This is a genomic window from Oceanidesulfovibrio marinus, from assembly GCF_013085545.1.
Taxonomy (GTDB): Bacteria; Desulfobacterota; Desulfovibrionia; order Desulfovibrionales; family Desulfovibrionaceae; genus Oceanidesulfovibrio; species Oceanidesulfovibrio marinus.
The window spans coordinates 3953770-4184455 of record NZ_CP039543.1 but is presented as its reverse complement, the minus strand read 5'-3'; the positions used below and the strand labels follow the sequence as shown (position 1 = coordinate 4184455).

The following is a 230686-nucleotide window of genomic DNA, read 5'->3' as shown; positions in this document are numbered from 1 at the left end:
GGTTCAGCAGTCCCACCGGCACTGTGAAGGAGAAGGTGGAGCCCTTGTCCACCTCGCTGGACACGGCGATGGTGCCGCCCATCACCTCCACCAGCTTGCGCGAGATGGCCAGCCCCAGACCTGTGCCGCCGTACTCCCTGGAGATGGAGGCGTCGGCCTGCTCGAAGTCCTTGAAGATGATGGACTGCTTGTCCTGGGGGATGCCGATGCCCGTGTCGCTGACAGAGACGAGGATGCGCTGGGAACCCTCGGCGCTGTTGTCGCCGGGCGCAGGGCCTGCCTTGATGAGCACGACGCCCCTGGGCGTGAACTTGATGGCGTTGCCCACCAGGTTGTCCAGTATCTGGCGCAGCCTGACCGGATCGCCCTTGACCCAGCTCGGCAGCTGGGGGTTGATATCCAGGGCCACCTCCAGGTCGCCATCCTCGGCGACCACGCCCATGGCATTGCGCACGCTGGCCAGCAGGGCGTGCAGATCAAAGGGCACGTGCTCCAGCCGGAGCCTGTGGGACTCCATCTTGGAGAAATCGAGAATATCGTTGACCAGGTTGGAGAGCGCCTTGCCGGAGAGGCGGATTATTTCGAGATAGCGCTGCGTCTCATCGGCGCTGTCCGCCAGTTTGGCCAGCTCGGCCGCGCCCAGTATGGCGTTCAGCGGTGTGCGTATCTCGTGGCTCACATTGGCCAGAAAGTTGGACTTGGCGCGGTTCAGGCTCTCGGTGCGCTTCTTGGCGCGCTGCAGCTTCTCCGCGGTCAGGCGGTGCTCCCGGCCTTCTTTGCGCAGGGCCTCGTTGGCCTCCTCCAGCTCCTGCGTGCGCGTGGCCACGCGGCGTTCCAGCTCGTCATGGGAGTACTGGAGCTTGTTCTGCGCCTCCTTGCGGTGGGTGACGTCGTAGGCGATGCCGGCCAGGCCGATGACATCGCCCTCCTCGCCGAACAGGGGCACACGGCTGGACTCCACCCAATGCTTCCGGCCCTCCGAGTCGGTGAACTCCACGTCAAAGACGCGCTTCTCTCCGGTCCGGATGGTGTCGAGGTCCTGTTGCAGGTAAAAGGCGCCCTGCTCCTCGCCCCATATCTCCACCTCGGTAAGGCCGGCCAGCTCCTGGGAGGAGCGCCCGCTTGCCGCCTCGAAGGCGCTGTTCGTCTGCCGGAACCTGGCGTCCTTGTCCTTGAGCCAAACAAGTGCGGGCACGTTGTCCAGGATGGCGCGCTGAAGCTCCTGGGCTTGGAGCAGCGCTCGCTCGGCCGTGCGGTGCTCCGTGATGTCGAACCCCAGGAGCATGGCCACCAGGCTGCCGTCCACATCAGTCATGGGGTGCGCCACCACCTGGTAGGTCCGCCCGTCCGGCATGGGCCATTCCCACTGTCCGGAGCGCTCGAAATCCAGAACCTCCGTCATCTGGCAGCGGTTGCCCCCATCCTCGCAGGCGGCTATGAGTCTGCGCAGGGCGCTTCTGCCCGGCCGGCCGAAGAGCTGCCGGAAGGCGCGGTTGGCGTAGCGGATGGCGTAGCCGCGGTCTACGATGGCCACGAACCCCGGCAGGGATTCCATGTAAAATATCTGGCGCTGCTGCTCCCGCCGCAGGCTTTCGTCCACCCGCCGGGCGTCCGTCACATCGCGCGAAAACACCAGCACGTGGCGCTCCGTCTCCCCGTCCACCAGCGCCATGGAGACACGCTGGGTCCGGCCCAGGATGTCGCCCTCGAAACGGACTTGCCCGCCATGGTCCAGGACCTTGCGCAGCGCACTGCCGTAGCTGGCGAGCATCTCGGACTCCAACAGGGAGAGCACCGGCCGCCCCACCAGGGAGCCCTTGTCGCCCAGGCCGAAGGTATTGGCGGCCACGTCGTTGGCTGCGAGCACCACGGCGTTCTCGTCCAGGACGAAGACGGCCTCCTCGGAGGTCTCGAACATGGCCTGGCAGAAAAGCTCCGTGCCAAAAGGATATTTGCTGGACGAATTCATTAGCAGTAACGCATATAGATGTATGCCGCTCCGAGGTTTTTCGTCCGCCCGCACAGCCGCAGACGGAATGCGCCGTTGCAGCATGCGCACGGACATCTTACTGTGTAGCAAAAGTCGGAGTAAAATCAATGCGGAATCGAACAAAGGTGTTGCATCAACCCGGCGCCGGCCCTTTCAATGACAGACGTTCTTTGATAGGAATCAACGCGTATTGCATGGGACACGCGTTACCCGGCGCGCCGTGCCGCCGGATGCGCCGCGACGTGATTTCGTTCCTTTCACCCATCGCGGCCCTGCGCCGCAAATGAGGCCGTCCTGACGATGCGCTCCATCCGTTTTCCGCTCACAGCCGTTCTGTTTTCCGTCTGCATTGCCGTGGTCATGATTTCTGCGTCCGCGGTCCGCGCAGACCAGGTCATGAACAACCTGGATTTCTCGCTGCACCAGCACCAGGGAGCCGAGGACGGCCCCACCCTGCTCGTGATCGGCGGCATCCAGGGCGACGAGCCAGGCGGCTTCAACGCCGCCTCCCTGCTCGTGACGCATTACACGATCCTGCGCGGCAACGTCTGGATCGTGCCCAACCTGAACTTCATCTCCATCATCCGCCGCAACCGCGGCGTGTACGGCGACCTGAACCGCAAGTTCGCCCTGCTGAGAAGCAGCGACCCCGAGTACTCCGTCATCAAGAAGATCAAGTCCATCATCGATACGGACTCCGTGAACCTGGTGCTCAACCTGCACGACGGCAGCGGTTTTTACCGGCCCGAGTACACCGACGCCATGCACTCCCCGCACCGCTGGGGCCAGAGCGTGATCATCGACCAGGAGAGCATCGACGCCCCCTACGGCCAGCTGATGGGCATGGCCAGCCAGGTTGTGGAACGCGTGAACAAGGCGCTGCGCGATCCGGAGCACGCCTATCATGTGAAGAACACCGAGACGCGCCTGGGCGACCACGAGATGGAGAAGACCCTGACCTACTTCGCCATCAACCAGGGCAAGGCGGCCTTTGGCATCGAGGCGTCCAAGGACTTCCCCACCAGCCTGCGCACCTACTACCATCTCCAAGCCCTTGAAGCGTTCATGGACCTCATGGGCATCGAGTACACGCGGGACTTCGAGCTCAACGTGGCCGATGTGCGCAAGACCATCGACACGGACGCGGCCGTGGCGCTCTATGACAACCGCATCTTCCTGGACCTGCGCGACGTGCGCAGCACCCTGCGCTACGTGCCGCTGAAGAAGAACGCCCAGCTCGCCTTCGCCTCCACCAACCCGCTGGTCACCGTGGTCGGGCAAGGCAGCAACTACGACGTCTACTACGGCAACCGGCTCATCACCAACATGCACCCGCAGTACTTCGACTACGAGACATCGCCCCAGGTGGTGACGCTGAACGTGGACGGCCGCTCCATGGACGTGCCCATGGGCAGACGGGTGCAGGTGGCCGACTCCTTCAGCGTGGCCCCCAGAAAGGGCTACCGCGTCAACGTCATCGGCTTCACCCAGGCCGGCGTGGACAACGAGTGCGGCATCCCCATCCGCCGCGCCGACATCATGGAGCACTACTCCGTGGATACCGACGGCTCGGTCTATCGCGTGGAGGTGTACCGCGAGGACAGCGACACCTTCTGCGGCATGGTGCTGGTGGACTTCGACACCAGCCGCCAGGGGCCGGCTCCGGACCAGCAGCCCCACACCATCTCGCCTGTCCGCGTGGTCACCAGGGACAAGGGTCCAGCGGCCGCAGCGCATGGGGACAGCGCAGCCTCACGCTGAGCCCGGCCGTGGCGTTTGCGGCATGACCGCCGAACAATCTTCGCCCTCCGAAGCGACCGGCAACCGGCTCAAAGACGGCATACCCCGGCCCGATTCTGCCGGGATTTGCCAAAAATCAACTCACAAGTACCCATAAATGTAACAAAAAGCAGCTTGACTGGACAAAAGTCGTCTCATCGAAGTATACACATCTCTTCTCGACCTCCAGACGATCTGAACTCCCAGACGATCTGACCACCGGCGCGCCGAATTCTCTACGGTTCGCCCACCATCTTCCCCGGCCAGGCGATCTTCGCCACTCGCGCCGAATACGAGACGGAGAGACGTAATGACCAAGACAATCGAACTGTCCATGGCCGAAAAACGGCCTGACACCACGCAGGAGACCGCGACGCTCTCGGTCCGCGGCAAGACCTACACCCTCCCCGTGCTGGAAAGCTCCGAAGGCGAGCTCGCCATCGACATCAAGAATCTGCGAAGCGAAACCGGCGTCATCACCTTCGACCCCGGGTACGCCAACACCGGATCGTGCAAAAGCAGCATTACTTATGTGGACGGCGAGAAGGGCATCCTCCGCCACCGCGGCTATCCCATCGAACAGCTCGCGGAAAAGAGCTCTTTTGTGGAACAGGCCATGCTGCTGATCTTCGGCGAGCTGCCTTCCATGGACGAGCTCGACAACTTCCGCGGCATGCTGCGCGAGCAGGAGCTGCTGCACGAGGACCTGCTGCACCACTTCGACGGCTTCCCGCCCAACGGCGAGCCCATGGCCATCCTTTCCGCGGTCATCAACTCCCTGGGCAGCTACCACCCGGATCTCTACGAGTTCAAGGACGAGTACCAGTTCCGCAGGGCCTGCGCCAAGATCATGAGCAAGGTGCGCACCATCGCGGCCTTTGCCTTCCGCAAGTCCATCGGCCGGCCCTTCATGTACCCCAACCCGAACAAGAGCTACTGCGCCAACTTCCTGCACATGATGTTCTCGGTGCCGTACAAGATCTACGAGCCGCCGCTGGGCGCGGTGCGCGCGCTGTCACTCTTCCTTATCGTGCACGCCGACCACGAGCAGAACTGCTCCACATCCACGGTGCGCATGGTGGGCTCCACCCAGGCCAACCTCTTCGCCTCGGTCTCGGCCGGCATCTGTGCCCTGTGGGGCAAGCTGCACGGCGGCGCCAACGCCGCGGTCATCCAGATGCTGCAGGATATCCACGACAACAACATCAAGGTGTCGGATTATCTGGAGAAGGTGAAGCGGAAGGAGTTCCGGCTCATGGGCTTCGGCCACCGCATCTACAAGAACTTCGATCCCCGCGCGCGCATCCTTAAAGGCGCGGCCCACGAGCTGTTGCTGAACATGGGTCAGACCGACGACGAGCTGCTGGCCATCGCCCAGGAGCTGGAGCAGGCCGCCCTGGAAGACGAGTTCTTCAAGGAACGCCAGCTCTATCCCAACGTGGACTTCTACTCCGGCATCATCCTGCGCGCCCTGGGCATTCCGGTGAACATGTTCCCGGTCATGTTCGCCATCGGCCGCATGCCCGGCTGGATCGCCCACTGGTACGAGGAGTACTGCCAGCCCATGCGCATCCACCGCCCGCGGCAGCTCTACATGGGCGAACGGCTGCGCGATTATCTGCCCCTGGACGATCGCTAGGGACAGCCTGATTTGTTGGATGGGCGGGGTATAGAGCTAACCTTGAAAAGGTGTTGATGCTCTTATGCATTTCTCTGAAACAAAAGCAGCATGTTTCAGATGAAAGTCTTGTTTCAAGACAAAAATACGCTACCCGCGGACCTTGCCCACATCCACATACCGCAGCGCATCGTGAACTTCGCGGGCGAGGCGCATGGACTCCTCGCTCGCGTAAAGCTCCACGGCCTGTGTGTACTCCGGGTGGGCCATCACGGCCTTGGTGAAAAAGAACGCCGCCTCGTTGGACTCGCCGCCCCGCTCCAGCACCTTGAGCGCCTCCATCTTGAAGCGTGAGAAGGCGATAAGCCGCTTGGAGTAGCCGGCGCTCTTGCGCCGCTCCAGAAACTCCTCCAGGAAGCCGGCGAGCCAGGTCAGGCTCTCCTTGCCTGCGCTCCGGCACATGGTCACGCGCGACTGCAGGAACTCGGCAATGGTCTTGTCGGCGAGTATGGCTTCGTTGTCGAAGAACTCCGGTATCTTGCGCGCCAGGTTATAGGCCAGGACCAGGGCGTCCTTGTTCTGCCCGGCCGCGATGTGCCGCTCCAGCCGCTCCTGGAAGTGGACCGTCCGCCTGGCCAGCTCCGGCACGGTGGTCCGTTTCTGCATGGCGGCCACGGTGTCGAAGATGTCCACCACTGTCTCCAGCACCTGGTAGAGCTGGTGGTTCTTGTAGAACATCTCGTTCTGCGCCAGGCTCGGCTCCAGCATCAGCCCGCGCACAATGGCGCCGGCGCTTTCCAGATCCTTGTGCTCCACGGCGTAGGCCACGGCCAGGTTGAAGTTCACCGCGGCCTTGTTGGGCGGGTCCAGTTCCAGCAGCCGGTTGTAGATGTCGATGGCTCTGAGCGGCCCCTCCAGCTTGCGCACCAGCGTGCCCATGTAGATGATCTCGTTGCACGCCTCGGCAAAGTGGCCCTCGTCCCGCGCGGCCTTGAACAGCAACCGCTCGGCCTCGGTGAAGTTGCGCTCGTCGATGGCCGCCAGCCCCAGGAAAATGAGCTGTCCGGCAGGCAGCTCGTCCATCTCCGTGTTGGCCACCCTGTTGAACGCCTCTCTGGCCATGGCGCCAAGCTGCTTTACCGTCGGATGGCCCTTGCCCAACGTGCTCTTGAGGTCGACCTTCATCAGCTCGCCGGCAATGCGCGTCACGGCCTCCACATCCCGCTGCCGGCTGTCCTCCTCGTCCAGGGGCTTGATGGCCGCCGCCTTGTCCAAAGCGCGCTGGAAGTTGGTCATGGCGTCGTTCAGAAGCTGCATCACCTCAGGCTCGTTGGGCGAATCCCCGGACCGCAGCCGCTCCTGGGCCTGCAGCACCCGGACCATGCCGATCTCCTTGTTCGGCTCCGGGCTACCCTCGGCCACCTCCTCTGCCTGGGCGAAACGCATCAGCGCCTTGGGGTAGCGCTTCAGCCGCACATACGTCCTGCCGCTCTCCATATACGCCGCCGGGTCCCTGGGGTAGATTTCGATGGCTTTGGAGAAGCACTGCACAGCGCGTTCCCAGTCGCCGCCGGCTCTGGCCTCGTGGCCGGCGCGCATCCACTTGTCGGCCTCGGCCTTGCGCTCGGAAAGCTCGCGCTCCTCCTGCCGCTCCTTGAGCTCCTCCAGCCGGCCCTCCTTGTGCGGCAGGTACTCCGCCAGGTAGTCGCGCACCTCGCGGTAGCGCTCCATGAGCTGCTCCTTGGCGCGGATCTCGCGCATCTTGGGCGCCAGGCCGGAGAGCGATTCGAGCTTCTGGAGGATGAACGCGCCGGACACGCCATACTGCGCCAGGGTGATAAGCGTGTTCTCGCGCTTCTGGGAGAAGTGGATGTCCGTGAACACGGGCACGCACTTGGCGAGGGTCTGCATCACGTCGCGGCGGGTGTTGCCCACCACGAGCTTCACGGTCTCGAAGTACTCCGGCAGCTCCTTGGGGATGCGCGTCTTGCTGCCGGGCGAGACGGCGTGGGAGGGCGGGTTGATCAGGAAGACGCCCTCCCGCGTGAGCAGAAGCTGGCCCAGGGCGCGGGCGTTTTCAAAGTAGGCGAGCGGCGTCTTGTGGACGGTGACGTTGGAGAACTTGAGCGCTTCCAGGATGACCTTGAGCTGGTCGCGCAGCACCCGGTCTATCACGTAGATGTGGAACGGCTTGTCGCGATACGACGCCAGGACGTCGGCGGTCGGCTCCGCGGCGTCCGCTTTGCCGGTGGTATGCTGCGTCGCTTCGCCCATCTGTGTTCCGCGAAAATACGCTGTCCCAAATCAGGAGAGCTTTTTCTCCTCGTCGGGATCCATGGAAAAAGAGTGCTCGGCGTCGGGAAAAACGCCCGACTCCACCTCGTTCTTGTACTGCGTGACAGCCTCGCGCACATCCGCAGCCATATTCGCGTACTTCTTGACGAACTTTGGCGTAAACCGCTCGAACAGGCCAAGCACGTCGTGGATCACCAGCACCTGGCCGTCGCAGTGTGCGCCGCCGCCGATGCCGATGGTGGGAATCTCCAGGGCCTCGGTGATGTAGCGGCCCATGGCCGCCGGCACGGCCTCCAGAATGATGGCGAAGCAGCCGGCCTCCTGCAGGGCCTTGGCGTCCTCCAATATGATCCGCGCGGCGTCGGCCGTCTTGCCCTGCACCTTGAACCCGCCGATGCCGGCCACGCGCTGCGGCGTGAGCCCCACGTGGCCCACCACCGGTATGCCGGCCTGGACCAGCGCCTTGGTCTGCGGCGCCACCTCGCGGCCGCCCTCCAGCTTCACGGCGCGCACGCCGCCTTCCTTGAAGAGCCTGCCCGCGCTGGCCAGTGCCTGCTCCGGCCCGGCCTCGTAGCTCAGAAACGGCATGTCGCCCACCACCAGGGCGTGCGACGCCCCGCGGGTGACGGCGCTGCAGTGGTGCACCATCTCGTCCATGGTGACGGGAATGGTGTCGTCGTAGCCCAGCACGGCCATACCCAGGGAATCGCCCACCAGGATCATGTCGATTCCCGCCTCGTCCACTATTTTCGCAAAAGGATAGTCATAGGCCGTCAGCATGGTGATCTTGCGCTGTCCCTTGCTCGCCCTGATATCCGGTGCAGTAATTCTCTTGGCCATTGTAGTCGCTTGTGCAGAAGATCTGCCTGTGTTTGCGCGTGGCGTCCGCCACGTGGGTTGGTTTCACGTTCCTTATTTAGTGTAATTCTTCGCAGTTGGGTAGCCCCTGGCTGCATATTGCACGCGGGAGGCGCATCCTGCGCGGATATGCGCCCGGCCGGAGCGTTCCTGATCCGACGGTCACCCTGTGCGACGGCTTTCAGAAACGAGAAAACGCGGCGGCCTGTTCCAGACCGCCGCGCCAGTAATCCATCTATCCTGGCGAACGCCGGCCGCGCCGCTGCATAGGGACATGTGCGCGGCTGCGTAGCGCCTAAGCTCGTGGATGCGCTCCGCCTAACGCAGACGGCGTTCCAGATCGACCTGTTCGCGTTCCTCGTCTTCCAGCTCCAGGTAGCGGCGCCTGTCCTCGCGCGTCTCCTTTTCCACGGCCTGGTAGAACTTCAGCACTTTGGAAAAGGCCATTTCCGCCTGGACAATGGATACGCCGCCAAGCGGACGCCACCCGTCCATGAGGTGCTTGCGCACTTCCTCTTCGAGCTCATGATCCGATGATGCTTTGATAATTTTGTATTTCAAGACGTTACCCTCCACGCCGAAGATGATCAGAGTTGCTTCGCCAAGTGAGCGGCTCCATAGAAATTGTTACGTAGCACAAAATGATATGGTTCAAAAAGAGGTGCGGAGCACGCCTTGCGCAACTTGATGCACCGACCGCTTTCCCGTATCCTGTTGTCGATTTTTTCGAGCCCTGCACCCGCCACCGCGAAACTCCGGAGATTCCGCCATGACGACGCGATCGGTTCCCCCCGTGCTGCGCCTAGCCTGCCTTGCTCTGCTCGCCCTTGTATGCGCGCCGCGACCCGCCGCGGCTCTCGACGCCCAGCAGCTTTTCAGGAACGCCAAGGACTCCATTGTGATGATCGTATCCGTGGACGCCTACAGCAGACCCATCTCTCAGGGCTCCGGCTTCTATATCAAGGACGGCCGCGAGATCGTTACCAATTACCACGTCATCAAGGGCTCGTCCGAGGTCCGCGTCAAGACGCCCGGGGGCGACCTGGTCTCGGCGCTACGGGTGAAGGCTGTGGACAAAAAGCACGATATCGCCATTCTGGAGATGCCGTCCGAAGGCAAGGGCCAGCCCCTGCCCCTGCACTCCGGCGACCCCGAGGTCGGTGAAGAGATCCTGGCCATCGGCAACCCCAAGGGGCTGGAGAAGACCCTCTCCACCGGCGTGATCAGCGGGCTGCGGCGCATGGACGGCAACTCCCTGGTCTACCAGATCACCGCGCCCATTTCCCCTGGCTCCAGCGGCGGCCCGGTGCTCAACACCGACGGCCAGGTCCTGGGCGTCACCAGCTTCCACGTCTTGCAGGGCCAGAACCTGAACTTTGCCCAGCCTGCGCTCTACATCCACAAGCTTCTGGGCAACCCCACGGGCGGCGACTCCTTCCAGTCCATGCCCAAGCGCTCCCTGCAGATGAAAAAGGATGACTCCGGCGTCATCACCATCTTTGAGAACTGAGAGCCGCTGACAAAACCGGTCATAGCGCCACGGCGGATTGGGGGCGTCCACGTTTTTCGCCCATGCGAGCCATGCCGGCAACTCCATTCCGTGCGCTGCATGATCGCAGAGCTCCCTCCTGAGAGCCCCCCTGAGTCCTGATAATCGGGATTCCGGACCCAGTGGTCCCCGACAGGGGCGGGGGGACAGAGTCCCTCCATGCAACCGGGTCTTAAATTTCGTTATGTCTGAATGGGCTCGGCCAGGCTGTCCGTCTTCGCGAACCGGGCCATGCGTTCGTACTGCGGGGGCTTGCGGCCGTCGAAAAAGCCGCAGGCGCGGTAATAGGCTGCGTCCACGGCCCAGACCTTGAACGCCTCGGTGTCGCGGCGGATGGAACGCGCCAGGGCCAGGGGATTGCGCAGCGCCTGCATCACCGGCCCCAGCATCTCGGAAGGATCGCGGAAGCACTCCCAGTCGCAACGCCGGCAGTCCGGCGCCGGCAGCGCGCCGAGGTCCAGATCCCAGAACTTGCCCAGGTTTTCGGAGCCGCGGTAGCCGCACGGGTAGGTATTCATGTCCTTGCAGTCCACAAAGAAGAAGTCCACGCCGCCGCGGCAGGGGTAGCCCTGAGGCTCTCCCGTTGCGTAGGAGCGCACCAGCGCGCGCAGGGAGCTGCGCGGGGAGAAGATGCGCAGCTCGCCCCGGAACTCCGGAATGGTCTCGTACAGCGCGCGGAAGAGCAGCGCCTTCTCGGCCGGCCGGAAAGAGATGAAGTCGTCCTCCGAGGTGGCGGCGTAGACCGCGTCGCCCTCGTCCTCGAAGCTCATGGGGTAGCAGGCGTTGGCCATGGTGAAGCCGAGGTCGTGCACCATGCGGTAGAAGCGGCGGAAGGCCGTGCGCGCTGCGGCGTAGAACGCCCAGGCAGCCGCGCTGGTGTTGGGATCGTCCGTGGCCGGGCCTGTGTAGCTCGGCAGGCGGTGCGGGCCGTCGCCGCCGGTGAGGCGGTTGATGCCCAGGTTGGCCGCCGGGTAGATGCCTGCCTCGTGGAAGATGGGCAGCGCCTTTTCCATGCCCGCCACGATGCCGGAGAAGCCGCGGTTTTTCTCGTGCACCTCGGCGTCGGCCGAGTCCACGCTGATCCAGAAGGTATTCAGCGGCGTGGCGGCGAAGCGCTCCGCCATGCGCTTGATCTTGTCCTCCCAGCCGGGTGATTCGTGGCCGCGGAAGATGAAGCCGTTGGTGCCGGTGCGGACAAAGGGAATGCCGGCGCGGCCGGCGTGCTCCATGAGCAGGGCAATCTCGTCGAGGTGGAGCAGGGGTTCGCCGCCGGTAAAGGAGATGGACTGCACGCCGCGCTCGGCCACGGCGTCTATGAGCATCCTGGCCTGCTGCATGTCCATGGAGCTGCGCTCGAAGGTGCTGGTGCGGCGCATGCCGCACTGGGCGCAGGCCGCGTTGCAGCGGTCCGTGTACTGGATGACCACCTGGCCGGGGATGCGGTTGGCCGCAAGGCGCTTCCAGGTGGCGAGCTGGAACAACGGGTGGCGAGGCTTCATGGCAGGGATCGGCTTCTTGTCAGGGGAGGACCCGGCGTCAGTTCCGGTTTCTGCGTCGTTTTCGACGTCCGCCAAGCCCTCCTCCATGTCTTTCATTCTCGTGTACAGTATCATAGATGCCGAGAGCTACCATCCTCGTGTGGCAAATACGTGTCGTCCTCCTACCCGTTGCGTAACGAGTCCATGAGCTCGGTGAGCTGCGCGGCCAGGGCCGTGAGCTTGCCGATGGCCTCCACGGCCTCGTCCATGTTCTGCGCCGTGGCGTCGGAGAGCTCGCTTACGGAGCCCATGGTCCGGCTGATGGTCTCGCTGGATGCGGACTGCTCTTCCGAGGCTGTGGCGATGGCCCGAACCTGGTCCGTGGCCTCGTCCACCATGCGCACGATATCCTCCAGGGCGGAGCCTGCCTGGCCGGCCAGGTCGCTGGATTGCCGCACGGCGTCGGCCGATTCATCCATGTGCCGGCCAGCCCCGGCCACGCCGGACTGGATGGAGCTCACGGCGCGGCCCACCTCGTCCGTGGCCTGCATGGTCTTCTCGGCCAGCTTGCGGACCTCGTCGGCCACCACGGCGAACCCCCGGCCGGCGTCGCCTGCGCGCGCCGCCTCGATGGCCGCGTTCAGGGCCAGCAGGTTGGTCTGGTCGGCAATGTCGTTGATCACCGTCATCACCCGGCCAATGGCCTCGGCCTGCTCGGCCAGATCCTTCAGGCTCGTCTGCATGGCCGTGGTGGTGTCGGCCACAGTGTGGATAGAGCCCACCACCTCGGTCACCACGGTCTTGCCCATGCCGGCTTTCTCTCGCGCAGCGTCCGCGCTTTTGGAGGCGCGGGATGCGTTCTCGGCCACGTCCATCACGGCGGTGTTCATCTCGCCCATGGACATGGCGGCCTCGCTCACCTGCTCCCGCTGATTCTCGGCAACGCTCGTGGCGTCTGCAACGCGGGAGGCCAGATCGTCTGCCGCGTTGCGCAGCGTGTCCACGAGATCTTCCAGCTTGCCGGCCGCCTCGCGCAGGCCATCCTTGCGCGCCTCCATGGCCCGCTCCCCGGCCTCCCTGGCTTCGTCCAGCGCCTGCCTGGTTCGTTCGGCCTCGGCCTCTGCCTCGCGGCCTTTGTCCTCGGCGTCCTGCACGGCCTGCTTCAGGGAGCCCACCATGATCTCCATGGAGTCTTTGAGATCCTTGGTCTCGCCCGGGAAATAGCCGCTGAGCTGCGCGTCGAGGTCGCCTCGGGTGATGTCCTCGGAAAACGCCGCAAGCTTGCCGATGGGGCGGGTGATGAGCCGGCGGAAGTACCACAGCAGCCCCACGACAACGAACAGCAGAAGCACCAGGCTGATGACCGCGATCTTGATCATCATGGCGCTGATATGCTGTTCGAATACCTGCTGGCGCTCGGACACGATGGCCTGGATATCGTCGATGTAGATACCGTTGCCGATAACCCAGCCCCACGGTTCATAGAGGATCACGTAGGAAAGCTTGGGATAGAGCTCCTTGGTAGCGCCGCCGTCCTCGGTGGGTTTGGTCCACTGGTACCAGACAAAACCTTCGCCGGCGTGCTTGACCACATCCACCATGGCGACGAAGAGGTTCTTGTTGTCCAGGGGAACGATCTCGCCGTCCTGGCCGGCCTGCATCTTCACGGCGCAGTCGAACTTCGGGTTAGCCAGGGCCTTCCCGTCCAGGGAGGGGCTGGTGGGATGCATGATCATGTGCGGCAGCGGCTCGCTGGTGTCGTTAACCCAGAAGTAGTTGCCGTCCTGCAGGCGCATGGCCTTGAGCTCGTCCAGGGCCTGCTGCTGGCGGATGCGGATCAGCGCATCGATGGGCGCTTCCGAGCCCACGAACCAGTCCGAGTCCGGGATGTGCACCACCACGCCGAGGGCGGAGCCGCCCTCCCCCTTCCGGGCGTACTCATACACGGCGGCGCCGTTCGCGGCGGTGCGGCTGCTTTCCATGGCCTGGACAAGGTAGAGCGCGCCTGTCGCATCGGCGAACAGGGAAGGATCGTCGATTGCGGCTCCCATAAGCCCCACGTCGGTGTTGAAGGCCATGCTCGTCCCGTCGCTGGCCCAGATGTCGTAGACGGCCGTATGGCCGGCGTCGGCCACGAGCTCCAGGATATGCTCCCGCAGCTCATCCGGAGGCAGGTTCTCCTGGAGGGCGGCCTGCACCTGCCCGGCCACCACGCGCAACGGAATCTCGATGGGCTCCGGATCGCGCACCATCTCCGCATGGCGGCGCACCACCTGGTACGGCAGATGGGTCTGGTTGCGGATGGCGTCCTTTGCCCGCGAAAGGACCAGGTCGTAGGTGTCCGCGACGTTGTGCTCCGAAAGCTCCAGGAGCCGCAGAACGCTCAGGCCGGTTCCCAGCCCCCCCATGACAAACAGAATGCAGATGACGACAAGGGTTGCACGATTGCCTATGGAGTGCAGGACTCCACGCCGCGTCCGATCCATACTAGCCTCCCCTCCATCAGATCTTCACCTCCACGGACTCCATGCCGGACCACGCCCCGCAATGGTAATTCCATTATAGACAATAAGTTGGAGACCGTCTTGAGGCAACAAAAAAAAACGGGGCCCGGATGGACCCCGTTGGAGAGGGTATGCGGTCGGGCCTCAGTTGCCGGCGTACATCGACCAGGTCTGGTCGAAGCAGCGAGAGAGGGAGCGGGTTTCCATGTACTCGCGGGCGCTCTTGCCCATGGCCTGCAGCCGGGGGCCGTCGCCGATGAGGGAGAGGATGGCGTCCTTGAGCGCGGCGGAGTTGCCGCCTTCCACCACGACGCCTGTCTGGCCGGGCAGGAGGTTCTCCTGCGGTCCGCCCTGGTTCGTGACCACCACCGGCAGACCCGAGGCCTGGGCCTCCAGCACCACGCGGCCAAAGGTGTCCGTGGTGGAGGGGAAGACGAAGAGGTCGCTGGAGGCATAGGCCGCGGCCAGGTCGTCTCCTTCCAGCTTGCCGGTGAACACGGCGCCCGTGCCGTCCAGGTTGGCTTCCATCTCCTGGCGGTAGGGGCCGTCGCCCACCACCACGAAGTCCAGCTTGCCCGCGTACTGGCTGCAGAGCTCCATGTAGGCCTGCTCCAGGATGTGCAGATTCTTCTCCCTGGAGATGCGGCCCACGTAGAGCAGCTTTCTGGAGCCGTTCAGGCTGAACTGCTTGAAGAAGCCGTTGCGCTTCTGCGGGGTGAAGCGGTCCACGTCCACGCCGCGGGGGTAGAGGCGGATCTTGTCAGGGTTCATGCCCTTGGAGCGCAGCTCCTGACCCACGGCGTCGGACGGCACGTACACGTAGTCCATCTGGTTGTAGTACCAGACCATGGCCTTCCACATGAACTCTTCCATGGCCTCGTCGCCCGTAAGGTGCAGGGCGTACTGTGGCAGAGCCGTGTGGTAGGTGCCGGAAATGGGCAGCTTGAGAGCGCGGGCGATGCCCAGCGCGGCCAGGCCGATGGGGCCGGGCGTGGCCGAGTGGATGTGCGTGAAGCCCTGGTCGTAGATGGCAGTGAGCATCTGCAGGAACGGCGGGTAGAAAAGCGAGAGCTCCGGGTACTCGGGCAGCTCGTAGCGGCCCACCGGCTTGAAGTTGAGCACGCCGGGCAGGTCGCGGCTGGAGCCGTCGTCGCAGGTGACGATGGCGTACTCCTTGTTGCTGGCGCGGGCCAGGTCCACATGCTCCTGCAGGGTCTTGGCCACGCCGTTGGTCTCGAAAAAGGTGTCGGTGAAGTGGGCGATCTTCACGCGCTTGCGCGGACGCTGCAGCCCGGGGTGGAAGTCCAGGAACCGGGAGAGGGCCTGCTTGCAGAAGGCGCGGTCCTTGGTGAACACGGAGAAGCCTACGAAGAACGGCGAGAGCAGCGTGTAGAGCACGCCTGCCGAGGCCAGCTCCTTATAGATGTTGAAGAAGTCCGCGTTGACCACCCGCTCCATGAGCCGGTCGCCGTAGTGGGCCAGCACACGGTTGGCCGTGGCGTTGGCAAAGTCGAACCACTCGCTCTCGTCCGCGGCCTTGCGCATGGAGTCCGGGTCGGCGCTGCGGCGCGATTCGAACTCCTGCTGGGCCATGGTTTTGAGGATGGAGCGCAGCTCTTCCGGCTCCTTGCGGGAGCGGAGGCAGCGCAGGACTCCGGTGTTGTGGATCGCGGCCTTGATCTTGTCCAGGCAGGTCGGCTTGGGCGAATCCGGAGAAAGGGAGCGATCGAGGAAGGTGCAGAAGCTGTCGGTGTTCACATAGCGGGACAGGCCGTAGCGCTCGCGGTAGAACTGGTAGGCGATGCCGTAGAGGATATGGCCGAAGGCCTTGGGCGAGGCGTGTCTGCCGCGGGGTTCGGAGTCGCCTCTGGCCACACCTTCCAGGAATGCGTTGAGGTTGCGCGCGCCGGTCACCTCGGTGTGCATGCGGGCGATGTGCAGGCCGCTGTGGTCGTCGGAGCCGCCGGTCATGGACTTGCGCCACGGCGTCTCGGACTTGGGCTCCATATCGTGCTTGTTGGCGAGGTCGTCTATCACGGCCTGGGTGAGCATGTTCAGGATGCGGCGCAGGGAGTTGTTCTGCACGCTGTCGCGCGTGCCGTTGGACTCGAAAACGTCAAAGAGCAGCAGCAGCTTCTCGAAGTGGTCCAGGGTGAGCTTATCGTTGACGGCGAACAGGGGATGGGCCAGGGCGTGGGCCACGTCCATCCGGCGCAGGTAGTCCGTGAGCTCGTAGATGTTCCGGCGCAGCGCCTGGATCTCGTCGTGTACCTGCTCGTCGATATTCCAGGCCAGGACGTGCACCTTGCAGCCATCCTCGGGAAAATGCGCGGTGATCTCCTCGCTGATGAACGTGTGCGGCAGGTGCGCGATGGAGAGCGAACCGTCGATGACGTTGTGGTCTGTGATAGTGACCATGTCCATGCCCTGGTCCCGGCAGGTGCGGTAAATTGTCGCCGGCTCCACAAAGCTCTCCGGGCAGTTCATCTTCCGCAAAATCCACTGGGAAGGCCTCGATGAAAACTTTGAATGCACATGCAGATCGATTTTCATGGCCTGACCTCGCTTTTCTCCAACCCCGTTTTGCTTACGCAGAAAAAAAGGGCTCCTGCGGAAGAAGCCCTTGAACGCAAACGGCGGCAGGCGCCGCCCCGGAGATGGCTGACGCGCCACCTCCCCGCGGATTCGGCCTCGGCCGATCCGATACTCACAGTCTGCGCTTTCGGGAAGCTCCCGATTGAATGTGTCTTTGAAACAATCATACATCATCCATGCGGTGAATGAACAGGAAGCCGGGACAGTCCCCGGCGTGCCGGGCAGTGTCTGTGCGCCGGCCGCGTCCTGTGTTTCAAGACGTCTACATCGCACTCGTGACGGAGTGATGACGTCCAGCGCCAATTTCTGTGACACGATACCCAAAGAAACCCCAGCGCGGGGAAAGGCAGCGAGTCGGGCAACCGGACACTCCGCATGGCAAAACATACAATTATACCAATTCCGGAATCACATGGCTACCCGCTAATTCACAATTTTCCCCTTTTCGAGTACCCGAAACCCAAATTCGTCCTTGCACTTCGCCTTAAAAGACAATAAATATGACGACATTATTGAGGCAAGAGACCCGGCAGTTGCGTCGGTTGCGTCTTGCTGCACGCAGCTTCGGCAAACAATTTGTCGGCACTTCCTTTGCATGATCCCAAGTCGCCGTGCGAACCCTAAACAACGAAGGGGTGTCGTATGCTGGACAAGTTCTACCGGATGGTGGGAATCGTTAGCCCCCGACGACAGCTTAACGAGCTGAAAGCATTTGTGGATCAGTACGTTGAAAGCGACACAGAAGATCTCGTCCCACTTGCCGCGAAGGTCGCCGGCTACCGGACCCTGTTTGAAAGCAAGAACATACGGGTTGGCGAACCTGTCGAGTATCTCACTGAAAAACCTGCCATTATGACGCGCATGGAAGACTTCGTGCGCGACATGAGCAAGACGGCCGACGAACTCGACATTGAAGCGGCGCATGTCTGGCTGTATACATTGCGTGCCGCCAACGCCATCGCCAAAAACAGCAAGGAAGCAGACGAGTTCAGGCAGCTCGCCACCGACATGTGGAAGCAGCTGAGGCTGGCTGCGCCCGATACGCCCGATCCTGCGTTCGAGCCCGACGTTTTTTCTTCGTGATGTCTTCACCGGTGATGGCCATCTTGCACCATGCAAACGCCCGTATCGAAAACGTGAAGGAGCACTCAGATGTTTAATCCCGACGACACAATGTTCGCCATCGTCGGCTCGATTATCCTCGGAGGAGCCGCCGGCTTTCTCGCCGTTCAGTTCTCCATCTTCGTCCTGAGCATCGCGGTGAGCGCCTACGGCCTCATCAAGGAACGTATCTGGAGCAAGCAGTACTTCGGGGTCTGGCTCAAGTCCGTGGTCGGCATCGCGGTCTGCGTCATCATCACGCTCCTCGGCGACTACATCTTCCGCCAGCGCCTGGGCTACAGCTACGCGCACCTTGACCACATGATCTTCTGGTCGATCTTCTCGCTTATCCTGCTCGCCTTCGTCTTCCACATCCTGCGCAAGCTCCGGAAGCTGCGCGACATAGTGGCCACGCCCGAGTTCGACGACATCCACATGTCACACGATTCCAATATCGACGACTATGTGCGCAAGAACATCGAGCTGCTCAAATCGCTGCAGGACGGCCTGAACGACTAGCCACTTCCTCGAGACCGTATTCTTTGCGGGAGTACCATGCAGAAGCGGAAGACACGCAAAAGACTCGGGGAGATGCTCGTCGAAGCTGAAGCCCTGACCGAGGAGCAGCTTCAGGACGCGCTGTCAAAGCACAAGCGCAAGGGCTTGCGGCTCGGCGAGTACCTTATCGAGACCGGCGTCCTCGATGAGGCGCGCATCATCGAGGTCCTCAGCAAGCAGCTCCAGATCAGGCGGCTCGACTACGACTCCTTCGTGCCCAACCCGGAGCTGGCCGAGATCGTTCCCTTTGAGATCGCGCAGCGCCACAAGGTCGTCCCCCTCTCCAGGCAGGGCTCTGTCCTCTGGGTCGCCGTGCAGGACCCCACCGACATCTCCGCCCTCGACGGCGTCATGCAGTTCACGCGTCTCGAAGTGGAAACCGTGATCTGCAACCGCGAAGAACTCAACGCCATCGGCCAGGCGATTTATGACGCCAAGCTGGACGTGGAGCAGTCCTTCGAGGAAATCGCCGATGACGTCTACGTGGACGAGGATGATGACGATGAAGGTGACCTCTCCATCGGCTCCTTGCAGTCGCAGGCCGAGGACGCGCCTGTCGTCAAAATCATCAACACCATCCTCATCCAGGCACTGCAGAAACGCGCGAGCGACATACATCTGAGCCAGGGACCGGACCGCGTCATCCTGCGCTACCGCGTGGACGGCGATCTGCACGACCAGCCTTCCCCGCCCAGAAAGCTGTTCACGGCCATGGTCTCGCGCATCAAGCTGCTCTCCAACCTCGACATCTCCGTCACGCGCATTCCCCAGGACGGCCGCTTCACCTACCGCGTCCAGGAGCGGGAAATCAGCGTGCGTACCTCCACCCTGCCCACCATCTACGGCGAAAAGGTGGTCATGCGTCTGCACGTGCAGTCCAAGCGCAACCTGGAGCTGCACGAACTGGGCATGAGCGATCGCGAGCGGCAGAAGATCGAGGCGGCCAGCCTCAAGCCCCACGGCATGATCCTGGCCACGGGCCCCACCGGCAGCGGTAAAACAACCCTGCTCTACTCGCTCCTGCACAAAATTTCCAAGCCGAACATCAACATAGTCACCCTCGAAGACCCGGTGGAAACGCGCCTGCCCGGCATCACGCAGGTGCAGCTCAACACCAAGGCGGGCATGACCTTTGCCTCGGGCCTGCGCTCCATCCTGCGCCAGGACCCGGACGTCATCATGGTCGGCGAGATTCGAGACCGCGAAACGGCGAACATCGGCATCGAATCCGCCATGACCGGCCACCAGGTTTTCTCCACCCTGCACACCAACGACGCGGCTGGCGCCGTCACCCGGTTCATCGAGATGGAGATCGAGCCCTTCCTCATCGCCTCCACCCTGCTCGTGGTGGTGGCTCAGCGGCTCGTGCGGCGCATCTGCCCGGACTGCATCGAACCCTACGAGGCCCCGCCCCAGGCCCTGCGCGCCATGGGCGTCTCGGCGCAACAGAAGATGCACTTCTTCCGCGGCAAGGGCTGCATCAAGTGCAGCAACACCGGCTACCGCGGCCGCCTGGGCGTGTACGAGGTCCTCGAAATCGACGACCAGGTCCAGGACCTCATCCTGCGCAAGGCATCGTCCGTGGAGATCAAACGCGCGGCCATCGCCTCCAAAAAGCTCAACACCCTGAAGATGGACGCGGCCTTCAAGGTCTTCCAGGGCCTCACCACCTTCGACGAGTTCACCACTGTGGCGTTCTGATCGCCTGCTGCTTCCATCTGCTGTTCACTGCCGCTCTGCGTCGCGACCATTGTACTAACCGCCGCCGATTTTCTGCCCCAAAATTTGATACGCAGGCGCTTTTTCAGCACTGAAAAAATTTTGGCCTTCACGACCCAAAATTGAGGTCGTGAAGGCCTTTTCGCGCATGGAGATTCAGGGCTTCTAAAATCTCTACGTGCTCTTTCAGGTCAGGCGACGTCATAAATTCTCACGTCCGGGGCACCGTCAAGATAGGGCTGAAGCTCGTTGACAACGTCCTGTGTAAAGAAATCACTCTCAAGGTAGGCGCTGGCATCAGCCACGCTGGCAAAGCCGTGCAAAACCTGCACGTCCTCGTCGCGAATGAGCAGTTCTTTGGACTTCGCACCCTTGATCTGCTTCAGGAAGGGGTCCTTGTACTTCTTGTACACTCCAGCAGCGGCAGCACGATTCGCGGCCGATACTTTCAGTGTAATTTCGAGGTAAGCCATAGCGCTCTCCTTTTTCGAGTCCTACATCATCTTTCAGCATGATCGCTGATAGAGAGACAACACTCTACCGATATTTCTGGAGAAATTTTCTTCTCGCATCTGACTTGTTTCCACTCTCCAGCGCAATTGGTTGGTGCGTACACTACCACGGCGCCGGGCTCCTGCAAACGCGCTGCATGATCCCGGATGGCTCGGAGCGCAACAACCGGACGCATCAAGGCTGCGGTTTCTCCCGCATATTGGCGTGGTTCTGTAAATGTGGAAGGTGTGGGCAATCACCGTGCGTGAGATTTCGGACCATAGTCGGGAGCGGTCATCAGGACACTTCGCCGTATCAGGAGACGCGGACGGGCGTTGCGATCTCCGCCGCCATCCCCCAAAAATAACGAAGCGCCGCCGGGATGTTCCCGACGGCGCTTTTGTTGTGGGCCTGTATAAAAAACTGCTGTCTCAAGAGGAGCGGCCACGCTCACTGTGTCATCAGTATTTTCCGGTTCCTGGTGTGTCGGAACTCCCTGCGTGGCCTTTTACTCGATGCACTCGGCATCGAGGTCCGGGCGCCTCGGCGCGCCGCTATGGATGAGCTGATTCATTATTCGATGTCACCCTCCGTCGCGGTTGAACATATTACCTCTTGCCTCACTCATACGATAAGACCGCTGCGCCGATTGTCCAGGACCAAATCGGCCGGGACATAAAAAAAACCGAAAAAAACTGCGCGCGGGACACCCTTTAAATAAGACGCGACAACTTTTCAGCTGGGATTTTATTGACATTCGCACATGTAAAAGCATCCTGAATTATTGCATAAAGACCAGCTAAAAGTCTTTGGCAAGGGGGCTGGGGCCAATGTTGAACATCCCTTTCAGAAAGGTTTGCCCCCGTTCAGAATCCTGCAAAAATACTAGTTATCGCCGTCAAGCAGATCGCCCAGGGTGCCCAGGATGGAGCCTTCGCCCTGGCGGCGGCCGCCGCCCTGGGGAGCTGCCTGCAGCATCCGGCCGGCCACGCGCGAGAACGGCAGGGATTGCAGCCAGATCTTGCCCGGTCCGCGCAGCTGGGCCAGGAACAGCCCTTCTCCGCCGAAAAGCGATGTCTTGATGCCGCCGACCTGGCGGATATCGAAGTCCACGCGCGACTCGAAGGCCACGACGCAGCCCGTGTCCACGTGCACCTCTTCGCCTGGTCCCAGGGTGCGCTCCATCACGGTGCCGCCGGCGTGCACGAACACGAGGCCGTCGCCTTCCAGCTTTTGCATGATGAATCCTTCGCCGCCGAACAGACCGGTGAGGATGCGCTTCTGGAACTCGATGCCCATGGACACGCCCTTGGCGGCGCAGAGGAAGCAGTCCTTCTGGCAGACCAGGTAGCCGTTGAGGTCCGTGAGCAGGACCGGAATGATGTTGCCGGGATACGGTGCGGCAAAGGCCACGTGGCCCTTGGCCCCGCCGGTCTGGGTGAACACGGTCATGAACAGGCTCTCGCCCGTAAGCATGCGTTTGCCGGCGCCCATGAGCTTGCCCATGAAGCCGCTGGAGGCGTGACGGGCCGAGCCGTCGCCGAAGATGGTCTCCATAGCCACCTCGGGGTCCTTGTACATCATGGCCCCGGCCTCGGCCACGGCGCTTTCGCCCGGGTCCAGCTCCACTTCCACAAACTGCATCTCCTGGCCCAGGATGCGGTAGTCGATGTCGTGCGCCTGCATGGCGGAAGGTGGTGGTGGCGTCGGTGCGGCGCCGGGTCCTGCCAGCCCGCTTTGCATCAGCTCCGGCACCTGGGCGATGGGGGTCCAGTTGAAAAAACCCTGCCGCCAGGCAAAGCCTTCGGGATTGGCCTGGGCCCGGGCGCGGGCCTCCATCTCGTCCATGGGGCCTTCCTGGCCGCCGTCGTAGCTCAGGTACCAGCCTGTCATCGGTCATCCTCCTGTGTGATGCGTGCGTGGCTTGGAATCGTCAGATCGGCTATTAACAGCCCACACAATTCCGGTCTACCAAACCACCGAACCACCAGACCACCGAACCACCAAACTGGGGGCCGCTTTCCTTCGCAACGCCGCTATGGTACCCGCAAGCGGTAGTCGTTACTGGAACACTCCTTCAGACGGAACAGAAACCGCATGCACGTGAAGAACTGCATCATAGGCGCCGGCCCCACCGGCCTGGGCGCCGCCCACCGCCTGGCCGAGCTGGGCGAGGACGACTTCGTCGTGCTGGAGCGCGACGGCCACGTGGGCGGGCTCTCGGCCAGCTTCCGGGACGATGCGGGCTTCACCTGGGACCTGGGCGGCCACGTGGTTTTTTCCCACTACGAGTACTTTGATGCGCTGCTCGACTCCCTGCTGGGCGAAGACGCCCTGCAACACCAGCGCATCGCCCGCGTGCGCATCGCCGGGTCGTGGGTGCCCTACCCCTTTCAGAACAACATCCGCCACCTGCCCAAAGAGCTGGTCTGGGAGTGTGTGGACGGCCTGGTGGAGGCGCACGACCGCGCGGCTCGGGAATCGGCTCCGGCAGCGGACTTTGCCGAGTGGATCGACCGCGTCTTCGGCGCGGGCATCGCCCGGCTGTTCATGCGGCCGTACAACTTCAAGGTCTGGGCCACACCGCCGGAGCGCATGCAGGCCGGCTGGATCGGCGAGCGCGTCTCCGTGGTGGACCTGCGCCGCGTGCTGGAGAACATCATCCTTGAGAAGGAGGACGTCTCCTGGGGCCCGAACAACACGTTCCGCTTTCCCCTGGAAGGCGGCACCGGCGCCATCTACACGCGGCTGGCCCAGCCCTACATGGACCGCATCCGCCTGGAAACGCCAGTGGCCGGCGTAGACGCCGAGTCCAGGACCATACGCACGGCAGATGGCCAGACCATCACCTACGAGAACCTGCTGAACACGTCGCCACTGGATCTCTTTGCCGGGAAGCTTGTAAGCGACGCGCCGGACAGCCTGCGCGAGGCGGCAACGCTGCTGGAGCACAACTCCGTGTTCGTAGCCGGGGTGGGCGTGGCCGGAACGCGCGACGACGACACGTGCTGGATGTACTTTCCCGAGGACAACAGCCCCTTCTACCGCACAACGAACTTCCACAACTACTCCCCGCGCAACGTGCCGGCCGGCGTGTCGGCCCGGGCGCTCATGGCCGAGACTTCCTTTTCCGCATACAAGAAGGAGGACACGGCCGCGCTCATGGACCGCACCGTGGACGGTCTGGTCGCTTCCGCACTGATGGAAAACGATGAGAAGCGTGCTATACTCACACGCTGGGAGACGGTTCTGCCATACGGCTACCCCGTTCCCACCCTGGACCGCGACCGCGCCCTGGCCGCCATCCAGCCATGGTTGGAAGAACGCGGCATCTGCTCCCGCGGCCGTTTCGGCGGCTGGCGGTACGAGGTCGCGAACATGGACCACTCCGTAATGCAGGGCAAGGAATGGGCCGACCGCGTGACCCGCGGCGACACCGAACAAACCTACACCACACCATCGAAATAATGATGCAAGCACGACTTCGCGCACGGCGCGCACGACTCAGGCAACGAATCTCCGAGGCCGGTCTGGCCGGTCTTCTCGTCAGCCACGCGGCAAATCGCTACTACCTCACCGGCTTCGAGCTGCACGACGCCCAGTGCAACGAGTCCTCCGGCCTGCTGCTCATCACGGCGGCCGGCGAGGACTACCTGCTCACCGACCCGCGCTACAAGGACGCGGCCCTGCGGCTCTGGCCCGAGGAGAACCTCTTCATCTACACCGGTGGCGCGCGCGAGGCCATCCGCGAGTTCCTGGAAAAGACCGTGGATACTTCCTCCGGCCCCCTGGGCTTCGAGTCCAAGGCCATGTGCATGGACGACTACGGCTTCTTCTCCGAGACCGTGAAGCTGCAGCCGGCCGACGGCCATGTGGAGGAGATGCGCCTGATCAAGGACCCGGTGGAGATCGAGGCCATGCGCCGCTCCTGCGGGCTGAACCACGCCGTGTTCTCCAAGGTTCCGGAGCTGTTGATTCCGGGCACGACCGAGGCCGAGCTGGCCTGGGAGCTGGAGAAGCTCTTCCGCGAGCACGGCGCCTCGGAGCTGTCTTTCAATACCATCGCGGCCGTGGGCCCCAACGCGGCCCTGCCCCACGCCGTGCCCGGCGAGGACCAGGTGCTGGACAACTGCCCGGTGCTGGTGGACATGGGCTGCCGGCTGGACAACTACTGCTCCGACCAGACCCGCACCTTCTGGGCCGGCGACAAGCCCACCGACGAGTTCAAGCGCACCCTGGAGCTGGTGCAGGAGGCCCAGGCGCTGGCCATCGAGATGATCAAGCCCGGCGTGCCCATGATCGATGCCTACAACACCGCCCGCGACTACTTTGAAAAGAACGGCGTGGCCGAGTACTTCACCCACGGTCTGGGCCACGGCGTTGGCCTGGAGACCCACGAGGCGCCCAGCATCTCCACCCGCTCCAAGGGCGAATTCAAGTCCGGCATGGTCGTCACGGTGGAGCCGGGCCTCTACTACCCGGAGTGGGGCGGCGTGCGCTGGGAGTACATGGTCCTGGTCACGGACAACGGTTGCGAGGTTCTGTGAGCACGGCGGACAATCACGAGATCGAGACAGGGGTTCCGGACAGCGGGGCCCCTGAGAAGAAATCTCCGCGCAAACGCCGGCCACGGCGCGAACCGCCCACATGGTCGGCGCGGCTCTACCTGCGCATCGCCCCGGCGAACATGGCCCTGGCGCGCTTCCTGCTGGAGGCCGACGACAACCTCGGCTACCTCAGCACCCTGGACCGCGCCACCGGGCTTCTGGTCTTCATCCACTCTCCGGACCAGAGCCGCGAGGCCCGCGCCTTTATCGAGGACGCGCGTACGCTCATGCCCATCGAGATCGTGGACACGGGATCGGCGCTGAATCAGTAAGACAGGAACGCCAGGAATCCGCAGCTACGGCAGCCACGCCGGCAGATCGCGCCAGCAGGCATCGATGTATCGGTCCTGCGACCGCGCCTCGGGCTCCCACTCCTGCAGGAGCGTCCAGAACCGCGGCGAGTGGTCCGGGTGCACCAGGTGGCACAGCTCGTGGAGCAGCACGTAGCGTGCCGCTGACCGGGGAATGAGCAGAAGCTTGGCGTTGAGGCTGAGCGTGCCGCGGCGGGAGCAGCTTCCCCAGCGGCTCTTCTGCAGGCGGATCTGGAAGGACTTTGGGTAGACGCCGAACTGAGCGGCCAGCTCCGTGCACCAGGGCGTGAGATGGCGCCTGCCGCGCGCCTTGAGCCAGTCCTCGATAAGCACCAGTCGGTCGTACACGCAGGAGTCGCACGTGGCGATGACTACGGAGTCGCCCTCCTCCCGCCAGCCGTGCTTTTCTGCGCCGGTCTCGTAGGCCACGCTCACGCGGCGCTCCACCGCGGCGAGATCCACCGCGTCGGGCAGAACCGGTGGCTGCGGCCCCTTGCCGCGCGCTTCCATGTCACGCAGGGCCGTGTCTATCCACTCCTTGCGAGAACGCAACAGACCAGGCAGACGGCTGTGGTCGAACCCCTTGGGCACGGTGACGGTCAACCCCACGCGGGGGATAACCTTGAGGATGACGCGGCGCGCTCTGGGGTTCTCGCGCACACGGTACGGCGGCAGCTCGGACACAAAGGGCTCCGGAGTGAAAAATTATTCGGGCACTAATCTGAACAGCTGTTCAGATTGAGATTGTTGTTACATTTTCTCTTGCAATTGGCAATACATGCATTGCGCCACATTGACCTTTCATCACGCCAGGATTAGTAGCTGTACTCTTTGAATCACTGTCTATTCCATTCAGGAGTTCTCATGCGACGCATCTGTATTTTTTGCGGCTCCAATCCCGGAAACGACCCTTCGTATACAACCATGGCCCAGGCCATGGGCAAGGCACTGGCCGATCGCGGCCTCGGCATGGTGTACGGCGGTGCGGCCGTGGGCCTGATGGGCCGGACCGCGGACGCCGCGCTGGCCGGCGGCGCCGAGGTCATCGGCGTTCTGCCGCGCGCCTTGTCCGAAAAGGAGCTCGCCCACCCCGGCCTGACCGAGCTGCACGTCGTGGAGTCCATGCACGAGCGCAAGGCCCTGATGGCCGAGCTTTCCGACGGCTTCATCGCCCTGCCCGGCGGCATCGGCACCTTCGAGGAGATCTGCGAGGTCTTCACCTGGTCGCAGCTCGGCTTCCACGACAAGCCCTGCGGCCTGCTCAACGTGGGCGGCTACTACGACTGCTTCCTGGACATGCTGGACAACGCCGTGGCCCAGGGATTCCTCAATCAGTCCCACCGCTCCATCCTCTACGCCTCCCAGAAGCCGGAGACCCTGCTTGAGGGCTTCGAGGGATACGTGCCCCCGCGCACCAACAAGTGGATCGAACGGGAGCAGCAGCTCTAGCCCGCTTCCGTACTGAACCCGTACCCTCCCGTAACGCCGCCGCTCTGCCGCCGTCACGCCTCTGAAACACAAAGGGCGTACCTCTGGCGGCTGGCCTCCCCAGGTGGCCGATATCATACTTGGAGGGTATGCTTGCCTTCGTTACTCGCTCTCGGGGGCGGTCATCCGTTCGGAGCGGAACCGCCCCATCTTCTTGCTTCAGCCGGCGGCAATATAAACGCATTGCTCGCCGTCATCGCCTGCGCCGCGGTTCTGGCCGGCGCGCTATTTCTGGTCTGGGCGTTGCGCCTGCGCCGCCGCATCCGCTGCACGGTGTGGGATCTGGAGCTCGCCAACCGCGACATGCGCGAGTCCGCGTCGCAGCTCCGCGCCGTGTTCACGTCCATGTCCAGCATGGTCGCCGAGGTCACGGACAACGGCTACGTCAAACGCATCCTGCCCACGCGCTTCGACCCGAAAGAATCGTATCCCGACGGCGTGGAGGGGCTGCACCTGGAGTCGGTCTACTCCCGCAGCATCGGGGCCATGCTCATGGAAGGAATCCGCGAGGTGCGAGCCGCGTCCAACCAGGACGAGATCATCTCGCGCGAGTTCGAGTTCAAGGTTCCGGGCAGCCCCACGTGGCTGCTCGTTACGTTTTCATCCCTCACCAGGCAATCCATGCTCATGGTGGCGCGCGAGATAACCAGCCTCAAAAGCGCGCAAAAAGAGGTCATGAGCAAGCAGCGGTTCTACACCGCGCTCATCCAGAACACCCGCGACGTCATCAGCGTGGTCCAGCCAGACGGCCGGGTCATCTTCGAGAGCCCCTCGGCCGCTGCTTTCTCCTGCGCCATCAACGACCGCTCCGGCTGCGAGGACTTCTTCAGCTCCATCCATCCCCAGGACGCCGTGATCATCAAGGAGCGGTTCTCCAGCATGGTGCGCAACGGCCTGGACAGCGCCTCCTTCGAGATGCGGCGCAAACGCGCCGACGGCTCCTGGGTGGTGCTGGATGCGCAGGCAGCCAATCTCATGAGCGACGAGGCCGTCAACGGCCTGGTCATCAACGCCCACGACGTTACCCAGCGCAAGGCCTTCGAGGAAGAGCTCCAGCGCCACGTTTTTCTCGATCCCCTGACCCGGCTGCCCAACCGCGCCCTGTTCATGGACCGGCTCCGCCACGCCATGGCCCGCGTGCTGCGGCACGAGACGTACCGCTTCGCCGTGCTCTTCGTGGACCTGGACCGCTTCAAGATCATCAACGAGAGCCTGGGCCACAGCGTGGGCGACAAGCTCCTGCAGTCCATCGCCCGGCGCGTCTCCTCCTGCCTGCGCAAGGTGGACACCATGGCCAGGCTCGGCGGCGACGACTTCATCGTGCTCCTGGACGACATGGAGGACGAGATGGAGGCCATCCGCGTGGCCGAACGCATCAAGGAGGCCCTCAGCGACGCGCACGTCATCGACTCCATGGAGGTCTTCACCTCCGCCTCCATCGGCATCGCCTACCATATGGACTGCTACACCGAGCCGGAGCAGATCATCCGCGACGCCGAAACCGCCATGCACCGCGCCAAGGGCACCACGGACGACGGCTACAAGGTTTTCCACCACCAGATGCACACCCAGGCCGTGCAGACCTTGAAGCTGGAAACCGACATGCGTCACGCCCTGGACCGCAACGAGTTCGAGCTGCACTTCCAGCCCATCGTGCACCTGCCCTCCATGCATATCTCCGGCTTCGAGGCGCTGCTGCGCTGGCAACATCCCAGGCGCGGCATGGTGCCGCCGCTGGAGTTCATCCCCGTGGCCGAGGAGACGGGCATCATCGTGCCCCTGGGCGAATGGGTGCTGCGCACGGCCTGCGAAACCCTGGCCCACCTCTCGGGCCTGCTCTCGCCCAAGGCCGGCCCCCTGACCATGAGCGTGAACCTCTCGGCCAGACAGTTCCGCAACAAGCGCCTGGCCGATACGGTGGAGTCCGCCCTCTCCATGGCGCGGGTTCCGGCCGGGTCGCTCTGCCTGGAGGTCACGGAAAGCCTGGTCATGGAAGACCCCGCCCGCACACGCGGCATTCTGCGGCAGATGAAGGAGATCGGCGCGTCCATAGCCATCGACGACTTCGGCACCGGCTACTCGTCACTGAGCTCGCTGCACAACTACCCTTTCGACACGCTCAAGATCGACCAGGCGTTCGTCCGCGCCATGCGCGAGGAGCACTTCACGGCGCGCAACGGCCGCAACTCCATCGTGCGCACCATCCTGGCCCTGGCCGAGTCCATGGGCATGGGCGTGGTGGCCGAGGGCATCGAAACCGCCTTCCAGAAGGAGGCGCTGCACGCCATGGGCTGCGCCCATGCCCAGGGCTACCTCTTTGCCAAACCCATGGCCTTCTCCTCCCTGGAGTCCTTCCTGCTCGATGCGGAGGACCTGGCCTTCGGCCCCTTCGGCAGCAACGGCGAGCAAAAACCCATGTCCGCGGCATGACGCAGGCCGGAACAGGAACGATGCACGCCCCCAGGCCCCACATCCCTTCCAGGCCCACGGACCGGCCGGCCTACGGCGCATCCGCGTCCCAGCCCGAGCACCCTGGCGTTTTTGCATCGCGCCTGAAGTTCGGCTATCCTGCGGCGCAGATCGTCCTTCCATCATCCGCGCCGTGCGCCTTGCCATGCAAGCGCCCGGCCTGCGAGGCCCTCATGGTTCCGTGTCAAGTTTGCGGCGAGAACGCCGCCTCTGGCTGGATATACGGCATTCCCCCGGCGCCGGACCGCCAAAAGCTGGGCCTGTGCCCCAAGCACGATACGCTGGAGAACCGCCGCATCGTCCGCCGGCAGTGGGTGCGTCTCATGGAGGAGGAAGCCCGGCGGGCCATGGTCCATACGCCGGAGCAGAACTCCGCGCCCGCCGGGTACGAGGTGGAGATTGACTTCCTGGACGGCGGCCGCCGCACCATCCAGTGCCTCAACTACGAGGTGATGGAAAAGACCGACCTTTTGGCCATCACCGTGACGGGCGAGGCCGTGTTCTATCCCCTGCTGCACATCCGCACCTTCCACGTCCGGCCGCTGTTCTCCCTGCCCGGCGGCGAGGACGTCGAAAACGGCGATGCCGACGCCGCGCCTCCGGGTGCGCGATCCAACGGCGCCTGACGCAACGAGGCCTGCCGTGCTGCCATTCATCCAGTCCGCCTACTTCCAGAACCTCCTGGACGGCTATCCGGAGAGCGTGGCCATCTTCAATACCGACGGCTACGCCTACGCCTGCAACCGCCACGCCCGCGAGATGCTCGGCATCATCGACGAGGAAGACTTCAAAGGCCTGCTCTGGGACGAGTTCCTGCCCGGCATCGAAGAGCCCGACACCTTCCGCCGGTACATGGCGGACGCGCGCAACCAGAAAGGCCGGCGGGAAGCGCTCGAAGCCGTCTACATCACCCTGGACGGCGACCGCCTGCGCCTCTCCCTCACCACCTCCCTGCTCGTGGAGTACGGCAAGATCTTCGGCATCCTGCTCTCCATGACCGACGTCACGCACATCTACGCCATGCACGCCAGGCAGCGGCGGTTCCTGGAGGAACGCCACGCCATGGAGCTGGCGCGCACCAGAAGTCTGCGCACCCTCTCCGACGCCGTGGCCCACCAGCTGCGCAACCCGGCCATGGCCATCGCCGGCTTTGCGCGCATCGCCCTGCGCAAGTCCGACCAGGCGCTGCACGAGTATCTCGAAGGCATCCTGGATGAGAGCGTCCGGCTGGAAGCCATTGTCCAGGCCGTGACATCCTACAACGCCATCCGCACTGCCGAGCCGCGGCACATCCTGCTGCCGGAAATTGCCGCGCGCGTGGCGGACGAGGCCTATGCCCGCGGGCCGGAGTCGTGGCGCGCCATCCCCCTGCTCCTGGATGTGGAGGAAACGGCCGTTACCGTGGACGCCGACCTGACCGTGGCGCTGCTGACCGAGCTGGTCTGCAACTCCCTGGAGGCCATCGCCTCCATGCCCCCCAGCGAGGACGCGCCGCCCGGTGAGGTGTACCTGGGCGCCGGCATGGAGGACGGCCTGCGCTACGAGGTGGCCGACACCGGCCCCGGCATTGCGGCGGATATCCTGCCCTTTGTCTTCGACCCCTTCTTCACCACCATGCCGGACAAGGTGGGCATGGGCCTGGCGCGGGTGCGGCGCATGGCCGCCGAGCTCGGCCTGGACATCACCGTGCACCGCCGCGAGCCAGGCAGCGTGCTCATAACCCTTGACGAAGACACGGAACTGCAGGACGACATCGCCTGATCCCATAACGAAATCAGGAGATGCCAATGGACGCCTCGCCCCCGGAACACACTGACACCCAGCCCACGCCCGAAGACCCGGCCGAACACGCGCGCGCCATGGCGCGCTCCAAGTTCCTCTGCGCGGAAAGCGTCTTTGCCTCCCTTGTACGCGCCAAAGGCTGGGACATCCCCCGGCCCACGTCCCTTGCCACCGGCCTGTGCAGCGGCGTCTCCCGTACATGCGGCCAGTGCGGCGCCCTGTCCGGTGCCATTCTCGCCCTGGGCTTCGGCCTGGGCCGGACCGCGCCCGAAGAATCGCTGGAACCTTGCTATAACGCAGTGGAAGAGCTCGTGGAGGAGTTCCGCACCGAGTTCGGCGGCCGCGACTGCATAGACGTCGCCGGCATCAACATCGCCGACCCCGAAGGCTTGGCCGAGTTCCGCCGCCAGAATCTCTGGACCACTCGCTGCGAGCACGTCATCGCCTTTGCCGTGACCAAGGCGCTGGAGCTGCTCGACGCCAGCGGCGCATAACGGACTCCCACGGTAGGAAGCGGGGGACGCTGTCCCCCACGCCCCTGCTCGGGGAACACTGATTCCCGGACCCCTTTTCTGGGTACAGGGAACTATGCTCCCTATGGAACATGATCTGAAAAATCATTCCGGGGCGCAGGGGCCGTGCTCCCTGCCGGGGGTGGTCCGGAGGGGGCGGCGCCCCATCCGGGCTATACGTTCCTGTTCCTACCCGGCTTCCTGGAGCCGCTGCGCCTTTTCGATGAGCTGCACCACGTACGGGTAGAGATTTTTCGCGATGAGGCGGGCGCCTTCGGCGTTGGGGTGAATGCCGTCGCCCTGGTTGAGGGCGGGGATGCCGCCCACGCCTTCGAGGAAGAATGGGTAGAAGAGGAGGTCGCGCTGCTCGGCGATCCGGGGGAACACGGCGGCGAACTCCTGGGCGTACGCCTCGCCGAGGTTGGGCATGGCCTGCATGCCGGTAAAGAGCACGGGGATGGAGTGCTGCTGAAAGAGGTCGAGCATGGCGTTGAGGTTGGCTTCCATCTGGGTCGGGTCCTGGCCCTGAAGGCCGTCGTTGGCGCCGAGCTCCAGGATGGCGGCGTCCGGCTGGCTCCGGTCCAGGGTCCAGGGCAGACGCGCCAGGCCGCCGGTAGTGGTGTCGCCGGAGTACCCGGCATTGACGATGGTCACGTTGTAGCCGTTGTCATGCAACATGGTCTGGAGGATATCGGGCACGGACTCGCCCGGGTTCAGCCCGTATCCGGCGGTCAGGCTGTCACCGAAGGCGAGTATGGTCACAGGGTCGCCCATGGCGCTGGTCTCGCTTTGTTGGTCGGTAGATAGAGTGGTTTGGGAAAACACGGACGGCGCGCAGCACAGAAACGCCGCTTGCACGAGGCAAAAAACAAGGTAAACTCGCCGCTGGACCGTACGACGCCACAGCGTCGAAGATTGTGATGCTGACGAGGAGATTCTGGTGATTCGCGACATGCAACGCTCCGCAGGGATGCCGGCCAAAGCCGGCCCCATGATATTAATGGACAATATACACCTGATGTTACAGGGGGGCAGCGGACCGGTCAACGTGCTGCGCGGCGTTTCCCTGAGCATCGGAGCCGGCGAAACGGTGAGCGTGGTGGGACCGTCCGGCTCCGGCAAGACGACCATGCTCATGGTCATGGCCGGGCTGGAGAAGCCCACGTCCGGCACGCTGCTGGTGGCCGGGGAGGATCTGACCAGGCTGGACGAGGATGGCCTGGCGCGGTTCCGGCGCGGCCGGGTGGGCATCGTGTTCCAGGGCTTCCACCTGGTGGGGACAATGACCGCCCTGGAGAATGCGGCGCTACCGCTGGAGCTGGCCGGGTATGACGACGCCTTTGAGCGCGCGAGAAAGGGGCTGGCCGACGTGGGGCTGGAGAAACGCGCGGGCCACTACCCTTCGCAGCTCTCGGGCGGCGAGCAGCAGCGCGTGGCCATTGCCCGGGCCTTTGCCGGGGAGCCGTCCATCCTGCTGGCGGACGAGCCCACCGGCAACCTGGACGCGGCCACTGGCGAACGCGTCATGGACCTTTTATTCACGCTGGCCGGGCGCGACGGCGCCACAGTGGTGCTCATCACCCACGACGCCGGCCTGGCGAATCAGGCCGACCGCACCCTGGAACTGCTCGACGGCCAGATCACGGATGGGCATCCCCAGCCGAGCACAGAAGGGACGCGATAGATGGCGTTCTTCTCCGAGCTGAAGCTGGCCTTGCGGTTTGCCCGGCGGGAGCTGCGCGGCGGCGTACGCGGCTTCGGCATCTTCCTGGCATGCCTGGCCCTGGGCGTGGGCGCAGTGGCGGCCGTGGGCACGGTCTCATCCTCGGTGGACACGGCCCTTTCCCGCGACGCCAAGGCGCTCATGGGCGGGGACATCCAGATCCGCCAGACCCACGTGCCGGCCTCGGACGAGGCGATAACGGCGATGGAGAGCATGGGCCGCGTGATGCGTATGGTCAGCATGCGCTCCATGGCCCGGCCGCCTGAAACGCAGGCACCGCAAGGGAACGCGACCAACGGCGTGGCAGAGAACGCCCCGGAGAAGCGGCGCTCCTCCCTGGTGGAGCTCAAGGCCGTGGGGCCCAACTACCCACTGTTCGGCGCGGTCACGCTGGAGCCAGCCCTGCCGCTGGCCGACGTCCTGGCCGAAAAGGACGGCGTGTACGGTGCGGCCGTGGAGAAGAGCCTGCTGATGCGGTTGGGCCTTGCCGTGGGCGACGACCTCCGCGTGGGGCAAAGCGTTCTGCGGATTCGCGCGGAGGTCGTGCGTGAACCGGACCGGCCCTCCAACTTCTTCGGGTTGGGCCCGCGGGTACTGCTCTCCCTGGACGCGATCAAGAGCACGGGCCTGCTCCGGCCCGGCAGCGTGGTCAGATACGTCTACGCCCTGGGGCTCGAACCCGGCGTCTCCATCGAGCAGGCCAAGGAGCGGCTGCAGGCCGTGCGCGAGCCAGGCTGGCAGGTACGCGACTACAAAAGCTCCAGCCCCGGACTGTCCAGATTTTTTGACAACCTTGCCGTGTACCTCACGCTGGTCGGTCTGGCGGCGCTGCTCGTGGGCGGCATCGGCGTGGCCAACGGCGTGCGCGCGTCCCTGGAGAAAAAGTACGAGGCCATCGCCTCGCTCAAATGTTTGGGCGCAACGCGGCGGCTCGTGGTCTGGACGTACCTGGCGCAGACCATGGCCCTGGCCCTGCTGGGCAGCGTTCTCGGCGTGGCCCTCGGCGTGGGCTCGGCCTTCTTGGCCGCGCCGCTGTTGGCCCAACTGCTCACCGTGCCCGTGGCCATCACCCCGGCTTTCAAGCCGCTGGCCCTGGCGCTGATGTATGGCTTGCTCACGGCCATGGCCTTTGCGCTGTGGCCGCTCTCGGCGGCCGGCACCATCTCTCCGGCGCGGCTCTTCCGCGGGTATGGGGAAGCCGGTCCGCGACGGCCGTCCTGGCAGGCAGCCATGGCCTCGGCTTGCTGCGGGGCCGGGCTCATCGTCCTCACCCTGCTTTACGCGCACAACGCCCGCCTTGCCCTGGGCTTTGCCGGCGGCGTCCTCGCGGCCATGGCCTTCTTCCGCATCGCCGCCGTGGTGGTCATGCGCGTGGCGGCGCGGCTGCCCAGGCCCCGAAAACCCCGGCTGCGCCACGCCATCGCCAACATCCACCGGCCGGGCGCGGCCACGCCGGCCGTGCTCTTCTCGCTGGGGCTTGGGCTGACCATCCTCGTCACCGTAAGCCAGGTGGACAGCACGCTGCAGCGGTCCATTTCGGAGCAGCTGCCCAAGGACGCGCCGTCGTACTTCTTCCTCGACATTCAGAACGCGCAGATCGACACCTTCCGCGACATCGTGGCCGTCACCAGGGGCATTACCCGGATGGAGGCGCAGCCTTCCATTCGCGGGCGGATCACGGCCATCAACGGCGTGCCTGTGGAGCAGGCCCAGGTGGCGGACGACGTGCGCTGGGCCTTGCGCGGGGATCGCGGCATGACGTACGCGGCCACGCCGCCCAAGGGAACGAAAATCGTCTCCGGCCAGTGGTGGCCGGCGGATTACCACGGCAAACCGCTCATCTGCCTGGACTCCGGCCTGGCAGAGGGCTTCGGCGTGGGGCCGGGCGACACCATCACCGTGTCCATCCTGGGGCAGGCGTTCACGCCGACCATTGCCTGCACGCGAGAGATCGAGTGGTCCACGCTGTCGCTCAACCACACGTTCGTGTTCTCGCCCGGCGTGCTGGACAACGCGCCGCACAGCTGGATCGCCACGGCGTATACAGACTCGAAGCAGGCCGATGACGCGCTTTTCGAGACAGTGACGACGCAGCTGCCCAGCGTGGTGGCTATCTATGTGCGCGACGTGCTGCAGGACGTGGACGCCATTGTCCGGAATATCGGGATGGCGATCCGGCTGACCGCGGCGGTAACGCTGCTGGCCGGGCTGCTGGTGCTGGCGCAGACCCTGGCCGCCAACCTGGAGCAGCGGTACTATGATGCGGTTGTGTTCAAGGTGCTGGGGGCCACGCGGCGGGATATCCTCGTCACACTGGCCCTGGAGTTCCTGCTGCTGGGCGCGGTGACCGCGGCCGTGGCCGCGCTGGCCGGCTGCGGCCTGGCCTGGGCGTTTGTGAACGCGTTCCTGATGACGCAGTATGCGCCGCTGATGGGGCCGCTGGCGCTCATCCTCTGCGGCGGCGTGCTGGCCACCCTCGCGCTGGGCCTGTTCGGCGTGCGGCACGCGCTGTCGAAACCGGCATGGCCTGTGTTGAGGAATGAGTGATTTGATCAACCAATAATGAACGGTGATCCAAACTGTATTTAGGCATCAGCGTTGCCGCCAATTTTAATTTTCCCTGCGTCAAACAATGATCGTTGACCGGGCATTTGCCACAGAGCGGACAAGTCGGAAGCATGGCGGCCCCCATTACTTCTTCAAGAACAACATCATTTCCTTCCAGCGTCTTCGACAAAACCTTGCCATAATACCCTAAATTTCCACCGACATTCTCATAAAAACTGTCTTTATCAAGAGCATCTAACATTATTAACAACTGAGCGTGGCAATCACTTGATTCAGTTTCATTTATTCTTATATGCGTCCTCTCTCTAGCTACACTAACATTACGAGCAAACACCCAACACAACAACTCGAGCATACCAACATACTTTACTGGGACATCAGGATCGCCTTTCATTTGCAATGAAAACAAATCGAATATTGTCATATCTACCGACATGGTTGCGAGATTGTTTGCAATCTCTGCATATTCTTCTTTATTCAACTCTTTCCGAGAGCAGCAAGCTTCAAGACAAAGGTCTATTGCCCTTAGTAGCTGGAAATCATAATTTTTTTTAGTAGCTCTCAAGCCAACACTAGACACCTGAGGGATATAAACATGGATCGATGGGAAACCCAAAAAAGATACATTTCGAACGAGAACAGTGTAACCCAACTCCATCAAGAATTGTATCCAATACTTCACTTCGGAGGCATAGGTAGTACTGGTAGCGAACACGGAATCCTTAAAAGAATATGTGGGGGCATGCCCAAACAGCTCCTTTGGGAATTTACCACAACCATTCACAGTATATTGACAAAAGACACTTTCTCTCTTTGCCCCTGAATGAACTCCCTCCTTCTCGAAATACCAAGGGTTTTCAGACGGCAAGCGCATCATTCGCAACCGCATTTCTCTGGGATTGGAAACACCCTGATACAGTTCCGTCAGGCACCTACTCAAAGCGACTTGAAATGAGGAGTCACACCCAACATTTAAAAAATATGTATTTTCTGACGGCTCAACGAGTAAAGCCCCTAGCGCAGGCAGCCCGATCCCACACGAAAAGTCTTTCATTACAACCTGAAAAGAATCAGACTCAAGCTGCTTAATAATGCCAAACTCCCTCGGAAATTGTTGTAAGTAGCTGGATGGTATATCTGGCGGAGTAAGCTGGTTATAAAAAATTAGTGATGCTGCAAGCCTTTCTATGACCTCGAATAACCCTTGACACAGTGCTTCTTCGAGAGTGTTGCCCGCAGCCATTCCGTTTGATCCTACTGACGACAGGAGAAGATTATAAGGTAGATATAAAACTTCTTGTGAGTTTACACAATAATAAGGGACGCAGACGCAGCCTTTACCTGTTCTTGATTTTGCAATGTTAACATATTCTTCAGCCTCTACCACATAGTCGCTTCTTCCGAACAGGTCCTGCAAAACATTTTCAGGCAGATTTAGAATATCTTCTAATCCCAACAGTTCTTCATCCGGATACGCATACACCCCAGATTTATTTTTTAAATCCATCAAGTTAATGTGCGATACATTCAAGACATGCATGTTATTTTGAATTCTTTCCATGAATTCACCATAGGCGCTCGCCAGACAATACTCTTGGCTTTGAGATTTCCCGTTCGTTCTAAATTGACCAAATTCATCACCAGATACTATTGATACGGAACATATGTTCTCATATGGATTCCCCCAATAGTCTTCTCGCGTAAACACACCATAGCTTGACAATAATCCTCTTATAAGATTGATTGTTTCTAATGGTCTTTTCTCTTTATACTTTCTTTTTATATTGAACATTAGCCACACCGTTCATCCTGACATAATATATCCTACCTGCCACCGCGTTTTCCCACAAATTATAGCAGCAGCAGGCAGGCAGTTTACAGCATGCGTCATAACACTGGGCGTGAAAAAGGCTCAAGCCCACCTTTTCGTTCCATGCCTTGCTGCCTAGGAACAGCCTTATCGACAAGATCAGCCTTCCTGGATTTATTATCGGCCTCCGTGTATCCAGGGATGATAATGCAGTTATCAGATAAGTGCCTAAAGAGATCATGTATGGTGAACAATCCATCAACTCCCTCTGCAAAATTTATCTCAACTAACTCTAGAACTTCGCCTTCATATCTGACTTTTGGTCCCACTGTTTTTACGGACTCTATCGCCTTTGTTGGGACATCAATGAATACGCGATGAAAGCAATTATACCCTTCCATCCATAAGAATAACCTTACTTTTCCCTCACTTTTCATTGCTTGCGACTGGTAAACTCCAAAGAGCTGTTGCTCACCACGATTTTGCCCCTCCAAAAATTCATTCAACTGCATGGTCCTATTCCCAGGCATGACATCCTCCTTTTGGTTTTATTTGCCTGTCAAACCAAACCGACACAGCCAACAAACCAAAGCCATACAATTAAATACTTCGCTCAACTTAAGACTAAGCCGCTACGCCACGGTTACGGCCTTATCCAGGTACACGTCCTGCACGGACTGGATGAGCTTGACGCCTTCGTCCATGGGACGCTGGAAGGCTTTGCGGCCCATGATCAGGCCCATGCCGCCGGCGCGTTTGTTGATGATGGCCGTGCGCACGGCGTCGGCGTGGTCGTTCTTGCCGGAGCCGCCGCCGGAGTTGATGAGCCCGATGCGCCCCATGTAGCAGTTGGCCACCTGGTAGCGCGTCAGGTCGATGGGGTTGTCGCTGGTCAGCTCGGTGTAGACCTTCTCGTCCGTCTTGGCGAAGCCCACGGCCTTGAAGCCGCCGTTGTTGGTGGCCTGCTTCTGCTTCACAATGTCGGCCTTGATGGTCACGGCCAGGTGGTTGGCCTGGCCGGTGAGGTCGGCCGCGGTGTGGTAGTCCACGCCGTCCTTCTTGAAGCCGTCGTTGCGGGTGTAGGCCCAGAGCACGGTGGCCATGCCCATGGCGTGGGCCGCCTCAAAGGCGCGGGAGACCTCGATGATCTGACGGTCGGAGGTCTCGTGGCCGAAGTAGATGGTGGCGCCCACAGCGACCGCGCCCATCTCGTAGGCCTGCTCCACGGTGGCGAACATGATCTGGTCGTACGTGTTGGGGTAGGTCATCAGCTCGTTGTGGTTGATCTTGAGCATGAACGGGATCTTGTGCGCGTACTTGCGCGCCACGGAGGCGAGCACGCCCAGGGTGGAGGCCACGGCGTTGCAGCCGGCCTCGATGGCGAGCTGCACGATGGACTCGGGGTCGAAGTAGATGGGATTGGGCGCGAAGGATGCGCCGGCCGTGTGCTCGATGCCCTGGTCCACCGGCAGGATGGAGAGAAAACCGGTGCCGCCCAGGCGTCCGTGGTCGAACATGGTCTGCAGGTTGCGGATGACCGGGATGGGCCGGTCGGTCTGCAGGAAGTTCTGGTCCACATAGTCCGGTCCGGGCAGGTGGAGCTTGGATTTGTCAATGGTTTTGCAGGAATGTCCCAACAGTTGCTGCGCGGTCTCTTCGCCGAGGAGCTTGGCGTAATCGGTCATGGTCGCCCTCCGAATGGGGGTTGGTGCGGAGAATTCGTAGAAAATGGAATACTGCCTTGCGTATAGCACAGGATATGAAGGAGTGTAAGCCCCTGCTCCATGAAATCCTGAAAATGCGCACGCAAACCGCGTCGGAGCGGCGCATCCTCCGCTTGCTGGCGGGCAATGTGGCATTCTTGCGACGGGGAACCGCGCGCTGTCCGGGGGTGCCGCCCCTGCTCTGGCAGAATGGTGCATTCAGGCGACCGGAGGATCAGTCGCCGAGATCAGTCACCGAGATCAATCCACCAAGGTCAGTCCAGGACCACAACGCTGCGGTCGCGTGCAAAGGGACTGGTGCGCAGGGCCAGGGAGAAGAGGTAGGGGTAGCTGGTCTTGAGGTGGAGCATGTAGTCGAGCCAGCGCGCCGCCAGCAGCGGGTAGACGCGGCGTACGTCGCCGGCCAGGTGGGCGCAGTCGGACTCCGGCAGGCAGGTGAAATCGCCGCGCAGGGTCAGCTCCTCGGCCAGGTGGAACACGGCGCGGAGCATCTCGGTAAAGGACTCGTGCTCCAGAAGGGTGGGGTTCTCCAGAAGCTGCAGCATGAAGTCGCGCTTGGCGGTGAGTAAATCGTTGAGCACGGCCAGATCGTCGCAGCTCGGCTTGAGGCCTCTGCCCAGCCCCTCCACCCTGCCTCTGGCCTTGCGGAAGTCGCGAACGCTCCAGCTTCCGTCCACGGCAATGTCCCGCTCCAGGCCCTCGCGGTCGGGGTCCATCGCCTCCAGCCGGGCCAGGAGCTCGCTGCCTATCTCGCTGAAGAACACGCCGATGACCATGTTCAGCTTGTCCATGCGGCTTTTGCGCTCGTGGCGGGTGAGGATCATCTCGGCGGCCGAGGCGCCCACGCCAATGAACGCGCCGCCGCCGGCCAGGATCATGACCACAGCGAGGAGTTTGCCTGCCTGAGAGATCGGGTGGATGTCGCCGTAGCCCACGGTGGACATGGTAACAATGGTGAAATAGAGCGCGTCCACCGCATTCAGGCCCTCCAAGAGCATGAAACCGATGCAGCCGGCCACCACCAGGACGAGCAGGACCGTGGCAAAGACGGCGAAGCGCAATCTGTCTGCGTGCATGGACATGGTCTTGGTCTTCGTCTGTTTCCGTGTCCAAGAAAAGGCCCGGCACCCACCTCGATACGGGGGCTGCCGGGCCTTGTTTTGCGTGAGTTCAGCTACGGTCTAGCGCACGTGGCACTCGCCGCAGGTGATGGGGCCTTTCTTCTCCTTGGTGTGACAGCGCTGGCACTGGATGTGGTAGGCCATCAGGAGAGAGGTGGAGCCGTCATCGGCGTCCACGGCGTGGCAGTCGGAACACGGAATGCCGATGGAATCCTCGTCCGGACTGGGGTTGGAACCGTCCATATGGTGACAGTACCAGCACTGGTCCTCGAGGGCGGCGTTGGCGTTGTGCTCGTCGTGGTGGAAGACTGCCGGCGGCCGCTGGGGATTCTCGAACGCCGGATCGGCCAGGAATTCGATATCTCCCTGAGAGTGGACCAGGCCGGGCGCGACCGCCACGAAAACGAGCGACACGGCCACCAGAGCGAGCCTCCTGTACATGCGGAGGCAATTCTTCATAGTTTGCATGGCTTTCCTCGTTATTCTCGGCGGTTAAATGGCGTCAGGCTTTTCCATGTGCTCGTAGATGATATCGCCCAGGAACTTGAGCTCCATCCCGAGATTGTACTTGTGGATGATGTCTTCCAGACCGCCGTGGCAGTTGTGGCACGGAGCCACCACGATGGAGGCGCCGGTGGCCTGCATCTGCTCGGCCTTGACCCGGTTGCCCACCACGCGGGTGTTCTTGTGCGGCGGACCGCAGTTAATCACACCACCGCCGGCGGAGCAGCAGTAGTTGTGCTCCTTGTTGGGGTACATCTCCACCACGTTGTCGCAGAAGGCGTGCACCACGGTGCGCAGCTTTTCCTGCAGGCCGCGTCCGCGGACGATGTTGCAGGGGTCGTGGATGGTGACCTTCTCGTGGATCTTGCTGGCGACCTTGATCTTGCCGAGCCGCAGAAGCTCCTCGAAGAAGTCCACGGAGTGCTGCACCTGGACCGGCAGGCCTTCCCAGCCGTCCCAGCGGTTGCCCGTGTCGTAGATGGAGCGGAAGGCGTGGCCGCACTCGCCCATGACGATGCGCTTGACCTTGAGGCGCATGGCGTCCTCGAAGTGCTTGCGCTTGAGCCGGCCCATCATCTCCGAGTCGCCGGAGTACATGCACATGTCGGAGTTGTCCCAACCGGCCAGGGAGGACATGGTCCAGTCCGCGCCGGCCTCGTGCATGATCGCCGCGGCCTGGTAGATGAGCTGCGTGCGGAACTTGGGCTCGGGCGCGATGACCGAGTAGTAGATGTCCGCGCCCTCTTTCTCCACGGGGATGCGCAGGGTCGGCAGCTCGTCGCGGGCCTCGTCCTCCTGCCAGAACAGGCTGTCCACCCACTCATCTTCCTTGACCCACATCTGGTTGTAGGTGGCGGAGTGGCTGTGCGCCGTATCCTGCAGATACTGGGGCGTGATGCCCAGCTTGTGGCAGATGCGCCGCGTCAGGGCAATGAGGTGCGCGGTGTCGATGCCGAAGGGGCAGTACTGGACGCAGCGGCGGCAGAGGTTGCACTCCGTATGCGCCACCTGCACGGCGCGCATGAGGAACTCCTTGGAAACCTTGCCCTTCTTGTCCAGCATCTCCCAGATGGTTTGTTTTACCTTGCCCACGGGCGAGTAGATGGGATCGCGGTCGTGGGACAGGAAGAAATGGCAGGCGTCGGAGCACAATCCGCAGTGCACACAGGTGTCCACGAGGATCTTGAGCCGGGCGCCGCCCTCCGCCTCGAGCGTTTCGTTGATCACGCGCTCGATGGTCGCCTCGTCCAGCTTTTCCAGGCCTTTCATAATGCCCGGATCGTCATAGACCGGCTTGAGGAGGTCCTTTTCCTTATCGTTCGTCGCTGTTGCGGTATCAGACATGTCTATCTCCTGAGACGTTACCAGTCCTTGGCGTGGCGTACGCCGCCGAACTCAGAGCCCAGGTAGGCGCGCACCATCGGGCCGAAGATCATGTGCGCGAACCTGCTGAAAGGCACGATGACCAGGGCGGCCTGACCGGCAAGTATGTGGAAGATTATCAAGAATTTGTAGTCAAATACCTGATAGTGGGCCAGAATGCCGGTGAGGAAAGGCAGCGCCACCACCACGAGCAGGGCGTAGTCCGTCCAGTCCGTGACGTAGTTGACTTCCTTCACCATCATCCGGCGCAGGGCGAAGAACACGCAACCAGCGAGCACGCCGATAGTCAGAAGGTCCGACACCCACTCCGGCAAGGTCCATATCGAGATTCCCAGGGCGCCCTCCTGCCAGAGCATCACGTGCGCGAGCAGGAAGATGGGCGTGAGGATGAGCCCGATGTGGAAGATGTACCCGAACACCGTGACCCACGGATGCAGGCGCATGCTGCGGGGCAGGAACGGGACGAGCCAGGCGCCCCACGAGCGCAGGGTCCACTTGGCCTTCAGGTAATGCATTACGTACGGGTCTTTCTTCCTCGCCAGCCGGGTCATGGCCACAAAGCGCCACACCAAGCCACCGATGAAGACAATCATGACGGCCCACATGAGGGGGCCTACCAGGAAAGCATAGATATCGTGCATGGCTCCCTCCACGGTTAGAAGTCAGAGATCGGGACCACAATCCGCTTGTACACGCCGCCATCCAGGCAGCGGATCATGACTTTTTGGGAATCGGGGCTGAACACCGGGCTCCAGACCTTGTCGAAGTCCTTGTGGTAGGCGTGGCCGTCCAGGATGATGGTCATCTGGCCGCCCTTGCGCTCCACGGCGTAGCCCACGTGCTTGGAGTCCGGGCTGAAGACAGCCGGATAGGCCATCTCGAACCAGCCGACCCAGCGCGTGTCGTCCACGATGATGCCCCACTGGTCGTCGGTCTTGCCGATGATCGCGGCGCGCTTGCCGTCCGGGCTCACCGACATGTCGCTGACGACCTGTTTGAACTTCTCGCCCCAGACATCTCCGTTCACAGCCGCAGTCCATCTGCCGAAATCGGGGCAGACAACGGCCCAGAGGTTGGCGCCGTCCGCGGAGAAGGCGGGCTTCCAGCACTGGAACATGGTGGGTTTCCAGATCCAGGCGTCGTCCTTGAGCATGCCCCACTTGCCGCCCTGGCGCGCGCCGGCGACCACGGAGCCGTCCTTGGGATTGAAGCGCGGCTCCCACATGCACTGATAGCGCGAGGACCAGGCCTTGCCGTCCACGGCGATGGTGTAGTCGTAGAGCGAGGTGCGCACGGTGACGGCCACGTGTTCGCCCGTAGCGTCGAACGCCGTGTCCCAGCAGTTCACGAAGGTCGTGTCCCAGGGCTGGCCGTTCACGGCCACGCTGAAGCACCCTTCCTTGAACGTGAAGATGTCCGCCTGCGGGATGTTGCGCGTCTGCACAACGGAAGCGACCTTGGTGCCGTCCGGGGAGAGCACCGGGTGGTTGGTGTTTTCGAAGAAGTCGCCCCAGGCTTCTCCGTTGATGGAGTAGCCGTACTCCATGTCCTGCTGAACGGATACCGAGATGGCGTCGCCGTCTGCGGCAAAGCGCGTATCCCAGATGAATCCGTATTTTTCTTCCCAGGGCTCGCCGTCCACGACCAGCGTCCACTCGGCCATCTCCGAACACAGCGCGGTCAGCCTGCCGTCAGGAGTGAATCGCGGATACCAGCACTTCTCAAAAGTAGATTCCCACAGCTCCCCATTAACGGCGAGGGTGAAAATAGCCTCTTCATCGTCGCGAACTTTCGCAACCCGGGCGACCTTCTCGCCATCAGGGCTTGCGATGGGCTCTTCGAGCCACTCGCAATCGCCCGAGCATGCATCGCACGCAACGATTTCCTTCTCTCCGGGGTTCCAGTCCCAGAGGGATGCGTCCTTCATGGTTTCCTCCTTGTCGAGGAGATCGTTGATAAGACGTTGAAAAACCCCCAGCCCAACACAGCCAAGCAATATACCTTTTTTTGTCAAACTACTCCTTACGTAAGGCGTAGTCATGAATCAAGCCAATTTTAATCCTACCTGCCACCTAGGGAATAATTACTACCACGCAAGGAGGTTTCTGCGTGCGGCAGGCATCTCTCAGACACTTCTTTACAGTGTCTCTCTTCTATTTCAAACCTTTTTCGTGGGAATTATACCTTCACCCAAACCACAACGCTTCATTCCCGGCAGGCGTACAACATATTTTGCATGGACGCCAACGAATTCAACATCAATTTTATCTAGACTGAAACGGTTCTCATACATGCGCATGTATGTCCGACCATCTATCATCGTAACAGACACTACCTACTGCAATACATTGTATTGTTCCGTTAGCATCCGGGCCAATATGCATGCGGCCTGAAGCCACGATGCCTGCTGCACCATTTTCTTTCCACCGAATACAAGCACTTTGGCGCATACAATAATCCATGGACACCCATCCCACAGCAATGCCCGGGACAATCCCCGGCCCATACGGCATACCCGCCCTCACAACCGCTCTATTGTGCCCCCTCGAATTTGCCCGTACTCCAGTTTTTCTGCGCCATCACAACCGCTGTTGCTCCAAACTCCTGCTCGCGCCCTGCCAGGTATATTTCTCCAGCACGCGCACTACTCTTCTCAGGGGTGCGCCCCCCCCTGACGAAAACCCGAACCTTCCCTGACGGGGCATCCCCGAAGCGGTGGAAAGCTGGCCCATGTGCTGCTATCATCAAGGCATGATTCCACAGCCCCTCCAGTATTATGGTTGTATGATGACCGCTTTATCCATTCCCTGGCGCATGTCTGCCCGCGTGGTGCTGCTCTGCGCATTGTTCCTGACAGTGGCCGCGCCGCCCCTGCTGGCCTCGCCGTACGAGGACGCCCGCGACGGCCTCGCCGCTGTCCGGGACGGCGATTACGAACGCGGCGTGGAGCTGCTCACCAGGGCCATCGAGTCCGGCGATCTGGAGGAGACGAACCTCACCATCGCCTACTACGACCGCGGCAACGCCTGGTTCTATCTGGAGGAGTACGACAAGGCCTTGGAGGATCTGACCACGGCCATCGAGCGCAACCCGCGGTTCCTCGAAGCATTCGTCAAGCGCGGCGCCGCGTACAAGGAGCTCGGCAAGTATGACCTGGCCATCGCCGACTACACCTCGGCCCTGGAGCTCAATCCCAACAACGGCCGGGCGCTTTTCATGCGCGGGCTGGCGTACTCTCTGGCCGGAGACGCCGAGTCGGCCATGGCCGACATCGCGGCGGCGCACCGCATCGACCAGCGTTACGTCATCACACCGCTGCTGCAGTCCATCCGCGCGGCCGGGCCGGAGTACGCCATCAAGTTCATGTCCCGCGCCATCGACTCCGGCGAGCTGGACCCCGAGAACCTTGCCTGGACATACTACTACCGGGGCCTTGCCTGGCGCGAAATCGGCGCCGACCAGAACGCGGCCGCGGACTTCTCCAAAGCCGTGGAGCTTTCCCCGGACATGGCCATGGCCTACACCCGGCGCGCCGACACCGCCATGGAACAGGGCGACGCCCGCGCCGCCGTGGCCGACTACACCAAGGCCCTGGCCATCAACGCCACCCTGGCCGAGGCGTACATGCGCCGCGGCTTTGCCTGGTCCAGGCTGGGCAACACGGCCCAGGCCGTGCGCGACTTCGCCGCGGCCAAGGAGCTGGACGAGTCACTGGAGATACCGGACATCGACGCCGTGGTGGGCGATGCCCCGGTTGGCGCTCCCGCCGACTCTTCCGCGGATGCTTCCGGAAATGTTTCCGCAAATGCTTCAGGGGGCAAGCCTGATTCCGAAACGTCGCCCGGGCAGAACGCCAGCCAGCCCTGAGCTGCAACCTCCCGGAAACCATGGTCAACGCTGCTTCCAGACAAACGACAGGGCCGCAGGCATTCCGCATCGGGCGTTCCTTTCCAGTGCCGTTCTCTGGCTGTCTGACGCTTTTCCATAGTCATTTCGAGGCCTCGGAGATTTGTTCGCCAATTGTTACAATCGCCCTTGCCATTCAAAACAGAGCCTTCTATTATTAGAGGCTTATCGTCGAACCATCGGCGTGCACCAGTCTCCCCCCCACGCATTGCCAAATTGCCTTGAGCGGACACATGCAGCAGGACACGCACACATACCACGACGTCTACCTGGCCAAGCAGCCTGTTTTTGATGACGCCGGCTCCCTGTGGGGTTTCGAGCTGCTCTACCGCGGCGACCTCAACGCCACCTCCGCCCAGTTCACCGACAGCGATCTGGCAAGTCTGGCAGTCACTGCCGCCGCCGGCCTGTGCACGGAAGCGGACCTGAAGGGCGGCTTGCACATCGCGCTCACGTTCTCCTCGAAGAGCATCATCTCCGGCGTGCCGGAAGCCCTGCCGCCGGAGAACCTCATCGTGGAGGTCCAGGAGGCGCAGGCCCTCGACCCGGAGCTGAAGCCCGCGCTGACCCGGCTGGCGGAAAAGGGCTACCGGATAGCCGTGGCCGACTACCAGGCGCGGACCGGTGCGGAGTGGCTCGTCTCCCTGTGCGACTTCCTGCTGATCGACGTCATCGGCTTCGAGCCGCGCGAGATCATCCACATCGTCACCACCGGCAAGTCCTTCGGCAAGACGCTCATGGCCAAGAAGGTGGAGGACGTGACCACGCAGCAGCTCGCCGCCTCCCTGGGCTGCACCCTGTTCCAGGGCTACTTTTTCAAGCACCCGGAGATCGTCGCCCACCGGACGCTGAGCTCCCACGAGGCCGGCCGCCTGCGCCTGCTCAAAATAATCCAGCGCGGCGATCTGGAGCTGGAGGAGCTGACAGAGGCCATCCGCTCCGACGTAGGCCTGAGCTACCGTCTCATCAACTACCTCAACTCCCCGTTCTTCGGCATACGCCACACCATCCGCTCGGTGGAGCAGGCCGTCACGCTGCTGGGCTGGCGGCAAATTGTGGACTGGCTGCGCGTCATCATCCTGGCCGACTTTGCCGTCGGCGATACCGGCCGCGAGCTCGCCTTTGCCTCGGTCCAGCGCGCCCGCTTCCTGGAGCTGGCGGCCCACTCCCTGGGCTCTGACGAGGAGGCGGCCAAGACGCGCTTCCTGCTCGGCCTCTTCTCCCTGCTCGACGTCATGCTCGCCACGCCCATGGACGAGCTGGTGGACCCGATGAACCTGGACACGGAGATAGCCGTGGCCCTGCTGGGACAGAACAACGAGTTTGCCCGCTGGCTCGGTCTGGCCATCTCCTTTGAAAAGGGCGATTGGAAAGGTCTGGACGCCGCGGTCAAGAGCATGGACCTCGACCCTGCCGTCATCGCGCGCAGCTATGCCGAGGCGCTGGATTGGACCTCCATGCTGATGATGGAGATGCCGTCCAACGACGGCCGATAGACAGGAACACATGGTCATGAAGGCACAGGATTCTTCGCCCCGGCTTGGCTGGTCCGGTGCTGTCGGACGTGGAGCCCCGACGTTGCTCGCCGCCGGTCCGCATGCAGTTGCGGCCATGGAGGCGAGGCGCGATTCGTACGACAACGTCATCTGTGTGGAAAACGGCCGCGAGGCCCTGCTTGCCGCGGCCCGGCACAAACCAGAGATCGCCGTGGTGGACGCCGGCCTGGAGCCTGACGGCGCCGTGCCGCTGGCGGCCTCGCTGCGCTCCATGACCCCTGCCCTCCCCGTCATCTATTTAATGGACCGCGAGGATTCCGGATTCCTGGAGGACGCCGCCGCCCTGGGACCGGCCATGTTTGTGCCTGGCGACTCCGCTCCCGAGGTGCTCGACAAGGCCCTCGAAGCCACCGCCCGGCAGGTCATGCGCCACCGTGAGCTTGCCGAGTACCGCCGGATCACGGAAACCATGCTCGACGGCATGCAGCAGCCAGCCCTGCTGGTGCACCCGGTCAGCCTGCTCATTCTGCAGGCCAACGACAGCGCCCAGCAGCTCGGCCTGCACGCCGGCGATACTTTCAGCGGACCGTTTTTCCGCGAAGATCTTTTCCCAAAAGCAGACTCCTTTGCGGCCCATGAGGATTTCGACGCCGCCCTGGCCCAGCTGAACGCTGTTCCCGCGGCAGAGGTCCGCGCCTACGACCGCTGCTGGGAGATCTCCATGAACCGCGTGGCCACCTGGGGCGTGCTGGTCACGGCCACAGACGTGACCCACCGGGCCATGGTCCGCGAGGAACTGGAAGGCCTGGTGGACGAGCGCACACGCGAGCTGATCCGCTCCCGCGAGCGCCTGGAGCTGCTGGTGGACAACCTGCCGCTCATGATCCGCGCCTTTGACGAAAACGGCGTGCACATTTTCTGGAACAAGGAGTGCGAGCGCGTGACCGGCTATTCCAGCCGCCGCATAGTGGGCAACCACGACGCCGCTTCGCTGCTCTACCCCTCGGCGGACACGGCCCCGCCGCCGGACCTGCCAGGCACCTACCGGGAGCGCGAGGTCGTCATCCGCTCGGCAGAGGGCTCTCCCCTGGTCACGGCATGGACCAACATCTCCAAAGAGTGCCCCATTCCAGGCTGGGCCAACTGGGAGACCGGGCGCAACGTGACTCTGGCCAGGGAGCTGGAAGGCCAGCTGCGCACCGCCCGCGAAGCGGCGGAAACAGCCAACGAGGCCAAGTCCTCCTTCCTCGCCAACATGAGCCACGAGATACGCACGCCCCTCAACTCCATCCTGGGCTTCACCTCCCTGACCCTCAACTCCGAGCTCAGCGACGAGCAGCGCGAGAGCCTGGGCTATATCCGCGCCTCGGCCCGGGAGCTCCTCGATATCATCAACGATATCCTCGACATCTCCAAGATCGAGGCCGGCCATGTGGACCTGATGCAGGAGGTCTTCTCCATCCGCGCGATCATCGACGAGACGGTCAACCTGTTCCAGCCGCAGCTTGCATCCAAAAAGCTGGCGCTGACGTTGCGCATCGATCGCGACACCCCGCAGTTTGTAATTGGCGACCAGACGCGACTCCGCCAGGTGCTCACCAATATCATCTCCAACGCCATCAAGTTCTCCAGGCAGGGGGAAATTCGCGCCCGGGTGGAACCCGCCGGCGCCGACGAAGACCAGGACGGCCCGCTCATTCACTTTGCCGTGCGCGACCAGGGCGTAGGGATTCCGCACGACAAGCTGTCTACAATTTTTGACACCTTCACACGACTGGAATCCACCGCGAAAAATGTCCAGGGAACTGGACTCGGGCTGGCCATCTGCAAGCGCCTTGTCTCGCTGCTGGGCGGCATGATCTGGGCTGAATCCGAGGTCGGCGAGGGCTCGGTCTTCCATTTCACCGCGCGTTTCGGTCTGCCCGGCGCGACCATGGATGCGCCATCCTACACCCGCGAGCAGAACATGGCGCCCACACGCCCGCTCTCCATCCTGGTGGTGGACGACGACCAGGGCAGCCGCCGCATGCTGGCGCGCACCCTTGTCTCCAAGGGGCACGAGGTGGTCACCGCCACCACGGGCAGCGAAACGCTGGAGCTGCTCTCCCACAACGGCTTCGACTGCGTGCTCATGGACATCCGCCTGCCCGGCATGGACGGCCTGGAGACCACCCGCCGCATCCGCAGCGGCTCCTTTGCCGGCGTCAGGACGGACATTCCGATAATCGCGGTGACGGCCTTTGCCATCAAGGGGGACAAAGAGCGCTTCCTGGCCGCCGGCATGGACGACTATGTGGCCAAGCCCGTGGACTTCGCCATCCTCGACAGGATTCTCGCCGGGGTCGTCTCCCGCGGCGCGTCGGGCGAGGAGACCCCGCTGCTCATCACCGGCAGACACAAAGGCCGGGGCTAGCCGCCGCAGCCTGGCATCTGACAGGCAACCTGCCTCTATCTCTGGATAAAAGGACCCTCACGCCAGCGCGGCTGGCGCAGGCAACGGGAAACAACAAAGGAGCTCCGCCCCGTCGTGCTGCCTAGCGGCGCAGTGTGCGCAGGCCCTCCGGACCGGCCACCCGCGCCTCCTGGGCCATGTTCAGAAACAGACCGTGCTCCATGATTCCGGCGCGCGACTCCAACGCCTGCGCCAAAGCGTGGGGGTCGTCCATGGGGTCGAAGCGGCAGTCCAGAATGAAGTGGCCGTGGTCCGTGGTAAACGGCTCGCCGGAGTCGTCCTGCCGCAGATCAGCAGACATTGCGCCGAGTGATTTGATGAATCGCTGCTGCGCCTGCCAGCCGTACTTGGCCACCTCCACCGGCAGCGCCCGCTTCTCGCCCAGCCGCGACACGAACTTGGTGTAGTCCACAATCAGGATGATCCGCCTGCTGTTCTGGTGGACGATCTTCTCGGAGAGCAGCGCCCCGCCGCCGCCCTTGACCGCGTCGCACGTCTCGGTCAGCTCATCGGCCCCGTCGATGGTAAGGTCCGCGCCCTCCACCTCGCCCAGGTTGACCACCCCCATGCCCTTTTTCCTGGCTTCCCTGGCCACATGCTCGGAGCACGGCAATCCTCGAATATCATGCAGTTCGCCGCTGTCCAGCAACCGGGCGATCTCGCGGATGGCGTGGATGGCCGTGCTGCCGTGGCCCAACCCCACCACCATACCTGGCCTGACCTCCGCCACGGCGGCGAGCGCCGCCTCCCGCTTATACTGATCCAGTGACTCGCTCATGAATGGCTCGCAATGTTTGAGGATACTTCCGGGCGGAACAATCCGGCGTGCAAAAAGGAAAATGCCATCGCGGGGCGATGATTCCGCAACAACATCTCCGATACCTACAAATGTTGAAGTTTTTCCTGCAACCTCCTGCATGGACTCATGGTTTCAGGAGATACCAAATCAGGCAGTCCTGCGGCCGGACCTCCGCGGCCGGCAGCATGGCAGCCTGGGGGTCGCCGCTTTCCATGGCTTCGAAAAGCTGCAGCTTGGAGCTCCCGGTCAGCATGAAGAGCACGCAGCGGGACTCGTTCAACGACCGCGGCGTCAGGGTGACGCGATCCACCCGCGGCGCCATTCCCTCCGACATCTCTGCGGCGGACACGGCGGCGACTCGGGCCGTGTTTTCCTGCCGCGCCGCGGCCTTGGGAAAAAGCGACGCCGTGTGGCCGTCCCCGCCCATGCCGAGCAGCACGAGATCCAGGCGGCCCGGACCTTCCGCGCAGCCGTCTCCGTCCAGAATTCTGGACAGCTCGGCATCGTACGCCGTCGCGGCTTCCGCCGTACTTTTGCCCACGGTTTCTATGGGATGCACCCGCGGCCGGGCATGGTCCAGAGCGCCGAGCAGGTGCTCCTGCGCCATGTGCAGATTGCTGTCCCCGGAGTCGGGCGGCACCATGCGCTCGTCGCCCAAGAACACATCGACCTGCTCCCAGGGCAGCCCCGGCAACGCAGCCAGTCGTTCGTACACGGGTTTGGGCGTGTTGCCGCCTGCCAGAGCCAGTGTTGCGCGGCCCCGCGCCTCCACGGCCTCGACAATCAAAGACGCGATCTCGCGCGCCGCCGCATCATTGAAGCTGTCGGCATCCTTGAAGTATCTGAGAAACTTTTCCACGGTATCTCCGGCCAGACTCAGCTGACCAAATCCAGCTTCTGCGCGCCGAGATAGCCAGCGCCCCACAGGCCGGATTTTTCGTTGCGGTTGAGCCACACTGGAATCTTTTCCAGCAGGTACCCATACGTCGGAGACAGGACGAACTCATTGCGGAAGGCGTCACAATCCACGAATGACGGGTTCTTTGCGGCCACGCCCCCAGCGATGTAGACCCCGCCCTGCGCCACCACGGCCAGTGCGTAATGGCGCGCGGCCCGGCCATAGAACCGGGAGAACCACTCCATCACGCGGGGCTCGGCACGCTCGGAAACCTCCTTGGGCTCCAGCCGTTCACCGGTCAGGAACTCGTGGATGTGGCTGAGCCCCGGCCCGGTAACAACAAGATCTCCGTATCCATATGGAATGCTGAGCTTCTTCCGTAAAAATGCATGGAACGCCTCTTCCTCCTCGCCGATGAACGAAAAGGCAATATGGCCCATTTCCGAGGCAACCGCCGTTATCCGGCCCGGCGCGCCCATGGTCACCGCGGCATGGCCAAGACCGGTGCCGGCCCCGACCACGGCTACCGTGGCATCCTCCACGGCCTGGCCCGTTTTTATCTTTTTGGCGTCGCGGATGGCCTCGGTGCGGGTGGCATAGGCCTGGGCTTTGAAATCATTGATAAGGGTCAGCTTCTCTTGATAAAATTTGTTGCTGCTCTTCTCCAGATCGATATTCCAGGTAACGTTGGGCATGGAGACGAACACGCCGCGGTTCACAGCCCCGGGCACGGCGAACACGGCCGTGTCCACGTTGTCGATGTCGATATCCAGCTCCGAAACGCGGGAGACCAGGTCGGAGAATGACTCGGCGTCGGCCGTCTCAAAGATATCGGTCCGCTCCAGGCTGAGCGTCCCGCCGCTCTCGATGGTGAACAGGCCGAACCGGCTGGATGTTCCGCCGATGTCGGCCGCTAGTATGGTAGCCATGTCCTCTCCTGGTGGCAGCGCGGCTTTCCCGGTTTTTCGCGGCGTTTCCGCCATGTTGCCTCCCACGGTATCACAGCTTGAGCGCCAGCGACAACCAAAGAGCGCGAAGCAGCGACATGGCGAGCATGCCATCGCCGGAAATGCAGAGCTACGCCGCATAGCCGTAAAAAAGCCATGCGGATCGCCTTCTCAGGGATGGAGAGACGCTACTCGTCGGACAGCGAGTCGAGATCGTGGGACTGTTGGGAGTCGTCGCCCTTGCCGTTCTTGTCCGGCTTTGGCGGCTTTGGCGGCTTGCTCAAGAGCTTGGCGCGGAGGTTGCGCGCGTCCTTGTGCTTGGCGGCGGAGGAGAGCAGGTCGTCCAGCGCGCGGATGGCGGACTTGTTGTCGCCCTTGAATGAGAGGAGCAGCGCATACGCCCAGAGCAGGTCCGCGTCCTTGGGAGCCAGCTTACGCCCCTGCTCCAGCAGGCGCAGCGCCTTGTCCAGCCGGCCGCGCTTCACCAGAGTCTGGGCCACGGCGCCGAAGGGGTGAACCGTGGTGATGCCGCGCCGCTTCATCTCCTCGTGCATGGCCAGTCCTTCCTCGAACCGGCCACACCAGATGAAGCTCTGGCAGGCGCGGCCCAGGAAGTAGCAGGAACGGTTCCAGTCCCCCTTGCCGCGGAAGGCGACGGCCAAGCCCTTGTACGCCTGGGGAGAACCGGGCTTGAGCTGCAGCACGGCCGTGAAGTTGCGGATCGCCTGGGTATAGTCCTTGGCCGCGAGCGCCTCCTTGCCCTTGGAGAAGTGGCGCCGAGCCGTGACAGCCGTGGACTCCTTGGCGGTCTCGGCGGCGTGGTCGCGCTGCTTTTTCGCGGAGCCGTTGCCCCCTGTCTGGCCGTCAGATGCATCCGGCGTATCCACTGCCGCATCGGAATGCGGCGTTTCGCCATACGCTGCCGAGGGTTCCTGCGCCTTTTCCACGGCAAAGGCGCTGTCGTTCTCGTTGAAGCTGACCCGGAAATGGATCGAGTCGCGCAGCCGTTGAGTGGAGCCCAGGAACTCCGGGTCGTCGAACCAGTTGACAACGGCGCGTTCCTCTTCGGAGAGGGACTCGTCTTCCCTGTTGTCCTCCTCGGGCCGGGTCTCTTCCAGCTCGAAAAGCGTATTGCCCAGTGCATCCAATGGCTTGGAGTCCGGGTTGGCGGCAACAGGACCGTCGCCGGCCTGGGTCGGGGGATTGTTCTGCGGCTGGGGAGCGGCGGGTTGGGCCGTGGGTACGCCGCCTCCGATGTCGAAGGGGTTGCTGGAGTCGTTGCCCATGCGCTCGCGATACTGCGCGGCCACGGGCTCCGGCAGGGATGCGATGACCTTGCCGATGACCTCTTCGAGCTTGTCTGTGGAGAAAGGCTGGCTCAGGCTGAAGAGGCTGCCGCGCTCCTTGAGCTGCAGCTTCAGCTGCTTTGCCGAGCCGTCCTTGTCCCGAAGCATGACAATGTAAGGGATGGGCGGGTCGGCCTTCTCCAGGGATTCGAGAAAGGCGAAGTTGCTCTTGGAGGCAATGGTCCAATGGGCTATGACAAAATCGAGGCAGCCTGGAATGGCGCCGGGCTTGCTTGTCCCGGACTCTCCAATATCTTCCGCCAAGTGGCCGGTGCAGGCCACCTGGTTCAGCACGATTTTTGCCATTACCGGGTCCGAATCCGCTATAACGACTCGGAACCCTGAGGAGTTACTCATACCGCAGCCGCCTCGATGCGACATGGGGGGTCCAATGTCACGACACAACGACACCACAGCAAGCGATAGAGACGGCGCCCCCTGCCCTCTCTGACACTCAAGCCTGGTGAGACTAAAACTTTAAATGATTGTATATGGCATTCCCTGAAAATAAACAAGAGGTTCTCGAAATCCTACCTGGTAGGTAGCGTACCTTGCCACTCCCATTCGGCCAAGCGCTTCAGGGACGGACCAGGGGCACATGGCGAGTTGCCGGCATGGTGCAACGCGTAATTTTCTCGTACAACGGCACCACCAAACCATGCACAGAATCTGTCACATCATAACCGGCCTCAACGTGGGCGGCGCGGAGCGGCATCTGGCCGCCCTGCTCTCCCGGCTGGAGGCCGGCCCGGATGATGCGGACGGCGGGGACCGGCAGAGTTCAGCAGCCGGCGGCTTCCACAACGAGGTCATCAGCCTGCTGGAGCCCGGCGCCATGGCCGCGGAGCTTGGGCGCATTCCGGTTTTCAGCCTGGGCATGGACCGCGGCCTTTCCGCGCCGCACAAATGGCCCGGGGCGATGCGCCGCCTGGCGCGCCTTCTGGAAAGCCGGCCGCCGGACCTGGTGCAGACGTGGATGTACCATGCCGACCTCGCCGGCGCGGCAGCCATACGCCTGGCCCATTGGCCGGGAAAGAAGCCACCGCTGGTGTGGGGTTTGCGCAACGCCTATGTTTCCAAGGGCGCCGTGCGGCTCTCCACGCGCGGCGTCATCACGATGCTGGCCCTGCTCTCCCGCCGGCGCAGCTCCGGACCCGCCGCGATTATCGCGCCGTCGCAAACGGCCGTGCGCATACACGCCAAGCTCGGCTATGCCGCAAATACGCTGGCCGTGATTCCAAGCGGCGTGGACACGGACCGCTTCCGGCCGGATGCCGGGGCGCGGGCCCGCCTTTTGGATGCTGCCGGCATTGCCGATCCGGACGTTCTGCTCGTGGGGTTCGTCTCCCGCTGGGACCCGGTGAAGGATGTGCCTGGGTTCCTGGCCGCTCTGGCCGCCCTGCCGGAAGACATGACCCCGCGCGTGCGGGCAGTGCTCATGGGAACCGGGCTGAACCGCGAGAACCGCGAGCTCGCAGCCATGGTGGATACTCATCCGCTCAAACAATCCATCCGCCTGCTGGGGGTGCGCGGTGATCTGCCGGCGCTGTTACCGGGATTGGATGTTGCGGTGAACAGCTCGCGCGGGGAGTCGCTGCCCATGGCCGTGCTGGAGGCCATGTCCTGCGGCGTGGCGTGCGTGGTGACGGATGTGGGCGACTCGGCCATCGCCGTGGGGAAGACGGGGTTCGTTGCGCCGCCTGGCGACGCCGGAGCGCTGGCCTCGGCCATGGCCGCCGTGTTGCGGCTTCCGGACGAAGAACGCCGCGGGCTGGGCTCTGCGGCCAGGGAGCGCGCGCTCTTGGAGTACGGCCTGGACCGGTCGGCCGCCCGCTACGCCGCTTTGTACCGTACGCTCATCGCCGGCCGCGGGTTGACAGAGTTCATCTGAATGCGTTTTGTAATGGATGCAGGCAACCGTCAACCCAGGAAATCCACCATGCGAACATGCTTTTTTCTGCTGTGCATCGCCCTGGCTCCGATGCTTTTTGGAGGCTGCGCGCCCAAGGACCCGGGCGGCATGCTCGCCGCACCGCTCGGCGGTCCGCCGCCGGATGCGGATCACGGGTACGCGCTGAGCTCGCTTCTTGGCGTGGACCCCGCCTATCTGCGCATCGACGGGAGCGCCAGCGGGGGCACCAGCGAGAATGCCGGCGCGGCAACCGACACGACAATCGACACAAGAGCCAAGGAGACGGCCCAATGACACATCTCTTCCGGAATATCGCACCGCTCCTCGCCGCCGTGGCCATCACCCTTTTCGCGGGCTATCCGGCCCATGCCGAGGAGGTCAACGAGTCGGGCTGGTTCGTGCCGGACGTGAAGGCGTACGGGTTGGAGCTGCCTGCATTCACCACGGAAAAGGATCTGGTCTCGCGCTGCCCCGGGCGGGAGCACGTCCAGACGCTTTGGATGGTCAACGGGTTCCGCTTTCCGGACGAGGCGCGCGCCAAGTACGGCATCAAATCCGGCGACGATCTCGTCCTCGTGGCCGTGAACACGCTTCAGGGCAAGGTCAGCTCGATGTTCATCGACACCGACCTGAAGTACCCGATGGAGATCACCCTGGTGGACCCCGAGGGCGACGGCGTGTTCAGCGACATGTACGGCCCCGACGAGAAGCACATCGACACGCCGGACTGGATTCTCAAGCTCTGCGGGAGCACACCCTAGTAAGGTTGTTGCAAAAGTCCTCCCACGGCGGGCTGTCCAGAGACCACGCTTGCAGAGTGCAAGAAAAGTTCGAGGCTGACGCGTTCACAAGGGACGCGCGGGTTTGAACTTGTTTTCAGCACACAGCCAGCGGGAGAGTTCCAACAGCCTGTCAGAGCTTGTCGAAGTAGATGAGCACGCCGATGATCACAAAGCCCACGGCCGCGACCTTCTTCACGACATCCGCGGGAATGTACTGACAGATAAACGAGGCAAAGGCCACGCCCAGTGCGCTGACCAGCACCAGGGCCAGGGAGGAGCCCAGGAGCACGGTCCACGGTTTTTCCGTCTTTGCGGTAAGCAGGATGCACGCCAGCTGCGTCTTGTCGCCGAGCTCGGCCACGAACAACGTGCCGAAGGTGGTTGCGAGCAACTTCCAATCCATAACGGGGTTCGTCCTTTCTTATGGTTCCAAGGGCTGGAGTGGCCGCCTGGGTCGTTTTTGTGCAGCGGATATCCTGACGGGCCATACCGCTGCCGGTTCTCCGAAGTACCGAAAGCGCATGTATCGGCTGTGACGACTCCTTGCGTCAAGCATCACCGCCACATACGTTCCGGGCCATCATGACATATTCTTTACAAATCGGGCCAAAACAACAACGACTTATTGCCAAGCCCGGCCATTTGCAGTAGGAGGCATTTCCGCAATGAGGTTGTCCGCCCGGCGGACCAGATTTTCCAAACCTTTGCCCCTTCCCTCTTCGGGTTTTTCTGACCGATGGTATTCAGCTCGCCACTTTTCCTGTTTCTCTACCTGCCCCTTGTGCTCGGCATATACCTGCTGGGCGGCAAGAAGCTGCGGAATTTCATCCTTTTTGCGGCGAGCATCTTCTTCTACGCCTGGGGAGAGCCGTTCCACGTCGGCCTGCTCCTCGCCTCCATCGGCCTCAACTTCATATTCGGCCTGCTCATCGACACGCCGGAGTCAGGCAAGTCCCGCCGCAAGCTGCTCCTCGGCGTCGGCGTGGCCATCAACCTGCTCCTGCTGCTGCACTTCAAGTACGCCAACTTCATCGTTGTAAACCTGAACCAGCTGGCGGCGGACCTGGGCACCGAGCCGTGGATCACGGAGTATCACAGGGTCCACCTGCCCATCGGCATCTCCTTCTTCACCTTCCAGGCCGTCTCTTATCTCATAGACGTATACCGCGGACTGTCCCAACCGCAGAAGAGCCCGCTCAAGCTCGGCCTGTACATCTCCATGTTCCCGCAGCTCATCGCCGGGCCCATCGTGCGCTACGAGCACGTGGCCGCGGAGATGGAGCACCGCGAGATGACGCTGCCCATGTGGTCCGTTGGCGTGCGCCGCTTCGTCATCGGCCTGGCCAAGAAGGTCTTCATCGCCAACACCATGGGCGCGCTGGCCGACCAGGTGATGACTCTGCCGCCCAACGAGATATCCACGTCCCTCGCCTGGCTCGGCGCCATCTGCTACACCATGCAGATCTTCTACGACTTCGCCGGGTACTCGGACATGGCCATCGGCCTGGGCCTCATCTTCGGCTTCCACTTCCCGGAGAACTTCAACTACCCGTACATCTCGCGCTCGCTCCAGGAGTTCTGGCGACGCTGGCACATCACCCTGTCCACGTGGTTCCGCGACTATCTGTATATTCCCTTGGGCGGCAGTCGCCGTGGTTCCGTGCGGACATACGTGAACATTGCCATCGTTTTCACCCTGACGGGCATATGGCACGGCGCGAGCTGGAACTTCCTGTTCTGGGGCGCGTTCCACGGCCTCTTCCTGATTTTCGAGCGGCTGGGCCTGAAAAAGGCGCTGGAGCGGCTGCCGGCCGTGGTCTCGCATGTGTACTGCATACTCGTCTTCGTCATCGGCTGGGTCTTCTTCCGCATCGATGACATCGGTGAAGCCTGGCGCTATGTGGGCGCAATGTTTGGCATGCACAGCGCCAAGCCGCTGTTCGACACCAGCATTTACGTCAACACGGAGCTCGTCATCACCCTTGCCCTCGCCTTCCTCTTCAGCATGCCGGTGGCCCCATGGCTGGAAAACAAGGCCGAAATGCTGCGCTCCGGTCCGGGTCGGACCGTCGTAGCCAGCGTCCAGGGCGCTTTCATGGTGCTGATGCTGATGATCGCCGTGTTCTACACCGCGAGCTCCACCTACAACCCGTTCATCTACTTCCGTTTCTAACGCCATGTCCGGAAAGCCCAAAGCATACGACGCGGCCCGCGCAGAGGCGAAACGCTATCCCGGCGAGAGGCTCGTCCTTATTCTCTTCTTCGTGTTCATGCTCGCCCCGCTGGCGGCCAACCTGTTGGGCCTCGAGTTCTTCACGGACAACTTCGAGAAGCGTACCAAAGCGACGTTCCCGCCCTTCAACCTGCAAGACAAGAACATCTACCGCTTTCCGACGCGGTTCAATGAATACTTCAACGACCACTTCGGCCTGCGCGACGTGATGATCCGCGGCTACGTGACGCTCAAGAAAGACGTGATGCACGCCACCCAGATCAACAAGGTCATTCTGGGCGAAGGTAAGTGGCTCTATTTCAAGTACGAGACTCCCGATGGAGATCCCATCGCCACATACATGGGCACCAATCTGATGACCGGCAGGGAGCTCAGGCTGTACACCAAGGTGCTCAACTCATGGAACGACTGGATGAAGGAAAAGGGCGTTCCGATGCTGCTGATGATCCCGCCGGACAAGGAATCCATCTATCCGGAGTACCTGCCGCCACAGGTGAAGAAGGTGCGGGACTACAACAGAACCGACCAGATACTCGATGCACTCAAAAAGGATACGACGTTCCCGGTGGTCAATCCGTGCCCTGCTCTGCTGGAGCACAAAAAAGAGCCGCTCTTCCTGCACACGGACACCCATTGGACATCACTCGGCGCGTTCTTCGGCTACCAGCAGTTCATGAAAACGGCCGCCACCATGCTGCCGCAGTGGAACCTCAGGATTCCAGAACGGGACGACTTCAAGTGGACGCTGGTTCCCTATCCCTCGGGCGACCTGGGCCGGATGCTCATGAACTTCGACCCGAAGCTCGACCGCAACCTGGCCTTCGAGCCCAAGCCCATCGCCAAGCGCGAGGGGCCGAAGCCCAAGCTGCTGTTCTTTGGCGACTCTTTCTCCTGGGGACTCATGCCTTATCTGAAGTTGCAGTTCGAGGTACATCGCATAGCGCTGGAAGACGCCGTTTACAAAACCACGTTCGAAGATGTCCTCCCCTCCTCGTTCCTGGAGAGTTTCAAACCCGACCTCTTCATGTTCGAGGTTGTGGAGCGCAACGCGCACATACTCAAGACGATCGGCGTTGAGCAATGATCCTTGGCGCCCCTTTGCCGTACGTGAATCACCCCGAGTAATCACCCGACAGGCGCCGGAATGCATCCCTGCGCCCGTTCCGACGACTGGGCACGCCCTCCGTGCATGGGGCCGTCCCGGATGATCATGGCCGCCCGTTTATGGGCATGATTGCACGACAGGCGGGCCTTTCGTCACATCGCGTTCTCTGTCTTGCATCCAGGGTTCGATTCCATATATGGTGATTGCTGGTTCACGCATTCACCTCTTTCCCCCACACGATACTCCATGCAACCTTCCCCCAAGCAGCAAGAACAGACAGAATCCGGCAAAGGGCCCCGCTTCATACCCTTTTCGCCCCTTTTCATCCTCCCCTCCACCCGCTCCGGCTTCACCGTTCTGCTCAACCAGAACGATCGCCTTGTGCTTTACGCCAAGGGCGGGGACATATTCACCGAGGCGCACCGCCAGCGCCTGCTGGAGATGGGCGTGGAGCGCGTCTACGTCCGCGCCGAGGAGAAGGGATTTTATGAAGAGTACATGCGCAGCCATCTGGGCGAGCTGCTGGACGACGAAACCATCCCGCCGGAGGACCGCGCCGCAGCCTGGTACCAGACCTCCATCGGGATCACGCGCGAGATATTCCAGAATCGACTTTCCACGCCGGCCACAGGCAAGCGTTTCGCCCAGATAGAGGGACTGGTCAAAGACACCTCCGCCTACCTGGCCGATCCCAAAGCTCTCAAAAAAATCGCGGCCTACATCCAGCGCGGCTTCCATCTCTACGACCACGCCCTCGGCGTCATGGTGCTCACGGTCTCGCTCCTGCGCACCTTTCCGCAAGCGGACGATGAGCTCCTCTTCCGCGTGGGCATGGGCGCCATACTCCACGACATCGGCAAGACCACCCTGCCCGAGTATCTGCTGCAGAAGCGCTCCGACCTCATGACACCGGAGGAGCGGCGCCTGTTCCGCACCCATCCGGCCGCCGGCATCGCCGTGCTCGCGGGCATGACCCTGGAGAGCGAAACCCTGCACTGCATCCTCTTCCACCACGAGCAGTCCGACGGCAAGGGCTACCCTGCAGGCGTGGCCAGCCAGGAGCTGCCGCTGCATGCCCGCGCCCTCATACTCTGCAATGCCTATGACAACCTGACCCGCGCCACCCCTGACGGCCCCGCCAAAAACCCCTTCGAGGCCCTCACCCAGATCAAAGCTGATAGGGAACGCTACGATATCGAGTGCATCAAGCGGTTGATTATGGTACTTTCCAATGCGGAAATCGCGTGACGCTATGCCGGAAAGCACAGATTCTCAAGAAAACTGGCTGCCTGAGCTGGGGAACCACCACCCAGGCGCCATGTTTATTCATAAGACCCGGTACCATATCCCAAAAAGGACAGTCATGAAGACATCTATTTTCATCGACGGTGGATTTCTGAAATCGAAGTATCGCCAGTACAACAATGCATTCCCCAACGCCGAGGAAGTCGCAGCCATCTGCAACGACAAGATCATGGGCTCGCCCCAGCTCAAGGACGACTTCCTCTTCCGCATCCACTACTACGACTGCCACCCCTACGCCGGCCACATCACCGACCCTGCCACCGGCGACACCGTAGACTACAGCCAGACCCCTTCGGCCAGGGCGCAGGACAACTTCCTGCTGCGGCTCTCCGAGCAGGAGAAGTTCTTCATGCAGGTGGGCGAGCTGGTCTTCAACGGCTGGCGGCTGCCCCCGGACAAGATAGAGGAAATCCTCTCTGCCGGCGCCAACCTGAGCTCCCAGGACCTCATCCCGGACTTCCGCCAGAAGCAGGTGGACATCAACATCGGCCTGGACATCGCTTGGCTGGCCACCACCCACATGGTGGACAAGCTCGTGCTCGTGGCCGGAGACTCCGACCTCACCCCGGCCATGGCCTTTGCCAGACGCCACGGCCTGCTGGTCTACCTGGCCACTCTCGGCCAGACCGTGAAGCAGGAGATGATCCGCAACTCCGACGGGCTCATCAACATTTTCATCTGATTCCGCTCTGACTTTTCCGCTGATCCTCGGGGCCATCGCGCCGGCTGGCGTGCGGTCCCGATTTTTTTGTCCTGTCTCTGGTTTGTCACAGCGTTGACAAACGCGCTTTGACGCGGGCATTGATTGAGTTTGTCCGGACGTCAAAACATCAGCGGATTATCACTCTTTCCAGGAGACTCGTCATGCAACGCACAATTCGTTTCGTCGCGCTCTTTTGTGCCCTCGCCGTATTCTGTTGCGCGGCCGCGGTGGCCAACGCCGCCGAGAAAAAGGACAAGGTAAAGGCTGCCTTCGCCCTGCTCGAAACCATCGACGACCAGGGCTGGACCACCGCCCATTACGACGGCATCCAGTACCTGCAGGAGAAGCTCGGCGACAAGGTCGAGGTCGGCTACACCGAGAACGTCATCAACCCGGCCGACGCCGAGCGCGTGCTCCGCGACTACGCCGAGCAGGGCTATGACGTCATCTTCGCCACCACCTTCGGCCACATGGACCCGGCCCTGCAGGTGGCCAAGGACTTCCCGGACACCACCTTCGAGCACTGCTCCGGCTACAAGACCGCGCCCAACATGGGCACCTACTTCGGCCGCATGTACCAGGCCGAGTACCTGGCCGGCTACATGGCCGGGCTCATGGGCTACAGCAACGTGGGCACCGTAGCCACCCAGCCCATTCCCGAGCCCATCCGCGGCATCAACGCCTTCACCCTGGGCTTGACCCGCGGCCTGGACGAGGCCGGCATCAAGTACGATCCCGAGAAGATCAACACCGTGACCTGGCTCAAGGCGTGGCGCGATCCCATCAACGAGACCACCCTGGCCGAAACCCTGGCCGCCCGCGGCCACGACCTCATCCGCCAGATGGCCGACACCCCGGATTCCGCCAAGGCCGCCTGCGCCGCCGGAACCCCGGCCATCGGTTACGGCGTGGACTCCGCCAAGTACGGCGCCGACTGCGCCCTGGTCTCCACCGAGTGGAACTGGGGCCCCATCTACGTGCAGCAGGTCCAGCAGGTTCTGGACGGCGACTGGAAGATGCAGGAGTACTGGGGCGGTTTCGAGGACAACGCCATCAAGATCTCCGAGTTCAACAAGGACGTGCCCCAGGACGTGCAGGACAAGGTCAACGCCGTGAAGAAAGAGTTCGAGGCCGGCAACGAGGCCATCTTCACCGGCCCCATCTACGCCCAGAACGGCACCCTGATGGTCAAGGAAGGCGAGCAGGCCTCCGACGGCGACCTGCTCACCATGCGCTGGCTGGTCAAGGGCGTCTCCGGCTCCATCCCCGAGTAACCGAACATCGAACCACAGCGGCCGCGGCGTTGCCAGTCGCGGCCGCTCCTTTCAGGAGCGCTCCATGGCGGATATCTTCACGAGCCGCGAGTCCGGCGACAAGCACCGACTTACTGTGCCCGGCCTCGCCTACGACATCGAGATACCCTACGTCCTGCTTCCGCGCGAGGATGGCGCACGCATCAAGATCGCCTCGCTCAACCTTGTGGGACAGACCCGGCTCAACCGCGATCTCGGCGGGCTTCTTGCCCGGCTCGTAAAGACAAAGATACCGGACATGCAGGGCGTGGCCATGCTCTGCGTGGTGGAAAAGGCGCTCCAGCTCGCCCAGGTCACGGCCATGGAGCTCGGCCTGGACGAAACCGCCATCGCCTACAACCGCATCAAGCCGCACATGGAGCCGGATCGCCGGCCCGTCATCCAGATCGGCGTGGACTCCATCACCAGCGGCGACAAGTTCCTGGCCCTCTACGAGCGCGATATCGAAATTTTGCGCAACGCCACCCGCGGCGTCTTCATCGTGGACGACGTCATCAGCTCCGGCGGCACCATGTTCGGCGCCGTGGACCTGGTGGAGGCGTGCTTCGAGGAGATCGGCGCAGCGGCTCCGCCCATTCTCGGCTTCTACTGCGTGGCCACCGAGGGCGTGCCCCAGCTCAACCTGCCCGCACCGGTGGAAAGCCTGGCCACACTGCCCGTACCCGAGATTCTGCCCAAGCCCTAAACCACCGCCATGACCGCCGCATCACCCCTGCTCACCTGCCGCGGGCTCACCAAGCGCTTCGGCGAGGTGGTCGCGAACAAGTCCATCGACCTCGACGTTTACGAGGGCCGCATCCACGCCCTGCTCGGCGAGAACGGCGCCGGCAAGTCCACTCTCATGTCCATGCTTGCAGGCCGGCTGCGGTCGGACGAGGGCTCTTTCAGCCTGCGCGGCGAACCCGTGACCTTCAGCGCGCCGGCTCAGGCCCTGGCCGCCGGCATCGGCATGGTCTACCAGCGCTTCATGCTCGTGCAGGGCCTGACCACGGCCGAGAACATCCTGCTTACCGCGCCTGCCAAGGCAAAGCGCGATGACTACCTGGCCCGCGCCCTGGACCTGGCCGAGCGTTTCAAACTGGAGATCCGGCCCAAGGCCCGCGTGGCCGAGCTCTCCATGGGCGAGCGCCAGCGCGTGGAGATCCTCAAGGTCCTCTGCCGCGACGCCAAGCTGCTTATCCTGGACGAGCCCACGGCCATCCTTACCCCGCCGGAGGTGGAGACCCTTTTCGACGTGCTCTCTCGCCTGCGGCAGGAAGGCCGCGCCATCATCTTCATCACCCACAAGCTGGAAGAGGTCCTGGCCCTGGCCGACGAGATATCCGTGCTGCGCAAGGGCCGCATGGTGGCACGCAACCTGGACCCGGCCATGATCCACTCCAAGCGCGAGCTGGCCCGGCTCATGGTGGGCCGCGAGGTGGTGCTCTCCATGCCCGGTCCGGACAGCGAGGACGGTGCTGACGGCTCGGATGACGAGCCCGCACCCGCGCAGATCCAGGACGAGGAGCCGGTCATCCAGGCCAGGAACCTTGCCGGCGGCGGCGAAAAGGGCCGCCCGGCGTTCCAGAAAATCTCCTTCGACATCCGCCGCGGCGAGATATTCGCCGTGGTCGGCGTGGCAGGCAACGGCCAGAACCAGCTCACCGCCTGCCTGGCGGGCATGGAGCCCTTTTCCAGCGGCGCGCTCACCTTCGCCGGCCGCAACTACACCTATCGATCCTGGAAGCCGCCGCGCGGCGCCCTGGCCTACGTGCCGGAAGACCGCCACCGCACAGGTAGCGTGCCGTCCATGAGTATGGTGGACAACTACCTGCTGACCACGCTGGACCGCTTCCGTTCCAGACTGGGCGGGCTGGACCTGGAGGCTGCGCGCCGGGCCACGCGCCAGGCCATCGAGGACTTCGAGGTCGCGGCCGCGGACATCCACGCCGAGGCCGGCCATCTCTCCGGCGGCAACCTGCAGAAGTTTCTTCTGGCGCGAGAGCTCTCCCGCGAGCCGGACCTGTTCATCGCCGAGCAGCCCACCCAGGGCCTGGACATCCGCGCCGCCCGCGAGGTCTGGCGCGCCCTGCTGCGGGAACGCCAGCACCGCGCCATCCTCCTGGTCACCGGCGACCTCAAGGAGGCCCTCTCTCTGGCAGACCGCATCGCAGTGATGTTCCGCGGCCGCTTCCTGGAGGTCATGGACCTGCACGATACAAAAGACGAGCCGCCGCTGGAGCGCATCGGCATGCTCATGGCCGGGGTGCAGGCATGACGGCGGCCACACAGACTTCCGCACAGAACGCGGGCCGGCGGCTCTCGCCCAACACCTCCCGCGCGCTCTTCGCACTGGGATTCGCCGCGCTCTTCGCACTGGTCAGCGGCGGCGTCATCTTTGCCTGCTACGGCAAGAACCCTTTCGAGGCATACTGGCTCATGGCCCAGGGCGCCTTCGGCTCCTGGTACTCGCTCACCGAGGTGCTGGTGAAGGCCGCGCCCTTCACCTACACGGGCCTGGCCGTGGCCCTGGCCGCCACCATGCAGCTCTGGAACATCGGCTGCGAGGGCCAGCTGGTCATGGGCGGCGTCTTCGCCACAGGCACGGCGCTGTTCATCGTACCGGAGTCCCCGGCCCTTGTGGCGCTGCCTGCGGTGATCATTGCCGGCGCATTGGGCGGCGCGCTCTGGGCGCTGGTTCCGGCCGTGCTCAAGGTCACCAGCCGCGTCAGCGAGATTCTTTCCACGCTGCTGCTCAACTACGTGGCCATCATCTTCATGGAGCACCTGTTCTACGGTCCCTGGCGCGATCCGGCCGGCATGGGCTTTCCCGGCACGGCCATGATCAGCGAGGCGGCGCAGCTCCCGCGGCTTTTCGGCACGCGGCTCCATCCGGGCCTCATTGGCGCGCTTTTCTTCGCGCTCCTGCTGTACTGGGTCATGTCGCGCAGCGCCTGGGGCTACCGGGTGCGCACCGCTGGCAAGGGGCCACAGGCCGCGCGCTACGCCGGGTTCGACTCCGGCCGCCTCACCCTCACCGCCATGGCCGTCAGCGGCGCTCTGGCCGGACTTGCCGGCATGGCCGAGATCACCGGCCTGCACCACAGGCTCCAGGCCGGCCTGGCCATCGGCTACGGCTACGACGGCATCATCGTCGCCTTCCTGGCCCGGCTCAACCCGCTGGCAGTGCCTGTCGCCGCAGTGGCGCTGGGCGGTCTGATGGTCGGCGGCGAGCAGCTCCAGTCCCGCCTGGGCCTGCCGGCGTCCATCAGCATGGCCCTGGAGGCCGCGTTGCTGTTCGGCGTGCTGGGTGGCGAGGCTCTGGCCAGATGGCGCGAGAGACGCAACGCCCTGCGCGCTGCGGCCGTGGGGAACGAGGACTCCCCGGCCGGTTCCACTACAGATACTCAGGATGGTTCCCAGGAGGACCGCAATGTTCGGTGACGCCGCGTTCATCCTCCAGATATCGCTCAAGTCCTCGGTGGCCGTGCTGCTGGCAGCCTTGGGTGAAACTTTGGCCGAGCGCAGCGGCGTGCTCAACCTGGGTCTGGAAGGCATGATGCTCATGGGCGCGCTCACCGGCTTTGCCGTAGGCTACGCCACAGGCAACCCGTGGCTGGCCGTCACGGCGAGCTGCTTCGTGGGCGGGGCCATGGCCCTTATCCACGCGTTCTTTTCCATCACGCTCAAGGCCAACCAGGTCCTCTCCGGCCTGTCGCTGACCATGCTCGGCATGGGCCTGTCCAACTTCCTGGGCCGCGGCGTCATCGGCCGCTCCGGCATCCGCCTGGGCCAGATGCCCATCCCCGGCCTGTCGGACATCCCGCTGCTGGGCAAGGCCGTGTTCACCCAGTCCATCTTTGCCTACGCGGGCATCGTGTTCACCGTGCTGCTGGCGCTCTATCTGTCGCGCTCGCGGCAGGGGCTGATGATCCGCGCCGTGGGCGAGGACGCCGCCGCGGCCGACACCGCCGGCATCAACGTGGTCCGGGTGCGCTACATCTGCACCGTGGTGGGGGGCATGCTCTCCGGCCTGGGCGGGGCGTACCTCTCGCTGGTCTACACGCCTGGCTGGAAGGAAGGAATGACCGCCGGCCAGGGCTGGATCGCCATCGCCATGGTGGTCTTTGCCACGTGGAAGCCGTCGCGCGTGCTCGTGGGCGCGCTGCTCTTCGGCCTGCTCACCTCTCTGCAGTTCTACTTCCAGGTCACTGGCGTAGAGCTGGTGCCGGTCTATGTGCTGCGCATGCTGCCGTATCTCCTCACCATCGCCGTGCTCGTGCTGGTGAACCGCGTGCTCATGCGCCGCGGCGCAGACGGCGCTTCCGGCCCGGCCGATCTGGGCGTTCCCTTCTCCCGCAGCTGATCCGTCTGGCACGGTCCCTGCTCTTCTCCCAGTGCCACCAATCACGGCGGCACTTTTTTCCGCTCTGGGAACACGAACCCAAGGAACGACTACACCATGCTGTCATCACTTTATATCGGCGCAACAGGCATGAAGACCCATGCCAGCGGCATGCAGGTACTGAGCAACGACATCGCCAACGTGAACACCGTGGGCTACAAGGACGCGGACTATCGGTTCGCGAACCTGTTCAGCACGGAGGTCGCCTCCCAGAGTAACGGCGTGACCGGATACTCACAGCTGGGAATGGGCGCAAGCCTGCACGACATCAAGACCAAGTTCACTCAAGGCGCCGTGCTGCCCACCAACCAGGCCACGGACATAGCCATTGCCGGCAAGGGCTTCTTCAAGGTCGTGGACAGCCAGGACAACAGCGAGTTCTACACCCGCGCCGGCAACTTCATTTTCGACTACCAGGGCGTGCTGCGCGACCCCAACGGCCTGGCCGTGCAGGGCAAGCCCGTCACCGCCGTTGCCACAGACGGCACGCTCACCCTGGGCGCCACCTCCGACATAGCCCTGGACATCGGCACGGACGGCAATGTCTCCATGCCGCCGAGCGCCACGTCCAACGTCTCCTTTTTCACCAACCTGGATGGCGACAATGAGATAGAGGATGCGGCCAATCCGTACTTCTCGCTGCTCACGGCGTACGACGCCACGAACGATCCGCCGCTGAACCCGGCCTACAGAGACACCATGCGGGTCTACGACTCCAATGGCGTGTCGCGCAGCCTCAACCTTTACTTCGACAAAGTCGGTACGGAAAACGGCGTGACCACCTGGGAGTACGTGATCGCCGGCGATCCGGATGTCGACGGCTCCAACCTCGCCGGGGGCGCCGGTGCGGGCCTGCTCCAGTCCGGCACCATGAGCTTCAACTCCTCTGGCCAGCTCATCAGCCAGTCCGCCTACAACTACACGGGCGACGGCTCGGACCACACCGCGCTGGACGACTGGACACCGGCAAGCGTGAACAGCGACGGCATCCCTTCGTTCACGGCCAGCTACTCCGACGGCTCCTCCGCCACCATCGGCCTGAACCTCGGCTTCCAAAGCTCGACAGGCCAGTGGCAGGGCGGCACGGGCTCCGCCGCCGGAGTGACCAGCGCCAGCGACCTGGTCTCCCTGAATGCAACGCGCGCGGCCAATGCCTCCTCCAGCTTCCCGGGCCAGGGCTCCTTTGCAAAGTTCACCGACCAGGACGGCTACACCGAGGGGTTCCTGCAGGGGATCAAGTTCACCCAGGAAGGAGTCATGATGGGCTCGTTCTCCAATGGTGAGACCGCACCGCTCTATCAGCTTACCCTGTACAACTTCACCAGCGAGGACGGCCTGAGCCGCGAGGGCAGCAACCTCTACGCCGCCACGCCGGATGCAGGCGAGGTGACCGAGAACCTGCCGGGCGAAGGCGCGGCCGGCACAGTGAGCGACCACTCGCTGGAGCAGTCCAACGTGGACCTCGCGCGGGAATTCACCCAGATGATCACCACGCAGCGGGGCTTCCAGGCCAACTCCAAGGTCGTCACCACGTCGGACGAGGTGCTCCGAACGGCGCTCAGCATGAAACGCTAGACACTACTTGGCGAAACCCGCCGGTATCGGATATGGACCGTCCATGAGACGAATTCTCCCCGTCGTGCTCGCATTGGTTCTGGCCCTGCCCGTTTCCGCACACTGTGCGGAAGCAGCCCCTCAGGTCCGGCTGCGCCATCTGGATCTCGCCGGTCCGGCCGCCTCGCCGCAGTCCCAGCTTTCCGGCCTGGCCTGGCACGGGGACGAGCTGTTGCTGCTGCCGCAGTTTCTGGACTTCATGCCCCGGCCGCAGGAAGAAGCCGCCGGCGAAAAATCGGACACGCCCGGGCGCACGTCGCCGCGCATCTTTGCCATAGACCGCGCGCAGATCGTAGAGGTTTTGCAGAGCGGCACGCCCACGCCAATCATGCCGCGGGAGATCCCCGTGGACGGGCCCGACTTCCGCAAGCGCATTCCCGGCTACGAAGGCTTCGAGGCCATCGCCGTGCAGGGCGACTCGGTATTTCTGCTCATCGAGTCCCGGCCCGTGCGCTCCAAGCCCGAGATGCGCGGTTTCCTGGTCTCGGGAGAGCTCACAAACGGCCGGCTCGTGCTGAACGACCCTGCGGCCGAGCTCACGCCGCCTGCCGAGCTGGCCAACATGTGCTATGAGTCCGCCTTTATCCTGGGCGATACGGTCTGGGCCTTGTACGAGGCCAACGGCGCTAATGTGAACCCCGCGCCGGCAGCCCTGCGCTTCGCCCTGGACGGAACGCCGCTCGATCCCGCGCCTTTTCCCCATGTGGAGTACCGCATCACCGACGTAACCGCCGTGGATAAAGATGGCGGGTTCTGGGCCGTGAACTTCTACTGGCCAGGCGAGCGAAAGCTGCTGAAACCAGCCGAGGACGAAATCGGAGCGCGTTGGGGATCGCCTGCCGGGAGTACGGGGGACCATGCCGGCGTGGAGCGGCTGCTGCGCTGTCGGCTCACGCCTTCAGCCGAAAAGGCCGAGGCAATCGCGCTGGCGGACGAGCCGCCGGTGAACCTGGAGCCGTCCCTGCTGCCCAGCAACTGGGAGGGCGCGGCCGAAATCGCCTTTGATCTGAACGGACATACGGTGCATGGGTTGCTGCTGGTCACGGACACCTATCCGGTCACGCGGTTCGCCTTTGCGCCGCTGGACCAGGAACAGGGCGGCGAGGTCCACACGGGAGATGTTTCCCAATAGAAAACTGCCTCTTGAATACGCTGGGCGTTCTGAGCACCCTCCGCAGGCATGCTCCCGGCTCAAGTGATTGCAAACTTTGAGCAAGCCGGGTATAAGATTTCTTTCAGCATACTGGTTGAATCGGGGGGATCTGGCTTGTCTGGGCGCTATTATTGCGCGGCTACGGGGGCGAATCGGATCAAGGATTGTTATGGGCAAAAAACTCCTTATCGTTGAAGACGAACTGCACATCCGCACGCTCCTCGAACAGGCGCTCGAAGACCTCGAAGAGGAATACGCCGTGGAGATCCTCACGGCTTCCGACGGCGAAGAAGGCCTTGCCATCATTCGCCAGGAGCGGCCCCAGGCCGTGTTCCTGGACATCATGATGCCCAAGATGAACGGCTACGAGGTGTGCCGCGCCATCAAGCAGGACCCGGAGCTCAAGGACACGATCATCGTACTCCTCACGGCCAAAGGCCAGGAAGCCGATCGACGCAAAGGGCTGGAGATCGGTGCGTACGACTACATGACAAAACCTTTTGATCCGGACGAAGTCGTCGAGTTGGCCAAAGAGCTTCTCCAGATCGTCGATTAGCCGCGCCACCTTCGCCACCATGCGTTCCTACCCCGTGCCAGTGGGGATACCGGCATGACGACCGGTCTTCCTCTCACGCGCCTTCTTAAAAAACCGTTTCTGCGCAGTTATCTGGAGGACGCCCTCGCCCTGTTCGGCGAAGGCTGCTCGCTAGCCGTCATCCACACGCCGGACTCACCGGTCCTGGCAGGCTTTGCCGGGCCTGCCGACGAAGAGACCCTCCTCTCCAGGTTCGTCTCCAACAGTACCGATCCGGACAGCATCCGCGAGCTGACCGTTGTCGACACTGTCTACGGCTGGCTCCTGCTCGACTCCTGCGACGGCGCACCCCATCCGCAGCTCGATTTCGTGGCCCGCTCCCTCTGCGAGATCATGCAGCGGGAGTTCGTACGCCGCGGCCTGGGAGCGGAGACCCTGGACCAGTACCGCGAGGTGGCGCTGATGCAACGCGCCGTGGCCAAGCTGAACGTCTCCCTCAATGTACGCGACGTCGCTCTGGCCCTGCTGGGCGAGTGCATGGCCACGTCCTTTCCTGCACAGCACGTCATGGTCTTCTTCCGCGACGAGGAAAACGAGCCGTTCCATATCATCCACGCCCTGAGCACGCGCGGCGTGGAGTACGCCCAGCGCATCGCCGAGAGCCGTCTCTTCACCGAGATCCTGGCCCACGACAGCCAGAACGCCAAGGCCGGCGACCACCACGGCGAGCGGACGGTCAAGGGCGAGATCGTGAACGACCTCTCGGGCGACGATCGCTGGGACATCGTGGTTCCCGGAGTCAACAAGCTGCTCATCGTGCCCCTGGCCACGTCGCACATGGTGCACGGCGCCCTGGTCATGGTCGCCAGTGAGGACTCGCCCACCTTCGAGTCGAGCCACCTCAAGCGGATCACCACGCTGGCCTCGGTCACCGGCATCGCCATGGCCAACGCGCACCACTTCCAGCAGGTGCAGAAGATCCTCATCGCACTCATCCAGTCCATCGCCACGGCCATCGACTCCCGCGACCGTCTCACCTCCGGCCACTCCCAGCGCGTGGCGCGCATTGCCCATGCCCTGGCCAGAGCCGTGAACAGGGACCGCGCCGACTTTGCGGACCGTGTTTTCAACGAGGTGGAGCTGGAAGAGATATTTTACGCCGGCCTGCTGCACGACGTGGGCAAGATCGGCGTGCGCGAGGAGGTGCTCACCAAGGCCTCGCGCCTGCCCGCCAAGAAGCTGGACCTCATCGGCCTGCGTCTCCAGCTCTGGGCCGCCCTGCACGCCCGCGAATGGCAGGAGCTCCAGGACAGGCTCCAGGCCATCAACACCGCCTACGACCTCTCCCAGGAGGACGAGGACCTGCTCCGCCAGCTGGCCCGCGAGAGCTTCACCGTATCGGGCCGAACCATGACCGTACTCGGCGAGGACGAGCTGCAGGAGCTGCTTACCCCAAGGGGCACTCTGAACGCCGAGGAGTGGGCCGAGATCAAACGCCACCCCCAGGAAAGCCACCGCATCCTGGAGAACATCCCCTTCACAGACCGCTTTCCCCGCATCCTGGACATCATCATCCAACACCACGAGCGCCTGGACGGCTCCGGCTACCCGGCCGGACTGGCGGGCGAGAACGTGCTGCTGCAAAGCCGCATCCTGGCCGTGGCCGATGTCTACGACTCCCTGTGCCGCGATCGACACTACAAGAAAGCGTTCTCCCGCGAGAAGGCGCTGGCCATCCTGGAGGATGAAGGCCGCCTGGGCAAGCTGGACCCCCGCGTGGTGCGCGTGCTCGTTGATTCGCTGGACGCCGTGGAGCGCGCCCAGGCGCCGGAACCACTGGTCTTCTCCGCGGGTTGAGTCTTTGATCGTCCATGATTCCGGCCTCTCCGCCAAAGCGCATTGCCTTTGTCATACTCGTGTAACGAGGTTTCACTATCCCTCAAAGGTATTCCCCGTTGGGCTTGATCACTCGGGGGTGTTTGAAACAGCACAAGGAGTGCGATGATGGCCGCGCTTCGCAAATTCTTCTCCAAAAAACTGCAGTACTCGGAACCTGTCGGCTCGGAAGACTCCAACGGTCATGCGCTGCTCGCCTTCTTCGGCGAGGACGCTTCCCGTCAGCTCCGCGCGTGCTACACCAACGAGCATATCGGCATCGTCACCCTGGAGCTCAAGGACTTCTACTCCCTGCGCTCTCCAGACCAGGACATCCTTGGACCACGCATCATGGACACCCTGGAGTACGAGGCCATTCGCGAGATTCCCAACATTTTCCACCACGCCCGGTTCCTGTTTTCGGAACGGATCGGCTTCTGCTGCGTCTTCCTCGCCTTCTGCATCTCCGAGGACGTGGTTTCATTCGCCAACGCCACGCAGCTCTTCCGCATCCAGGTGCGCGAACGAATCAACAGGTCCCTGTTGTCCTCCACCAAGGGCATAGGCGACGTGATGGCCGGATACGCCTACATCCCGCCGCGCCAGCAGGGGCCGTTTTCCGAGGTCCTTTTCAAGGCGTACTGCCACTCCCGCCGCTTTGCCGGCGAGCCCAAGGAGCTGGCCTCCCTGCCGCTCTACGACGAGTTCAGATGGATTCTGGAAAAAGGCCGGATCACCACCTGCTTCCAGCCGGTCATCGAGTTCAAGCACGGCGGGGTCGTCGGCTGGGAAGCCTTTTCCCGCGGGCCGGAGAACAGCTTCTTCGAGCCGCCGCAGACCCTGTTCCAGCTTGCCGGAGAGCTTGACTGCACCTTCGAGCTGGAGGCGCTCTGCCGTGACAAGGCGTTGCAGAGCCTGGGCGGTCTGGAACCCCACCAGAAGCTCTTCCTGAACAACCTGAACGAGGACGTGAACAACCCCGGCTTCTCCGCCGGGCAGCTCAGGAATCTGATCGAGCCGTACGGCCTGACCCCGCAGAACGTTGTCCTGGAGTTTGCCGAGCGCCAGGGCTTCCGCGACATGACCATGTTCTTCAAGGCCATCGAGAGCTTCCGCAAGGAAGGCTTCGCCATCGCCATAGACGACGTGGGCTCCGGCGACTCCAGCCTGCGCAACCTCACCCAGATCCGCCCCGACTACATCAAGATCGACCTCTCGCTTATCGACGGCATCGACTCCAATCCCTACCACCGCAGCATGGTGGAGACCCTGGCCTTCCTCGCCGGCAAGTTGGGCGCATCCATCATCGCCGTGGGCATCGAGACCGAAACCGAGCTCTCCTCCCTGGTCTCCATGGGAGTGGACGGCGGCCAGGGCAACCTCATCGGCAAGCCCGCGCAGCAGAAAGCCAGCCCCAGTGTGACCATCCCGGCCAAGACGGTCTACGACCCGGCCGACACCGCCGGATGGCAGGGCTTCTCCCCGGTGCGGGAGCTGGTCCGCCCGGCGTGCTCTGTCTGCCCGGAGATCACGGTCAAGGAGGTCAAGGCCATGCTGGCCGACCAGCCGCCGCAGACCAGCGTGGTGGTGGTGGAGAACGAGGCCCCTGTGGGCCTGCTCATGCAGTACAACATGGACCGCCACCTCTCCACGCAGTTCGGCATGTCGCTCTACTACTACCGCGAGGTAGGCCGGATCATGGACACGCATCCGCTGGTCATCGACGTGGAGATGTCCGTGGAGGAGGCGGCCCGCGCCGCCATGAGCCGCGAAGGCACCAAGGTGTACGACGACATCGTGGTCACGGAGAACGGCCGTCTGCTGGGCGCGGTCTCGGTCCAGGGCATGCTGGACAAGCTGGCCGAGATGCAGGTGGAGCTGGCCAAAGGCGCCAACCCCCTCTCCGGCCTTCCGGGCAACGTGGTCATCGAACGGGAGCTGGAGAAGCGCGTCAAGAATCGCCAGCAGACCTCCATGGTCTACGTGGACCTGGACAACTTCAAGGTCTACAACGACGTCTTCGGTTTCGAGCGCGGCGACAAGATCATCCTGCTCACGGCCCGCACCCTGACCCTCGCTGTGGACCAGGTGGGCAACCAGCGCGACTTCGTGGGCCATGTGGGCGGCGACGACTTCATCATTCTGGCCGAACCCGGCCACGTGCAGGCCATCTGCGACACCGTGCTGGCGGTCTTCGCCGAGGAGACGCCTTCCCTGTACAGGGACGAGGACATCGAACGCGGCTACATCGTGGGCAAGGGCCGCGACGGCCAGGTGCGGCAGTTCCCGCTGGTCAGCCTTTCCCTGGCCGTGCTGGACTGCACCTTCCAGGAACGCTTCTCCATGGACGGCCTCTCGGAACGCGTGGCCGAGGTGAAAAAGCTGGCCAAGAACATCGAAGGCAACTCCTGCGTGCGGGAACCCTTCGACCCTGCCGTGGATTGCCCAACCGCCTCATAGCCGTTTCCGGCGCAGTCTGATCGCCTTTTTTCGCGAACCACGGTCCGCTCCAGGCCCTTTTGCGGCGGCCCCTGCGTCCTGCAGCCCGCTGCAATTCCATGGGAATGAAAAGAAACGTACAGGAAATCCTGGAAATTCTCCCAGCTTTCCTGTATGGTTGGATACCGAGGCCCGAAAAATTTCAGAGTAGCAGCACGCAGCCTCAAGGATTAACGCATGGCCGCAGATGAAACGAAAAAAAAAGACGTTGTTCAGGACGTGCTCGCTGAGCTGCTTACCAGTGCGCAACGTGACGAGACCATTCCCGACGCCGAGGACCTGAACGCACTCCTCTACCGCGACCCCAAGGAGATCAGCGAGCGGCGGCACCGCTCGTTCCGGCTCTCCAACTCCTACGACGATCTGGGTCCGGCCGGCCGTGCAGCCCTGGTGGACGAAGACAGGGACGAGGACATCGATCAGGAGCTGCGCTCCTTCCGTCTGGCCCAGGCCCCGCGCAACAAGAAAAAGGCCACCGTCTACTTCCCCAAAAAGCTGCACACACGGCTGCGCTCGGCCAAGTATCAGGTCAAGAAGCTGGTCCCGCCGGAGATGCGCTCGTACGTGACCATGTCCGACATTGTCACCATCGCCTTGCGTATCGCCCTGCGGGAGTTCGAGATGAAAGGCAAGAACAGTCTCATGCTCAAGCTCCTGGTGAAGAATATCCAACGGAAAATGTAAGTACGCGCAAATACTCCGATGGAAATTGTCTGCCCAAACTGCCAGCGCAAGAGGTCCGTCGACGCTTCCAAGCTCCCGGCCGGCAATGTCACCGTCCGTTGCGAAGCGTGCGATCACCGCTTCACGCTCAAGGGCGCCCGCAGGCTCTCCGTCATGATCACCAAGGGCGGCGTGGGCAAGACCACCACCTCCGTCACCCTCGCAGCCGGCCTCGCCCTCAACGGCTACAAGGTCCTGCTCGTCGACACCGACACCCAGGGCCAGACCTCCTACATGCTCGGCGTGGACTCCAACGACGGCCTGGCCAAGCTCATGCTCGGCGAGATGGACGCCAGCGAGGCCGTGGTCAAAGCGCGCGAGAACCTCTGGCTCCTCACCGGCGGCCGCAGCCTCGCCTCGGTCAAGCGCATGATCACGCGCATGGACTACGGTGGCGAGAGAACCCTCACCGACAAGCTGGCGCCGCTGGAAAAAAGTTACGACTTCATTATCCTGGACACCTCGCCAAGCTGGGACACCCTCACGGTCAATGTTCTCTTCTACGCCCGCGAGCTTATCGTGCCCGTCTCCCTGGAGATCATGCCAGTGCAGGGGTTGTCCGAGTTTCTCAAAAGCTTCTCCCAGCTCCGGGCGCACAACAAGGAAATCCGGCTCAAGTACATCCTGCCGCTCTTCCTGGCCAAGCCCACGGAGAACTCCCGCGCCATCCTCCGCAGCCTGGAGAAGTTCTACGGCAAGTACATCTGCACGCCCATCCGCTACAGCACGCGTATCAGCGAAGCACCAGCCTACGGCATGACCATCTTCGAGTACGCCGGCGGCGACAAGGTCGTAGAGGACTACAGGGACCTCGTGAAGGACGTGCTGCGCGGCGACGAAATCTGATCAATCCTTTTTCCCCTGTCGTACCGGTACCCCACCATGCCAGACCCTCAGGTCACACTCGCCATTGTTGCATCACGCCATATCCAGGAAACCGAAATTCCCGGCGTCATCGTCGCCGAGCACCATGACAACGGCCGCGTCAAGCGCGCCTTTGTGAACGGCGAGCACGTCATCCACACCTCGTGGGGCGATCTCGTGCCGCAGTACACCGGCGACGACGAAAGCCGCCGGCCGCGGCTGGCCGCCATCCGCCTGGATGCCGAGGGCCGGCTGGAGTCCCTGGCCCTGGAGACCACGCAGACCCTGGACACACCGCTGGGACCGCTGCCAGCCGAGCTCGTCACCTTCCACGAGAACGGATCGCTCAAGCGCATCTTCCCGTGCAACGGCAAGCTCTCCGCCTTCTGGAGCTGGCAGGACGAGTATGCCCTGGCGCCGGAGATCGCGCTGCCCCTGCCCGCCTCGCTGCTCCCCGAAGAAGCTGACGACGGCGCGGCGCAGACTGCGCGATATATCAACTTCCGCCTCGATCCGGACGGCGCCTTGCGGAGCGCCACGCTCTGGCCCGGCGAAACCGTCACTCTCCGCACCCCGGTTGGCCCGGCGCGCGCCCGCGTCGGCTTTGCGCTCCATGCGGACGGCTCCCTCGCCTCCTTCGAGCCGGCCACGGCCCTGGCCATGCAAACGCCCATCGGCGTCATCCACGCCTTTGATCCCGATCCGGAGGCCATCTCCGGCGACGTGAACTCCCTGGCCTTTGCCCCGGACGGCTCTGTAGCCCGCGCGACCACGGTCCAGGACATCATCCGCGTGGAGCAGGCCGACGGCTCGACCTTGCGCTTCGCCCCCCGCGACGCCGAGGACCTCTGCAGCTCCTCCATGGCCACGCCGGACGACTCCGAGGGCATGATAGAAGCGCCGGACCCCCTCACCGTCTGGTTCGAGAACAAAGCCGTCTCCATCGCCCATGGCCGCCTGGGGGCATCGGGCGCCCAGCCCGAACCGGCCGCCGTCATCTCCCTGGACGCCGCGACATTCCATGTGGAGCCGGTGCGCCGGGGGCTCACCCTGGCGCCGCTCTCGCGCTCCTGCGGCTGAGCCTCTTGCCCTGAAAACGTGAAATGACCGCCCGCCGGACGGCGTGCGCCCGATGGTTGCCGGGGTTATTGCGCCCTGCGCCCAGGAATAGGGCGGCGCGGCTTTACGGAATGTGCGGGAGTTGGGAAAGAACCGCGGCCTCTGAGCGCGATCCTCGCTGCGGAATTTTTCGATGTGCTGCGGCGTGGAGGGTCAGACCATGAAGGACTTGCCCACCTCGAAGACGCGCTCGTATTCCATGCGATTGCGGATGGCCAGGGCCATCTCCAGGCTGGCGTCCATCTTCATGCCCACATCCGCCAGAATGGACTGCCTGTGCGCCTGCAGCCGCTTGCGCACAAAGGGGCCGTCAAAGCCGTCCACCACCAGGGCCAGGCCGTCCCGATAGAACGGCGTGGTGATGAGCTTGCTGAACCTGGCCAGGTTGCGCTTGCCCTCCCGCCGCGACCACAGCACGTAGAACAGCAGCACCACGATGAGCTGCTCCACCTTGAGCCGATGGTCCACATTGAAGTACTCGGCCCGCTCTGCCGGGTCCTTCTCGGCCATGGCGGCGAGGTCCTGCACATAGCGAAAGGCCTTCTCCTCGTTCAAAGGCGGGAAGGTGTACTGCGCGGTCATCTTTGCCAGCGTCTTGCGGGGATTCTCGGCCGCCACGATGTCCAGGATCGACATGCGCATCAGGTCGAGCTTGCGGCTCAGGGAGTCCAGCAGCGCGTCGCGCTTGGCCTGGCCCAGACGCCGCACGAACGGCTCCGGCGCGTCGCTGAAGGCCACTTCCAGAAGGTGATGGATGAACGGCTCGCTGGTGTACTGCGCCTCTTCCCCAACCTGCTTGGCTACCTTGCGGGCGTTGCCCAGCAGCTTGGACAGAGACAGCCAATACGCGACCACGCCCTCCATGGGCACGAGCACGAGATCGAAGTCCTTCTTCTGCTGCTGCTCAGGCGCCGTTTGCTGGGGGGGATTTTCTTCCATAAGTCCCTGGTAGCGCACGAGATGGACCTTGGCAAGGGGATGCGTGCGGCTATTCGATGGTGGGCGAGTGGTTGTTCAGCCAGATGTGCAGCACCAACAATGTCCACAGCGCCTTGCGGTGGTCCACCCTGCCGCTGTGGTGCTCGTCGATCATCCGCCGCACGGCCTTGGGGTCGAACAGGTTGTGCCTGCGCAGCGCCTCTTCGCTCATCAGCTCGTCCATGCACGGCTTCAGCGATGTGCGCAGCCATTGGGCCGCGGGGATAAGGAACCCGCGCTTGGGCCGGTTGAGGATCTCGGCCGGCAGAAGCGGCTCCATGGCCTTTTTGAGCAGCCACTTGCGGGTGGAGCCCCGCAGCCGGAAGCGCAGGGGCAGCCGGCAGGCGAACTCCGCCAAGTCACGGTCCAGGAACGGCGCGCGCATCTCCAGGGAGTGCATCATGCTGGCGCGGTCCACCTTCATCAACACGTAGTCCGTCATGTACTGCCGGGCAAAGACGTATACGGCCCGGCCCAGCTCGTCGTCCGAGGGGTAGGCCTCGAAAAGCTCGCGCGTGGGCTCGAACAGCGTCCCAGGATCCAGGTCCGGCGCCCTGTTTTCCTTCCAGATGGCGTGCTGCGCCTCGGAGGAAAGCGCCGTGAGCCAGCGTTGCACGCGCATCCAGGTGGGGCAATGCAGCCCGGCCAGGAACATTCTCGCCGCAAAACGGTAGTTCACGTAATTGGACGAGGCCGGCAGGAATCGGGTGGCCCACTCCGCCGGAGCGCGTATGGCCTCCGGAATGCGCAGCAGCCGCTTGGCTATGCGGAAGCCGTAGTAGTACTCGTAGCCGGTGAAGAGCTCGTCCGGGCCGTCGCCGCCCAAGGCCACGGTCACGTGCTTTCTGGACGCCTTGGACAGGAGGTAGGTCGGCACCAGGGAAGGGTCGGCCAATGGCTCGTCCAGTCGGGAGACGATCTCGGGCAGGTGCTCGCCGCAGCCATGGGCCGAAAGCATGTACTCGTGGTGATCCGAGCCGATGAGCTCGGCTACCTGCCTTGCGTACGGCGATTCGTCGTAGCTCTCCTCGGAAAAGGCCGCGGAAAAAGTCTGCACGCTGTCCACCATGGAGGCCATGGTGACGGCCACGGCGGAGGAGTCCACGCCGCCGCTCAGAAACAGCCCCAGGGGCACGTCGCTTACCAGGCGCCGGCGCACGGCGCGGCGCAGCAGCTCGCGCAGCTCCTCGCAGCGTTCCTCCAGAGCGGCGGGACCGCTGTAGCGCCTGGAGCTTTCGGCCTCCGGCAGGGGCATCTCCCAGTACCGCTCCAGCCGGACATCGTCCGGACAGCGCTCCAGGTCGAACATCAGGTAGTGGCTTGGGGGCAGCTTGCGCACCTGCCGGTAGATGGACTCCGGCGCGGGCACATACTCGTAGGCCAGAAAGCGCGAGAGCACCGAGGTGGTCACGCTGAACGAGAGGCGCGGATGGCGGGTCAGCGCCGTGATCTCCGAGGAAAACGCAAAGTAGCCGTTCTGCAGCGTGTAGTAGAAGGGCTTTTTGCCGAAACGGTCGCGCGCTGCGAATATCCGGCGTTTCTCCTTGTCCCAGATGACAAAGGAAAACATGCCCTCCAGCCTGTCCAGACACCCCGGCCCCCAGGTCAGATAGGCGTTGAGGAGCACCTCGGTATCGGATCTGGTGCGGAAAGAGCGCCCGGCGCTGCGCAGCTCCTCGCGCAGCTCGGCAAAGTTATATATCTCGCCGTTGAACACGATAACGGCCCGGTTGCAGGCATCAACCATGGGCTGGGCGCCGGTCTGCAGATCGATGATGGAAAGCCGCCGGTGACCCAAAGCAACGCCGTTCTCCACCCACACGCCGCCGCCGTCCGGGCCGCGGTGGATCATGCTTTCGGCCATGGCCAGCAACCACTCACGGGACTCCGCATCCGTGCCGCCCTGCGAACCGCATGAGACGAAGCCTACGATGCCGCACACGACGAAACGTCCTCTATAACTTGATAGACGCCCCGTTGCACGGAGGCGAGGTTGGAATCCAAAAAGGCATACCGCTGCGGAATTTTTGAGCGGAATACGGAAGAGTATGGAATGACTACGAGTATCGGCACCGAATCCACATAACGAAAGCCCTGGTCTTGAGCAACCTGGAACTCGCCCGTTTCACCAAATGCTTGAGCAGCCGCACCGGCTTTGGTACATTCAAAATGGAATATTTTTCGGGGGATGCTGAAACATTGAATCCACGGTTCGGTACGCGATGCGCAACCAGTTCACAATACTTATCATAGACGACGAGCAATCCCTGCTCGAAAGCGTTTCCGCCTTCATGGAGGACTCGGGTTTCCAGACCCTCACCGCCTCGGACGGAGACTCGGGCCTGGCTCTTTTTCAAGAAAAGCGGCCCGACATCGTGCTGCTCGATCTGCGCATGCCCGGCCGCCAGGGCCTCGAAATAATGCGCATCATGCGCGAGACCATCTCCGACGTGCCGATCATTGTGGTCTCGGGCACAGGCGTGATCCAGGACGTGGTGGAGGCCATGCGCCAGGGAGCGTCGGACTTCTTCATCAAGCCGGTGCTCGATCTTTCGCTACTGGAGCATTCCGTGAGCCGGGCGTTGGAGCACGCAGCCCTCAAAAAGGAGCACGGCCGCTACCAGCAGCGGCTGGAAGAGGACATCTCCACCAGGACGCGGCAGCTTATGGAGGCCAACGCCAAGCTGCAGGAGGAGATTCGCCGGCGCGACACCGCCGAGAAAGCCATGGCCGCCTCGCTGCAGGAAAAGGAAATCCTGCTCCGTGAGGTGCACCACCGCGTCAAGAACAACCTCCAGATCATCTCCAGCCTCCTGAGCCTGCAGGCGGAGAACACCTCGGAGCCCATGGCGCGCGACGCCTTTCTGGAGAGCCGGCAGCGGGTGGCCTCCATGGCCCTGGTGCACGAGAAGCTCTACCAGGCCAACGACTTCGCCCAGGTGGACATGGGCCAGTTCGCGCGGGAGCTCATCGGCCAGCACACCTGCACCTCGGATCGCTGCGGCATCGTCTCCGTCACCGCAGATGACGAATCCTTCCCGCTCTCCATCAACCAGGCCATCCCCTGCGGCCTCATGCTCAACGAGCTCACCTCCAACATCATGCACCACGCCTTTCCCGGTCGGCGCTCCGGCACCATGCGCGTGTACATGTCCAGGCAGGACCGCCGCGTCGAGCTCGTGGTGGAGGACGATGGCGTAGGCCTGCCCGAGAGCTTTTCCCTGCAATCACCCGAGACCCTGGGCTTCCGGCTCATCCACGCCCTGACATACCAACTACGCGGCGACGTCTCCTTCGAAAGCAAGCCGGGCAAGGGCATGCGTTGCAGCATCCGGTTCCCCATGTCCACATCCGCCGGCGAGGACAGCGCCGACCTGAACATCTCCGCGTTCCTGCCGCTGGAAGCCGAACCCAACTGACGACCTGCCCCAGACGGACAGGACGGTCAGAACGGCGACCATCTGCAATGGCCGCGTGATAACCCAACGCGCGCGAGGCAGAATGTCGCCCTGCATGTCCAGCAGCGGACCAAGCCCTGCGGCGCATGCCATCCCCGACAAAGGGGAGCGCGAATGAGTACGCAGACGATTTCGAGGCTCTGGGCTACTCAACGCCAACGCGGCGTAGGCCGCCCTGGCTGAGCCCCACGCCCACCAGCACCACCACCGAGGCGGCAATCTGCCACGGCGTAAAGGTTTCGCCCAGCAGCATGGTGCCCAGGATGACGGAGAACACGGGAATCAGGTTGATGAAGGCCGAGGCCTGGCTGGCCGGCAGACGGCTGACGCCGAAGTTGTAGAGGCCGTAAGCGCCGATGGTCACTATCGAGCCCAGGTAGAGAATCGCCAGGACGCCGTTCAGGCCGGGCTCTCCGTGCGTCTGCGCAATGGGCAGCAGCAGACCCGGCAGGTAGAACAGCGCGCCGGCCACGGCCTGCACGGCCGTGAGGAACCACGGCGAGTTGGTGGAGGAAAGCCGCTTGAGCAGCACGGTATAGCCCGTGGCGCAGACCATGGCCAGGAACTCCAGGGTGTTGCCGAGAATGGGGTTGGGGGCCAGGTCCGAGCTCACGCTGGCGGCCGACAGCCAGACCACCCCGGCCACAGCGATGAAGAATCCGGCCCAGGTGCGCGCCCTGGGACGTTCACCCAGGGAGACGAAGGCCACGGCCGCCACCATCAGCGGCAGCATGGCCGTTATCATGCCGGCCTGGGAGGCCGTGGTATAGCGCAGGGCGAACGCCTCGAAGATGAAGTACAGGCAGGGCTCGCACAACGCCATGCATAGAATGATGACCACATCCTGGCGCCGCACCTTTGGGATGCCTGTGCGCAAGGCCACGAAGCCGAAGATCACGCTGGCCACGGCCATGCGGCCGAAGATCACCACCAGCGGGCTGAAGGCCATGACCGCCACCTTCATGGCCACGAACGAGCTGGCCCAGATGAGCACAGCGACGAACAGCGCGATGCTGGGAATGTAGACGCCGATTCTGGACGTGGGTTGGGGCGGATGGCTCATGGCGTGACTTTTCCGGTACTGGGATGGGTTGGGCGCAGCTCCTTGACCAAAGGAAGCATTTCTAGCCCGGCGGCCAGGCGAAGTCCACTGCAACAAAGATACTTCCATAATCTTTGTGTAGGAATTCGTCAGGGACTTTACGAAACCACGGCCTTTTGTAATTGTTGTGTGCCGTTTCGCTCTGCCCTGTTGCATGCTGCGCGCACCTGCGGCACAAGGCATACCCGACACCGGTTACTCAAGCGGACTGAAAAATGGCCGCCGGGACAAGGCCGCTCTCTTCGGATGAGCGCCCAAGCCAGCGCCCGGCGCACCCCCGGCCTCCTGCACGCGTGTCGGTTGAAGGATGGCATGTAGTGAACAAAAGCATTCGAAAAAGACTGACCTTTTACTTCCTCTTTCTGGCCGTGGTGCCCCTGCTTGCCGTGGGGCTCGTGGTTCTCGGCCTCACCCTCACCGTCCAGAAAAAGCAGGCCCTCTCCTCGCAGCAGGACATGGCCTCTCAGATCGCATCGCGTGTCGAGGATCACTTCCACCGGCTGGAACGCGGCCTCACCCTAGCCGTCTCCCTCGCACAGTACGGGCAGCCGCCCTCCATGGACAGGCTCTCCCCTTCCGAGACCATGCGCGGCGAGCTGAGCTCGCTCATGGCCATCGAGGAGAACAACTTCGAGTGGCTGATGCTCGTGGACGACTCGAACACCGTGCGCATGACCTTCGCCCGCCGGCCCATGGAAGCGCCGACGCCGCCGACGCCCGTGCTGGAGGCTGCCCAGGCCCTCAAACCCGGCGAGGTGTACGGCAAACCCATCTTCGACCCCGACACCGGGGAATGCTACATGATCATCCGCCGCCAGGGCGCCGGCGAGAAGAACCTCCTGGCCGTGTGCCGCTTCGCCGCGTTGCAGCACATGCTCGCGTCCGTGAACAACGACAAGGAACGGCTCTATCTGGTGGACTCCGAGGGCAGGCTCATGCTCACGTCCTCGCGATCTCCCATCACAGGCCCCACCAGCTTCAGACCACCTGAGGAGGACGGCATCTCCCGCAGTCTGGGCGGCGATCTGTCGCTCATGGCCACGCGCTCCTTCATGCTGGGGGACGACCACTTCACCGTGGTCTGCCAGCGCTCCCTGGGCAACACCATGGGCCTGGCCACCTTCACCCTGCTTTCGGTCTTCTTCATCGTGCTCATTGCACTGGTGTCGGCGGCCAGCCTGTCCTACGCCACCATCAAGCGCATCGTGCGGCCAATCTCCCAGCTCGTGGTCACGGCCAGGGCTGTGCAGGGCGGAGACATCACCCGCCGGGCCGAGGTGGAGCGCGGCGACGAGATAGGCGAGCTGGCCGAGGCGTTCAACTCCATGACGGCCCGGCTGGTGGAGACCCTGGGCGGCCTGCGCTCCAAGGTCAACGCCCTTACCGCCACCCAGCAGCGCCTGCAGCAGAGCGAGGCGCAGTACCGCGATCTGTTCGAGCAGGCCTCGGAAGGCATCCTTGTCATCAATCCGCAGGGCGAAATCGTGGAGGCCAACTCCCAGGCTCTCGACCTCCTCAACCACATGGATGGCCATGACGCGCTGCAGGGCCGGAAGCTCAGCGATTTCATCCACCCGGACGAGTTCGAGCGCGAGTCCTTGGAAGCCATGCTGGAGGCTCTGCAGGAAGGCCATACCCTGCGGCGCGAGATGCGCTTCATCACCGACGGCGACAAGGTCCGCACCGCAGACGTGGGCGCCACCCGCATGTCATCCGGCGCCATGCGCTTCATGTTCCGCGACATCACCCACCGCAAGCGCATGGAAGAAGAGCTGCGCAGCGCCAAGGAGCAGGCCGAGCAGGCCAACAAGGCCAAGAGCATGTTCCTGGCCAACATGAGCCACGAGATCAGAACGCCGCTCTCCTGCGTCATCGGCATGTCCGAGCTCACTCTGGAAACAGAGCTGGACGAAGAGCAGCGCGACAATATGGAGATGATTCTCGACTCCGCCGAGACCCTGCTGGACATCATCAACGACATCCTCGACTACAACAGGATCGAGTCCAAGGGCCTGACCCTCTCCTTTACCAAGTTCCAGCCGGACAAGCTGCTGGCCAAGACCCTGCGCGGTTTCGCCACACAGGCCGCGCGCCGCTCCACCACCATCGAGTCACACATTGACGACGACGTGCCCAAGCTTCTCACCGGCGATCCCGGCCGTCTCGCCCAGATCATCCGCAACCTCGTCTCCAACGCCCTCAAGTTCACGCCCGAGGGCACAGTGCGCATCCACATGGGAGTGGAAAGCATCCAGGACACCATGGCCACCCTGCGCTTCTCGGTCTCGGATACGGGCATCGGCATCCCCGAGGACAAGATCGAGTCCCTGTTCGAGAGCTTCTCCCAGGTGGACAGCTCCTACTCCAAAAAGCACGCCGGCACGGGACTCGGCCTCGCCATCTCCCGCAGCCTCGTCACCATGATGGACGGTGTGATCACCGCCGGCAACAACCCGGACGGCGGCTCCACCTTCACCTTCACCGCATGCTTCTCCATTCCGGAAGACGAGGAGGAGAAAACCGAGGCGGAGTCTCCGGCGCCGCAACCCGCGGCCGCCGAGGAGGACCGGGAACCGCCCCTCTCCATCCTCATCGCCGAGGACAACAAGGTGAACCAGGTCTTCCTCTCGCGCTTCCTGGAGCAGCGTGGCCACTCGGTCCAGCTCGCGGCCAACGGGCAGCAGGCTCTGGACCTGCTCGCCGTCAAAAGCTTCGACGTCATCCTCATGGATATCCAGATGCCCGAGATGGACGGCCTGGAAACCACACGCCGCATTCGCGCCGGCGCCGTCTCCGGCCTCGATGTGAAAATCCCCATCATCGCCCTCACTGCCTACGCCATGAAAGGCGACCAGCAGCGGTTCCTCGCCGCCGGCATGGACAGCTACCTGTCCAAGCCCGTCAACAGGACGGACCTCTCCGCCCTGCTCAAGCATTTCGCCTCCGGCGACGACGCCGGCCAATAGCATTGCGCGCCTCCGCGCCCCCGTAAGGAGCATGATCTTGCCTCATCGCACCCAGTACGACGTCATCATCGTCGGCGCCGGCCCCGCCGGCCTTTTCGCCGCCTACGCCCTGTCCGCCGCCCCCTCCATGAAGGTCCTGGTTCTGGAAAAAGGCCGCGAGATCCCAAAGCGCATCTGCCCGCTCAAGAAGGAGATGTCCTGCAAGCACTGCGCGCCCTGCCAAATCCTCTCCGGCGTTGGCGGAGCCGGCCTCTTCTCCGACGGCAAGCTCAACTACATCCACAAGCTGGGCAAGACCGATCTCACCCAGTTCATGTCCGTGTCCGAGGCCAAGGCGCTCATCGAAGAGACCGAGCAGATATTCAACCGCTTCGGAATGGACGGCCAGGTCTACCCCACCGACATGGAAGCCGCTGAGGAGGTGCGCAAGAAAGCCAAGATCAACGGCATCGACCTGCTCATCATCCGCCAGAAGCACCTGGGCAGCGACAAGCTGCCCCACTACATCGAGGACATGACCGACGAGCTCAAGCGCCGGGGCGTGGTCTTCCAGACCGACGAGGCCGCCGTGGACATCCTTGTGGAAAAGGGCCACGCGGCGGGCGTGGTTACCAAGAAGGCGGAGTACAAAGCGCCCAACGTCATTCTCGCTCCCGGGCGCGTGGGCGCGGAGTGGGTGGCCGGCGTGGCCGAGCGCAACGGCGTTTCCCTCAGCCAGCGCGGCATCGAGATCGGCGTGCGCGTGGAGGTCCACAAGGACATCCTCCACGACATCACCAACGTCATCTACGACCCCACCTTCTTCATCCAGACCTCCAAGTACGATGACCAGACGCGCACCTTCTGCACCAACCGCCAGGGCTTCGTCTCCCTGGAGAACTACCAGGACTTCGTCTGCGTGAACGGCCACGCGTACATGGACCGCAAGTCCGAGAACTCCAACTTCGCCTTCCTCTCCAAGGTCGTGCTCACGGAACCCATCTCCGACAATCAGGCCTTCGGCGAGGCCATCGGCCGGCTGGCCACCCTCATCGGCGGCGGCAAGCCCATCCTCCAGCGCTTCGGCGACCTCAAACGCGGCCGCCGCTCCACCTGGAACCGCATCCACAAGGGCTCCCTGGAGCCCACCCTGCAGAACGTGGTCTGCGGCGACATCGCCATGTTCATGCCTCACCGCATCCTGGCCAACATCATCGAGGGCCTGGAGAAGCTCGACCTCGTGGTGCCGGGCGTGGCCAACGAGGAGACCCTGCTCTACGCACCGGAGATCAAGTTCTTCGCCACCCAGGTAGAGACGGACTCCAACCTGATGACGCACGTGGACGGCCTGTACGTGGCCGGCGACGGCCCAGGCGTGGCAGGCAACATCGTCTCCGCGGCGGCCACCGGGCTCATCCCGGCCAAGCACATTATCGGCAGCGGGCATCCGGCCTCGTAGAAAGGCGGCGCGGCAGGGCAGGACCCCGACGCACGACGTTTTTTTCGAACTTCAGCGCGTTGGGGCTTTCAGGGAGCAGCGCACTGGTGTATTGTGAAGTGTCCGTGTCGTACTGTAGGCACGGACGCAATCTGCACCAGCCCCCTGGAGGTGTGAACCGTGCGAACCCTTATCCTTGCCGCGCTGCTTGTCATGATCTCGCTGAGCGCCTGCGCCACCGCCAAGATGACGCTCTCGGACTTCCGCTTCCGTTGCCGCTTTGCCGACAGTGGAGGCGGCATGGAAGATGACGTCTCCAGCTGCAACTTCCAGACGCAGCAGCATCTTTGCAACGCATACGCCAACGTGCTGAACCAGAGCTACCTGAACAGAGATGAGTGCATCCAGGCCTGCGGGGCAGTGCAGCGCGAGTTTACCTTGCAGACCAGAACCACCGGCTGCCAATCGTTTGCCTTGCGGAGCAAGACCATCTGCCAGCAATACTGCCGCCAACACTTCGACTAGCGCGGCGGCGCGCCGGGGTACGTGTTTAGACGCGGCTCCGGCAGGAGCGCTCCGCTCCGCGACCATATACCTGTGGAGGATACACCGTGAACATTTCCCGCATTGCCATGGCCCTGTGCTGTCTCCTTTTAGCCGGCGTCCTGCTTGAATCCTGCGCTGCGCGGGAGACTATGAACATCTCGGACTTCCGCTTCCGCTGCCGTTTCGCCGAAGATGACGAGCTCTCGAACAACGACAACTTCGCCGGTTGCGATTTGCAGATGCAGGCCCAGCTCTGCGACCAATACACCGAGGTTCTCAAGGTCGAGTACGCCAACCGCGACGCCTGCATCCAGGGGTGCAACAGCGTGCAGGCAGGCAGCATGACGCAGACCATGTTCTCCAGCTGCAACAACTTCGCCGTTCGAACCAACACCATCTGCGAGCAGTACTGCCGCCAGCACTACCCCAGGTAGTGGCGGTACTTAAGAGACGTCCCCATGAAAATCCTCCCCTGCGCCGCCCTGCTGCTCATGCTTGTCGGGCTCACGTCCTGCTATGCACCGGCCAAAATGGACATCACGTATGTCCGCTTCCGCTGCCGGTTCGTGGTGGCGGACGTCCAGTCCGGCGACAACCTCGCCTCGTCCTCGTCCTGCGACCGCTTCTTCCAGGACCATCTCTGCGACCAGTACGCCAACACCCTGCGCATGAGCTTCGAAAACCGCGAGTCCTGTATCAACGCCTGCACAGCGGTGAGCGACCGGTCCTCTGGCAACTGGTACACCACCATCTGCTCCCGGTTCATCCACCGCGGCAAGACCATTTGCCAGCAGTACTGCCGCCAGCACTACGAGTACTCCGAGAACAGGGCTGAAACATGACCGCGGACGGCGCGCCATCGGACCACGTAGCGAGCGAGACGGCGGATGAGGCGGCGCTGCAGCGCGCACGCGAGGTGTTCCAGGCGCTGCACGCCAACATCACCGCGGTGATGCGCGGACAGGACCGCGCCGTGCGCCTGGTGCTCGCGGCCTTTGCCGCCGGCGGCCACGTGCTGCTGGAGGATGTGCCTGGCACGGGCAAGACCACCCTGGCCAAGGCCCTGGCCGCCTCGCTGGAGGCGCGCTTCACCCGCGTCCAGTTCACGCCCGACCTTCTGCCGGCCGACATCCTCGGCGTCTCCATCTACGACCCGGCGCGCCAGTCCTTCCGTTTCCACCCTGGCCCGGTCTTCACCAACATCCTGCTGGGCGACGAGATCAACCGCGCCTCCCCGCGCACCCAGTCCGCCCTGCTGGAAGCTATGGCCGAGCGCCAGGTTTCGGTGGAGGGCCGCGAGATGCCGCTGAAACGGCCCTTCTTCGTCATCGCCACCCAGAACCCCTCCGACTTCCACGGCACCTACCCCCTGCCGGAATCGCAGATGGACCGTTTCGCCGTCAGCTTCCGCCTGGGCTACGTACCGCCGGAGGTGGAAGCCGCCGTGCTGGAGGCGCAGGTCCATGGCCATCCCCTGGACACCCTGCAGCCCTGCGCCACGCTGGATGACGCCCTGGCCCTGATGAACGGCCGCAGCCTGGTCCGCGTCAGCCCGGAGCTGACCCGTTATATGGTGGACCTGGCCACAGCCACACGCACCGAGCCCGGCGTCCGCCTCGGCGCCGGCCCACGCGCCTCGCTCACACTCATGCGTTGCGCCCAGGCCCTCTCCCTGGCGGACGGCCACGACTTCGTCATCCCCGACGCCGTTCAGGAGGCCGCGCCTGTGGTGCTGCCCCACCGCATGGTGCTGGAGCCCCAGGCCGAGTATGCAGGCGAGACCACCCGCGGCGTGGTCAGCCGGCTGCTGGAGTCCATACCCGTCCCGGCGTGATCGCCGCCCTGCCGGTCTGAACCCGGAAGTGCGGAGTCAGGCTCCGGTTGTGATATGGTGGTGCCGCATGGCGCAGCAACGAACCAGCACAGCTCTCCCCCTTCGCGCCCGCCTTGCCCGGTTCGCCGCGCGCAAGTCGGCGTGGACGCTCTCGCGCCTCACCACGGCGGGCAAGCTCGTGCTGCTTGGCTACGGCGTGACCATCATCTTTGTGGTGGATACCCGCGCCACCCTGAACTACCAGCTCTTTGGCCTGTGCATCGCCCTGCTCTTCTTCGCCGTGGTGCTGGGTCTGGCGCGGCGGGGCAGCTTCGGCGTGCGCCGCATCCTTCCGCGGCACGCCACGGCCGGCGTGCCACTGCGCTACGTCGTGCGGCTGACCAACACCGGGGATCGCGAAGCCAGGTCCCTGGAGCTGGCCGAGGACATTGCCTGGCCCGATAACGCGTCCCCAACGCGCCGCGTCCGTAGCGTATCCACCCCGGTGGATGCCCTCGCCCCCGGCCAGTCGCGCTCCGTGGCCATGCAACTCCTGCCCGTGTCGCGCGGCCTGCTGCGCTTTGATGGAGCAATGGTCGGGCTGGTGGACCCCCTGGGCCTGTATAAAGGACTTTTGCACATTCCCGCGCCCGAGACCCTGGTGGTGCTGCCGCGGACCTATCCCGCCCCGCCGTTGGACCTGCGCGCCGGACGCCGCTACCAGCCACGCGGCCAGCGAACCACCATAGCCTCCGGCGACTCCCAGGAGTTCGCCGGCCTGCGAGACTACCGCCCCGGCGACCCGGTGCGGCACATCCACTGGCCCAGCTTCGCCCGCTTCGGCGAACCCAAGGTCAAGGAGTTCCAGGACGAGTACCTGACGCGGCTGGCCCTGGTGTTGGACACCTTTCCCTACCCGCCGCCGTCGCAGTGGGCAGAGGCGGCCGGGGAGGATGCCCGCCAGAATGCGCCGGATGGATCAGCCAAACGTTCGACTGCCGCCGCCATCCATGAAGAGCAGTTCGAGGCAGCGGTGAGCGTGGCCGCTTCCCTTGCCGTGGCCCGGCGGCAGCAGGACACCGTGCTCGACCTCTTGTTCGTGGCCGACGAGGCCCGGCAGGTCAGTGCGGAGCGCGGCCGCGGGGACGAGCAGGCCCTGCTGGAAGCGCTGGCCGCTGTGGAGCCGTGCCTGGACAAGCCCATGGACGTGCTGGAGCGCGTGGTGCTGAACCATGCGCCGTTTGTCGGCGGCGTCATCCTGGTGCTGCTGGCCTGGGATGTCCGCCGCCGGCAGCTTGTGGACCGTCTGCGCGCCGCTGGCCTGGAGGTCCGCGCCATTCTTGCGGCCGATCCGCCGAGCGCAGCCATGCGCAGCCTGCCGCAGCCCGACGGCATTATCCGGCCGCAGCGGTTGGAGGAGGACATCGCCGCGCTATGAAAACGCCGCCCCTCCTCATCGGCCTCAGCCTGCTTCTCTGGGGCTACGCAACCGGCATGCTCTGGACCGGGGCCGCCCTGGCCGCAGGGTTCGAGCTCCGCTGGCTCACGCGCTCCCGCGCCGTGCTGGAGCTCTCAGACCAGGCCGTGACCCTGTTTTTCGACTGCTGCCTGCTTATCGCGGCCGGGTCCGCGCTGTTCCTGTTTCTCTCGCCGGACGACCCGCCCGTGGGCAAAACCCTGCTGCTCTGGCTGCCCCTGGTCTTCGCGCCCCTGGCCCTGGCCCAGGCGTACAGCCGGCGCAATCGCATCCCCTTTTCCGCCCTGGCGCGGTTGCCTGGACGGCGCAGACCAGACGCAAATACCGCGCCCGACAGCCTGCGCGCAGGGTTCGACTTCCTGCCTGTCTATGCGGGCATGGCCTGTGTGGCAGCTGCCGGGGCCAACCCGCAGCGCCTGCTCTTCTACCCGGCCATCGCCGTCCTCACTGCCCTCTTCCTGTTCGCCAACCGGCCGGCGCGCGGACGGCCGTCCCTCTTTTTCATCATCCTCGTGCTGGCCCTGTCCACGGGGTTCGTCACCCAGGACGGCATCGAGCGCGCCCAGCGCTGGGCGCGAGCCTATGCCCAACGCATGATCAAGGGCCCCTTCGAAGTACGCACGGCCATCGACGAGATCGGTGAGCTCAAGATCTCGCGGCGCATCGTGCTGCGCGTGGAGCTGCCACACGGAATGCGGCCGCCGCTCTACCTGGCCACGTCGGCCTACAACTTCTTCGATGGCTCGAACTGGACCGCGTCCAACGCCACCTTCGTGCCCCTGGAGCCTGTGCCGGAAACGGATGAGTACGTGCTCTCCCCTGGAGCCCAGACTGCCGGCGATGTCCCAGCCAGCGAGGGCTCACCCTCCATCCGCATCTTCCAGGATCTCGTGCGGGGCGAAGGGCTCTTGCCCCTGCCGCCCCATACCGCCTCCATCGCCGGCATGGGCGCGGATGTGGTGGAGACCAGCGGCCTGGGCGCCGTGCTGGTGGACGACGCACCAGGCTTCATCGCCTACAACGCGACCATGCGCGCCGGCGCGCACCGTCTCGGCTCCCCGCTGCCCATCGACGGCCTGGTGACGCCCGCAAATCGCGACGTCCTGGAACCTATCGTACAAAGGCTGGGTCTGCGGGACCTCGAGCCGGCAGAGGCCGCCCGCCGCGTGCAGCAGTACTTCCACACCAACTTCAGCTACTCGGTCGTGCTGGAGCGCAACCGGCCGGAGCTGACGCCACTCCAGGAGTTCCTCACCGTCTCGCGCAGCGGCCACTGCGAGTACTTCGCCACGGCCGCGACCCTGTTGCTCCGCCAGGCCGGCATCCCGGCGCGCTACACCATGGGTTACGCCGTGTGGGAGCCCGGCCCCGATCCCGGCATCTACCTGGTGCGCGAGAGCCACGCCCACTCCTGGCCACGCTACTGGTCCGGCGAACGGTGGATGGACATCGACCCCACGCCGCCTTTGTGGCTCCCGGAAGACACGGAAGCCCTCTCGCCCCTGCAATGGCTGTGGGACTGGCGGGCGGACGCCGCCTTTGCGTTCATGCGCTGGCGTTACGCGGCGCAGAACTCGGCCGCGCGGGGATGGCTGCTGGCCGGCGCAGGGCTGCTGGCCGTCTTCCTGATCGTACGAATTGCGAGGCGTGGTGGATTGCGCCGCCGGCGCATGGCGGAAACGCGCCGCAGCAGACGCGCCGCGGCCTTTGGCGCGGACTCACCGTTCTACACAAGCATCGCCGAGGTGGAGCGCCGCATGTCGCGCAGGCCGGGAGAGCCCGTTCTGGCCTGGCTTGCCCGCGCCGGCGCCATGCACCTGGTCCCGGCCGCACGGCTGCACTACCGCTACCGCTTCGACCCCAGGCGCGATCCCGACCGCGACGAGGCGCTCAGATCGGAGCTGGAGACCGCGGCCGGCGAGGCTGGCAAAGGGAGCCCGAAAAACACCCCATTGCAAAACCGCGACTGAAAATTATTTTCTGAATAGTAGACGGGACACGCTCTATAGATCAACGAGCCCGCCTGAAGCCAAGGAGGGTCGTATGTACTACATCACAGCAGCGCGATTTCCCAGGGAATCGTACGAAAAGAACGATGATATCCGCCTGAAGGCGGACAAGACGCGCCGGCACCTGGAAGAGCTGGCGCTGGACTCCGGGCTTGACCCGGAACTGAATGTGCAGGTCGCCAAGACCGACGACGAGGTGCGTATCGGCGTAAGCGAGGAGTTCGACCAGTACCTGCGCGAAGCGCCCGGCACGTGGCGTCACTACTGAAGCGCGATCATGCGGCAGAGAGCCGGCCCGGTTTTCCGGGTCGGCTTTTTTGATTCATTCTCGATCCGGCTGCGCGTCAGCGCTTGAACCAGGACTTCTTCTCTTTCGAGCTGAAGGCGTCGCCCCCCTCGCCCGGAGAAACGGGCCTGACGGGGTCGCTGGGCTTTTCCTTGTTCATGATGACGCGGCCCTCGAAACGGGCGCCCTCTTCCATATTGATGGTGGGCGTGGTCAGGGTGCCCAGAAACAGAGAGCCTTTCTGCAGGGTGGCGCTGACAGTGGCCACAAGCTCGCCATCAACCGTGCCGGCCGAGACCAGCTGCCCGACAGTGACGGAGCCTTTGATGTGCGCCTTTTCACCCAGCACGAGCATGCCCTCGGATTCGACGGTGCCCTCGAACTTGCTGTCGATGCGCACCATGCCCTGAAAGCGAAGCGTGCCTTCAAAGCTGGTCCCTGTGCCAAGAAAAGCGTGGATATCGTTTTTTACGGCCATGAGTACATTCTCCATACAGCAGGAGCAACCGCCCGGATTGCGGCGTGGTCTTCCGCGCAGATTTCATGCGGATTCCGGCTACCGCTGTATGGGGTCAGTTGACTACCCCAAGCCCGGTGGGGAGTCCAGAGCTTTTTCAAAGCCCGGCAAAGGCTTGCGCCACGTGAAAAAATGACATATCAGGAGGTTAGTCATCAAACCATTTCAGCCGGGACGCCGTGGTGGACCTTCCCCGGCAATGCGGAGATTCCATGACGCCTCCCAGGAAATCACGTCCGAAGAACACATACTCTATCGAGATCAAGGACGACACCCTTGTCATCCAGCTCGAAGGCGAAGTGACGCTCAAGCAGACTCCCGACCTGAAGCAGGAAATGGTGAAGGCGCTCGACCGTGCATCGCAGGACGGAGTGCACGAAATCGTGGTCGACCTCTCGAACACGTCGTTCATGGATTCCACCGGCATCAGCAGCCTTGTGGTTCTGCGCAAACGGAGCAAGGAGCTGAATGTGAACATGCGGCTGACCAACCCCAGCCTGCAGGTGCGCAAAATCCTCTCGCTCGTCCAGCTGACCCAGTACTTCAATATCGAGGAGTAACCGGCACAAAGCCGGCGCCATTCCTTCGTCGTCACCACGGCCGGCAACGGCCCGGGCTATGGCATCTTCCGGCCGGCCCAGACCACAACCCCCAGCACATCGAGCCCGTGGCGTATGGCGGGCAGGCATTCCTCGCGCTCATCCGCCAGGAGGACGATCTCGTCCGCCTTCCGCCGTATCCGCCGCACCACCACGTCCGGTCCCAGGCGCAGCACATGCAGGGCTCCCTCCAGGATGTCCGTGCGCGACTCGTCCACCAGCAGCCAGTCCCCGCGTGAGCCGCCCGGCACGGCCCCATCGTGCTCCACACCCACCAGGCGCATGGACGAAGGATCGCCCAGGCTCTCCAGGAACGACGGTGCAAAGGTGAACGGCGAGACGGCCGCGCCATCCAGAGCCAGGGCGTCGCCGCGCGCAGCCAGGGCCAGCCGGGCCACGGGCACCGCGCCATGGGAAGTGGATGATTTCTGGGCGGATTGCTGCGGCTTTTGGGGGACAGAGCTCTCGCCAGCCTCGGGCTGCGGAGCCATGGCGGCGCGCAGCAGGGGCGGCGTGGAATCCTGCGCGGCGGAGCGCGTCTGGATGCGCCTTGGCTCCAGGCCGAGCTCCAGCCAGACTGGATTGGCGTTGTATGGGGACCGGCTGAGCCTGAGCAGCCAGGAGGCGGGCACGGCGCCGCGGGTCTTGGCGTCGGAGATGGCGGCCTTGCCCACGCCGAGGATATCGGCGAGCTCTGTCTGGGAAGACGCGCCGGTGATATCGAGCATGCGTGCGAGCACGGCGGCTGCGTCTATCTCCTCGCCGGAGGCGTCTGGTGCTCGAAGGTTCTTGCTCATGCGCTTCTACCCGAAAAATACTCCAGCAAGATCGGAGCGGACTTGAACGATGGCTCCGGAATCGGCGCAGACAGATGCAACGTCGGCGCTACCGGTGCACCGCCACATGCATCGTGGCCGCATACGGCCAATGAGGCAGCCGCCATTCAAAGGCGGCCGCGCACGGCGACTTCCCCGAGCCTAGACGACGACCACGGAATTGTCGGCGCTGGCGTACGGGCTGTACGCATACTTGTCAGCTTCCCAGTCGTTCTCCCACTTCTCGCCATCCATGAGAAAACGGTAGTGGTACTCCTTGCCCACGTCCAGATCGAGCGTGAGCGTGAAGCCGCCGGTCTTGAGCTTCTTCATGGGCGCGGCATCCTTGTCCCAGTCGTTGAAGTCGCCGACAAGGCTGGCTTTATCCACACCCTCGGAGGCTTCCTTGGGAAGCTTGAAGGTCACTTTGCAAACAGGCTTGGATTTCAGATACTTCTTGCTGACAGGCATTGTCCTCTCCTCGCTGTCGCGCGCGCTGTAGTCATGCGATATCCGGTCAGTACGCGGGCACACCCGCACCATGAAACTGTATACCACGTTTCACGGCGCTTTACCCGCTTCTTTTTCGAAATATCACGATTTGGGAAAAGCGCAAGCAGCCGGGATGTTCGGCATAATCCGTAACACCGGCGACACGATGGACAGCCAATGCTACTCGTTGGCTGCGATGTCTTTCGAGAGCGCCTCGCCAAGGAACTCGGCCTGGCCGGCATCGTCCTGCAGACCGCAGAGCCCCTTGACCGCCGTCAGCAGATCGGCAGCGTTGATGGTGACGTCGAAGAGGCCGTTGTTGATGCGGCAGAGCTGGCCTTCGCGCTTGATGATGTAGGCGCGGCGTTCCTTGGAGGCGCCGGCGCCGCTGACGACGGAGTAGGCCTGGTGGCCGTCGCTGGTGACATAGAGCCGCTGCACCGTGAGCGTGCCGGAATCCCCATCGTAGAAGGAATTCTCAGCCTGGACCCTGCCGCGGAAGACAAGGCTGGCCCCAGCATCATTGACCAGGGTGATCTCTTCAAAAGCACCCGAGTCTTGTGCGCGTTTTTCTTCCATTGTGTCACCCTCCTTGCGGTGCGGCTTCATGTGGGCAGTTTGAACTGTTCCGGGCCGCCCTTGTCCTTCTTATTTTTGACAGCCGGCCGCTCCGGCCTGGGCGAATCGTCGAACAGGGCGCCGCCGCCCTTGGCTGTCCAGTAATCTTCGAGATCGGTTTTGGAGATCCGATACTCCTTGCCGATCTTCGCGGCGAACAAGTGACCGTCCTTGATGGCCCGGCGCAACGTCTCGGTATGGCAATTGAGCAGCTCGGCGGCCTGCTTCAAGGTAAAGACAGTGCGTTCTTCCATGCATCCGCTGGGGGTAGGAAACTATGTGCTCGTGAGCGTTCCACCCAAAGTAACCATACCGATTTTCAACCGTACTACACTTCAATCAGCAGTTATCACTTTGAAACAACTGATGTCAACTGAAACCTACATTAATCAACAAAAACAACTCTCGCATAACATTCCAATATATCTCACTTTTTTGAAGGCGCGCCATCCCAACCCTACCCCGCGCCAATGCACTTTTTTACACGCGCAACCGCCGATTCCGTTGGATTTTTTGGATAACTGATGTATATTCTGTCGAAAAGGAGTGCGATATGGTCAAAGAGGATCTGATACAATTGATTCACGATGAGGTCGGTTTCGAATCCAAGAAGCAGGCTGCCGACGTCCTGGACGCCATCACCGACTCCATTACAGAAGCCCTTGCCGCCGGGGACCATGTGGCGCTTCGCAACTTCGGAACCTTCGAGGTCCGGCCCATGGCCGCAAAAAAAGGCCGCAATCCGCAGACCGGCGACCCCATCATCATTCCGGAGCACAGCCGCCCCGCTTTCAGCCCTGGCAAGGAGTTCTCCGAGCGAATCCGTACGTCCGACTCCTGGAACTGGAAGCGCATCTCCCGCGAGATACACAAGATGCGTTCATCCCTGGAAAAGACGAAATCCGAGATGGACATCCGCAGCACCGAGTCCCGCGAGTACTACTCCAAGAAGATCGCCGGATACACGCAGTCCTACAACGAGCTCATGGGCAAGCTCGAAGGGTACGCCCATGCGGGCGGCGGCGCTTTGCGCGAGATCAAGGGCGGGTTGCAGCGGGCTCTGGAAGAAGTCACCGACGCCTTCCGGCGCGCGGCCGGCAAGTTCTGAGTCGGCCTACTCCCCCGCTGTCGCGACAGGACGTCTGGGCCAGCGGGCGTAGAATGTCGTGCCTTCTCCCGGCGTAGACGTGAACCACACCGTGCCGCCCAGGTAGCGCTCCGCGAGCAGCTTGATGGAGTAGGTGCCGATGCCGCGGTCCAGGCCCTTGGTTGAGAACGACCGCTGGAATATCTGCAGCTTGACGTCGCTGGACATAGCCGTGGGGTTGTGCACCCGGAAAACCACAGCCTCTGCGGCTTCGTCATAGGTGCAGCCCATGGTCACCGTGTTGCCTCCCGACTCGGCCTCCAGGGCGTTCTTGAGCATGTTCACCAGCACACGGCGCACCAGGCTGTCATCCGTAATCATGCTGACAACAGCGCTGTCCTCGTCCAGGCGAATCTCCTTGTCCATCGCCACATCGTGGTTTTCCAGACCCTTTTTGACGGAAAGAAGCAGATCCCTTGTGATCACCGGCAGGTAGTTCGCATGCAGGTCGCCGGTCTCTGCGGCCAGCAGGAGCTTCTGCGTTTCGATCTCGTCCACCATGTTCTTGAACACGTCGTGGATCATCAGCGCCAGCTTGCGATGCTCGTCGGGCAGCTCGTCGGTCAGGTACTCCACCAGGTTGCGCAGCCCGCCCACAGTGTTCATGAGGTCGTGAAAGAAAATCCGCTCCAGAATGCGGCGGCGCTTTTCGTTGGAGATATCCTCCACGGCAAAGACCAGGAACTCTTCGTCGTCCAGGTGCAGCCGCGTAGCCGAAACGCGGAAGTCGAACGCCTCCAACCCTTCCGGGCCGTGGCGGGAGATGCGCACCTCATGCGTGGCTTCGCCCTTGCGAAACCCTTCCACAATGGCGGTCAGGGCGCCGCAGCGCAAACACCGCTCCGCCGTTCCGCAGCCAAGGTGGCCTTCCGTTGCGCCCTCGCATCCCAGGGCCTCGCCCGGACGCCTGCCCACGATATCCGCCGGATCTTCAATACCCAGGAAGTCCAGAAAATTCTTGTTCGCGTAGATGATCTGCCTCGTCTTGTTGAGCACGAGGACAAAGCTGAGCACAGTATCCAGCAACGCAGCCGGCAGCGAGCTGGTGAACATCTCCTTCTGGCGCTTCAGCGTAAAGTCGTCGCTCCGCTGGCCGAGAGGCGGCAACTCAATTGGGCTGGCGGATCCATCCGGGGAGGCGAAGAGGGGCATTGTTGACTTCTCGTATACTGACGGATTGTTTGTTGAGTAGCGAAATCGCCGAACAACTACACAGGATGATAACGCGTGTCAGCGCACGGGTCCACCCCGGCGCCTTGTCTGCATTTTAGACATTTATGTAAAGCGCCTTGTAATCGAACCTGTTACCGTGTAGATAATAGGCATGGAGTATTATCACGCAGCTGCCAGGCTGTACATACGCACCTGTTACTCAAGGAGAAGCTGATGAAAGCGACCTGGGAAAAAGTCTTTGAATACGCGTCCATGCCCGTTCACGGGACGCTCTCCCGCAAATTGCGCAAGGAAGTGAAGCTGCAGATCAACGCCGGCCCTGTGTATACCGATGCGGTCATCTTCCTTGGCGAAGAGTTCGTGCGCATCGTCACCAGCAAGGACGGGGAAACCATAAACACATACTACGACTGGGCCAAAATCGACTTCGTGAGCACCATCAGCGCAGCCCCCTAAGCTGCGCAAGCCCTTGGAAACACCGGCGCCCGTCTTTCGCTTCTATGCGGAAGGCGGGCGCTTTCTTTATCAATCTCCAAGCAGCGGCCGGATGGCGGCCATATGGTCGGGCGGACCGGCGCCCTCGCCCGGCGCGTATCCGGCGGCAAGGCAGGCACTGAGGTACTCCTGCGCCAGCCTCACGGCCTCGGGCAGCTCCACGCCCGCGCCCAGGAAGGTGGCAATGGCCGAGGACAAAGTGCAGCCCGTGCCGTGGAGGTTCTGCGTCGTCACATGCGGGTGGACAAGCTCGTGCACCTCGCCTTCCGGCAGCACCAGCCAGTCGCGCAGGGCCTCCGCCTCCCTGGCGGCGGTTATATGCCCGCCCTTGATGAGCACGGCTTCGGGCCCCAGGCTCAAAATACGGCGACCGGCGGTCGCAACATCCTCTGCCGTGGCAATCTCTACGCCGGAGAGCATCTCGGCCTCCGGACGGTTGGGCGTAACCAACGCGGCAAGGGGCAGCATACGCGTCATCAGCGCCTGGATGGCCGATTCTTCGAGCAGACGGTGGCCGCTCTGGCTGATGGAGACGGGATCGACCACCAGGGGAAAATCTTTGCGCGCCTCCAGAATCTCGGCCACGGCCTCGATGATGGCCGCGGAGAAGAGCATGCCCGTCTTGGCGGCCCTTACTGGAAAGCCGTCCAGCACCGTGGAAAGCTGCAGGGCGACGAAATCCGGCGGCGGCGCGTGGATGCCCGTTACGCCCAGCCCGTTCTGCGCCGTAAGCGCCGCGATAACGCTGACGCCGTATCCGCCGTTGGCGGCTATGGTCTTGAGGTCCGCCTGGATTCCTGCTCCGCCGCCGGAGTCGGACCCGGCGATGGTCATGATCACAGGCGGCGCAATCGGTTCGCGCACTGTCGTCCTCCTTTGCGAGAGAACCAATGGCGCTTGCGGCGCCCCAGATTAATCACATCGTGCAATCTGGCAGGCTGCTTCGCGCATTTTTATCTTGGGCAAGACATCCACCTGAAACAATTCACGACTGTTTCAGATAAATACATACAGGCATCTCCACCTTCTCAAGCTTACTATGCTTTAGAAAAGGTGGAGAGCAAGGCACAAATAAAGTTCAAGGACGACGCGTACTTTTTGTACGTAAGGATGAATTGACAAAGGAACCAGCTCGCGGCCCTCTGTCGGCAGCCTGCGTGCTACAGGGTTTCGGCCTGCTGCTCGCGGATGCCCTTCAGGCTCATGCCGGACTGCGCCATGACCCACAACGCGGCCAGCACCGGCGGCACGTAGATGCAGAAGCGCATCACCAGCGCACAGGCCAGGGCCGGCCCCTTGGTCACGCCGAAGGCGCCCAGGGTAGTGACAAAGGCCCACTCGAAGATGCCGATGCCGCCCGGAGACGCCGGCACGGCGTAGCCCAGCGTAGCGATGGCGAACACCGAGATCACCTGCACGGCGCTGATGTCCAGATGCCCCACGCCCCAGAGAACCACGAAGTACATCGCCGCGAACAGAAACCAGCTCACCAGGCTGTACAGAAAGAGTGAGAGGAAGAAGACCGGATTCATGCCGTTGTGCAGCTGGTGCATCACGTCGCTGGCCACCAGCTTCAGGCTCTGTCCGGGCACGAACTTGAGCACCAGGTCGTGGACCTTGAAGTTGATGCGCAACGCGATGACGAACGCCCAGAGGCCAACCACGACAAGGGAGAGGAGCAGCACGCCCTCGTCCTTGCCCAGGGAGGCGGCGGCCACCAGACCCACCACCATCAGCATGTTCAGGTCGACAAGCCGCTCCCAGAAGATCAGGCCCAGGCCCTCGCCCAGTTGGATGCCGGTTTTCTTGCGCAGGTAGAACGCCTTGGCCACCTCGCCCAGCTTGGCCGGGAACAGGTTGTTGATGCCCAGGCAGAACACGCTGGCCTTCAACGCGGTGACAAAGCCGGCGCGGAACTTCGTGAGGTAGTTGAAGCGCATGGCCACGGGAATGTACTGGATAAGGCTGAACAACACGGCGCCGATGACCGGCAGAAAGCCCAGCTTCTTGAGCGATACCCAGAACTCGGTCCAGTCGAGCCCCCGAAAAAGTAAGAACAGACAAAGGCCCATCAGGCCCCAACGCAAGGTGATTCCGAGTATTTTCTTCAACATCAGACTGCTGATCCTTTAATAGGCGGTATCGTCTTCCGGCTTTTCGGTGTTGCAATCCACGACCATGTTGTCGCGGTGCACAGCCTCGCTGTAGAGCCCGGGCCCCAGGACCGCCTCGATGGCGTCCGTTTTCAGCCCCATGATGCGCCGCAGCTCGGCGGCGCGGTAGTTGGCCATGCCGATGGCCACTTCCCCGCCGTCCTCGGTGAGTATGCGCACCACGGCCCCGCGGGCGAAGTTGCCCCGCACATCCGTAATGCCGATGGGCAGCAGGGACTTGCCCCGCTCGCGCAGCGCCCGTACAGCGCCGTCATCCACATAAATGGAGCCGCTGGGCTCCCGGTTGTAGGCCAGCCAGAACTTGCGGCGCGACATGCTCTTCTTTTCCGGCGTCACCCAGGTGCCGATATTCTCGCCGTTGATGGCGCGGATAAGGGCCTGCGGCTCCCGGCCGGAGACGATGAGGGTGGGCACGCCCAGGCGCGCTGCCCGGCGGGCGGCCAGCAGCTTGGAGTACATGCCGCCGGAGCCGACCGTGGTCTTGCCGCCGCAGGAGGCGTTCAAATTCAGGGAGGCGATGTCCGAAATGCAGGAGAGGGGCTCCGCATCCGGATGCTGGTCCGGATTCTTGGTAAACACGCCCTTGGCCGAGGTCAGATTGACGAAGAGGTCGGCCTCCACCAGGTTCAGCAGCAGGCTGGCGAGGTGGTCGTTGTCGCCGAATTCCAGCTCCCGCACCACGACGGTGTCGTTCTCGTTGACCACGGGGATGGCGCGCCACTCCAGCAGCGCACCAAAGGTGTTGCGCGCGTTGAGGTAGCGCCGGCGGCTCTGCAGGTCGTCGCGCGTCAGCAGAATCTGCGCGCTGACCTTGCCGCGCAGGGCAAAGGCCTGGTCATAGGCGTGCATCAGCCGGCTCTGGCCCACTGCGGATGCTGCCTGACGGTCCGGCAGGCCATGGATGTCGGGGCACTCGTCGCTCATGCAGATCACGCCGCGGCCGGCGGCCACCGCGCCGGAGCTGACCAGCACTATATCCATGTCCCTGTCGTGAAGTTCGCTTATCTGCGCCACCAGGCTTTCCACAACCAGGTTGTCGAGCTCCAGGCCCCGCTTGGTCTGATGCGTCAGGACTGCGCTGCCGATCTTGACGAGCACACGGCGCACGCCTGACAGATGGCTGGAACGGTCGTCCTCGCTCATGGTTCTGTGTCTTCCTCGCTCTTGGACAGTTCACGGACCAGGCGTTGCATCTCCGCCACAAGCTCGGAAACGCCGTCGCCAGTGACTGCCGAGATGCAATGCACCGGAACGCCCGCCTTGTCAAAGCGCTCGCGCAGGGTGCGCAGCTCCTCTTCGTCGATGAGGTCGATCTTGTTCACCACGCGAATCTGCGGCTTGGCGGCCAGAATGGAGTCAAAGGCGGCGAGCTCGTCGTCCACCAGGTTGAACCCGGCCATGACGTCGCCGTCCTCGGGCACGTCCTCCACGCTCAGCATATGGACAAGGCAGCGCGTGCGCTCCACGTGCTTGAGGAACGAGTGGCCCAGCCCGTGGCCCAGGGAGGCGCCCTCGATGAGGCCGGGGATGTCGGCCACGATCATGCGCTCGCCGGAGTCGGACTCGACCACGCCCAGGTTGGGCGTGAGCGTGGTGAAGGGATAGTTGGCGATCTTGGGACGCGCCGCGGAGATGGCGGAAATGAGGGTGGACTTGCCCGCGTTGGGCAGGCCGATGAGGCCGATGTCCGCCAGGATCTTGAGCTCCAGGCGCAGCCGCTTGTCCTCGCCAAACCGGCCGGGCGTGGTGCGCCGGGGCGCGCGGTTGGTGGAGGACTTGAAATGGATGTTGCCGAGCCCGCCGCGGCCGCCTTCGGCAGCCACGTACTCGGCGCCGTCGTGGTCCAGGTCGGCCACGAGCAACCCTTCCTTGACGCGCTCTTCGGACTCGTCGTCCTCATCCTCGTCCGGAAGCTCGTAGACCAGGGCGCCGTCGCGCTCCATACCGGCGTAGCCGTCCGTGCCCAGTCCGGCCTTGGCCAGCTCATCGTCATCCCTGGGCAGCTCGTAGACGAGCGTGCCCACCGGCACCTCGATCACGAGGTCCTTGCCGGCGCGGCCGTACTTCTGCTGGCCCTGTCCGGGCTTGCCGTTTTCGGCCTCGTACATCCGCTTGAGCCGGAAGTCGTAGAGCGTGAGCAGGCGCTCGGTGGCGCGAAAAACGACATCGCCGCCGTCGCCGCCGTCGCCGCCGTCAGGTCCGCCCTTGGCGACAAACTTCTCACGACGAAAGGAGAGGCAGCCATTGCCTCCTTTTCCTGCGCGGACAGTGATTACGGCTTCATCGACGAATCGCATGGCGAATGAATCCCGCCGGAAGAACCCGGCTCTGGACATGAAAAGGGGGTGCGAGAGCGCTGGCGCCCTCCACCCCCGTCACGAACGGAAATATGCGCAAAAATCCCGCTTACGCGGCGGGGTCAATGCAGATACGCGTCTTGACTTTGCGGTTGCGGCGATACTTCTCGAAACGGACCACGCCGTCGATAAGTGCGAACAGCGTGAAGTCCCGGCCCACGCCGACGTTCTCGCCGGGGTGGAACTTGGTGCCGAGCTGACGGACGAGGATGTTGCCCGCCTTCACCTGCTGGCCCGCAAAGCGCTTAACGCCTCTTCTTTGACCTTCTGAGTCGCGGCCGTTTCTGGAACTGCCGCCTGCTTTTTTATGTGCCATGGCCTGCCTCCGTGAGGGTCCGTAAGGATGAACCCGTTAGTTGATGGCCTTGATCTTGATAGTGGTGTAGCTCTGCCGGTGGCCCTGCTTCTTGCGGGAGTCGTTGCGACGCCACTTGTGGAACACCACGACTTTCTTGCCGCGGCCGTGGTCCACAACCTCGCAGGTCACGTTGGCGTTGTCCAGATAGGGCGCGCCGACTTCGACAGCGTCGCCGCCCTTCATGAGCACCTTGTCCAGGGTCACTTCCGCGCCGGGCTCGGCCTCAAGCCGATCCACACGAATCACCTGGTCCTGCTCCACCCGATATTGTTTTCCGCCGGTCTCGATAATGGCATACATGGTAAAAGCTCCGTTGTTGGAAGAAGGGGTATATGCCCCATCTCCGGCCGACCGTCAACCCCTCTTTTACTGAAAAATTAGCGGTAGGCCGAGAAAAATTCAAGGATGCGCGCCGTGGCGTCCGGACGTCTGGAGGGCTGCGGCGCGTCCGGCTCGACCTGGCGTCCGCCCGGCCAGGCATGGCCCCCTTCCGTCACCGTGAGCAGGCTCACTACCAGATCATCCTGGCACATGTCGAATCGATCTTCCACCCAGCCCTCGCCGGAGTCCCGCGAGGGCTCCACGTCGCAGTTGGCCAGCTTGCCCCAGTACGCCGTGGAGCGAAGCACGGAGTTGTCCACCCGCTGGCGGCCGTCCCACGGATTGGGCACCGGTCCGCCAAAGTACGGCGCGGACTCGTCCTTCAGTCCATGGATGACCATGAGCGGCAGCGCCTCGGCCGGATTGCAGCCCGGAGACTCCAGCGTGCCACCCACCACGGCCATGCCCGCCAGCCACTTGGTTCCGCCGCAGGCCGCCTGGTAGACCATCTTGCCGCCGGCGCCGAAGCCCACCAGAAAGACCTTGCCCTGGCGCGCCTCGCCCGTGTCATAATAATGATTCAGAACATCCTTTATAAACTGGACGTCGTCCACGCCTTTGGAAAGTGCCGGATCGCAGCAGTTGCCGGCGTTCCAGGTGGCCCCGCCCTCGGGACCCGTGCCCCGCGGCGCCAGCACCAGGTAGCCTTCGTACGTGGCGTGGGACGGCAGGCCGGTGATGCGCTCCACATCCGCCGGCTCCCAGCCGCTGCCGTGCAGGAACACAATGGTGGGATGCGGCCCCGAGGATGCCGGCCGCCAGACCATGACCTCGCGCCCGTCCACGCGATCCACGTTGGCGTCTTCGCCGCCGTCGCCCACGAGCGGCTCCTGCACGGAGCACCCGCCCACGGCGAGGAACGCGGCGCACGCCAGCGCCAGACCCAGGATTAGCAGCCGCATATCGTACAGCACCCCATTGCCCGAACCCGAACAGTGGGGTACATGAATGGTTCGACAACACGGCCGTATCCTGCTCACAGCCAGACTTCTTCGAGGAGCGATTTTCATGGAGCGTATCCTTTGTATATTGAACGTTCGTGCATGGAACCATTCTGCCGCAAGCACCCTTGTGCTGACCGGCGCGTTCGTGCTCGCACTGGTCGCCACCTGCCTTGTCGCCGCGTCGCCGGCGCGCGCCCAGGAGAACAACACCGCCAAGGACGACATCCTGGTGGGCCTGGAGACAGCCCGACGCGGCGCCCACGAGGCGGCCATCCGCTACTACACCAAGGCCATCGACTCCGGGGAGCTTTCCCCGCATGACACCGGCATGGCGTACAAGGCTCGTGCGCTCAGCTACCACGACACAGGCAATGAAGACAAGGCCTTGAGCGATTTTGCCCAAGCCAGCAAGCTCCTTCCCGGCGACCCTGACATATATTACAATCGTGCTCAGATTCTGCAAGCCAGGGGTGACAAGGCCGCGGCCGACAAGGATATGGCCCTGGCAGCGCAAGGGTTTGCCCAGCGCGGCAACGCTTACATCGACGCGGACCAGTACGACGCGGCCATCGCCGACCTGAGCAAGGCCCTGCTCCTCGCGCCGCAGTCCCAGGACCTCTACATCCTGCGCGGCCTGGCGTACAAGCTACAGGGATCACTGCAAAAAGCCACGGACGATTACTCCCGCGCCATCGAGCTCAACCCGCAGGACCCCCTGGCCTACATGAACCGCGGCAACGCCCTGCTCAAGTCCAAGCAGTACGGCATGGCTCTCATGGACTACGACAAGGCCATCGAGCTCAATCCGCAGTACGGCGACGCCTACTTCAACCGCGCCGCGGCGTACGAGATGATCCAGGAGTACCAGAAGGCCGTGGAGGACTACACCAAGGCCATCAAGCTCAATCCCAAGGACGCCATGGCCTACAAACGCCGCGGCATGCTGCGCCAGGACATGGGCCAGGACTCCAGGGCGAAACGAGACTTTGCGGCGGCCCGGAAGATCGACCCCAACATCCCCCTGGAGAACTAACGACGCCCCTACATATTAAGGAATGTTCATGCGACACCTTGCTGCGAAACGCGCTCCGCGTCACTGGCTTGTGCTTGCCTGCTTCGTTCTGATTCTGGCTGCCGGATGCTCCAAACCGCCGCCCGAACCGGTCCGTCTCCAATCCTTCTCCATGGATTCGCCGGACTCCATCGTGGACACGAACCTGGTGCGCGTGGAAAAGGACCCGGCCTGCGAAGGCGGCGCATGCCTGCGGGTGGAGACATCCGGCCCGAGCAAGGTGCGGCTCTTTGCGTTGGATAATCTGAACGTAGAGGACGCCCTGCTGCTCTTCCAGGCCAGGGTGCGTTCCCAGGGGCTGACCGGCACGGCGTATATCGAAATGTGGTGCATCTTCAAGGGACGCGGCCAGTACTTTTCCCGCGCGCTGGACACGGCCGTTACCGGCGATACGGACTGGACGCTGCAAACCGCGCCCTTCCGCCTGGAAGAAGGCCAGAACCCGGACCAGGTGCTGCTGAACCTCGTGATCGAAGGCCCGGGCACGGTCTGGATCGACGACGCGGCCCTGTATCGCGCCCCCTTGCCATAGCGGGCTGTCCGCGCGAGAATACTGCCGGGCCCATGCCATGAGCAACGATTCGCACACCGAGAATCCGTCCATAACTGTGGACAGCCTGAGCGGACGCGACGCCTCGTACCAGGTCGACCTCCACTCTCTGGAGTGCACCTGCGAGGAGTGGCGCGAGAACCGCTCGCGATTCGATGCGGGCGACTTGCGGCGCTGCTGCAAGCACCTGGTCTACGCCCTGGCGCGCGATCCGCAGCACGGCCCCAAGGCTCTGGCCGGGCAGCCGCGCACCATCTCCCGCCTCAAACGGCTCGCCGCGCAACGTGAAGGCTTCCCCCTGTGCCGGCGCATCGTGCCGGTCGCCATTCCCCAGGAACCGGAGGGCAAGGAGGCTTCCGCCGACCTCTTTTTTCCGCTGGACCCCGAGACCACGCCGTGGGTCACGGTGCTCATCGGCGCCGCCGCCTTCCGCTACCACCCGGCCGAGGACCGCTGGGCCAACGGGGAACCGCCGCCCGACCCGGTGCGCGAGGCGCTGGAGCTGCGCATCCACAAGGCCATGATCCAGGAGCAGACCGCCCGCACGGCGGCCGAGGGAACGCCCTGCGGCCCCACAGCGCAACAGGCCGGAGCCGCTCAAACGCCGCAGGCCGCAGTAAAACCCGAGGCCCGGACCGTGGACCATGCCGCGGCCCCGACAACAGGTCCGGCCGGACCGGAGCCTTTGCCGGATACTGAGCCTTCTGCCCAGAAAAAATCCCGCCCCTACCGCCGCAAGAAGTCCGCCGCGGCCCAGGCCAGCCGGCCCAGAAAGGCCGTCCGTTTCGATACGCCGGGCGAGGCCGACGAACCCATGCGCCGCAGGCGCACCCGCCGCGGGCTGCTCATCTTCCTGGTGATCCTGCTGGGCGGCGTGCTCTACCTGGCCGACACCATCACCATGCCGCCCCCGGGCAAGGAGGCCGAGGGCCCGGTCATCTCCAATGAGACGCCCATGCCCGGCGCCGCCGGGGCCAACGGCACGGATTTCGGCGTGCAGGACCCGCTGGAACCGCCGCTGCCCGAGGAGTCCTCCCAGCCCAACGCCTCGCCGCAGAGCTCCGCAGCCCCCGCGCAAGGCCAGGCCAGCCAGAACCAGACCGCACCGGGTCAGGCCGCCTCAACATCTGCCGGAGCGCCAGCCCAGGCTGCACCGCCAAACCGCCCCGGCGACATCTCCAACGCCGCCCTGGCCGCCGACCTGCTCAAGCTTATCGAGCGCGACCCCAACCGCGGCCGCTACACCATCTCCCGCCGCGTGCCGGACGGCACCCTGCTCTTCGGCGCCGACCTCGACCTCGACGTAATCTTCCGCATCGTCCGCGGCAACGACGGCTCCGAACGCCGCGATCGCTGGATCGGCCACATCACCCACCGCCTCCAGAGCGCCGCCGCCGGCGGCTCCCTGGACTCCGTCCCCGCGCAGTAAAACAAGTACTCGGAATTATCCGAGGGCTCCGCCCTCGGGCACCCGCCAGGGAGCATTGCTCCCTGGACCCTATAAATGGGGTCCGGGGACCAGTGGTCCCCGGCAGGGGGCGTGGGGGACAGCGTTATACTGCCCCCAGTTTGAAGAAGCCTTGACCAGAGGGGAGCATCCATGGCTGAGATTTTCAGCAGAAGGAGGTTCCCATGGCGTTGAGAAAATGGACCCCGGAACAGAAAGCCCAGATCGTCCTCGAAGGCCTTCGAGGACGATCCGTCACAGAAATCTGCACGGAGCATGCCATCACTCAGAACATGTACTACCGGTGGCGGGATCAGTTGCTGGAGAAGGCCCACGAGGTCTTTATCTCGGACAAGAACACCCGGCGCACGGCAAAGCTCGAACGCGAAAACACCCGGCTCAAGGGGCTGGTGGGCGAGCTGACTCTGGAGCTTAAAAAAAGCGATCTGTTCGAATGAAGCGTGGCCCATACCCCAAAGTTGCATCTCGCAACACTCTGTTGTTGCAGAGAATTCGCGCCATCAAGGCGGATCATCCCTACTGGGGCTACCGCCGGATCTGGGCCCACTTGCGTTTTGTGGACACGATGTCCATCGGCAAACACCGCGTCTACCGGCTTATGCGCGACCACGGCCTCTGCGTGAAGCGCGGCGCCGTGCCCGCGACCAATCGGAAGCCTTCGCGCCCCAAGCCGCGTCCGACGCGGCCCAACGAGTGGTGGGGCACGGACATGACCAAGGTCATGATCGACGGCTTTGGCTGGATGTACGTCGTGATCGTCCTGGATTGGCGCACCAAAAAGGTCGTGGGGCATTACGCCGGGGCGCAAGCCAGGACAGAGCACTGGCTCGCGGCGCTGGACCAGGCCGTGAATCGGCAGTTCCCCGAGGGCGTGCGCGGCGGCGGCCTTCACCTGATGTCGGACAACGGCAGCCAGCCGACATCATTGAGCTTTATGAAGACATGCCACTGCCTGGGCATCACGCAGGCCTTCACGGCGTACAACAACCCCAAGGGCAACGCCGATACGGAGCGCTTCATGCGGACGCTGAAGGAGGAGCTCGTGTGGGTGAACGAATGGCGTAGCCCCACGGCTTTCTGCGAGGCGCTAAGCCGCTGGATTGACGACTACAATGCGCACTACCTGCACTCGACGTTGGGCTACCGAACGCCCCTGGCTGTCGAGCAGGAGCTGCTCAACCCAAACCTCCCCTTACAAGAGGCTTGCTAAAACGGGGGCAGTACAGCGTCCCCCAACCCAACCCCTCGGCCCTACACACCGTTTTTCGGACAGATATCCTCAAGCGGGCACTCGGGGCATTGGGGTGAGCGGGCCTTGCAGACCTCGCGGCCCAGGAAGACGAGGTAGTGGTTGAGGTTGCCCCAGCGGTCCTGGGGAAACACGGCCATGAGGTCGCGTTCGATGCGTTTGACATCCTGGGACTCGGTGAAGCCGAGGCGGAAGGAGAGGCGTTTGACGTGGGTGTCCACGGCCACGCCCTCGTTGATGCCGAAGGCGTGTCCGAGGATGATGTTGGCGGTCTTGCGCGCCACACCCGGCAGCTTGGTGAGCTCGGCCAGGCTTTTGGGCAGCTCGCCGCCGTACTCGTTGGCCACTATCTGCCCGGTGGCTTTCAGGTTCTTGGCCTTGTTGCGGAAGAAGCCGGTGGAGTGGATGACCTCTTCGATTGCGCCGACGTCGGCCTGACCCAGGGCAGCGGGGTCGGGCCAGCGGCGGAAGAGCTCCGGCGTGACCTTGTTCACCCGTTCGTCCGTGCACTGCGCGGCCAGCACCGTGGCCACCAGCAGCTCCCAGGGGGAGTGGTGGGTCAGCGCGGATGTGGGGTGGGCGTAGCGTTTGCCGAGCCGTTTGAGCACTTCCTGGGCGCGCGTTTCGGGCGCGGACGAGGGGGTGATTGTCGCTGCCATAGTTCGTCCTCCGTGTGGGCGACGCCGTGCGGTGAAGACAAGCGGCGCATTTTTCGCTATGAGTTGGATGATTTTCGTTTTGTACGCATGCGCTTGCCGGCATGGTTTCCGGCGCCGGAAGCGCACTGCGGGAGTATCCGTATTGCGTTTCGCCCCGGCCCGCGTGCCCTGCCGGGGCTGAGTATAGCACACGGCGGCAGCGTACAAACGCATTTGTCCATTGACCGAGGACATACACGCGCAATCCGCAACCCTGCAAGGAGGCTTTCATGTCCCAGCTCATCGTCTACATGACTGCCGGGAGTCTTGATGAAGCGCGCCGCATTGCCGGCATGCTTGTCGAGAAGCGGCTTGCCGCCTGCTGCAACATCTTCGAGTCCATGCACGCCGTGTTCTGGTGGGAAGGCGCGGTGCAGAGCGAGCAGGAAACGGCCTTTATCGCCAAGACGACCACGGACCGCTTTGACGACCTCAAAGCCGCCGTGCTGGAGGCGCACAGCTACGATGTCCCGTGCATCGTGGCCCTGCCCATCGTGGACGGCAACCCCGAGTTCCTGGACTGGATAGTCGAGCAGACACGCACCACCGTCTGATTCCGCCGCACGACCCGGTCCGCCTGCAAACCAACAACGAGGAGCCTGAACGTACATGGCAATCTACATCTCCGGATCCGTAGCCTTCGACCGCATCATGACCTTTCCCGGTAAGTTTTCCGACCATATCCTGCCGGACAAGCTGCACATCCTTAACGTATGCTTCCTGGTGGACGGTCTGACCGAAAAGTTCGGCGGCACGGCCGGCAACATCGCCTACACGCTCTCGCTGCTGGGCAAGGAGCCCACGGTTATCTCGTGCTGCGGCCGCGACTTCGGCCCCTATGAAAAGCACATGCGCAAGCTGGGCATGCCCCTGGACGGCATCCGCGTCATCGACGAGGAGCTCACGGCCGGCGCGTACATCACCACGGACAAGCAGGACAACCAGATCACCGGCTTCAACCCCGGCGCCATGAAGCAGTCGGCCAAGTTCACCATCGATCCCGTACACATCGAGAAGACCTGGGCCATCTGCTCCCCCGGCAACGTGGAGGACATGCTCAGCCTGCCCGAGCGTTACAAGGAGTGCGGCATCCCCTACATCTTCGATCCGGGCCAGCAGATCACGGCCATTGACGGCAAGGACCTGGCCAAGGCCATCAACGGCGCGACCATCCTTATCGCCAACGACTACGAGATGGAGATGATTCGCAAGAACACCGGCCTGAGCATGGCCGAGATCCGCGAGCGCGCCGACACGGTCATCGTCACCCTGGGCGAGAAGGGCTCCGTCATCTACGGCGAGAACGGCGAGACCGAGGTGCCCTCCGCTCCGGTCAAGCAGGTCCTGGACCCCACCGGCGCTGGCGACTCCTACCGCGCCGGCCTGATCTACGGCCTTACCGAGGGCCTGGATATGGAAACCTCCTGCCGCATCGGCGCCATCTGCGCCGCCTACTGCGTGGAGCAGCACGGCACGCAGGAGCACACCCTGACCCTGGACGCCTGCAAGGAGCGCTACGGCCGTTCCTTTGGCAGCACCTGGTAGGACCGGACCCGGACACACACGGAGCACCCCTCCATGATCGAGCTCAAGACGAACCAACTCCAGGCATTCCTGCAGGAATCCTTTGGCCCCAAGGCCCGGCTTCTCGGCATCAGCGAGATCGGCAAGCCGGGCGAACAGGGCGTCAAGCAGTTCGGCTATGGCAAGCCTGTCCTCGTAAGCTACGAGATCGACGGCGAGCCGCAGGAGGCGGTGCTCTCCACCATGCGCGGCGACAAGTACGGCCACCAGTTCTACTGGGACCGCGCCGCCATACTGATGTTCCAGCACGAGACGGGCGGGGGCCTGGAAAAGCACGCCAGGTCCCTGGCCCTCGGCTACATCGACCAGGACGACGCGCTCCATCCGGTGCGGGACGTGCAGGAGTTCTTCCTGCTGGTGGAGAAGCTGCCGGGCTACGACTACTACCGCGACCTGGAGCGCATCATGGCCGGGGACTTCCGGCCGTCCGACGTGGACCAGGTGCGGGAGTCCGCTCGCTGGATGGCGCGCATCCACAGCCGGCGGCTGGACGATCCCCATCTGTACTACCGCCGCATCCGCAACCTCATCGGCTCGGACGAGTGTGTATTGGGCCTGGTGGACGAGGCCTATCCCCAGGGCTACGAAGACTATCCGCCCGAGCGGTTCCAGGCCCTGGAGCGCCGGCTCATCGACTGGCGCTGGAAGCTGAAGCGCTACGCCCACCGTCTGGCCGAGGTGCACGGCGACTTCCACCCCTGGAACGTGCTTATCGACGAGCGAGGCGGTTTCCGTGTGCTGGATCGCAGCCGCGGCGAGTGGGGCGAGCCTGCCGGCGACGTCGCCTCCATGGCCATGAACTACCTGCTCTTCGGCATCCTGGACGACCATCCGGACGACCCGGATGCGACGCCGCGTCTGAGCGGCCCCTTCCGCCAGCTCTTCGAGGTGCTGTTTGAGGAGTACCTGGAGGCCACGGGCGACCGCGAGATCCTGGAGGTCATAGCCCCGTTCTTCGTCTTCCGCTGTCTTGTGGTGGCGTCGCCGGAATGGTATCCGAACCACCCGCCCGCCGTGCGGCGCAGCCTGTTCGAGTTTATGGAGCGGGTATTGGCCGAGGACGTTTTTGATCCGACGTGCGTGAACAAATATCTCGTTGGGAGCTGCTGATGGCGGCCATGGCGCCTGGTTGTGTCGTATGGATCACCGGACTGCCCGGATCGGGCAAGTCTACGGTGGCGAGTCTGGTTCGGGACGAGCTGGTGGCGCGCTCCAAGCCCGTGGTCCTGCTCTCTATGGACGAGCGCCGGCGCAAGTACGTGCCCCGGCCCACATACACCCCGGAGGACAGGCGCTCGGCCTACGCACAGTTCGTCGAGGAAGCCACCCGGCTTGCGGCCAAAGGGTTCATCGTGGTCATGGACGGCACCGGCCACAGGCTTTTCATGCGCCAGTACGCCCGCAAGCTCATCCCCTGCTTTTTCGAAGTCTACCTCAAGTGCGCCCTGGAGACGGCCATGCATCGCGAAGGCGAACGGCCCGAGGGCCTGGTCATGGCCGGGCTGTACGAGAAGGCCCTGGAGCGCCAGCGTACCGGCGAGGAGGTGGACGGCCTGGGCGAGGTCATCGGCGTGGACAGCCCATACGAGGAAAATCCCGACGCCGAGCTCGTTATCGATGCGGACACAGTCTCTCCGGAAGAGGCCCAGGACATGATCCTTGCCATGCTCGATTCCGCGGACGCGCCCGACGAGCTCTCCACCGACAGCTGCTGACCCGCCCCCACCCTTTCAATTTTTACAACCGCGCAGGGGGTTTTCTCTCTGCGTAAGGATGCTTAGTAGTTATTACATGTCTCAATCCCTGCCCAACTTTCACATCATCACGTTCGGCTGCCAGATGAACGTCAACGACTCGGCCTGGCTCGCCCGATCGCTCCGCGCACGCGGTTTCCAGGAGACCGCCCGGCCCGAAGACGCCGGCGTTATCATCCTCAACACCTGTAGCGTGCGCGATAAACCCGAGCAGAAGGTGTACAGCCAGCTCGGCCGCCTGCGCTCGATCTTCGACAGGAATCCCGAGGCCTTTGCGGCGGTGGGCGGCTGCGTGGCCCAGCAGCTTGGCGACTCCCTGCCCAAGCGTTTCCCCTATGTCCGGCTGGTCTTCGGCGCGGACGGCGCGGCCATGGCGCCACAGGCCATCGAGCGGCTGGTGCGCGAGCCCCGTCTCTCCCTCTCCCTGGTGGACTTCTCCGAGGAGTACGCCGAGCGCGACACCCTGGCTGGTGAGTCGCGCGATGGTGATATCTCGGGGACCGCCGGCCAGGCCTTTGTCTCCATCATGCAGGGCTGCGACAACTTCTGCGCCTACTGCATCGTGCCCTATGTGCGCGGCCGGCAGAAGTCCCGCACGGCGGCGTCCATCCTGGCGGAATGCGAGTCCTGGGTGGATCGCGGCGTGCGCGAGGTGACCCTGCTGGGCCAGAACGTGAACAGCTACGGCCAGGACGCGGCCGGCGCGGGCCAGCCCACTTTCGCCGAGCTCCTGCGGCAGGTCGCGGCCATCGACGGCCTGGAGCGGCTGCGCTTCACCACATCGCACCCCAAGGACATCGCCCCCGAGGTGGTGGAGGCCTTCGGCGAGCTCGAAACCCTCTGCCCTGCGCTCCACCTGCCGCTGCAGTCCGGATCGGACAGCATCCTCAAGTCCATGGGCCGCAAGTACGACCGCGAGCGCTACATGCGCATCGTGCGCCGGCTGCGCAAGGTGCGTCCGGGCATGCAAATCACCACGGACCTCATGGTGGGCTTTCCCGGCGAGACCGAAGAGGACTTTCTGCAAACCCTCGGGGCCATGGAAGAAGCAGACTTTGCCCAAAGCTTCTCCTTCATGTATTCTGATCGCCCAGGTGTGCGCGCCGCCCGAATGCTGGACAAGATTCCCGAAGAGCTGAAGGCCGAGCGCCTTGCCCGACTGCAGACCCTGCAGCACGACCTCACCACGCGCACCCTGGCGAACATGGTCGGCAGCGAGTCGCTCTTGCTCATTGAAGGCGTCAGCAAGAAGCAGCCGGAGTCCCGGCACAACGCCGGCACGGCGGCCAGGAAGGAAGCGGCTTCCGCCTCTGCCGGACCGGAGTTCGACGGCGTTACCAGCGCCTGTGTACGCGGCCGGGACCCATACGGCCACGTGGTCAACATGCGGCTGCCCGAAGAATGCGACCCGGAATCCATCGCCTCGGGTTCGCTGGCCAGGGCCCGCATCCTCATGGCGAAAAAACACTCCCTGTTGGGAGAACTGGTAGGTGAGCCATGGTAGAAATGAAAGTATTCGGACTGGCTCTCGACGAAGATTCGCAGGTCCCGGTCCTGGTGCTCAAGGACCTTGAAGAGAAAACCGCGCTGCCCATCTGGATCGGCGCCATGGAGGCCATGGCCATCTCCCTGGCCCTCAACGGCGTGAAGCTGCCGCGGCCCATGACCCACGACCTGCTCCTCTCCACCCTTGAGTCCCTGGGCGGCAAGATCCTCTCCGTCAACGTCGTTTCCCTGAAGGACGGCACCTTTTACGCCGAGATTGAGGTGGACCAGGGCGGCTCCGTGCGCAAGATCGACTGCCGGCCATCGGACGGCATCGCCCTCGCACTGCGCGCCTCTGCCCCCATCGCCGTTGCCGAGGATGTGCTGGAACAGGCCTCCACCGACTCCATCGGCGAGGGCAAGCCCGTGCTGCAGTCCGACGACGCCAAGGAGTGGAACGAGCTGCTCGAAAAGCTCAACGTGGACGAGAACAAGTACAAGATGTAGGCGCGTCGGTTCCGGTGCTTATCCGGCCCTATGCGGCCGGAGGCCTGGACGACGTACCGTGGACGGCTGCGTCCTCTGCTCGCGATGCTCGCCCCTGCTCTTTTTTCCGATTGAACGCCCCCTCTGCACAGCCGTACATACCACCGCCCCCTCTGCTCATGATAGATTGCAACATCCATACGACTGTTTCCGACGGCCGGCTTGTGCCTGCCGAGGCCGCTGCCAGAGCCCGCGCCGCCGGCTGCCGCGCCGTTATTCTGCTGGACCACGCCGACACCGCCACTCTGGAGCACACCGTGGAGGTCCTGCGCAAATCCGCCGAGGACTCCATCTACACCGATGTGGACGTGTTCGTGGGCGTGGAGCTCACCTTTGTGCCGCCGGCCCTGCTGTCCGGCGCCGTGGCCCGGGCGCGGGAGCTGGGCGCGCAGCTCGTGGCCGTGCATGGCGAGAGCATCCTTGCCCCGGTGGCCCAGGGCACCAACCTCGCGGCCATCGAGTCCGGCGCGGACCTTCTGGCCCACCCGGGAATCCTCTCCCACGAGGAAGCGGCACTGGCGGCCGAACGCGGCGTGCATCTGGAGATATCCCTGCGCGCAGGCCACTGTCTGGCCAACGGCCTGGTAGCGAGCCTGGCCCGCGAGCACGGCGTTAAGCTTCTGATTAACTCCGGCGCACACGAGGCGCCAGACTTCCTGCCGGCCAACGTGCGCCGCGCCGCGGCCCTGGGCGCAGGACTCAGCAAAGACGAGTACGACGCTACCCAGGCCAACGCCCGCGCGCTGATCATGCAGATGCTCGCCGCCCCGCGCGGCTGATCCCTGCCCCGCTGCCGGCTCCAACCGGCACACCGCATTTTCCCTCCGTATCGGTTGCCCTTCGCCTGCGGCCGTGCTACCCCTCCATATAAACGATCCTATGTTGATCACCTATGCATCAGACTGCCCCACTATAGAATCCGACGCGCCAGCACGTTGACGTCGCCGATGCTCATGGCTCCTCATCCCCCGGGAGGTCCTTCCATGTCTGCAGCCGCGCAGGAGTTCGTCCGCGTAATTCTCCGTGAAACACCCACCGCGCCGAGCCGGCAGCTTGCCCTGCGCGTTCTGGAAAAGCTCGGCGCCTCCAGGCCCGAAGCATTGAACCGGCTGGAGGAGATGCCGTGCATCATCTCCCAGCGCATGAACCGCGACACGGCGGAGCGTCTGGCCTCGCTCCTGCGCGAACGCGGCGCGGTTGTCGACCTCGAAGCCGTGCAGGTGCCCACCTGGGTGGCGCAAACCACGAGCCCCACGCCACGCGCTGCGCCGTCTGCGCACGCCGCAAACCCTGCGCCCCGGCCCGACGCGTCCAGCAACTATGTAATCGACCAGGATGACGACGAGCCCGAAGGCCCCGGCCTGCTGCGGCGAATCTTCCGCTGGGGACTGGTGGGTGCGGCCGCGCTCTGCCTCGCTCTGTTCGTGGTCTGGAAGACGGCTCCGGAGCTGCTCCGAGACTATCTGCCCGTGCCGGTTCCGCTGGCGCCCACGGCTCGGGCAACTCCCAAGCCTACGCCCAACCCCTTTACCCAGCCGCCCCGGCAAACAGTATCCGCTGTCGAATACATGCCCGGCGGCCTGCGGCCCCTGCGCTGGCGGCAGATGAGCTTTCAGGACATCGCCTTCGTGGACCAGCCCCAGTACTGGAAGGACGCCCTGCTGCTCGACCCGGACCGCCGGCTCGCCAACGTCTTTTCCTGCCTGCTGGACCTCTACCATGTCTGGCCGCCGGCCCGGGCGGATAGCGCAGGCCCGGACGGTCTGACTGCGGACATCCGCTACGACGCAACGCGCATCCGCGCCAGCCTCCAACGCGACGGCGAGGAGCTGGATGCGGTGGAGCTGCCCTACGACGCCGATTTTGCGGACTGGCTCCAGGCGTATGAGCAATGGATCACCCTGCTGGAAAAACATGCCGGGCCGCTGCCCAGCTATAGCGTACCGCCGCAAAAAGCGCTGGCCATGGCGGATGATCTGCTGAACCAGGGCGAGCCACGCGCGCTGTTCCTGGGCCTAGCTGCGTTGAACGGTTTGGGGGTGGAGCACGGTCCGCATCCCGCCCTGCTGCGCCGCGCCGTCCGCGGCTACGCCCTCATGCTCATGGGCTTGCCTGATGACCCTCTGGCCCGCATGGAGCCGCTGGCCACGCGCGGCGTCGCCTTCCTGGCCATGGCGCGCCACGCCGCGCCGGATAATACGCCTGGCGAGCTTGTCCGCGACGAAGGGCTGCTCGCCCTGGCCATGGGTTACGCGAGCCACGCCCAGATGCAGGGAGCGCTGCTGGCTTCGCAAGACATCACCCCGCGCGACGACGCCGACCAGCTGATGGATCTGGCCCTGAATGCAGACTGCGCCGGCCTTGCCGACGCCGCCCTGGACGAGAAGCGCGCGGCACAATCCACCCTGGCCCCGATCCTGTACATGGACCTCCTGGCCCAGGCCGGAGAGCATGGCAGAATCGGAGGGTACGTGAACGCGGGCCGGGACTTCCTGCCCCTGACCCTGCCGGTCCTCGCCGCTTTAGCCGACGACGCTTCCCTTGCCGAGCGGCTCAATCTCACGTTCTTCACGCTGGAGTACGTCAACCACGTGGTCGGCCGGCCCAACGAGCCGGGCGGATGGCTCGAAACCGATGCGGACGTGGACGAGGACGAGTTCCCGGACATGCGCCGGTTCGCGGCGCGGCTCACGCTGTGGGACCCCCTGGCCGGCGGCGGCGACGGGCCATTCGCCACGGCGGCGGAGTGCCGCAACGTGATGCAGAGCTACTACGAATCCATTCTCTACAACTTCCACCACACGCACACCTTCAGCCGCGGCGTTGCCGAGGAAGGCCGGGAAATACTGGAAGACTTCGCAACGGCCATGGACAACCACCCACTGGTCATCGCCATGAATGCGCGAACCCTGCAATCCGCGGGACGCCACAAGGACGCTGAAGCCGCGATCTCGCCCCTGTTCAAGAGCCCGGAGTGCACGCCGTTTCTCGTCGAGGGAAACGAGTTCCTCATCTTCCCGGCGCAGGAGACCGCGTCCAGGCCGTGGCTTGCGCAGATTCTGGACTCCCGGCCCAGCGGCCTGGCCGAGTGGGCCGAACAGATCGACGAGCAGAGCAAGACCCGTGCGGCCAGCGCACTGCGGCGCGCCATACGGCTGAACCCCGCCTATGGCGACCGCGCCGTGTTCCTGGCCGAGCTGGAAGGCGACGAGGCTGTGCTCCGAGCCTCGCTCAACGGCATGAACCCCAAGGCCGTCACGGCCGGGCGGTTGCTGCGCAAAGCCGGCGACTTCTACGCCGAGCACGGCGGCAACGGGCTGGATCACGCCCTGGCCTGCTACCGCCAGGCCATCTCCCTGAACCCTGGCGACAGGATCCTGATGCGCAACACCCTGCGCGTGATGAAGAAGCTGGAGATGTGGGACGAGGCCGAGAAGCTCTACCTCGACCAGATGGGCGAGCAGATGTCGAAGAATACCGTGGGCGCGTACAACACGCGCTGCACCCTGGGCGTTCTGTACATCGAGCACGACCAGCCGGAGAAGGCGCTCCAGCTGGTGGGACACAACGTGGACAGCGCTATCGGAGCCGTCATGGCCACCACGGCCCAGGCCCTGGCCCGCATGGGGGAGGCCGAGCGCAGCGACGAGATATTCCGCGCCCTGCACGAACGCTACCCCACCGCCAGCTTCTACTACGCCTACAACCTGGAAAGCCTGATACTCGCCGACCGCATTGACGAGGCCGCGGCGTTTGCCCAGACCCGCGCCGAGGACAACACCCACATACCCCGGCGCTGGGTGAGCGACACCATGGTGGAGCTGACCAAGCACATGCCGTACGACCAGGCCGTGCAGCGCATCGGCGCGTTCTCCAAAGCGGTCAACAGGGGCAAGGGGCTGCCCTGGTGGTTCGCCCAGGACGCAATCGAAAAACTCCTTGCCGCAAACCGGCCGGAAGCGGCCCTGGCTTACATGGAGCATGCCTCCTTCACCAACGCCGGACCCACGGGCAAGATTCTCCGCTACATGGTCCTGGCCGCGCACCCCGGCTACGGGGAGGACGCCGCCCTGCGCGACCTGCGCTCCAGCACCAGGGGCAAGATGTACCTCGGCGTGGCCACCGGGCTCATGGAGCGCCAGTACTACCGCCCCGTCATGGTGGACGACCTGCTCACGTACGACACGCGCCCCAGGTTCCACGCCTACATGCTTCTGCTGCAGACCATCGGCTGGCTCGCCAACGACCGCACGCCGCAAGGCTACGACGCCACCATCCTGACCAGGCTGGACCGCGTTCCCCAGGACATCTACGCCAAAACAATCCGCTTTCTGCTGGGCAAGGCGCCGGCCGCGCCGCTGCTGGAGTACGCCACCAACGACCACAACCGCGGCGAGGTGGCCTACTACCTGGGCTTGGCCAGCCGGGTGCAGGGCGACTTCGAGACAGCCGCGGCGTGGTACACCATCGGCACGCTCTACGACCAGGACAGCAACATGGAGCACAGGTTCATGGAAGGCGAGCTGGCGCAGTGGGAAAATCTGGGGCTCAAGCAGCGCCAGCCGGCGGCGGAGACGGAGCGGCGGTTGCTCCAGGACATCCGCCAGGGCAAGGCGTACGACCCGGCGCCGCTGCCATTCGAGCAGGCGCGGACCGCGGCCACGAGCTAGGCGCGGTTGGCGAGTTGTCCGGATAGAGGTGTGGGAGGACGACGCGAGAGTCTAGGGAGTGCTTTGCAGAGTTGAAACGCCCGGGGAATCCTTAGAGTCGACAGCTGCTGAGTGGCTCTACGCCTTCAGCGGGCTGGCGTGGAAGCTCATGACCACGATCAGGCCGCCGTCCTCGGCGTTGTGCGCGGTCACAGTGCCGCCCATGGCGGCCACGAACCGCTTCACCAGGGCCAGGCCCAGGCCCGTGCCCTGGGTCTTGCGCGTCAGGGAATCATCCGCGCGGTAGAAATCGTCAAATATCCGCGCCAGGTCCCGCGGCTCTACGCCCGGACCAGTGTCGCGCACCGTCACCACTGCACGCGGGCCTTCCTCCCGCGCCGTCACGGTGATGCGCTTCACCGACCCCTCGCTGCCGAACTTCATGCTGTTCTCCACGAGGTTCATCAGCACCTGCACCATCACCTCGCGGTCGTAGGAGAAGCCGCGCTCCAGCTGGTTGTCCACCAGGAGCTCGAAGCCTTCGCGCTCGATTTTGGGCCGGAGCGACGCGCTGATCTCGGAGACTACCTCGTCCAGCCTGCCGTTCTTCAGCTCCAGGGGCCGCTCGCGCTGCTCCAGCCGGGAGAACTCCAGCACGTTGGCGATGAGTCGGGTGAGCCGCGCCGCTTCCGAGCCGATGACGCCCAGGTAGCGCTTGCGCGAGGGCTCATCCCGCGCCACGCCCTGCTCCAGCATCTCGGCATACATGCGAATCGAAGTCAGCGGCGTCTTGAGCTCGTGCGTCACCGAGGAGACGAACCCGGCGCGGCGTCTGGAGAGCTCCACGGCCTTGCGCGCCGACAGGTAGATGGCCGCGAGACCGGCCATCAGGATGAACGCCGCCACGCCAGCCGCGCCCACCAGCACCCGACGGCCCTGCCCTGCAGGCACCTCGTCGGCCGAGAGCCGCGCGCCAAGGAAGGAGAACGGCCTGGGGAAGGTGCGGAAGATGTCCACGGCCGGCGCAAAGCCCGGCTCCGGACCTTCTCCGGACTTGCCTGTCAGCAGCGTGCGCCCGGCGCCGTCGGTCACGGTCAGGGCCAGGCGCGTGTACCCGGCAATGGGCTGGTCCATGTAGTACCGGGCGATGAGGCTTTCCAGAAAGCTGTAGAGATCGATGAGAAAACCCTGGCGCACCACCTTACCGTCGGCCATCACCCGGCGGTAGACCAGCGCCCGGTCGTCGCCCAGCAGCACCGATGTGAGCGGCGCGATTTCCACCCGGAAGCTGGAGCCGGCGGCCGGCAGCTCCGGCAGCACGGCGCCGTTTCCGGAGCCTCCCAGATCGTACTCCAGAAGCGGCGTCCTGTCGGCGCTGAACGCCTCGTCCGACTCGGCCTGAACCGTGGGTTCCGACTCCCCTGACGAGGCAGTCTGATCCTTGGCCGCTGTCCTCTTGCCGGAGCTCAGGTTCAGGGCCTGGCCCGGTGTGATCTGCCTGGTCTCCTGCCTGGACTTGCCCAGCACTCGCCGCTCCTCTTCCGGCTCCCGCCGGCGCAGGTAGCGCTCCATGATGGTCGACTCGGCCTGGGCGGCCTCCTTGGCCGTGGCGTTCTGCCGCGGCGCAATGAAAAAGCCGGCCTCGCTGCCTTCCAGAGTACGCCGCGAGCCGGCTGTCCGCGCGCGCTCCGGCTGCTCCCGGATGCGCAGGAGCTCCGCATGCGCTGCCTCCAGCAGGGCGATGCGGTCCAGGGAAAGATCCACGTGGGGCGTCTGGAAGGAGCCGTCCGGGTTGGACTGGAAGTAGCCCACGATCCACGGCTCGTCCGGCTGCTTGGCCAGGGGAGAGAGCTCGCCCTCTCCGGCGCCGCGGTCCGAGGCCAGCACCGAGGCGTACTCGTCCACGGCGCGCGCCTCTTCCTGCTGCACCACTCGCGCCAGCTCGTCCTCCATGGAGTCGAGCAGGGCCGTGGCGAAGAAGCGCAGCGTGGAGGCCTCCTCGCGCTTCATGCCGCCGTAGCTCCACCAGAATACGTAGCCCAGCAGCGGCCCGAGCAGCAGGATAAAAACGAGAATGAGCAGGGTGAGACGGCGCACGATCTATCCTTCGGACAAGAGCTCCGGCGCCAGGCGGTACCCTTCGCCTCGAACAGTGACGATGAACTGCATGGCGCTGTCCAGCTGCTCCAGCTTGCGGCGCAGCTTGACCACGTGGCTGTCCACGGTGCGCGTCTCGATGTCCGCGTCGCCGTAGCCCCAGACCTGGGCCAGAAGCTCCTGCCGGGAGACGATGGCCGGCGCCTTGGCGTGCAGGTGGAGAATGATGTCCATCTCGCGCCGGGTGAGGTCCACGCAGTTCGCCCCTTCGGAGGCGGTCAGGGCCGCGCTGTCAAAGACCACGCCGCCCAGGGCCAGCCGTTCCTGGCCGCCGGGCTTGCCGGTCCGGCGCAGCAGAGCCTCGACCCGCGCCAGCAGCTCGCCGATGGAGAACGGCTTGGTCACGTAGTCGTCGGCACCGGTCTTCAGCCCGCGCACCACGTCCTCCTCGGAGCCCTTGGCCGTGAGCATGAGCACGGCCTGGCTGGGCCGTCGCTTGCGCAGGGCCTCGCACACCGAAAAACCGTCCATTCCGGGCAGCATGACATCCAGAAGGACGAGCTCGAAGCAGCCCTCCAGGGCGCGCTCCAGCCCAATCTCGCCGTCCTCCACGCCCTCCACCTCGTACCCGTGGAAAACCAGCAGATCGACGAGACCGCCCAGGATGGCCGTGTCGTCCTCCACCACGAGTATGCGTGTCTTCGCTTCCGCCATATTTCCTTTCTCCTGAAATTGCGCGCTGTACCAATACGCTGCGCGTGCGCTGCACGCTAGCATGGTCCATCCTGACAGTCACCTGCAAGAACGTAAACACACTGTGAAAAAGCGTGCGGCATCTTTTACTTTCCGCCGCCTTGAGCGCTCCGGCCGCTGGGGTATGTTTTGTCCATGTCGCGGATACACCCGCCAAGGCATGCATCCAAAGCAAGGAGGACAGCCATGCGACGGAAAACCCTGCTGCTCATCATACTCTTCGTCGTGTGCTTCACGGCGGCGCTGGCCTTCGGTCCCGGCGCCACAGCCAGCGGTTCGTCGGCCGTCAACACCCCGGACGCATCCTTCACGGAAGGCCCCCTGGAGCTCGGCGCCTCGCTCACCCGCAGCAAGGTGGCCGTAGGCTCGGACGGCCGCTTCTCCCTGGCCCTCACTTTCTTTGCCCCGGACACCTACCCGGACGACAGGCCGGCGCCTGTGGAAAAGCCCGTGGACCTCGTCGTCGTGCTGGACCGCAGCGGCTCCATGCGCGGGGCCAAGATCACCGACGCGCGCAACGCCCTGGCCCTGCTCGTGGACACGCTGAGCCCCCGCGACCGGCTGGGCCTCGTCTCCTACGCGGACGGCGTGCAGGTGCACACCCCGCCCATCCAGGTCACCGCCGGCAACCGCAGCCTGCTGCAACAGGCCGTCATGCGCATCGTGGCCGGTGGCAACACCAACCTGGGCTCCGGCCTGCGCACTGGCCTGGAGCAGCTCCGCCAGGTGGCCATGCTGGATGACGACGCACCGATCTCCTTTGACGACTGCCGAGGCTGTCCGCCCCATCCCAGCGGCCGCACTCGGCGCGTCATCCTGATCTCCGACGGCCTGGCCAACCGGGGCGTTACCGATCCCGGCGCGCTGGCAGGCATGGCCCGACGCGCCGCCATGCAGGGCTGGAGCGTCAGCGCCGTGGGCGTGGGCCTGGACTTCAACGAGTATCTCATGACCTGCCTGGCCGACGCCGGCGGCGGCACCTACCACTTTCTGGAAGAGCCCCAGGCCTTTGCCGATCTGTTCATGGAAGAGCTGCACGCGGCGCGGCGCATCGCAGCCACCTCCATGTCCATCGACATCCGCCTGCCGCGCGGCGTCTCCCTGGAGGAAGCCTCAGGCTACGAGATCACCCGCAGCGGCGACGGTGCCTCCCTGCTGGTGGGCGACATCACGGCCGGCTCCTCCCGGACCATCCACCTGACCCTGCGCGCCGACACCCGCAAGGCCGCGGAGTACGTGCTCGACTCCCTGGCCGTCTCCTACATGCAGGAGAACGCGACAATGAACCAGACCCTCGCCTCCCCCCTGCGCATAGCCGCCGTGGCGGACGAGTCCGAGGCCGAGGCGTCCTACGCACCGGCCGCCTGGGAGCGCAAGGTGCTGCGCGAGGATTACGGAAAGCTCAAGGAAACCGTGGCCCGAGCCGTGTCCGACGGCGACAAGGACGAGGCCATGGAAGCCATAAAAAATTACCGCCAGAAGACTGCACAGCAGAACCAGGCCGTGGGCTCGGACAAGGTGCAGGAGAACCTGGACTCCGAAGTGTCCGAGCTCGAAAGCTCCGTGGAGGAGAGCTTCAGCGGCTCGGCCACCGAGCAGATGGCCAAGCAGAAAGAGGCGGGAAAGCGTATCCAGTACGAGGGATACATGGACCGGCGCGATAAAAGCGCAGCACGCGACTAGGTACGCGTGTCATCCCCACGGTCCGGACGCGCCGCGGTATACCCCCTTCCGCGGCGCGTTTTTCTCTCTTGCGTGAGCGGTTAAAAACATGCTAAAAAAAGTATAGAGAGAATCTAAATATTTCGTAAGGTTCTTGTTACCGGATCCCAACCGGAAGCCAAATGTGGTAGCCGGGTCTCTTGTGATCCGTCTGCAGCATTTCCGCGCGCCGGATCCGCGAGCACGACAATGCATCTGAATAATTCACAACATGCCGCCATCATTGAAGCCGCCGAGATATGGAAAGAGGCCGAGCGGCCCGTCGTCCTGACCGGCGCCGGCATCTCCGTACCCAGCGGCATTCCGGATTTCCGCAGCCCGGGCGGCCTGTGGGAGAAGCACGATCCGGCAGAGGTCGCCACGATTCTGGCCCTGCGCACTCGCCCGGCACGCGTCTGGGAGTTCCTGTTCGACGCCCTGGACATGTTCGAGAAGGCTTCGCCGAACCCGGCCCACGTCGCCCTGGCCGAGCTGGAGCAGGCCGGCATGGTGGACGCGGTCATCACCCAGAACATCGACGGTTTGCACCAGGCCGCCGGTTCGCGCAACGTCATCGAGTTCCACGGCAACGGCTCCCGGCTCTACTGCATGCGCTGCAAGCGCAGGCTCGACCCGGCCAAAGCCGCGGCCATGACCATGGACGACAAGCCCTGGGAGTGCGAGTGCGGCGGCATTGTCCGGCCGGACATCGTCTTTTTCGGCGAGCAGATCCCCAAGGAGGCCATGGCGCGCAGCTTCGCCATGACGCAGCAGGCGGATCTCGTGGTCGTTGTCGGCACCTCCGGCGAGGTGGCCCCGGCCAACACCATCCCCGGCCAGGTCAAAAACCGCGGCGGGAAGATGATCGAGGTAAACCTCGGTCCGTCGAGCTTCGGCTCCCTGGCGGACGTGGCTATCCGCGCCAGTTGCGAGATGGTCTTGCCCGCCATTGCGAAACATCTTATGTGAGGCGCGTCCCAGCGCAACATTGCCGCGGTAAGCGGAGATTCAAGGAGATTGGGTATGGAAATGGGGTTATGGGCGCTCGTTAGCCAGGCCACCATCGTGGTCAAAGCGGTGATGATCCTGCTGGCTGTGATGTCCCTCACCAGTTGGGCCATCATATTCACCAAGGCATTTACGCTGACCGGCGCGCGCCGCAAGGTGCGCCGCGACACCGACGAGTTCCTGGACGCCGACGACCTGCACGGCGCCATCGCCCGCATGGGCCGCGACCAGAACTCCCCGGCATACCGCGTGGCCGTGGAAGGCGTCACCGAGCTGAACCGTTTCGGCGAGATGAGCGACGACACGCCGTACGAGGCGCTCAACGAGAACCTCGACCGCGCCCTCTCGCGCGGGGTGCAAGGCGAAAGCGCGAACATGTCGGGCTCCCTGCCCTTCCTGGCCACCTGCGCCAACGCCGCGCCCTTCATCGGCCTCTTCGGCACGGTCTGGGGCATCATGCATTCCTTCCACCAGATCGGACAAATGAAGACGGCGGCCCTCGCCGCCGTGGCGCCCGGCATCTCCGAAGCGCTCATCGCCACGGCCATCGGCCTTGCCGTGGCCATTCCGGCCACCGTGGCCTACAACTACTTCATGGGCATCATCGGCGGCGTGGACGCCGAGCTCTCCAGCTTCGCCGGCGTGTTCATGAACCGCGTACAGCGCGAGCTGCCGGTCCTGATGGGCGATGAAGAGGCACAGGCCCCGACCCGCCGCCAAGCCGAGAAACGCTTTACGGACCGCTGACAAAGGATCGTCCCATGGCCATCCAGACCCGTTCCGCCGGGGGCATGCTCTCCGACATTAACGTGACTCCGTTCGTGGACGTCATGCTCGTGCTGCTGATCATCTTCATGGTCACGGCCCCCATGCTGACCCAGGGCCTTGACGTGCAGCTGCCCCAGACGCGCACCGTGGAGGTTCTGCCCACGGACTCCGACCATCTCGTGCTGAACATAGCCCGCGACGGCGCCATGACCCTGGACCAGTACCCGGTGACCCTGGAGAATCTTAAGGCCCAGGTGGAAGTCAACGTGATCGCCCAGAAAAAGCAGCTCTTCCTCAAGGCGGACAAGGACGTGCCCTACGGCGTCGTGGTCGGCGCCATGGGCGAGATCAAGGCAGCAGGCCTGGAGAAGCTCGGCGTGGTGGCGGAACCCGACCTTGGGGCTCCGGACGCTGCTCCTGCCGGCGCGAATGCTCCTGCCGGACAGGCGGCCCCGGCCCAACCGCAATCTCAGAACGCTTCCGGCTCGTAGCCGTCCGTCGGAGCCTTTCCGGCAATGCGCACAATACCTCTGCTTCTCTCCATCCTGGTGCACGTCACGGTCCTCGCCGCGGTCATTCTCGGCGGCGGCCTTGGCGGCTCCAAACCTATTGATCTCACCCAACAGGTGTACACGGTGGATATCGTGGGCACGCCGGGGCTCCCCCTGGGCCCCAAGGGCGCTCCGGACAAGCCGGAATCGGCCGAGCCCGAAGGCGGACCGGCCAAGCCCGCGGCCAAGGAGATAGCGGCCGAGCCCGTGCCCGAGGTCAAACCGGAGCCGCAGCCCGCGCCCCAGGCCCAGCCCGTGGAAAAGGGCAAGGTCATCAGCGCCGAGAAAAAGGACCTGCCCAAGAAGCCGGAGGCCAAGCCCGAGCCGAAACCGGAGCCCAAGCCCGAGAAGAAGGTCGCCGAGAAAAAGCCCGAGCCTGAGCCTGAGAAAAAGCCGGAGCCTGAAAAGAAGGTCGAGAAGAAGCAGGAGCAGCCCAAGAAGCAGGTTGCCAAGAAGACCACGCCCAAGCGGCCCTCCTCGCGCGACATCATCGCTTCGGCCCTGAACGCCGCCAAGAAGGAGGCCGCCTCCCAGGAAGCCGAGGCCCGCGCCGAGCTGGAACGCGAGCTTGAAGCGCTCAAGGGCTCGGTGGGCGGCGGCGAAGGAGAAGGCGTCGGCCCCGGACGCGGCACAGGCGGCGGACGCGGCGGCGGTGGCGGCGCAGACCCCCTCACGGCCTACGGCAACTACGTGCGAAATCTCATCAAGCAGTACTGGGCCCTGCCGCCGATCATTGACCGTTCCATGAACTACTCCGCCGTTGTACGCGTTACCGTGGACCGCAATGGGAACATCCAGCAGTTCTACGTGCAGAACTCGTCCGGCCGGCAGGACTTCGACCTGTCCACCATCAAGGCGATCAAGATGGCGCAGCAGCATGCCATGCTCGAACCTCCGCCCATCAACGGCGACATTGCCCTGAACATCACTTTCAACTCGCAGGAGATGTAAGGAGCCTACCCGTGCGCGCCCACCGTATCCTGACCTCCCTCGCGTTTGCGATCATGCTGACTCTGTGCCTGGCCGCTTCCGCCCTTGCACAGAAAGCAGAGCTGAACATCAATATCTACGGCGCCGGCGAGTCCCGGTCGTTCATCGCCCTGGCCGATCCCATGACCACGCCCAACGGCGCGGCGCCGCCCCTGGCCGGCGAGCTGCAGAACCTCATCCACACCAACCTGAGCTTCCTGCCGTTCCTGGGCATCGTGCCCAGCCAGAGCGTGCTCGGCGGCACCCGGCTCAACGGCGTGACTCGCGAGACCATCGACTTCAGGCGGTTCCAGCTTGCCGGAGCAGACTACCTGCTCTCCACGGGCTGGCCCTCGCCCAACACGGTGGAGCTGCGCGTGTACGAGGCCTTTGGCACCAACCTGGTGGTGGGCAAGGCCTACGCCCAGGTAGACAAGCAGACCCTGCCCCGCGTGGCCGACAAGTTCTGCGCCGCGCTCATGGAGGCGCTCACCGGCAGCGGCGAGTTTTTCCGCTCCACCCTGGCCTTTGTCCGGGCCAGCGGCCCCGGCACCAACCGCAACATCTACACGGTGCGGCCCACCGGCCGGGAGCTCCGGCAGATATCCAACGTGGAGGGCGCGTGCCTCTCCCCGGCGTGGTCGCCCAACGGCAACGCCATCGCCTTCAGCATCGTGGCGGAGCGCTACCACTACCTCGGCCTGTGGCAGGGCGGCGAGGTGAAGAAGATGCGCTTCCCCGGCAACACGGTCATCAGCCCGGACTTCCTGCCCTCGGGCCAGCTTGCCGTGAGCCTGACGCGCAAGACCCAGCCGGACATCTACCTGCTGGGGGCCGACCTCAAGGTGCAGCGCCCGCTGGTGGAGGACGCCTCCATCAACGTCTCGCCCAGCTTCTCCAAGGACGGCCGGCTCATGGCCTATGTCTCGGACCGCTTCGGCTCGCCCCACATCTTCGTGCGCAACCTGGCCGGCGGCACGGACCAGCGCATCACCTACTCCGGCTACAACACCGACCCGTCCATCAGCCCGGACGGCTCCCTCGTGGTCTTCACGCGCATGACCGGCTCCGGCCACCGCATCTTCCTCTTCGACATGAAGACCGGCCGCGAGCAGCAGATAACCTTCGGCCCCGGCAGCGACGAGCAGCCCTCCTTTGCCCCGGACAACTACTTCATCGCCTTCGCTTCCTCGCGCTCCGGCTCCAAGCAGATATTCCTGACCACCCGCCACGGCACGGAGCCCATCCAGGTTCCCACAGGCGGGCCGGCCAACTTCCCGGCATGGGGACTGACGGACGCGCCATAATGTAAATGTTGTGTATCCAACGGGCTGCGTCCCTTGACGTCTGCGGGCTTCCGCGACAACAATCCGGCCGCTGGGCGACGATCTCGCCACCCGCAAAACAACCATACAAAACCCCTGTGTGAGGAGGAAAATTTCCATGCGCATCAAGCAACTGTCCGTTTTCGCGCTTTTCGTCTGTCTCGCGTTTCTCCTGAGCGCAGGCTGTGCGAAACAGCAAGTGGCTCCCGCCGGTGGCACGGAAGGCTCCGCCGGTATGAACCAGAGCGAATTCGAAGCCCGCAACCTGTCCGAGTCGCAACGTATCGTTCTGAGCGAAAAAATTTACTTCGCCTTCGACAGCTTTGAGCTCTCCCCCGAAGCCCGCGCGGTCCTGGATCGCAAGGCCCAGCTCATCCGCACCAAGCCGAATCTCAAGGTGCTCATCGAAGGCCACTGCGACGAGCGCGGCACCCAGGAGTACAACCTGGCCTTGGGCGAACGCCGCGCCAAAGCCGCCGAGAAGTACCTGGTCATGCTCGGCGTGCCCACCATGCAGATCGAAACTGTGAGCTACGGCGAAGAGCGCCCCGCGGTTATCGGCCACAACGAGAACGCCTGGGCCCAGAACCGCCGCGACGAGTTCCAGGCCGTCTGGTAAGCCGGTCCGAACCGATTCCCGATGCACGACGCCGGGCGGAAGCTTTCCGTCCGGCGTTTTTTGTTTGCTCACGGAGCATCGGAGCCGCAACCGCCCCCCTGCCGCCCTTGATGTCTCGGCCGGGACGTGCCAGACCATGATCCATCAACCGCACCCCAACAAGGACGCCGCCACATGAAACGATGCGATTGGGCCGCAAACGCCTCGTCCCTGGATATCCAGTACCACGACGAGCAATGGGGCGTGCCCGTACACGACGACACCCTGCTCTTTGAAATGCTTGTGCTGGAAGGCGCCCAGGCCGGGCTCAGCTGGTCCACCATCCTCAAGAAACGCGACGGCTACCGCGAGGCCTTCGCCAACTTCGACGCCGCGACTGTGGCGCAGTACTCCGACGCACAAATCGAAGCCCTGCTCCAGAACCCCGACATCGTGCGCAACCGGCTCAAGGTCACAGCCGCCGTGACCAACGCCCGCTGCTTCCTCGACGTCCAGAAGGAGTTCGGCAGCTTCGACGCTTATATCTGGAGCTTCGTCGATGGCCATCCGGTCAACAACGCCTGGGAAACCATGGCCGACATCCCGGCCCAGACCCCGGCGTCCGAGGCCATGAGCAAGGCCCTCAAGAAACGCGGCTTCCGCTTTGTCGGCCCCACCATCTGCTACGCCTTCATGCAGGCCACCGGCATGGTCAACGACCACGTCGTCTCCTGCTTCCGCTATCCGGAGATTGTTGCGCTGCATCAGGAAAATTAACTGGAATAGTGACTTAAGGCATGCCTCCGGCGGCCGGGGGAACACTGTTCCTCTGGACCCCAAAATTTGGGTCCAGGGAGCTAAGCTCCCTGGCGGGTGCCCGAGGGCAGAGCCCTCGGCTCTTTCCTTTCTAGGATTCTTCAGGCCGCCTTTGCTTTCCGTGCCTTTTTCTTCCCCCAGGGGCAGACAGCTATGCAGACGCCGCAGATATAGGGGTTGATGTGCTCGAGTTGGCCAAAAGTTTCGAGCTGCTGGAGGCAGGCGTCGAAGTCGATGGCCTCCTCGCGGGTGGCGTAGTGCAGGGTGGTGTTCACGTTGCGGATGGCGCCGGCCGGGCAGGCGTCGGTGCAGGAGGTGCAGGTGCCGCAGCGATTTTTGACGGGCTCGTCGGCCGGCAGGTCCATATTGGTCAGCACGGTCACCAGCCGCACGCGCGGGCCGAACTGGGGCGTGACCAGCAGGAGGGACTTGCCCTGCCAACCGAGGCCGCCGGCAATGGCCACGGCCTTGTGCGAGATGTAGGAGACGAAGCGCTCGTAGTCGAGAATCTGGCTGGCCGGGATGGGCATGGCTTTCGCGCCGTGGGACTGGAGGAAGCCGGCCACGCGCACGGCGATGTCGTCCAGCAGGGCGTTCACCCGCTGGTAGTGGGAGGAGTATAGCGGCGTGGGGCCGTCGGTGATCTGGTCCATGATGCCGTCGGCCAGGTGCACGGCCATGGTCACGGCGCGTGGAAAGCCGTCCAGCAGGTCGGCCGGCTCGGTCTCGATGCCTGCCAGCCGGGAGGTGTCGGCGATTCGTACGATATCGGCGCCCCATTCCCGGGCGCGTTGTTGCAGCTCGTCGCGGATGTGCCGGGTATCGTTCATGATGGTGGTATCCTCGCAGCGTGTGGGGTTCGTGGATGGGGGAGGGCCGGTTGCGGCGTAATCCCCGACCTTGTCCAGCATGCCACACGGAGGGATTGCGTCAACCCGTCCCGCCGTCACGTTCCGTCGGCCAGTTACGCCAGTACGGACGACGACGCCTCCTCCAAAGCGCCGGTTGCCATGCGTATCCGCAAAGGAAAGCAACGTCCCGGTCAAAACCGCCCTATCGACTCCAACCCTGCATGAATGCTTGTAAACCCCCGTTACATGAGCTAGAAAAATCAACGGCGGCATAGGATGGTGATCCATGATCCATGCTCAGAAAACGCTCGGATCACGCGTCCTTTTTGCGCGCCGCCCACGAGGATGCTCCACGGTGCCCATCGCCATCTATACACACGCCTCCGGAACCACCGATGTCGGCCGACGACGAGACACGAACCAGGATACTTTTTTTATCGATGAAGGCCTTGGGCTCTTCCTGGTGGCGGACGGCATGGGCGGACGCCAAGGTGGCGGCGTTGCCAGCAAGCTTGTGGTGCAGACCATCAGCTCGGTGTTGCGGCGTCATCTGGACCACGATGCGCCGGCCCCGGACCCCAATGAGCCCCTGCTGCTGAACGACGGGGAAGACACCCACCTTGCCAAACGGGGCCGCCTCCTGAAAGGAGCCTTCCTGGCCTCCAACCGCGCCGTGTTCGAGAAATCCACCAAGCATCCGGCCCTGCGGGGCATGGGCTCCACCGCAGCTGCCGTGCTGCTGGACAACGACATGCTGGAAGTGGCCAACGTGGGCGACAGCCCCATCTACCTGGCGCGGAACGGCGAGATACACCTGATCTCCGTGGTCCACACCGTGGAGGCCGAGCACGCCGCCAAAATAGCTTCCGGCGAGCTGGATCCGGATTCCCCGCCCCTGGACAGGCGCTACCGCCACGTGCTCACCCGCGCCGTAGGCGTGGCCCCCACCCTGAAAGTCCAGATGCGCAAGGTGCAGATTCAGGACGGCGACATACTACTGCTCTGCTCCGACGGACTTTCCAACAAGCTGGACCCGGACGAGATGCTGCCTGTCGTCACACAGCACGAGCCGGCAGCGGCCTGCCGCGAGCTGGTGGACATGGCCAACGAGCGCGGCGGCGAGGACAACATCTGCGTCATCGTGGTCCGGCTGCGCGCCATGGAAACCGAGACCCACGAGGAAGAAGAGGACGACGGCTTCCGCGTCAAGCCGAGCATCTTCACCATCATGGGCCGCCTCCTGGGCAAGGGATAACGGGCGAGCATGGTCAAAATCGAGGTCGCCGCGCTCTCCGACGTGGGCCGGCGCAGAAAGTCCAACGAGGATTCCTACCTCATCGACCGTGACCTGGGCCTCTACCTGGTGGCTGACGGCATGGGCGGGCACATGGCCGGCGAAGTGGCCAGCGCCCTGGCCGTGGAGGTGTTCGGCGAGTCTCTGCGCCGCACCGCCGGGAGCGAATTCTCGGCGGCCGAGCGATTGCGCTTCGCCATGAACGCGGCCAACCGCACCGTCCGCGGCAAGTCCCTCGCCAACCCCTTGTGGAGCGGCATGGGCACCACTATCACCGCCCTGCTCCAGGACAAGTCCGGCTTTGTCATCGCCAATGTGGGCGACAGCCCGGCCTATCTGCAACGCAACGGGACCACCACCTGCGTCAGCCAGATACACACCGTGGCCGAGGAGCGCGGCGTACCCGAAGGCGGCTTCCCCTCCTCCATCTACTACCACATCCTCACCCGCTCCATCGGCACCCGCTCGGACGTGGAGCCGTACATCACGCCCCTGGACCTGCAGCTGGGCGACATCGTGGTGCTCTGCAGCGACGGCCTCTCCGACAAGATGGAGGGCCACGAGATCATGCGCATCGCCACCTTCTCCACCCCCACATCGGCCTGCCGCCAGCTGGTGGAGATCGCCAACGAGCGCGGCGGCGAGGACAACATCACCGTGGTCGTGCTGCGACTGACCTGATTTCCCGCCGCTCCGGCCCCCTTTTCAAGCCACGCGCAATGCTTATTTCAAGTGAATGCGCACCCTGATTATCCGTATTCTTTTTACAACGGCCATCGTCCTTGCCCTCTGCTCCACAGCCCTGGCCGGCAACGCCTCCGCACCTGATGCCGTGGGCATAGCCGGCACAGGCAACGCCAATGCCGTGGGCAACGGTACTGCCCTGGCAATGCCGGAGCTGCCGCCGGAGCCCGTGCCCGACGCCGCCCTGAACGCCGCGCTGGACCGCATGGTCCGCGAGACCCTGGCCGAGGTCTCCGACCTTGCCGAGGACCGCGTGCACGTGGCGCTCATCGATCTGGCCGACCCAGAAGCTCCGCGCTCTGCCCACTTCCATGGCGACGAGCCGGTCTACCCGGCCAGCGTGGTGAAGATGTTCTACATGGGCTACGTCTACCACTTGGCGGATCGCGGCGAGATCGAGATCACCCCGGAGCTGCGCAAGCAGCTCACCCAGATGATCCGGCCCTCCTCCAACGTGGCTACGGGCAAGATCGTGGACACCTGGAGCGACACCCACGAGGAGAGCCTGATGCAGCCCGACGAGTTCCGGGAGTTCTCGGAAAAGCGCAACGCCTGCAACCGCTGGCTCCAAGGCGTGCTGAGCATCGAGGACGTGAACGCCAACCAGAAGACGTGGGGCGGGACCATTCCGGACGCCGAGCGCCAGTTCCTCAGCGGCGGGCAGTTCGGCGGCCCCTGGGTGAACCGCAACTCCATGACCGCCCTGTCCGCGGCGCGCTACCTCCAGCTCCTGGCCCAGGACAGGCTTGCCTCGCCCCAGAGCTGCGACGCCATGCGCACCCTGATGCAGCGCAACGTGGCCGAGCAGCCCTACCAGAGACGCCGCATCGCCGGCGGCGCGCCCGAGGGCGCCAAGGTCTACTCCAAGACCGGCACCACCAGCGACACCTTCCACGACGCCGGCATCATCCGCCTGCCAGACGGCCATACCTTTGTCCTGGTCACTCTGGTCACCGGCACGGGCAACAGAGGGAACTTCATCCCCGAGCTCACCCGCCGCGTCAGCGACCACCTCGTCACCGAATCGAAATGATTCGGGAAATGCCACACCTCCGTCTTGGAAATCGCATCCCACCTATGGTATCTCTCATGTTGCACTCGCGTACTGCGCAGTGACAAACAGAGGGGACCATGCAAAACCACACCGGCTTACTCCGACTCTCCACCCTGAAGGCGGCCAACCGGCTCCGCGTCGTCATCACGGTATTCATCAAGTATGGCTTCGGCGAAATCTCGGAGCTGCTCGGGCTGAGCCGTTTCACACGATGGCGCTGCCGGCGGAACGCCTGTCCCATCAGCCACGAGATGACGCTGTGGGAGAAGATCCGCCACATCATCGAGGAGCTCGGCCCCACGATGATCAAAATCGGCCAGATCCTTTCCATGCGTCCGGACCTGGTGCCGCCGGAGCTGACCAACGAGCTCCAGAATCTCCAGGAAACCGTGCCACCCGTGGCGTTCGAGGCCATCAAAACGCGCGTGGAACGGTCATTGGGCAAGCCCCTGGAAAAGGTCTTCTCCAGCTTCGAGCAAAAGCCTATCGCCTCGGCCTCCCTCTCCCAGGTGCACAGGGCCGTGCTGCGCGAGACCGGCGAGACCGTGGCCGTGAAGATCAAGCGACCCGGCGTGGAAAAGACCGTGGAGGCGGACCTGGACGTCATGGCCTACCTCGCCTCCCTGGCGCACGAGCGGGTCTACTCCCTCAAGCCGGCCAACCTGCCGGACGTGGTGGACGAAATACGCAAGTCCCTCATGCGGGAGCTCGACTTTCTCAACGAAGCGCGGAACATGACCTACTTCAACCACTGCTTCGAGAATGATTCCACGGTCCGCGCGCCCAAGGTCCACGGCAAGTACTGCACCAGCGACGTTCTGGTCATGGAGTACGTGCCGGCAACGCGACTGGACAAGATAACGGCCGACAAGGACCGCCGCTTGGCCATCGCCAACCGCGGGCTGGACTGCGCCATCAAGCAGATGCTGGACTTCGGCTTTTTCCACGCCGATCCCCACCTGGGCAACCTCAAACTCGGCGAGAACGACGAGCTCGTGTTCTACGACTTCGGCATGGTGGGCCGCTTCACCCCGGAGATGCAGTCGGCCATCGTGGACTACATCATCGCCGTGGTGAAATCGGACGCCCGCCGCGCCGCCCGCGTGGCCCTGGACATGGCCGTGAAGGCGCCGCCGCTCATCGACTTCGTCCGCTTCCAGTCCGACATCATGTTCCTGCTGGAGCGCATCCGCACGCCCATCAACGACAACCCGAACTTCGGCATGTTCCTGCTGGAGCTCACCAGCCTCTGCCGGCAGTACGGCGTGTCCCTGCGCTCGGACTACATCCTGATGGCGCGCGCCCTGCTGGCCACCGAGGCCGCCGGCCACACCATCTGCCCGGAGTTCGACGCCGTGGCCGCGCTCAAGCCCGTGGCCCTGCGCTTCATGGTCAAGCGCTACTCGGTGCTCTTCTCGGACCGGCCCCCTTTGGGCGACCTGGACAGCAACCTGCGCCTCATCTCCAAGATGCCCGAGCGCATCGACAAGCTTTTCCGGATCATGGAACACGGCCAGCTCAAGGTGGAGATGGAGCAGCACGACTTCGGCCGCATGGTGGACCGCATGGGCTCCATCGCGGACCGCATCGCTACCGGGCTCATCGTGGCTAGCCTCATCGTGGGCTCGTCCCTCTTGTTCATCTCCGGCCTGGGGCCCAAGTGGCACGGCATTCCCATCCTCGGTCTGGTCGGTTTCACCCTGAGCGGCGTCTTCGGCGCATGGCTGCTGCTCCGTATGGTGTTTACACGCAAATAATCTGCACAGGAGTGCGATATGGACAACATTTTCAAGAATGGATTCCTGACCGGCCTCGGCGTGGGCCTGATGATCAAGGACGGCGTGGAAGACTCGCTGGAAGAGCTGCTGGCCAAGGGCAGGGAAAAGGCCCAGGGCTTTGCCGATCGCAAGGGCAAGTTCATGGAAGAGCTGCAGAAGTACATGGACGACCTGGAGATTCGCGGCAAGGACCAGGTGCAGTCCGCCCTCGGCGAGATCGGCCTGGTCAGCCGCGAGGAGTACGAGGCCCTGCTGGCGCGGGTGGAGCAGCTTGAGCTATCCACCGGCCACCGCGGCGCGTACAGCGAGCCGGACGCCGAGTAGCCGCCCGCACTGCGACGCATCTCCGACCGCCACGGTCGGACGCCGCCGCCCCTCGATACCGCTGGACTGTTTAACACCGCCGGACGCTCCGTTGCGTCCGGCTCCTTCTCTTGCGGCCAACGCGCGGCTGACGGTCACACGCGATTCAGCGCGAACACGCGCACACTACATCTACGCGCCGGCGTCGCGCAGCACCGGCCGTACCCGTGCCGCGGACGCAACAAAACGCCCTGCCCACGCATTGCGCACGGCAGGGGTCCACGCTCTCAATCCTCTGGAAGGTTCCCGAATCTAGCTGGCCGAGTAGCTGTCGTAGAAGCGCAGCACCCGTTTCACGTAGCGTTTGGTCTCGCGGAACGGTGGGATGCCTTTGTGCCGCCGCACATTGGTGGGGCCGGCGTTGTAGGCGGCCAGGGCCAGCTTGGTGTCGTTGTTGAACACCCGCAGCAGCCACTTGAGGTAACGCACGCCGCCGTCGATGTTCTCGGCCGGGTCGAAGCTGTTGCTCACGCCCAGATCCCGCGCCGTGGCCGGCATGAGCTGCATCAGCCCACGCGCGCCCTTGGAGCTGACGGCCCGCGGGTTGAAGTTGGACTCCGCGCGCACCACAGCCATGACCAGCGCCTCCTCCATGCCGTACTTGGCGCAGGTGGCGTTGATGATGTCGCGCATCGATTTCATGTTCGGCAGCGGGCCCAGCCGCGGCTGGAGCGAGGCCGTGACGCGGTACCACCCGGAGGTCACGCGCGAGGCGATCCGGCGGCAACGCTGCAGACCGTCGCCCATGGTATCCCGAAGCTCGGCCAACAGCGGCGAGATCCGCATATCGATCAACGCCCTGGACGTGGCCGAGACCCGCATCGCCAGGCCTGCCGCGCCGTTCGCGATGCCATGCGCCGTCGGGGCTATGGACGCGCTCACAGCGGAGGCCGCGCCCGATACGCCTTTGGCCAAGCCGGAAACGGCACGCGCGCCGCCCTCGGACGCAAGACGCACGCCGGCAAGAGGGGCGAGGCTGACCAAGGCGAGGATCGCCACTCCAAGAACCGTCTGTCTGTACATGGGGTGTTTCGTGATACGCACGATGCTGAATTTAGTTCAGCGACCGGGGAAGTCAAGGCGCAAAACCCTTACAATTTCTTGACGTAATGCGTGCTTTCCCGCAAGTATTGTAACATCCCGAACCAGTTCCGATATATCAGGCCCCAGCATGTCCTATCGCACAAAACTCTTCGCCCTGCTCCTTGTTACGGCACTGGTGCCCGGTCTTGTGGCCATCGGCCTGGACTACACCACGACGCTGCAGCTCAATAAGTCGATTCTGGAACGGTCGCGCGAAAATACGTTGCAGGGCGCGGAGCGCGGTCTGCGCCTCGTGCTCGACGGATTTCTGGAGACCATCGATTTGTCCTCGTCCCTCCTGGAATCGTCTCTGACGGCGCACGTGGACTCCATGCGCCTCCGGCTGCGCGCCATGCAGGAACCGGAAGTGGCGGCCAGGCAGGTTCTCCTGCACCAGAGGCGGGCCGCGACGCAGCACATCATCTGGGAAGGAATCCACTTGCCGGGCAAGGACGTCTTTCTGATCCGGCAGCGGCCCAAGGCGGATGCGGACGGCGCCATCCTCCGGCTGGAGGTCGGCAAGGTCGCCCCATGGATCGACACGGCCCGGCAATGCAGCAGGCCGTGCTGGATTGGCGACGCCGAGGACCCGATCACCCGGCGGCGCGTGGTCGTGCTCGCCATGGCCGTGCGCTCCGATGAGTCGACCCTGTCCGGGCTGCGGGACCCGGATGTGCCGGTTGTGGCCATGGCCTACGACTTCTCCCCGCCGCGCAGCCTGTTCAGCGACGGTACCCTGCCCACCGGCAGTCAGGCGTTCCTGGTTTCGCCGGAGTACGCCGCCAAGGAAAGCAACGCCACGGACGGCGCGTCGGCGGGTCTGCCAGTGAACGCCTTTGCCGCGGCCGTGGGCAGCGCCCCACCCCTGCTTTCCTCCTCGGACGCCATTCCCTTCGAGAACATGCTGCAGGACCTGAAAAGCGGCCGCCGCGGCGTGGTGCTCATGGCCAACCAGGGCGTGCCGAGCTTCTGGGCCTACGGCATGGTACCCGGCCGTCCGCTGGCCCTGGTGCTCGTCTCGCCGCTGGCTCCCTACCTGCGCACGGTTGAGCGGACGCAACAGACCATCGACCGGACATTCCAGGAGCAGATACGCTTCATGGGCTACGTGCTGGCGGCCATGGCCATGCTGCTGGTGCTCCTCTCCTCCATGTTCTCGCGCATGGTCACGCAGCCGCTGGGCGAGCTGGCCCAGGCCATGCAACGCATCTCCGCCGGCGACTACACCGTGCGCGTCAAGGCGCGCAAACGCCGCAGGCAGGACGAGATCGACTCCATGCGCCGCACCTTCAACGACATGGCCGAGAACATCGAGGAGCACGAGAGGACCAAGGAGGCACTCAATGTGGCGCGGCTCATCCAGCGGCGGCTCCTGCCGCAGACCGCGCCGCCCCTGGGCGGCTGGGACATCGCCGGCGAGAGCCTCTACAGCAAGGAGACCGGCGGCGACATCTACGACTTCATCCTGATCCCGCCGCGCGGCGACGGCCGCCAGCGCATCACCCTGTCCGTGGGCGACGCCACGGGCCACGGCATCCAGGCCGCGCTCCTGATGACCACGGCGCGGGCGATGTTCCGCGCGCTGCTCTCCCTGGGCAAGCCACTTTCCGAGACGATTTCGGAGCTCAACTGGCTGCTCACGCGCGACACCTACGGCACAGGCCGCTTCCTCTCGCTCTTTGCCGTGGAGATCGCCGAGCGCAGCCCGGTGGTGCACTGGGTGCGCTGCGGCCACGAGCCGGCGCTGCTCTACCTGGCGGACCGCGACGCCGTGACCCACCTGCGCGGCCAGGGCGCCATCCTGGGGGTGGACTCCTCCATTCACTTCCAGCACGAGCAGCAGACCATTCAGGCGGGCTCCATTCTGGTGCTGGCCACGGACGGCGTCTGGGAGGCGACCGATCCCGAAGGCGTCATGTATGGCCACACCCGGCTGGAGGAGATGATCCGCACCCACGCCAAAAAGTCCGCCGCCGGAATCGTGGCCGCGATCATCGAGGATCTGCGGATATTCCGCGGCAAGGACAGCCCGGAGGACGATTCCACCATCCTCGTGGCCAAGTATCTTTCCTGAAGACGCAAACGGGCCGCCGTCAGAGACAACGCGCAGGGATGCTCTTCCTGGAGAAACTCACACGCAGTGGCGCACCCAGCAACGTTCAGGCCCGTCCTTCATCGCAGAAGGACAGCCCCTGCCCGTGGCCCGGCTGTCAGCTCTTGGCCCCGGTGTAGATGCCACGGCCGGCCATGAGCGCTTCCATGGCGCCCAGTGCCAGGGCCACCCGGCCGCGGTTTTCGCTCAGGGCGCGCTCCACGTCGATGAGGATGCGTTCGAAGGCGAAGCATGCGAGCATGGCCTTGCGCGACGCCTCCTTCTTGGGCACGAAGCCTGCGCCGCCGGCCGCATCCAGGTATGACTGCAGGAAGGCCGCGCCCACGGCCTCGCTGAACACGTTGACGTCCTCGATGCCCGGCCCTTCGCCCGGCGCAAAGATGCCGCCGTTCTCGCGATAGGCCTGATGCGCGGCGTAGCGGAAGGAGAGCAGCATGCCGGCCACGTCGCGCAGGGGGGAACGTTTCAGCCGGCGGTCGCCCACCGAGCGGTGCGTCTCGCCCTCAAAATCCGTGAGCACGAAGTCCTTGCCGGTGAACAGAACCTGCCCCAGGTGGTAGTCGCCATGGATGCGCGTCTTTTCCGCGTCCACGCGCGCCTTGGTGATGTCCTGCATGCGCGCGAGGATGTCCTTTTCCAGAGTCAGGAAGGAGGAGGCCAGGCCGGCCTCCTCGTCGTCCATCTCCGGCTGGGCCTTGCGCAGGGAGAGCGCCGTCTTGCGCACCAGGTTTCGGAAGGACTGGTACACGGAGCGCTGGTACAGCGTGGTGAATGGCTCGGGCGCAAAGGCCGGGTTGGCCGCGATGGCCAGGTGGCACTCGGCCGTGCGTTGGCCCAGGATGCGCGCCATCTCCAGAATATACTCGCCCACCACGGAACGCAGCTCCCACGGCAGGTCGCCCGGCCAGGCCGCGTCCAGCTCCTGCTGGTCGGAGGGCCGCTCCGCCGGAACGCCGTCGCTCACCGTGAGGCGCTCGAAGTAGCGGCGCGCCGCGTCCTTGAACAGCGCCGTACCATCCATGGCGTCTGGGACGAACCCCTGCAGCACGCCCAGGCTGGTGCGCTTTTTGGGTGACTGGCGGTACTCCACCGCGCCCAGGTACGGAGCCGCTTCATCGAACGTGCCGGACTCCGTGAAGTAGCGCAGGAGCTCCACCTCGGGGTTCACACCGTCCTCGATGGGCCGGTAGAGCTTGAGGAAGAAGGCGTCGTTGAAGAGCAGGCCGGTGTTGTTCATGTCGCCGCGGTACACGTCGGAGCCGATGCCCACCGGGAACTCCTTGATGCGCTCGGCAAACTGCCTGCCCACGTGCACGGCCACGTCGCCGTACTGGCCCTTGAGCTTGCGCTTGCGCCGGAACAGGGCGAAGAGCGCCTCGCGCACGTCGCGGCGGTAGTAGCCGTTGATGAGCACGCCCTCGTCCGCGCCGATCTTGAGCTCGGCCACCACGGATTGGGGCTCCTGCTCACGGAAGGACCTGGCGTCGTCGCCATACGCTGTGGCCAGGGGCACAAAGCACATGTCCGGCGTGCCGCTCTTGTAGCCCAGCTCCACCAGCAGGAAGTGCACGTGGTGGAGCCCCGGCACCGGGAAGAAGTCCAGCACCTTGGCCCTGGAAAGCCCGCGCCAGCTCGCGCCCGGCCAGCCCACACGGCGCAGGTGCTTGGTGATGACCGCTTCCTCCAGCCGCTTGCGCATGGCCGGTCCCATGTAATCCCGCGCGCCGCGCTTGAGCACTACCTGCGGCAGCGGCGCCGCCTCCTCCTGCTCGGACGTCTCCGAAAGGTCGAACCAGTAGTAGTCGTACTGGCCCAGCGGCAGCACGTATGCATCGTTCTTCACGTCCGGAAAGCGCGTTCCGCTGAACACGTCCACAGGCGTGCGGCCGGCGTAGGCGCTCAGATCCATGGAGGTGATCTGGGAGAAGCGCGAAAGGTTGACCACCACCAGGATGTGCTCGCCCTCGTGGATGCGCAGAAAGGCCAGGACCTTGGGGTTGTCGGACTTGACGAACTCGATGGAGCCGCGGCCAAACGCCTTGAATCGCTTGCGCATGGCGATGACGCGGCGCATCCACCACAGCAGGGAGGAGAGGTTGTACTCCTGGTTCTCCACGTTCACCACTTCATAGTGGTACTCCGGGTCGATGATGGTGGGCAGGTAGAGCTTCTGCGGGTTCACGCGGGAGAAGCCGGCATTGCGGTCCGGGCTCCACTGCATGGGGGTGCGCACGCCGTCGCGGTCGCCCAGGTGGTAGTTGTCGCCCATGCCGATCTCGTCACCGTAGTAGACGATGGGCGTGCCCGGGAAGGAGAAGAGGATGAAGTTGATGAGCTCGATCTTGCGCCGGTTGTTGTTCATCAGCGGAGCCAAGCGCCGGCGGATGCCCAGGTTGATGCGCGCCCTGCTGTCGCGGGCGTAGACCCGGTACATGTAGTCGCGCTCCTCGTCCGAGACCATCTCCAGGGTCAGCTCGTCGTGGTTGCGCAGGAACATGGCCCACTGGCAGGCTTCCGGGATGTCCGGAGTCTGCTCGATGATGTCCAGGATGGGGAAGCGGTCCTCCATCCACAAGGCCATGAAGATGCGCGGCATAACCGGAAAGTGGTAGGCCATGTGGCACTCGTCGCCCTCGCCGAAGTAGGCCACGGCGTCCTCGGGCCACTGGTTGGCCTCGGCCAGGAACATGCGGTCCGTGTAGCGGGCGTCCACATAGGCGCGCAGCTCCTTGAGGAACGTGTGGGTCTCGGGCAGGTTCTCGCAGTTGGTGCCCTCGCGCTCATACAGGTAGGGCACCGCGTCCAGGCGCATGCCGTCCACGCCCATGTTGAACCAGAAGTCGATGACCTTGAAGAGCGCTTTCTTGACCCGCGGATTGTCGAAGTTGAGGTCCGGCTGGTGGGAGTAGAAGCGGTGCCAGTAATAGGCGTTGGCCTTGGCGTCCCAGGTCCAGTTGGATGTCTCGAAGTCCTGGAAGATGATCCGCGCCTCGGTGTAGCGCTGGGAGGTGTCGCTCCAGACGTAGAAGTCCCGCGCCACGGCGCCGGGCTTGGCCGTGCGCGCCTTCTGGAACCAGACATGGCGGTCCGAGGTGTGGTTCAGCACCAGCTCGGTGATGACGCGCAGGCCGCGGTCGTGCGCCGCCTTGAGGAACGCCTTGAAGTCCTTGAGAGTCCCGTAGTCTGGGTTGATATCCATGTAGTCGGCGATGTCGTAGCCGTCGTCCCGCAACGGGGAGGGATAGAACGGCAGCAGCCACAGCGCGGTGACGCCCAGCTCCTTGAGGTAGTCGAGCTTCTCGTGCAGGCCCATGAAGTCGCCCAGTCCGTCCTGGTTGCCGTCATGGAACGCCTTGATGTGCAACTCGTAAATGATCGCGTCCTTGTACCACTGGGGATCGTCGTCAAAGTACTTGCGCGGTGCCGGCATCGTGTTGGGTCTCGCTTTCTCGCAGCTGTATTTTGTTGTGGATGGATCTTTGCCGTCGCCCGGAAGCGTTATCAAAAATAGTACTTTTGTTCTGCGGCAAGGAAGCCGAGCTCCGGGCGGAGGGAGTATACCTGACAGTATTCGACCTCCGCACAGGAAGAGCCTGACGCAGCCACAGGGCAAAAGGGCTTTTTCGAGGTAGCTCCTAGCCGGCCCTGTCGAAGAAGCGCGCCATGCGCGCCATCTCTGCAAAGCTGTCCGTGGCCGCCTCGTCCGGCAGCAGCCGCCACTCCCAGTTGCCGGAAAGAGTGGAGGGCCGGTTCATGCGGCAGCTCTCGTCCAGGCCGAGCACGTCCTGCATGGGCACGATCACCGTGTCCGCCACGCTGGACATGGCCAGCCGAATGCCCTCCAGGTGAACGCGCTCCTCGGCCGGCGCGTGGCCCAGGTACTCGTGGAAGGTGCAGCGCTCCTTGTCCCCGGCCTCGGTGCGGTACCAGCCCCGGAAGGTGTTGTTGTCGTGCGTGCCAGTATACACGACGCTGTCCGACGTGTGCAAATGGGGCACGTGCTTAGGCCATTCCTTGCCGAATGCGAACTGGATGATGCGCATGCCCGGCAGGCTGAAAAGCTGGCGCAGCTCCCGCACCTCGGAGGTGATCACGCCCAGGTCCTCGGCCACGATGGGCAGCGAGGGGAAGCGCCGGGCCATGGCCGTGAAGAGCTCCACGCCGGGTGAGTCCACCCAGCGGCCCTTGATGGCGGTCTCCTCCTCGGCCGGAATCTCCCAGTAGCCCACAAAGCCGCGGAAGTGGTCCACCCGCGCCATGTCGAAGCGGTCCAGCACATGGCCGATGCGCGACAGCCACCACGAGAAGCCGCTCTCCCGGTGCGCGCGCCAGTTGTACACCGGGTTGCCCCAGCGCTGGCCCGTGGCGCTGAAGTAGTCCGGCGGAACCCCGGCCACGTACAGCGGATTGCGGTCCGCATCGAGCTTGAAAAGATTGGGATGCGCCCAGACATCGGCCGAGTCATGCGCCACGTAGATGGGCATATCGCCGAACAGGTGCACCTCGTTGGAGCGGCAGTAGTCCCTGAGCTCGGCCCACTGCTTGTGGAAAAGATACTGGGTGAACTTCTCGGCCAGAATCTCCCGCGCGGCCTTTTCGCGCCACTCGTCCAGGGCCTTGGGATCGCGGAAGCGGTGGCCTTCGGCCCACTGGCTCCAGGGCTTGCCGCCATAGCTGTCCTTGAGGCTGGTGAACAGGGCCCAGTCATCCAGCCAGTACGCGGACTTTCTGCAGTAGGCCTTAAACTCCGGGTCGGCGTCGAGGCCGGAGCGGGCGCGCTCAAAGGCGATGGTCAGTATCCGGCCGCGGTCGCGCTCCACGGCGGCGTAGTCCAGGGCGTTGCGGTGCACCGGCCATGGATCGCCCAGGTCGTCCTGGCGCAGGAAGCCGTCGGAGACCAGGGCCGCCGGGCTGATGAGCAGAGGGTTGCCGGCAAATGCGGTGAACCCGGCGTACGGGGAGTTGCCAAGGGCCGGGGATGTGGGCCCCAGGGGCAGCATCTGCCAGTACAGCATGCCAGCCTCGGCCAGCAGCTCGGCAAAACGGTACGCTTCCGGTCCCATATCCCCCACGCCGTACCTGGACGGCAGGGAAGTGGGGTGCAGCAGTATTCCACAGGCTCGCGTCTTCATGAATATATCTCGCGGTGTCTGATTGGTTGCGAATCGGGCATGGACGACCGCCGGACGATTCACGGAGCGCGGCGGTATGCTCCTCACACATGTAACAGACCTGCGCAAAGGCGTACAAGTGAAAGTCCGGCAACTGTCCTCCGGGGGCGTTGGCGACCGGCCCTCGCGGAAAAATCGACACTGTTCGCAGGGTGTTCCGGTCCAGGCGTCTGCAAATCTTCGGTTGCAAGGCGCCGGTCTTCCGGCCATTGTCTCTCCACTAACTCTTCCACCAAGCCTGCGAATTGATGTACCATTATGGTAGGCGATCGCAACGAGGAGGATGGATGACGTTCGTACTGCCAACAGTCACCGAAAAGAGCGACGGCTCCCCCCGCCACGTGGGGCTGGAGTTCGAGTTCGCCGGGATGGACATCAACGAGGCCGCGGCGGCCGTGTGCGAGGTCTTCGGCGGCACGCCCTGCGAGGACGGGACCTTTGTCTGCCGCGTGGAGAACACGGCCTACGGCAACTTCTCGGTGGAGCTGGACTCCTCCCTGCTGCGCAGCAAGGGCTACATCTCCCTGCTGCGCGATATCGGCATCGACCTCGACGCATCGCAGGAGAAGCGCATCGAGCGCTTCCTGCTGGACGTGGCCGAAGAGCTCGTCCCCTACGAGGTCGTGGCTCCGCCCATACCCATGACCGAGTTGGACTCCATGGACGATCTGCGCGAGGCGCTGCACCGCCGCAAGGCAAAGGGCACCCGCGCCTCCATCCTCTACGCCTTTGGCCTGCAGTTCAACATCGAGCCGCCGGACCTCAGCGTCGCCACGCTGACAAACTTCCTCAAGGCCTTCCTGCTCTGCTACCCCTGGCTGCGCGAAGCTGCGGACATCGACGTGTCGCGCGTGCTCAGCCCGTTCATCGACAAGTTTCCGTCCGGATACACCCGGCTGGTGACCGACCCGGAGTACATGCCGGCAGACATAAAGTTCCTCATCGACAGTTATCTGGACAGCAACTCCACACGCAACCGGCCGCTTGACTGCCTGCCGCTCTTCGCCCATCTGGACCGCGACCGTGTGATGTCCCGAGCCAGGGAGAAGCACCTCATCAAGCCGCGGCCGGCCTTCCACTACCGCCTGCCCAACTGCCTGATCGACGATCCAAACTGGCGCATCGCCGACGAGTGGGCGCTCTGGACCGAGGTGGACGAGCTCTCCCGCAGGCCGGACACCCTGGCCGCCATGGCCGAGGACTTCCAGAACACTCCGGGCTTTCCCTTCGATCTCTTCACCTCGTCATGGAAAGAAAAGGTGCCGGTATGGCTCGGCCGCGCATAGGCGTCAGCGGGCCGGACAAGGGCGGCGCCGGCATGTGGTTCTTCACCGCCCTGGCCATCTTCCTGGCCGGGGGCCGGCCCGTGCGCCTGCATCCGGCAAACCCCAAGCAGCAGGTGCAGCTCGATGGCCTGATCATCAGCGGCGGGGCCGACGTGGCCGAATCGCTGTACGAAGAACGCGGCGAGCACCCCCTGGACGACCTGGACGCGGCCGAGCCCGAAACCGTGCACTACCTCATCGGCCTGGTCTGGTATCCACTGGTGGCCTCGCTGCGCTGGCTGCTCTCCTCGCGCAAGCGCACGGCCTCCGGCGATACGGCGCGGGACAAGCTGGAGTATGCCCTGCTGGAGCAGGCCCTGGACGATGACATTCCGGTGCTCGGCATCTGCCGCGGCATGCAGCTGCTCAACGTCTTTCTGGGCGGCACCCTGTTCAAGAGCATCACCGAGTTCTACATGGAGGAGCCGCAGGTGCGCACCATCCTGCCACAGGTGCTGGTGCGGCTGGAACCCGGATTGCGGCTCCAGAAGGTGTTTCAGCGCGAGAAGCTCCGCGTGAACGCCCTGCACGACCAGGCCGTGGACGATCTGGGCGAGGGGCTCTGCATCTCTGCGCAGGAGCTCAACGGCGTGGTCCAGGCCATCGAACACATAGGGCGCGAGTTCGTGATCGGCGTGCAGTGGCATCCAGAGTTTTTGCAGCAGAAAAAGGAGCAACGGCGGCTGTTCCGCGCCATGGTCCAGGCGGCGAACGCCTGCCGCATTCACCGCGAGGAAGAGGCTCGGGAGATGTAGTCCGGGAACCGGCTCGCGCAGTTATGGAATCCCAGGTTGCGCGCGAACGCAATCCTGCCGGCACACTTCCTGCCATCTCAGACGAATCGAGGGATCGACATGCACCCGAAGGAGCTCGTGACCCGGTGGGTGGAGGCATTCAACGCTGCAGATGCCGAGGCGATTGCCGCTTTCTACGCCGAAGACGCTGTGAACCACCAGGTGGCGGAGTCGCTGGTACAGGGCCGGGATGCGATACGGGATATGTTCGCCCGGGAGTTCGCCAGCGCCGAGATGGTCTGCATCGTAGAGAACATCTTCGAGGACGGGGAGTGGGCCATCCTTGAATGGAAGGACCCGCTCGGCCTCCGGGGCTGCGGCTTCTTCCATGTGCAAAACGATCGAATCGTGTTCCAGCGCGGCTACTGGGACAAGCTCTCCTTCCTGCGGATGCACGGGTTGCCGCTGCCTGCGGAGTAAGGCGCGTCCGACAGCCAGCCGCAACAATCCACACCCCAGAAGCGTTGCGGGCCTCGTCCTCTCCGAATATTTACTACACGTTTCAATATTCGTGTTACTCATTCCACACTACTCAAATCTGTTGAGTTTGATTTAAATATCAAGTACCCGTAAGTCACGACTTTGAATTTACGGGGGATACGACGTGCCGGGATACTCTTTTGCCGAACTCGTCAACATTAACGACCTTCAGTCCATGGCCGACGCTTTATACAAAGCAAGCGCCATCCCCACCATTATTATCGACCGCGACGCCAATCGCCTCGTCTCCACGGCGGCGTCGCAACTCTGCGAGGCGTTCCACGCCTCCCACCCCGAGGCGGCAGCAGCATGCCTGCGTAACGGCGGCAGTCCGGACCGCAGCGCCGGGCAGGCCGAGTCCACTCCGGAAGGTGTCATCCACCGGCACTGCCCCAACGGCCTCAGGCATATAGACGTCCCCATTACAATCGAAGGCAAACATCTCGCCTCCCTGATGTTCTGCTCCTTCCTGTATGACGATGATACGGTGGACCCCGGCCGCCTGCGCGAGCAGGCGCGCCGCTACGGCTTTGACGAGGAAGCGTACCTCGCCATGTACGACGCGACTCCCCGCCTGAGCCGGGAGCAGGTGCGCAGCATCCTGGAATTTCACCGCAACTTCGTGGGCCTCATCTCGCGCCAGGGGCTGGCCAACCTGCGACTCAGCCAGGAAATCGAGGCGCACAAGAACGCCCGCGAGCAGCTGGACGAGCAGCAACGATACAACCGCACCCTTTCCGACGCCCTGCCCACCGCAATCTTCTACAAGAACACGGACGGCGTGTACCAGAACTGCAACGAAGCCTTTGCCGAGCTGGTGGGCCTGCCCAAGGAGCGCATCATTGGCTACACGGATCAGGACATCGCGCAGCCGGAGCTCGCCGCCGTGTACCGCGCCCATGACGACGCCCTGTATGAGGACGGCGGGGTGCAGCGCTACCAGGCCATCGTGCGCGATACGGACGACAACGTGCGCGAGGTGCAGTTCTCGCAGGCGGTGTACTGCGCCGCCGACGGTTCCCTCCAGGGTATCATCGGGTCCGCAACGGACCTCAGCGAGTACAAGGATGCGGAGCGCAAGGCCCATGAGAACGAAGAGCTGTACCGTCTGCTGGCCGACAACGCCGGCGACGTCATCGGCATCGTGGGCCGGGACTTTCGCTACCAGTACATCAGCCCGTCCGTGGAGCGGCTTCTGGGCTACACCCCGAACGAGGCGCTCGCTTTGCGGCTTGAGGACCACTTCCTGCCGGAGTCGTTCAAACGGCTCAGGGCCAGCATGCTGCAAGGTTTCATGGATGGGTTGCCGGACGCCAAGCCCCATGAGGAGGCTGTCCGCGAGGAGTACGTGCAGATTCGCAAGGACGGCTCCACGGTCTGGACCGAGATGGTGACAACGCCCCTGCGTAACGAAGCCGGCGAGATCAACGCCTGGATCGGCGTATCCAGGGACATCACCGACCGCAAGCGGTCGGAGTCGCAACTCATCGCCGCCAAGGAGCAGGCCGAATCCGCCAGCCGCACCAAGAGCGAGTTCCTGGCCAACATGAGCCACGAGATACGCACGCCCCTCAACGGCATCTTCGGCATGCTGCAGCTTCTCTCCTCCAACACCCACGTCAACGACGACCAGCAGCAGTACATCAACGTCGCTCTGGAGTCGGGCAAGAGCCTGTTGACCATCATCGAGGACATCCTGGAGCTCTCCCGCTTCGACACCGGAACGGCGACCTTCGTCGTCGCGCCCTTCTCTCCAGCCCAGGCCGTGGTAACCGTCATCGACAACTTCCGCATCGAAGCCCTCAGGCGCGGGCTCTCCCTGTTCTCAAAGGTCGATGCGGATGTTCCGGCCACACTGCTGGGAGACGTGGGCCGGGTGCGGCAGGTTCTCCTGCATCTCGTGGGCAACGCGCTCAAGTTCACGCCCCAGGGCCACGTGCGCATCTCTGTCCAGCGGATCCAAAGCTCCAGCAAGGGGCTGGCTCGCTTACGCTTTTCGGTCTGTGACACCGGCATCGGCATTGCCAAGGACAAGCTGAACGATATCTTCGAACCCTTCGCCCAGGTGGATGGATCCTACACCCGCCGCTACCAGGGCGCCGGCATCGGTCTCAGCCTGGTGAAGCGCATTGTGGACCGCCTGGGCGGCGAGGTCGGAATCGAGAGCGTTCCGGACGGCGGCACCACCGTCCATTTCACCCTGGAGTTCCCGGCCCGCTGCGAGGACGTCCCGCCAGAGAGTCCGTGCACGCCGGAACCCAATGCGGCGCATCGCATCCTCGTCACCGAGGACGACAGGCTGAACCAGCTCACCACGCAGCGTTTTCTGGAAAAGCTCGGTTACGACGCCGTGGTCGTCTCCACCGGGGAGGAGGCCATCGAGTGCCTGCGCGTGGAGGAGTTCGACATCCTGATCATGGATGTGCAGATGCCGGGCATGGACGGAATGCAGACCACGGAGGCCATACGCGCGGACGACTCCCTGGGGCCCGGCCAGAACATACCCATCGTGGCCATGACGGCCCACGCCATGGCCGGAGACCGCGAGCGGTTCCTTTCCGCCGGCATGAACGCCTACATCGCCAAGCCCGTGGATATGAAAGAGCTGCGCAACGTGCTGCTGGAGGTCATGCAGGGCGAGACCGCCTGATCTTCCCGCCCTTCCCGATTTTCCCCGGTCTGCAGGCATGCATCCGCGGTTCCGCTATGGTAGGATGTCAGGGTTTGATCCCCTGAATTGCAACCCTGCCGCCAGCAATATGGAGCCGCCATGCCCCGGAGTCCCAAGAATCCCAGGATACTGCGCCGTTTTGGAAACCGACTGAATCGTCCCCTTCCCACCCGCGACCGCGGCAGCGACGAGATCGCGCCCGGTCCACGCACGCCCAGACAGCGGGAGCTTGCCGCGCGGATCGACTCCCTGGGCAGCGAACTCGCCAAACGCCAGGGCATCAGCCGGCGGGAGTTTCTGGGATCGGCTGCCGGCATGGCTGCCGCCTTTGTGGCCATGAACCAGACTTTCGGCATGCTCTTCGAGGCCGACCTGGCCGAGGCGGCCGATCCGGAACGCGCCGCCGAGCGCGCCGGCAGGTTGTCCAGCCAACTCGTCATCGACATGCACACCCACTTCCTGCGGCCGGACACCCGGCTGACCGGGTTCGTGGCCATGCGGGAGAAGGCCCGCGACCGCGGCTGGAACCCGGACCTGAAAGGCAAGAAGCAGACCATCCAGGACCTCATGTTCCAGAACTATCTCGACGAGATGTATCTGAAGAGCGACACCACCATGGCCTGCATCAGCGGCGCGCCGTCCGAGATAACCGAGGACTGGTTCCTGACCAATGACATGATCGCCGAGGGCCGCAAAGTGATCAACGGCCTGGCCGGAACCCGCCGCTCCTTTGCCCACGCCGTGTTCGCGCCGGGCTACGACGGCTGGATGGACCAGGTGGACTACGCCATCGAGACCCTGAAACCAGACTCCTTCAAGGGCTACACTATCGGCGACAACACGCACAAGGACCTCTCCGAGCATCCCTGGTTCATGGATGACGAGGACCTCGTCTATCCGGCGTACGAGAAGTTCCAGAAGGCCAGCCTGGTCAATGTCTGCGTACACAAGGGGTTGTTCCCGCCGGCCACGGAGCGGCGCTTTCCGAATCTGGCGCCCTACTGCGACGTGCGCGACGTGGCCAAAGCGGCAAAGGACTGGCCCGGGCTCAACTTCGTCATCTATCACGCCGGCTACCGCTACGCCGGTGGCGGCACTGCCGAGGAGGCCTGGAAGGCGTTCCAGAAAACAGGCCGCATCGAATGGGTCACGGATCTGGCCGAGATCCCGACCAAACACGGCGTCTCCAACGTCTACGCCGATCTGGGGCAGACCTTTGCGCAGACCGTCATTGCCGAGCCGCGCCTTGCCGCCATGATCCTGGGCCAGCTCGTCAAGGGGCTGGGCGCGGACCATGTCTGCTGGGGCACGGACGCCCTCTGGACCGGCACGCCCCAATGGCAGATCGAGGGCTTGCGCCGCCTGGAGATTCCCGAGGATCTGCGCGCACAGTACGACCTGCCCGAGCTGGGCGGCCCGGACTCCGAGACCAAGCGCGCCATCCTGGGCGACAACAACGCCCGGCTCTACGGCGTGGATTCGGCGCTCGCCCTGGCCGCTGCCAGGGACGACGGCATTGCCCGGATGAAGCGGGAGATGGCCTGACCCGGAATGCGCAGCATTGGGCGCGGCGTATCAGCATGAGCCAGCCCTGATCGGCTCCACCGCGCCAACCAGCCTTCCGGCGAGGCACCCGCCCTGCTCCGCACGGCCTGGCGCCCTGGTCTCTGACGGCCCCGAAGCCGCCGAGCCAGACCGGACGCCAGGCCCGAATCGTTCTGCCGGCCCGCTACAACACGGATCGCACGCCCGGAAGACGGACCAGCAACGCGCTGATGGCAAAGGTGAGCGTCAGAGTCGCGCCGCCCACCACCATGAACAGCAGCAAGGGGTTCAGGGGCCAGTCCAGCACCAGGTACTGGAAGACGAACACGATGGGCAGGTGCACGATGTACGCGGCGTAAGCTGTGCGCCGTAGGAACCTGAGCACCGTGCCTGTCATGTTGAACTTTTCCCGGAACAGCACCACGAGGCCAATGCTTATGCCCACGCACATGACCGTTTCGCGGATCGTGGAGACGACGCCGGTAATGTTCCAGCCCCAGCCCAGGTAGGCGTCGACCCGGAAGATCGGCGTGAAAATGATCGTGGGAATGAACGCGATTATGGTCCAGACCACGCCGGTGCGCACAGTGAGCTTCTTGAACAGCTGCCCATAGTATGCATAGAGGCCCAGGGCGAACATAAAGACGTACTGCGGCACGTGCGCAGCCCGCACGGATACGGGCCAGGGAAGGCGTATCCAGGCGTTCGGCTCGAACTTGATCCGGACCACGAACGAGGCGAGCATGTACACGGCCAGGACGGCGATCAGCAGTCTTTGAATACCCACCGTCTCGGGGTTCGCCCACTTGGGCGTAATCGGTGAAAACCGCTTCCACGTCCGATCCAGCAGCGCATACCCGATCCCGAAGAAGAAGAGCACGAGCAGGAACCAGAGGTGGCTGAACCCGTAGTGGTCCCAGAAAAAATTGGGCAGCGAGCCGATAATGCCGGGATTCGGCGTGGTCCCGTCCACTACGTACTCTATGAAGTACCACTGCAGCGGACGAATCGTGAACGAGTAGACCAGGGCCGGCAGTGCCAGGCGCATGAACCGGTCGTGGATAAAGGGCCAGGTTCCTTTCCTGGCCAGGGCCGGCGGGTGGAAGTACCCGGACACCAAAAAGAACGTGCCCATGCAGAACGAACCGTTGATGCCGCACAAGAGGTTCATGAGGGGGTTGATGGTGTGCCCTGTGACCGAGTGGGGGCCGGTTGTCCAGGCCTCTGCCGAGTGGTGCAGGATGACCAGAAAGGTGAGGAGTACGCGCAGGTTGTCGATGTAGTGGAGCCGCTCACGAGGGGGTGTCATGCAGATACCTCATGGGTGTCAGAAGGTGTGGAAACAGCGGTTCTGGCGGACTGGATTCCCTGCTCCCGGCCCGGATTTTTCTGGCATGAAAACAGGAGCGTGGGCGGGGATGATTGGAGTCAGGACTTGCATCGCGCTGAAGGTAAAATTTCGTTAAGTATTATTCAGGTAACCCGAATTGAGGAACTCGGCAATGCCACCTCACTGAAAATCTTCATCATCGACGACGCCTGCGGCTTCGGTCAACGACGCATAAAAGGATAAAGAAGGCGCAGTCGCTTGATCGAAGGGAATCAGGACGCCAGAAAAAGGACAGCTCCGCGCCTCCAAAAAAATGGGCGGTATTTCTCCTGTGCGTGCGTACCAGCACAGGCACTATGGCCGGCGCGCGGCGCGAGCTGCCCAAACAGTCGGTCATGGAAGGCGTAGGCGCGCGAACATGATGACGTACTGCGGCAGGTGCGCCGGCTCCTCGAAGACGAGCCAGGGGAACTCGACCCAGCTAAAGCTGGACTCCGTACGATGCCTTACGAGCACCGCGCCCTGCCGCTCCTCGCGCTCACAACAGCCATAATAAGCGCCAGCACGATGGAGCCGGAGCACGCCAGGGTAATTCCGGCCCAGCCGTGCTTCTCCCATACGCCGCCCAGGACAATGGAGGCAAGACTGCCCCCGCCGATGCAGCACAGGATGTACAGGGATGATGCGCAGCCCATGGCCTGCGGCGGAATCCTCTGCCCCATGAGCATGAACAGCAGCGGCTGGCAGGCGTACACGCCAAGAAAGAGCAGCAGGATACCCACTACCATCGGCCCCACTCTCTGGCTCCAGCCCAGAAGCTGCATGGCTGCGATGCAGACTGCCAGGCCGGGGAAGATGATGCCGTATGCGCCCAGCCGCCGGGCCTGGCCACCGGAAAACGGCGCGATGACGGCCGTTATCCCCGCGAGGCTGATATACCCCACTTGTGCGGCGCTGAACGAGAACGGGGGCGCGGCCAGCCGGTAAGTCAGAAAGGTGATGACGCCGAGAAAGCCAAAAAACAGCAAAAAGCCTGTCAGAAGCAGGGACGCCGTGGCCGGCGCAACAAGAATCCTGAGCATTGCCGCATACAGCCCGCGCACGTCGGGCGTGCTCCTGCTTACGGGCCTGTTTGATTCCTTCAAGACATAAAGCGCACCCAGGGAAAAAAGAATGAAGACCAGGGAAAGGAGGCGATACGAACCCCGCCACCCGACCAGGTCTGTGGATGCCCCAAGGACTGCGCGGCCCACGACGATTCCCAGCGTGGCCGAGGCGACCACGGCGCCGATGTGTATGCCGGCCGTGCGGGGCGACGCCGTGCGGGCAACATAGGGGAACATGGAGGCCGGGACGGCGGCGGCACCCACGCCCATCAGACCCATGCACGCAAGAAACCATATATAATCCTGCGCCTGCGCAGCGGCCAACAGCAGGACGGCCAGCGCGCCAAGCCCGGCGGCGGCCAGCCTCCTGGACTCGAACATATCTGCGAGAGGACCGACAACGAAGAATGCGAACGAGTAGCTCAGGGAGACGATGCTGAAGGCGAAGCGGGCTTCTTTTGCATCCAGCGCAAAGGATCGCGCGATGTCCACAAAAATGGACTGGTTCATGAACACCGTGGCCACGGCGATCATTGTGATGACGCAGGCCATGGGCAGAGCCAGCGCACCGGCGTTCACGGCAGAATGCGGTTGGGCGGCAACCTCGTGCGTATGACCGGCTCTCTGTCCGGCTGCTGCCAAATCCCGTTGTTTTTGTTCAGAATTCATCCGAGCGACCTCCTTGGTAGCGAAGGATCCGGGGCGTGGGATTATCCCCCAAATCACACCGCTAGCACTTTGAGTTCGCTCGAAGTCAAGCGCTCATGCTGAACTTACTCCAGTTTGTTCCACTCCTTGAATCGCGCCACCTCTTCATCTATCAAATCAATATGTTCCAGTATTTCTTTGCGCAGCGCTTCGAGCCGTTCCCTGTGCTTTTCCAGAACCTGCAGCCGCTGGCACTCCGGTCCGCAGCAGTGGTGGCGTAGCGAGGCGAACTCCTGGATGTCCTTCAGGGGCATGTCGGCGTCCTTCAACCGCCGGATGCAGCGGGCCCACTTCACATCCTGCTTCGTGTACGCGCGGTGTCCGCTGGCGTCGCGATCAACCTGGAGCAGATTGATGCGCTCGTAATACCGCAAGGTGTGCGCGCTTAGACCTGTAAGCTTGGCGAACTCCCGGATTTTCATCGTGCTTGCCCGCAATCGTTGTGGTGTCTTCCAAAGGATGCGGCGAAACCATCAGGAAAAATCCGCGGCAACTCCCGGCCCGCGTGTCCCGGCCTCCGCCGCATCCATACCCGCAACCGCGCCCAATTGCTGCGTATCACGAAAACGCTTTGTCCTGCCAACCCTTGACGCCCGGACCACACCAGGACCGGTTGACGCCCTGCCCTGTCTTTGGCTATGGGGGAAGCAGTTCTTCCATCGAATCTCTCCCGCAACTGGCGACACGACGTGGAATCAACCACGGGGAAGCGAGGAGAGAGCATCCGCCGCTCGCCTGGGCCGCGCCGATCAACGGCGTGCATCCACGACCCCTGCTACGCAGGGCACACTGGAGGCTGGCCCATGCACGAGTTTGTCGAATTACTTTCCCGCACCGATCCTACCGTTTTCCAGAACCTTATCGGCGAAGAGCAGCGCCAGCGCGAAGGCGTGGAGCTCATCCCGTCCGAGAACTACACCTACCCCGAGGTGCTCGCGGTTCTCGGCTCCGTGTTCACCAACAAGTACTCCGAGGGCTACCCCGGCCGGCGCTACTACGGCGGCCAGAAGTACACCGACGCCGTGGAGATACTGGCGCGGGAGCGCGCCTGCGAGGTGTTCCGCGCCGAGCACGCCAATGTCCAGCCGCTCTCGGGCTCGCCCATGAACCAGGCCGTGTACCTGGGCCTGCTGGAACCCGGCGACACCATCCTGGCCATGGACCTCTCCCACGGCGGCCACCTCACCCACGGCGCGCCCGTCTCCCACATGGGCCGGCTCTTCAACTTCGTGCGCTACAAAACCGACCCGTCCGACGGCTCCTTCGATTACGACGCCATCCGCAAGCTGGCGCTGGAGCACAAGCCCAGGCTGGTGCTGACCGGCTACACCTCGTACCCGCGCGACCTGGACTACGCCGCGTTCAAGGCCATTGCCGACGAGGTGGGCGCCCTGACCATGTGCGACGCCTCCCACTACGCCGGCATGGTGGCCGGCGGCGTGATGGCCAACCCCCTGGACCACGGCTTCGACGTGATGACTACCACCTCGCACAAGTCCCTGCGCGGACCGCGCGGCGGCATGATTCTCTGCAAGAAGGAGCACGCGGCCAAGATCGACAAGTCCGTGTTCCCGGGCCTGCAGGGCGGACCGCATATGAACGTCATCGCCGGCATCGCCATCACCATGGGCAAGGCGCTGCAGCCCGAGTTCAGGGAGTACGCTGCCCAGGTGCTCAAGAACGCCAAGGCCATGGCCGAGGCCTTCCTGGGCCACGGCGGCGCCCTGGTTACGGGCGGCACGGACAACCACATGCTCGTGCTGGACACGGAGAAGAGCTTCGGCATCAACGGCAAGAACGCCGAGGAGATTCTGGACGCCGTGGGCATCACCACCAACAAGCAGATCATTCCGGACGACCCCAACCCGCCGCTCAAGCCCAGCGGCATCCGTATCGGCACGCCGGCCGCTACCACGCGCGGCATGCAGGAGCAGGAAGCCGCCCTGCTGGCCGATTGGATGACCGAGGCCCTGACACACCCGGAGGACACGACCCTGCACGAGGTCATCCATCGCAAGGTGCAGATCCTGTGCAGCCGCTTCCCGGTGCCGGGCATTCAGTAGCCTGGCTTCAGGCGGGAGACCATAAAGGAAGGGGGCTTCGGCCCCCTTTTGGTTGCAGGACGTGATCGCGCCGACTGCCGCCTTTCTCTTGCCGAAATCCAGAAATTCAAAAGATCACAACGCGTTAAGCTCGCTCACCTGCCGTTGTCGCGCTGCTCTCTTCTTTTTTGTGCCTTTAATGAATTAAATGGGTTGCCAAAATCCCGCCTTTTGCATACCCCAATATTTCGTATTGATAATGAGTCTGCATCTCATTGTCGTTGCCGCATGTTTTCGGCTGGCCGAACAATTGATTAACCATCTGTCATCGTGGAAAATTTGCATCTGGAGGAACAAAATGAGTGTTGCAAGAATGATCGGCGCCGTTGGAATCGCATGTACCATCGCCTTTACGGCAACAGCGGCTTCCGCCCATAACCTATGGGTCCAGGGAGAGAACAAGGAGGTGTTCGAGGCCGACCTGATTTACGGCCATCACTTCCCCACACCGGAAAAGATCGCAGAAGAACGGCTCCAGCTCTTCGAGCCAGTTCAGATCTCTGGCGAGGACCTGACTGAAACCCTCAAAACTATCACTACGAGGGCACGTCCAAGCTGTCCGCGGGCACCTACCTGGTGGGCGCCTACTACAAGCTGACGCCCTGGGTCGAAGCCAGCGACGGCACGTGGCACATGGACAAGACCCGAAAGGATTTCAAAGACACGCCTCGCATCTGCTACCTCTCCAGCATGCAGTCCAAGGCGGTGGTCGTCGTCGGGAATGACGACGGCTCCTATGCAACGACTCCGCTCGGCAAGGGGCTTGAAATCACTCCGCTGAACAAGGCAAGCGAGTTCCGGCAGGGCGAAGCCATCAAGTTCAAGCTGACCAGGGATGGCGAGCGGGTCAAAATGGCCAGCATCGTGGGCAGCTTCAGCGGCTACTCCGAAGACGAAATGAGCTTTCCGTTCTACGCGAAAACAAACATCGACGGCGTGTTCGAGTTCAAACCGCTGCAGGCCGGCACGTGGTATCTCAGCACAAGCATCGAGAGCCCCAGCGGCAACCCGGATTGCGAAACGCGTATTGAAAAAACGAGCATCGTGTTCACCGTGAAGTAGTACTCCGCACAGAAAAGGCAGGGAAGCGCCGCGGCCTTTCCCTGCCTTTTTTCGTTTTGTCCTTTGAACGGCTAAGCAAGCGACGCACTTTCAAATCCTCTCAGTCCAGATCGTTCAGCAGCGCCAGGAGCTTGCTCTTGTCGTGCATGACCGCATGCGCTCTGGTCTTCAATGCCTGGACCTCGTCGGCAAACATCTTCGACATGATGTTGTAGCCGGCGCGCTCCAGACGCGCGGCCAGCTGCACCAGCATATTGTTCGCCCTGCTCTGCATCTCCTGTCGCCCTGCCTCGCCGGCCAGATATGATTCCACCATGAGCTTGCGGATGTCATAATAGAGCTGCTTCTCAAGCGATTCGTAGGACTCCGGAGTTACAGCGGCTTCCTTCTTCTTTTCCGAAACCTTGCCGTCACGTCTATCCTGCTCCCACTGCCGCATTTTCGCTTCAGCGAGTATGTCAAATGCGTGCATCCTGAGCTCCTTGTGCAAGAGACCATTCGATAAAGCCGTTGATGCCTGCCAGCTGATACGCCGTGCTGGCGGAGAAGGCCTCGCAGATGGATGCTTCATCACGGAAGTTTTCAAGAATTGCGACGATTCCTCGTACGGAATCGGAGAGAATCTTGTGCACCATGAAACGGAAAAGGTCGGTGATCTCTATTTGCGGGAATTGCTCCCGAGCCTGCGCGATGGTTTGCTCGGCCATGTCCTGCACATAGCTCGCACCAAACGATTCGTAGGCGGAGCCTTCCGCACGCGCCAGAATAATCACGACCTTGAGCCGGTTCCGGACCCAGAACCGGAGCAGCTCGCCGGCTTCGGATTCCAGGATGGACCGACCGGCATGCAAACCGCCCGGCTGTGCGAACGCGGCAATCCGGCGCCGAGTCAAGCTGGAGAACTCCTCCACGAACCCGGCGGTTATGATCGCGTGGAAAAGCGCTTCTTTATCCGCGAAGTACTTGTAGATCGTGCCTGTCGCCACGCCGGCTTCCCGCGCAATGGCGCCGATGGTCGCCTTGGTGTAGCCCACCTTTGCGAACTGCACCTCGGCAGCCTCGGCGATCTGGTTGCGAACACAGTCTTTCAGGACCTGGACCATCTGTTGCTCCTTGCCATAAAAATGAATCTATCGTTCATTATTAAAAATGAAGATGCCATTCATTTTTATAAGAGTCAACTAATTCGCCAAAAACCTCTTGCATCTCTTCTCCTCTCTCCTTATCGTAGTCACATACGTAGGCAACTACATAAATTCGTGAGGACAAGAAAATGGATGTATTGCAGGAGCTTGGAAAGGTGGCCTTGGGCAGCAGGTTGCGGCGGCTGGGTGATGTCTTTGCCTGCGACGCGGCAAAGATCTTTCAGATGTATGGTGTGGACATCCAGCCCAAGTGGTTCCCGGTGTTCTACCTGCTCTCCCAGACCGAGGAGAGCTCCATCACCGCCATGGCCGCCGACATCGGCTGCTCCCACCCGGTGGTCAGCCAGGCAGTCAAGGAGATGACCAGGGCCGGGCTCATCGAGACCGGCAAGAGCAGCGAGGATGGCCGGATGAACGTGGTGAAGCTCTCGGACGCCGGCCGGGCGCTCATCCCCGGCCTGGAGGCCCAGATGCAGGACGTGACCGAGTCCATGGATGAGTTGCAAGGCCAGATGCAGCACAACCTCCTGAAAGCGATCGAGGAGACCGAGTACCTGCTGGAAGAAAAGAGCCTGCACGACCGTGTGCTGGAGCAGCGCAAGCGGCGGGAGTCCCAGCGAGTGGAGATCCTCGACTATACGCCGGAGTTTCACGACGACTTCAAGCGCCTGAACTACGAGTGGATCGAGAAGTTCTTCACCGTGGAGGACGCCGACCGCGAGCTGCTGGAGCACCCGAACGAGCGAATCCTCAATCCCGGCGGCGCCATCCTCCTGGCGCGGTACGAGGGCGAGATCGTGGGCGTATGTGCGCTTTTCCGCAAGGACGACGAGACCCTGGAGCTGGCCAAGATGGCCGTCACGCCCAAGGTCCAGGGCAGGAGCATCGGCTGGACGCTGGGCTGCGCCGCCGTAGACAAGGCGCGCTCCCTGGGCGCGAAGAAGCTGCACATAGACAGCAACACCAAGCTCAAGGCGGCCATGAAGCTCTACGCCAAGATGGGCTTTGTCCGTGTGGTCGGCCCGCCCTCCCCGTACGAGAAGTGCAACATCCAGCTCGAAAAAATCCTGGACTGAGAATACCTATGAAGTTCGATACGAAAATAGCCGTTGTGGTCAGGGACGATCTGGAGACATGGCAGGAGCTGAACGTCACGGCGTTCACCATCAGCGGCATTGCCGGCACGCAGGACGTGATGGGCGAGGCGTACGAGGACGGCTCCGGTCAGACGTACCTGCCCATGATCAAGCAGCCGATCATGGTGTTCTGTGCGGACGGCAGTACGCTGCAAGCCATCCACGAGAAGGCGTTGCGCAAGGACATCCGCTTTACCGTGTACACAGAGGAGCTGTTTGCCACCCCCAACGACGAGGAAAACCGCGCCGCCGTGAAGGCCGTGCCCACCGAGGCGCTGAACCTTGTGGGCATGGCGCTCTATGGAAAAAAGAAGGCCATCGACACGGTGATGAAGGGCGTTCCCCTGCACCGCTAGCGTGCGATTCCTAACCGTTTCAACTGCCTTCCGGCTACCGCCACCCTCTTTCGGGTTGCCCATGCGGCCGTTGTTGTGCGAGTCAGAAAGGAGAAGCGCGGACCGCGCTTGCTCCGATTGTTCATAACGCCGGGGATGGCGCCGCCGTCCCGGCTCTGCACAGGGCAGCTGCCATGAATGTACTTGTACTGGGAAAATCCAAGACCGGCACAACCGTGATCTCGCGGACGATCTGCAACTCCTTTGCCGAGGATGTGCAGTTCATCTTCGAGCCCACGGACACGCAGCCCTTTGATGAAGCGCAGACCACGCCGCACAGCGTAACCAAGGTCATCTTCGACCACTGGCTGGACAGGAAGAGCGCGCTGGCGAGCATCGCCAACAATGGTCACCGCCTGCAGTTCGACAGGCGCGTGCTCATCCGCCGCGATCCCCGGGACGAAATCATCAGCGTCCTGCTCTACTATCCCTTTGACCTCAAGCGGGTCGTCCAGGACCCGAGCCTGTTCGACACCTGGATCGACTTCCTTGGCGAAAAGGAGCGCAACCCCGCCGCCATATCCTTCCTGCGCATGTGCGAGATGTTCGATTCCCTCTTCCACGCCAACTTTACCCGGAGCCTGTCGAAGTTTTCGTCCTTTGATCTCGGGTACCTCCACTTCTGCCAGCGGCTCAAGGCCCACCATCTGCTGCTCAAGTACGAGGACTTCATCGCCGGCAACACCAAGGCGCTCGCCGCGTACCTGAACCTGGAGCTCTCGGACAATCGGGACGTGGGCGCGCCGTACAAGCGCACCTATCGGACCGGCGCATTCGACAACTGGAAGCGCTACTTCACACCGGAGGATGTGGCGTTTTTCAGGCGATATGAAAAGGAGTTCGGGATGTTGGGATACGACGACTGGACGCTGACGCCGGTGGATCGCATCCCGGCGCAGGAGCTTTCCGGCTACGTGCGCATGCTTTTGGAACGGTGATCCCGGGAGATCCGCCAGGTCGATTCCCCGGTCACGCCGGGCCCTGCTCACTCCGAGGAGCTATATCCTTATAATAGAAGGCCGTGTTGTGCAGGGTGCCGTCCGGGCCGGTCGCATAGCCGGGAATGACGCCGACCTTGCGCCAGCCCCAATGCTGGTACATGGGCTCGGCTTTGGAGCCCTCGTGCGTATCGAGGATCAGCAGGGTCAGCCCCAGGGACGCCGCGGCCTCCTCTGCCGCACGCATCAGCCGGGAGGCGATGCCCCTGCCGCGGTGGCTGCGCAGCACAAAGAGCTTTTTCAGGTCGGCGCGGTGGCAGCCGTTTTCCCTGGCGCAGGGCGCAACCTGGACAGATCCGACAATGGCGCCGTCCTCCTCCGCGACGAGCAGGACAAGCCCGTCCGAAACCTCCGCAGCCACCCCGCTCCAGTATGCGGCGGCTTTCTGCTTCGTGATGGGTGCGAGAAAGCCCATGGACGCGCCGCTCTCCACGGAATCAATGAGCAACGCGCACAAGTCGTGGAACTGTGTGTCGGAAAGTGCTGTGAGCTGATATATCTGAACCATACGCGCCGCCCCGGCTGGATGAATGGTGTCGTGCACGGATTGACCGAGTCCGTTGTTCGGTTTCCGGTTATGTCCGAACAACTGGCGTTTTGGCAACCTTTACGTATCGTTATTGGCATCCGTCGCCCAAGACCGGCGCTTTCGGGCCGTGCTGGTCCGCGATCCACGACACAGGGTATCCCCGGACATCTTTCGCAATGCCGCTCCGCTGGTGCCGCCGTCCTGTTTTGGTCAACCAGGTTCCGCAACGCCATTGGACCTCGGTGGCCATAGCAGATATACTTTCTAATAAGATGCTACGAGCAGGATACTTTTCTGCCCAACTCACCAATAAAGCACATACTTGCAGGAGTTTCACATGAGCACGAAGCCCGTAGCGGCCGGACGGAGCAGCATCACCCACGTTGACCAGGATATAGTTTTTGCCAACCTCATCGCTGATAACGCCTCGGTATATCTGGATCTTGCGTGCGGCGCAGGAAACTACACCCTGGCCCTGGCCCAGCGCTTGGGTGCGGACAGCGTTATCCATGCGCTGGATCTGTGGGAAGAAGGCGTCGCCGCCTTGCAGGAAAGCGCCACGCAGCAGGGGTTTGAGAACATCAAGGCGCAGGTGGCGGACGCCACCAAACCGCTGCCCCTGGATGACGGCTCCATAGACGTCTGCCTGATGGCCACCATCCTGCACGACATCCCGGAAGCAGAGCGCGTGAACACGCTCCAGGAGGTCCGGCGGGTGCTCAAGCCGCACGGGGCCCTGGTGATCATCGAGTACAAGAAGCTCGACTACGGCCCCGGCCCGAAGAACATAGAGGCGCGCATCGGGGAAGCCGATGCCGAGGCCCTGCTCACGCCCCTCGGATTCAAAAAGGATGCTGTCGCCGACCTGGGCGAGTATCCTTATCTGATCCGGTTTATTAAGCAGTAACAGGTGGTTGTCGGCTTTATTCTTTCGCGCCGAATGACCAGCAAAGAAAAAACGCCGTGGGGTCGGGTTCGGCCCTGCGGCGTCTTTGCATGACAGCCAGGGTGTGGCTCAGCCCAACGTCATGTGCAGCAGTGGAAACGGCTTGCCCTGGCCGTCCAGAGACGAACGGCCTGTAACCCGAAACCCCATGTGCTTGTAAAAGTCGAGTGCCTGCGGGTTCTGCTCGTTCACATCAACCTTTGTCGCATGCAATTTTTCAATAGCGTAGCGACACAAGGCTGTACCGACGCCCTGCCCGCGATGCTCCGGCACAACGAACAGCATCTCAATGTTGTCTTCCGCAACGCCGCAAAACCCGAGAATCGCACCCTGCACATTTCTGACGCAGCGCAGCTCGACCGCATCGAAGTAGTGCGTAAGAATCAGCGGTCGCAGAAGCTCGATATCTTCCTCGCTCAAGAAGTCATGCGTTGCCCGCACAGAGGCTTCCCATACCATGATGAGCTCTGGATAATCCGCTCCATCAGCGTGCTCTATCTTCACTCAGACCTCTCGCGTTGAGACATGATGTTTTTATGTTTGACAAGGCCGCCACATATTTTCAACGCATCCGCAAGCCAACACTATGCGGCGCATCCATCTTGCCCATTCATTTTCTATCAGCAGTGACACTCTAATTCCTGGCAGAGGCCATACTAGCGGATTGTGTAAAATTCTGCTTTGTCCTTGAAAAGAATTTGGCTTTTGCTGGCGCTAATTGCGGCTGTAACGCTGTGCCCTGAAGAGCATCTATGATTTTCTGGGCTACCTGCTCTGTCGTGTAAAGGGAGCTATCGATCGACATATGGTAATTTGTCAGATCCTGCCAGTGGCTTCCCGTGTACTTCGAGCAATAATTGGCCCGTTCGCGATCTGATCGTTCCAGCTCCTGCATCGCATTTTCCGGTACGACACCGTATTCCCCGATGAGCTTTGATCTGCGGTACTCCTTATTCGCATGGATAAACACATTGAAACAGTTTGGATTATCCTTCAAAACAAAGTTGGCGCACCGCCCGACAATGACACATGGCTCTCTGTTACATATCTCTCGAATGATTTTGCTTTGCACCAAGAACAGGACATCGGATGGCGGCAGCTTATCATCTACATACGCGTAGCTTTGCGCGTAGAGCTCGTCCAGCAGGGAGTTCGCCAGTCTCTGCTCATTGTGCTCAATGTATTCTGTGGTAAAGCCGCTTTTCTCCGCAGTTATATTGATAAGTTCTTTATCATAAAAGGAAATTCCCAGCTTCTGCGCTATGCATTGGCCAATCCCATGGCCGCCACTCCCGTATTCTCTGGCGATTGTGATAACGAGATTACTGCTCTCGGGCACGGCCGTGATCTCTTCCCCTGCCGGAGTATTCCCACGCAACCACGTATCGATTACAGCGAGCCTCTTATTGTAAACCTTGACCAGATATCCTACCAACAATGCCGCAGCAATAGTTCCTTCGCGAATCCCTGCCAACTTGCCCAGCAAAACAAAAGAGCTCACGACGCCTATGACAACCATGGAGCTATCAAAACAAACTTTCAGCTTGCCGAACTCTTTCTTGAACGCATCTGCAATAACAAGGGCCAGTCCATCGCCAGGCAGGTACGTGATCCGTGCCTTTACAGCCAGAAACACCCCGAATGCTATCGTCACACAGCTCAGCAGGCACCAGAACACCTGCAGCGCGTATGTTGGGGCTTCGACACTGGACAGAAGGAACAGCGCAAGATCAATACAAAACCCAAAGACTATTATTGCCGGCAGCTGCACCAATTGCAGCAAAGAGTAATTTTTGCGTAGAATTAAAATCTGCGCGACGATGAAGACAGTATTCATGGCGATAGTCAACTCGCCCAACGTATATTTAATTTTCAAGCTATACACATATGGAATACATGAAATTGGTGAGACTCCCAGATTCGCCTTCACCGACAAGGCGACTCCTACGGCCATGACAAAAAGAGCTACAACGAATACGACAATCCTCTTCAACATACGTTACCTTTCACTTTGCAAGTGGTGTCAAGCCAACCTAAAGAAACAAGAGATTTTTGACGTAGAACGAGTATCACGGATGAATCCGCGCAGGTACGCCCGCAGACAGCTCTACAGGCTTCTCACTACTCTTTGTGTCCATACTTTCCGTGTAACTTCGCGTGCATATTGCTGGTCATACGATCCAGCATGTTGAGCAACTGGAGTTGCTCTTCTTCGTCAAATTCGGCGAACAAGGCTTCATTATGCGCCTGGAGAATATCGATGATATCTTCCTGCAGATCTTTAATCTTGGCTGTAGGATACACGCGTTTTTTACGCCGGTCCTGCGGATCTTCCTCGCGGGAGACAAGCCCTTCCTTTTCGAGATTCTGCAAGGCGCGGGCGGTTGCTGCCCGGTCAATACATAAGGACCGGGTCAGGTCCTCCTGAATGATTCCTTCGCAACGCAGTATTTTCATCAAAAAGGGCAGGCTGCCGCGAGCAATACCAAGCTCCGACAGCGGCCCTGCCAGATAGACACTGCTCAGACGGTGCAATATCGACAGCTTGCGCCCGGGCGAGTCCTGTTCGAATTTCACTAATTTTTTTGGCGGCATAGTTCTCTTCCTTGGCAGTACGCTAATCGTTGACAAGTCAATAAATTGCCCGCACAAAACTGTCAACACATGAAAAAATATCCCTTAAATATTTTGAAATTATTAACGAACGAGATTGGAAAGAGACAATCTCTCGAAAGGTCCTTCGGTCCATCATGCGCATCGGCGCATTCCGCCTCAGCTCCGCCCTGCCCTCACCTTATACATGTGGGGACAGCTCGACTTTCTGCGAAATCAATATCCTGCGGAACCAGCGCTTCCAGTTCCTCGGCCAGAGACAGGTCGACCACGTTGATCAGCGTTATTGAGCTGTAATCATGCATATGAACGCATACAAATGCTAGTATCGCTTTTCCAGCACATAGCTCTCATCAAGCATATCGCCGGGGTTTAGAATCTTTACGATGCTGAAGCCACATTTATTGACATAGAAATTGTGGTTTCGCTTGGAAAATCCCGGCGTCTCAGTCCTCCAAACTTTTGCGTTCGGATACTTCTGTTCGATATGCTTCCATATTTTGAGCCCAAGGCCCTGATTCTGATATTCAGGATCGATGAAGATGGTTCCCAGCATATTTTCATTATTTGGAAAAATCCAAACAATATACATTCCGATGAGTTTTGAATCGAGCTCAACCTTGAATGCCGTACTATCCTCATGCAATGCCCATTTCCGTAAAAAATCGCCATTGTCATAGCCAGGAGGACCGCCCTCCTCTTTGTTCAAATGTATTCTGGTGTCCTCATCAAAGGAGCGTTTCATGATCCTTGTCATATCGTGAATATCGTTCTCCTCAAATTGAGAGAATCTTAATCCTTCATATGATGACACTTCTGACCCCTTCTCTTGGATTTGCCATGGGCGGGATCCCAAGGATCATATCCGAAATTATCCAATTATCTGGATACTCCTCAATCCACCAAAGCTTCCACCACCTCGGCCAGTGGTAGGCCCACGACGTTGGAATAGGAACCGTCGATGGCGCGAACCATGAACCCGGCTTTTCCCTGGATGGCGTAGCCCCCGGCCTTGTCCATGGCTTCGCGCGTGGCCACGTAGCGTTCCAGCACAGCCGTGTCCATGAGCGACATGAGCACCTGCGTGGTCACGGCAAAGGACTGTTCCTGCGCCGCGGGTTCTCCTGCGCCGCCCCCCTTCGCCATTGCCCGGCCGTCCAGCCAGCAGCAGCCAGTGGTCACGGCGTGGCGGCGCACTCCGGCCACGCGCTCCTCTGCCGTGGCGTGCTTTTTTCCGCACAACCCTTCCAGCATGCGCAGGGCGTGGGCCATGTCCGCCGGCTTGCCCAGAATGGCGTTGCCCAGCGCCACCACGGTATCCGCGGCCAGGATAAGCCGGCCCGGATTCCGCGCGGCCACCTCCCGCGCCTTGAGCACGGCCATGCGTGTGGCGTACTCCTCCGGAGTTTCCCCGGCTAGTGGCGGCGGCTCCTCGGCCGTGGAGGGAATTACCGTAAAATCGAGCCCCACCGAGGCAAGGAGCTCGTTGCGCCGCGGCGAGGCCGAGGCGAGAATGAACGAGGGGGCCCCCTCGACAATGGCTTCGGGATGCGTCATTATACAATAGTCTCCAGAATTTTTTTCGGCGTCCGGGGTGCAGAATCGCGTCCCTGTCGGAAAACCAGCGCTCATAAAGTGGCATGCTCCGACTTCCCGTGCAAGGTCCAAGAATTTTCGTACGTTATGGTGTGATATTTTATTGACGCTTAACTCGGTAATATTTCTTAACATTTTTTTCCGCCATTCCCTAAAGTCAAGCCATGAAGTGGTCGATATGCATACGTGAAGGGGTAAAATTGTCATGACCATGCAATCGTTCTACATGCGCAACATGCTTCGCGGCTACGACAAGCAGCTTGTCACCGCGCGGCGGTTGGCCCGGTATCGGCGGGCCCTCGGCGCAGGCTCTGTAGAAGAGCCCATTCCCCCGGAAGTGAAGCGCCGCCACCTGGTGGAGCGCATCGCCCGGGAGATTGTGGAGAACCTGATCATGTCCGGCACGGACAACCCCGTGGTAAATGAAATCAAGGAGCGACTGAACAACGAGTTCGGAAACCAACTGACGTTCGCGTTTCCACCTTCGGAACAGGACTTGCAGATATTCAAGGAAACTAAAGGCGGACCAATGGAGGTCTCGCCGGAAGAAAAAATCCGCATCTTGAATCGGCTGTGGCAAGTCACCCTGGACAAGGTGGACGACACCATGCTGTAACTGGATGTGACCTTCTGGGGGAGGTACACTATGGACATCAAGAAAGTATTGAGTGGTCTGGGACCGTACGATCAATCAAAGCTCGAGAAGACACGCAGCGATAAGCTTAAGAGCCAGCGGGAGTCCGACGCCGGAAGCTCGTCAGCCCGCGGAGACAAGGTCTCCATCTCGGACGAGGCGCAGCTGCGTACCGAGGCGTACTCCGCCGCAAGCAGTGCGTCCGACATCCGGCACGACAAGGTTGCCGAGATCAAGGCGAGGATCGAAGCCGGCGAGTACGAGATCAATACGCGCAAGATTGCCGAGAACATCGTCAAGGAAGATCTCGACTTCTTCAGCTAGGGGTGCGCCCGTGCCCCACCGTATCCGGAACCAGGCCCCTGCCCCAGCAGGGGCTTTTTTCGTCCGCCGGCTAGACCTGTCCGGCCCGCCCTTCTCACCCTGCCTTGAATTTTCTGTGCAATTCAGCACTGTTATCTCGCCCAACCCAGCAGAGCACCCTTTTTACGAAACCTCCCGTAATTCTTGACGACCACGGGTTGATATTGCTACTCAACGCACAGAATAATAAGCGCTTTCTATAGTATTTTCCCTTTCTTGCTTAATTCTCGAATCCGAAGGACGGCTGCCTATGAAGGTCGGAACAAAGGTCATGGCTACCGGAGTCGGAGTTGTCGCCCTCACCATCATCTGCGTCGTCGCCGTCCTGCTCTGGCGCGGCGGCGTTCTCGGCAGTACGCTCCAGGATTCGTTCGAGGAGCAGGCGCGCCATGAGCTGAAACGCGCCGCTTCGGATATGGAGCGCACTATCGCCCTGGGGGACGAGCTCTTGCGCGGCCAGCTCGAGTCCGCCAGCAACGCGGCCCGCGCCATGGCCGGGCTCCAGGGCAGCTTTTCCCAAGGCGGACGCGACGTCTCATGGAACGCCGTGAACCAGAAGACGCAGAGCGCCTCGTCCGTCACCCTGCCGGCCATGTACCTGGGCAATCAGTGGCTGGGCCGCAACGCCGACACGAGGGAGCCCACACCCTTTGTGGACGACGTGCAGGAGCACATGGACGTGACCTGCACCGTGTTCCAGAGGATGACCGAACAAGGCGACCTGCTGCGCGTGGCCACCAACATCGTCACCGATGGCGGCAAGCGCGCTGTGGGCACGTACATCCCCGCCGACTCCCCCGTGGCCCGGGCCATCGTGGCGGGCAACGCCTACCGCGGCGTGGCCAACATCGTCGGCTCCTGGTTCCTTACCCATTACGAGCCCATCCGCGACAACGGCGGCCGCATCATCGGCGCCCTGTACGTGGGCCTGGCCATGGACCGCGCCCCATCCCTGCGCGCTGCCGTGGCTGGCATGAAGACCGGCCTTACCGGCCGGGCGTTCGTGGTCAAAGGGTCCGGTGATGACCAGGGAACCGTGATCATCAGCTCCGACGCAGGAAGCGTCGGCTCCAACATTCTGGACAATGCCGATGCCGAGGGCCGCGCCGCCCTTGCCAATGCCTTTGATCGCGCCAAAGAGGCGCCGGCGGGCGAGGCCGTCACCGTGGCGTATACGCGGAACACGCCTGGGAGCGCTCCCCGCGAGATGCTCGGCGGCGTGGTCTACTACAAACCCTGGGACTGGATGATGCTGACGGCGGCGCCGCATGCGGAGTTCGAGGCCACGGCCGCCACCGTGACCCGCTCCATGGACAGCATCCTTTTATGGATCATCGCGGCCGGCGCGGCCGTGTTCCTGCTCAGCGCGCTCATCTGCTACCTGCTCTCGCGCTCCATCACGCGCCCCCTGGCCCACGTCACCGAGGTGCTCAAACAGTACAACCTGGGCAACCTGGAGGCGGACCGCGTTTCCATGGGCAAGGCCATGCCCTGCTCCGAGATCATGGGCTGCGGCAAGGACGAGTGCCCGTCATTCGGCAAGGACGCCTACTGCTGGATCGAGGCCGGGTCCTTCAACGCCACGCCATCCTGCCCCAAGGTGCTCAAGGGCGCGGACTGCCGGGACTGCAAGGTGTTCAAACGCGGGGCCGGCCACGAGATCAACGACCTGGGCTCCTCGGTGAACACCTTTGGCGAACGGCTGCGCGGCCTGATCATCGACACCCAGGGCAGCGTACGCAACGTCAACGGTGGGGCCGAGGAGCTGGCCGCCACGGCCGAGACGCTCTCCAAAGGCGCGACCGAGCAGGCCGCCAGCGTGGAGGAAATCTCCTCCTCCATGGAGCAGATGACCGCCAACATCCGCCAGAATGCGAAGAATGCCAAAGAAACAGAGACGCTGGCCGCCAAGGCTGCGGACGAGGCCGAACGTGGCGGGGAGTCCGTCTCCCGGACCGTAGAGGCCATGCGCAGCATCGCGGAGAAGATCTCCATCATCGAGGAGATCGCCCGGCAGACCAACCTCTTGGCGCTCAACGCGGCCATCGAGGCGGCCCGCGCAGGCGAGGCGGGCAAGGGCTTCGCCGTGGTGGCCGCCGAGGTGCGCAAGCTGGCCGAACGTAGCGGCGTGGCCGCGGCCGAGATCATGGAGCTCACGGGCTCCAGCGTGGACGTGGCCGAGAAGGCCGGCCGCATGCTCGCCGGCATGGTGCCGGACATCCAGCGCACGGCGCAGCTCATCCAGGAGATAAGCGCCGCCACCTCCGAGCAGGACGCCGGGGCCTCGCAGGTCAATGCGAGCATCCAGCAGCTTGACCAGGTCGTACAGCAGAACGCCTCGGCCGCCGAGGAGATGGCCTCCACCTCGGAAGAGCTGGCCGCCCAGGCCCGGCAGCTGGAGGAGATCACCAGCTACTTCAAGGTGCGCGCCCCGCGCGAGATACCGCGTCTTGCCCTGCCAGCCGGTCACGATGGAGCCGGCATGGCCGATACGCGCGACTTCACCCGCTACTGAGCTGCATAGACCAAGGGTCCGCCAGGATCTGCAGCAGGTGCTTCTGATACGAAACCCCGCCTTGCGTGGGGTTTTTCGTATTCCGAACGCAGGACTTCCGCGCCTGGAGCGTAGCCTCCAGGCTTGCCTGGTGGAGCAAGGCGGTCCCCCTGCCCTCGCCCACAAAAAAAGACCCCGCCTGGAAGCGGGGTCGGAAGATGCGTGGAGCAGCGACGGGCTACTTTTTTTGCGCGTTGAGCAGGTCGCTGAGGAAGAGCTTGGACGGATACTTGGTGTCCACCTGGGGAACCTGCAGGCCGATGCGCGCCCCGTAGTTCACCAGGATGGGACCGCTCAGGTTCAGGGCTGTGCGCTCCGGCGCGCCGCTGGGGATGGTCACGGTGACCAGCACCGCAACCTGCGAGGGGTCCTCCACCTGCAGGAGCTTCTGCTCCGCGTCGGCCACCTTGATCTCGTAGTCCGTGGTGAAGCTGAAGGGGTCTGCGACCATGAGACCCACGCCGGGATCGTCCATCGCCTGCAACATGAGGAACGGCGAGTCCTCCTGGAGCTGCAGGAGGACGAACTCCTTGCGGTTCTCGAACCCGATAAGCCCGCGCGGGAAGTGCAGCACCTTGGACAGATCCACGGTGCGCTCGCCCATGCGCGTCTCAATCACTTTTTCTTGGTTGGCTGCCATAGCGAAGTCACCGCAAAGACGTCCTCATCCGAGGCGCCGAGTGCGTCCTGGTTCTGCTCCTGCACCCGCAGATACACCTCCTCGCGGTAGACAGTCATGTCCCGGGGCACCTCCAGGCCAAGCTTGATCTGCTTGCCCTGCACGCTGAGCACCGTGACTTTGATGTCGTCGCCGAGGTAAAGGCTTTCGCCCGGTCTGCGGGTCAGAATAAGCATGGAATATGTAAGCCGATTCCTGTGGTTTCCATCATCTGCGCGCGGCGTGCGGTGCACCGCGATCTGCAACATGCAGGTTTCCGGATCGCACGCGCCCGGAAATTATGAGTGTACCCAAGAGGGACCACCCGCGTCTAGCGCATTTTCGCCTTGAGGCACGGCTCCCATCTGAAACAACTTGCTATTGCTTCGGGAAAGCGCACAAGCGCCCTCCCCCCCCGTGCAGAATTCGTCTGTCCTAAATGTAGTTGACCAGACTCATCTGCAGTATCTGCGAGGAGGACTTGAGCACGCTCTGGTAGATGATCTGCTGCTGGGCGAGCTTGGTCATCAGCTCGGTTACGTCCACGTCCTCCACGTCCGAGAGCTGCTCCGTGCGGTTCAGCTCCAGGCTGGAGAGCACGCTGTCCGCAACGTCCAGGCGGTTTTCCTTGCCACCTACGCGTGCCGCCTGGGTCAGCAGGTGCTCGCTGGCGACTGTCAGGTCCTCCAGCGCTTCCTGTATGCCGGACTGGTTGTTGGACTCCACATAGCCCACCAGCTTGCCCACGGTTTCGAAGATGTTGCTCGCATCGCCGTTCATGGCAGGCGTGGCGTTGGAGGCGAAAGGCTCGTAATACACGCCGCCGAACACGTCCTTGCCCACGGCGTTCACGGCGATCCGTTCGCCCGGAGAAATCTCGAAATCTATGTCCGCACGGCGCGGTCGGACGATGAACTGGTCGCCTGCGCTCAGGGTGTTGCCGCCGTTGGAGGCCAGATCCAGGGTGCCGCCGGGCAGGACAAGCGTCGCGCCGTCCGGAGTGGCGGCGTTGGACACGCTGTTGCCGGTCTTCCAGGTGGCGCCGCCGTCCAGGCTGTAGGAGTACTCGATCCTGGAGCCGAGGTCTGTGGCGCTGTCGATACGCACGTAGACATCTTCATTGAACTGCCCGTCGGCCGTGAACGCCAGCGGGCTATCGCCATAGTGGTCCACCTCGATGGCGTCCTTGTCGTCTCCCTTGTACACGGCTGTGGGCCGCACCCAGAGCCAGGAGCCATTGTTCTCGGACTCGTCCATCTGGTCGGTGTCCACCGCGGTCACGGCAGCGCCGTTCTCCATGGTCACCTGCACGCCGCCCAGGTCCAGCACGGTGTCGCCCGCGGCCAGGGTCGCGTCGGTCCAGGTGTCGCCGCCGTCCGTGGAGTAGCGGTAGTCGAGGTCGGCGCCGCCGCCCACTGTGCCGCTGTCCAGAAACTGGACCACGGTGGTGTAGTCGCGCGCACCGGTAATGGAGAAGGCGGTGCTGGAAAGATTGGCGTCGTTGGTGGTCACGGCCAGACCAGCCTCGAAGGCGCTATCGTTGGTCTTGTGACCGGCGAAGATGTGCTTGCCCTCGAACTCCGAGTTGGAAAGCGTGATGAGCTGGTTGAACAGCTCGCGGAGCTCGAACCCGACCTGCTCGCGGTTGTCCTTGCTCATGGTGCCGGTGGCGGCCTGCTCGGCCAGTGCCTTGCAACGGGTGAGCACGGTGTTGGCCTGCAGCAGGGTGCTGTCCGCCTGTCCCAGCCATCCGCGGGCGGTGCTCACATTCTCCCGGTACTGCCCCAGCCGGGAGAGCTCCGCACGGTAGGCGCGAACCCGCGCCGCGCCTGCCGGGTCGTCCGACGGCGCGTTGATACGCTTCTGGCTGGAGGCCTGTATGTTCAAGTCCATGTAATCGGTCAGCGTCCGATTCATGTTGCTGATGAAGTTCGAGTACAGGTTCAGCTGGGAGACTCTCATGTATGCCATGACGTCTTCTCCTGCCCGCTATTGCTTGAGTCCGAGCACGGTCTGCAGCATCTCGTCGGCGGTGGTGACGAGCTTGGCCGCCGCGCGGTACGCATGCTGATATTTAATAAGATTGGCCATCTCTTCATCCAGGTTCACGCCTGCGACCTGCTCCTGGCGATCGTTCAGATCACTCGCCAGGGCCCTGTTGTACTCGTAGGTAAACTTGCAGGTGGAGGTGTCCGCGCCGACCTGAGCCATGACGTTGCCGTAGTACTCGCCCAGGGTTTGCGTATTGGAAACGCCGAAGGAGCTGACCACGGTGACTGCCTTGGTGGCCAGGGCGGCGATGGCCAGGGCTGTGCCGTTGTCGCCCTCGTTGCCCTCGAACGCGCCGTTGACCTGCCCGGCGTTGATTTGCTCCGGGTTGGACATCACGGCGTCATTCAGGCCGAAATCGGTCATGTTGGAGCCGGTAAAGAAGGTGTTCACGCCCAGGGCCGCCATCAGGCCGGAGGTATCCGCGCCAAAGGCGAAATCGTAGCCGTCCGCCGCGTTGATGCGCAGCTTGTTGTCCACGATCTCGGCGTCCAGATAGGGGCCGAAGGTATTGTCGATGGCATCCACTACATCCTGCAGGGAATGCACGTTGGGATCGAAGTTCTGGATGCCGGGAGTGGCCGTGTCGAAGTCCAGGGGGCCGAAGACCGGGTTGCCACCGCCGCCGCTGACGAGCTCGCCTGTGGACTCGTCATACACGTAGAGGGTGACGTTGCCGGCGTTGGAGCCCAGGAAATCCCTCATGGGCAGGCCAGAGGAATCGCTGCCCAGCGCAACATTGGGATCGCTCACGGAGTAGGTTCCCGTGGCCTGGGAGACCGGGTTCAGTCCGGTGCCCTGGCTGTGCAGGCGGTTCACGTTCCAGACCATGCTCTTGACCAGACCGTCGAGCTTGTCGCGGTACTGGCCCACGTATCCCACAAAGTTCATGAGCCCGGTGACAGAGCCGCCCTGGAGCCGCCTGGGATCGTCGGAGCCGTCCCCGCGAATCTGCGGGGAGATGTTCATGAAGCTGGAGGTGTTCTGGTACCAGTACACGCCGCTGCGCGGCATGATGGAAAACTTGTCGCCCGCTTCGAGGTCCTGGGTCGCGTTTTCGAACCAGATCTCCAGGTCGCCGGCGCCGATCTTGCCGCCTTCGGGCCGGGCGTAGAAAATCTTTTCCTTGCCGTCAGCGCCCTTGAGCCAGGTCTGGCCGCCATCCAGAGAGACGCGGAACTGGGCCGTGCCGGCGCCCGAGGCGTTGGAGACCTGGCCGCCGCGAATCACCTCCACGGTGTACTCGAAATCAGAGGAGCCGGAAAACTCGATATCACCGTCGAAGTTGGACGACGGGATGAGGCTCTGCATGGCGCGGGGGCCTTCGAACTTGATCTCGTAGTAATCCGAGCCGTGGACCAGAGTCTGGCCGGCCTCGGTCATGATGGCGAAGTCCGTGCCGGCGCCCATCTCCACCTGGTTGGTCTGGGTGAACTCCGGGGAACCCTGGTTGGCGAAGCGGATGTCGATCTTCTCTGAGAGTTTGCGGACCAGGAGCGCGCGCTCGTCGTACAGCTGGTTGGCGTTGTTCGACCCCGGCACGTCGTGGATGTCGATCTGCTTGTTGATATCCGCGATGCGCTTGAGCAGGTCGTTGACCTCGTTCACTTCGCTCTGGATCTGGTCTTCGGCCTGCTTCTGCATGGCAGACAGATCGCTGTCCATGTTGCGCATGAGCGAAATGAGCTTGTAGCTGTCAGAGAGGAGTTGCTCGCGCGTGGAGGGGTCTTCCGCACGGAGCGAGAGGTCCTGCCAGTCCTGGAAAAACTTGTCGATGGATGCGCCAAGACCGTCCGCGACCGATTCGTCGAAGAGGTTGTCCACGCCCTGCAGGTTGGCCCACAGCGCCTCGAACCGGCTCTGGTCGGCGTTTTTGCCCACGTACTGCATCTCCACGAACTCGTCGAAGTGGCGGATCACCTCGGAGGCGACCACACCGGTGCCGATCTGGCCGGGCCGGTAGTCGATGGAGTACGCCTCGTCGAACCGGACCTCGCGACGGCTGTAGCCCTCGGTGTGGACATTGGAGATGTTGCTGCCGGTTGTGGCGATGGCAGCCTGGTTGCCGAACAGGGCCCACTTGCCCATATCCAGGAGGGAATTGATGCCGATGGCCATCAGAGCCTCCCGTTGAGCATAGCGGCCTCACTTTTGGATGATTTGTACCGACCGTGCGACGAGTAAGTCTGCTGCTTTTCCTTGGGCGTGATCTGGCTGTAGAGATACTCGGCCATGGCGCTGTTCTGGTCCATCAGGGCCAGGGCCAGCTCGGCGTTTTTCTCGGCCTGGCGAACAGTGCCCTGCTCGTTGGCGTCCACACTTTCCAGCAGCTTTGTCAGCAGGTCGGCCAGGGGCAGCGCCTTCTGCTCGTCGGAAAGGCCGATCACCCTTTCGAGGCCCTCGACCATATCCGCGGCCATGAGCTCCGGCGGAAGCTCGGCGATAAGACCGGCCAGCCGCTCGGGCGCTACTTTGCGCACATCGCCCCGCTCGTCGCATATCTGCCGAACCAGCTCGTGGATCTGCATTTCGAGCTGAGTCACCCGTTCCGGCGCGCGTTCCTTCAGCTGGGAATATTCTTCCTCAAGCAGTAAGCCGAGGAGCATGAACGCTTTGTTCTGTCTCTGGAGATTCTCTATAATCATTCTATACATGGCGCGGCCTCGTTGTTGCTAGGATCCCGTGATACCCTGCTCCTGTCTTGCCAGCATGGTCCTGCGGAGCCCTTCAGGGTCATAGGCCTGTCCCTCGTTGCGCAGCTCGAAGTGGAGATGCGGTCCGGTGGAACGGCCTGTTGATCCAACACTTGCAATTTTGTGGCCAGCTTTCACCATCTCACCCTGAGATACATCTAACCCCTCGGCATGACCGTAAAAACTGCGCCACCCGCCGGTATGCTCCAGGACTACAACCTTGCCGTATCCTGGCCTTTGCCCGGCAAAAACGACCTCCCCGTCCCAGCACGCATGCACCGGCGTGCCCTGCGGGGCCTGATAATCCACTCCGGCGTGGTAGGCGCGCTTGCCGGTAAAGGGATCGTTGCGCCAGCCGAAGGACGAGCTGACAACGCCATCCACGGGCTGCTCCAGAACAGGCAGGGAGGCCGTCAGTTGCATGCTCTTGGTCTCCTCCATACCCGACGCGGCAGAACCGCCCAGCCCGGCTCGGGCGGCGGCGAAACCGGCGCCTGCGGAGGCGACCACGGTGCGATCCTCGATGGGATCGGCCTTGGCCGGTCGCTGCGGCTTCTCCAGATGGCGCATGTTCTCGGGCGTCAGCCTGGGTTCCGGCGGCTCCCCGGCAGCGATGCGGGCATCGGACGGCGGGGGCGCGGATGCGCCGCGCGACGAAGAAACGCCATCATCCACCGGCGTGTACAGACCGTCGAGGAAGCTTTCGGAATCGCTGGCTACACTCTCACCACCCTGGCCTTCGACATCGGACAGCGGCTTGATCCGGCTCACGTTCACGGGCCGGACCGTCTCGACGTCCGGCGGGCGTAGGCCGGTCTCGGCATTGATGGGAATGGGCTCCGTGGCCTTGGTGGGCGATGTGGCCCTGCTGACCAACTGCGCCTGCTGCTGGAGCTGCTCGTAAAGGATGTCCGCGAGACCTATGCCGCCTGCGCTGGCGATCTTCTTGGACATCTCTTCGTCGAACATGGACTGGTAGATCTCCTCCTCCTTGGAGTGGAGAAAGCCCTCCTTGGGCACGGACTTGCGCATCTGTTGCCAGAGTTTGTTGATGAAGATGGACTCAAACCCCTCGCACGCCTCGCGCAGCTTCTTCTCCTTGTTCGGATCGCCCTTGAGGCGGTCACGCAGCGCATCGACGGACAGCTTCCGGCGGAGGGAGTCCTCCTGGGAAACGTTCGCCATGGCCATGTCGAGATCCGGCTTGGCGTCGAACATGATCAGATAACCTCCAGCTCGGCGTGCAGTGCTCCGGCGCTCTTCAATGTGCGCAGGATTGAGATAAGGTCACGCGGGGTAGCGCCGATGGCGTTCAGGCCGTCCACCAGCTCCTGCAGGGTCGCGCCTTCGAGCATGGTGAGCCGGCGGTTCTGCTCGTCCACGCCCAGGTTGGTCTCGGGCGTCACGACTGTCTGCCCCTGGGAGAAGGCGCCGGGTTGCGAGACGTTGGCGTTCTCCTGGATCACGATCTGCAGGTTGCCGTGGGCCACGGCCGCCTTGGAAAGCCGCACGTTCCGGCCCAGGACCACCGTACCGGTCTTCTCGTCCACAACCACCTTGGCCTTGGAGTCCGGGCTCACCTCCAGCGATTCCAGGCTGGCCATGAACGGCACCAGGTTGCCCTCGTAACGCGGCGGGATGGCCAGATCGATGGTGGAGATATCCTCGGCACGGGCGAACTCGCCGCCCAGGCTCTGGTTGATCTTCTCCACAACCTCCATGGTGGTGGTGAAGTCCGCCTCGTTCATGTGGACCTTGAGCTGTTGCTGGTCGTTGTAGTGGAAGGGAACGCCGCGCTCCACGGTTGCCCCGTTGGGGATGAGCGCCACGGTGGAAATGTTCTTGGAGGCGCTGGCCGCATCGCCCTGCACGGAAAAGCCGCCTACGGTGAGAGCGCCCTGCGCCAGACCGTAGACCTTGCCGTCGATACCCTTGAGGGGCGTCATCAGCAGCACGCCGCCCAGCAGGCTTTCGGCATCGCCCAGGGAGGAGACCGTGGTGTCCAGCCGGGTGCCGGGCTTGGAGGAAACAGGCATCTGCGCCGTAACCATGACGGCGGCCACGTTTTTGGGTCGCAGGTTGCGCTTGTCCACGGCCACGCCGAGGACCTCCAACATGTTCACCAGGGACTGGATGGTGAACTCGCTCTTGCGCGAGTCGCCCGTGCCCGCAAGACCGACCACCAGGCCGTAGCCCACGAGCTGGTTGTTGCGCACGCCGCCAAAGGTGGCGATGTCCTTGAGCCGGACCGCATGGGCGTTGGTAGGTGCGCCCAGTATGCCGGCGCAAACCAGAGCGGCGAGTACGAGCGCCAGTGCGCCGCGTGTCATATTTTTGCTGAGAATCGCCATGCGTCGAACTCCTTGCGCATTCCTGAATTCTTTAGAAAGGCCAGACATTGTCGATGATGCGCGTCAGCCAGCCAGGTTTCTGGCGGTCGGCCAGCACGCCCTTGCCGTAAATCTCGATGAACGCGTCGGCCAGCTGCGAGGAGAGCACGGAGTTGTCCGGGCCGATGTCCCGCGGCCGGACCAGGCCGCGCACCACGAGAAGCTGCGTCTCGTCGTTGATGCGCACCTCGCGGCCGCCTTCTATCTGCATGAGACCACCGGGCAGGACCTTGACCACGCGCGCGCCGACCGTTGCGGAGATGTCCGCCGTACGGGAGGTGTCGCCGTCGCCCTCGAACTTGTCGTCGCTGTTGAACTGGATGATGGGGGTGCTGCCCACGTTGCCCTTCATATCCAGCGGGTCAACACCCAGGAGCTCGCCCACGCCCACGCTCTTGCGCAGGAAGGCGGACTGGACACCGAAGTCCATGGAGGATTTCTTCTCCGAGTTCGTGGTGGCGGTCAGAGTGCTCGACGAGTTCTCGACCACGTTCACGAGCACGATGTCGCCCACGCGGCGGGCGCGGTTATCCTCAAAGAGGTAGCCGGCGTCGCCGGGATTGAAGATGGAGCCTGGATTCTCGGCAATGGAGGGCTCGATGTCCTCTGCCGGAGGCGGGCTGATAACCGGGGTGGTCTGCACGTTCTGCTTGGTCTCCGTGCACGCGGCCAAAACCAGGCAGCACAGAAGCGTGATGGATGCGAACTTTTTCATGACGTCCTCCTCAGCGGACCACCACGGTATGCGCGTCCCGCACCCGGGCATAAACTTCTTGTTGACTTTGCATGTTGCGTACGCGGACCGGCTCTCCCGGACCGGCGTCGTCCAGCGCCTGAGCCATGGTCCTGAGGGTCACGAACTTGCCCTCGAACACCAGCTCCACGGCCTCGCCCCGGCGCACCAGGGGCAGCGACTCCAGGTCATCCTTATATAAGGGCTGGTTCTCGCCCACAGGGCGGGTCACCCGCCAGGGACCGCCCATGCCGTCCCACGGCTCCCCTTTCAGGAAGGCGGCGTTGATCCGCCGCGTGGTCACCATGTCCGGCGTCAGGGGCGTGTTGCGATTCACCGGTTCGGCCGCCACCATGACGTCCTTGAAGCAGTCCAGAAACACGGAGGCGGATACCTTGCGCACGGTCTCGCCGCGCAGGTCCCGTTCCTCGAACCAGAAGGAGACCCGGCCGGGTTGAATCTTCTCGTCGTCCGGCACCACGACCAGCGTGTCCGTGGAGTCCTTGAGAAAAATCTTGTCGGGCAGGCGGTAGTCGCGGAAGGCGACCTCGCCGCCCAGGGCGCGGGCCCGCGGCGTCAGTGTTTTGACCACCAGGGAGGCGAGCTCGTCCTGCTGAACCAGCGTGCCGCCGCGCCGCAGAACCAGCCTGTCCGGCAGGAGGCAGAGCTGGGCCGTGTCGCCCAGGTAGTGCTCCAGGGCCTGCTCCAGCTTGTCGCGGTTCACGCCCATGGAGCGGCCGTCCGCCTCCGGCGAGGGCCACAGCTCGGTGGCGGAAAGCTTCTGCCAGAGGGCATCAGGCATGGGGCCCATGGGCTGGGCTATCTCGCCCAAAGTCACGGTGTCGCCAGTGATCACTGCGGCCTCGTGCACGGCGATGCGCCATGGCGTATCGTTCGGCGTCACGGCGGCGGCAGCCACGGCCGCGGCGCACAGTGTCCACACGGCGGCGGCCAGAAGGGCCTTCTTCCGTGCGATCTCCCATATCCTCTGCAGAATGCGCGGCATCTTCCTCTCCTGTTGCTTAGCGCTTCAGGTTGTTGGCGGTCTGGAGCATGGCGTCCGAGGTCTGGATGGCCTTGGAGTTGATCTCATAGGCGCGCTGGCCAACGATCATGTTGACCATCTCGTCCACGATCTCCACGTTGGACATCTCCAGATAGCCCTGGGTGATAGTGCCGAACTGCTCCTCGCCCGGAGTTCCCTGCACGGCGTCGCCGGAAGCGTCCGTTTCATAATAGAGGTTACGGCCCGCAGCCTTCAGGCCGGCCGGGTTGGTGAAGGTGTAGATCGGGATCTCGGCGGTCGCGAGCTCATCGCCGCCGCGTCCCAGAGCGGTGATGTTGCCGTCGCTGGTGACCACCACATTGACGGTGTCCTCGGGAACGGTGAACTCCGGCTGCAGCGGATGGCCATTGGCCGTGACGATGGTGCCTTCATCGTTGAGCTTGAAGGCGCCGGCGCGGGTGTAGGCCTCCTCGCCGTTCACATCGAGCTGGAAAAAGCCGTCGCCTTCGATGGCCAGGTCCAGCGGGTTCTCGGTGTTCTGGTAGTCGCCCTGGCTGAAGAGCTTGTGCACCGTCGTAGGTCTGACACCCATACCGACCTGAATGCCTGTGGGGATACGTTCCCCGCCCACGGTTTCGGTGCCGGCGATGCGCATGTTCTGGTACAGCAGATCCTCGAACTCCGCGCGGTTCTTCTTGAAGCCGATAGTGTTGACGTTGGCCAGGTTGTTGGAGATCACGTCGATGTTGAGCTGCTGCGCGATCATGCCTGTGGCCGCAGTCCAGAGAGAGCGCATCATGGAACCGATACCTCCTAGAGCGCTTTGCCGACACGCTGGATAGCCATGGTGTCGGTGTCGTTTGTCTGTGAAATAACCTTACCGTAGGCCTCGAAGGCGCGCTGGGTTTCGATCATGTTGACCATTTCCTCGACTACGTTGATGTTCGAGGCTTCCAGAAAACCCTGCGCGATCTGCGTCTCGGTGGGGTCCTGCTCCACGGCTGCCTGGCCGTCCCGCGCCCTGAACAGATTGTCGCCGAACTTTTCCAGCACCTGCGGGTCCTCCAGCTCCACGATCTGGACCTGTCCCACCAGGACGTTGTCGGCAAAGACCTGGCCGTTGGGGCCGATCTCGACGTCCGCGGCGTTTTCCGGCAGGGCGATGGGGCCGCCCTCGCCCATAAGCCTGTCGCCGCGGGCGTTCACCAGCTCGCCGTCGAGGTTCTTGTGCAGGTTGCCGTTGCGGGTGTAGTACTCCGCGCCGTCCCCGCCCTGGACCTTGAAAAAGCCCGGCCCCTGGATGGCGATGTCCATCTTGGAGCCTGTGGGCTTGAGGCCGCCCTGGGTGAAGTCGGTCTCGTAGCCGGCGATGCGCGGCCTGGCCATGATCTCCGGCTCCGGGAACAACTTCTTCTGCCGGATGTCCAAAGAGGGCTCCATGATCCTGTCATGGGCGTAGGCCACAAAGGTGTCCTCGAAGGTGTACTTCTCGCGTTTGAAGCCCGTGGTGTTGGCGTTCGCCAAATTATTGGCGATGATGTCCAGCCTGTGCTCGCTGGTCAGCGCCCCGAAGAGCCCTGAAAACATGCTGCTTTGCATGGTTAATCCTCCTGTTCCTGCCTGTGATGAAGCAAGATGTGGACCACTTTCCCCGTGATCCGGTGCAGATGATTTTGCAGGGATCGTGCCGGACCCGGGTCGAAAAACGGCGCAGGAAAAACCCTCGCGTCTGTGCGAGAACTGCCTTGACAGCCCTTGACGGCATGGGTATTGGATTTATTTCCCGAAGGGCGGGTGTAACTCAGTTGGTAGAGTACAAGCTTCCCAAGCTTGGGGTCGCGGGTTCGAATCCCGTCGCCCGCTCCAGTTTTCCCGTCGTGTCGTCGCCCGGTCTTATGCGCAGGCAGCCGCCGCGCTTTTCCGAACGTATCGGGACGGCAACCGCCCTTCGACGGTGACGTGCACGGCACTACGCGGAAACGCGCCTCGTCACCACGCGGACTGAGCGATACACGGGGTGGGCCTTGGGGTCCCCCCTTTTTTCTTGGTTTCGCAGCCAGGCAACGATTGGGAAGATTGAGGGAGTGCGTATGGAACAGAGCGACGCACAGGAACGGATTGAGAGCATCGCCCGGACCATGGTTTCGGCCTTCGGGTTGGAGCTGTGGGGGGTCCAGTACATGCCTTCCGGAAAGCGGGGCGTGGTGCGCGTCTTCCTGGATAAACCAGGAGAAGGCGAGGTGGACGTGGACGAGTGCGCCCGAGTCTCCCGGCACATGAGCGTTGCGCTCGACGCCGAAGACATCGTTCCCGGCCGGTACACGCTGGAGGTCTCCTCCCCCGGTCTGGAGCGGATCTTTTTCAACCTCGGCCAGCTTGCTGGTTACGAGGGCCGGAAGGTGGCCATCGTCACGAAGGACCCGCTCTATGAAGAGGAGTTCCCGGGACGCAAACGCTACGCCGGACGCCTCGTGGAGGTTGCCGACGCGGGAATCAGGCTCGACCCCGGCGAGGGAGTAGGCCCCCTGGAGTTCCCATGGACAGAGATCGAAAAAGCCCGGCTCGTCCACGAGTTTGACGAGAAGGCCAAGACCGCGAAAAAATAACCCAGGACACGAACGAGCTGCATTTTCCGTCGGGCCGGCGCGGGAAACACCGACCTTTCACGACCCCGGACGATACGGGAGGCGACCATGAGCATGGAACTCAAAAAAGCCATCGAACAGATCAGCAAGGATCGCGGCATCGACCGCGACCTCCTCATAGATACGCTTGAGGAGGCGGTGCGCTCCTCCGTCGTCCGCAAGTACGGCGAGAACCAGGACATCGAGGTGGGATTCAACGAAGAGACCGGAGAGATGGAGGTCTATCTCTTCAAGGTCGTCACCGAAGATGTCGAGGACCCCAACACCGAAATTTCCCTGGAAGACGCCATTGAGCACGACCCCGGCGTCGTTCTCGACGACGAGATCGGCTTCAAGCTCAACGTGGAGGACCTGGGACGCATCGCGGCCCAGTCCGCCAAGCAGGTGATCATCCAGCGCATGCGCGACGCCGAGCAGGAGATCATCTACGAAGAGTATAAGGACCGCAAAGGCGAGATCGTCAGCGGCATCGTGCAGCGCCGCGACCGCATGGGCTGGATCATCAACCTCGGCCGCACCGAGGCGCTTCTGCCCAAGGAAGAGCAGATTCCCAAGGAACGCTTCAAGCGCGGCGACCGCGTGCAGGCCTTTATAGTGGAAGTGCGCAAGGAAGGACGCGGACCGCAGGTCATCGTCTCCCGTTCCCACCCGGACTACATGGCCTCGCTGTTCAAGCGCGAGGTGCCCGAGGTGGACGACAACACCGTGCAGATCATGGGCATCGCCCGCGATCCGGGCAGCCGCGCCAAAGTGGCCGTGCTCTCCCGCGACCGCGACGTGGACCCCGTGGGCGCCTGCGTGGGCATACGAGGCTCGCGCATCCAGAACATCGTGCAGGAGCTGCGCGGCGAGCGCATCGACATCGTGGTCTGGAGCCCGGAGATCGCCACCTACGCCGCCCACGCCCTCTCCCCTGCGCTCATCTCGCGCATCGCCGTGGACGAGGACGAAAAGCTGCTTGAGGTCATCGTGCCCGACGACCAGCTCACCCTGGCCATCGGCCGCAAGGGCCAGAACGTGAAGCTCGCCTCCAAGCTGCTCGGCTGGAAGATCGATATCTACACCGAGAGCCGCTACAATGAGCTCAACGTGGGCCGCGAGAAGCTCGACCAGCTTGCCAGCGTGGCCGAGATTCCCATCGACCGCTTCTTCCAGGCCGGTCTGGAGAACCCCGAGCAGGTGGCCCTGGCCACGGACGAGGAGCTCGAGGAAAAGCTCAAGCTCACCTCCGCCAAGGTCCACCAGATCCGCGCTGCCATCAACTTCCTGGGCCTTGCTCCCAAAGCCGAGGAAGCCGCAGCCGAGGAAGCCGCTGTGGAGCCCGAAGAGAGCGCCGCGCCGGACGAAGAGATCAAGACCGAAGAGAAATCAGAACTCCGGGTGGACAGCGAACCGCCGTCTCCCGAGGAGCCGACTTCCGACGAGTGACATATACGAGACGAATGAACCGGGCGCTGTGCCATACAGCCGCCCTTGCAACGAACTGCTGTGAACGAGGATGCATGACCACGCCAGGATGCATGACGATGCCCGCGCTGAAACAAAGCGCCGCGTCCCCGAGCGGACCTGTACTGTCTGTCGCGCTAAGCGGCCCAAATCGGAGTTGCTCCGGTTTGTCGCCGACGAAGACGGTCTTGTCCCGGACCCGAAACAGATACTGCCGGGCAGAGGCTGCTACGTCTGCCTCCATGGCGAATGCAAGTCGCAACTCAGGCAGGGCCATTGCCGACCGAGGAAGAGAAGGGGGTGACGCATGACGATCACTGTCAAAGACCTATCCAATGAGCTCGGAGTCAACAAGAAAGAGCTCATTCAGGCCCTGCGAGAGTTGGGTGTCCAGATAAAAAGCCATATGAGCGCCGTTGACGACGAGCAGGCCGCAGAAATGCGCTCGCGCTTCAGAAACGGCGAGGAAGGCGGCGCGGACGTGGTCCGCAAGGAAGTGCAGCCGGGCGTCATCGTACGCCGGCGCCGCAGGCCCAAGGCCGGCGCTGCCGAAGAGCACGAGGCCGAAGCCGCCGAAGAGGCGGAGGAGCATGAAGAGGCCGCGGTGGAAGCCGAGGTCGAGGAAGCTCCGCATGAGGCCGAGGTTGCCGCAGAGGCCGAGGGCGTTGAGGCCGCCGAAGAGGCAGAGCCGGAGCCCGCGTCCAAGGGTGCTCGCATTATCGCCGCGCCCGGCGAGCCCGTGCCTGGTGCCGAGTCCGAAGAGGCTCCGCAGGAAGCCGAAGCCGGCGAGGCCCCGGTGGAAGAAGTCGCAGAGACTCCTGCCGCCGAAGAGCCCGTAGCCGAAGAAGCGCCAGCGGAAGCCGAAGCCGCCGAGACGGCGCCTGAAGAGCCTGCTGAAGCTCCGGCCGCCGAAAAGCCTGTTGCCGAAGAAGCGCCTGCCGAGGCGGAAACTGCTCCCAAAAAGGGCGCGGACGCCAAGGAAGCCGAAAAGGCCGACGAGGGCAAGAAGCCCAAGAAGAAGGCCGAGGAAGGCAAGAAGCCAAGGAAGAAGGCCAAGCGGCGCGAAGAGCCCGAGTCCGGTCCCCAGGTCCGCGTCATCTCCATGCCCGACCCGGCAGAGGTGGCCCGTGCCCAGGCCGAGGCAGAGCTGGCCAAGGAAGGCATGCCCGATCCCAGCGGCCGCGCTCCGCGTCCCGCGTCTCCGGGCGGGACCACGCCTCCTCCCGGCCAGCGCAAGGGTGCCGGCAGCGGCCGCAAGAAGGACCGCCGCGTCGTGGACTTCTCCCAGAGCCTTTCGGAAGAGGAAGACCGCCGTCGCGCCTCGCTGCAGGCCAAGAAGAAAAAGGCCCAGCCCGTACGCGACAAGACCGGCGGCAAAGTCCGGCCCCGCCGTGGCAGACGTCCGCAGTTCGATACCGAGCACGCCCACGCCGCCACCATGGCCGAGCAGGCCAGCCAGCCGCTCAAGCAGGCCAAGCGCAAGCTGCGCATCGACGAAGCCATCCGCGTCTCCGACATGGCCCACCAGATGGGCGTCAAGGCGCAGGCCCTCATCAAGGTCCTCCTGGGCCTCGGCGTGATGGCCACCATCAACCAGTCCCTCGACCTCGACACCGCCAGCCTGGTGGCGTCCGAGTTCGGCTACGAGGTTGAGAAGGTCGGCTTCTCCGAAGATACATACATCGCCCCGCGCGAAGAGGATAAGCCCGAGAGCCTGAAGGGCAGGCCGCCCGTCGTGACCATCATGGGCCACGTCGACCACGGCAAGACCTCCCTGCTGGACGCCATCCGCGAATCCAACATCACGGGCGGCGAGGCAGGCGGCATCACCCAGCACATCGGCGCGTACCATGTGCTCACCCCGCGCGGCGAGGTCGTGTTCCTGGATACTCCCGGCCACGAAGCCTTTACCGCCATGCGCGCACGCGGCGCCCAGGTCACGGACATCGTTGTCCTGGTAGTCGCTGCCGACGACGGCGTGATGGATCAGACCCGCGAGGCCGTGAACCACTCCCGCGCCGCCGGCGTGCCCATCGTGGTCGCCGTCAACAAGATGGACAAGGAAGGGGCCGACCCGGACCGCGTCAAGCGCGAGCTGGCCGACCTCGGCCTCTTGCCCGAGGACTGGGGCGGCGAGACCATCTACGCCCACGTTTCGGCCAAGCAGCACACCGGTCTGGACGAGCTCCTTGAGATGATCGTCCTCCAGTCCGAAGTGCTGGAGCTCAAGGCCAACCCGGACAAGCCCGCCCGCGGCCACATCGTGGAAGCGCGGCTGGACAAGGGCCGCGGCGCCGTGGCCACCGTGCTCATCCAGGAAGGCACCCTGCATCAGGGCGATCCCTTTGTCTGCGGCCTCTTCTCCGGTCGCGTCCGCGCCCTGTTCAACGACAAGGGTGAGAAAGTGGATACCGCCGGCCCGGCAATGCCGGTGGAGGTCCAGGGCTTCGAGGGTGTGCCGGAAGCAGGCGACGAGTTCGTTGGCGTGGAAGACGACAAGGTCGCCCGCCGCATCGCCGAATCGCGCCAGCTCAAGCAGCGCGAGAAGGAGCTGGCCAAGGAGTCCAAGATCACCCTGGAGACCTTCCTGGCCCAGAAGGCCGAGGGCGAGGCCCAGATACTCAACCTGGTCATCAAGTCCGACGTGCAGGGCTCCCTGGAAGCCGTGTCCGAAGCGCTGGCCAAGCTCTCCACAGACGAGGTCAAGGTCAACGTCATCCACGGCGGCACCGGCGCCATCACCGAGTCGGACATCCTGCTCGCCTCGGCGTCCGAAGCCGTCATCATCGGCTTCAACGTGCGTCCGTCCGCCAAGGTCAAGGACATCGCCGAGCAGGAAAAGGTCGACATCCGCTTCTACGACATCATCTACAAGCTGGTGAGCGACATCAAGGACGCCCTCTCCGGCATGCTTGCCCCGGAAGTCCGCGAGGTCTACCTGGGCCAGGCCGAAGTGCGCGACACCTTCAGCGTGCCCAAGGTCGGCATCATCGCGGGCTGCGCCGTCATGGACGGCAAGATCACCCGCAACGCCGGCATCCGGCTCCTGCGCGACGGCGTGGTCACCTACACAGGCACGGTCTCCTCGCTCAAGCGCTTCAAGGACGACGTCAAGGAAGTCCAGAAGGGCTACGAGTGCGGTATCGGGCTCACGAACTACAACGATATCAAGGTCGGCGACGTGATCGAGGCCTTCGAGGAAGTGGAGGAGGCGCGCACCCTCGACTAGGGGGGTGCGCCCTTCGGCGTATATGGTTATCGGAGTGCTGCGGGTTGAGTTCACCCTGCACGGCAACGCTTCCCTCAAGGGCAAGCGGTCGGTCGCACAGTCCTTGAAGCGCAAGATGCGCAACAAGTTCAACGTGTCCGTGGCCGAGGTGGAGTCGCAGGAGAGCCATACCCGGCTTGTGCTCGCAGCCGCCACCGTGGGCACCGAGTGGGCGCATGTAGAAGGCCGGCTGACCAAGTGCCTGAACATGCTGGAAGCCGCCTCGCCCGAAGAGATCACGGACAGCAGCATCGAGCTTTTCGGCGCCGAGTAGCCTGACGGACAGCATCATGACAGACTCCGATCCGAATCGCGCCCAACGCCTGGGCGATGCGATCATGCGCGAGCTGGCGGACATCATCGCCACCGAGTCGCGAGACCCGCGGCTCGAGCTTGTCACAATCCTCGGTGTATCGTTGGACCCGTCCATGAATATCGCCACCGTTCAGTACACCGTCCATTCCGATCCCGAGCAGGTCGCGGAGGGGCTGGCCCACTCGCGCGGATTTCTGCGTACGGAGCTGGGCAGGCGCCTGACCAAACGCCGCATACCGGAGCTGGCTTTCCAGTTCGACGCCTCGGCCGGAACGCCGAACGAAGAAACTGACGCCTTCGAGGAAATGCTCAATGCCGCCCGTCGTCGATGAGATCCTGAATATCCTGCGCACAGAAGACAATTTCCTGGTTGCGGGCCACGCCACGCCCGACGGCGACGCCTACGGCTCGGCCGTGGCCGTCTGCTTCCTGCTCAAGACGCTGGGGAAACGCTTTGTCCATTACGCGGCCAATGGCACGCCGCCGTCCATGGATTGGCTCGGCCATCCGGACATGGCGCACACCTCGCTGGATGGCTTCACCCCCGGCTGGTCCATTGTCCTGGACTCCGGCGACATCAGCCGTCTGGACCCGGAGGCCGCGGCGGCCGTGGTTCCGGAGCACACCGTTAATATCGACCACCACCTGGGCAACAGCCAGTTCGGCGCGCTCAACTGGGTCGATCCCAGCGAACCCGCCGTGGGCACCATGGTCGCGCAGCTCGCCCGGCGGTTGGATATTCCTCTGGCCGGCGACCTGGGCGAGGCCGTCTACCTCGCCATTGTCAGCGACACCGGGCACTTCAGCTACGGCAACACCCGGCCGGAAACCCTGGAGCTGGCCGCCGAGATCGTGCGCCTCGGCCTGGACCTCGGCGCGTTCAACGCCAAGCTCGAAAAGAGCTGGACTCCGCAGCGGCTACAGCTCTGGTCCCACGCCCTGGGCGAATCCGTGTTGCATTGCGACGGCAAGATAGGCATGGTGCGTATCCGCAAGGACATCCTGGAGCAGACCCACTCCACCCGCTACGACTGCGACGGCCTCGTGGAGATCATGCGCCGCGTCAAGAGCGTGCGCATCGCCGTGTCCCTGCGCGAGACCGAAGACGGTGTGAAGGTCAGCCTGCGCTCCCACGGCGATGACAACGTGCAGCAGGTGGCCCAGCGCCTGGGCGGCGGCGGTCACAAGAACGCCTCCGGCGCCACTGTGCACGGCACCATGGACGAAGCCGAACAGCTCATCGTCCGCTACGGCAGCGAGATATTGGGCCTCGGCTGCCCCGCCGATGATTGCACCCGCATTTCCAACAGCGCCATGGCCCCAAGCGAGGCTTCGTGAGCAACACCGACGCGAACACCGCGCCCAAACGCATCAAGCCGCCGCAGCAGGACGGCGTGCTCGTACTGCACAAGCCCTCCGGTCCCACGTCCACTGCGTGCCTGGAGCGCATCAAACGCGTGCTCGGGCAGAAGAAGATCGGCCACGCAGGCACCCTCGACCCCCTGGCCGACGGCGTGCTTGTCGTGTTATTGGGCCAGGCAACCAAGCTTGCCCCCTATCTTACCGAAGGGGAAAAGGTGTATAAGGGTTCCTTGGAGCTGGGAAAGGCCACCGATACGTATGACTCCCAGGGCCAGATCGTCTCCACGGCGGACTGGTCGCAGATAACGGAGGCCGAGGCCCGCGCGGCGGTGATGGCGTGGCTGGAGGACACCAGCCAGATCGTCCCGCCCTACTCCGCGGCCAAGCATAAAGGCAAGGCGCTCTACGCGCTCTCCCGGGAAGGCAAGGAAGTCCCGGAAAAGCGCAAGGAGATTACAATTTCAGGGGTCGAGGTCGTTTCCATAGACCTCCCCCGCATAGATTTCCGGGTGCGCTGCGGCGCAGGCACGTATATCCGGTCCCTGGTCCACAGCCTGGGGATGCGGTTAGGTTGCGGCGCCTTCATGACGGCGCTCACCCGGGAGCACAGCCACCCCTTCGACATCGCCGAGGCGCACACATTGGATGCGGTCCTCGACGAGCCGGAGGCCCTGGCCGAACGGGTCCTTTCCATGGCCCGCTCTCTTCCCCACTGGCCGCGGCACACGCTCTCCGAGCACGACGCCGCCCTGGTGAAAAATGGCGCGCAGCTTGACTGCGGACCGGAAGCGGAAGAGGCGGACGCCATGGGACGGATCATGTTCCTGTCTCCGCAAGGAGAGGCCCTGGCCCTGGCGCAGAAGAAGGAACGGGGTGGCGCGATGGTGTGGGCGCTGCTGCGCGGACTCTGGCGGTCCTAGCACGCGCCCGACGGCATGAACGCCCCGCAAGAGGCAAACACGGAGGATACCGCTGTGGTCATGACACCTGAGGATAAGGCTAAGGTTATCGAGGAGTACAAGACGAAGGACGACGACACCGGCTCTCCCGAGGTCCAGGTTGCGCTGCTCACGCACCGCATCTCCTACCTCACCGAGCACTTCAAGACCCACAAGAAGGACTTCCACTCCCGTACGGGTCTGCTGAAGCTTGTTGGTCAGCGTCGCAAGCTCCTGAACTATCTCAAGAAAAAAGACGTTCAGCGCTACCGCGACCTCATTCAGAGGCTCGAACTGCGCAAGTAGCGCGCACCACAGAAACGACGTGCGGCGGGGCCCGGGAGGGTTCCCTGGCTCCGCCCGCGTTACGACCAGCGCGCCCTGGCCTCCTCGCGCAATCTGGTGTTGATCCGGCTGACTCCGCCGGGCGGGCCACCACCAGATTGCGGGATAAGGCAGGGCGGCAACGAGGTACATATGCAATCCAATTTCGACGCCACCCGTCTGACAGTCAATGCCGGCGGCAAGGAGATCATCCTGGAGACAGGACGCCTTGCCAACCAGGCAAATGGCGCAGTCTGGATCCAATGCGGCGGCACCGTGGTTCTCGTAACCGTGGTGACCCAGCCCCTGGATCGCGACATCAGCTTCTTCCCCCTGGTGGTGGACTACCAGGAGAAGATGTACGCGGCCGGCCGCGTGCCTGGTAGCTTCTTCCGTCGCGAGATGGGCCGCCCCAGCGAGCGTGAGACGCTCTGCTCCCGGCTCATCGATCGGCCTATCCGTCCCCTGTTCCCCAAAGGCTTCCGCGACGAGGTCCAGGTGCTCGCCACCGTGCTTTCCGCGGACCAGGAGAACGACCCGGACGTGCTCGCCGTCACCGGCGCATCGGCCGCCCTCCATCTCTCGCAGATTCCCTTCAACGGCCCCATTGCCGGCGCCCGCGTGGCCTACGTGGATGGAGAGTTCATCCTCAACCCGGTGAGCTCCCAGATCGAAAACGCCACCCTGAACATGGTCATGGCCGCCTCCGAGGAGGCCGTGGTCATGGTGGAAGGCGCAGCCGACTTCATCCCGCACGACGTCATGTCCAAGGCCATCGAGTGGGGCCATGCAGAGCTCCAGCCCCTGCTCCAGGCACAGCACCAGATGCGCGAGATGGCAGGCAAGCCCAAGATGGAGTTCGTCCCCCACGAGGACGACGCCGATCTGGTCGCCGCCGTCGAGGAGCTGGCCACCGACGACCTGCTGGCCGCCGTGACCATCCCCGAGAAGATGGCCCGCAAGGACGCCCGCAGCGCCGTGAAGAAGAAGGTTCTCGCCGCGCTGGAAGAGGACGCCCGCTTCGCCGAGAAGCCCGAGATCCTCAAGGCCGCGCCCGAGCTCCTCGGCGGTCTGGAGAAGAAGCTGGTGCGCAAGCGCATCAAGGATCTGGGCGTGCGCATCGACGGCCGCGACGTGACCACCGTCCGCCAGATCAAGGCCGACGTGGGCCTGCTGCCGCGCACCCACGGCTCTGCACTCTTCGCCCGCGGTGAGACCAAGGCCCTCTGCGTCGCCACCCTCGGCTCCGGCCGTGACGAGCAGCGCGTGGAGACCCTCATGGGCGACGAGAACAAGCGCTTCATGCTCCACTACAACTTCCCGCCCTACTGCGTAGGCGAGGTCAAGATGGTCCGCGTCTCCCGCCGGGAGATCGGCCACGGCAACCTGGCCGAGCGCGCCATCACGCCCATCCTGCCCAGCGCAGAGGACTTCCCCTTCACCATGCGCGTGGTCTCCGAGATCATGGAGTCCAACGGCTCCTCCTCCATGGCCACGGTGTGCGGCGCCTCCCTGGCGCTCATGGACGCAGGCGTGCCCGTCTCCACGGCCGTCGCCGGCATCGCCATGGGCCTGATCAAGGAAGGCGACGAGTACTACGTGCTCACGGACATCCTGGGTGACGAGGACGCTCTGGGCGACATGGACTTCAAGATCGCGGGCAGCGCCGACGGCATCACCGCCTTCCAGATGGACATCAAGATCGCCGGTATTCCGCCGGAGGTCATGGCCCGCGCCCTGACCCAGGCCCGCGAGGCCCGGGTGCACATCCTGGGCGAGATGAACAAGGTGCTGGAGCAGCCGCGCGCCGAGCTCTCCGACTACGCGCCGCAGCTGGCGATTGTGCAGGTCGACCCCGAGGTCATCCGCATGATCATCGGCCCCGGCGGCAAGAACATCAAGCAGATCACGGCCGACACCGGCGCCGATGTGGATATCGAGGACTCCGGCAAGGTCTCCATCTTCGCCCCCACCAAGGAGGCGCTGGAGCAGGCCAGGGAACGCGTGCTCTACTTCGACCAGAAGCCCGAGGTGGGCAAGATCTACGAAGGCCCGGTCAAGAAGATCCTCGAGATCGGCGCCATCGTCGAGATCCTGCCCGGCGTCGAAGGCCTGGTCCACATCTCCCAGCTCGCTCTGGAGCGCGTGGACAAGGTCACCGATGTGGTCAAGCTCGGCGACACCATCAAGGTCAAATGCCTTGAGGTCCTGGACGGCGGCAAGATGCGCCTCTCCCGCGCCGCCATCCTGGCCGAGGAGCAGGGCATCGAGTTCAAGGACAACCCGCCCCGCCGAGGCGGCGGTGGCCGCGGTGGCGATCGCCGTGGCGACCGTGGACCTCGCGGCGGACGTGGTGGCGATCGTGGCGACCGCGGTGGACGCGGCGGCGATCGCGGCGGACGCGGCGGCCCGCGTTCCAACGATTAATCGTCTCCGATACACGGGGCGGGCGCCTGCCGTCCGCCCCGTTTTTTTATCCACCGTCTCATCGCGCGCCATACGGGTTTACTGAGCGATCTTCAGGGGATACTCATGCAACGTTCCGCACATCGCCATTGTGCCCTGCTCGTTCGGATTGTCCCTCTGCTGTGCCCCCTGTTGTGCCTGTACCTTGCGCTCGCAACGCCGGCCCCTGCCCAGGAATCCGGGCAAAAGCTCGTCGTTGCACAGCCTTCCACCCGCGAAGCATCCCTCACGGCCTTCACCCGCGCCGGCACCGTCATGACGCTGGTCAGCGAGGTGGCCGGCAAGGTCATCTCGGTCAACGCCGACATCGGCGACACCATTGACGAAAACGGCGTGTTCGCCCGCCTGGACGACACCTTCACGCGCCTGGAGCTCAACAAGGTCCTGGTTCAGCAGGACAAATTGCGCTCGAACATCGCCTACGACGCCAAGGAAGTGAGCCGTTACCAGTCCCTGGTCAAACGCGACAGCGCAGCCCAGTCGCAGCTGGACAAGCTTGAGCTCGACCTCGCCCTGGCCAAGCATGAGTTCGCCAGCATGCAGGTGGAGGAGGAACGGCTGCGCGAAAAGCTCGAACGCTTCATCGTCACCGCGCCGCCCCACTGGGCTGTGATGGAGCGCTACATCGAGCCCGGCGAGTGGATCAACACCGGCGAGAAGCTGGCCGAGCTGGGCGACTTCCGCGTGCTCATCGCGCCCTTCGGCCTCTCCCCGGAGGAGTTCGACTGGCTCAAACGCCAGAAAGAACTTATCCCCCTGCTCGTGCCGGACCTTCCCGGCGGACCGCAGACCGTGCAGGCCAGCGTGGGCCGCATCTCCCCCGGCTTCAACCCGGAGACGCGCAAGATCCACGTGGAGTTGGAGATTCCTGCCAAGCCGCCGCTCACGCGTGGCGGACAACGCGTGGAGCTGGCCATGCGCCTGCCGGATGCGCCAAGCACGGTAATTCTTCCAAAATCAGCGGTAACATACAGGTACGAAGAGTATTGGGTCACAAGACCGGACGGCAGTGAGCTCAAGGTCGTGCTCCTCGGCAAGGGACACTCTGCGGACACAGTGCGCGTCACCTCGCCGGACATCCAGCCGGGCGATGAGTTCCTGCATCCCGAGTCCTGATCCCAATCCGCTCGCAGAGTTATACACCATGGCTGCATCGGACACGCCGTACCTCATCCCCACATCGGACGCTGCTGCAAGACAAACGGTCCTGGTGGGCGGAAAGGCGTCCGGCATAGCACGGCTCGCCGCCGCCGACCTGCCCGTCGTGTCCGGCCTCGCCGTCACTGTCCGCGCCTACCACGACTTCATCGCCGCCTCCGGCCTGTCCAGAACTCTGGACAAGCTCGTGACCTCCAGGGACTTCCGCGCCATGCGCTGGGAGGCGGTCTGGGACACCAGTCTGGAGATTCGCAACCGCTTCAACCGCGCGCAGGTTCCGGATGCCATTCGCGAAGCCGTTACCGCCGCCATGGACGCGTACTCACTGCGCGGTCCCGTGGCGCTGCGCTCCTCTGCATCGTCCGAGGACGCCGCCGGCCACTCTTTTGCCGGGCTACACGACTCCTTCCTGGACCTTGCCGACGCCGCAGCCGTGGCCAACCACCTGCCCCTGCTCTTTGCCTCGCTCTGGTCGGACCGCGCGTTGCTCTACCGCAGCGAGCTCGGGCTCGACCCGGCGCAGTCCGCCATGGCCGGGCTCATCCAGCCCATGCGCACCGGCCCGGCCGCCGGCATCTGCTTCACCAAGAGCCCCATGGACGAGCGCCGACTGGTGGTGGAGGCCCACGCAGGACCGGGCATCGAGCTCGTCTCCGGCCAAGCCGAGCCTGCACGCTGGGTCGTGGACCGCGAGTCGCGTGCAATCGTCGAGCAGACCGGCGCCGATTCACCCTTGCCCGAGTCCACAATTCTGGACATCGCATCCGTTGCGCTGGAAGCCGAATCCGTCCTCGGCACGGCTCTCGACATGGAATGGATCGTTCCGGACGACGCGGACGGCGTGCGCATTCTCCAGGCCCGGCCCATCACCGCCCTGCCCGGGGCAAATGCTACAGAGAACGGGGACGCACGGCCGTGGAAGCGCGAGGATCGCCGGCCCTGGGATATGAGCCTGCACCGCAGCTTCGGCCAGCTCAAGGAGCTGCGCCGGCGCGTGGAAACGCTCATCCCGGCCATGGAGGAAGACGCGAGGCAAATGCGTGAATCATCGTCCAAAAACATGGACAACGACGCGCTTGCCGACGAGATCGAACGGCGTCTGAAGGTGTATCAGGACTGGAACGACCGCTACTACGAGGAGTTCGTGCCCCTGGCCCACGCCGTGCGGCTGTTCGGGCAGGTCTACAACGATCAGCTTGCACCGGACGATCCCTTTGCCTTCCGCGATCTGCTCACAGGCGAACGGCTGGCAGGCCTCGCCCGCAACGAGCAGCTGGAGGACATGGCCGATATGCTGCGTGCGGACGAGACACTTCGCGACAGTGTTGCACGCGGCGAATTTCCGGAATCCTCGCCCCTGCAGCCCAAATTTCTGGACTTCATCGACGCATACGGCGACCTCACCTGCCACATTGCCTGGTGCTCAGAGGGCGAGGCGGCCGTGCTCGATCTCCTCGTCGAGCTGGCCAAACGCCCGCGTCGGGCTCCCAAGCAGCGAGACATTACCGACGCCGAGCAGGATTTCCTGCGCAGCTTCCCGGAATCGCAGCAGGACTTCGCCACCGAGCTGCTGGACCTGGCCCGCGCCGCGTACCGGTTGCGCGACGACGACAACATGGCTCTGGGCCGGGTGGAAGCGGCAATGCTGGACGCCGTTGAAGATGGCCGCCAGCGGCTCCACGAACGGTTCGGCGCAGACGCCAGACGGCTCTCCCCACAGGACACGGCGCGCAGCCTGCGCGATCCGCAGTACGTACCGGCGTGCATCGGCTGCGAGGAGCCTGACCGCCCTGCCCCATCGCGCGAGGCATCAGTTGTCCGCGGTCAGCCCGCCGGGCCTGGCATTGCCCGCGGTCCGGCGCGCATCGTACGTTCACGCGAGGACATGTACGCCCTGAAAAACGGCGAGGTGCTGGTCTGCGACTCCGTGGACCCGGCCATGACCTTTGCCGCGCCGCTGGCCGCGGCCATTGTGGAGCTCCGTGGCGGCATGCTGGTGCACGGCGCGATCATCGCGCGGGAGTATGGCCTGCCCTGCGTTACCGGCGTGAACAACGCCACGGAGATCTTCGAGGACGGCGAAGTCCTCATCGTCAACGGCGAGGACGGCACGGTGCGGCGCGCCGCCGGAGAACCTGCATGATGTCCGAACGCGCATCCGCTTTCCGGGTGTGGGTCAAGGCATCCCGGCCATTGTCCCTGGCGCACCTCGTCTTTCCGCTGCTCATGGGCCAGGCCCTGGCCGTACAGGCCCACGGCGCGTGGTCCTGGCCGATGTTCGCCGCGGTCATGCTCTACGGCTGGCTGCAGCAGCTCGCCATCGTCTTTCTGAACGACTACTTCGACGCCGAGGCCGACCGCGCCAACCGCATGCGCACGCCCTTTTCCGGCGGCTCCCGCGTACTGCCGGACGGCGACCTCAAACCGCGGCAGCTCCTGCTCGCCGGGGTCTACGCCGCCTGCCTCGTGCTCATTCTTGGCATCGCCCTGAGCCTGGCGGACCGGCCCTTGCTGGCCCCGCTCTTCGCCGGCGGTCTGGCGCTGCTCGCCCTGTACAGCGCGCCGCCATTCCGCTGCAACTACCGCGGCGGAGGCGAGCTGCTCCAGGGCCTGGGCTGCGGCGGCCTCCTGCCGGTCATCGGCTTCTACGGCCAGGCCGGAACCCTGAACCACCTTCCCTGGCTGCTGCTCGCGCCGTTCGTTGTGCTGCACGCGGCGTGCTCCATCACCACCTCCCTGCCGGACGCACCGGCCGACGCCTTGGCCGGCAAGCGCACCCTGGCCGCGATGATCGGCCCGCTACGCGCCGGGTACGCGGCCCTCGGTCTGGCTGTGGCCGCCATCCTGGTTACCCCGGTGTGCGAGCCGCGTATGGGCGTGTGGTCCGGCGTGGCCCTGGGCGTGGCTCTGGGGCTGCTGGCCGTGGCCGCGCCGCAGGTGCGCCGGTTCGGGCCCACGCTCCGCTCCCGCCGGGCTGTGATCATCTACGTGGCCATGGTGGAGCTGGCGTGCATGGCCTACGCCCTGGGATTCACCGCCGACCCGTTTATCGCGGGCTGATCCGAAGCTGTTGCGCTTTTTTGCAAAATCGGAGTAGGTAGAGCGCACTCACGCCCTGTTGCGCCATAACCTGCAAGGACCCCACGTGAAACCTGTCGTCCGGTTCTCCCTCAAGCAGACCGTCTTCTTCAATCTGGTCTTCGTACTGCTCATGGTGGTGGGCGCGTTCGCGCTCATCAACATGCCGGTGGAGCGCTACCCGCTGATCAACTTCGGCAAGGTGGTCATCACCACGTACTTCCCGGGCGCATCGGCCGAGGAGGTGGAGAAGCTCGTCACCCACGAGATCGAGGATGCGCTGGAGGACCTGGAGGACGTGGAGTTCATCCGCTCCACCTCGTACCGGGAACGTTCGTCCATCCTGGTCAAGTTCGTGGACGACTCCGACTACGACAAGCTGTTCAACGAGCTGCGCTTCAAGATCCTGACTATGGTCAAGGAGCTGCCCGAGGACATCGACCCGCCCGAGTTCGTGGACATCAAGACCTCGGACTGGCTGCCCGTGGTGGCGGTGAACCTGGCCGGAAACCGCTCCAACCGTGCGCTCACGCTGATGGCCGAGGAGATGAAGATTCCGCTGGCGCAGATACCGGGCGTGCAGGAGGTGGAGCTACGCGGCGAGTACGAGCGCGAGTTCCACGTTTACCTGGACCCGGAGCGGATGATGCGCGTGGGCGTCACCTTTGACGACGTGGTGCGCAGCCTGACCGAGGCCAACGTCTCCATTCCCTCCGGCACCTACGATGACGGCACGGCACAGTTCGTGGTCAAGGTGGACGAGCGCTTCCGCAACCGCCAGGACGTGGTGGACACCATCATCCGCCGCGATATGGATGGCAGCTTTGTCCGGTTGGAGGACGTGATCAGCCGCGCTGAGCTTGCCTACCGCGATCCATTCGTCATCACTTCGGTCAACGGGCGGGACTCCGTGTCCCTGCAAGTCATCAAGACCGAGGCGGGCAACGCCCTGGACATCAAGGAGCAGGTGCTCCAGATCGTGGACGGGTTCGAGCAGCGGCTCAAGGACGAAGGGGTGGACGTGGTCCTCACCCAGGACTCCACCACCTACATCAAGGACGCCATGTCCACCCTGGGCTGGAACCTCCTGGTGGGTGTGGTCCTGGTCTGCGCGATCATCTGGTACTTCATGGGCGTGCGCAACGCCGGGCTGACCACCATCGGCATCCCCTTCTCCTTCCTGGTGACCATGATCTTCATGTACTTCACCGGAAACTCGCTCAACGAAATCACGCTGTTCTCCTTCGTGCTCGTCTCCGGCATCATTGTGGACGACGCCATTGTGGTGGTGGAGAACATCTACCGCCACGTGCAGGAGGGCTGGCCCCTGCGCAAGGCCATCGTCAACGGCACGGCCGAGGTCTTCCTGCCGGTCATTTCCGCCACCACCACGACCGTGGCCGCGTTCCTGCCCATGCTGATCATGACCGGCACCACCGGCGAGTTCTTCGCCCAGGTGCCCATCGCCATCAGCTTCGCCATCCTCGCCTCGCTTATCGAATGCCTGCTCATCCTGCCCATCCACTACCTGGACCACGGGCCGCGCAAGGACTCCCACGTACCGGACGAGGAAAAGGACAACATCGTCATCGCCGTATCCCGGCGCATCACAGCTGCGGTCACCGGCTTCACGCTGCGCCGGCGCTTCCTGTCCATCGGTATAGTCATCGTCGCCTTCGTGACCTCCATCGCCGTGCTCGGCGTGTCCGTGGCGGGCGTAGCGCCGCTCATCCGCATCAAATTCTTCCCGGACGACTACAACCTCTACTACATCATCGTGGACGCGCCCTCATCCACACCGGTGCGCGTCGTCTCCGACAAGCTCAAGGACATCTCGCACTTTGTGATGGACGACGGCCCGGGCATGGCGGAGTCCACCTCGGCCTCGGCCGGCTTCTTCATCAACGAAGACTACGAGATGGTCTACGGCGAAAACTACGGCTACGTGGTGGTGACCCTGCCGGCCAAGAACCTGCGCGACTTCGGGGACAGGGCCGGGAACGATCCCCTGCTCCATCTGGAGGAAATGCGACGCCGGGTGAAGGCGGCGTACGAGAAAGACGGCTGGAAGGTGCGACTGCGCGCGGAAAAGGGTGGACCGCCCACAGGCAAGGACATCACCGTGCGCGTGCGCGGCCAGGACCCGGACAACGTCCACCGCCTGGCGGCCGCGGTGCAGCAGATGATGCGCTCTGACGAGCGCTTTGCCCCATATCTGAGCGAGCTCGGTACGGACCAGGCCCAGCCGGCGCGGGTCTTCCAGCTCAAGGTACGGGAGGAACGCGCCGCCGAGTACGGCGTCTCTCCGCAACGGGTGGCGCGCCTGGCCGCCAGCGTGCTGGACGGCACGTATGTAGGCGAGTACCGCCTGTCCGACGAGGACGTGGACCTCAAGCTGCGCTTCTCGCAGGAGTATCTGCAGACGCCGGAAAAGGCGCTCTCCATCCCGCTCATCGAGCACCCCAGCGGCCCGGTGCGCCTGGGCGATCTGGTGCGCGTGGAAACATACACCGACCCGGCGTACCTCATCCGCTACGACGGCGACCGCGCCGTGACCATCTCGGCCAACCTGGTGCCCAACGCGCCGACCTCCACCCCGGCCGTGGTCAAGCAGATCCGCGACGCCTACAACGCCATGAAGGGCGACTATCCCGGCGCGCAGCTCACATTCGGCGGCGACTTCGAGTCCACCCAGCGCTCATACACATCCCTGGCGTACGCCTTCATCATCGCCGTGCTGCTCATCTACCTGATCCTGGCCACGCAGTTCCGCTCCTACCTCCAGCCGGCCATCATTCTCTCGGCCGTGGTCTTCTCGCTGATCGGCGTGGTGGTGGGCAAGCTGGCCACCCAGTCCTATTTCACGGTGAACAGCTTCATCGCCCTGGTGGGCGTGACCGGCGTTGTGGTCAACGACTCCCTGGTGCTGGTCAACTTCATGAACGTGCTGCGCGAGCAGGGGGCTTCCCGCGCCGAGGCCATTCGCGAGGGCATCCGCGTGCGGCTGCGGCCTATCCTGCTCACCACGCTGACCACCACCCTGGGCCTGTTGCCCATGGCCGTGGGCTTTCCGCAGTACTCGCTGGTCTGGGGCTCCATGGCCTCCACATTCGTCACCGGCCTGTGCACGGCAACGGCGCTTACCCTGTTCATCGTGCCGGTGGAGTGGGACCTGCTCGAAGGGCTCAAGGAGCGCGTACGTCGCAGAAAGGCGCGGCGCTCCGGCCACGGGCTGGACGAGCACCATGCGGACTGGCGCGGCGCAGACGGGCGCGACGCAGACACTCGCGACACGGAATCGTAATCTCCCCGCCGTAGTATGAGATAATCGCCAATGCGCCTTCGTCGCTCACGATGATTGCGCGGACTCCGTCACACGCGATCCCCCACCATGCCGCGACTCCTGCCCCACATCACACTCTGCCTCGGCGCGGCCCTGCTGCTCCTGGCCGTGCACACGGCGTGGGCCCAGCGCATCGGCCGATTCCGCGCCATCGACGCGGACAACAACGGCGTCATAACTGCCGCGGAGTTCGACGCGGTGTGCAACTTCTCGGGACAGGGATTCTTTGCCCAGGCCGCCGGGGAGGATGGCGCGCTGAGCTTTGCCGAGTACGACGCCTGGCTGGAACGCGTGCACGAAGGCTCGGCGCCGGACGGCAATGCCTGGAGCCGGCACTTTACGTGTCATCCGTGAGGGTGACCGCGTTCCCGCAAAAAAAAGCCCGCAAACGCGGGCTCTTCAAAATATTCCGTAAAAATAGATCCAGCTTACGACGGCGAGGGTGCTTCCTCGTCGCCCAGTCGGCCGTAGACCTCGTCGAGGATGGCCTTGCCCCCGGCGTCGAGCACTTCCCTGGCCAGGTCCAGGCCCATGGCGTAGGACGTCTTATCAGACGCGGCAGGTCCGCTGCACTCGCGCCGGATGACCCGTGTTCCGTCCTCGTCTGCCACCAAGCCGGTGAGCTGCACGGTATCGCCCTCCAGCACGGCATAGGCCGCGATGGGCACTTGGCAGCCGCCGTCCAGGCCGGCCAGGAAGCCGCGTTCGGCGTGGACACGGAGCATGGTCTCGCGGTCCTTCAAGAACTCAAGCAGACCGATGACGCGATCGTCGTCCGCTCGGTACTCGATGCCCAGAGCGCCCTGGCCCACGGCTGGCAGGAACCGGGGCGGGCCCAGAATCTCCATGTGCGGCGCGGTAAGGCCCAGGCGCTTGAGGCCGGAGGTGGCCATGACGATGGCGTCGAACTGGCCTTCCATGAGCTTGCGCAGGCGGGTGTCCACATTGCCGCGCAGGGACTCGATTTTCAGGTCCGGGCGCAGCGCCAGCAGCTGGGTCTGGCGGCGCAGGCTGGAGGTGCCCACCACAGCGCCCTGCGGCAGATTGTCCAGGGTCTCGTACTTCACACTCAGAAATGTGTCTGTGGGCTCCTCGCGCACCGGCATCACGCCCAGAACCAGACCGCCGGGCAGCTCCGTGGGCACGTCCTTCATGGAGTGCACGGCCAGGTCGGCGCGGCCGTCCAGCAGCGCGTCCTCGATCTCCTTCACGAAGAGGCCCTTGCCCCCCACCTTGGCCAGGGGCACGTCCAGAATCTTGTCGCCCTTGGTTTTGAGCACCAGGAGCTCCACCGAAAGGCCGGAGTGGGTGGATTCCAGGGCGTCCTTGATGTGGTTGGCCTGCCAGAGGGCGAGCTTGCTGCCCCGCGTCGCGATGACGAGCTTGTCCATGTCGTGCCTTTACGCTCAGAGATTGAGAAGACAAAGAGGGAGGCGGGCGCTCTGCCCGTCCTCCCCCTCGGGAAGATCAATACGGTGTGGCCGGGCCGGGAATCAGCAGGTGGAGCAGTTGCCGCCCGAGCAGCCGGAGCACTTGGAGGGCGAGGTGCCCCCCTGGGCGCGCCACTGGGCCGCCTTGCCCACTCCGTTGTCGCCGCCCATGCTGAAACGGCAGCAGGACATCAGCTGCTGGGTATTTGCAGAGCCGCACTTGGGGCACTTCACTTCTTCATCCTTGACGACCAGCTCCTCAAACTCATGTTTGCAGGACTGGCACATGAAATCATGCATAGGCATATCCGGGTTCCTCCTTGGAAATCATCAATACGAGGTATAAGACCTCGTCGCCGCGCGTCAATCGCCTATTCGCCCTCTTGGCCGGGAATCGTCTCCAGGGAAGCGCCCATGCGGATATACTCGGTGATCTCCGCGACGTTCTCGAAGAGGAAGTAGTCGATCAGCTTGCACAGCATGTGGCCGGCGGCAATGTGCACCTCCTGCACCAGGGGCGTGGACTTGCTGGGAACAAGCAGCGCGTGCTGGCACAGGTGCGCCATCTCCCCGCCGTCGCCGCCCAGCAGACCGACCCGGACCATGCCCATGTCGGCCGCGGCCTTGAGCGCCTGGACCAGGTTCTCGCTGTTGCCCGAGGTGGAGATGGCCACGAGCACGTCGCCCCGTTTGCCCAGGCCCTGCACCTGCTTGCGAAACACCTGATCGAAGCCGTAGTCGTTGCCGATGGCCGTGAGGGCCGAGGTGTCCGTGGTCAGGGCGATGCCGGGCAGGGGCGGGCGTTCCAGCTGGAACCTGTTCACGAGCTCGGCCGCAAGGTGCTGGGAATCTGCCGCGCTGCCGCCGTTGCCGCAATAGAGGATTTTTCCGCCGTCGGCAAGTGAGACGGCCATCAGCCTGGCGATCTCCTCGATACGTGCGGCGTTCTCGGCAAAGAAGGTCTCGCGGAGCACTGCGCCTTCCTGGCCGTAGCTGCCAATCATTTCCAAGACTTCCTGGGACATGCTCATGATTTGCGCGCCTGTCTCACGCGTGGGTGCAAGGGAGATATATCAGCTGACTACGGCGCCGGCGTAGCCCACCACCTGGTCGAAATCGCCGCTCACATCGCCGGATGTGGCGTACTCCACGATCTCGGCCTTTGTCGCGCCCATCTCCAGGGCGGCGGTCATGGCCAGGCTCATGGGCAGCACGCCGCACATGGTGATGTTCCGTTCGCGCACTGTCTGGAAAAGCTGGCGCGGGTCCAACGCTTTTACGGCGTCCAGGGCCAGCGTGTCGAGCTCTTTGGCCCGCCTGGCGCTCACGTAGTGACTCATGTCGGAGCTGACCACCATGGACACGGGCTCCTCCCACGAGGCCAGCAGCCGGCCCAGGGCGCGGCCCGTTTCCTGGAGCACCTCGAAGTGCGGCTCGGCCACGGCGATGGGCACAATGGAGTACGACGTGTTGCGCCGCTCGCCCAGCTCCAGAAGGAACGGGGCCATGACCTCCAGGGAGTGCTCGTACAGATGGGCGGAGCTGTCCTCCGCAAACTTGGGCGCGGCCTGCAGAATCGCGGCGGCCAGAGACTCGTTCACGGGGATGGCGCCGCCCGGGATGTACCATTTGCCGCTCGGCCACACGGCCAGGGGCAGGCCGTTGCCCGTATGGTTGGGACCCAGCAGCACAATGGTGGAAGCGAGGTTGGCCCGGCCCAAGGCCATGCCGGCCACCCGGCCCGAGTACACATAGCCGGCGTGCGGCGCCATGGCCAGAATGGTGCGCTCCTGGTCCATGGGACCGGCAGCGTCCAGATATGTGCCGATCTGATCGTACAGGCGCCGGGGGTTGTCGTCGTAGAACCGGCCGGCGACTATGGGGTTCCTGTCCATTTCCGCTCCTTCACGCTTCGCGCCTGCAATGGCCGAGGCGCGGTTTCATGAAGAGCCAGCATACGCCTGAGAAGGGAGCAACGCAAAAGCAGGGAGGCGATTCCCCCAAAATGCACCCGCCTCAGATGTTCGGGGCGAGCTGTCTGGCGTCCTTCACCAGACCCTGGGTGCGCAGGTCCATATCGGCCATGCGGCCATACAACGAGTTCGGGTTGTTCTTGGCAAGATCTTCCAGAATGGCGCGCCACTGCTGCACGTCCTGCGCCTTGCGGTAGAGCTGGGCCATGCGGTACCGCGCCGCCGGCCACTGGGGATCGGACTGCTGGAGCCGTTCGAGGTAGTCCAGGTTCCAACCGATGGCCTCGCGGATACGGCCGCCACCTTCGGCGATCTCCACGAGCATGGGCAGAAGGTCGTCGATCTTACCGGGGTCCTTGTCCGACTCCAGGAAGTACTCCAGGCTGTCCCGAGCCATGTCGTAGGCCTTTTTCAGATCGCCCTGCTTGCGCGCGTTCACGGCCATGAAGTACTGGGCGTAGGCCCGGCGCAGGGGGTCGAGCCCGTCGTCGCCCGTGAGGCTGGCCCACATGGGCGCGCTTTGGTCTTCCTGGCCCAGATTCTCGTAGGCCAGGGCCAGGGCGTAGTTGTACTCGTCGCGCGTCTTGGGCGTGACCTCCCAGCCGTCCACGATGGGCCGCATGTTGACGATGCGGTCCCAGTAGCCGTTCTCCAGGGCCACGGACAGGGCCAGGTTCAGCGCCATCTCCGAGTACTGGGGCATGCCCTCGGACACGAGGAACGGCGAGACCAGGTTCCACGCCTGCTCCGGCCGGCCTTCCTTCCAGGAGGACAGGCCCAGGGCGATGCGCGTCTTGGGGGCCAGATCACCCACGATGTCGCGGATGGCCGGGGAGCCGTCCCACAGCCGCATCGCGCCGGCGTAGTTCTCTTCCTTGACCATCGTATCCACCAGCTTGCCAAAGGCGTCCGAGGCCACCTCCTTGGCACGCGGCATGAGCGGGCTTTCCGGGTAGCGGGTCAGAAAGTCCTGTATGGCCACCAGGGTGTCGCGTTGCTGATTGCCGTGCATATACCACATGGCCAGCTTGAGCTGCGCCAGGGGCGCCAGGGCGCTGTCCGGATGCTTGGACACGATCTCCTTGTAAATGTCCTCCGGCGCCGTGGTGTACGGCTGGTCGAACACGGTGAACATGTCCTGCGTGGTGGGCTTGTCGTAGATGCCCTTCTCGGCCAGGCGCATGCGGGCGATGAGTCCGCCCTCCCGCTCCGGGTACTTCTGGGCGGTCTTCTGGTAGACTTCACGCGCGGCGTCCAGCTTGCCTTCCTTCACATAGATGTCGCCGATGCGCGCCAGGGCCAGGTCGGCCTCGGGCCCTTCCGGGTCCAGGTTGTAGAAGGTCCAGAGGTTCAGCTTGGCCTTCTCGTACTCCTGGTTCTGGTAGCTCACGTCGCCCACCAGCCGCAGGAACGGCGGGTACTCCACGTAGAACCGCGGCCAGCGTTTTTCCAGATAGTCCACGATCTCCGCGGCCTGCTCGTCAAAGCCGAGGCGTTCCAGGGAGCGCGCCAGGCCAACGCCGGACTCGCGCACGTACTTGGTGTCCGGAAACTGCTGGATGATGTACTGGTAGCTGTCCGCGGCCTCCTGGTAGCGCCCGTGCTTGAAGTAGTAGTCGCCCCAGTAGAAGTAGGTCAGCGGGATGTTCTCGTTGCCCGGATACTGCTTGCGCAGGATGTTGAAGTACGCCTCGGCCTCGCGGGGGTTGTCCACCTCCAGGTTGATGACCCCCATCTTGAGCAGCGCCTGAGGCGTGGACGACGACTGCGGATTGAAGTTCATGGCCGCCTTGTAGGCGCTGGTCACGGTCTCATAGTTCTCGCGCATGTCGTCGCGGTGAAGCGCGTACTGCGAATCGGCCAGGAAGTAGAGCACCTCCTCGCGCTCGGCGTCCGTCAGTCCCGGTGCGCCGCGCAGCTGCTTCAGCTGGGTCAGCGCCGTCTCGTACTCCTCGTTGACAAAGGAAATCCGGGCCTGATCCAGAAGCTCCGCCGTCGTGGGAATGGGCTCGCCGTCCGGCCCCGTGCGGTTCTGCTCCTCGCCGGATGCAGCGGCCGTTTCCGGCATGGGCATCTGATCCAGGCTTGCTGTCTCGTCCAAAGGCTCCGGAGCAGTGCCGGCCTGCGGGGTCTCGGCTGTCTGATTGTTCGCCTGGGCGGCCTGCTCTCTGGCAGCGGCCTCCTGCCTGTCCGCGGTCTCCCGGGCCTGCTTGGCGGCTTCGGTATCGATGACCGGAGGCGGCGGGACCTCGGCGTTCTCGGCCGTGGCATTCCCCGCCGTGGCGTTCATGCCGGGCATGTCCATGAGGTACTGCTGCGGCGCCTGAATATCCGGGGTATCCGCGGCGGCCTGCTGCGGGCTCTCTTCGGCCTGGGTCGGCGTGGACCTGCGCAGCACCGGAGCCACCTCGCCGGGTTTGGCCATGGGTGCGCGGAGCTCGTAGGAGGGACCATTGTCCGCCACAGCCATGGTGCCCTGGGCTGGCTGGGATGTCCCGGCAGAAGACGGCGCGGCCGCCTCGGAAGCGGCAGTTTGATTTGTCTCGGTCTTTGTCGGCTCGGGCTCGGGCCTGGCCTGTGTCCCTTCTGGTGAACGCGACGGCAGGGACGAGCGGAAAGAGAATGACGGCGCGGATGCTGCGGCCGGTTCTGACGGAGCCTCCACCGCAGGCGACGTTTCATTGGCGGCCGAAGCGGCCGGCATGGCGGATGGCTCCTGAGTCGGTGCGGGGGGCGCGGGCTCGGCAGTCAGGGTATCGGGCCTGGCTGCGGCAGCAGTCTCCCCAGCCGGCTGCATGGCTTCCGGCGCGGGCTGAGGCTCCGCCTTGGCCTCAGGCGCTGGTTCCGGCGCGGCAGGCTGTTCCGCGGGCTGGGATTCGGGCTGGGCCGCGGGCTGAACGGGGGGCTCCTCTGCGCCGGGCTCCCAGCGAGCGCCCATGGAGTCCTCGAACACGTCCACCACCAGCTTGTCCGCGTCCTCCAGCACAAAATGGAGGTAGCCGAAGGTGTCATTCCGCAGATCGATGCGCAGCCCGGTATCGGTGGGTTTGATGTCCTTGGCGTTGGCCCCGGTCTGCATCAGCAGCATGGGCGGCCTGCGCTTTCCGGCCCAGAAACCATCGGGCAGCGTGATGTCGATGCTGGTCTTGGAGGTGCGGGCGATGGAGTACTTGGGCACGTCACCGTCAAATTTTACGACGATGCGGTCCTTGTCCGGGTGCTTGCCCCAATAATAGTTGAAGGCCTGCGCCGACGGGGGCGCGGTCAGGACAACGGCCGCAGCGGCGACCGTCAGGAGAAGGGTCCGGAAAGCTCCGGCAAGACGTGATAATACCACGGGAACCATGTAGGCAACAATTGTGCCAACTCCATCCCAAGCGCTCGCTATTTGTCGAGTCCCTTTTTCTTGAGCTTCTCGATGAGCGTGGTGCGCTTGATGCCCAGAATTTCCGCGGCCTGGTTCTTCACATGGCTCGCTTCCTCCAGGGCTTCTACAAGCAGGCGGTCCTCCACGGCGTCGAGAAACTCCTTGAGGCTCAGCTCGCGATCCCTGAGGTCCTGCAGCCTGGGCCAGGCGAACCCGGCCGGAACCGGCTCCGGCTGGGGCGTGGGCGCATCGCCCACCTCGGAGCGTATCTTGGGCGGCAGGTCGTCCGGCGTGATGGACTGCCCCTCGCAGAGGATGGACATGCGCTCCATGAAGTTTTCGAGCTCGCGCACATTGCCGGGCCAGCTGTAGGCCAGAAGCATGTCACGCGCCGTGTCCACGATCTTGAGCAGGGGCCGCTCCTTTTTCTTGCAGAAGCGTTCCAGAAAGGCTTCCGCCAACAACATGACGTCCCGGCCGCGATCCCGCAAGGGCGGCAGATGCATGGGAATCACGTTGAGCCGGTAGTAGAGGTCCTCGCGGAAACGGCCTTCCGCCACCTCGCGTTCCAGGTCGCGGTTGGTGGCGGCCACAATGCGCACGTCCACGTGCTTGGCCTGGGTGCCGCCCACGCGCTCGAACTCCTTTTCCTGGAGCACGCGCAGAATCTTGACCTGCAGGGAGAGGTCCATCTCGCCGATCTCGTCGAGGAAGATGGTGCCTGTGTCGGCCAGCTCGAACCGGCCGGCGCGGGAGCGGATGGCGTGGGTGAAGGCGCCCTTCTCGTGGCCGAAAAGCTCGGACTCCAGAAGCTCGCGGGGAATGGCGCCGCAGTTGACCGGGACGAACGGCTTGTCCCGGCGCTGGCTTTGCGAATGCAGGGCGCGCACAAGAAGCTCCTTGCCCGTACCGGACTCCCCGGTGACAAGCACGGTGGAGTCCGTGGGGGCGACCTTGGCCACAACCTTGAAAACATCCTTCAGGACGCGGCTCTCGCCAATGATCTGGTCGCTGTCAAATGCCATGCACACTCCCTAGTGTCGAATGCGCCCCGGCGCGCATACCTCCTCAGTGTCAACGAACTGACAGGAAGTCAACCCGAATTGCTAAAAAAGTCTCAATAAAATCTATACATGCAGATGTAGCGGACGCGAAAAAGCACAGCCCGGCCGGGCCCGGGAGCCTGAATTTACTAACGGCTGTGCGCATTGCGGGCGGTTGTGGCGTTCACACGAGCTCGTCCAGGACGGTGCCGATCATCTCGTCCCAGGTGCGGATGGTCGCCGCATTGGCGGCGTAGGCGCGTTCGGTGGTCATCAGGTTGACCATTTCGCGGGAAAGATCGGTGTTGGAGCCCTCCACCCACTGGTACTCGGCCTCGATGCGGCCAGTGGCCGGGTCTTCCACGGGCAGAAGGCTCTGCACCATGGGACCGGTCGAGGTGTCCTGCGTGATAGAGGAGACCTGCACGCCCTGGCCGCCATAGCCTGTCTCCAGGTCGGCGCGGCTGGCCTTGAAGCCGTCGGTGTTCACATTGGCGATGTTGTTCGCCGTGACCTGCGCGCGGGTAGAGAAGGCGTTCAACGCCGAGATGCTGGTGTCGATGGTGGACATGGAGACCTCCCGTGTCGCCGGCGCGTGTTCTGCAAAGGATGCGAACAGTTGCGACAGCGCTCCTTCATCACGTATCGGCCGGCGGCGACGATTTCTTTATACCATGTCCCCTATGGCCTCACAACCTTCTCAATGCTCGCGTAAGCGTCGTGATCATGGATGGATTCCTGGCTGTGCACCTCCACCCGGAACCAGCGGATCTGCGGGTGACTCTCCAGAGTGTGCGCGGCAGCGCGCACCACATCCTCCACAAAGGCGGGGTTGGCGAATGCCTGCTCGGTCACAACCTTTTCGTCCTCGCGCTTGAGCAGGCTGTAGACAGGAGCGGACGCCGCATCCTCGGCAATCTCCACCAGGTCCTCCAGCCAGACAAAGCCGTGGAAGCGGCAGGCGATGGTCACGATGGCGCGCTGGCTGTGCGCCGCCGTCTGGTTGCAGATTGCCAGGGAGCACGGGCACACGGTCATCACCGGCACGTCCACCTCCAGCAGGAAGGACGGCCGCTCCGACTCCGGACCTATCTCGCCGGTCAACCGGCACTCGTAGCTCATCAGGCCGGGAATCTTCGTGCTGGGGGCGTGCTTCTCCATAAAGTAGGGAAAGCGAAACACGACATACGCCCGCTGGGCGGCCAGGCGGCTGCGCACGTCGATGAGCAGGGACTTGAGCGTCTGGTAGTCCAGCGTCTCCTTCCAGGCGCTCAGCGCCTCCACCAGACGGCTCATGTGCGTGCCCTTGGAGGAAGCGGGCAGGTCGGCCCCCAAGTCCACCTCGGCCACGGTGTGCTGATGCTCCCTGGCCCTGTCCCGAACCACCAGCGGCAGGCGCAGGTTCTTCACGCCCACGCGGTCGATATCTATAGGCACCTCGGCCGGGGTGCTCTGCACGTCCTCCATGGGCGCTGCGGCCGTATCCGAGCTGGCCATGCTAGATGATATCCTTGCCCGTGGTGGTCAGGGTCAGCTTGCCGTGCTTGACGCCCTTGGTGGAGATGAGCCGTTGGCCCAGGGTGCGGATGGACGTGCCCGGCCCCTTGAGCAGCAGGACCTCCAGGCAGTTGTCGTGGTCCAGATGGGCATGGATGGTCGAGATGATCACGTCGTGCGCGTCGTGCTGAATCTCCGTCAGCCGCTGGGCAAGATCACTCTTGTGGTGGTCGTACACCAGGGTGAGCGTGCCCGCGATCTCGCGGTCCGTGTCCTCCCACTCCTTCTGGACAAGGGTGTTGCGAATGAGGTCGCGAATCGCCTCGGAGCGGGTCTGGTAGCATTTTTCTTCACAGAGCGCGTCGAACTTTTCGAGCAGTTCGGAATCGAGCGACACACCGAAGCGGATGGTCTGACCCATACGGCCTCCCGGTCTGGTTTTACAGCAGGGTGATTTCCCACAAGTTGACTGTGACGCCGTGGCCGGAATCCCCGAAGGGCCGGACCTGTCCGGCGTAGACTCTTTCCTGGACCATGCGGGAGACGGCAAGGCCTTCGCTGTCTGCGGCGGAGCGGAAGGCGGCGAAAACGTCGCGGCTGGGCTCGGCCAGCACGGCCCGTCCGTCCCTGGCTATGGTCTGGGAGAGAAAGCGCGCCAGCGGCGGACCGAAGCGACTTTCATACATGATGTCCCCGCAAAGTACGAGGGGAAAGGCATTGGGCGTGAAGGCGTTCTTGCGCCAGTCCATGACCACCCAGTTGAGGGCGCCGATATTACCGAGGTTCGACGCGTTGAGCCTGGCGATGCGCCTGGCGTTGACCAGGGCCGGATGCTCGTAGTCCATGCCCACGACGCGGCCGCCCAGAGAGGCCGCTACCATGGCGATGAGCCCCAGGCCACAGCCCAGGTCCAGCACCCGCTTTCCCTGCACCAGCGCCTTGTTCTTTGCGCACCAGTGGGCCAGCAGGATGGATGCCGGCCAGACCTCTGTCCAGTATGGAAGGCGCTCGTCATCGGCGAACTCCGGGCATGCGGCTGTCCGGTTCTCGTCTTCGGAGACCATATCCTCCCAAAGTGCTTCCAGATCGGCGTCGCGTTCCACGATCCACCGCTGGCCGCCGAGATCGACCTCGAATCGCTCGGGTCCATCGTCGGCGTAGGAGCCGTAGGCGTTGCCGCCGTCGTCATCTGCGCGAATCATGCGCCCCCTTATGCCCTGCCCTCCTGCGGCAGGCAAGTCCCTTCCCGGCAAGCCCGGGACACGCGCGATCAACGCAGCACGAGCCGTATCTGGAAGGAAACGAGATCGTAGACAAGGTGAAATCCCAGGTTGCGGAAAAACTTCCCGGAGCCGTAGACAGCGCCCCACATGGTGCGGTCCAGGTCGAAGTGCGCCTCCACGGAAATGCCGGGCTCCAGCCCGGTTTCCGGGTCGCCGTCAAAGGGCCGGATCGTGGCCGGAAAGCTCAGCGCATGGGACACGCCGCGCATCTCCAGCCGGCCGTGAAACTCGTAGTTGGGCCTGCCGGGCGTGGCGTCCCGCAGCATGGTGGCGGAGTCCAGCACATATGTCGCCACGGGGAAATGCGCGGTGAGAAAGAAGTCCTCCGAGGCGAGGTGCGCGTGCAGGAGCTGGCGCAGCGTCTCGTTCCCTGAAAGGTCCAGATCTTCAATGGTGCGCATGTCCACCTCGAAGAGGCCGTCCATGGAGCCGTCCACCACCTGCATCTTGCCATGGGTGACGCGCGCCGTGCCCACGTGGCGGCCCTTGGCGCTGCGACCTATCCACTCCACCAGGCTCTCGGCGCAGGCCACGGCATAGCCCCCTTCGGCCGGTTCGAAGAGCCCTTCGGGCTCCGGAGAAACGCCGGCGTGGCTTCCCTCCACGGCGAGCCCGGCCTCGGTCCAGGCGTCCAGCCCGCCGGCCAGGATGTGCACGTCGCTCCAGCCGGCATGCACCAGCTTTTCCGCGGCCATGGGCGCATCCAGCGTTGAGGCTCCGGCCCCGTAGACCACTACGGGCATGCTCTTTTCCGGGCATATTTCGGACATCCGGTCCAGGAACACGACCTCGAACACACAGGCGTTCAGGGAGTCCGGAATGCGGCGTTTCTCCCAGTCCTCGGCGAGCAGCACGTTGACGAGAGCGAATGGCCTGCCCTGTTCGAGCCTCTCGGACAGCTCGCTGGGGGTCATGCTTCGAATGCCAGGGACTTTCATACGCTGCTCCCGGGTGTTTGGTTCAGGGTACGAGTACGACCGTGTTTACGGCATCAGATAGAAGCCGATGTCGGAATCGCGTTCCGGCGCGCCCACGAAGCGGCCGCTCACATGCAGCCCCTCGGTCTTGCGGACCTCCACGGTGCGCTGCTTGACGGGCCGCTTGGGTGTGTCCAGGGTGAAGCGCACCTTGACGACCATGCCGGGCTGCAGCGAATGCGGCGCTACCGTGGCGAACCGGATTCCGGACTGGGACAGGTCCTCCACGACAATATCGTCGTCCTCGCCGGTTTCCGGATTGCGGTAGGTGCCGTCCAGGTCCACCTTTTTGCGAAAGTGGCGGCGGAACTCCACCGTGGCCGTGAATCGCTCGCCACAGCGGCAGCCTACCGTGAAGAACCTTCCCAGATCGCGCAGCGACTCGATGGGTACGGTCCGCGAGTATCTGCACTCCGCGCACTGGATGGAAACAGTCTGCCCATCCTCGCTGTAAAAGACGTACGCGCCGTCTGCATTCCTTTGCATGTATCCCCCAGTAGGGGCACTCTACCAGTATCAGCACATATGTGGAAGGTCAGACCGCTTCTTCTGCAAACTCCGCTTCAAGGGCCTGAATCTCGGACTCCAATTGCTGGAGCTCATCGAAAAGCCGCTCGCTGCGATCCTTGGTCTTCGTATAGGTATCCATGAGCTCGGCGCTTTTGGCATGGTCGGCGTAGACATCGGGATCGGCCAGGGCGGTCTCGGCTTCGCCCATCTGGTTCAGAACCTTTTCCAGCTCCGCTTCCTTTTTGGCGTAGGCGTCCTTCTTGGGCTTGAGCTTCTTGTGCATGGCGTTGCGGCGGGCGGCCTCCTCGCGTTTGCGCTGTTTGGCCTCCTCGCGGGTTTCCTTGCGCACCGCAAGCTCGGGGGCTGAATCATCGCCCTGCGCAGGCTGCGCCGATACGGCCGCCGGCTCTTCCGTCTCGCCGTGCGCCGCGGCCTTGCGCGCCCGCTCGTACCCTTCAAAGCCGTCCTCATGCACCACCAAGCCGTGATCTTCCAGCGCCCAGACCTGGGTGGGTACGGTGGAGAGCAACCAGCGGTCGTGCGCCACCAGCAGGACGGTGCCGGAGAAGTCCTCCAGCGCCTTGCCCAGGGCCTCGCGGCTTTCCAGGTCCAGGTGGTTGGTGGGCTCGTCAAGGATCAGGAAGTTGGCCCGCGCCAGGAACAGGCTGGCCAGCACCAGGCGGTTCTTCTCGCCGCCAGAGAGGCTTTCCACCGTGCGCTCGAAGTACTCCTGCCCGAGCAGGAAGAGGCCGAGCACGCTCATGAGTTCTTCTTCGGTAGTGCGCGGATCGGCCAGCCGGCGAATCTCGCCCAGCACGCTCTTGGACGGGTCCAGAATCTCGTGCTGATGCTGGCTGAAGTAGCCCACGCGCGTCTTGGAGCCGATCTCGATGCGGCCTGCCGTGGGGGTCAGGTCCCCGGCCAGGCACTTGAGCAGCGTGGACTTGCCCGAGCCGTTCACGCCGGCGATGGCCACGCGCATGGACTTGTAGATGGTGAAGTCGAGGTTCTCCCAGATGGGCTCGCGACCGGGCCAAGCCATTGTCAGATTCATGGCCTGGCAGGCGATCTTGTCGCCCTCGGGCGGCTCCGGCCACTTGAAGGCCAGGGTCTTGCGCCTGGGCTCCGGCCTCTTTCCGGCCAGCTCCTTTTCCAACCGCTCGGCCTGCTTCTGCCGGCTGCCCGCCTGCCGCGCCTTGGTGGCCTTGGCCTTGAACCGCTTGACGAACTCCATCTTGCGCTCGATCTCGTCCGAGAGCCGCTTGGCCTCGCGGGCGCGCTGCTCCTCCATCTCCTCGGACCAGGCGATGAAGGACGAGAAGGAGCCCTTGCGCACCAATGGCCGACTGCCGCCCAGAAAAAGAACATGGGTAGCCACGTTGTCCAGGAACACGCGGTCGTGCGCCACGAAGACGAGCACGCCCTCGTAGGCCAGCAGGAACTGCTCCAGCCACTCCACGGCTTCCAGGTCCAGGTGGTTGGTGGGCTCGTCCAGGATCAGCACGTCGGCCCCGGCCGTGAGCACACGCGCCAGCTTGGCGCGCTCCCGCCAGCCGCCGGAAAAGGAGCCCAGCTTGCGTTCGTGCACGGCGGTCTCGAAGCCCAGGCCGGAAAGCACGGCGTGGGCGCGGTGCTCCGGATTGTAGCCGTAGCGCGTCTCCAGATCGGCCTGCTTGGCTGTCAGGCGGTTCATGGCCGCCTCGTCGCCGCGCTCGTGGGCCTTTTCCCAGTCTTCCCAGAACTCGTTCCACGAAGGCAGCACCTCCATGATGAACTCGAGCAGAGATTTTTCCAGGGTTTCTGGGCCGAGCTCCTGGGCCACGTAGCCGATGCGCGCCGCGCGGGGCATGATGACCCGGCCGGAGTCCGGGAAGGACTCGCCGGCGATCATCTTGAGCAGCGTGGTCTTGCCAGTGCCGTTGGGGCCGGCCACGGCCAGACGCGTGCCGTCGGCGATCTCCAGGGAGAATTCCTTGAACAGGTCCCTGCCGCCGTATGCCTTGGACAGGGAATCAATGGTCACCGTCATAGAAGTATCGTGATTTTAAGAAGATGGTTCGAAATCGTGCTCGTCCACACCGCTCTGGGCATCCCTGCCGGCGTCTTCCACAATGAACCCGGCGTTGAAGACGCCCTCCGGGCACTCCAGATTCACCAGCAGCGCACCATCCATGGCGTCTTTTTCCTGGATGGCGCGCACCCACCGCGCCGTGGCGGAAAAGGCATTGTAGTCACGGCTGGTAAGGCGCTCGCGCACACCGGCCACAAACACGCCGGCCAGCTCGCTCCACGAGCCCTGCTGCTCTATCCCCGAAGCCGCGGCATCGGCCGGGACCGCATCAGCCAGAGCCCTGGCACCTGGCTTCCCTGGGCAGGAGCCTCTATTGCCCAGGTTCTCGTCCGCACCGTTCTGGGACCACATGCCCAGGCGTCCGGGCCGCGGCGCCGGCGCATGGAGTATCTTCCGGGCCAGGTCGTCCGGAAAGAACACCCAGAAGTGCAGCACCAGACCGGCAAGCAACCGCAGATCCAGGCGGAACCCGGCGTCTGCGCGCAGCCCGTCGTTGAACAGCGCGTTCACGTCGCCCGGACGGCTGAGCCGGCCCAGCTTCATGACCACGCCGGCGGTGCGTTGCATGGCCACACGCATGGAGTCCACCATGTCCAGGAACAGGTGCCGGTGCTCGGAGCAGAACAGCACGTCCCGGTTGCAGGAGGCCAGGGCGCGCTCCATGCGGGTGAACTCGTTGATGGCCTCGATAAACGTATCCGCCGTGATGAAGCCCTTGGCCAGCAGCGCCTCGCCCAGGAAGACGTAGCCCATGGCCTGGGCCTGGACCAGGGATTCCCGCTGCTGCGGGGAGAGGCGTCCCTGGTCCACGGCTATCTGTCCGAAGGGCAGCTCGGAATCGCGCTGCGCCTGCAGTATGGCCTCGACGTCATCCGGGGTGAGATACTGCCGCCGCACCGCGATGTCGCCGATAAGTTCGTTGACGTCCTTCTGGTAATAGACAGCCGCGAGAAGCTGCTCCTCGGAAACGATGCCCCTGCGCAGCAGGAACTGTCCGAGGAAGCTCAGGTGAGACGGCGACTCGAGTGCTGTCATGTACCTGTCCTACTTCATGCGTTCCACCACCGCGTCGCCCATGGCGGTGCAGCCCAGGAGCTGCTTGCCCTGCTCCATGATGTCGCCGGTGCGCAGGCCTTCCTTGAGCACGGCCTGCACGGCATTCTCGATGACCGTGGCCTCCTCCGGAAGGTCGAACGCATGGCGCAGCATCATGGCTACGGAGAGGATGGTGGCAAGGGGGTTGGCCTTGTCCTGGCCGGCGATGTCCGGGGCCGAGCCGTGGATGGGCTCGAACAGGCCGGGGCCGCTTTCGCCCACCGAGGCCGAGGGGAGCATGCCCAAAGAGCCGGTGATGGCTGCCGCCTCGTCCGAGAGGATGTCGCCGAAAAGGTTGCCGGTGACGATAACGTCGAACTGCGAGGGATCGCGCACGAGTTGCATGGCCGCGTTGTCCACGTACATGTGGTCCAGCTCCACGTCCGGGTACTCCTTGGCGACTTCCAGAACGACCTCGCGCCAGAGCTGGGAGACGTCCAGCACGTTGGCCTTGTCCACGGAGGTCAGGCGGTTGGAGCGACGGCGCGCGGTCTCGAAGCCCAGGCGCGCGATACGCCGGATCTCGCTCTCGCGGTAGACCATAGTGTTGAAGGCGCGGCGTTCGCCGTCCACGGTGTCCTCACCCTTGGGCTCGCCAAAGTAGATGCCACCGGTGAGCTCGCGGATGACCATGACGTCCAGACCCTTGGCCGTGATCTCGGGCCGCAGAAAGGAGGCGCCGGCAAGCTCCGGGAAAAGTGTGGCCGGGCGGAGGTTGGCGAACAGGCCCAGGGCCTTGCGGATGCCCAGCAGGCCGCGCTCCGGCCGGATGGCCTTCTCGATGTTGTCCCACTTGGGACCGCCCACGGCGCCCAGCAGCACGGCGTCGGACGCCTTGCACTTTTCCACGGTCTCGTCCGGCAGGGGCACGCCGGTCTCATCGATGGCCACGCCGCCGAGCAGCGCCTTGGAGTACTCGACCTCGTGGCCGAAACGGGCCGCAACGTTGTCCAGCACCTTCACGGCCTGATTCACAATTTCCGGGCCGATGCCGTCGCCCGGAATAAGGCACAAACGAATACGCATGATTTCTCCTTATATTCCACTGAACATACACCGCCTTCCGGCGTATGCTCAAGTCTGTTCATTCATAATGCACGAAAACCGAGCTTCCCTGAGGCACGTCGAGCGCAAGCGCTACCGCACGGCACTTGGCCTTGAGTGCGAAGAAGACGTTGCCCATGCGGCCTTCCAGGGACTCGAAGTTGCCCTGCCCCTTGGAGAGGAGCACGTCGGCCTCGTCCATGAGCAGTCTGGTCTGCGGGTTGAGGCGGCCCAGCACGGCTCCCGGCGCGTCGGAGCCGGATGAGAGCACCCGGCACAGCCGGGTCAGGCCCACGATCTCCGCGTCTTCCATGGTGGCGTCGTTGAGCACGGGTGTTTCCCGCACAGCGTAGGCCACCTCGGCCCCGAGGCTCGCAAGCTCCTTGACCAGCAGGGTGTCCAGGCCGATCTCGCCGGCGTTGTCGCCCAGGATGAGCACCTTGGCGCCGGGTGCGATCCGCTCCCGGAACGCCGGGTAGGCGTCCCGGCCCCAGGGCGCGTCCTTCTCCGCTTCCAGGGCGTGCTCCCAGTCGTACTCGATGCCGACGCCGGCGTCGATGTAGTTGCCTACGAGAGAAAGCCCCAGCGCGGCGCGCAGGGGATCGTCCGAGCCCTGCACGTACGTCTCAAGCTGCGGCAGCAGGGCCAGCACGCGGGTATTGGCCTGTTCCTTGTGCCCGGCAAAAAGATCCGCGCCGCCGTTGGCTTCCGTGAGCACGGGGTAATACTCCGCGGCCAGGTCCGGCGGCGGCCGGTCGAGGTCGGCCCCGGCGAGCAGCTCCGCCATCTGGCGTACGAGCCGCTCGCGCAGGGCCGTATCGTCCGGTGCAATCTGCCAGGCGCCGCGCGCGGCCTGCTCCATGAAGCAGGCAAAGCAGTCCGAGCTGGTGCGCATGCTACCCGGCCTGGGACTCCAGGCGGTCGCTCACGTAGCCAACCAGGCCGCCCTTGTTCAGAATCTCCTGCATGAACGGCGGCACGGGCGCGAACTTGAAGCTCTCGCCGGTGGTCTCGTCGGTGATGGTGCCGGCGGCCGGATCGATGGAGAGCGTGTCGCCTTGGCTGATCTTGTCCACGGCGTCGCCCACTTCGAGCAGAAGGAGGCCCATGTTGAAGGCGTTGCGGTAGAAGATGCGCGCAAAGCTCTTGGCGATGACGGCCTTGACGCCCGCGCCGATGATGGCGATGGGCGCGTGCTCACGCGAGGAGCCGCAGCCGAAGTTCTCGCCGGCCACGATGATGTCGCCTTCCTCCACGTGGTTGACCCAGTCCGGGTCCATGCCTGCCATGCAGTACTTGCCGAGCTCGATGGGATCGGTGGACACGAGGTAGGTCGCGGGGATGATCGCGTCTGTATCGATATGGTGGCCCATGGTGTGGGCCGTGCCGCGTATGGGTGCGGTCATGGTCTGTTCTCCTTGCAGGCCCGATTACAGGGCGTCGGGGTGGACGATCTCGCCGGCAACGGCGGATGCCGCGGCCACGGCCGGACCGGCGAGGTAGACCTCGCTCTCCAGATGGCCCATGCGTCCCTTGAAGTTGCGGTTGGTGGTGGAAATGGCGCGCTCGCCCTTGCCGAGGATGCCCATGTGGCCGCCCAGGCAGGGACCGCAGGTGGGCGGGCCCACCACGCAGCCGGCGTCCATGAACACGGTGAAGAGCCCCTCGTCCATGGCCTGCTTCCAGATGGCCGGCGTGGCCGGCAGGATGATGGCGCGCACATTCTTGGAGACCTTGCGGCCGCCCAGCACAGCGGCTGCCTCGCGCAGGTCCTCGATGCGGCCGTTGGTGCAGGAGCCGATGACGGCCTGCTGGATGGTCGTGCCCTTGCACTCCTCCACGCCCTTCACGTTCTCGGGCAGATGCGGCACGGCCACGCGAGGGCTCATGCCGGTCACGTCGATGGTGACCTCGCGCTGATACTCCGCGCCCTGGTCGGCCGCGATCTTCTCGGCGTTGGGCCGGTTGTGCGCGGCGCAGTAGGCCAGGGTCTTGTCGTCGGCCGCAAAAAGGCCGGCCTTGCCGCCCGCCTCGATGGCCATGTTGGCCATGGTCATGCGGCCCTCGATGGAAAGATCCTCGATGACGGGACCGTCGAACTCCATAACGCAGTAGCGCGCGCCGGCCACGCCGATCTCGCCGATGACCTGGAGGATGAGGTCCTTGCCGCCCACCCAGGGGCCCATCGCGCCGGTAATGGTCACGTGGATGGCGTCCGGCACCTTGAACCACGTCTCGCCCAGAACCATGGCCCCGGCCACATCCGTGGAGCCCATGCCGGTGGCGAAGGCGCCGAGAGCGCCGTACGTGCAGGTATGGCTGTCCGCGCCCACAACCACGTCGCCCGGTCCCACAAGGCCCAGCTCGGGCAGGAGCGCGTGCTCCACACCGCAGTCGCCGCCTTCGTAGTAATGGACAATGCCCATCTCCTTGGCGAACTCGCGCACGCCGCGGACCTGTTCGGCCGAGGCGATGTCCCGGTTCGGGGTGAAGTGGTCCATGACCAGGGCGATCTTGTTCTTGTCGAACACCTTGGTGGCGCCCATGGCGCGGAAGCTCTTGATGGCCAGCGGCGCGGTGATGTCGTTGGCAAGAGCCAGATCCACCCTGCACTGGACGATGGAGCCGGTCTTGGCCTCGCCGGATACCGCGTGCGCGGCCAGCAGTTTTTCGGTTAACGTACGGCGCATTCCTTGTCCTCCTCCTTCTTGGCCAGCCGGTTCATGGCGTTCAGATACGCCTTGGCGGTGGCGACAATGATATCCGGATCGGCGCCGCGGCCGACAGCGGCGCACCCTTTTTCCTGTATGCGGACCGTGACCTCGCCCTGGGCGTCGGCCCCGCCGGTGATGGCGTTGACCGTGTAGCTCATGAGCTCGGGGGTACGGCCCGTCACTTTATCGATGGCGTTGAATGTGGCGTCCACAGGGCCCACGCCGAAGGTGGCCTCGCGGCGCTCCTCGCCGTCCACGTCCATGACCACGGCCGCCGAAGGCGGGATGGTGCCGGCGAGCACGGAGAGATTGGTGAGACGGAACTTGTCCGGAATGCGGTAGATGCGCTCCAGGACCACGGCCTCGATGTCCTCGTCGTAGACGCGCTCCTTCTTGTCCGCAAGCCCTTTGACCGCCTCGAAGACCTGGCCCATGGCCTCGTCTTCCAGGTTGTAGCCCAGCTCTTCCAGCTTGGACTTGAGGGCGTGGCGGCCGGAGTGCTTGCCCAGCACCAGCTCGGTCTTCTCGCGTCCCACCGAGGCTGGGGTCATGATCTCGTAGGTCCGGCGGTCCTTGAGCATGCCGTGCTGGTGGATGCCGGACTCGTGGGCAAAGGCATTGGTGCCGATGATGGCCTTGTACGGCGGAATGGGCTGGCCAATGATCATGGAGAGCAGCCGGCACGAAGGGAAAAGCTGCTCGGTCTTCACGTTGGTGGTCAGGCCGTAGTACGGCTCGCGGGTATGCAGCGCCATGACCAGCTCTTCCAGAGCGGCGTTGCCGGCGCGCTCACCGATGCCGGAGAGCGTGACCTCGGCCTGCCGGGCGCCTGCGCGGATGGCAGCCAGGGTGTTGGCCACGCCCAGGCCCAGGTCGTTGTGGCAGTGCACGCTGAACACGGCCTTGTCGCTGTTAGGCACGGTCTCGACGAGGTAGCGGATGAGGTCCGCGAACTCCTCGGGCATGGCGTAGCCCACGGTGTCCGGGATGTTCACGGTGGTTGCGCCAGCGTCGATGACGGCCTCCACCACTTTGGCCAGGAACTCGCGGTCGGAGCGCGAGGCGTCCTCGGCCGAGAACTCTACGTTGTCCGTGTACTGTCTGGCGTGCTTCACGGCCTTCACGGCCATCTCAAAGACCTCGTCCGGGCTCTTGCCCAGCTTGAACTCCATGTGCAGGGGCGAGGTGGCGAGGAACGTATGGATGCGCGGATGCGCCGCGTCCTTGATGGCTTCCCAGACGCGGTCGATGTCGGACGGCATGGCCCGGCACAGGCCGGCCACCTGGGAGTTCTTCACCGTGGCGGCGATGTCGCGCACGGCCTCGAAGTCGCCCTGGCTGGCGGCCGGGAACCCGGCCTCGATCACGTCCACGCCCAGGTTTTCCAGCTGGCGCGCCAGACGGATCTTCTCTTTATGATTCATGGTTGCGCCGGGGGACTGCTCCCCGTCACGCAAGGTGGTGTCGAAAATGATTACGCGGTCGGACATGGTCTGACCCTCCTCGTGTGCTTCTGCTTATTTGATACGAGTTGCGCGTACCGCCGTTGGATGCAGCGGTGCTCTAGCGCGTCATATTATGCGCATGCCAAGGGCGCCGCAATGCGCCCTTCTTATGAAGGATACGAGATCGTAGGGGCTTGGACTAGGAAAGCCCCCATAGGAGGAGGGCTAGGCCGTCGGCCATGGCGCGCTTCCCGGCCCGGGAATGACGGAGGGTGGTATGGTAAACAGTCGCAATCATGGCTGCGAAGGATTGTTAGCCCCTGCGAATCGCACTGTCAAGGCCGGCAGTATGGCGGCTGTTCCAGCAGCGGCCGCATGTCCGGGCATATTTCCGACAGCTCCTTTTCCATCTGAACCACGGAGTCGAAGTGGATGGCGGTGAGGCCCAGAGTCCGGGACAGCGCCACGTGCTGCGTGGAGTCGTCGATGAACAGCGTCTCCTGCGGCGTTGCGCCCAGCTCCTGCAGCGCGTGATGGAAGAATTCCGGCTGCCGCTTGCTCATACCCTCGTGGAAGGAGTTGAACACGCGATGGAAGTACGGAAATACGTCGTACTTTTTGTTGAGCTCGTCCAGCCAGTCGGTCTGGTCGCTGAGCATGGCCACGGTGCGTCCCTGCGCCGCAAGCATGGAGACGATCTCCAGCATGCGCGGCCGCACGATAAAGCCGGACAAGAGCTTCTCGCGCTTGGCCTGCATGTCGCCGTTCAGGCCGGCGCGCTTTTCCAGCTCGTTCCAGAACACGTGCTCCGGGGCCAGCCCCACCAGATAGCCACAGCCGTACATGATCTCCACGGCCTCGTGGAACACTGCGTCCGGGTCCAGCCCCTGTACATCGGCCATGCCCTTAAGACCATTGACGAAACCTTCCTCGGCGATCACGCCGCCGAAATCGATAAGCACCGTGGTTATGCGCGGCGTATCCGCCATGCCTTGCTCCTCTTCTTTATAGACAGGATGGCGCCATATTTGGCGCGTATCGTTCCAGCTGATAGCCCCTCGCCCTTCGGGGCGCAAGCGAAGATGATGTGACGGCTTCCTTTAACCGGTCAACTCTGATAAAAATGATTGTATGTGGCTATACTCCCACTCCCTGAACCACGGAGCCGCAAACGCATGACCGCCGAGAAAATCAGTATGGAAGGCAAACCAATCGATATCAAAACTCCTGCGGAAGCCCCCCTGACCCGCCTTTCCTTTTTTCGCGAAAAGCTGGGCCTCGACAACGGCGCAATCGATGTGCTCGCTCCTTTTGCTCAGAAAATAATCGAGCACAAGCACGACTTCGCCGACTACCTGTATGAGTACTTCATCCAGATTCCGGAGACCAAGTCCATCCTCTCCCACGATACCTGGCCCAAGGTCATCAAGAACAACTGGTCCACCACCTTTGACATGCTTTTTTCCAACGGGCCGGACGAGGAGCTCATGGATTACCTCTGGAAGAGCGGAGTCATCCACGTCCGGCTGAACATCGACCAGCGCTACATCAACTTGGCCTACTCCCTTATGCGCATCTTCTGCCGGCAGGTGGTGCGCGAGGAGGTGGACGGCAAGGAGTTTGACGACGCCCAGGCTGTGACGGACAAGCTGGTGGACCTCTGCGTGCTCATCGCCACGGACGCCTACCTGGACTCCACCACCAAGTGCGACCGCGAGGTCGTGCGAGGCATCGCCCACCAGCTGCGCAACCCGCTCATGGTCATCGGCGGCTACACCCGCAAGCTGCAGAAAGCCATAGAACCCGAAAGCCCGGACATGGACGCGCTGCGCGCCATTCTGGACGAGAGCAAACGGCTGGAAAAACTCGTGGCCGACGTGAGCGAGTACATGGACATGTACAGGGAGGACGCCCGCCGCGAATCTCTAGATCTGAAAGTCCTGATGGACGAAGCCGTGGAGTACGTGCGCGCCAAGCACACCGGCGATTTTCCGGTGCACGTGGACATCGACCCTTCCCGATGCATGGCCTACGCCGACCGGCGCGACGTGTTCACGGCCTTCAAGCACCTGCTGCTCGACGGGCTGGAGAACATTGCCGCGCCCCCGGACGGCGGCGAGGCCGCCATCACCGTCACCACGCAGCCCGACCCCCGGGACGAACGCTACATGGAGGTAGTCTTCTTCAACACTGGGGAGCCGCCGCGTCCCGAGGAGCTGGACTTCCTGTTTACGCCGTTCCATGTGCGGGCGCCCATGGGTGCGGGATTCGGCCTGCCTATAGCGCGGCTGGCCGCGAACAAGAACCTGGGCCGTCTGAGCCTGACTCCGGTCGCCGACAAAGGTCTGGAATGTACGCTTTCCCTGCCGGAACCGCCCCGGTCGTGAGTATCTGGCAAAACGACCCTACAGTCATACAAAAACTCTTGTCTTTTTGGTGCCTTCGGTTTAGGATCAGCTTACTGACTGGATAAGGTATATTGGAATAGATTTTTACGGTAGGTGTGCAGCATCGCCCGCAGCCTGGGGGGGCACTCGATCGGCGCTGTACGGAACTGTTTGCATCAAGCAGAGCAAAACTGCTGGCTACAAACGCGGGGGGAGTATGAACAAGAGCGAACTCGTCAAGGAACTGGCCGAGGAAAACAACATTTCGACCGAAGAATCCACCATGTTTGTGGAAATGTTCTTCGATTCCGTCCGCAACGCCCTGTTGGAGGACGGACGCGTAGAGATCCGCGGCTTCGGCTCGTTCAAGATCAAGAGCTACAAGGGGTACACCGGCCGTAACCCCAAAACAGGCCAGAGCGTGGAAGTGCCGCCCAAAAAGCTGCCCTCCTTCCGCGCGGGCAAAGAGCTCAAGGAAGTCATCAACGTCAGCTAGACGCAGGCTACCGGCGTCGAAGGATTGCTGAGCACTTTGGATAGCAGCGAAATCCTTCTGGAAACCGGGTCAAATGAACTCAACCTCATTGAGTTCTATATTGACGAACGCGACCCCGAGACTGGCGAGGTCGTGCGGGACTTTTTTGGCGTCAACGTCGCCAAGGTCCTGGAGGTTGTGGAAAGCCCCGGTCTCGTTTCCGGTAAATCCGCCGTCGACCCATGTTTCATGGGCACCATCCCCTTGCGGGAGCACATGCTGCCCGTGCTCGATCTTGGCGTGTGGCTGAATATCGACCGCGTCCAGGTCGAGCACGAAGCCATCCTCGTCACCGAGTTCAACGGCGTCGTCACTGGCTTTCTGGTCTCCGGCGTCACCATGATCCATCGCGTCAGCTGGAGCGAGATCATGCCGCCCAACCATTATGTCGCTGCCCTGCAGTCCAACTGCATCACCGGCCTTGTGGAGCTCGGCGACCATTTCGTGCTCATGCTCGACCTTGAAAAGATTCTGGCCGAGCTCGATCCCGACAACCAGAACGTGAACGTGGGTGCAGAGGTACAGACCATCGGCGCCGGGTACTCCGCCCTGGTCGCTGACGACTCTACGGCCCTGCGATTCATCATCCGCCAGCACCTGGAGGCCGCCGGCTACAGCGTGACCACCGTCAACGACGGCATGGAAGCGCTGGAGACCCTAACCCGGCTCCGCAACGAGGGGTCGCCCGTGGACATCCTCGTCTCCGACATCGAGATGCCGCGAATGGACGGATACACCCTGACCAAGAACGTCAAGCAAAACCCCAGCCTCAACCTTCCGGTCATCCTCTTCTCCTCGCTCATACGCGACGACCAGCGGCACAAGGGCCTTTCCGTCGGCGCGGACGACCAGATCACCAAGCCGGAGTTCGCCAGCCTCGCCTCCCGGGCCGAATCGCTCATCAGGGAATACCGGGGCGGACAACGAATGGAGAGCAGTACGTGACGCAGCCGTCCCGCCCCCACGCCGCCACTCCATCCGACGACGACACGCCCAAGGCTCTACTCGATTCCGGCCTCCCCCTGAAGCACCTCAAGATCAGCGAATGCATGGTCACGGAAAAGGACTGCCTCATCGCCACCGTGCTGGGATCATGTGTTTCCGTCACCTTCTTCTGCCCCAGGCCCAGGCTCGCCGGCATGTTCCACGCCATGCTGCCAGAAAGCACCAACGAGCTGTTCCGCAAGCGCGACGATTGCTGCACCATGCCCAACCCGCCGTTGGACACCTGCAAGTTCGTGGATACGGCCATCCAGTGTGTCATCGCCAAGTTCGCGGCCCGCGGCGTGAAGCCTTCCAGCCTGGAGGTCAAACTCTTCGGCGGCGCCTTCAGCCTGCTTTCCGAGGAAAAGAAAAACGTCCGCGAGATCGTGGACGTGGGTGCAAAGAACGTGGCCATGGCGCGGCTGGCGCTCAAAAAGCTGGGGCTCGTGCCCACTGCCGAGTCCGTGCAGGGCAACCGCGGCCGCAAGCTCTTTTTCCATACGGCCACCGGCAAGGTCTGGATGAAGTATCTGGGCTCCAGAACCACCATGCGGCGCGTGCCGCGACGGCGCTGATAATTCTTCCCTCTTTTTCCGGCCGCATCTTGTCGGCGGCGTCCCACACAGGTATCCTGGAGACAGGAACCACGAGTTCGTGATCCCGGCGCAGTGCGCCTGTATCGCCGTCGGCGTTCGGTCCGTTGCCGGCCGTCGTCATTAGAGCCTCATCACAAGCCCCAATAGGACGTATCCATGCGACGCAGAGAATTCCTCAAGTGGCAGATGCACGGCGCGCTCTGGCTCGCCGCCGGCTCCACCGTTGCCGCACCGCTCTCGGCCATGGCCCAGGATGCAGTGACCAGTGCGGACGAGCTGGACGTGGCCATAGCCAAAGGCGCGCCGGCCGCGGCCACACGAGCAGCCGTGGAGCTCCTGGGCGGCATGCAGAGCGTGGTCAAGCCCGGCCAGAAGGTGGCCATCAAGCCGAACATGAGCTTCCCCCAGGCGCCAGACAAGGGCACCACCACCCACCCCGAGGTGGTCAGCGCGCTGGTGGCCATGTGCCGGGAGGCAGGCGCGGAGGAGATATTCGTCCTCGACCATCCCTTGAGCCGCGCCGAGGCCTGTCTGGAGCGCAGCGAGATCCAGGCGGCGTGCAGCGCCATTCCCAACACCCGCGTTCTGGGCCTGGAGGACTCGACCTTCTACGTGGAAGCACCCATCGACCAGGGCGAGGAGATGCGCGACAACGCCTTCATGCGCGAGGTGCTGGAGGCGGACGTGCTCATCGCCGCGCCCGTGGCCAAGTCCCACGGCTCCACCGGCGTCTCCCTGTCCATGAAGGGCATGATGGGCCTTATCTGGGACCGCGGCGTGATGCACTACCGCTACAACCTGGACCAGGCCATTGTGGACCTGAACACGAAGCTCGCGGCCGACCTCGCCGTGGTGGACGCCACCCGCGTACTCTCCACCAACGGGCCGTATGGGCCGGGGCTCGTGCTCAACGAGAACACCGTCATCGCCTCGCGCAACGTGGTGGCGGCCGACGCCATGACCGTCTCCCGCTTCGAGTGGTACGGCCGGCGCATCCGGCCGGACCAGGTGGGCCACATCCGCGCGGCCCATGACCGCGGCCTCGGTCCCATGGACGTCGCGAGTATGAAGGTCAGGGAGGTCGAGGTCTGAAGCCTTCCGGCAAATCTCCATCGCCGCGGCGCGCGCGTTCCCGCTTCTGGCGCACGGCCGCCCAGGGCCTCAGCCTGGCGCTGTTCGTGGTCCTGCTGCTCTGGGCAGGTCTGCCCCTGTTCGGGCCGGCCGACCTCTACCTGCGCATGGACCCCATGGTCCTGGCGGGCACGCTCCTTTCCGGCCGCGTCCTGGACGGCGCGTTCTGGATCGCCTTCATCCCGGCGCTCCTCTTTCTGGCAATCACCCTCGTTGCCGGCCGCTTCTTCTGTGGCTGGATATGCCCGCTGGGAACCTGCGTGGACCTGGCCGATCGCGCCACGGCCAGGCGCCGCGCTTCTCCCCTGGGCCGGCCCGCGCGCACCGGCCTGCGCCGGGTGAAGTACCACGTTCTCGCGCTCATCCTGGGCGCCGCGCTGCTGGGCGTCTCCCTGGTCTTTATCGCCGCGCCCATCCCGCTGGTAACGCGCTTTTTCGGCCTCCTGCTCATGCCGCTGGTCCAGGTTGCGGCGTGGCTGGGGCTGGACGCCGCGCGTCCCCTGGCCGCCTCTCTGGACGCGGGCTCCATCTACTACCTCAAAATCACCTACGACCGCTTCGGCACGCAGCTCTTCCTGCTGGCCATGGCCGGCGCGGTCTTTCTGCCGGGCCTGCTCGCCCCGCGGTTCTGGTGCCGCTACCTCTGCCCGGCCGGAGCAATCTTCTCCATCTTCGGCCGCAAGCCCATTATCCGCCGCCGCGTTTCCGACGCCTGCATCGAGTGCGGGCTGTGCCGCAAGCGCTGCCCCATGAACGCCATCCCGGCCGATCCGCACGACACGCGCCATGGCGAGTGCATTTCCTGCGAAACATGCGAGCGCATCTGCCCGGTCGCGGCCATCACCTTCCCGGTCTCCGGACAGGCGGAGCAGGCAGGAGTCCAGTCGGATGATGGCCCTGCCGATGCCCCCCTGAAGCAACGCCCCGCAACCGCTGACAATGTCGCGACTACTAAGATCAAGGGAGGTGACTCCGGGAGCCCGCCGCCCTCGCGCGGCAATGTCCCCTCTCCGCCCGAGGCCAGGGTGCCCCGGCGGACCTTCCTGCTCACCGGCGTGGTCGGCGCCGGCACGGCCCTGCTCGCCTACACGGACCTCGCCAGCCCGCTCACGGCCGAGGGCAAGGGCGATCCAGAGCAGCGCTACACCCTGCGACCGCCCGGCGCGCTGCCCGAGCCGGACTTCCTGGCCCGCTGCGTGCGCTGTGGCGAGTGCATGATCGGCTGCCCCACCAACACCATCCAGCCCATATGGTTTGCCGCCGGCCTGGCCGGTGTCTTCAGCCCGGTTCTGGAGCCCACGCGCGGCCCGTGCGAGACCACCTGCAACGCCTGCGGCCACCTCTGCCCCACCGGAGCCCTGCGGCCCCTGCCCCTGGCCGAGAAACAGCACGCCAAGCTGGGCACGGCGCGTATCCTGCGCCACAAGTGCCTGGCCTGGGAGGAGCAGCGCCAGTGCGTGGTCTGCGACGAAGTCTGCCCCTACGACGCCATCCACCTGGAGCGCGTGGAGGGAAATCCGGTGGCCGTGCCCTTTGTGGACGAGCGGCGCTGCGCCGGCTGCGGATTCTGCGAGCACAACTGCCCGGTGCGCGCCCAACGCGCCATCATCGTGCAGCCGGCCGGCGCGGTGCGCATCGCGTCCGGCTCGTACATTGACGAGGCCGCCGCCCGTGGCCTGGACATCGACCTGAACCGGCCCGGCTCCAGGCACCCCGGCCCTGGCGGATATGAGGGATACGGCCCGGCGCAGGGTCATGGGTACGAAGGCAGCGCGTCCTCACCCGGATATCAGGGCGGCCAGGAATACCCTACCCAGCCCGGCAGCGACCTGCCCCCCGGCTTTTCGGAATCGCCCGGCGCGCAGGGTTCGCAAACGTCCCCGCCATATCCGGCCGCCGAACCGGCCGGAAACTTCAGCCGATCCACTTCCGACGGCGGGTTGCCGCCTGGATTTTCCGAGCCGCCGACCACGCCGCGGTCTTCT

The 230686-nt window shown here is 63.5% G+C and carries 204 protein-coding genes, 1 tRNA gene and 1 riboswitch (2 of these 206 running past the window's edge); of the genes, 116 read left to right on the top strand and 89 right to left on the bottom strand.

Annotated elements, in window-relative coordinates:
• A protein-coding gene (locus tag E8L03_RS18425; protein WP_171268133.1) for a PAS domain-containing hybrid sensor histidine kinase/response regulator crosses the window boundary here: on the bottom strand, positions 1–1918 show its 5' portion. 887 nt of this gene lie to the left of the window's left edge; only the first 1918 of its 2805 coding nucleotides appear in the window; its start codon is at positions 1916–1918; the stop codon falls past the left edge of the window.
• 468 nt (positions 1919–2386) lie between these two features.
• Here E8L03_RS18425 and E8L03_RS18420 point away from each other — a divergent pair, with 468 nt between their 5' ends.
• Together E8L03_RS18420 and E8L03_RS18415 are read left to right on the top strand one after the other, a co-directional pair.
• Entirely contained in the window at positions 2387–3751 is a 1365-nt protein-coding gene (locus tag E8L03_RS18420) for a M14 family metallopeptidase (RefSeq protein ID WP_235896751.1), read from the top strand.
• Positions 3752–4079: 328 nt separating this feature from the next.
• Positions 4080–5408, top strand: a complete 1329-nt coding sequence (locus E8L03_RS18415) for a citrate synthase (RefSeq protein ID WP_244963573.1) — start codon at positions 4080–4082, stop codon at positions 5406–5408.
• Positions 5409–5537: 129 nt separating this feature from the next.
• Here the strand turns inward: E8L03_RS18415 and E8L03_RS18410 are convergent, their stop codons facing one another.
• From E8L03_RS18410 to E8L03_RS18400, 3 genes are all read right to left on the bottom strand, one after another.
• The gene (locus tag E8L03_RS18410) at positions 5538–7661 is read right to left on the bottom strand and encodes a tetratricopeptide repeat protein (RefSeq protein WP_171268132.1); all 2124 of its coding nucleotides are present in this window, start codon (positions 7659–7661) and stop codon (positions 5538–5540) included.
• A gap of 30 nt (positions 7662–7691) precedes the next feature.
• Positions 7692–8522 (bottom strand): 3-methyl-2-oxobutanoate hydroxymethyltransferase, encoded by an 831-nt coding sequence (panB, locus tag E8L03_RS18405; protein ID WP_144307387.1) that lies wholly within the window; start codon positions 8520–8522, stop codon positions 7692–7694.
• 336 nt (positions 8523–8858) lie between these two features.
• A complete protein-coding gene (locus E8L03_RS18400; protein ID WP_167512656.1) occupies positions 8859–9101 on the bottom strand; it encodes a DUF1737 domain-containing protein in 243 nt (80 codons plus the stop codon).
• Between the two features lie 208 nt (positions 9102–9309).
• Here E8L03_RS18400 and E8L03_RS18395 point away from each other — a divergent pair, with 208 nt between their 5' ends.
• Positions 9310–10050 carry a S1C family serine protease gene (locus tag E8L03_RS18395; RefSeq protein WP_144307389.1) on the top strand — a complete coding sequence of 247 codons (741 nt, stop codon included), beginning with the start codon at positions 9310–9312 and terminating at the stop codon, positions 10048–10050.
• Between the two features lie 221 nt (positions 10051–10271).
• Here E8L03_RS18395 and E8L03_RS18390 read toward each other — a convergent pair whose 3' ends face one another.
• From E8L03_RS18390 to E8L03_RS18380, 3 genes are all read right to left on the bottom strand, one after another.
• The gene (locus E8L03_RS18390) at positions 10272–11588 is read right to left on the bottom strand and encodes a radical SAM protein (protein WP_171268131.1); all 1317 of its coding nucleotides are present in this window, start codon (positions 11586–11588) and stop codon (positions 10272–10274) included.
• Positions 11589–11749: 161 nt separating this feature from the next.
• Positions 11750–14053 (bottom strand): methyl-accepting chemotaxis protein, encoded by a 2304-nt coding sequence (locus tag E8L03_RS18385; protein WP_171268130.1) that lies wholly within the window; start codon positions 14051–14053, stop codon positions 11750–11752.
• Positions 14054–14215: 162 nt separating this feature from the next.
• Positions 14216–16624: a glycosyltransferase gene (locus tag E8L03_RS18380; protein ID WP_171268129.1), complete on the bottom strand. Its 2409-nt coding sequence runs from the start codon at positions 16622–16624 to the stop codon at positions 14216–14218.
• Positions 16625–17308: 684 nt separating this feature from the next.
• On the opposite strand from E8L03_RS18380, the gene E8L03_RS18375 reads away from it, so the two are divergent.
• The 3 genes from E8L03_RS18375 (at position 17309) to E8L03_RS18365 (ending at position 20026) form a co-directional block, all read left to right on the top strand.
• Positions 17309–17749 carry a hypothetical protein gene (locus tag E8L03_RS18375; protein WP_171268128.1) on the top strand — a complete coding sequence of 147 codons (441 nt, stop codon included), beginning with the start codon at positions 17309–17311 and terminating at the stop codon, positions 17747–17749.
• Between the two features lie 69 nt (positions 17750–17818).
• Positions 17819–18286 (top strand): hypothetical protein, encoded by a 468-nt coding sequence (locus tag E8L03_RS18370; protein ID WP_171268127.1) that lies wholly within the window; start codon positions 17819–17821, stop codon positions 18284–18286.
• Positions 18287–18358: 72 nt separating this feature from the next.
• The gene (locus tag E8L03_RS18365) at positions 18359–20026 is read left to right on the top strand and encodes a GspE/PulE family protein (RefSeq protein ID WP_244963572.1); all 1668 of its coding nucleotides are present in this window, start codon (positions 18359–18361) and stop codon (positions 20024–20026) included.
• 209 nt (positions 20027–20235) lie between these two features.
• On the opposite strand, the gene E8L03_RS18360 is transcribed toward E8L03_RS18365, so the two are convergent.
• Both E8L03_RS18360 and E8L03_RS18355 read right to left on the bottom strand, forming a co-directional pair.
• Positions 20236–20517, bottom strand: a complete 282-nt coding sequence (locus E8L03_RS18360; protein WP_171268125.1) for a hypothetical protein — start codon at positions 20515–20517, stop codon at positions 20236–20238.
• A 904-nt stretch (positions 20518–21421) separates the two neighbouring features.
• Positions 21422–22429 (bottom strand): TIGR00266 family protein, encoded by a 1008-nt coding sequence (locus E8L03_RS18355; protein ID WP_144307396.1) that lies wholly within the window; start codon positions 22427–22429, stop codon positions 21422–21424.
• 204 nt (positions 22430–22633) lie between these two features.
• Between E8L03_RS18355 and E8L03_RS18350 the strand changes: the two genes are divergently transcribed.
• The 3 genes from E8L03_RS18350 to E8L03_RS18340 are packed head-to-tail and all read left to right on the top strand — an operon-like array spanning position 22634 to position 25415.
• Positions 22634–24004, top strand: coding sequence for a protoporphyrinogen/coproporphyrinogen oxidase (locus E8L03_RS18350; protein ID WP_171268124.1), 1371 nt, complete (start codon positions 22634–22636; stop codon positions 24002–24004).
• Entirely contained in the window at positions 24004–25083 is a 1080-nt protein-coding gene (locus tag E8L03_RS18345) for a M24 family metallopeptidase (RefSeq protein WP_171268123.1), read from the top strand. Before E8L03_RS18350 ends, E8L03_RS18345 begins: the two co-directional genes overlap by 1 nt.
• Positions 25080–25415 carry a DUF4911 domain-containing protein gene (locus E8L03_RS18340; protein WP_171268122.1) on the top strand — a complete coding sequence of 112 codons (336 nt, stop codon included), beginning with the start codon at positions 25080–25082 and terminating at the stop codon, positions 25413–25415. Before E8L03_RS18345 ends, E8L03_RS18340 begins: the two co-directional genes overlap by 4 nt.
• A 24-nt stretch (positions 25416–25439) precedes the next feature.
• On the opposite strand, the gene E8L03_RS18335 is transcribed toward E8L03_RS18340, so the two are convergent.
• Positions 25440–26138 (bottom strand): M48 family metallopeptidase, encoded by a 699-nt coding sequence (locus tag E8L03_RS18335; RefSeq protein ID WP_144307400.1) that lies wholly within the window; start codon positions 26136–26138, stop codon positions 25440–25442.
• A 180-nt stretch (positions 26139–26318) separates the two neighbouring features.
• Here E8L03_RS18335 and E8L03_RS18330 point away from each other — a divergent pair, with 180 nt between their 5' ends.
• The 5 genes from E8L03_RS18330 (at position 26319) to E8L03_RS18310 (ending at position 31687) form a co-directional block, all read left to right on the top strand.
• Entirely contained in the window at positions 26319–26903 is a 585-nt protein-coding gene (locus E8L03_RS18330; RefSeq protein WP_144307401.1) for an LOG family protein, read from the top strand.
• Between the two features lie 132 nt (positions 26904–27035).
• Positions 27036–29372, top strand: coding sequence for a bifunctional diguanylate cyclase/phosphodiesterase (locus E8L03_RS18325; RefSeq protein WP_171268121.1), 2337 nt, complete (start codon positions 27036–27038; stop codon positions 29370–29372).
• A gap of 20 nt (positions 29373–29392) precedes the next feature.
• Positions 29393–30037 (top strand): hypothetical protein, encoded by a 645-nt coding sequence (locus E8L03_RS18320; RefSeq protein ID WP_171268120.1) that lies wholly within the window; start codon positions 29393–29395, stop codon positions 30035–30037.
• 16 nt (positions 30038–30053) lie between these two features.
• Positions 30054–31172 carry a PAS domain-containing sensor histidine kinase gene (locus E8L03_RS18315; protein ID WP_171268119.1) on the top strand — a complete coding sequence of 373 codons (1119 nt, stop codon included), beginning with the start codon at positions 30054–30056 and terminating at the stop codon, positions 31170–31172.
• 26 nt (positions 31173–31198) lie between these two features.
• Positions 31199–31687 (top strand): C-GCAxxG-C-C family protein, encoded by a 489-nt coding sequence (locus E8L03_RS18310; RefSeq protein WP_171268118.1) that lies wholly within the window; start codon positions 31199–31201, stop codon positions 31685–31687.
• Positions 31688–31894: 207 nt separating this feature from the next.
• On the opposite strand, the gene E8L03_RS18305 is transcribed toward E8L03_RS18310, so the two are convergent.
• The gene (locus E8L03_RS18305) at positions 31895–32479 is read right to left on the bottom strand and encodes an arylesterase (protein ID WP_144307406.1); all 585 of its coding nucleotides are present in this window, start codon (positions 32477–32479) and stop codon (positions 31895–31897) included.
• Between the two features lie 244 nt (positions 32480–32723).
• Between E8L03_RS18305 and E8L03_RS18300 the strand changes: the two genes are divergently transcribed.
• Positions 32724–33389: an ABC transporter ATP-binding protein gene (locus tag E8L03_RS18300; protein ID WP_244963570.1), complete on the top strand. Its 666-nt coding sequence runs from the start codon at positions 32724–32726 to the stop codon at positions 33387–33389.
• Positions 33390–35975, top strand: a complete 2586-nt coding sequence (locus E8L03_RS18295) for an ABC transporter permease (RefSeq protein WP_171268117.1) — start codon at positions 33390–33392, stop codon at positions 35973–35975. It abuts the gene before it with no gap.
• On the opposite strand, the gene E8L03_RS18290 is transcribed toward E8L03_RS18295, so the two are convergent.
• The 8 genes from E8L03_RS18290 to tmcD all read right to left on the bottom strand — a co-directional run bounded on the left by E8L03_RS18290 (position 35875) and on the right by tmcD (position 44465).
• Entirely contained in the window at positions 35875–37788 is a 1914-nt protein-coding gene (locus E8L03_RS18290) for a YcaO-like family protein (protein WP_171268116.1), read from the bottom strand. The two genes, E8L03_RS18295 and E8L03_RS18290, sit on opposite strands and share 101 nt — an antisense overlap.
• A gap of 95 nt (positions 37789–37883) precedes the next feature.
• On the bottom strand, positions 37884–38318 hold the full coding sequence (locus E8L03_RS18285; RefSeq protein ID WP_171268115.1) for a hypothetical protein: 435 nt from the start codon (positions 38316–38318) through the stop codon (positions 37884–37886).
• 120 nt (positions 38319–38438) lie between these two features.
• The gene (locus E8L03_RS18280; RefSeq protein WP_171268114.1) at positions 38439–39491 is read right to left on the bottom strand and encodes a class I fructose-bisphosphate aldolase; all 1053 of its coding nucleotides are present in this window, start codon (positions 39489–39491) and stop codon (positions 38439–38441) included.
• Between the two features lie 293 nt (positions 39492–39784).
• The gene (locus tag E8L03_RS18275) at positions 39785–40612 is read right to left on the bottom strand and encodes a potassium channel family protein (RefSeq protein WP_171268113.1); all 828 of its coding nucleotides are present in this window, start codon (positions 40610–40612) and stop codon (positions 39785–39787) included.
• 99 nt (positions 40613–40711) lie between these two features.
• Positions 40712–41119, bottom strand: a complete 408-nt coding sequence (tmcA, locus tag E8L03_RS18270; RefSeq protein WP_244963569.1) for an acidic tetraheme cytochrome c3 TmcA — start codon at positions 41117–41119, stop codon at positions 40712–40714.
• Between the two features lie 24 nt (positions 41120–41143).
• On the bottom strand, positions 41144–42499 hold the full coding sequence (gene tmcB, locus E8L03_RS18265) for an electron transfer complex ferredoxin TmcB (protein WP_144305039.1): 1356 nt from the start codon (positions 42497–42499) through the stop codon (positions 41144–41146).
• 17 nt (positions 42500–42516) lie between these two features.
• Entirely contained in the window at positions 42517–43179 is a 663-nt protein-coding gene (tmcC, locus tag E8L03_RS18260) for a TmcC family electron transfer complex membrane anchor subunit (protein WP_144305040.1), read from the bottom strand.
• Between the two features lie 14 nt (positions 43180–43193).
• The gene (gene tmcD / locus E8L03_RS18255) at positions 43194–44465 is read right to left on the bottom strand and encodes an electron transfer complex subunit TmcD (RefSeq protein WP_144305041.1); all 1272 of its coding nucleotides are present in this window, start codon (positions 44463–44465) and stop codon (positions 43194–43196) included.
• A gap of 857 nt (positions 44466–45322) precedes the next feature.
• Here tmcD and E8L03_RS18250 point away from each other — a divergent pair.
• From E8L03_RS18250 to E8L03_RS18240, 3 genes are all read left to right on the top strand, one after another.
• A complete protein-coding gene (locus tag E8L03_RS18250; protein WP_171268112.1) occupies positions 45323–46405 on the top strand; it encodes a tetratricopeptide repeat protein in 1083 nt (360 codons plus the stop codon).
• Between the two features lie 272 nt (positions 46406–46677).
• A complete protein-coding gene (locus tag E8L03_RS18245) occupies positions 46678–47940 on the top strand; it encodes an EAL and HDOD domain-containing protein (protein WP_171268111.1) in 1263 nt (420 codons plus the stop codon).
• A 16-nt stretch (positions 47941–47956) separates the two neighbouring features.
• Complete coding sequence (locus E8L03_RS18240) at positions 47957–50353, top strand: response regulator (RefSeq protein WP_171268110.1); 2397 nt, start codon at positions 47957–47959, stop codon at positions 50351–50353.
• Between the two features lie 121 nt (positions 50354–50474).
• Here E8L03_RS18240 and rpiA read toward each other — a convergent pair whose 3' ends face one another.
• The 4 genes from rpiA to E8L03_RS18220 all read right to left on the bottom strand — a co-directional run bounded on the left by rpiA (position 50475) and on the right by E8L03_RS18220 (position 54688).
• On the bottom strand, positions 50475–51170 hold the full coding sequence (rpiA, locus tag E8L03_RS18235; RefSeq protein ID WP_171268109.1) for a ribose-5-phosphate isomerase RpiA: 696 nt from the start codon (positions 51168–51170) through the stop codon (positions 50475–50477).
• Between the two features lie 145 nt (positions 51171–51315).
• The gene (gene pgl, locus E8L03_RS18230; RefSeq protein ID WP_171268108.1) at positions 51316–52050 is read right to left on the bottom strand and encodes a 6-phosphogluconolactonase; all 735 of its coding nucleotides are present in this window, start codon (positions 52048–52050) and stop codon (positions 51316–51318) included.
• Between the two features lie 17 nt (positions 52051–52067).
• Positions 52068–53018 carry a glucokinase gene (locus tag E8L03_RS18225; RefSeq protein ID WP_171268107.1) on the bottom strand — a complete coding sequence of 317 codons (951 nt, stop codon included), beginning with the start codon at positions 53016–53018 and terminating at the stop codon, positions 52068–52070.
• A gap of 206 nt (positions 53019–53224) precedes the next feature.
• Entirely contained in the window at positions 53225–54688 is a 1464-nt protein-coding gene (locus tag E8L03_RS18220) for a tetratricopeptide repeat protein (RefSeq protein ID WP_171268106.1), read from the bottom strand.
• A gap of 352 nt (positions 54689–55040) precedes the next feature.
• On the opposite strand from E8L03_RS18220, the gene E8L03_RS18215 reads away from it, so the two are divergent.
• Genes E8L03_RS18215 through E8L03_RS18205 form a run of 3 tightly spaced genes read left to right on the top strand, consistent with a single transcriptional unit; the run spans position 55041 to position 57055 of the window.
• Positions 55041–56273: a glycosyltransferase gene (locus E8L03_RS18215; protein ID WP_167512423.1), complete on the top strand. Its 1233-nt coding sequence runs from the start codon at positions 55041–55043 to the stop codon at positions 56271–56273.
• Positions 56274–56321: 48 nt separating this feature from the next.
• Positions 56322–56588 (top strand): hypothetical protein, encoded by a 267-nt coding sequence (locus tag E8L03_RS18210; protein WP_144305050.1) that lies wholly within the window; start codon positions 56322–56324, stop codon positions 56586–56588.
• Positions 56585–57055 (top strand): hypothetical protein, encoded by a 471-nt coding sequence (locus E8L03_RS18205; protein WP_144305051.1) that lies wholly within the window; start codon positions 56585–56587, stop codon positions 57053–57055. Before E8L03_RS18210 ends, E8L03_RS18205 begins: the two co-directional genes overlap by 4 nt.
• 151 nt (positions 57056–57206) lie before the next feature.
• Here the strand turns inward: E8L03_RS18205 and E8L03_RS18200 are convergent, their stop codons facing one another.
• On the bottom strand, positions 57207–57479 hold the full coding sequence (locus tag E8L03_RS18200) for a TMEM165/GDT1 family protein (RefSeq protein WP_144305052.1): 273 nt from the start codon (positions 57477–57479) through the stop codon (positions 57207–57209).
• Positions 57480–57812: 333 nt separating this feature from the next.
• Between E8L03_RS18200 and E8L03_RS18195 the strand changes: the two genes are divergently transcribed.
• The 17 genes from E8L03_RS18195 (at position 57813) to E8L03_RS18115 (ending at position 78462) form a co-directional block, all read left to right on the top strand.
• Complete coding sequence (locus E8L03_RS18195; protein ID WP_144305053.1) at positions 57813–59249, top strand: MBOAT family O-acyltransferase; 1437 nt, start codon at positions 57813–57815, stop codon at positions 59247–59249.
• Positions 59250–59253: 4 nt separating this feature from the next.
• Positions 59254–60393 (top strand): alginate O-acetyltransferase AlgX-related protein, encoded by a 1140-nt coding sequence (locus E8L03_RS18190; protein ID WP_171268105.1) that lies wholly within the window; start codon positions 59254–59256, stop codon positions 60391–60393.
• A 267-nt stretch (positions 60394–60660) separates the two neighbouring features.
• Positions 60661–61662 (top strand): HD-GYP domain-containing protein, encoded by a 1002-nt coding sequence (locus E8L03_RS18185; RefSeq protein WP_171268104.1) that lies wholly within the window; start codon positions 60661–60663, stop codon positions 61660–61662.
• A 115-nt stretch (positions 61663–61777) separates the two neighbouring features.
• Entirely contained in the window at positions 61778–62401 is a 624-nt protein-coding gene (locus E8L03_RS18180) for an NYN domain-containing protein (RefSeq protein WP_167512424.1), read from the top strand.
• 182 nt (positions 62402–62583) lie between these two features.
• Positions 62584–63696, top strand: a complete 1113-nt coding sequence (locus E8L03_RS18175) for a BMP family ABC transporter substrate-binding protein (RefSeq protein ID WP_171268103.1) — start codon at positions 62584–62586, stop codon at positions 63694–63696.
• A gap of 64 nt (positions 63697–63760) precedes the next feature.
• A complete protein-coding gene (locus E8L03_RS18170; RefSeq protein WP_144305058.1) occupies positions 63761–64420 on the top strand; it encodes a phosphoribosyltransferase family protein in 660 nt (219 codons plus the stop codon).
• Between the two features lie 9 nt (positions 64421–64429).
• On the top strand, positions 64430–65992 hold the full coding sequence (locus tag E8L03_RS18165) for an ABC transporter ATP-binding protein (protein ID WP_171268102.1): 1563 nt from the start codon (positions 64430–64432) through the stop codon (positions 65990–65992).
• The gene (locus E8L03_RS18160; protein ID WP_144305060.1) at positions 65989–67158 is read left to right on the top strand and encodes an ABC transporter permease; all 1170 of its coding nucleotides are present in this window, start codon (positions 65989–65991) and stop codon (positions 67156–67158) included. Before E8L03_RS18165 ends, E8L03_RS18160 begins: the two co-directional genes overlap by 4 nt.
• Positions 67148–68080: an ABC transporter permease gene (locus E8L03_RS18155; RefSeq protein ID WP_171268101.1), complete on the top strand. Its 933-nt coding sequence runs from the start codon at positions 67148–67150 to the stop codon at positions 68078–68080. Before E8L03_RS18160 ends, E8L03_RS18155 begins: the two co-directional genes overlap by 11 nt.
• A 96-nt stretch (positions 68081–68176) precedes the next feature.
• Positions 68177–69694 (top strand): flagellar hook protein FlgE, encoded by a 1518-nt coding sequence (locus E8L03_RS18150; protein ID WP_171268100.1) that lies wholly within the window; start codon positions 68177–68179, stop codon positions 69692–69694.
• Positions 69695–69737: 43 nt separating this feature from the next.
• Positions 69738–70865 (top strand): hypothetical protein, encoded by a 1128-nt coding sequence (locus tag E8L03_RS18145; protein WP_171268099.1) that lies wholly within the window; start codon positions 69738–69740, stop codon positions 70863–70865.
• A 190-nt stretch (positions 70866–71055) separates the two neighbouring features.
• The gene (locus E8L03_RS18140; protein WP_144305064.1) at positions 71056–71442 is read left to right on the top strand and encodes a response regulator transcription factor; all 387 of its coding nucleotides are present in this window, start codon (positions 71056–71058) and stop codon (positions 71440–71442) included.
• A 54-nt stretch (positions 71443–71496) separates the two neighbouring features.
• Positions 71497–73278, top strand: coding sequence for an HD domain-containing phosphohydrolase (locus tag E8L03_RS18135; protein ID WP_171268098.1), 1782 nt, complete (start codon positions 71497–71499; stop codon positions 73276–73278).
• A 147-nt stretch (positions 73279–73425) separates the two neighbouring features.
• Positions 73426–75756 carry a GGDEF domain-containing protein gene (locus E8L03_RS18130; protein WP_167512425.1) on the top strand — a complete coding sequence of 777 codons (2331 nt, stop codon included), beginning with the start codon at positions 73426–73428 and terminating at the stop codon, positions 75754–75756.
• 216 nt (positions 75757–75972) lie between these two features.
• The gene (locus tag E8L03_RS18125; RefSeq protein ID WP_144305067.1) at positions 75973–76479 is read left to right on the top strand and encodes a hypothetical protein; all 507 of its coding nucleotides are present in this window, start codon (positions 75973–75975) and stop codon (positions 76477–76479) included.
• 18 nt (positions 76480–76497) lie between these two features.
• Entirely contained in the window at positions 76498–77364 is an 867-nt protein-coding gene (locus E8L03_RS18120) for an AAA family ATPase (protein WP_144305068.1), read from the top strand.
• 36 nt (positions 77365–77400) lie between these two features.
• Positions 77401–78462 (top strand): hypothetical protein, encoded by a 1062-nt coding sequence (locus tag E8L03_RS18115; protein ID WP_144305069.1) that lies wholly within the window; start codon positions 77401–77403, stop codon positions 78460–78462.
• 192 nt (positions 78463–78654) lie between these two features.
• Here E8L03_RS18115 and E8L03_RS18110 read toward each other — a convergent pair whose 3' ends face one another.
• Together E8L03_RS18110 and asnB are read right to left on the bottom strand one after the other, a co-directional pair.
• Positions 78655–79440, bottom strand: a complete 786-nt coding sequence (locus E8L03_RS18110) for a hypothetical protein (protein WP_171268097.1) — start codon at positions 79438–79440, stop codon at positions 78655–78657.
• Between the two features lie 49 nt (positions 79441–79489).
• A complete protein-coding gene (gene asnB, locus E8L03_RS18105) occupies positions 79490–81421 on the bottom strand; it encodes an asparagine synthase (glutamine-hydrolyzing) (protein WP_171268096.1) in 1932 nt (643 codons plus the stop codon).
• A 280-nt stretch (positions 81422–81701) separates the two neighbouring features.
• On the opposite strand from asnB, the gene E8L03_RS18100 reads away from it, so the two are divergent.
• Positions 81702–82898 carry a sensor histidine kinase gene (locus tag E8L03_RS18100; RefSeq protein WP_144305072.1) on the top strand — a complete coding sequence of 399 codons (1197 nt, stop codon included), beginning with the start codon at positions 81702–81704 and terminating at the stop codon, positions 82896–82898.
• Positions 82899–83082: 184 nt separating this feature from the next.
• On the opposite strand, the gene E8L03_RS18095 is transcribed toward E8L03_RS18100, so the two are convergent.
• Positions 83083–84000 (bottom strand): DMT family transporter, encoded by a 918-nt coding sequence (locus E8L03_RS18095; RefSeq protein WP_144305073.1) that lies wholly within the window; start codon positions 83998–84000, stop codon positions 83083–83085.
• Positions 84001–84356: 356 nt separating this feature from the next.
• Here E8L03_RS18095 and E8L03_RS18090 point away from each other — a divergent pair, with 356 nt between their 5' ends.
• From E8L03_RS18090 to E8L03_RS18050, 9 genes are all read left to right on the top strand, one after another.
• Entirely contained in the window at positions 84357–87005 is a 2649-nt protein-coding gene (locus E8L03_RS18090; RefSeq protein ID WP_171268095.1) for an ATP-binding protein, read from the top strand.
• A gap of 37 nt (positions 87006–87042) precedes the next feature.
• Positions 87043–88443 (top strand): NAD(P)/FAD-dependent oxidoreductase, encoded by a 1401-nt coding sequence (locus tag E8L03_RS18085; protein WP_425325948.1) that lies wholly within the window; start codon positions 87043–87045, stop codon positions 88441–88443.
• Positions 88444–88602: 159 nt separating this feature from the next.
• Positions 88603–88947 (top strand): hypothetical protein, encoded by a 345-nt coding sequence (locus E8L03_RS18080; RefSeq protein ID WP_144305076.1) that lies wholly within the window; start codon positions 88603–88605, stop codon positions 88945–88947.
• Between the two features lie 86 nt (positions 88948–89033).
• Positions 89034–89402, top strand: coding sequence for a hypothetical protein (locus E8L03_RS18075; protein WP_144305077.1), 369 nt, complete (start codon positions 89034–89036; stop codon positions 89400–89402).
• Between the two features lie 24 nt (positions 89403–89426).
• Positions 89427–89810 (top strand): hypothetical protein, encoded by a 384-nt coding sequence (locus E8L03_RS18070; protein WP_144305078.1) that lies wholly within the window; start codon positions 89427–89429, stop codon positions 89808–89810.
• On the top strand, positions 89807–90802 hold the full coding sequence (locus tag E8L03_RS18065) for an AAA family ATPase (RefSeq protein WP_171268093.1): 996 nt from the start codon (positions 89807–89809) through the stop codon (positions 90800–90802). Before E8L03_RS18070 ends, E8L03_RS18065 begins: the two co-directional genes overlap by 4 nt.
• Before the next feature lie 67 nt (positions 90803–90869).
• Complete coding sequence (locus E8L03_RS18060; protein WP_171268092.1) at positions 90870–92219, top strand: DUF58 domain-containing protein; 1350 nt, start codon at positions 90870–90872, stop codon at positions 92217–92219.
• Positions 92216–94228 (top strand): transglutaminase-like domain-containing protein, encoded by a 2013-nt coding sequence (locus tag E8L03_RS18055; protein WP_171268091.1) that lies wholly within the window; start codon positions 92216–92218, stop codon positions 94226–94228. The genes E8L03_RS18060 and E8L03_RS18055 overlap by 4 nt, the downstream gene beginning before the upstream one ends.
• Positions 94229–94301: 73 nt before the next feature.
• The gene (locus E8L03_RS18050) at positions 94302–94535 is read left to right on the top strand and encodes a hypothetical protein (protein ID WP_144305082.1); all 234 of its coding nucleotides are present in this window, start codon (positions 94302–94304) and stop codon (positions 94533–94535) included.
• 76 nt (positions 94536–94611) lie between these two features.
• Here E8L03_RS18050 and E8L03_RS18045 read toward each other — a convergent pair whose 3' ends face one another.
• Positions 94612–95031 carry a bactofilin family protein gene (locus tag E8L03_RS18045; protein WP_144305083.1) on the bottom strand — a complete coding sequence of 140 codons (420 nt, stop codon included), beginning with the start codon at positions 95029–95031 and terminating at the stop codon, positions 94612–94614.
• Positions 95032–95282: 251 nt separating this feature from the next.
• Between E8L03_RS18045 and E8L03_RS18040 the strand changes: the two genes are divergently transcribed.
• The gene (locus tag E8L03_RS18040; RefSeq protein ID WP_171268090.1) at positions 95283–95630 is read left to right on the top strand and encodes an STAS domain-containing protein; all 348 of its coding nucleotides are present in this window, start codon (positions 95283–95285) and stop codon (positions 95628–95630) included.
• Between the two features lie 56 nt (positions 95631–95686).
• Here E8L03_RS18040 and E8L03_RS18035 read toward each other — a convergent pair whose 3' ends face one another.
• The 4 genes from E8L03_RS18035 to E8L03_RS18020 all read right to left on the bottom strand — a co-directional run bounded on the left by E8L03_RS18035 (position 95687) and on the right by E8L03_RS18020 (position 97848).
• Positions 95687–96466 (bottom strand): LexA family transcriptional regulator, encoded by a 780-nt coding sequence (locus tag E8L03_RS18035; protein ID WP_171268089.1) that lies wholly within the window; start codon positions 96464–96466, stop codon positions 95687–95689.
• A gap of 180 nt (positions 96467–96646) precedes the next feature.
• Positions 96647–96955: an isoamylase early set domain-containing protein gene (locus E8L03_RS18030; RefSeq protein ID WP_144305086.1), complete on the bottom strand. Its 309-nt coding sequence runs from the start codon at positions 96953–96955 to the stop codon at positions 96647–96649.
• Positions 96956–97156: 201 nt separating this feature from the next.
• Positions 97157–97555: a hypothetical protein gene (locus E8L03_RS18025; RefSeq protein ID WP_144305087.1), complete on the bottom strand. Its 399-nt coding sequence runs from the start codon at positions 97553–97555 to the stop codon at positions 97157–97159.
• 26 nt (positions 97556–97581) lie between these two features.
• Positions 97582–97848: a helix-turn-helix domain-containing protein gene (locus E8L03_RS18020; RefSeq protein ID WP_171268088.1), complete on the bottom strand. Its 267-nt coding sequence runs from the start codon at positions 97846–97848 to the stop codon at positions 97582–97584.
• Positions 97849–98147: 299 nt separating this feature from the next.
• Here E8L03_RS18020 and E8L03_RS21125 point away from each other — a divergent pair, with 299 nt between their 5' ends.
• Positions 98148–98702, top strand: a complete 555-nt coding sequence (locus E8L03_RS21125; RefSeq protein WP_144305089.1) for an HU family DNA-binding protein — start codon at positions 98148–98150, stop codon at positions 98700–98702.
• Between the two features lie 6 nt (positions 98703–98708).
• On the opposite strand, the gene E8L03_RS18010 is transcribed toward E8L03_RS21125, so the two are convergent.
• Complete coding sequence (locus E8L03_RS18010) at positions 98709–99893, bottom strand: PAS domain-containing sensor histidine kinase (RefSeq protein WP_171268087.1); 1185 nt, start codon at positions 99891–99893, stop codon at positions 98709–98711.
• Between the two features lie 234 nt (positions 99894–100127).
• Here E8L03_RS18010 and E8L03_RS18005 point away from each other — a divergent pair, with 234 nt between their 5' ends.
• On the top strand, positions 100128–100370 hold the full coding sequence (locus tag E8L03_RS18005; protein ID WP_144305091.1) for a hypothetical protein: 243 nt from the start codon (positions 100128–100130) through the stop codon (positions 100368–100370).
• Between the two features lie 69 nt (positions 100371–100439).
• Here the strand turns inward: E8L03_RS18005 and thiD are convergent, their stop codons facing one another.
• The 7 genes from thiD to E8L03_RS17970 all read right to left on the bottom strand — a co-directional run bounded on the left by thiD (position 100440) and on the right by E8L03_RS17970 (position 106581).
• On the bottom strand, positions 100440–101243 hold the full coding sequence (gene thiD, locus E8L03_RS18000) for a bifunctional hydroxymethylpyrimidine kinase/phosphomethylpyrimidine kinase (RefSeq protein ID WP_171268530.1): 804 nt from the start codon (positions 101241–101243) through the stop codon (positions 100440–100442).
• 326 nt (positions 101244–101569) lie between these two features.
• The gene (locus tag E8L03_RS17995) at positions 101570–102523 is read right to left on the bottom strand and encodes a lysylphosphatidylglycerol synthase transmembrane domain-containing protein (protein ID WP_144305093.1); all 954 of its coding nucleotides are present in this window, start codon (positions 102521–102523) and stop codon (positions 101570–101572) included.
• Positions 102524–102538: 15 nt separating this feature from the next.
• On the bottom strand, positions 102539–103726 hold the full coding sequence (gene proB, locus E8L03_RS17990; RefSeq protein ID WP_144305094.1) for a glutamate 5-kinase: 1188 nt from the start codon (positions 103724–103726) through the stop codon (positions 102539–102541).
• The gene (obgE, locus tag E8L03_RS17985; protein ID WP_144305095.1) at positions 103723–104880 is read right to left on the bottom strand and encodes a GTPase ObgE; all 1158 of its coding nucleotides are present in this window, start codon (positions 104878–104880) and stop codon (positions 103723–103725) included. Before obgE ends, proB begins: the two co-directional genes overlap by 4 nt.
• A gap of 109 nt (positions 104881–104989) precedes the next feature.
• Positions 104990–105256 carry a 50S ribosomal protein L27 gene (gene rpmA / locus E8L03_RS17980; RefSeq protein ID WP_144305096.1) on the bottom strand — a complete coding sequence of 89 codons (267 nt, stop codon included), beginning with the start codon at positions 105254–105256 and terminating at the stop codon, positions 104990–104992.
• Between the two features lie 36 nt (positions 105257–105292).
• Positions 105293–105598, bottom strand: a complete 306-nt coding sequence (gene rplU / locus E8L03_RS17975; protein WP_144305097.1) for a 50S ribosomal protein L21 — start codon at positions 105596–105598, stop codon at positions 105293–105295.
• Positions 105599–105675: 77 nt separating this feature from the next.
• On the bottom strand, positions 105676–106581 hold the full coding sequence (locus E8L03_RS17970; RefSeq protein ID WP_171268086.1) for a CE1 family esterase: 906 nt from the start codon (positions 106579–106581) through the stop codon (positions 105676–105678).
• 106 nt (positions 106582–106687) lie between these two features.
• On the opposite strand from E8L03_RS17970, the gene E8L03_RS17965 reads away from it, so the two are divergent.
• From E8L03_RS17965 to E8L03_RS17945, 5 genes are all read left to right on the top strand, one after another.
• Positions 106688–107656 (top strand): tetratricopeptide repeat protein, encoded by a 969-nt coding sequence (locus E8L03_RS17965; protein WP_167512429.1) that lies wholly within the window; start codon positions 106688–106690, stop codon positions 107654–107656.
• A gap of 28 nt (positions 107657–107684) precedes the next feature.
• On the top strand, positions 107685–108227 hold the full coding sequence (locus tag E8L03_RS17960; protein ID WP_171268085.1) for a hypothetical protein: 543 nt from the start codon (positions 107685–107687) through the stop codon (positions 108225–108227).
• A gap of 37 nt (positions 108228–108264) precedes the next feature.
• A complete protein-coding gene (locus tag E8L03_RS17955; protein ID WP_171268084.1) occupies positions 108265–109674 on the top strand; it encodes a hypothetical protein in 1410 nt (469 codons plus the stop codon).
• Between the two features lie 203 nt (positions 109675–109877).
• Positions 109878–110150, top strand: a complete 273-nt coding sequence (locus tag E8L03_RS17950; protein ID WP_171267906.1) for a transposase — start codon at positions 109878–109880, stop codon at positions 110148–110150.
• Positions 110151–110191: 41 nt separating this feature from the next.
• On the top strand, positions 110192–110923 hold the full coding sequence (locus tag E8L03_RS17945; RefSeq protein ID WP_171267907.1) for an IS3 family transposase: 732 nt from the start codon (positions 110192–110194) through the stop codon (positions 110921–110923).
• Positions 110924–110964: 41 nt separating this feature from the next.
• On the opposite strand, the gene nth is transcribed toward E8L03_RS17945, so the two are convergent.
• Positions 110965–111621, bottom strand: a complete 657-nt coding sequence (gene nth / locus E8L03_RS17940) for an endonuclease III (RefSeq protein WP_144305102.1) — start codon at positions 111619–111621, stop codon at positions 110965–110967.
• Between the two features lie 269 nt (positions 111622–111890).
• On the opposite strand from nth, the gene cutA reads away from it, so the two are divergent.
• From cutA to E8L03_RS17900, 8 genes are all read left to right on the top strand, one after another.
• Complete coding sequence (gene cutA / locus E8L03_RS17935) at positions 111891–112214, top strand: divalent-cation tolerance protein CutA (protein ID WP_144305103.1); 324 nt, start codon at positions 111891–111893, stop codon at positions 112212–112214.
• Positions 112215–112269: 55 nt separating this feature from the next.
• A complete protein-coding gene (locus E8L03_RS17930) occupies positions 112270–113205 on the top strand; it encodes a carbohydrate kinase family protein (RefSeq protein ID WP_144305104.1) in 936 nt (311 codons plus the stop codon).
• A gap of 33 nt (positions 113206–113238) precedes the next feature.
• Positions 113239–114354, top strand: coding sequence for an aminoglycoside phosphotransferase family protein (locus tag E8L03_RS17925; RefSeq protein WP_171268083.1), 1116 nt, complete (start codon positions 113239–113241; stop codon positions 114352–114354).
• On the top strand, positions 114354–114959 hold the full coding sequence (locus tag E8L03_RS17920) for an adenylyl-sulfate kinase (RefSeq protein WP_171268082.1): 606 nt from the start codon (positions 114354–114356) through the stop codon (positions 114957–114959). The genes E8L03_RS17925 and E8L03_RS17920 overlap by 1 nt, the downstream gene beginning before the upstream one ends.
• Before the next feature lie 76 nt (positions 114960–115035).
• Positions 115036–116502 (top strand): tRNA (N6-isopentenyl adenosine(37)-C2)-methylthiotransferase MiaB, encoded by a 1467-nt coding sequence (miaB, locus tag E8L03_RS17915; protein WP_235896574.1) that lies wholly within the window; start codon positions 115036–115038, stop codon positions 116500–116502.
• Positions 116496–116990, top strand: a complete 495-nt coding sequence (locus E8L03_RS17910; protein ID WP_144305107.1) for a bifunctional nuclease family protein — start codon at positions 116496–116498, stop codon at positions 116988–116990. The genes miaB and E8L03_RS17910 overlap by 7 nt, the downstream gene beginning before the upstream one ends.
• A gap of 158 nt (positions 116991–117148) precedes the next feature.
• Positions 117149–117808: a histidinol phosphate phosphatase domain-containing protein gene (locus tag E8L03_RS17905; protein WP_144305108.1), complete on the top strand. Its 660-nt coding sequence runs from the start codon at positions 117149–117151 to the stop codon at positions 117806–117808.
• Positions 117809–118012: 204 nt separating this feature from the next.
• The gene (locus tag E8L03_RS17900) at positions 118013–121699 is read left to right on the top strand and encodes a hypothetical protein (RefSeq protein WP_171268081.1); all 3687 of its coding nucleotides are present in this window, start codon (positions 118013–118015) and stop codon (positions 121697–121699) included.
• A gap of 117 nt (positions 121700–121816) precedes the next feature.
• Here the strand turns inward: E8L03_RS17900 and E8L03_RS17895 are convergent, their stop codons facing one another.
• A complete protein-coding gene (locus E8L03_RS17895) occupies positions 121817–123775 on the bottom strand; it encodes a sensor histidine kinase (protein WP_144305110.1) in 1959 nt (652 codons plus the stop codon).
• A gap of 3 nt (positions 123776–123778) precedes the next feature.
• Complete coding sequence (locus E8L03_RS17890) at positions 123779–124489, bottom strand: response regulator transcription factor (RefSeq protein WP_144305111.1); 711 nt, start codon at positions 124487–124489, stop codon at positions 123779–123781.
• Positions 124490–124714: 225 nt separating this feature from the next.
• On the opposite strand from E8L03_RS17890, the gene E8L03_RS17885 reads away from it, so the two are divergent.
• From E8L03_RS17885 to E8L03_RS17850, 8 genes are all read left to right on the top strand, one after another.
• The gene (locus E8L03_RS17885) at positions 124715–126211 is read left to right on the top strand and encodes a vWA domain-containing protein (protein WP_171268080.1); all 1497 of its coding nucleotides are present in this window, start codon (positions 124715–124717) and stop codon (positions 126209–126211) included.
• A gap of 228 nt (positions 126212–126439) precedes the next feature.
• Positions 126440–127198: an SIR2 family NAD-dependent protein deacylase gene (locus tag E8L03_RS17880; protein WP_144305113.1), complete on the top strand. Its 759-nt coding sequence runs from the start codon at positions 126440–126442 to the stop codon at positions 127196–127198.
• 54 nt (positions 127199–127252) lie between these two features.
• Entirely contained in the window at positions 127253–127984 is a 732-nt protein-coding gene (gene tolQ, locus E8L03_RS17875; RefSeq protein WP_144305114.1) for a protein TolQ, read from the top strand.
• A gap of 14 nt (positions 127985–127998) precedes the next feature.
• Complete coding sequence (locus tag E8L03_RS17870; RefSeq protein ID WP_171268079.1) at positions 127999–128496, top strand: ExbD/TolR family protein; 498 nt, start codon at positions 127999–128001, stop codon at positions 128494–128496.
• 24 nt (positions 128497–128520) lie between these two features.
• Positions 128521–129507, top strand: a complete 987-nt coding sequence (locus E8L03_RS17865) for a TonB family protein (protein WP_144305116.1) — start codon at positions 128521–128523, stop codon at positions 129505–129507.
• 11 nt (positions 129508–129518) lie between these two features.
• The gene (locus tag E8L03_RS17860; protein WP_235896575.1) at positions 129519–130832 is read left to right on the top strand and encodes a translocation protein TolB; all 1314 of its coding nucleotides are present in this window, start codon (positions 129519–129521) and stop codon (positions 130830–130832) included.
• A 253-nt stretch (positions 130833–131085) separates the two neighbouring features.
• Positions 131086–131469, top strand: coding sequence for a peptidoglycan-associated lipoprotein Pal (gene pal / locus E8L03_RS17855; RefSeq protein WP_244963568.1), 384 nt, complete (start codon positions 131086–131088; stop codon positions 131467–131469).
• A gap of 174 nt (positions 131470–131643) precedes the next feature.
• A complete protein-coding gene (locus E8L03_RS17850; protein ID WP_171268078.1) occupies positions 131644–132225 on the top strand; it encodes a DNA-3-methyladenine glycosylase I in 582 nt (193 codons plus the stop codon).
• Between the two features lie 140 nt (positions 132226–132365).
• Here the strand turns inward: E8L03_RS17850 and E8L03_RS17845 are convergent, their stop codons facing one another.
• Complete coding sequence (locus E8L03_RS17845) at positions 132366–133094, bottom strand: 4Fe-4S double cluster binding domain-containing protein (RefSeq protein WP_144305119.1); 729 nt, start codon at positions 133092–133094, stop codon at positions 132366–132368.
• Between the two features lie 376 nt (positions 133095–133470).
• Here E8L03_RS17845 and E8L03_RS17840 point away from each other — a divergent pair, with 376 nt between their 5' ends.
• The 5 genes from E8L03_RS17840 to E8L03_RS17820 all read left to right on the top strand — a co-directional run bounded on the left by E8L03_RS17840 (position 133471) and on the right by E8L03_RS17820 (position 138309).
• Positions 133471–134370, top strand: a complete 900-nt coding sequence (locus E8L03_RS17840; protein WP_167512431.1) for a PP2C family protein-serine/threonine phosphatase — start codon at positions 133471–133473, stop codon at positions 134368–134370.
• Positions 134371–134379: 9 nt separating this feature from the next.
• On the top strand, positions 134380–135090 hold the full coding sequence (locus tag E8L03_RS17835) for a PP2C family protein-serine/threonine phosphatase (protein WP_144305121.1): 711 nt from the start codon (positions 134380–134382) through the stop codon (positions 135088–135090).
• 55 nt (positions 135091–135145) lie between these two features.
• A complete protein-coding gene (locus E8L03_RS17830; RefSeq protein WP_144305122.1) occupies positions 135146–136186 on the top strand; it encodes a serine hydrolase in 1041 nt (346 codons plus the stop codon).
• Between the two features lie 98 nt (positions 136187–136284).
• Positions 136285–137964, top strand: a complete 1680-nt coding sequence (locus E8L03_RS17825) for an ABC1 kinase family protein (protein ID WP_144305123.1) — start codon at positions 136285–136287, stop codon at positions 137962–137964.
• Positions 137965–137982: 18 nt separating this feature from the next.
• A complete protein-coding gene (locus tag E8L03_RS17820) occupies positions 137983–138309 on the top strand; it encodes a phasin family protein (RefSeq protein WP_144305124.1) in 327 nt (108 codons plus the stop codon).
• 291 nt (positions 138310–138600) lie between these two features.
• On the opposite strand, the gene E8L03_RS17815 is transcribed toward E8L03_RS17820, so the two are convergent.
• Positions 138601–139371, bottom strand: a complete 771-nt coding sequence (locus E8L03_RS17815; protein ID WP_216367915.1) for a lytic transglycosylase domain-containing protein — start codon at positions 139369–139371, stop codon at positions 138601–138603.
• 148 nt (positions 139372–139519) lie between these two features.
• Here E8L03_RS17815 and E8L03_RS17810 point away from each other — a divergent pair, with 148 nt between their 5' ends.
• Complete coding sequence (locus E8L03_RS17810; protein ID WP_171268077.1) at positions 139520–141505, top strand: PP2C family protein-serine/threonine phosphatase; 1986 nt, start codon at positions 139520–139522, stop codon at positions 141503–141505.
• A gap of 136 nt (positions 141506–141641) precedes the next feature.
• On the opposite strand, the gene treS is transcribed toward E8L03_RS17810, so the two are convergent.
• Together treS and malQ are read right to left on the bottom strand one after the other, a co-directional pair.
• Complete coding sequence (treS, locus tag E8L03_RS17805) at positions 141642–144974, bottom strand: maltose alpha-D-glucosyltransferase (protein WP_144305126.1); 3333 nt, start codon at positions 144972–144974, stop codon at positions 141642–141644.
• Positions 144975–145179: 205 nt separating this feature from the next.
• On the bottom strand, positions 145180–146676 hold the full coding sequence (gene malQ / locus E8L03_RS17800; RefSeq protein ID WP_144305127.1) for a 4-alpha-glucanotransferase: 1497 nt from the start codon (positions 146674–146676) through the stop codon (positions 145180–145182).
• A gap of 326 nt (positions 146677–147002) precedes the next feature.
• Here malQ and E8L03_RS17795 point away from each other — a divergent pair, with 326 nt between their 5' ends.
• The 5 genes from E8L03_RS17795 to E8L03_RS17775 all read left to right on the top strand — a co-directional run bounded on the left by E8L03_RS17795 (position 147003) and on the right by E8L03_RS17775 (position 153530).
• On the top strand, positions 147003–148001 hold the full coding sequence (locus E8L03_RS17795; protein ID WP_171268076.1) for an amidoligase family protein: 999 nt from the start codon (positions 147003–147005) through the stop codon (positions 147999–148001).
• A complete protein-coding gene (locus tag E8L03_RS17790; RefSeq protein WP_171268075.1) occupies positions 147983–148795 on the top strand; it encodes a gamma-glutamyl-gamma-aminobutyrate hydrolase family protein in 813 nt (270 codons plus the stop codon). Before E8L03_RS17795 ends, E8L03_RS17790 begins: the two co-directional genes overlap by 19 nt.
• Positions 148796–148894: 99 nt before the next feature.
• Positions 148895–149254: a nuclear transport factor 2 family protein gene (locus E8L03_RS17785; protein ID WP_171268074.1), complete on the top strand. Its 360-nt coding sequence runs from the start codon at positions 148895–148897 to the stop codon at positions 149252–149254.
• Positions 149255–149489: 235 nt separating this feature from the next.
• Positions 149490–151964, top strand: a complete 2475-nt coding sequence (locus E8L03_RS17780; protein ID WP_171268073.1) for a PAS domain S-box protein — start codon at positions 149490–149492, stop codon at positions 151962–151964.
• Between the two features lie 120 nt (positions 151965–152084).
• On the top strand, positions 152085–153530 hold the full coding sequence (locus E8L03_RS17775) for an amidohydrolase family protein (protein ID WP_171268072.1): 1446 nt from the start codon (positions 152085–152087) through the stop codon (positions 153528–153530).
• A 184-nt stretch (positions 153531–153714) separates the two neighbouring features.
• On the opposite strand, the gene E8L03_RS17770 is transcribed toward E8L03_RS17775, so the two are convergent.
• Positions 153715–154839, bottom strand: a complete 1125-nt coding sequence (locus E8L03_RS17770) for an acyltransferase family protein (RefSeq protein ID WP_144305133.1) — start codon at positions 154837–154839, stop codon at positions 153715–153717.
• A 15-nt stretch (positions 154840–154854) separates the two neighbouring features.
• Here E8L03_RS17770 and E8L03_RS17765 point away from each other — a divergent pair, with 15 nt between their 5' ends.
• Positions 154855–155103, top strand: a complete 249-nt coding sequence (locus E8L03_RS17765; RefSeq protein WP_171268071.1) for a hypothetical protein — start codon at positions 154855–154857, stop codon at positions 155101–155103.
• A gap of 263 nt (positions 155104–155366) precedes the next feature.
• On the opposite strand, the gene E8L03_RS17760 is transcribed toward E8L03_RS17765, so the two are convergent.
• The gene (locus tag E8L03_RS17760) at positions 155367–156635 is read right to left on the bottom strand and encodes an MFS transporter (RefSeq protein ID WP_171268070.1); all 1269 of its coding nucleotides are present in this window, start codon (positions 156633–156635) and stop codon (positions 155367–155369) included.
• Positions 156636–156739: 104 nt separating this feature from the next.
• Positions 156740–157096: a MerR family transcriptional regulator gene (locus E8L03_RS17755; RefSeq protein ID WP_171268069.1), complete on the bottom strand. Its 357-nt coding sequence runs from the start codon at positions 157094–157096 to the stop codon at positions 156740–156742.
• Positions 157097–157336: 240 nt separating this feature from the next.
• A riboswitch (ZMP/ZTP riboswitch) is annotated at positions 157337–157422 on the top strand.
• 55 nt (positions 157423–157477) lie between these two features.
• On the opposite strand from E8L03_RS17755, the gene E8L03_RS17750 reads away from it, so the two are divergent.
• Together E8L03_RS17750 and E8L03_RS17745 are read left to right on the top strand one after the other, a co-directional pair.
• A complete protein-coding gene (locus tag E8L03_RS17750) occupies positions 157478–158737 on the top strand; it encodes a serine hydroxymethyltransferase (protein WP_171268068.1) in 1260 nt (419 codons plus the stop codon).
• A gap of 615 nt (positions 158738–159352) precedes the next feature.
• Positions 159353–159838, top strand: a complete 486-nt coding sequence (locus E8L03_RS17745; RefSeq protein WP_244963567.1) for a DUF4198 domain-containing protein — start codon at positions 159353–159355, stop codon at positions 159836–159838.
• A 100-nt stretch (positions 159839–159938) separates the two neighbouring features.
• Here the strand turns inward: E8L03_RS17745 and E8L03_RS17740 are convergent, their stop codons facing one another.
• Together E8L03_RS17740 and E8L03_RS17735 are read right to left on the bottom strand one after the other, a co-directional pair.
• Positions 159939–160310, bottom strand: coding sequence for a hypothetical protein (locus E8L03_RS17740; protein WP_171268067.1), 372 nt, complete (start codon positions 160308–160310; stop codon positions 159939–159941).
• Complete coding sequence (locus E8L03_RS17735) at positions 160297–160941, bottom strand: TetR/AcrR family transcriptional regulator (protein WP_171268066.1); 645 nt, start codon at positions 160939–160941, stop codon at positions 160297–160299. Before E8L03_RS17735 ends, E8L03_RS17740 begins: the two co-directional genes overlap by 14 nt.
• 170 nt (positions 160942–161111) lie before the next feature.
• Between E8L03_RS17735 and E8L03_RS17730 the strand changes: the two genes are divergently transcribed.
• From E8L03_RS17730 to E8L03_RS17720, 3 genes are all read left to right on the top strand, one after another.
• Positions 161112–162059 (top strand): bifunctional helix-turn-helix transcriptional regulator/GNAT family N-acetyltransferase, encoded by a 948-nt coding sequence (locus E8L03_RS17730; protein ID WP_171268065.1) that lies wholly within the window; start codon positions 161112–161114, stop codon positions 162057–162059.
• An 8-nt stretch (positions 162060–162067) separates the two neighbouring features.
• Complete coding sequence (locus E8L03_RS17725; RefSeq protein ID WP_171268064.1) at positions 162068–162475, top strand: DUF2000 domain-containing protein; 408 nt, start codon at positions 162068–162070, stop codon at positions 162473–162475.
• Between the two features lie 173 nt (positions 162476–162648).
• Positions 162649–163452, top strand: coding sequence for a hypothetical protein (locus tag E8L03_RS17720; protein ID WP_171268063.1), 804 nt, complete (start codon positions 162649–162651; stop codon positions 163450–163452).
• Between the two features lie 31 nt (positions 163453–163483).
• On the opposite strand, the gene E8L03_RS17715 is transcribed toward E8L03_RS17720, so the two are convergent.
• Positions 163484–164020 carry a GNAT family N-acetyltransferase gene (locus E8L03_RS17715; RefSeq protein WP_171268062.1) on the bottom strand — a complete coding sequence of 179 codons (537 nt, stop codon included), beginning with the start codon at positions 164018–164020 and terminating at the stop codon, positions 163484–163486.
• Positions 164021–164378: 358 nt separating this feature from the next.
• On the opposite strand from E8L03_RS17715, the gene E8L03_RS17710 reads away from it, so the two are divergent.
• Complete coding sequence (locus E8L03_RS17710; RefSeq protein ID WP_171268061.1) at positions 164379–164948, top strand: class I SAM-dependent methyltransferase; 570 nt, start codon at positions 164379–164381, stop codon at positions 164946–164948.
• Between the two features lie 108 nt (positions 164949–165056).
• On the opposite strand, the gene E8L03_RS17705 is transcribed toward E8L03_RS17710, so the two are convergent.
• From E8L03_RS17705 to E8L03_RS17685, 5 genes are all read right to left on the bottom strand, one after another.
• Positions 165057–165491: a GNAT family N-acetyltransferase gene (locus E8L03_RS17705; RefSeq protein WP_171268060.1), complete on the bottom strand. Its 435-nt coding sequence runs from the start codon at positions 165489–165491 to the stop codon at positions 165057–165059.
• 130 nt (positions 165492–165621) lie between these two features.
• Positions 165622–166983: a cytidylate kinase family protein gene (locus E8L03_RS17700; RefSeq protein WP_244963565.1), complete on the bottom strand. Its 1362-nt coding sequence runs from the start codon at positions 166981–166983 to the stop codon at positions 165622–165624.
• 125 nt (positions 166984–167108) lie between these two features.
• Positions 167109–167582 carry a MarR family winged helix-turn-helix transcriptional regulator gene (locus tag E8L03_RS17695; RefSeq protein WP_144305146.1) on the bottom strand — a complete coding sequence of 158 codons (474 nt, stop codon included), beginning with the start codon at positions 167580–167582 and terminating at the stop codon, positions 167109–167111.
• Positions 167583–167922: 340 nt separating this feature from the next.
• The gene (locus tag E8L03_RS17690) at positions 167923–168345 is read right to left on the bottom strand and encodes a GNAT family N-acetyltransferase (RefSeq protein ID WP_216367914.1); all 423 of its coding nucleotides are present in this window, start codon (positions 168343–168345) and stop codon (positions 167923–167925) included.
• A 149-nt stretch (positions 168346–168494) separates the two neighbouring features.
• Entirely contained in the window at positions 168495–169157 is a 663-nt protein-coding gene (locus tag E8L03_RS17685; protein ID WP_171268058.1) for a Maf family protein, read from the bottom strand.
• Positions 169158–169401: 244 nt separating this feature from the next.
• On the opposite strand from E8L03_RS17685, the gene E8L03_RS17680 reads away from it, so the two are divergent.
• The 3 genes from E8L03_RS17680 (at position 169402) to E8L03_RS21040 (ending at position 172708) form a co-directional block, all read left to right on the top strand.
• The gene (locus tag E8L03_RS17680; RefSeq protein ID WP_144305148.1) at positions 169402–169812 is read left to right on the top strand and encodes a DVU0524 family FlgM-associated protein; all 411 of its coding nucleotides are present in this window, start codon (positions 169402–169404) and stop codon (positions 169810–169812) included.
• Positions 169813–169842: 30 nt separating this feature from the next.
• Positions 169843–170154: a flagellar biosynthesis anti-sigma factor FlgM gene (gene flgM, locus E8L03_RS17675; RefSeq protein WP_171268057.1), complete on the top strand. Its 312-nt coding sequence runs from the start codon at positions 169843–169845 to the stop codon at positions 170152–170154.
• Positions 170155–170443: 289 nt separating this feature from the next.
• Positions 170444–172708 (top strand): methyl-accepting chemotaxis protein, encoded by a 2265-nt coding sequence (locus tag E8L03_RS21040; protein ID WP_244963563.1) that lies wholly within the window; start codon positions 170444–170446, stop codon positions 172706–172708.
• Positions 172709–172925: 217 nt separating this feature from the next.
• Here the strand turns inward: E8L03_RS21040 and fliW are convergent, their stop codons facing one another.
• The 11 genes from fliW to flgF form a co-directional block, all read right to left on the bottom strand.
• On the bottom strand, positions 172926–173387 hold the full coding sequence (fliW, locus tag E8L03_RS17665) for a flagellar assembly protein FliW (protein ID WP_144305151.1): 462 nt from the start codon (positions 173385–173387) through the stop codon (positions 172926–172928).
• A complete protein-coding gene (gene csrA / locus E8L03_RS17660) occupies positions 173363–173602 on the bottom strand; it encodes a carbon storage regulator CsrA (RefSeq protein WP_144305266.1) in 240 nt (79 codons plus the stop codon). Before csrA ends, fliW begins: the two co-directional genes overlap by 25 nt.
• A gap of 238 nt (positions 173603–173840) precedes the next feature.
• Positions 173841–175376, bottom strand: coding sequence for a flagellar hook-associated protein FlgL (flgL, locus tag E8L03_RS17655; protein WP_342356080.1), 1536 nt, complete (start codon positions 175374–175376; stop codon positions 173841–173843).
• A gap of 18 nt (positions 175377–175394) precedes the next feature.
• The gene (gene flgK / locus E8L03_RS17650) at positions 175395–177572 is read right to left on the bottom strand and encodes a flagellar hook-associated protein FlgK (RefSeq protein WP_144305152.1); all 2178 of its coding nucleotides are present in this window, start codon (positions 177570–177572) and stop codon (positions 175395–175397) included.
• Positions 177572–178108, bottom strand: coding sequence for a flagellar export chaperone FlgN (locus tag E8L03_RS17645; RefSeq protein WP_144305153.1), 537 nt, complete (start codon positions 178106–178108; stop codon positions 177572–177574). Before E8L03_RS17645 ends, flgK begins: the two co-directional genes overlap by 1 nt.
• Positions 178109–178126: 18 nt before the next feature.
• Entirely contained in the window at positions 178127–179365 is a 1239-nt protein-coding gene (locus E8L03_RS17640) for a peptidoglycan DD-metalloendopeptidase family protein (protein ID WP_235896577.1), read from the bottom strand.
• Between the two features lie 2 nt (positions 179366–179367).
• Positions 179368–180498 carry a flagellar basal body P-ring protein FlgI gene (locus E8L03_RS17635; RefSeq protein WP_171268056.1) on the bottom strand — a complete coding sequence of 377 codons (1131 nt, stop codon included), beginning with the start codon at positions 180496–180498 and terminating at the stop codon, positions 179368–179370.
• A gap of 31 nt (positions 180499–180529) precedes the next feature.
• Entirely contained in the window at positions 180530–181252 is a 723-nt protein-coding gene (locus tag E8L03_RS17630) for a flagellar basal body L-ring protein FlgH (RefSeq protein WP_144305155.1), read from the bottom strand.
• 10 nt (positions 181253–181262) lie between these two features.
• Positions 181263–182276, bottom strand: coding sequence for a flagellar basal body P-ring formation chaperone FlgA (gene flgA, locus E8L03_RS17625; protein ID WP_171268055.1), 1014 nt, complete (start codon positions 182274–182276; stop codon positions 181263–181265).
• Between the two features lie 16 nt (positions 182277–182292).
• The gene (flgG, locus tag E8L03_RS17620; RefSeq protein ID WP_144305157.1) at positions 182293–183075 is read right to left on the bottom strand and encodes a flagellar basal-body rod protein FlgG; all 783 of its coding nucleotides are present in this window, start codon (positions 183073–183075) and stop codon (positions 182293–182295) included.
• A 14-nt stretch (positions 183076–183089) separates the two neighbouring features.
• On the bottom strand, positions 183090–183875 hold the full coding sequence (gene flgF, locus E8L03_RS17615; protein ID WP_144305158.1) for a flagellar basal-body rod protein FlgF: 786 nt from the start codon (positions 183873–183875) through the stop codon (positions 183090–183092).
• 191 nt (positions 183876–184066) lie between these two features.
• Here flgF and E8L03_RS17610 point away from each other — a divergent pair.
• The 16 genes from E8L03_RS17610 (at position 184067) to E8L03_RS17535 (ending at position 202973) form a co-directional block, all read left to right on the top strand.
• A tRNA-Gly gene (locus tag E8L03_RS17610) sits at positions 184067–184142 on the top strand.
• A gap of 224 nt (positions 184143–184366) precedes the next feature.
• The gene (locus E8L03_RS17605; RefSeq protein ID WP_171268054.1) at positions 184367–184882 is read left to right on the top strand and encodes a ribosome maturation factor RimP; all 516 of its coding nucleotides are present in this window, start codon (positions 184367–184369) and stop codon (positions 184880–184882) included.
• A gap of 87 nt (positions 184883–184969) precedes the next feature.
• Positions 184970–186349, top strand: a complete 1380-nt coding sequence (gene nusA, locus E8L03_RS17600; RefSeq protein WP_144305160.1) for a transcription termination factor NusA — start codon at positions 184970–184972, stop codon at positions 186347–186349.
• A 70-nt stretch (positions 186350–186419) separates the two neighbouring features.
• The gene (locus E8L03_RS17595; protein ID WP_342356079.1) at positions 186420–186671 is read left to right on the top strand and encodes a YlxR family protein; all 252 of its coding nucleotides are present in this window, start codon (positions 186420–186422) and stop codon (positions 186669–186671) included.
• 3 nt (positions 186672–186674) lie between these two features.
• Positions 186675–189596: a translation initiation factor IF-2 gene (infB, locus tag E8L03_RS17590; RefSeq protein ID WP_171268052.1), complete on the top strand. Its 2922-nt coding sequence runs from the start codon at positions 186675–186677 to the stop codon at positions 189594–189596.
• 22 nt (positions 189597–189618) lie between these two features.
• Complete coding sequence (locus E8L03_RS17585; RefSeq protein WP_144305162.1) at positions 189619–189909, top strand: DUF503 domain-containing protein; 291 nt, start codon at positions 189619–189621, stop codon at positions 189907–189909.
• A gap of 16 nt (positions 189910–189925) precedes the next feature.
• Entirely contained in the window at positions 189926–190282 is a 357-nt protein-coding gene (gene rbfA, locus E8L03_RS17580; protein ID WP_144305163.1) for a 30S ribosome-binding factor RbfA, read from the top strand.
• Positions 190263–191288, top strand: a complete 1026-nt coding sequence (locus tag E8L03_RS17575) for a DHH family phosphoesterase (protein ID WP_171268051.1) — start codon at positions 190263–190265, stop codon at positions 191286–191288. Before rbfA ends, E8L03_RS17575 begins: the two co-directional genes overlap by 20 nt.
• Positions 191285–192232: a tRNA pseudouridine(55) synthase TruB gene (gene truB / locus E8L03_RS17570; RefSeq protein WP_244963561.1), complete on the top strand. Its 948-nt coding sequence runs from the start codon at positions 191285–191287 to the stop codon at positions 192230–192232. The genes E8L03_RS17575 and truB overlap by 4 nt, the downstream gene beginning before the upstream one ends.
• Before the next feature lie 54 nt (positions 192233–192286).
• Positions 192287–192556: a 30S ribosomal protein S15 gene (gene rpsO, locus E8L03_RS17565; RefSeq protein WP_144305165.1), complete on the top strand. Its 270-nt coding sequence runs from the start codon at positions 192287–192289 to the stop codon at positions 192554–192556.
• A 171-nt stretch (positions 192557–192727) separates the two neighbouring features.
• Positions 192728–195001 (top strand): polyribonucleotide nucleotidyltransferase, encoded by a 2274-nt coding sequence (gene pnp, locus E8L03_RS17560; RefSeq protein WP_171268050.1) that lies wholly within the window; start codon positions 192728–192730, stop codon positions 194999–195001.
• 105 nt (positions 195002–195106) lie between these two features.
• The gene (locus tag E8L03_RS17555; protein WP_171268049.1) at positions 195107–196156 is read left to right on the top strand and encodes an efflux RND transporter periplasmic adaptor subunit; all 1050 of its coding nucleotides are present in this window, start codon (positions 195107–195109) and stop codon (positions 196154–196156) included.
• Between the two features lie 28 nt (positions 196157–196184).
• Positions 196185–198341: a PEP/pyruvate-binding domain-containing protein gene (locus tag E8L03_RS17550; protein WP_171268048.1), complete on the top strand. Its 2157-nt coding sequence runs from the start codon at positions 196185–196187 to the stop codon at positions 198339–198341.
• Positions 198338–199258 (top strand): prenyltransferase, encoded by a 921-nt coding sequence (locus E8L03_RS17545; protein ID WP_171268047.1) that lies wholly within the window; start codon positions 198338–198340, stop codon positions 199256–199258. The genes E8L03_RS17550 and E8L03_RS17545 overlap by 4 nt, the downstream gene beginning before the upstream one ends.
• Before the next feature lie 85 nt (positions 199259–199343).
• Positions 199344–202580 carry an efflux RND transporter permease subunit gene (locus E8L03_RS17540; RefSeq protein ID WP_171268046.1) on the top strand — a complete coding sequence of 1079 codons (3237 nt, stop codon included), beginning with the start codon at positions 199344–199346 and terminating at the stop codon, positions 202578–202580.
• A gap of 87 nt (positions 202581–202667) precedes the next feature.
• Positions 202668–202973, top strand: a complete 306-nt coding sequence (locus E8L03_RS17535) for an EF-hand domain-containing protein (protein ID WP_171268045.1) — start codon at positions 202668–202670, stop codon at positions 202971–202973.
• A 74-nt stretch (positions 202974–203047) separates the two neighbouring features.
• Here E8L03_RS17535 and hemC read toward each other — a convergent pair whose 3' ends face one another.
• From hemC to E8L03_RS17435, 20 genes are all read right to left on the bottom strand, one after another.
• The gene (hemC, locus tag E8L03_RS17530) at positions 203048–204010 is read right to left on the bottom strand and encodes a hydroxymethylbilane synthase (protein ID WP_144305172.1); all 963 of its coding nucleotides are present in this window, start codon (positions 204008–204010) and stop codon (positions 203048–203050) included.
• A 102-nt stretch (positions 204011–204112) separates the two neighbouring features.
• Positions 204113–204355: an FmdB family zinc ribbon protein gene (locus tag E8L03_RS17525; protein WP_144305173.1), complete on the bottom strand. Its 243-nt coding sequence runs from the start codon at positions 204353–204355 to the stop codon at positions 204113–204115.
• A 65-nt stretch (positions 204356–204420) separates the two neighbouring features.
• Complete coding sequence (locus E8L03_RS17520; protein WP_144305271.1) at positions 204421–205074, bottom strand: D-sedoheptulose 7-phosphate isomerase; 654 nt, start codon at positions 205072–205074, stop codon at positions 204421–204423.
• A 48-nt stretch (positions 205075–205122) separates the two neighbouring features.
• Entirely contained in the window at positions 205123–205944 is an 822-nt protein-coding gene (gene amrB, locus E8L03_RS17515) for an AmmeMemoRadiSam system protein B (protein ID WP_144305174.1), read from the bottom strand.
• Positions 205945–206065: 121 nt separating this feature from the next.
• Positions 206066–209359, bottom strand: coding sequence for a tetratricopeptide repeat protein (locus E8L03_RS17510; protein ID WP_216367913.1), 3294 nt, complete (start codon positions 209357–209359; stop codon positions 206066–206068).
• A 47-nt stretch (positions 209360–209406) separates the two neighbouring features.
• A complete protein-coding gene (locus E8L03_RS17505) occupies positions 209407–210414 on the bottom strand; it encodes a sigma-54 interaction domain-containing protein (protein ID WP_144305176.1) in 1008 nt (335 codons plus the stop codon).
• Positions 210415–210616: 202 nt separating this feature from the next.
• Entirely contained in the window at positions 210617–211003 is a 387-nt protein-coding gene (locus tag E8L03_RS17500) for a flagellar basal body rod C-terminal domain-containing protein (protein WP_144305177.1), read from the bottom strand.
• Positions 211004–211113: 110 nt separating this feature from the next.
• Complete coding sequence (folE2, locus tag E8L03_RS17495; protein WP_144305272.1) at positions 211114–211899, bottom strand: GTP cyclohydrolase FolE2; 786 nt, start codon at positions 211897–211899, stop codon at positions 211114–211116.
• 31 nt (positions 211900–211930) lie between these two features.
• A complete protein-coding gene (nikR, locus tag E8L03_RS17490; protein WP_144305178.1) occupies positions 211931–212350 on the bottom strand; it encodes a nickel-responsive transcriptional regulator NikR in 420 nt (139 codons plus the stop codon).
• Positions 212351–212369: 19 nt separating this feature from the next.
• Positions 212370–213131, bottom strand: a complete 762-nt coding sequence (locus E8L03_RS17485) for a class I SAM-dependent methyltransferase (RefSeq protein ID WP_144305179.1) — start codon at positions 213129–213131, stop codon at positions 212370–212372.
• A gap of 68 nt (positions 213132–213199) precedes the next feature.
• Complete coding sequence (locus tag E8L03_RS17480) at positions 213200–214150, bottom strand: YceI family protein (RefSeq protein WP_144305180.1); 951 nt, start codon at positions 214148–214150, stop codon at positions 213200–213202.
• A gap of 45 nt (positions 214151–214195) precedes the next feature.
• Positions 214196–214675 carry a PilZ domain-containing protein gene (locus tag E8L03_RS17475; protein WP_171268043.1) on the bottom strand — a complete coding sequence of 160 codons (480 nt, stop codon included), beginning with the start codon at positions 214673–214675 and terminating at the stop codon, positions 214196–214198.
• Between the two features lie 49 nt (positions 214676–214724).
• Entirely contained in the window at positions 214725–216728 is a 2004-nt protein-coding gene (locus E8L03_RS17470) for an ABC-F family ATP-binding cassette domain-containing protein (protein WP_144305182.1), read from the bottom strand.
• A gap of 15 nt (positions 216729–216743) precedes the next feature.
• Positions 216744–217805 carry a cyclic di-GMP-binding domain-containing protein, MshE-related gene (locus E8L03_RS17465; protein WP_171268042.1) on the bottom strand — a complete coding sequence of 354 codons (1062 nt, stop codon included), beginning with the start codon at positions 217803–217805 and terminating at the stop codon, positions 216744–216746.
• A gap of 9 nt (positions 217806–217814) precedes the next feature.
• Complete coding sequence (leuB, locus tag E8L03_RS17460; RefSeq protein WP_144305183.1) at positions 217815–218891, bottom strand: 3-isopropylmalate dehydrogenase; 1077 nt, start codon at positions 218889–218891, stop codon at positions 217815–217817.
• Between the two features lie 58 nt (positions 218892–218949).
• Complete coding sequence (locus E8L03_RS17455) at positions 218950–219804, bottom strand: damage-control phosphatase ARMT1 family protein (RefSeq protein ID WP_144305184.1); 855 nt, start codon at positions 219802–219804, stop codon at positions 218950–218952.
• 1 nt (position 219805) lies between these two features.
• Positions 219806–220315, bottom strand: a complete 510-nt coding sequence (locus E8L03_RS17450; RefSeq protein WP_144305185.1) for a 3-isopropylmalate dehydratase small subunit — start codon at positions 220313–220315, stop codon at positions 219806–219808.
• 24 nt (positions 220316–220339) lie between these two features.
• Positions 220340–221599, bottom strand: a complete 1260-nt coding sequence (gene leuC / locus E8L03_RS17445) for a 3-isopropylmalate dehydratase large subunit (protein WP_144305186.1) — start codon at positions 221597–221599, stop codon at positions 220340–220342.
• On the bottom strand, positions 221584–223113 hold the full coding sequence (locus tag E8L03_RS17440) for a 2-isopropylmalate synthase (RefSeq protein ID WP_144305187.1): 1530 nt from the start codon (positions 223111–223113) through the stop codon (positions 221584–221586). The genes leuC and E8L03_RS17440 overlap by 16 nt, the downstream gene beginning before the upstream one ends.
• A 290-nt stretch (positions 223114–223403) precedes the next feature.
• A complete protein-coding gene (locus E8L03_RS17435) occupies positions 223404–224057 on the bottom strand; it encodes an HAD family hydrolase (protein WP_171268041.1) in 654 nt (217 codons plus the stop codon).
• A gap of 207 nt (positions 224058–224264) precedes the next feature.
• Here E8L03_RS17435 and E8L03_RS17430 point away from each other — a divergent pair, with 207 nt between their 5' ends.
• The 6 genes from E8L03_RS17430 to E8L03_RS17405 form a co-directional block, all read left to right on the top strand.
• Positions 224265–225455, top strand: a complete 1191-nt coding sequence (locus E8L03_RS17430) for a protoglobin domain-containing protein (RefSeq protein ID WP_171268040.1) — start codon at positions 224265–224267, stop codon at positions 225453–225455.
• Positions 225456–225672: 217 nt separating this feature from the next.
• Positions 225673–225951: an HU family DNA-binding protein gene (locus tag E8L03_RS17425; RefSeq protein WP_144305190.1), complete on the top strand. Its 279-nt coding sequence runs from the start codon at positions 225673–225675 to the stop codon at positions 225949–225951.
• Between the two features lie 36 nt (positions 225952–225987).
• Positions 225988–226935 carry a chemotaxis protein gene (locus tag E8L03_RS17420; protein ID WP_144305191.1) on the top strand — a complete coding sequence of 316 codons (948 nt, stop codon included), beginning with the start codon at positions 225988–225990 and terminating at the stop codon, positions 226933–226935.
• On the top strand, positions 226932–227549 hold the full coding sequence (locus E8L03_RS17415) for a chemotaxis protein CheD (protein ID WP_235896579.1): 618 nt from the start codon (positions 226932–226934) through the stop codon (positions 227547–227549). Before E8L03_RS17420 ends, E8L03_RS17415 begins: the two co-directional genes overlap by 4 nt.
• 177 nt (positions 227550–227726) lie before the next feature.
• Positions 227727–228662 (top strand): DUF362 domain-containing protein, encoded by a 936-nt coding sequence (locus E8L03_RS17410; RefSeq protein WP_171268039.1) that lies wholly within the window; start codon positions 227727–227729, stop codon positions 228660–228662.
• Between the two features lie 86 nt (positions 228663–228748).
• On the top strand, positions 228749–230686 hold the 5' portion of the coding sequence (locus E8L03_RS17405) for a 4Fe-4S binding protein (RefSeq protein WP_171268038.1). 90 nt of this gene lie beyond the right edge of the window; 1938 of the gene's 2028 nt are visible here — the first part of the coding sequence; its start codon is at positions 228749–228751; its stop codon lies off the right edge, out of view.

Excerpts from the sequence above, each read along its gene's own strand:
- E8L03_RS18350 (WP_171268124.1), top strand. The coding sequence starts at position 22,634 with ATGCACGTGAAGAACTGCATCATAGGCGCCGGCCCCACCGGCCTGGGC.
- E8L03_RS17685 (WP_171268058.1), bottom strand. The coding sequence starts at position 169,157 with ATGACGCATCCCGAAGCCATTGTCGAGGGGGCCCCCTCGTTCATTCTC.
- E8L03_RS18130 (WP_167512425.1), top strand. The coding sequence starts at position 73,426 with ATGGCCGCGCTTCGCAAATTCTTCTCCAAAAAACTGCAGTACTCGGAA.
- E8L03_RS18020 (WP_171268088.1), bottom strand. The coding sequence starts at position 97,848 with ATGGAAGAACGCACTGTCTTTACCTTGAAGCAGGCCGCCGAGCTGCTC.
- E8L03_RS18280 (WP_171268114.1), bottom strand. The coding sequence starts at position 39,491 with ATGACCGATTACGCCAAGCTCCTCGGCGAAGAGACCGCGCAGCAACTG.
- E8L03_RS18045 (WP_144305083.1), bottom strand. The coding sequence starts at position 95,031 with ATGGCCGTAAAAAACGATATCCACGCTTTTCTTGGCACAGGGACCAGC.
- E8L03_RS18070 (WP_144305078.1), top strand. The coding sequence starts at position 89,427 with ATGAAAATCCTCCCCTGCGCCGCCCTGCTGCTCATGCTTGTCGGGCTC.
- E8L03_RS18190 (WP_171268105.1), top strand. The coding sequence starts at position 59,254 with ATGTCCGGAAAGCCCAAAGCATACGACGCGGCCCGCGCAGAGGCGAAA.
- rpmA (WP_144305096.1), bottom strand. The coding sequence starts at position 105,256 with ATGGCACATAAAAAAGCAGGCGGCAGTTCCAGAAACGGCCGCGACTCA.
- E8L03_RS18300 (WP_244963570.1), top strand. The coding sequence starts at position 32,724 with ATGTTACAGGGGGGCAGCGGACCGGTCAACGTGCTGCGCGGCGTTTCC.
- E8L03_RS17505 (WP_144305176.1), bottom strand. The coding sequence starts at position 210,414 with ATGGCATTTGACAGCGACCAGATCATTGGCGAGAGCCGCGTCCTGAAG.
- E8L03_RS17950 (WP_171267906.1), top strand. The coding sequence starts at position 109,878 with ATGGCGTTGAGAAAATGGACCCCGGAACAGAAAGCCCAGATCGTCCTC.
- nusA (WP_144305160.1), top strand. The coding sequence starts at position 184,970 with ATGAGCATGGAACTCAAAAAAGCCATCGAACAGATCAGCAAGGATCGC.
- E8L03_RS18290 (WP_171268116.1), bottom strand. The coding sequence starts at position 37,788 with ATGTTCAATATAAAAAGAAAGTATAAAGAGAAAAGACCATTAGAAACA.
- E8L03_RS18135 (WP_171268098.1), top strand. The coding sequence starts at position 71,497 with ATGACGACCGGTCTTCCTCTCACGCGCCTTCTTAAAAAACCGTTTCTG.
- E8L03_RS17595 (WP_342356079.1), top strand. The coding sequence starts at position 186,420 with ATGCATGACCACGCCAGGATGCATGACGATGCCCGCGCTGAAACAAAG.
- E8L03_RS18100 (WP_144305072.1), top strand. The coding sequence starts at position 81,702 with ATGCGCAACCAGTTCACAATACTTATCATAGACGACGAGCAATCCCTG.
- E8L03_RS18215 (WP_167512423.1), top strand. The coding sequence starts at position 55,041 with ATGCACAGAATCTGTCACATCATAACCGGCCTCAACGTGGGCGGCGCG.
- E8L03_RS17690 (WP_216367914.1), bottom strand. The coding sequence starts at position 168,345 with ATGAAACGCTCCTTTGATGAGGACACCAGAATACATTTGAACAAAGAG.
- E8L03_RS18360 (WP_171268125.1), bottom strand. The coding sequence starts at position 20,517 with ATGGCTTACCTCGAAATTACACTGAAAGTATCGGCCGCGAATCGTGCT.
- E8L03_RS17720 (WP_171268063.1), top strand. The coding sequence starts at position 162,649 with ATGAATGTACTTGTACTGGGAAAATCCAAGACCGGCACAACCGTGATC.
- E8L03_RS17680 (WP_144305148.1), top strand. The coding sequence starts at position 169,402 with ATGACCATGCAATCGTTCTACATGCGCAACATGCTTCGCGGCTACGAC.
- E8L03_RS18395 (WP_144307389.1), top strand. The coding sequence starts at position 9,310 with ATGACGACGCGATCGGTTCCCCCCGTGCTGCGCCTAGCCTGCCTTGCT.
- E8L03_RS17645 (WP_144305153.1), bottom strand. The coding sequence starts at position 178,108 with ATGTATAGAATGATTATAGAGAATCTCCAGAGACAGAACAAAGCGTTC.
- E8L03_RS18320 (WP_171268120.1), top strand. The coding sequence starts at position 29,393 with ATGCACGCCCCCAGGCCCCACATCCCTTCCAGGCCCACGGACCGGCCG.
- E8L03_RS17960 (WP_171268085.1), top strand. The coding sequence starts at position 107,685 with ATGCGACACCTTGCTGCGAAACGCGCTCCGCGTCACTGGCTTGTGCTT.
- E8L03_RS18225 (WP_171268107.1), bottom strand. The coding sequence starts at position 53,018 with ATGGCTACCATACTAGCGGCCGACATCGGCGGAACATCCAGCCGGTTC.
- E8L03_RS17500 (WP_144305177.1), bottom strand. The coding sequence starts at position 211,003 with ATGTCCACCATCGACACCAGCATCTCGGCGTTGAACGCCTTCTCTACC.
- E8L03_RS17585 (WP_144305162.1), top strand. The coding sequence starts at position 189,619 with ATGGTTATCGGAGTGCTGCGGGTTGAGTTCACCCTGCACGGCAACGCT.
- E8L03_RS18200 (WP_144305052.1), bottom strand. The coding sequence starts at position 57,479 with ATGGATTGGAAGTTGCTCGCAACCACCTTCGGCACGTTGTTCGTGGCC.
- E8L03_RS18285 (WP_171268115.1), bottom strand. The coding sequence starts at position 38,318 with ATGCAGTTGAATGAATTTTTGGAGGGGCAAAATCGTGGTGAGCAACAG.
- E8L03_RS17850 (WP_171268078.1), top strand. The coding sequence starts at position 131,644 with ATGAAACGATGCGATTGGGCCGCAAACGCCTCGTCCCTGGATATCCAG.
- flgF (WP_144305158.1), bottom strand. The coding sequence starts at position 183,875 with ATGCAAAGCAGCATGTTTTCAGGGCTCTTCGGGGCGCTGACCAGCGAG.
- E8L03_RS18240 (WP_171268110.1), top strand. The coding sequence starts at position 47,957 with ATGAAGGCACAGGATTCTTCGCCCCGGCTTGGCTGGTCCGGTGCTGTC.
- E8L03_RS17630 (WP_144305155.1), bottom strand. The coding sequence starts at position 181,252 with ATGAAAAAGTTCGCATCCATCACGCTTCTGTGCTGCCTGGTTTTGGCC.
- E8L03_RS18065 (WP_171268093.1), top strand. The coding sequence starts at position 89,807 with ATGACCGCGGACGGCGCGCCATCGGACCACGTAGCGAGCGAGACGGCG.
- E8L03_RS17410 (WP_171268039.1), top strand. The coding sequence starts at position 227,727 with ATGCGACGCAGAGAATTCCTCAAGTGGCAGATGCACGGCGCGCTCTGG.
- E8L03_RS18250 (WP_171268112.1), top strand. The coding sequence starts at position 45,323 with ATGATGACCGCTTTATCCATTCCCTGGCGCATGTCTGCCCGCGTGGTG.
- E8L03_RS17830 (WP_144305122.1), top strand. The coding sequence starts at position 135,146 with ATGCGCACCCTGATTATCCGTATTCTTTTTACAACGGCCATCGTCCTT.
- E8L03_RS18050 (WP_144305082.1), top strand. The coding sequence starts at position 94,302 with ATGTACTACATCACAGCAGCGCGATTTCCCAGGGAATCGTACGAAAAG.
- flgA (WP_171268055.1), bottom strand. The coding sequence starts at position 182,276 with ATGCCGCGCATTCTGCAGAGGATATGGGAGATCGCACGGAAGAAGGCC.
- tmcC (WP_144305040.1), bottom strand. The coding sequence starts at position 43,179 with ATGCACGATATCTATGCTTTCCTGGTAGGCCCCCTCATGTGGGCCGTC.
- E8L03_RS17900 (WP_171268081.1), top strand. The coding sequence starts at position 118,013 with ATGTCTGCAGCCGCGCAGGAGTTCGTCCGCGTAATTCTCCGTGAAACA.
- E8L03_RS17450 (WP_144305185.1), bottom strand. The coding sequence starts at position 220,315 with ATGACCGCACCCATACGCGGCACGGCCCACACCATGGGCCACCATATC.
- E8L03_RS17995 (WP_144305093.1), bottom strand. The coding sequence starts at position 102,523 with ATGTTGAAGAAAATACTCGGAATCACCTTGCGTTGGGGCCTGATGGGC.
- E8L03_RS18125 (WP_144305067.1), top strand. The coding sequence starts at position 75,973 with ATGGCCGCAGATGAAACGAAAAAAAAAGACGTTGTTCAGGACGTGCTC.
- E8L03_RS17465 (WP_171268042.1), bottom strand. The coding sequence starts at position 217,805 with ATGACAGCACTCGAGTCGCCGTCTCACCTGAGCTTCCTCGGACAGTTC.
- E8L03_RS18195 (WP_144305053.1), top strand. The coding sequence starts at position 57,813 with ATGGTATTCAGCTCGCCACTTTTCCTGTTTCTCTACCTGCCCCTTGTG.
- thiD (WP_171268530.1), bottom strand. The coding sequence starts at position 101,243 with ATGACCATCGCCGGGTCCGACTCCGGCGGCGGAGCAGGAATCCAGGCG.
- obgE (WP_144305095.1), bottom strand. The coding sequence starts at position 104,880 with ATGCGATTCGTCGATGAAGCCGTAATCACTGTCCGCGCAGGAAAAGGA.
- treS (WP_144305126.1), bottom strand. The coding sequence starts at position 144,974 with ATGCCGGCACCGCGCAAGTACTTTGACGACGATCCCCAGTGGTACAAG.
- E8L03_RS17770 (WP_144305133.1), bottom strand. The coding sequence starts at position 154,839 with ATGACACCCCCTCGTGAGCGGCTCCACTACATCGACAACCTGCGCGTA.
- flgK (WP_144305152.1), bottom strand. The coding sequence starts at position 177,572 with ATGGCCATCGGCATCAATTCCCTCCTGGATATGGGCAAGTGGGCCCTG.
- hemC (WP_144305172.1), bottom strand. The coding sequence starts at position 204,010 with ATGGACAAGCTCGTCATCGCGACGCGGGGCAGCAAGCTCGCCCTCTGG.
- E8L03_RS17470 (WP_144305182.1), bottom strand. The coding sequence starts at position 216,728 with ATGACGGTGACCATTGATTCCCTGTCCAAGGCATACGGCGGCAGGGAC.
- panB (WP_144307387.1), bottom strand. The coding sequence starts at position 8,522 with ATGGCCAAGAGAATTACTGCACCGGATATCAGGGCGAGCAAGGGACAG.
- E8L03_RS17905 (WP_144305108.1), top strand. The coding sequence starts at position 117,149 with ATGATAGATTGCAACATCCATACGACTGTTTCCGACGGCCGGCTTGTG.
- tmcD (WP_144305041.1), bottom strand. The coding sequence starts at position 44,465 with ATGAAGGACGCATCCCTCTGGGACTGGAACCCCGGAGAGAAGGAAATC.
- E8L03_RS17730 (WP_171268065.1), top strand. The coding sequence starts at position 161,112 with ATGGATGTATTGCAGGAGCTTGGAAAGGTGGCCTTGGGCAGCAGGTTG.
- E8L03_RS18205 (WP_144305051.1), top strand. The coding sequence starts at position 56,585 with ATGACACATCTCTTCCGGAATATCGCACCGCTCCTCGCCGCCGTGGCC.
- E8L03_RS17455 (WP_144305184.1), bottom strand. The coding sequence starts at position 219,804 with ATGCGCACCAGCTCGGACTGCTTTGCCTGCTTCATGGAGCAGGCCGCG.
- E8L03_RS17545 (WP_171268047.1), top strand. The coding sequence starts at position 198,338 with ATGATGTCCGAACGCGCATCCGCTTTCCGGGTGTGGGTCAAGGCATCC.
- E8L03_RS17930 (WP_144305104.1), top strand. The coding sequence starts at position 112,270 with ATGGCAATCTACATCTCCGGATCCGTAGCCTTCGACCGCATCATGACC.
- flgG (WP_144305157.1), bottom strand. The coding sequence starts at position 183,075 with ATGATGCGCTCTCTCTGGACTGCGGCCACAGGCATGATCGCGCAGCAG.
- rpiA (WP_171268109.1), bottom strand. The coding sequence starts at position 51,170 with ATGAGCGAGTCACTGGATCAGTATAAGCGGGAGGCGGCGCTCGCCGCC.
- E8L03_RS18345 (WP_171268123.1), top strand. The coding sequence starts at position 24,004 with ATGATGCAAGCACGACTTCGCGCACGGCGCGCACGACTCAGGCAACGA.
- E8L03_RS17815 (WP_216367915.1), bottom strand. The coding sequence starts at position 139,371 with ATGTACAGACAGACGGTTCTTGGAGTGGCGATCCTCGCCTTGGTCAGC.
- flgL (WP_342356080.1), bottom strand. The coding sequence starts at position 175,376 with ATGGCATACATGAGAGTCTCCCAGCTGAACCTGTACTCGAACTTCATC.
- E8L03_RS17740 (WP_171268067.1), bottom strand. The coding sequence starts at position 160,310 with ATGCACGCATTTGACATACTCGCTGAAGCGAAAATGCGGCAGTGGGAG.
- E8L03_RS17790 (WP_171268075.1), top strand. The coding sequence starts at position 147,983 with ATGGCTCGGCCGCGCATAGGCGTCAGCGGGCCGGACAAGGGCGGCGCC.
- E8L03_RS17910 (WP_144305107.1), top strand. The coding sequence starts at position 116,496 with ATGGTAGAAATGAAAGTATTCGGACTGGCTCTCGACGAAGATTCGCAG.
- E8L03_RS17555 (WP_171268049.1), top strand. The coding sequence starts at position 195,107 with ATGCAACGTTCCGCACATCGCCATTGTGCCCTGCTCGTTCGGATTGTC.
- E8L03_RS18185 (WP_171268104.1), top strand. The coding sequence starts at position 60,661 with ATGCAACCTTCCCCCAAGCAGCAAGAACAGACAGAATCCGGCAAAGGG.
- E8L03_RS18025 (WP_144305087.1), bottom strand. The coding sequence starts at position 97,555 with ATGGAAGAAAAACGCGCACAAGACTCGGGTGCTTTTGAAGAGATCACC.
- E8L03_RS17825 (WP_144305123.1), top strand. The coding sequence starts at position 136,285 with ATGCAAAACCACACCGGCTTACTCCGACTCTCCACCCTGAAGGCGGCC.
- E8L03_RS18385 (WP_171268130.1), bottom strand. The coding sequence starts at position 14,053 with ATGGATCGGACGCGGCGTGGAGTCCTGCACTCCATAGGCAATCGTGCA.
- E8L03_RS17425 (WP_144305190.1), top strand. The coding sequence starts at position 225,673 with ATGAACAAGAGCGAACTCGTCAAGGAACTGGCCGAGGAAAACAACATT.
- rbfA (WP_144305163.1), top strand. The coding sequence starts at position 189,926 with ATGACAGACTCCGATCCGAATCGCGCCCAACGCCTGGGCGATGCGATC.
- E8L03_RS17605 (WP_171268054.1), top strand. The coding sequence starts at position 184,367 with ATGGAACAGAGCGACGCACAGGAACGGATTGAGAGCATCGCCCGGACC.
- E8L03_RS21040 (WP_244963563.1), top strand. The coding sequence starts at position 170,444 with ATGAAGGTCGGAACAAAGGTCATGGCTACCGGAGTCGGAGTTGTCGCC.
- E8L03_RS18415 (WP_244963573.1), top strand. The coding sequence starts at position 4,080 with ATGACCAAGACAATCGAACTGTCCATGGCCGAAAAACGGCCTGACACC.
- E8L03_RS18180 (WP_167512424.1), top strand. The coding sequence starts at position 61,778 with ATGAAGACATCTATTTTCATCGACGGTGGATTTCTGAAATCGAAGTAT.
- E8L03_RS18115 (WP_144305069.1), top strand. The coding sequence starts at position 77,401 with ATGCCAGACCCTCAGGTCACACTCGCCATTGTTGCATCACGCCATATC.
- E8L03_RS17640 (WP_235896577.1), bottom strand. The coding sequence starts at position 179,365 with ATGTTCGACGCCAAGCCGGATCTCGACATGGCCATGGCGAACGTTTCC.
- E8L03_RS18245 (WP_171268111.1), top strand. The coding sequence starts at position 46,678 with ATGCAGCAGGACACGCACACATACCACGACGTCTACCTGGCCAAGCAG.
- E8L03_RS17880 (WP_144305113.1), top strand. The coding sequence starts at position 126,440 with ATGCATCTGAATAATTCACAACATGCCGCCATCATTGAAGCCGCCGAG.
- E8L03_RS17700 (WP_244963565.1), bottom strand. The coding sequence starts at position 166,983 with ATGTTGAAGAGGATTGTCGTATTCGTTGTAGCTCTTTTTGTCATGGCC.
- E8L03_RS17920 (WP_171268082.1), top strand. The coding sequence starts at position 114,354 with ATGGCGGCCATGGCGCCTGGTTGTGTCGTATGGATCACCGGACTGCCC.
- E8L03_RS18160 (WP_144305060.1), top strand. The coding sequence starts at position 65,989 with ATGACGGCGGCCACACAGACTTCCGCACAGAACGCGGGCCGGCGGCTC.
- tmcA (WP_244963569.1), bottom strand. The coding sequence starts at position 41,119 with ATGCAAACTATGAAGAATTGCCTCCGCATGTACAGGAGGCTCGCTCTG.
- E8L03_RS18170 (WP_144305058.1), top strand. The coding sequence starts at position 63,761 with ATGGCGGATATCTTCACGAGCCGCGAGTCCGGCGACAAGCACCGACTT.
- E8L03_RS17435 (WP_171268041.1), bottom strand. The coding sequence starts at position 224,057 with ATGGCGGATACGCCGCGCATAACCACGGTGCTTATCGATTTCGGCGGC.
- E8L03_RS18365 (WP_244963572.1), top strand. The coding sequence starts at position 18,359 with ATGCTCGTCGAAGCTGAAGCCCTGACCGAGGAGCAGCTTCAGGACGCG.
- tmcB (WP_144305039.1), bottom strand. The coding sequence starts at position 42,499 with ATGTCTGATACCGCAACAGCGACGAACGATAAGGAAAAGGACCTCCTC.
- E8L03_RS17725 (WP_171268064.1), top strand. The coding sequence starts at position 162,068 with ATGAAGTTCGATACGAAAATAGCCGTTGTGGTCAGGGACGATCTGGAG.
- E8L03_RS17735 (WP_171268066.1), bottom strand. The coding sequence starts at position 160,941 with ATGGTCCAGGTCCTGAAAGACTGTGTTCGCAACCAGATCGCCGAGGCT.
- E8L03_RS17710 (WP_171268061.1), top strand. The coding sequence starts at position 164,379 with ATGAGCACGAAGCCCGTAGCGGCCGGACGGAGCAGCATCACCCACGTT.
- E8L03_RS18120 (WP_144305068.1), top strand. The coding sequence starts at position 76,498 with ATGGAAATTGTCTGCCCAAACTGCCAGCGCAAGAGGTCCGTCGACGCT.
- nth (WP_144305102.1), bottom strand. The coding sequence starts at position 111,621 with ATGGCAGCGACAATCACCCCCTCGTCCGCGCCCGAAACGCGCGCCCAG.
- infB (WP_171268052.1), top strand. The coding sequence starts at position 186,675 with ATGACGATCACTGTCAAAGACCTATCCAATGAGCTCGGAGTCAACAAG.
- tolQ (WP_144305114.1), top strand. The coding sequence starts at position 127,253 with ATGGAAATGGGGTTATGGGCGCTCGTTAGCCAGGCCACCATCGTGGTC.
- E8L03_RS17885 (WP_171268080.1), top strand. The coding sequence starts at position 124,715 with ATGCGACGGAAAACCCTGCTGCTCATCATACTCTTCGTCGTGTGCTTC.
- E8L03_RS18150 (WP_171268100.1), top strand. The coding sequence starts at position 68,177 with ATGCTGTCATCACTTTATATCGGCGCAACAGGCATGAAGACCCATGCC.
- E8L03_RS18145 (WP_171268099.1), top strand. The coding sequence starts at position 69,738 with ATGAGACGAATTCTCCCCGTCGTGCTCGCATTGGTTCTGGCCCTGCCC.
- E8L03_RS17780 (WP_171268073.1), top strand. The coding sequence starts at position 149,490 with ATGGCCGACGCTTTATACAAAGCAAGCGCCATCCCCACCATTATTATC.
- E8L03_RS17775 (WP_171268072.1), top strand. The coding sequence starts at position 152,085 with ATGCCCCGGAGTCCCAAGAATCCCAGGATACTGCGCCGTTTTGGAAAC.
- proB (WP_144305094.1), bottom strand. The coding sequence starts at position 103,726 with ATGAGCGAGGACGACCGTTCCAGCCATCTGTCAGGCGTGCGCCGTGTG.
- leuB (WP_144305183.1), bottom strand. The coding sequence starts at position 218,891 with ATGCGTATTCGTTTGTGCCTTATTCCGGGCGACGGCATCGGCCCGGAA.
- E8L03_RS17715 (WP_171268062.1), bottom strand. The coding sequence starts at position 164,020 with ATGGTTCAGATATATCAGCTCACAGCACTTTCCGACACACAGTTCCAC.
- E8L03_RS18275 (WP_171268113.1), bottom strand. The coding sequence starts at position 40,612 with ATGTCCATGCACGCAGACAGATTGCGCTTCGCCGTCTTTGCCACGGTC.
- E8L03_RS18380 (WP_171268129.1), bottom strand. The coding sequence starts at position 16,624 with ATGAAAATCGATCTGCATGTGCATTCAAAGTTTTCATCGAGGCCTTCC.
- flgM (WP_171268057.1), top strand. The coding sequence starts at position 169,843 with ATGGACATCAAGAAAGTATTGAGTGGTCTGGGACCGTACGATCAATCA.
- E8L03_RS17925 (WP_171268083.1), top strand. The coding sequence starts at position 113,239 with ATGATCGAGCTCAAGACGAACCAACTCCAGGCATTCCTGCAGGAATCC.
- E8L03_RS18005 (WP_144305091.1), top strand. The coding sequence starts at position 100,128 with ATGAAAGCGACCTGGGAAAAAGTCTTTGAATACGCGTCCATGCCCGTT.
- E8L03_RS18355 (WP_144307396.1), bottom strand. The coding sequence starts at position 22,429 with ATGACAGGCTGGTACCTGAGCTACGACGGCGGCCAGGAAGGCCCCATG.
- E8L03_RS17635 (WP_171268056.1), bottom strand. The coding sequence starts at position 180,498 with ATGGCGATTCTCAGCAAAAATATGACACGCGGCGCACTGGCGCTCGTA.
- E8L03_RS17430 (WP_171268040.1), top strand. The coding sequence starts at position 224,265 with ATGGAAGGCAAACCAATCGATATCAAAACTCCTGCGGAAGCCCCCCTG.
- E8L03_RS18390 (WP_171268131.1), bottom strand. The coding sequence starts at position 11,588 with ATGAAGCCTCGCCACCCGTTGTTCCAGCTCGCCACCTGGAAGCGCCTT.
- E8L03_RS17820 (WP_144305124.1), top strand. The coding sequence starts at position 137,983 with ATGGACAACATTTTCAAGAATGGATTCCTGACCGGCCTCGGCGTGGGC.
- E8L03_RS17440 (WP_144305187.1), bottom strand. The coding sequence starts at position 223,113 with ATGTCCGACCGCGTAATCATTTTCGACACCACCTTGCGTGACGGGGAG.
- E8L03_RS17750 (WP_171268068.1), top strand. The coding sequence starts at position 157,478 with ATGCACGAGTTTGTCGAATTACTTTCCCGCACCGATCCTACCGTTTTC.
- E8L03_RS21125 (WP_144305089.1), top strand. The coding sequence starts at position 98,148 with ATGGTCAAAGAGGATCTGATACAATTGATTCACGATGAGGTCGGTTTC.
- E8L03_RS18310 (WP_171268118.1), top strand. The coding sequence starts at position 31,199 with ATGGACGCCTCGCCCCCGGAACACACTGACACCCAGCCCACGCCCGAA.
- E8L03_RS17870 (WP_171268079.1), top strand. The coding sequence starts at position 127,999 with ATGGCCATCCAGACCCGTTCCGCCGGGGGCATGCTCTCCGACATTAAC.
- E8L03_RS18060 (WP_171268092.1), top strand. The coding sequence starts at position 90,870 with ATGGCGCAGCAACGAACCAGCACAGCTCTCCCCCTTCGCGCCCGCCTT.
- rplU (WP_144305097.1), bottom strand. The coding sequence starts at position 105,598 with ATGTATGCCATTATCGAGACCGGCGGAAAACAATATCGGGTGGAGCAG.
- E8L03_RS17890 (WP_144305111.1), bottom strand. The coding sequence starts at position 124,489 with ATGGCGGAAGCGAAGACACGCATACTCGTGGTGGAGGACGACACGGCC.
- pal (WP_244963568.1), top strand. The coding sequence starts at position 131,086 with ATGAACCAGAGCGAATTCGAAGCCCGCAACCTGTCCGAGTCGCAACGT.
- E8L03_RS18030 (WP_144305086.1), bottom strand. The coding sequence starts at position 96,955 with ATGCCTGTCAGCAAGAAGTATCTGAAATCCAAGCCTGTTTGCAAAGTG.
- E8L03_RS18140 (WP_144305064.1), top strand. The coding sequence starts at position 71,056 with ATGGGCAAAAAACTCCTTATCGTTGAAGACGAACTGCACATCCGCACG.
- E8L03_RS18110 (WP_171268097.1), bottom strand. The coding sequence starts at position 79,440 with ATGGAAGAAAATCCCCCCCAGCAAACGGCGCCTGAGCAGCAGCAGAAG.
- malQ (WP_144305127.1), bottom strand. The coding sequence starts at position 146,676 with ATGAAGACGCGAGCCTGTGGAATACTGCTGCACCCCACTTCCCTGCCG.
- E8L03_RS18410 (WP_171268132.1), bottom strand. The coding sequence starts at position 7,661 with ATGGGCGAAGCGACGCAGCATACCACCGGCAAAGCGGACGCCGCGGAG.
- E8L03_RS17845 (WP_144305119.1), bottom strand. The coding sequence starts at position 133,094 with ATGAACGATACCCGGCACATCCGCGACGAGCTGCAACAACGCGCCCGG.
- E8L03_RS18055 (WP_171268091.1), top strand. The coding sequence starts at position 92,216 with ATGAAAACGCCGCCCCTCCTCATCGGCCTCAGCCTGCTTCTCTGGGGC.
- E8L03_RS17550 (WP_171268048.1), top strand. The coding sequence starts at position 196,185 with ATGGCTGCATCGGACACGCCGTACCTCATCCCCACATCGGACGCTGCT.
- nikR (WP_144305178.1), bottom strand. The coding sequence starts at position 212,350 with ATGGGTCAGACCATCCGCTTCGGTGTGTCGCTCGATTCCGAACTGCTC.
- E8L03_RS17785 (WP_171268074.1), top strand. The coding sequence starts at position 148,895 with ATGCACCCGAAGGAGCTCGTGACCCGGTGGGTGGAGGCATTCAACGCT.
- E8L03_RS18040 (WP_171268090.1), top strand. The coding sequence starts at position 95,283 with ATGACGCCTCCCAGGAAATCACGTCCGAAGAACACATACTCTATCGAG.
- E8L03_RS17970 (WP_171268086.1), bottom strand. The coding sequence starts at position 106,581 with ATGCGGCTGCTAATCCTGGGTCTGGCGCTGGCGTGCGCCGCGTTCCTC.
- E8L03_RS18035 (WP_171268089.1), bottom strand. The coding sequence starts at position 96,466 with ATGAGCAAGAACCTTCGAGCACCAGACGCCTCCGGCGAGGAGATAGAC.
- E8L03_RS17965 (WP_167512429.1), top strand. The coding sequence starts at position 106,688 with ATGGAGCGTATCCTTTGTATATTGAACGTTCGTGCATGGAACCATTCT.
- E8L03_RS17865 (WP_144305116.1), top strand. The coding sequence starts at position 128,521 with ATGCGCACAATACCTCTGCTTCTCTCCATCCTGGTGCACGTCACGGTC.
- E8L03_RS17520 (WP_144305271.1), bottom strand. The coding sequence starts at position 205,074 with ATGTCCCAGGAAGTCTTGGAAATGATTGGCAGCTACGGCCAGGAAGGC.
- E8L03_RS17755 (WP_171268069.1), bottom strand. The coding sequence starts at position 157,096 with ATGAAAATCCGGGAGTTCGCCAAGCTTACAGGTCTAAGCGCGCACACC.
- E8L03_RS18420 (WP_235896751.1), top strand. The coding sequence starts at position 2,387 with ATGAACAACCTGGATTTCTCGCTGCACCAGCACCAGGGAGCCGAGGAC.
- E8L03_RS18305 (WP_144307406.1), bottom strand. The coding sequence starts at position 32,479 with ATGGGCGACCCTGTGACCATACTCGCCTTCGGTGACAGCCTGACCGCC.
- E8L03_RS17795 (WP_171268076.1), top strand. The coding sequence starts at position 147,003 with ATGACGTTCGTACTGCCAACAGTCACCGAAAAGAGCGACGGCTCCCCC.
- E8L03_RS18330 (WP_144307401.1), top strand. The coding sequence starts at position 26,319 with ATGCGACGCATCTGTATTTTTTGCGGCTCCAATCCCGGAAACGACCCT.
- E8L03_RS18010 (WP_171268087.1), bottom strand. The coding sequence starts at position 99,893 with ATGCCCCTCTTCGCCTCCCCGGATGGATCCGCCAGCCCAATTGAGTTG.
- E8L03_RS17485 (WP_144305179.1), bottom strand. The coding sequence starts at position 213,131 with ATGATTCGCGCAGATGACGACGGCGGCAACGCCTACGGCTCCTACGCC.
- miaB (WP_235896574.1), top strand. The coding sequence starts at position 115,036 with ATGTCTCAATCCCTGCCCAACTTTCACATCATCACGTTCGGCTGCCAG.
- cutA (WP_144305103.1), top strand. The coding sequence starts at position 111,891 with ATGTCCCAGCTCATCGTCTACATGACTGCCGGGAGTCTTGATGAAGCG.
- fliW (WP_144305151.1), bottom strand. The coding sequence starts at position 173,387 with ATGGCAGCCAACCAAGAAAAAGTGATTGAGACGCGCATGGGCGAGCGC.
- E8L03_RS17760 (WP_171268070.1), bottom strand. The coding sequence starts at position 156,635 with ATGAATTCTGAACAAAAACAACGGGATTTGGCAGCAGCCGGACAGAGA.
- E8L03_RS18155 (WP_171268101.1), top strand. The coding sequence starts at position 67,148 with ATGTTCGGTGACGCCGCGTTCATCCTCCAGATATCGCTCAAGTCCTCG.
- E8L03_RS17475 (WP_171268043.1), bottom strand. The coding sequence starts at position 214,675 with ATGCAAAGGAATGCAGACGGCGCGTACGTCTTTTACAGCGAGGATGGG.
- E8L03_RS17535 (WP_171268045.1), top strand. The coding sequence starts at position 202,668 with ATGCCGCGACTCCTGCCCCACATCACACTCTGCCTCGGCGCGGCCCTG.
- E8L03_RS17525 (WP_144305173.1), bottom strand. The coding sequence starts at position 204,355 with ATGCCTATGCATGATTTCATGTGCCAGTCCTGCAAACATGAGTTTGAG.
- amrB (WP_144305174.1), bottom strand. The coding sequence starts at position 205,944 with ATGGACAGGAACCCCATAGTCGCCGGCCGGTTCTACGACGACAACCCC.
- E8L03_RS18295 (WP_171268117.1), top strand. The coding sequence starts at position 33,390 with ATGGCGTTCTTCTCCGAGCTGAAGCTGGCCTTGCGGTTTGCCCGGCGG.
- E8L03_RS18175 (WP_171268103.1), top strand. The coding sequence starts at position 62,584 with ATGCAACGCACAATTCGTTTCGTCGCGCTCTTTTGTGCCCTCGCCGTA.
- csrA (WP_144305266.1), bottom strand. The coding sequence starts at position 173,602 with ATGCTTATTCTGACCCGCAGACCGGGCGAAAGCCTTTACCTCGGCGAC.
- E8L03_RS17695 (WP_144305146.1), bottom strand. The coding sequence starts at position 167,582 with ATGCCGCCAAAAAAATTAGTGAAATTCGAACAGGACTCGCCCGGGCGC.
- E8L03_RS17575 (WP_171268051.1), top strand. The coding sequence starts at position 190,263 with ATGCCGCCCGTCGTCGATGAGATCCTGAATATCCTGCGCACAGAAGAC.
- leuC (WP_144305186.1), bottom strand. The coding sequence starts at position 221,599 with ATGCGCCGTACGTTAACCGAAAAACTGCTGGCCGCGCACGCGGTATCC.
- E8L03_RS17835 (WP_144305121.1), top strand. The coding sequence starts at position 134,380 with ATGGTCAAAATCGAGGTCGCCGCGCTCTCCGACGTGGGCCGGCGCAGA.
- E8L03_RS18210 (WP_144305050.1), top strand. The coding sequence starts at position 56,322 with ATGCGAACATGCTTTTTTCTGCTGTGCATCGCCCTGGCTCCGATGCTT.
- pnp (WP_171268050.1), top strand. The coding sequence starts at position 192,728 with ATGCAATCCAATTTCGACGCCACCCGTCTGACAGTCAATGCCGGCGGC.
- E8L03_RS18375 (WP_171268128.1), top strand. The coding sequence starts at position 17,309 with ATGCTGGACAAGTTCTACCGGATGGTGGGAATCGTTAGCCCCCGACGA.
- E8L03_RS17810 (WP_171268077.1), top strand. The coding sequence starts at position 139,520 with ATGTCCTATCGCACAAAACTCTTCGCCCTGCTCCTTGTTACGGCACTG.
- E8L03_RS18370 (WP_171268127.1), top strand. The coding sequence starts at position 17,819 with ATGTTTAATCCCGACGACACAATGTTCGCCATCGTCGGCTCGATTATC.
- E8L03_RS18165 (WP_171268102.1), top strand. The coding sequence starts at position 64,430 with ATGACCGCCGCATCACCCCTGCTCACCTGCCGCGGGCTCACCAAGCGC.
- E8L03_RS18220 (WP_171268106.1), bottom strand. The coding sequence starts at position 54,688 with ATGGCAAAAATCGTGCTGAACCAGGTGGCCTGCACCGGCCACTTGGCG.
- E8L03_RS17955 (WP_171268084.1), top strand. The coding sequence starts at position 108,265 with ATGAGCAACGATTCGCACACCGAGAATCCGTCCATAACTGTGGACAGC.
- E8L03_RS18095 (WP_144305073.1), bottom strand. The coding sequence starts at position 84,000 with ATGAGCCATCCGCCCCAACCCACGTCCAGAATCGGCGTCTACATTCCC.
- folE2 (WP_144305272.1), bottom strand. The coding sequence starts at position 211,899 with ATGGAGGACGTGCAGAGCACCCCGGCCGAGGTGCCTATAGATATCGAC.
- E8L03_RS17480 (WP_144305180.1), bottom strand. The coding sequence starts at position 214,150 with ATGAAAGTCCCTGGCATTCGAAGCATGACCCCCAGCGAGCTGTCCGAG.